General features: G+C 69.9%; 174 protein-coding genes and 17 pseudogenes. 114 read left to right on the top strand and 77 right to left on the bottom strand.

Annotated elements, in window-relative coordinates; translation table 11 throughout:
- The 4 genes from ACQF4J_RS48345 to ACQF4J_RS48330 form a co-directional block, all read left to right on the top strand.
- Nucleotides 1-212, top strand: a 212-nt coding sequence (locus tag ACQF4J_RS48345) for a hypothetical protein (RefSeq protein WP_427169004.1), incomplete at its 5' end; no start/stop codon positions are given.
- Between the two features lie 150 nt (nt 213-362).
- On the top strand, nt 363-1,955 hold the full coding sequence (locus ACQF4J_RS48340) for an acyl-CoA carboxylase subunit beta (protein WP_427169003.1): 1,593 nt from the start codon (nt 363-365) through the stop codon (nt 1,953-1,955).
- 338 nt (nt 1,956-2,293) lie between these two features.
- Nucleotides 2,294-3,121, top strand: coding sequence for an AfsR/SARP family transcriptional regulator (locus tag ACQF4J_RS48335; protein ID WP_351581724.1), 828 nt, complete (start codon nt 2,294-2,296; stop codon nt 3,119-3,121).
- Nucleotides 3,122-4,695: 1,574 nt separating this feature from the next.
- Nucleotides 4,696-5,517 (top strand): AfsR/SARP family transcriptional regulator, encoded by an 822-nt coding sequence (locus tag ACQF4J_RS48330; protein ID WP_351581726.1) that lies wholly within the window; start codon nt 4,696-4,698, stop codon nt 5,515-5,517.
- 69 nt (nt 5,518-5,586) lie between these two features.
- On the opposite strand, the gene ACQF4J_RS48325 is transcribed toward ACQF4J_RS48330, so the two are convergent.
- Entirely contained in the window at nt 5,587-5,820 is a 234-nt protein-coding gene (locus ACQF4J_RS48325) for a DUF6059 family protein (protein ID WP_351581728.1), read from the bottom strand.
- Nucleotides 5,821-5,997: 177 nt separating this feature from the next.
- Between ACQF4J_RS48325 and ACQF4J_RS48320 the strand changes: the two genes are divergently transcribed.
- Nucleotides 5,998-6,483, top strand: coding sequence for a hypothetical protein (locus ACQF4J_RS48320; RefSeq protein ID WP_427169017.1), 486 nt, complete (start codon nt 5,998-6,000; stop codon nt 6,481-6,483).
- 368 nt (nt 6,484-6,851) lie between these two features.
- Here ACQF4J_RS48320 and ACQF4J_RS48315 read toward each other — a convergent pair.
- A pseudogene (locus ACQF4J_RS48315) lies at nt 6,852-6,926 on the bottom strand (methyltransferase); the annotation flags it as partial.
- Between the two features lie 358 nt (nt 6,927-7,284).
- Here ACQF4J_RS48315 and ACQF4J_RS48310 point away from each other — a divergent pair.
- The 3 genes from ACQF4J_RS48310 (at nt 7,285) to ACQF4J_RS48300 (ending at nt 11,346) form a co-directional block, all read left to right on the top strand.
- Nucleotides 7,285-8,280 carry an aromatase/cyclase gene (locus ACQF4J_RS48310; protein WP_427169002.1) on the top strand — a complete coding sequence of 332 codons (996 nt, stop codon included), beginning with the start codon at nt 7,285-7,287 and terminating at the stop codon, nt 8,278-8,280.
- Between the two features lie 124 nt (nt 8,281-8,404).
- Nucleotides 8,405-10,231, top strand: a complete 1,827-nt coding sequence (locus tag ACQF4J_RS48305) for an acyl-CoA dehydrogenase (protein ID WP_427169001.1) — start codon at nt 8,405-8,407, stop codon at nt 10,229-10,231.
- Nucleotides 10,232-10,329: 98 nt separating this feature from the next.
- Complete coding sequence (locus tag ACQF4J_RS48300) at nt 10,330-11,346, top strand: 4'-phosphopantetheinyl transferase family protein (RefSeq protein WP_427169000.1); 1,017 nt, start codon at nt 10,330-10,332, stop codon at nt 11,344-11,346.
- Between the two features lie 401 nt (nt 11,347-11,747).
- On the opposite strand, the gene ACQF4J_RS48295 is transcribed toward ACQF4J_RS48300, so the two are convergent.
- Nucleotides 11,748-12,215, bottom strand: a complete 468-nt coding sequence (locus ACQF4J_RS48295; protein ID WP_351581738.1) for a nuclear transport factor 2 family protein — start codon at nt 12,213-12,215, stop codon at nt 11,748-11,750.
- A 165-nt stretch (nt 12,216-12,380) separates the two neighbouring features.
- Between ACQF4J_RS48295 and ACQF4J_RS48290 the strand changes: the two genes are divergently transcribed.
- The 6 genes from ACQF4J_RS48290 to ACQF4J_RS48265 all read left to right on the top strand — a co-directional run bounded on the left by ACQF4J_RS48290 (nt 12,381) and on the right by ACQF4J_RS48265 (nt 17,270).
- Nucleotides 12,381-13,859, top strand: coding sequence for an FAD-dependent monooxygenase (locus tag ACQF4J_RS48290; protein WP_351581740.1), 1,479 nt, complete (start codon nt 12,381-12,383; stop codon nt 13,857-13,859).
- Nucleotides 13,860-13,914: 55 nt separating this feature from the next.
- Nucleotides 13,915-14,610 carry an antibiotic biosynthesis monooxygenase gene (locus tag ACQF4J_RS48285; RefSeq protein ID WP_427168999.1) on the top strand — a complete coding sequence of 232 codons (696 nt, stop codon included), beginning with the start codon at nt 13,915-13,917 and terminating at the stop codon, nt 14,608-14,610.
- A 114-nt stretch (nt 14,611-14,724) separates the two neighbouring features.
- Nucleotides 14,725-15,054 (top strand): TcmI family type II polyketide cyclase, encoded by a 330-nt coding sequence (locus ACQF4J_RS48280; protein ID WP_427168998.1) that lies wholly within the window; start codon nt 14,725-14,727, stop codon nt 15,052-15,054.
- A gap of 94 nt (nt 15,055-15,148) precedes the next feature.
- On the top strand, nt 15,149-15,424 hold the full coding sequence (locus tag ACQF4J_RS48275) for an acyl carrier protein (protein ID WP_351805278.1): 276 nt from the start codon (nt 15,149-15,151) through the stop codon (nt 15,422-15,424).
- A gap of 24 nt (nt 15,425-15,448) precedes the next feature.
- Complete coding sequence (gene fabG / locus ACQF4J_RS48270) at nt 15,449-16,234, top strand: 3-oxoacyl-ACP reductase FabG (RefSeq protein ID WP_427168997.1); 786 nt, start codon at nt 15,449-15,451, stop codon at nt 16,232-16,234.
- 94 nt (nt 16,235-16,328) lie between these two features.
- Complete coding sequence (locus ACQF4J_RS48265) at nt 16,329-17,270, top strand: aromatase/cyclase (protein WP_351581748.1); 942 nt, start codon at nt 16,329-16,331, stop codon at nt 17,268-17,270.
- A 35-nt stretch (nt 17,271-17,305) separates the two neighbouring features.
- On the opposite strand, the gene ACQF4J_RS48260 is transcribed toward ACQF4J_RS48265, so the two are convergent.
- On the bottom strand, nt 17,306-18,499 hold the full coding sequence (locus ACQF4J_RS48260) for an RNA-guided endonuclease InsQ/TnpB family protein (RefSeq protein ID WP_427168996.1): 1,194 nt from the start codon (nt 18,497-18,499) through the stop codon (nt 17,306-17,308).
- A 158-nt stretch (nt 18,500-18,657) separates the two neighbouring features.
- On the opposite strand from ACQF4J_RS48260, the gene ACQF4J_RS48255 reads away from it, so the two are divergent.
- The 4 genes from ACQF4J_RS48255 to ACQF4J_RS48240 all read left to right on the top strand — a co-directional run bounded on the left by ACQF4J_RS48255 (nt 18,658) and on the right by ACQF4J_RS48240 (nt 22,521).
- Nucleotides 18,658-20,160: an FAD-dependent oxidoreductase gene (locus tag ACQF4J_RS48255; protein ID WP_427168995.1), complete on the top strand. Its 1,503-nt coding sequence runs from the start codon at nt 18,658-18,660 to the stop codon at nt 20,158-20,160.
- A gap of 95 nt (nt 20,161-20,255) precedes the next feature.
- A complete protein-coding gene (locus ACQF4J_RS48250) occupies nt 20,256-21,794 on the top strand; it encodes an FAD-dependent monooxygenase (protein WP_427168994.1) in 1,539 nt (512 codons plus the stop codon).
- Nucleotides 21,795-21,883: 89 nt separating this feature from the next.
- Nucleotides 21,884-22,135 (top strand): type II toxin-antitoxin system Phd/YefM family antitoxin, encoded by a 252-nt coding sequence (locus ACQF4J_RS48245; RefSeq protein WP_351805286.1) that lies wholly within the window; start codon nt 21,884-21,886, stop codon nt 22,133-22,135.
- Nucleotides 22,123-22,521, top strand: a complete 399-nt coding sequence (locus ACQF4J_RS48240) for a PIN domain-containing protein (protein ID WP_351805288.1) — start codon at nt 22,123-22,125, stop codon at nt 22,519-22,521. The genes ACQF4J_RS48245 and ACQF4J_RS48240 overlap by 13 nt, the downstream gene beginning before the upstream one ends.
- A gap of 72 nt (nt 22,522-22,593) precedes the next feature.
- Here ACQF4J_RS48240 and ACQF4J_RS48235 read toward each other — a convergent pair.
- From ACQF4J_RS48235 to ACQF4J_RS48225, 3 genes and pseudogenes are all read right to left on the bottom strand, one after another.
- Nucleotides 22,594-22,689 (bottom strand): annotated as a pseudogene (locus ACQF4J_RS48235) (DNA-binding protein); the annotation flags it as partial.
- The gene (locus ACQF4J_RS48230) at nt 22,686-22,949 is read right to left on the bottom strand and encodes a CopG family transcriptional regulator (RefSeq protein ID WP_351805290.1); all 264 of its coding nucleotides are present in this window, start codon (nt 22,947-22,949) and stop codon (nt 22,686-22,688) included. The pseudogene ACQF4J_RS48235 and the gene ACQF4J_RS48230, both read right to left, overlap by 4 nt.
- A gap of 314 nt (nt 22,950-23,263) precedes the next feature.
- Nucleotides 23,264-24,346 carry a methyltransferase gene (locus tag ACQF4J_RS48225; RefSeq protein WP_427168993.1) on the bottom strand — a complete coding sequence of 361 codons (1,083 nt, stop codon included), beginning with the start codon at nt 24,344-24,346 and terminating at the stop codon, nt 23,264-23,266.
- A gap of 294 nt (nt 24,347-24,640) precedes the next feature.
- Between ACQF4J_RS48225 and ACQF4J_RS48220 the strand changes: the two genes are divergently transcribed.
- The 10 genes and pseudogenes from ACQF4J_RS48220 to ACQF4J_RS48175 all read left to right on the top strand — a co-directional run.
- Nucleotides 24,641-24,970 carry a 4Fe-4S ferredoxin gene (locus tag ACQF4J_RS48220; RefSeq protein ID WP_427168991.1) on the top strand — a complete coding sequence of 110 codons (330 nt, stop codon included), beginning with the start codon at nt 24,641-24,643 and terminating at the stop codon, nt 24,968-24,970.
- Nucleotides 24,967-26,946, top strand: coding sequence for a hypothetical protein (locus tag ACQF4J_RS48215; RefSeq protein WP_427168990.1), 1,980 nt, complete (start codon nt 24,967-24,969; stop codon nt 26,944-26,946). The genes ACQF4J_RS48220 and ACQF4J_RS48215 overlap by 4 nt, the downstream gene beginning before the upstream one ends.
- A gap of 11 nt (nt 26,947-26,957) precedes the next feature.
- Complete coding sequence (locus ACQF4J_RS48210) at nt 26,958-28,346, top strand: amidase (RefSeq protein ID WP_427168989.1); 1,389 nt, start codon at nt 26,958-26,960, stop codon at nt 28,344-28,346.
- Nucleotides 28,347-28,373: 27 nt separating this feature from the next.
- A complete protein-coding gene (locus ACQF4J_RS48205; protein ID WP_427168988.1) occupies nt 28,374-29,900 on the top strand; it encodes a glutamine synthetase family protein in 1,527 nt (508 codons plus the stop codon).
- Nucleotides 29,901-29,948: 48 nt separating this feature from the next.
- A complete protein-coding gene (purB, locus tag ACQF4J_RS48200) occupies nt 29,949-31,235 on the top strand; it encodes an adenylosuccinate lyase (protein ID WP_351579484.1) in 1,287 nt (428 codons plus the stop codon).
- Nucleotides 31,219-31,623 carry a GNAT family N-acetyltransferase gene (locus ACQF4J_RS48195; protein ID WP_427168987.1) on the top strand — a complete coding sequence of 135 codons (405 nt, stop codon included), beginning with the start codon at nt 31,219-31,221 and terminating at the stop codon, nt 31,621-31,623. The genes purB and ACQF4J_RS48195 overlap by 17 nt, the downstream gene beginning before the upstream one ends.
- 256 nt (nt 31,624-31,879) lie before the next feature.
- On the top strand, nt 31,880-32,545 hold the full coding sequence (locus tag ACQF4J_RS48190) for a response regulator transcription factor (RefSeq protein WP_427169016.1): 666 nt from the start codon (nt 31,880-31,882) through the stop codon (nt 32,543-32,545).
- Between the two features lie 278 nt (nt 32,546-32,823).
- A complete protein-coding gene (locus ACQF4J_RS48185) occupies nt 32,824-32,991 on the top strand; it encodes a hypothetical protein (protein ID WP_427168985.1) in 168 nt (55 codons plus the stop codon).
- A 38-nt stretch (nt 32,992-33,029) separates the two neighbouring features.
- A pseudogene (locus ACQF4J_RS48180) lies at nt 33,030-33,847 on the top strand (IS5 family transposase).
- 21 nt (nt 33,848-33,868) lie between these two features.
- Nucleotides 33,869-34,186: pseudogene (locus ACQF4J_RS48175) on the top strand (enediyne antibiotic chromoprotein); the annotation flags it as partial.
- Between the two features lie 109 nt (nt 34,187-34,295).
- Here ACQF4J_RS48175 and ACQF4J_RS48170 read toward each other — a convergent pair.
- Nucleotides 34,296-34,928 carry a glyoxalase gene (locus tag ACQF4J_RS48170; RefSeq protein WP_427168984.1) on the bottom strand — a complete coding sequence of 211 codons (633 nt, stop codon included), beginning with the start codon at nt 34,926-34,928 and terminating at the stop codon, nt 34,296-34,298.
- A 327-nt stretch (nt 34,929-35,255) separates the two neighbouring features.
- Between ACQF4J_RS48170 and ACQF4J_RS48165 the strand changes: the two genes are divergently transcribed.
- Nucleotides 35,256-36,113, top strand: a complete 858-nt coding sequence (locus ACQF4J_RS48165) for a helix-turn-helix domain-containing protein (RefSeq protein WP_427168983.1) — start codon at nt 35,256-35,258, stop codon at nt 36,111-36,113.
- Here ACQF4J_RS48165 and ACQF4J_RS48160 read toward each other — a convergent pair.
- The 3 genes from ACQF4J_RS48160 to ACQF4J_RS48150 all read right to left on the bottom strand — a co-directional run bounded on the left by ACQF4J_RS48160 (nt 36,102) and on the right by ACQF4J_RS48150 (nt 39,203).
- The gene (locus ACQF4J_RS48160; protein WP_351579500.1) at nt 36,102-37,295 is read right to left on the bottom strand and encodes a ParB N-terminal domain-containing protein; all 1,194 of its coding nucleotides are present in this window, start codon (nt 37,293-37,295) and stop codon (nt 36,102-36,104) included. The two genes, ACQF4J_RS48165 and ACQF4J_RS48160, sit on opposite strands and share 12 nt — an antisense overlap.
- A gap of 145 nt (nt 37,296-37,440) precedes the next feature.
- Entirely contained in the window at nt 37,441-38,280 is an 840-nt protein-coding gene (locus ACQF4J_RS48155) for an ABC transporter permease (protein ID WP_351805306.1), read from the bottom strand.
- Complete coding sequence (locus ACQF4J_RS48150; protein WP_427168981.1) at nt 38,277-39,203, bottom strand: ABC transporter ATP-binding protein; 927 nt, start codon at nt 39,201-39,203, stop codon at nt 38,277-38,279. The genes ACQF4J_RS48155 and ACQF4J_RS48150 overlap by 4 nt, the downstream gene beginning before the upstream one ends.
- A 226-nt stretch (nt 39,204-39,429) precedes the next feature.
- Between ACQF4J_RS48150 and ACQF4J_RS48145 the strand changes: the two genes are divergently transcribed.
- Together ACQF4J_RS48145 and ACQF4J_RS48140 are read left to right on the top strand one after the other, a co-directional pair.
- Nucleotides 39,430-40,197, top strand: coding sequence for a gamma-glutamyl-gamma-aminobutyrate hydrolase family protein (locus ACQF4J_RS48145; RefSeq protein WP_427168980.1), 768 nt, complete (start codon nt 39,430-39,432; stop codon nt 40,195-40,197).
- Nucleotides 40,198-40,258: 61 nt separating this feature from the next.
- Nucleotides 40,259-40,765: a carboxymuconolactone decarboxylase family protein gene (locus ACQF4J_RS48140; RefSeq protein ID WP_427168979.1), complete on the top strand. Its 507-nt coding sequence runs from the start codon at nt 40,259-40,261 to the stop codon at nt 40,763-40,765.
- Nucleotides 40,766-40,851: 86 nt separating this feature from the next.
- Here the strand turns inward: ACQF4J_RS48140 and ACQF4J_RS48135 are convergent, their stop codons facing one another.
- Both ACQF4J_RS48135 and rfbB read right to left on the bottom strand, forming a co-directional pair.
- Nucleotides 40,852-42,234, bottom strand: coding sequence for an NDP-hexose 2,3-dehydratase family protein (locus ACQF4J_RS48135; protein WP_427168978.1), 1,383 nt, complete (start codon nt 42,232-42,234; stop codon nt 40,852-40,854).
- Nucleotides 42,231-43,211 (bottom strand): dTDP-glucose 4,6-dehydratase, encoded by a 981-nt coding sequence (rfbB, locus tag ACQF4J_RS48130; protein ID WP_427168977.1) that lies wholly within the window; start codon nt 43,209-43,211, stop codon nt 42,231-42,233. The genes ACQF4J_RS48135 and rfbB overlap by 4 nt, the downstream gene beginning before the upstream one ends.
- A gap of 844 nt (nt 43,212-44,055) precedes the next feature.
- Here rfbB and ACQF4J_RS48125 point away from each other — a divergent pair.
- Nucleotides 44,056-45,573 carry an alpha/beta fold hydrolase gene (locus tag ACQF4J_RS48125; protein ID WP_427169015.1) on the top strand — a complete coding sequence of 506 codons (1,518 nt, stop codon included), beginning with the start codon at nt 44,056-44,058 and terminating at the stop codon, nt 45,571-45,573.
- 100 nt (nt 45,574-45,673) lie between these two features.
- On the opposite strand, the gene ACQF4J_RS48120 is transcribed toward ACQF4J_RS48125, so the two are convergent.
- Nucleotides 45,674-46,993, bottom strand: coding sequence for a nucleotide disphospho-sugar-binding domain-containing protein (locus ACQF4J_RS48120; protein WP_427168976.1), 1,320 nt, complete (start codon nt 46,991-46,993; stop codon nt 45,674-45,676).
- Between the two features lie 489 nt (nt 46,994-47,482).
- Between ACQF4J_RS48120 and ACQF4J_RS48115 the strand changes: the two genes are divergently transcribed.
- The 6 genes from ACQF4J_RS48115 (at nt 47,483) to ACQF4J_RS48090 (ending at nt 54,684) form a co-directional block, all read left to right on the top strand.
- On the top strand, nt 47,483-48,787 hold the full coding sequence (locus ACQF4J_RS48115) for a formylglycine-generating enzyme family protein (RefSeq protein WP_351805320.1): 1,305 nt from the start codon (nt 47,483-47,485) through the stop codon (nt 48,785-48,787).
- On the top strand, nt 48,784-49,563 hold the full coding sequence (locus ACQF4J_RS48110) for a phytanoyl-CoA dioxygenase family protein (protein WP_427168975.1): 780 nt from the start codon (nt 48,784-48,786) through the stop codon (nt 49,561-49,563). Before ACQF4J_RS48115 ends, ACQF4J_RS48110 begins: the two co-directional genes overlap by 4 nt.
- The gene (locus tag ACQF4J_RS48105) at nt 49,560-50,930 is read left to right on the top strand and encodes a formylglycine-generating enzyme family protein (protein WP_351805325.1); all 1,371 of its coding nucleotides are present in this window, start codon (nt 49,560-49,562) and stop codon (nt 50,928-50,930) included. Before ACQF4J_RS48110 ends, ACQF4J_RS48105 begins: the two co-directional genes overlap by 4 nt.
- Nucleotides 50,927-52,207 carry an MFS transporter gene (locus ACQF4J_RS48100; protein WP_427168974.1) on the top strand — a complete coding sequence of 427 codons (1,281 nt, stop codon included), beginning with the start codon at nt 50,927-50,929 and terminating at the stop codon, nt 52,205-52,207. Before ACQF4J_RS48105 ends, ACQF4J_RS48100 begins: the two co-directional genes overlap by 4 nt.
- 145 nt (nt 52,208-52,352) lie before the next feature.
- Entirely contained in the window at nt 52,353-52,865 is a 513-nt protein-coding gene (locus ACQF4J_RS48095) for a pyridoxamine 5'-phosphate oxidase family protein (protein WP_351805330.1), read from the top strand.
- Nucleotides 52,866-52,932: 67 nt separating this feature from the next.
- Complete coding sequence (locus tag ACQF4J_RS48090; protein WP_427168973.1) at nt 52,933-54,684, top strand: FAD-dependent monooxygenase; 1,752 nt, start codon at nt 52,933-52,935, stop codon at nt 54,682-54,684.
- 74 nt (nt 54,685-54,758) lie between these two features.
- Here ACQF4J_RS48090 and hemG read toward each other — a convergent pair whose 3' ends face one another.
- The 3 genes from hemG to ACQF4J_RS48075 all read right to left on the bottom strand — a co-directional run bounded on the left by hemG (nt 54,759) and on the right by ACQF4J_RS48075 (nt 59,332).
- The gene (gene hemG / locus ACQF4J_RS48085) at nt 54,759-56,237 is read right to left on the bottom strand and encodes a protoporphyrinogen oxidase (RefSeq protein WP_351579550.1); all 1,479 of its coding nucleotides are present in this window, start codon (nt 56,235-56,237) and stop codon (nt 54,759-54,761) included.
- 115 nt (nt 56,238-56,352) lie between these two features.
- The gene (locus ACQF4J_RS48080) at nt 56,353-57,816 is read right to left on the bottom strand and encodes an FAD-dependent oxidoreductase (RefSeq protein WP_351579553.1); all 1,464 of its coding nucleotides are present in this window, start codon (nt 57,814-57,816) and stop codon (nt 56,353-56,355) included.
- A 34-nt stretch (nt 57,817-57,850) separates the two neighbouring features.
- Nucleotides 57,851-59,332 (bottom strand): FAD-dependent monooxygenase, encoded by a 1,482-nt coding sequence (locus tag ACQF4J_RS48075; protein ID WP_427168972.1) that lies wholly within the window; start codon nt 59,330-59,332, stop codon nt 57,851-57,853.
- Between the two features lie 247 nt (nt 59,333-59,579).
- Between ACQF4J_RS48075 and ACQF4J_RS48070 the strand changes: the two genes are divergently transcribed.
- Both ACQF4J_RS48070 and ACQF4J_RS48065 read left to right on the top strand, forming a co-directional pair.
- The gene (locus tag ACQF4J_RS48070) at nt 59,580-60,308 is read left to right on the top strand and encodes an SDR family oxidoreductase (protein ID WP_351805338.1); all 729 of its coding nucleotides are present in this window, start codon (nt 59,580-59,582) and stop codon (nt 60,306-60,308) included.
- Nucleotides 60,309-60,400: 92 nt separating this feature from the next.
- Entirely contained in the window at nt 60,401-61,279 is an 879-nt protein-coding gene (locus ACQF4J_RS48065; RefSeq protein WP_427168971.1) for an NmrA/HSCARG family protein, read from the top strand.
- Between the two features lie 3 nt (nt 61,280-61,282).
- On the opposite strand, the gene ACQF4J_RS48060 is transcribed toward ACQF4J_RS48065, so the two are convergent.
- On the bottom strand, nt 61,283-61,900 hold the full coding sequence (locus ACQF4J_RS48060) for a disulfide bond formation protein DsbA (RefSeq protein WP_351579565.1): 618 nt from the start codon (nt 61,898-61,900) through the stop codon (nt 61,283-61,285).
- A 206-nt stretch (nt 61,901-62,106) separates the two neighbouring features.
- Here ACQF4J_RS48060 and ACQF4J_RS48055 point away from each other — a divergent pair, with 206 nt between their 5' ends.
- Nucleotides 62,107-63,135: a methyltransferase gene (locus ACQF4J_RS48055; protein ID WP_351579568.1), complete on the top strand. Its 1,029-nt coding sequence runs from the start codon at nt 62,107-62,109 to the stop codon at nt 63,133-63,135.
- A 72-nt stretch (nt 63,136-63,207) separates the two neighbouring features.
- Here the strand turns inward: ACQF4J_RS48055 and ACQF4J_RS48050 are convergent, their stop codons facing one another.
- Nucleotides 63,208-64,416, bottom strand: a complete 1,209-nt coding sequence (locus ACQF4J_RS48050) for an RNA-guided endonuclease InsQ/TnpB family protein (RefSeq protein WP_427168970.1) — start codon at nt 64,414-64,416, stop codon at nt 63,208-63,210.
- A gap of 158 nt (nt 64,417-64,574) precedes the next feature.
- Between ACQF4J_RS48050 and ACQF4J_RS48045 the strand changes: the two genes are divergently transcribed.
- From ACQF4J_RS48045 to ACQF4J_RS48035, 3 genes are read left to right on the top strand one after another with little or no spacing between them, the layout of a single operon-like run.
- Nucleotides 64,575-65,015 (top strand): carboxymuconolactone decarboxylase family protein, encoded by a 441-nt coding sequence (locus ACQF4J_RS48045; RefSeq protein WP_351579571.1) that lies wholly within the window; start codon nt 64,575-64,577, stop codon nt 65,013-65,015.
- Nucleotides 65,016-65,030: 15 nt separating this feature from the next.
- Nucleotides 65,031-65,690 (top strand): sulfotransferase family protein, encoded by a 660-nt coding sequence (locus tag ACQF4J_RS48040; RefSeq protein WP_427168969.1) that lies wholly within the window; start codon nt 65,031-65,033, stop codon nt 65,688-65,690.
- Nucleotides 65,691-65,710: 20 nt separating this feature from the next.
- Nucleotides 65,711-66,310: a dTDP-4-dehydrorhamnose 3,5-epimerase family protein gene (locus ACQF4J_RS48035; protein ID WP_351805344.1), complete on the top strand. Its 600-nt coding sequence runs from the start codon at nt 65,711-65,713 to the stop codon at nt 66,308-66,310.
- A gap of 87 nt (nt 66,311-66,397) precedes the next feature.
- On the opposite strand, the gene ACQF4J_RS48030 is transcribed toward ACQF4J_RS48035, so the two are convergent.
- Complete coding sequence (locus ACQF4J_RS48030; RefSeq protein WP_351579579.1) at nt 66,398-67,426, bottom strand: Gfo/Idh/MocA family protein; 1,029 nt, start codon at nt 67,424-67,426, stop codon at nt 66,398-66,400.
- Nucleotides 67,427-67,623: 197 nt separating this feature from the next.
- Here ACQF4J_RS48030 and rfbA point away from each other — a divergent pair, with 197 nt between their 5' ends.
- Both rfbA and ACQF4J_RS48020 read left to right on the top strand, forming a co-directional pair.
- The gene (rfbA, locus tag ACQF4J_RS48025; RefSeq protein WP_351579582.1) at nt 67,624-68,493 is read left to right on the top strand and encodes a glucose-1-phosphate thymidylyltransferase RfbA; all 870 of its coding nucleotides are present in this window, start codon (nt 67,624-67,626) and stop codon (nt 68,491-68,493) included.
- A 57-nt stretch (nt 68,494-68,550) separates the two neighbouring features.
- Nucleotides 68,551-69,624 carry a glycosyltransferase gene (locus tag ACQF4J_RS48020; RefSeq protein ID WP_427168968.1) on the top strand — a complete coding sequence of 358 codons (1,074 nt, stop codon included), beginning with the start codon at nt 68,551-68,553 and terminating at the stop codon, nt 69,622-69,624.
- A 106-nt stretch (nt 69,625-69,730) separates the two neighbouring features.
- Here the strand turns inward: ACQF4J_RS48020 and ACQF4J_RS48015 are convergent, their stop codons facing one another.
- Nucleotides 69,731-70,906 carry a glycosyltransferase gene (locus ACQF4J_RS48015; protein ID WP_351579588.1) on the bottom strand — a complete coding sequence of 392 codons (1,176 nt, stop codon included), beginning with the start codon at nt 70,904-70,906 and terminating at the stop codon, nt 69,731-69,733.
- 271 nt (nt 70,907-71,177) lie between these two features.
- Here ACQF4J_RS48015 and ACQF4J_RS48010 point away from each other — a divergent pair, with 271 nt between their 5' ends.
- On the top strand, nt 71,178-71,414 hold the full coding sequence (locus ACQF4J_RS48010; RefSeq protein ID WP_249839596.1) for a hypothetical protein: 237 nt from the start codon (nt 71,178-71,180) through the stop codon (nt 71,412-71,414).
- 84 nt (nt 71,415-71,498) lie between these two features.
- Here the strand turns inward: ACQF4J_RS48010 and ACQF4J_RS48005 are convergent, their stop codons facing one another.
- From ACQF4J_RS48005 to ACQF4J_RS47960, 10 genes are all read right to left on the bottom strand, one after another.
- Nucleotides 71,499-73,433, bottom strand: a complete 1,935-nt coding sequence (locus ACQF4J_RS48005) for a multicopper oxidase family protein (protein ID WP_427168967.1) — start codon at nt 73,431-73,433, stop codon at nt 71,499-71,501.
- Between the two features lie 97 nt (nt 73,434-73,530).
- A complete protein-coding gene (locus ACQF4J_RS48000; RefSeq protein ID WP_351579595.1) occupies nt 73,531-75,309 on the bottom strand; it encodes an ABC transporter ATP-binding protein in 1,779 nt (592 codons plus the stop codon).
- A gap of 53 nt (nt 75,310-75,362) precedes the next feature.
- Nucleotides 75,363-75,566 carry a hypothetical protein gene (locus ACQF4J_RS47995; protein ID WP_351579598.1) on the bottom strand — a complete coding sequence of 68 codons (204 nt, stop codon included), beginning with the start codon at nt 75,564-75,566 and terminating at the stop codon, nt 75,363-75,365.
- 101 nt (nt 75,567-75,667) lie between these two features.
- Entirely contained in the window at nt 75,668-76,558 is an 891-nt protein-coding gene (locus tag ACQF4J_RS47990; RefSeq protein WP_427168965.1) for an ABC transporter permease, read from the bottom strand.
- A complete protein-coding gene (locus tag ACQF4J_RS47985) occupies nt 76,545-77,369 on the bottom strand; it encodes an ABC transporter ATP-binding protein (RefSeq protein WP_351805354.1) in 825 nt (274 codons plus the stop codon). The genes ACQF4J_RS47990 and ACQF4J_RS47985 overlap by 14 nt, the downstream gene beginning before the upstream one ends.
- A gap of 37 nt (nt 77,370-77,406) precedes the next feature.
- Complete coding sequence (locus ACQF4J_RS47980; protein ID WP_351805356.1) at nt 77,407-78,510, bottom strand: aliphatic sulfonate ABC transporter substrate-binding protein; 1,104 nt, start codon at nt 78,508-78,510, stop codon at nt 77,407-77,409.
- Between the two features lie 29 nt (nt 78,511-78,539).
- The gene (locus ACQF4J_RS47975; protein WP_351805358.1) at nt 78,540-79,871 is read right to left on the bottom strand and encodes a sulfate adenylyltransferase subunit 1; all 1,332 of its coding nucleotides are present in this window, start codon (nt 79,869-79,871) and stop codon (nt 78,540-78,542) included.
- Nucleotides 79,872-79,873: 2 nt separating this feature from the next.
- Nucleotides 79,874-80,812: a sulfate adenylyltransferase subunit CysD gene (gene cysD, locus ACQF4J_RS47970; protein WP_427168962.1), complete on the bottom strand. Its 939-nt coding sequence runs from the start codon at nt 80,810-80,812 to the stop codon at nt 79,874-79,876.
- Nucleotides 80,809-81,390: an adenylyl-sulfate kinase gene (cysC, locus tag ACQF4J_RS47965; protein ID WP_351584721.1), complete on the bottom strand. Its 582-nt coding sequence runs from the start codon at nt 81,388-81,390 to the stop codon at nt 80,809-80,811. The genes cysD and cysC overlap by 4 nt, the downstream gene beginning before the upstream one ends.
- Before the next feature lie 65 nt (nt 81,391-81,455).
- Complete coding sequence (locus ACQF4J_RS47960; protein ID WP_427168960.1) at nt 81,456-82,232, bottom strand: alpha/beta hydrolase; 777 nt, start codon at nt 82,230-82,232, stop codon at nt 81,456-81,458.
- Between the two features lie 351 nt (nt 82,233-82,583).
- On the opposite strand from ACQF4J_RS47960, the gene ACQF4J_RS47955 reads away from it, so the two are divergent.
- From ACQF4J_RS47955 to ACQF4J_RS47930, 6 genes are all read left to right on the top strand, one after another.
- Nucleotides 82,584-84,290, top strand: coding sequence for a condensation domain-containing protein (locus tag ACQF4J_RS47955; RefSeq protein WP_351805362.1), 1,707 nt, complete (start codon nt 82,584-82,586; stop codon nt 84,288-84,290).
- 155 nt (nt 84,291-84,445) lie between these two features.
- A complete protein-coding gene (locus ACQF4J_RS47950) occupies nt 84,446-86,416 on the top strand; it encodes an FAD/NAD(P)-binding protein (protein WP_427168958.1) in 1,971 nt (656 codons plus the stop codon).
- Nucleotides 86,413-87,858 (top strand): lyase family protein, encoded by a 1,446-nt coding sequence (locus ACQF4J_RS47945; protein WP_427168956.1) that lies wholly within the window; start codon nt 86,413-86,415, stop codon nt 87,856-87,858. Before ACQF4J_RS47950 ends, ACQF4J_RS47945 begins: the two co-directional genes overlap by 4 nt.
- A gap of 218 nt (nt 87,859-88,076) precedes the next feature.
- On the top strand, nt 88,077-88,871 hold the full coding sequence (locus ACQF4J_RS47940; protein WP_351584715.1) for a thioesterase II family protein: 795 nt from the start codon (nt 88,077-88,079) through the stop codon (nt 88,869-88,871).
- Nucleotides 88,872-88,881: 10 nt separating this feature from the next.
- A complete protein-coding gene (locus tag ACQF4J_RS47935) occupies nt 88,882-90,147 on the top strand; it encodes a beta-ketoacyl-[acyl-carrier-protein] synthase family protein (RefSeq protein ID WP_351805370.1) in 1,266 nt (421 codons plus the stop codon).
- Nucleotides 90,144-91,391, top strand: a complete 1,248-nt coding sequence (locus ACQF4J_RS47930) for a ketosynthase chain-length factor (RefSeq protein ID WP_427168955.1) — start codon at nt 90,144-90,146, stop codon at nt 91,389-91,391. Before ACQF4J_RS47935 ends, ACQF4J_RS47930 begins: the two co-directional genes overlap by 4 nt.
- A gap of 222 nt (nt 91,392-91,613) precedes the next feature.
- On the opposite strand, the gene ACQF4J_RS47925 is transcribed toward ACQF4J_RS47930, so the two are convergent.
- Nucleotides 91,614-92,807 carry an RNA-guided endonuclease InsQ/TnpB family protein gene (locus tag ACQF4J_RS47925; RefSeq protein WP_351805373.1) on the bottom strand — a complete coding sequence of 398 codons (1,194 nt, stop codon included), beginning with the start codon at nt 92,805-92,807 and terminating at the stop codon, nt 91,614-91,616.
- Nucleotides 92,808-92,965: 158 nt separating this feature from the next.
- On the opposite strand from ACQF4J_RS47925, the gene ACQF4J_RS47920 reads away from it, so the two are divergent.
- The 3 genes from ACQF4J_RS47920 to ACQF4J_RS47910 all read left to right on the top strand — a co-directional run bounded on the left by ACQF4J_RS47920 (nt 92,966) and on the right by ACQF4J_RS47910 (nt 98,476).
- The gene (locus tag ACQF4J_RS47920; RefSeq protein ID WP_351583882.1) at nt 92,966-93,442 is read left to right on the top strand and encodes a carboxymuconolactone decarboxylase family protein; all 477 of its coding nucleotides are present in this window, start codon (nt 92,966-92,968) and stop codon (nt 93,440-93,442) included.
- A 622-nt stretch (nt 93,443-94,064) separates the two neighbouring features.
- Nucleotides 94,065-96,848 (top strand): response regulator, encoded by a 2,784-nt coding sequence (locus ACQF4J_RS47915; protein WP_427168953.1) that lies wholly within the window; start codon nt 94,065-94,067, stop codon nt 96,846-96,848.
- A 47-nt stretch (nt 96,849-96,895) separates the two neighbouring features.
- Nucleotides 96,896-98,476, top strand: a complete 1,581-nt coding sequence (locus ACQF4J_RS47910; protein ID WP_351583892.1) for a GGDEF domain-containing protein — start codon at nt 96,896-96,898, stop codon at nt 98,474-98,476.
- 67 nt (nt 98,477-98,543) lie between these two features.
- Here ACQF4J_RS47910 and ACQF4J_RS47905 read toward each other — a convergent pair whose 3' ends face one another.
- Together ACQF4J_RS47905 and ACQF4J_RS47900 are read right to left on the bottom strand one after the other, a co-directional pair.
- Nucleotides 98,544-101,258 carry an FAD/NAD(P)-binding protein gene (locus ACQF4J_RS47905; RefSeq protein WP_427168952.1) on the bottom strand — a complete coding sequence of 905 codons (2,715 nt, stop codon included), beginning with the start codon at nt 101,256-101,258 and terminating at the stop codon, nt 98,544-98,546.
- Nucleotides 101,259-102,284: 1,026 nt separating this feature from the next.
- Nucleotides 102,285-102,485 (bottom strand): annotated as a pseudogene (locus ACQF4J_RS47900) (IS200/IS605 family transposase); the annotation flags it as partial.
- 367 nt (nt 102,486-102,852) lie between these two features.
- Here ACQF4J_RS47900 and ACQF4J_RS47895 point away from each other — a divergent pair.
- The gene (locus tag ACQF4J_RS47895) at nt 102,853-103,686 is read left to right on the top strand and encodes a serine hydrolase domain-containing protein (protein WP_351579831.1); all 834 of its coding nucleotides are present in this window, start codon (nt 102,853-102,855) and stop codon (nt 103,684-103,686) included.
- 48 nt (nt 103,687-103,734) lie between these two features.
- Nucleotides 103,735-103,884: a hypothetical protein gene (locus ACQF4J_RS47890; protein WP_427168951.1), complete on the top strand. Its 150-nt coding sequence runs from the start codon at nt 103,735-103,737 to the stop codon at nt 103,882-103,884.
- 118 nt (nt 103,885-104,002) lie between these two features.
- On the opposite strand, the gene ACQF4J_RS47885 is transcribed toward ACQF4J_RS47890, so the two are convergent.
- Nucleotides 104,003-104,788, bottom strand: coding sequence for a DeoR/GlpR family DNA-binding transcription regulator (locus ACQF4J_RS47885; protein ID WP_427168950.1), 786 nt, complete (start codon nt 104,786-104,788; stop codon nt 104,003-104,005).
- Nucleotides 104,789-105,050: 262 nt separating this feature from the next.
- Here ACQF4J_RS47885 and ACQF4J_RS47880 point away from each other — a divergent pair, with 262 nt between their 5' ends.
- Nucleotides 105,051-105,866 carry an endo alpha-1,4 polygalactosaminidase gene (locus tag ACQF4J_RS47880; RefSeq protein ID WP_427168949.1) on the top strand — a complete coding sequence of 272 codons (816 nt, stop codon included), beginning with the start codon at nt 105,051-105,053 and terminating at the stop codon, nt 105,864-105,866.
- A gap of 367 nt (nt 105,867-106,233) precedes the next feature.
- On the opposite strand, the gene ACQF4J_RS47875 is transcribed toward ACQF4J_RS47880, so the two are convergent.
- Nucleotides 106,234-107,019: a DeoR/GlpR family DNA-binding transcription regulator gene (locus tag ACQF4J_RS47875; RefSeq protein WP_427169014.1), complete on the bottom strand. Its 786-nt coding sequence runs from the start codon at nt 107,017-107,019 to the stop codon at nt 106,234-106,236.
- Between the two features lie 1,123 nt (nt 107,020-108,142).
- Between ACQF4J_RS47875 and ACQF4J_RS47870 the strand changes: the two genes are divergently transcribed.
- The 3 genes from ACQF4J_RS47870 to ACQF4J_RS47860 are packed head-to-tail and all read left to right on the top strand — an operon-like array spanning nt 108,143 to nt 111,124.
- A complete protein-coding gene (locus ACQF4J_RS47870) occupies nt 108,143-109,372 on the top strand; it encodes an extracellular solute-binding protein (protein ID WP_427168948.1) in 1,230 nt (409 codons plus the stop codon).
- Complete coding sequence (locus tag ACQF4J_RS47865) at nt 109,359-110,309, top strand: carbohydrate ABC transporter permease (RefSeq protein WP_427168947.1); 951 nt, start codon at nt 109,359-109,361, stop codon at nt 110,307-110,309. Before ACQF4J_RS47870 ends, ACQF4J_RS47865 begins: the two co-directional genes overlap by 14 nt.
- On the top strand, nt 110,309-111,124 hold the full coding sequence (locus ACQF4J_RS47860) for a carbohydrate ABC transporter permease (RefSeq protein ID WP_427168946.1): 816 nt from the start codon (nt 110,309-110,311) through the stop codon (nt 111,122-111,124). Before ACQF4J_RS47865 ends, ACQF4J_RS47860 begins: the two co-directional genes overlap by 1 nt.
- An 18-nt stretch (nt 111,125-111,142) precedes the next feature.
- On the opposite strand, the gene ACQF4J_RS47855 is transcribed toward ACQF4J_RS47860, so the two are convergent.
- The 3 genes from ACQF4J_RS47855 to ACQF4J_RS47845 all read right to left on the bottom strand — a co-directional run bounded on the left by ACQF4J_RS47855 (nt 111,143) and on the right by ACQF4J_RS47845 (nt 116,031).
- Nucleotides 111,143-114,040, bottom strand: a complete 2,898-nt coding sequence (locus tag ACQF4J_RS47855; RefSeq protein WP_427168945.1) for an ATP-binding protein — start codon at nt 114,038-114,040, stop codon at nt 111,143-111,145.
- Nucleotides 114,041-114,130: 90 nt separating this feature from the next.
- A complete protein-coding gene (locus tag ACQF4J_RS47850; RefSeq protein WP_427168943.1) occupies nt 114,131-115,552 on the bottom strand; it encodes a GH1 family beta-glucosidase in 1,422 nt (473 codons plus the stop codon).
- The gene (locus tag ACQF4J_RS47845) at nt 115,549-116,031 is read right to left on the bottom strand and encodes an ATP-binding protein (RefSeq protein ID WP_427168941.1); all 483 of its coding nucleotides are present in this window, start codon (nt 116,029-116,031) and stop codon (nt 115,549-115,551) included. The genes ACQF4J_RS47850 and ACQF4J_RS47845 overlap by 4 nt, the downstream gene beginning before the upstream one ends.
- A 925-nt stretch (nt 116,032-116,956) precedes the next feature.
- Here ACQF4J_RS47845 and ACQF4J_RS47840 point away from each other — a divergent pair.
- The 8 genes from ACQF4J_RS47840 (at nt 116,957) to ACQF4J_RS47805 (ending at nt 126,626) form a co-directional block, all read left to right on the top strand.
- Nucleotides 116,957-117,841 (top strand): SIS domain-containing protein, encoded by an 885-nt coding sequence (locus tag ACQF4J_RS47840; protein ID WP_427168940.1) that lies wholly within the window; start codon nt 116,957-116,959, stop codon nt 117,839-117,841.
- A 23-nt stretch (nt 117,842-117,864) separates the two neighbouring features.
- Nucleotides 117,865-118,722 carry a class II fructose-bisphosphate aldolase gene (locus ACQF4J_RS47835; protein ID WP_427168938.1) on the top strand — a complete coding sequence of 286 codons (858 nt, stop codon included), beginning with the start codon at nt 117,865-117,867 and terminating at the stop codon, nt 118,720-118,722.
- A 1,008-nt stretch (nt 118,723-119,730) separates the two neighbouring features.
- Nucleotides 119,731-121,059, top strand: a complete 1,329-nt coding sequence (locus tag ACQF4J_RS47830) for an ABC transporter substrate-binding protein (protein WP_427168936.1) — start codon at nt 119,731-119,733, stop codon at nt 121,057-121,059.
- A 12-nt stretch (nt 121,060-121,071) separates the two neighbouring features.
- On the top strand, nt 121,072-122,010 hold the full coding sequence (locus tag ACQF4J_RS47825) for a carbohydrate ABC transporter permease (RefSeq protein ID WP_427168935.1): 939 nt from the start codon (nt 121,072-121,074) through the stop codon (nt 122,008-122,010).
- A complete protein-coding gene (locus ACQF4J_RS47820) occupies nt 122,007-122,897 on the top strand; it encodes a carbohydrate ABC transporter permease (protein WP_427168933.1) in 891 nt (296 codons plus the stop codon). Before ACQF4J_RS47825 ends, ACQF4J_RS47820 begins: the two co-directional genes overlap by 4 nt.
- A gap of 63 nt (nt 122,898-122,960) precedes the next feature.
- Nucleotides 122,961-123,917, top strand: coding sequence for a carbohydrate kinase family protein (locus ACQF4J_RS47815; RefSeq protein WP_427168932.1), 957 nt, complete (start codon nt 122,961-122,963; stop codon nt 123,915-123,917).
- Entirely contained in the window at nt 123,914-125,224 is a 1,311-nt protein-coding gene (locus ACQF4J_RS47810; RefSeq protein ID WP_427168931.1) for an alpha-glucosidase/alpha-galactosidase, read from the top strand. Before ACQF4J_RS47815 ends, ACQF4J_RS47810 begins: the two co-directional genes overlap by 4 nt.
- A gap of 151 nt (nt 125,225-125,375) precedes the next feature.
- The gene (locus tag ACQF4J_RS47805) at nt 125,376-126,626 is read left to right on the top strand and encodes a Gfo/Idh/MocA family protein (protein ID WP_427168930.1); all 1,251 of its coding nucleotides are present in this window, start codon (nt 125,376-125,378) and stop codon (nt 126,624-126,626) included.
- 199 nt (nt 126,627-126,825) lie between these two features.
- Here the strand turns inward: ACQF4J_RS47805 and ACQF4J_RS47800 are convergent, their stop codons facing one another.
- From ACQF4J_RS47800 to ACQF4J_RS47790, 3 genes are all read right to left on the bottom strand, one after another.
- Nucleotides 126,826-128,049 (bottom strand): RNA-guided endonuclease InsQ/TnpB family protein, encoded by a 1,224-nt coding sequence (locus tag ACQF4J_RS47800; RefSeq protein ID WP_427168928.1) that lies wholly within the window; start codon nt 128,047-128,049, stop codon nt 126,826-126,828.
- 411 nt (nt 128,050-128,460) lie between these two features.
- The gene (locus tag ACQF4J_RS47795) at nt 128,461-129,183 is read right to left on the bottom strand and encodes an endo alpha-1,4 polygalactosaminidase (RefSeq protein ID WP_427168927.1); all 723 of its coding nucleotides are present in this window, start codon (nt 129,181-129,183) and stop codon (nt 128,461-128,463) included.
- 691 nt (nt 129,184-129,874) lie between these two features.
- Nucleotides 129,875-130,681, bottom strand: a complete 807-nt coding sequence (locus ACQF4J_RS47790) for a DeoR/GlpR family DNA-binding transcription regulator (protein WP_427168925.1) — start codon at nt 130,679-130,681, stop codon at nt 129,875-129,877.
- 1,077 nt (nt 130,682-131,758) lie between these two features.
- Here ACQF4J_RS47790 and ACQF4J_RS47785 point away from each other — a divergent pair.
- Nucleotides 131,759-132,571, top strand: a complete 813-nt coding sequence (locus ACQF4J_RS47785) for an endo alpha-1,4 polygalactosaminidase (RefSeq protein ID WP_427168924.1) — start codon at nt 131,759-131,761, stop codon at nt 132,569-132,571.
- A gap of 1,160 nt (nt 132,572-133,731) precedes the next feature.
- On the opposite strand, the gene ACQF4J_RS47780 is transcribed toward ACQF4J_RS47785, so the two are convergent.
- The 3 genes from ACQF4J_RS47780 to ACQF4J_RS47770 all read right to left on the bottom strand — a co-directional run bounded on the left by ACQF4J_RS47780 (nt 133,732) and on the right by ACQF4J_RS47770 (nt 137,546).
- A complete protein-coding gene (locus ACQF4J_RS47780; protein ID WP_427168923.1) occupies nt 133,732-135,345 on the bottom strand; it encodes a solute symporter family protein in 1,614 nt (537 codons plus the stop codon).
- A complete protein-coding gene (locus tag ACQF4J_RS47775) occupies nt 135,342-135,866 on the bottom strand; it encodes a DUF485 domain-containing protein (protein ID WP_427168922.1) in 525 nt (174 codons plus the stop codon). The genes ACQF4J_RS47780 and ACQF4J_RS47775 overlap by 4 nt, the downstream gene beginning before the upstream one ends.
- Before the next feature lie 738 nt (nt 135,867-136,604).
- Entirely contained in the window at nt 136,605-137,546 is a 942-nt protein-coding gene (locus ACQF4J_RS47770; protein ID WP_427168921.1) for a 1-phosphofructokinase family hexose kinase, read from the bottom strand.
- Between the two features lie 1,346 nt (nt 137,547-138,892).
- Between ACQF4J_RS47770 and ACQF4J_RS47765 the strand changes: the two genes are divergently transcribed.
- On the top strand, nt 138,893-140,221 hold the full coding sequence (locus ACQF4J_RS47765) for an ABC transporter substrate-binding protein (protein WP_427168920.1): 1,329 nt from the start codon (nt 138,893-138,895) through the stop codon (nt 140,219-140,221).
- A gap of 452 nt (nt 140,222-140,673) precedes the next feature.
- On the opposite strand, the gene ACQF4J_RS47760 is transcribed toward ACQF4J_RS47765, so the two are convergent.
- The 3 genes from ACQF4J_RS47760 to ACQF4J_RS47750 form a co-directional block, all read right to left on the bottom strand.
- Complete coding sequence (locus ACQF4J_RS47760) at nt 140,674-141,033, bottom strand: hypothetical protein (RefSeq protein ID WP_427168919.1); 360 nt, start codon at nt 141,031-141,033, stop codon at nt 140,674-140,676.
- Between the two features lie 308 nt (nt 141,034-141,341).
- Entirely contained in the window at nt 141,342-142,166 is an 825-nt protein-coding gene (locus tag ACQF4J_RS47755) for a hypothetical protein (protein ID WP_427168918.1), read from the bottom strand.
- A 547-nt stretch (nt 142,167-142,713) separates the two neighbouring features.
- Nucleotides 142,714-143,160 carry a transposase gene (locus ACQF4J_RS47750; protein ID WP_427168917.1) on the bottom strand — a complete coding sequence of 149 codons (447 nt, stop codon included), beginning with the start codon at nt 143,158-143,160 and terminating at the stop codon, nt 142,714-142,716.
- Between the two features lie 311 nt (nt 143,161-143,471).
- Here ACQF4J_RS47750 and ACQF4J_RS47745 point away from each other — a divergent pair, with 311 nt between their 5' ends.
- Both ACQF4J_RS47745 and ACQF4J_RS47740 read left to right on the top strand, forming a co-directional pair.
- Nucleotides 143,472-143,789, top strand: a complete 318-nt coding sequence (locus tag ACQF4J_RS47745) for a NucA/NucB deoxyribonuclease domain-containing protein (RefSeq protein WP_427168916.1) — start codon at nt 143,472-143,474, stop codon at nt 143,787-143,789.
- 74 nt (nt 143,790-143,863) lie between these two features.
- The gene (locus tag ACQF4J_RS47740; protein WP_427168915.1) at nt 143,864-144,364 is read left to right on the top strand and encodes a hypothetical protein; all 501 of its coding nucleotides are present in this window, start codon (nt 143,864-143,866) and stop codon (nt 144,362-144,364) included.
- Nucleotides 144,365-144,596: 232 nt separating this feature from the next.
- Here the strand turns inward: ACQF4J_RS47740 and ACQF4J_RS47735 are convergent.
- Nucleotides 144,597-145,028 (bottom strand): annotated as a pseudogene (locus ACQF4J_RS47735) (NF041680 family putative transposase); the annotation flags it as partial.
- 304 nt (nt 145,029-145,332) lie between these two features.
- Here ACQF4J_RS47735 and ACQF4J_RS47730 point away from each other — a divergent pair.
- From ACQF4J_RS47730 to ACQF4J_RS47710, 5 genes and pseudogenes are all read left to right on the top strand, one after another.
- Nucleotides 145,333-146,397, top strand: a complete 1,065-nt coding sequence (locus ACQF4J_RS47730) for a YihY/virulence factor BrkB family protein (protein ID WP_427168914.1) — start codon at nt 145,333-145,335, stop codon at nt 146,395-146,397.
- 120 nt (nt 146,398-146,517) lie between these two features.
- Nucleotides 146,518-146,787, top strand: a complete 270-nt coding sequence (locus ACQF4J_RS47725; protein ID WP_427168913.1) for a phosphatase PAP2 family protein — start codon at nt 146,518-146,520, stop codon at nt 146,785-146,787.
- A 353-nt stretch (nt 146,788-147,140) separates the two neighbouring features.
- A complete protein-coding gene (locus tag ACQF4J_RS47720; protein ID WP_427168912.1) occupies nt 147,141-147,572 on the top strand; it encodes a phage holin family protein in 432 nt (143 codons plus the stop codon).
- Nucleotides 147,569-148,015 (top strand): DUF3618 domain-containing protein, encoded by a 447-nt coding sequence (locus ACQF4J_RS47715; protein ID WP_427168911.1) that lies wholly within the window; start codon nt 147,569-147,571, stop codon nt 148,013-148,015. Before ACQF4J_RS47720 ends, ACQF4J_RS47715 begins: the two co-directional genes overlap by 4 nt.
- A gap of 66 nt (nt 148,016-148,081) precedes the next feature.
- Nucleotides 148,082-148,267, top strand: a pseudogene (locus ACQF4J_RS47710) (DUF4235 domain-containing protein); the annotation flags it as partial.
- Between the two features lie 235 nt (nt 148,268-148,502).
- On the opposite strand, the pseudogene ACQF4J_RS47705 reads toward ACQF4J_RS47710, so the two are convergent.
- A pseudogene (locus ACQF4J_RS47705) lies at nt 148,503-148,910 on the bottom strand (IS110 family transposase); the annotation flags it as partial.
- A gap of 831 nt (nt 148,911-149,741) precedes the next feature.
- On the opposite strand from ACQF4J_RS47705, the pseudogene ACQF4J_RS47700 reads away from it, so the two are divergent.
- Nucleotides 149,742-150,236, top strand: a pseudogene (locus tag ACQF4J_RS47700) (FAD-dependent monooxygenase); the annotation flags it as partial.
- A gap of 1 nt (nt 150,237) precedes the next feature.
- Nucleotides 150,238-150,381, top strand: a pseudogene (locus tag ACQF4J_RS47695) (IS5/IS1182 family transposase); the annotation flags it as partial.
- Nucleotides 150,382-150,449: 68 nt separating this feature from the next.
- On the opposite strand, the gene nhaA reads toward ACQF4J_RS47695, so the two are convergent.
- Nucleotides 150,450-152,369 carry a Na+/H+ antiporter NhaA gene (nhaA, locus tag ACQF4J_RS47690; protein ID WP_427168910.1) on the bottom strand — a complete coding sequence of 640 codons (1,920 nt, stop codon included), beginning with the start codon at nt 152,367-152,369 and terminating at the stop codon, nt 150,450-150,452.
- Nucleotides 152,370-152,496: 127 nt separating this feature from the next.
- Complete coding sequence (locus ACQF4J_RS47685; RefSeq protein WP_427168909.1) at nt 152,497-153,174, bottom strand: DNA-3-methyladenine glycosylase family protein; 678 nt, start codon at nt 153,172-153,174, stop codon at nt 152,497-152,499.
- A 601-nt stretch (nt 153,175-153,775) separates the two neighbouring features.
- On the opposite strand from ACQF4J_RS47685, the gene ctaD reads away from it, so the two are divergent.
- The 5 genes and pseudogenes from ctaD to ACQF4J_RS47660 all read left to right on the top strand — a co-directional run bounded on the left by ctaD (nt 153,776) and on the right by ACQF4J_RS47660 (nt 157,381).
- Nucleotides 153,776-155,407, top strand: coding sequence for a cytochrome c oxidase subunit I (gene ctaD, locus ACQF4J_RS47680; protein WP_427169013.1), 1,632 nt, complete (start codon nt 153,776-153,778; stop codon nt 155,405-155,407).
- A gap of 238 nt (nt 155,408-155,645) precedes the next feature.
- Entirely contained in the window at nt 155,646-156,098 is a 453-nt protein-coding gene (locus ACQF4J_RS47675; protein WP_427168908.1) for a DUF5709 domain-containing protein, read from the top strand.
- A gap of 137 nt (nt 156,099-156,235) precedes the next feature.
- Nucleotides 156,236-156,358, top strand: a pseudogene (locus ACQF4J_RS47670) (sulfite oxidase-like oxidoreductase); the annotation flags it as partial.
- A complete protein-coding gene (locus ACQF4J_RS47665; protein WP_427168907.1) occupies nt 156,328-157,074 on the top strand; it encodes a ferredoxin reductase in 747 nt (248 codons plus the stop codon). The pseudogene ACQF4J_RS47670 and the gene ACQF4J_RS47665, both read left to right, overlap by 31 nt.
- A gap of 10 nt (nt 157,075-157,084) precedes the next feature.
- Complete coding sequence (locus tag ACQF4J_RS47660) at nt 157,085-157,381, top strand: DUF6510 family protein (RefSeq protein ID WP_427168906.1); 297 nt, start codon at nt 157,085-157,087, stop codon at nt 157,379-157,381.
- 101 nt (nt 157,382-157,482) lie between these two features.
- Here the strand turns inward: ACQF4J_RS47660 and ACQF4J_RS47655 are convergent, their stop codons facing one another.
- A complete protein-coding gene (locus ACQF4J_RS47655; RefSeq protein ID WP_427168905.1) occupies nt 157,483-158,046 on the bottom strand; it encodes a YceI family protein in 564 nt (187 codons plus the stop codon).
- A gap of 174 nt (nt 158,047-158,220) precedes the next feature.
- The gene (locus ACQF4J_RS47650) at nt 158,221-158,478 is read right to left on the bottom strand and encodes a hypothetical protein (protein ID WP_427168904.1); all 258 of its coding nucleotides are present in this window, start codon (nt 158,476-158,478) and stop codon (nt 158,221-158,223) included.
- A gap of 366 nt (nt 158,479-158,844) precedes the next feature.
- Here ACQF4J_RS47650 and ACQF4J_RS47645 point away from each other — a divergent pair, with 366 nt between their 5' ends.
- The 3 genes from ACQF4J_RS47645 to ACQF4J_RS47635 all read left to right on the top strand — a co-directional run bounded on the left by ACQF4J_RS47645 (nt 158,845) and on the right by ACQF4J_RS47635 (nt 160,974).
- The gene (locus ACQF4J_RS47645; protein WP_427168902.1) at nt 158,845-159,297 is read left to right on the top strand and encodes a hypothetical protein; all 453 of its coding nucleotides are present in this window, start codon (nt 158,845-158,847) and stop codon (nt 159,295-159,297) included.
- 16 nt (nt 159,298-159,313) lie between these two features.
- On the top strand, nt 159,314-159,940 hold the full coding sequence (locus ACQF4J_RS47640) for a TetR/AcrR family transcriptional regulator (RefSeq protein ID WP_427169012.1): 627 nt from the start codon (nt 159,314-159,316) through the stop codon (nt 159,938-159,940).
- Between the two features lie 716 nt (nt 159,941-160,656).
- Complete coding sequence (locus tag ACQF4J_RS47635) at nt 160,657-160,974, top strand: Imm51 family immunity protein (RefSeq protein ID WP_427168901.1); 318 nt, start codon at nt 160,657-160,659, stop codon at nt 160,972-160,974.
- Between the two features lie 25 nt (nt 160,975-160,999).
- On the opposite strand, the gene ACQF4J_RS47630 is transcribed toward ACQF4J_RS47635, so the two are convergent.
- Both ACQF4J_RS47630 and ACQF4J_RS47625 read right to left on the bottom strand, forming a co-directional pair.
- Nucleotides 161,000-162,121, bottom strand: coding sequence for an IS630 family transposase (locus tag ACQF4J_RS47630; protein WP_427168900.1), 1,122 nt, complete (start codon nt 162,119-162,121; stop codon nt 161,000-161,002).
- Nucleotides 162,122-162,218: 97 nt separating this feature from the next.
- On the bottom strand, nt 162,219-162,590 hold the full coding sequence (locus tag ACQF4J_RS47625; protein WP_427168899.1) for a GNAT family N-acetyltransferase: 372 nt from the start codon (nt 162,588-162,590) through the stop codon (nt 162,219-162,221).
- A gap of 174 nt (nt 162,591-162,764) precedes the next feature.
- Here ACQF4J_RS47625 and ACQF4J_RS47620 point away from each other — a divergent pair, with 174 nt between their 5' ends.
- The 5 genes and pseudogenes from ACQF4J_RS47620 to ACQF4J_RS47600 all read left to right on the top strand — a co-directional run.
- On the top strand, nt 162,765-163,133 hold the full coding sequence (locus tag ACQF4J_RS47620; protein ID WP_427168898.1) for a GNAT family N-acetyltransferase: 369 nt from the start codon (nt 162,765-162,767) through the stop codon (nt 163,131-163,133).
- A 368-nt stretch (nt 163,134-163,501) separates the two neighbouring features.
- Nucleotides 163,502-163,807, top strand: a complete 306-nt coding sequence (locus ACQF4J_RS47615; protein WP_427168897.1) for a DUF427 domain-containing protein — start codon at nt 163,502-163,504, stop codon at nt 163,805-163,807.
- Nucleotides 163,808-164,042: 235 nt separating this feature from the next.
- Nucleotides 164,043-164,522: a peroxiredoxin family protein gene (locus ACQF4J_RS47610; RefSeq protein WP_427168896.1), complete on the top strand. Its 480-nt coding sequence runs from the start codon at nt 164,043-164,045 to the stop codon at nt 164,520-164,522.
- A 167-nt stretch (nt 164,523-164,689) separates the two neighbouring features.
- Nucleotides 164,690-164,874: pseudogene (locus ACQF4J_RS47605) on the top strand (FAD/NAD(P)-binding protein); the annotation flags it as partial.
- Nucleotides 164,848-165,431 (top strand): annotated as a pseudogene (locus ACQF4J_RS47600) (zinc-binding dehydrogenase); the annotation flags it as partial. The pseudogenes ACQF4J_RS47605 and ACQF4J_RS47600, both read left to right, overlap by 27 nt.
- A gap of 227 nt (nt 165,432-165,658) precedes the next feature.
- Here ACQF4J_RS47600 and ACQF4J_RS47595 read toward each other — a convergent pair.
- Nucleotides 165,659-166,018 carry a GNAT family N-acetyltransferase gene (locus ACQF4J_RS47595; RefSeq protein ID WP_427168895.1) on the bottom strand — a complete coding sequence of 120 codons (360 nt, stop codon included), beginning with the start codon at nt 166,016-166,018 and terminating at the stop codon, nt 165,659-165,661.
- 55 nt (nt 166,019-166,073) lie between these two features.
- Nucleotides 166,074-166,685, bottom strand: coding sequence for a sigma-70 family RNA polymerase sigma factor (locus tag ACQF4J_RS47590; RefSeq protein ID WP_427168894.1), 612 nt, complete (start codon nt 166,683-166,685; stop codon nt 166,074-166,076).
- Nucleotides 166,686-167,263: 578 nt separating this feature from the next.
- Here ACQF4J_RS47590 and lpdA point away from each other — a divergent pair.
- A complete protein-coding gene (gene lpdA, locus ACQF4J_RS47585; RefSeq protein WP_427168893.1) occupies nt 167,264-168,637 on the top strand; it encodes a dihydrolipoyl dehydrogenase in 1,374 nt (457 codons plus the stop codon).
- 452 nt (nt 168,638-169,089) lie between these two features.
- On the opposite strand, the gene ACQF4J_RS47580 is transcribed toward lpdA, so the two are convergent.
- Both ACQF4J_RS47580 and ACQF4J_RS47575 read right to left on the bottom strand, forming a co-directional pair.
- A complete protein-coding gene (locus ACQF4J_RS47580; RefSeq protein ID WP_427168892.1) occupies nt 169,090-169,383 on the bottom strand; it encodes a hypothetical protein in 294 nt (97 codons plus the stop codon).
- Nucleotides 169,384-169,623: 240 nt separating this feature from the next.
- A complete protein-coding gene (locus tag ACQF4J_RS47575) occupies nt 169,624-170,274 on the bottom strand; it encodes an alpha/beta hydrolase family protein (protein ID WP_427168891.1) in 651 nt (216 codons plus the stop codon).
- A gap of 350 nt (nt 170,275-170,624) precedes the next feature.
- Between ACQF4J_RS47575 and msrA (ACQF4J_RS47570) the strand changes: the two genes are divergently transcribed.
- The 4 genes and pseudogenes from msrA (ACQF4J_RS47570) to ACQF4J_RS47555 all read left to right on the top strand — a co-directional run.
- The gene (gene msrA / locus ACQF4J_RS47570; protein WP_427168890.1) at nt 170,625-171,125 is read left to right on the top strand and encodes a peptide-methionine (S)-S-oxide reductase MsrA; all 501 of its coding nucleotides are present in this window, start codon (nt 170,625-170,627) and stop codon (nt 171,123-171,125) included.
- Nucleotides 171,126-171,446: 321 nt separating this feature from the next.
- Nucleotides 171,447-171,917, top strand: coding sequence for a peptide-methionine (R)-S-oxide reductase MsrB (gene msrB / locus ACQF4J_RS47565; RefSeq protein ID WP_427168889.1), 471 nt, complete (start codon nt 171,447-171,449; stop codon nt 171,915-171,917).
- A gap of 185 nt (nt 171,918-172,102) precedes the next feature.
- Entirely contained in the window at nt 172,103-172,432 is a 330-nt protein-coding gene (locus ACQF4J_RS47560; RefSeq protein ID WP_427168888.1) for a hypothetical protein, read from the top strand.
- Nucleotides 172,433-172,646: 214 nt separating this feature from the next.
- Nucleotides 172,647-172,967 (top strand): annotated as a pseudogene (locus ACQF4J_RS47555) (Dyp-type peroxidase domain-containing protein); the annotation flags it as partial.
- A 159-nt stretch (nt 172,968-173,126) separates the two neighbouring features.
- On the opposite strand, the gene ACQF4J_RS47550 reads toward ACQF4J_RS47555, so the two are convergent.
- Together ACQF4J_RS47550 and ACQF4J_RS47545 are read right to left on the bottom strand one after the other, a co-directional pair.
- Nucleotides 173,127-173,432: a hypothetical protein gene (locus ACQF4J_RS47550; protein ID WP_427168887.1), complete on the bottom strand. Its 306-nt coding sequence runs from the start codon at nt 173,430-173,432 to the stop codon at nt 173,127-173,129.
- A gap of 214 nt (nt 173,433-173,646) precedes the next feature.
- The gene (locus tag ACQF4J_RS47545; protein ID WP_427168886.1) at nt 173,647-174,288 is read right to left on the bottom strand and encodes an RraA family protein; all 642 of its coding nucleotides are present in this window, start codon (nt 174,286-174,288) and stop codon (nt 173,647-173,649) included.
- Between the two features lie 677 nt (nt 174,289-174,965).
- Here ACQF4J_RS47545 and ACQF4J_RS47540 point away from each other — a divergent pair.
- Together ACQF4J_RS47540 and ACQF4J_RS47535 are read left to right on the top strand one after the other, a co-directional pair.
- Nucleotides 174,966-175,928 (top strand): TetR/AcrR family transcriptional regulator, encoded by a 963-nt coding sequence (locus ACQF4J_RS47540; protein WP_427168885.1) that lies wholly within the window; start codon nt 174,966-174,968, stop codon nt 175,926-175,928.
- 345 nt (nt 175,929-176,273) lie between these two features.
- Nucleotides 176,274-178,124: a BTAD domain-containing putative transcriptional regulator gene (locus tag ACQF4J_RS47535; RefSeq protein ID WP_427168884.1), complete on the top strand. Its 1,851-nt coding sequence runs from the start codon at nt 176,274-176,276 to the stop codon at nt 178,122-178,124.
- A gap of 206 nt (nt 178,125-178,330) precedes the next feature.
- On the opposite strand, the pseudogene ACQF4J_RS47530 reads toward ACQF4J_RS47535, so the two are convergent.
- A pseudogene (locus tag ACQF4J_RS47530) lies at nt 178,331-178,600 on the bottom strand (helix-turn-helix domain-containing protein); the annotation flags it as partial.
- A 349-nt stretch (nt 178,601-178,949) separates the two neighbouring features.
- Here ACQF4J_RS47530 and ACQF4J_RS47525 point away from each other — a divergent pair.
- Nucleotides 178,950-179,723, top strand: coding sequence for an SDR family NAD(P)-dependent oxidoreductase (locus ACQF4J_RS47525; RefSeq protein ID WP_427168883.1), 774 nt, complete (start codon nt 178,950-178,952; stop codon nt 179,721-179,723).
- Nucleotides 179,724-179,824: 101 nt separating this feature from the next.
- Complete coding sequence (gene trxA / locus ACQF4J_RS47520) at nt 179,825-180,154, top strand: thioredoxin (protein ID WP_427168882.1); 330 nt, start codon at nt 179,825-179,827, stop codon at nt 180,152-180,154.
- A gap of 55 nt (nt 180,155-180,209) precedes the next feature.
- Here trxA and msrA (ACQF4J_RS47515) read toward each other — a convergent pair whose 3' ends face one another.
- A complete protein-coding gene (msrA, locus tag ACQF4J_RS47515; protein WP_427169011.1) occupies nt 180,210-180,719 on the bottom strand; it encodes a peptide-methionine (S)-S-oxide reductase MsrA in 510 nt (169 codons plus the stop codon).
- Between the two features lie 578 nt (nt 180,720-181,297).
- On the opposite strand from msrA (ACQF4J_RS47515), the gene ACQF4J_RS47510 reads away from it, so the two are divergent.
- The 3 genes and pseudogenes from ACQF4J_RS47510 (at nt 181,298) to ACQF4J_RS47500 (ending at nt 183,098) form a co-directional block, all read left to right on the top strand.
- Nucleotides 181,298-181,882 (top strand): sigma-70 family RNA polymerase sigma factor, encoded by a 585-nt coding sequence (locus ACQF4J_RS47510; RefSeq protein ID WP_427168881.1) that lies wholly within the window; start codon nt 181,298-181,300, stop codon nt 181,880-181,882.
- A 155-nt stretch (nt 181,883-182,037) separates the two neighbouring features.
- A complete protein-coding gene (locus ACQF4J_RS47505) occupies nt 182,038-182,637 on the top strand; it encodes a molybdopterin-dependent oxidoreductase (protein ID WP_427168880.1) in 600 nt (199 codons plus the stop codon).
- Nucleotides 182,638-182,705: 68 nt separating this feature from the next.
- Nucleotides 182,706-183,098, top strand: a pseudogene (locus tag ACQF4J_RS47500) (hypothetical protein).
- A 221-nt stretch (nt 183,099-183,319) separates the two neighbouring features.
- Here the strand turns inward: ACQF4J_RS47500 and ACQF4J_RS47495 are convergent.
- The 3 genes from ACQF4J_RS47495 to tal are packed head-to-tail and all read right to left on the bottom strand — an operon-like array spanning nt 183,320 to nt 185,315.
- A complete protein-coding gene (locus tag ACQF4J_RS47495; protein WP_427169010.1) occupies nt 183,320-183,820 on the bottom strand; it encodes a molybdenum cofactor biosysynthesis protein in 501 nt (166 codons plus the stop codon).
- A 26-nt stretch (nt 183,821-183,846) separates the two neighbouring features.
- Nucleotides 183,847-184,194 carry a WhiB family transcriptional regulator gene (locus tag ACQF4J_RS47490; protein WP_427168879.1) on the bottom strand — a complete coding sequence of 116 codons (348 nt, stop codon included), beginning with the start codon at nt 184,192-184,194 and terminating at the stop codon, nt 183,847-183,849.
- Complete coding sequence (gene tal / locus ACQF4J_RS47485) at nt 184,185-185,315, bottom strand: transaldolase (RefSeq protein WP_427169009.1); 1,131 nt, start codon at nt 185,313-185,315, stop codon at nt 184,185-184,187. The genes ACQF4J_RS47490 and tal overlap by 10 nt, the downstream gene beginning before the upstream one ends.
- Before the next feature lie 1,067 nt (nt 185,316-186,382).
- Here tal and wrbA point away from each other — a divergent pair.
- Nucleotides 186,383-186,985, top strand: a complete 603-nt coding sequence (wrbA, locus tag ACQF4J_RS47480; protein ID WP_427168878.1) for an NAD(P)H:quinone oxidoreductase — start codon at nt 186,383-186,385, stop codon at nt 186,983-186,985.
- Between the two features lie 1,748 nt (nt 186,986-188,733).
- Complete coding sequence (locus tag ACQF4J_RS47475; RefSeq protein ID WP_427168876.1) at nt 188,734-191,559, top strand: helix-turn-helix transcriptional regulator; 2,826 nt, start codon at nt 188,734-188,736, stop codon at nt 191,557-191,559.
- Nucleotides 191,560-191,573: 14 nt separating this feature from the next.
- Here ACQF4J_RS47475 and ACQF4J_RS47470 read toward each other — a convergent pair whose 3' ends face one another.
- Both ACQF4J_RS47470 and ACQF4J_RS47465 read right to left on the bottom strand, forming a co-directional pair.
- On the bottom strand, nt 191,574-193,481 hold the full coding sequence (locus ACQF4J_RS47470) for a BTAD domain-containing putative transcriptional regulator (RefSeq protein WP_427168875.1): 1,908 nt from the start codon (nt 193,479-193,481) through the stop codon (nt 191,574-191,576).
- 324 nt (nt 193,482-193,805) lie between these two features.
- Nucleotides 193,806-194,306 (bottom strand): ATP-binding protein, encoded by a 501-nt coding sequence (locus ACQF4J_RS47465; protein WP_427168874.1) that lies wholly within the window; start codon nt 194,304-194,306, stop codon nt 193,806-193,808.
- Nucleotides 194,307-194,967: 661 nt separating this feature from the next.
- Here ACQF4J_RS47465 and ACQF4J_RS47460 point away from each other — a divergent pair.
- From ACQF4J_RS47460 to ACQF4J_RS47445, 4 genes and pseudogenes are all read left to right on the top strand, one after another.
- Nucleotides 194,968-196,188, top strand: a complete 1,221-nt coding sequence (locus tag ACQF4J_RS47460; protein WP_427168873.1) for an MFS transporter — start codon at nt 194,968-194,970, stop codon at nt 196,186-196,188.
- A gap of 35 nt (nt 196,189-196,223) precedes the next feature.
- Nucleotides 196,224-196,694 (top strand): universal stress protein, encoded by a 471-nt coding sequence (locus ACQF4J_RS47455; RefSeq protein ID WP_427168871.1) that lies wholly within the window; start codon nt 196,224-196,226, stop codon nt 196,692-196,694.
- A gap of 85 nt (nt 196,695-196,779) precedes the next feature.
- Nucleotides 196,780-197,300, top strand: a pseudogene (locus tag ACQF4J_RS47450) (hypothetical protein).
- 58 nt (nt 197,301-197,358) lie between these two features.
- Nucleotides 197,359-197,832: a GNAT family N-acetyltransferase gene (locus tag ACQF4J_RS47445; RefSeq protein ID WP_427168870.1), complete on the top strand. Its 474-nt coding sequence runs from the start codon at nt 197,359-197,361 to the stop codon at nt 197,830-197,832.
- 197 nt (nt 197,833-198,029) lie between these two features.
- Here the strand turns inward: ACQF4J_RS47445 and ACQF4J_RS47440 are convergent, their stop codons facing one another.
- The 6 genes from ACQF4J_RS47440 to ACQF4J_RS47415 all read right to left on the bottom strand — a co-directional run bounded on the left by ACQF4J_RS47440 (nt 198,030) and on the right by ACQF4J_RS47415 (nt 202,300).
- A complete protein-coding gene (locus ACQF4J_RS47440; protein WP_427169008.1) occupies nt 198,030-198,389 on the bottom strand; it encodes an IclR family transcriptional regulator domain-containing protein in 360 nt (119 codons plus the stop codon).
- Between the two features lie 283 nt (nt 198,390-198,672).
- Nucleotides 198,673-199,056: an MmcQ/YjbR family DNA-binding protein gene (locus ACQF4J_RS47435; RefSeq protein WP_427168869.1), complete on the bottom strand. Its 384-nt coding sequence runs from the start codon at nt 199,054-199,056 to the stop codon at nt 198,673-198,675.
- A gap of 117 nt (nt 199,057-199,173) precedes the next feature.
- Complete coding sequence (locus tag ACQF4J_RS47430) at nt 199,174-200,091, bottom strand: NADP-dependent oxidoreductase (protein ID WP_427168868.1); 918 nt, start codon at nt 200,089-200,091, stop codon at nt 199,174-199,176.
- Nucleotides 200,092-200,143: 52 nt separating this feature from the next.
- The gene (locus tag ACQF4J_RS47425) at nt 200,144-200,791 is read right to left on the bottom strand and encodes a nitroreductase family protein (protein WP_427168867.1); all 648 of its coding nucleotides are present in this window, start codon (nt 200,789-200,791) and stop codon (nt 200,144-200,146) included.
- A 55-nt stretch (nt 200,792-200,846) separates the two neighbouring features.
- Nucleotides 200,847-201,671, bottom strand: a complete 825-nt coding sequence (locus ACQF4J_RS47420; RefSeq protein WP_427168866.1) for an isocitrate lyase/PEP mutase family protein — start codon at nt 201,669-201,671, stop codon at nt 200,847-200,849.
- Between the two features lie 80 nt (nt 201,672-201,751).
- Nucleotides 201,752-202,300: a carboxymuconolactone decarboxylase family protein gene (locus tag ACQF4J_RS47415; RefSeq protein WP_427168865.1), complete on the bottom strand. Its 549-nt coding sequence runs from the start codon at nt 202,298-202,300 to the stop codon at nt 201,752-201,754.
- A 186-nt stretch (nt 202,301-202,486) separates the two neighbouring features.
- On the opposite strand from ACQF4J_RS47415, the gene ACQF4J_RS47410 reads away from it, so the two are divergent.
- Entirely contained in the window at nt 202,487-203,140 is a 654-nt protein-coding gene (locus ACQF4J_RS47410; RefSeq protein ID WP_427168864.1) for a TetR/AcrR family transcriptional regulator, read from the top strand.
- 356 nt (nt 203,141-203,496) lie between these two features.
- On the opposite strand, the gene ACQF4J_RS47405 is transcribed toward ACQF4J_RS47410, so the two are convergent.
- Complete coding sequence (locus ACQF4J_RS47405) at nt 203,497-203,664, bottom strand: DUF3103 family protein (protein ID WP_427168863.1); 168 nt, start codon at nt 203,662-203,664, stop codon at nt 203,497-203,499.
- A gap of 137 nt (nt 203,665-203,801) precedes the next feature.
- Between ACQF4J_RS47405 and ACQF4J_RS47400 the strand changes: the two genes are divergently transcribed.
- Entirely contained in the window at nt 203,802-203,954 is a 153-nt protein-coding gene (locus ACQF4J_RS47400) for a hypothetical protein (RefSeq protein ID WP_427168862.1), read from the top strand.
- Between the two features lie 127 nt (nt 203,955-204,081).
- Here ACQF4J_RS47400 and ACQF4J_RS47395 read toward each other — a convergent pair whose 3' ends face one another.
- On the bottom strand, nt 204,082-204,507 hold the full coding sequence (locus ACQF4J_RS47395; protein WP_427168860.1) for a hypothetical protein: 426 nt from the start codon (nt 204,505-204,507) through the stop codon (nt 204,082-204,084).
- Between the last annotated feature and the right edge of the window lie 142 nt (nt 204,508-204,649).

The following is a 204,649-nucleotide window of genomic DNA, read 5'->3' as shown; positions in this document are numbered from 1 at the left end:
CGCTGCGGGTGGAGCGCGGGCGGGCCGATGATGACGAACTGGCCGCGGTGGCCGTGGTGTTGTGCTCGGTGCTGGCCGGGCGGACGGCGGCGGCCCGCGGGCAGCAGGAGCGGGAGCAGGAGCAGGAGCGGGAGGAGCCTGCCGCCGCCCCGTCGTGGCGCCGCCCCGCGATCCCCGGCAGCACGTGGCGTTCCCCGTATGGCCGGCGGTAGCGGCACGGGCGCCCGGCCGCCCGCCGGCAGGCGCGTCTTTTTCCAGGGCTGATCCATGCGTGCGCCACCACCCCACCCCCTTACAAACCGCATGAGCGGTTTCTTGTTCGGGGGTTCGGTGCGGCCGCGCTCACGAGGGAGGCAGGCACAGTGACAGTCCTCAACGACATTCCCCAGGTGGCCGGCGAGCCTTCGGGCGCGCGCGGGCGGGTGGCGGAGCTGCACGAGATCCGTGCGCAGGCGCTGGCCGGACCGGGCGGGAAGGCGACCGTGGCGCAGCACGCCAAGGGCAAGCTGACCGCCCGGGAGCGCATCGAGCTGCTGCTGGACGCCGGTTCCTTCAGGGAGGTCGAGCAGCTGCGCCGGCACCGCGCCACCGGCTTCGGCCTGGAGGCCAAGAGGCCGCACACCGACGGTGTCATCACCGGCTGGGGCACGGTCGAGGGCCGTACCGTCTTCGTCTACGCCCACGACTTTAGGATCTTCGGCGGCGCGCTGGGCGAGGCCCACGCCACGAAGATCCACAAGATCATGGACATGGCCATCGCGGCCGGTGCCCCGCTCATCTCCCTCAACGACGGCGCCGGCGCCCGCATCCAGGAGGGCGTCTCGGCGCTGGCCGGCTACGGCGGCATCTTCCAGCGCAACACCCGGGCCTCCGGCGTCATCCCGCAGATCTCCGTGATGCTGGGCCCGTGCGCGGGCGGCGCGGCCTACAGCCCCGCCCTGACCGACTTCGTCTTCATGGTCCGCGAGACCTCGCAGATGTTCATCACCGGCCCGGACGTCGTCAAGGCGGTCACCGGTGAGGAGATCACCCAGAACGGGCTGGGCGGCGCCGACGTCCACGCGGAGACCTCCGGCGTGTGCCACTTCGCCTACGACGACGAGGAGACCTGCATCGCCGAGGTCCGCTACCTGCTGTCCCTGCTGCCGCAGAACAACCGCGAGTTCCCGCCCCGCGCCCCGTGCGCCGATCCGCCCACCCGCCGCTGTCAGGTGCTCCTCGACCTGGTCCCGGCGGACGGCAGCCGCCCCTACGACATGGCCAAGGTCATCGAGGAGATCGTCGACGACGGCGAGTACCTGGAGGTCCACGAGCGCTGGGCGCGCAACATCGTCTGCGCGCTGGCCCGTCTGGACGGCCACGTCGTCGCCGTCGTCGCCAACCAGCCGCAGTCCCTGGCGGGCGTGCTGGACATCGAGGCATCCGAGAAGGCCGCACGGTTTGTGCAGATGTGCGACGCCTTCAGCATCCCCCTCGTCACCCTTGTCGACGTCCCCGGGTTCCTGCCCGGCGTCGGCCAGGAACACGACGGCATCATCCGCCACGGCGCAAAGTTGCTGTATGCCTACTGCAACGCCACCGTGCCCCGGATCTCGCTGATCCTGCGCAAGGCCTACGGCGGCGCCTACATCGTCATGGACAGCCAGTCCACCGGCGCCGACCTCACCTACGCCTGGCCCACCAACGAGATCGCCGTGATGGGCGCCGAAGGCGCAGCAGGCGTCATCTTCCGCCGTCAGATCGCCGAGGCCGACGACCCCGAGGCGATGCGGGCCCGCATGGTCAAGGAGTACACGTCCGAGCTGATGCACCCCTACTACGCCGCCGAGCGCGGCCTGGTCGACGACGTCATCGACCCCGCCGCCACCCGCGAGATCCTCATCCGCTCCCTGGCGATGCTGCGCACCAAACAGGCCGACCTGCCCTCCCGCAAGCACGGCAACCCCCCGCAGTGACCCGGCGGCCGGCGGCCGGCAGCGAGCAGCGCAAAGCGCCCCTGCGCCGGGCCCGGAAGCCGCTTGCCGCCCCCGCCGCGCCCCCCTCCAGGGAGCGGCGCGTCCCCGTCCCCGGGCGGCGGACGAGGCCTCGCCGGAGTGTGTGCGAAGGCGAAGCGAGCCGGCCGGCGCCGGTGTGCGAGCCCGGCGCGCGTATCACCCCCCGCATTGACAAACCGACCGTGCTGTTTTTTACTCGTGCTCAAGCGGGAGCCGTGGCGCACCGTCCAGGCTTCCAAGCGGCGGTCCCCGCGACGTGGACCCGTCCGCAACCGGCACCGGACCCAAGGGGGAAGACAGTGGACATCGAAGTTCTGGGCGCGCTGTCGCTGCACGAGCACGGCATCTCTGTCACACCGACCGCCCCCAAGCCGCGGCAGGTGCTGGCCCTGCTCGCCCTGCACGCCGACCGCGTGGTCCAGGTCTCCTCCCTGATCGAGGAGCTGTGGGACGACGAGCCGCCGCGCAGCGCCCGCACCACGCTGCAGACCTATGTGCTGCAGCTGCGCGAACTCATCGGCGAGGCGCTGGCCAGGGCGGGGGAGCAGGGCGTCACCGCCAAGGACATCCTGGTCACCCTGCCCGGCGGCTACCGGCTGAACACCCGCGGCGGCCGGGTCGACTTCCGCGAGTTCGAAAAACAGGCCGGGGCGGGCTACCGGGCCATGGACGCCGACGACTTCTCCGGCGCGGCCCGCCGGCTGCGGGAGGCGCTGGCCCTGTGGACCGGCCCCGCGCTCGCCGACGTCACCGCCGGCAGCCGGATCGGCCTGGAGATCAAGCGCCTGGACGAGGCCCGGCTGTGCGCCCTGGACCAGCGCATCGAGGCCGACCTGCGCCGCGGCCGCCACCGCGAGCTGCTGTCCGAGCTGACCGTCCTGGTCAACCGCCACCGCATGCACGAGAGCCTGCACGGCCAGTTCATGGTGGCCCTGCACCGCTCCGGGCGGCGCGGCGACGCCCTCAACGTCTACCAACGGCTGCGCACCACGCTCGTGCGTGAGCTGGGCCTGGAGCCGTCGGCGACGCTCAGCCGGCTGCAGCGCTCCATCCTGATGGCCGTCCCCGAGACCGTCCCGGCCCGCGACGCGGAGATCAGCGGGCCGCCCATGGCCCGGATGGGCTGAACTCGCCTTCCGCACGCCCCCCGCACGGCCGGCCGGCCGCCTCGCACCGAGCGGTCCCCCCACCGGCCCCCGCACGCCGACCACTGCACGCACCCCCACGGACACCCGAAACACCGCGCCACGACCCCCTGCTGCACGCGGAGAGCCGCCCCCTCACGGCACCGCAGCCGGGCGATCTTGCCGGCGAGCGCCCCGGCCGCCCCGCCCGGAAGGCTTCGATGCCTGCGCCGGGCCCCGAAGACGACCCGGGGGACGAGCGGCAGCCGACGGCCGCCGCCACCGAACCGGCCAGAGCGGGCAAGTGCGAGCGCCCGTATCGCCGGGTGAACACCACCCCATCCGGCCCGCCGCACCCGACGGCCGCCGCCTCAACGCCGAGGCCCAGGACACGGAGAACCAGGTGCCGGCGCACCCGCCTCGCGCACACCGCAGCGCCCTGGCCTGCCGGCCGCCTCGGTACCGGACCGCCGTCGGCCAGGGCACAGCGACGGATCCCGCACCAGAGGGCACCGGCCGTGCCTCCCCGCGCCCGGTATCCACCGCCCCGCCGTCCGCCGCCTGCTCCGGCCGGCCCGCGGGCTACGCCGTCCCTCGCCTCCAGCACCGCACCTCCCGTGCTCCGCCCGGACGGCCGTCCCGGCCGTGGCGGCCGTGCCGGGAGCGCGACGCAGCAGCGCCTGACCGCCGCCGCCCGCACGGCCTTCCGCCTCCGCCTGCGGCCCGCAGCGCCTTCCCGCCCCGCCCCGCCCCTCGCCCCGCCCTCTCGCCCCGCCCGCCTCCCCGGCGGCCCGCGCCTGAGCGCCGGTGGCTCCCGTGGCGCCGCCGCTGCCGCGGCCCGGCCCTCGGCCGCCGCACGGGGAAGCGCCCGGCACCGGTGGCGGCCACCCCGGCGAAGAGGACACAGCCGTGACCGAACCCCACCGGCGCCGAGGAGGCCCACCCGCCCCCTGCTCAGGCCCCCCAGACCCCCTGCCGGCCCTCTCCGGCCCCCTGTGCCCTGGCGCCCAGCCCCCTGTGCCCTGGCGCCCGGCCCCCCGCGGCCCGGTGTCGCGCACCCCGGGCCGCGCCCGCGCCGTCGCTCTGCCTCCGGTGAGGGCGGCGGTGTGCACACCGCATGTCATGAACGGCTTCGTCAGGTGATCCGATTACGGCCGGGAAAAGCAGAAGAGGAATCTGTCATTTCTCCGGCCGCCGGAGGGCAGGCGCCGCACAAGAACGGCGGAAAAGGAACCCCGGCTCCAGCGGAATTCTGGGCTCATTCGAGTTCCCGTGGTGCGTTCTGTCCGTTCTCCCGCCGGGTGTTCTCGGCGGTTTCGTTTTTCCGCCGGCAGCCTGGGCGCCCTATCAGGAATAGGTGACTCCGCCCCGGCCGGGGGCGTACTGCAAGAAGGTCACTCAATGACTCCTCGACAATTCCCGAGGGCCGGGTTGCGGCGGGATACGGTGCGCCTCGTCCATGTGTCGCGGGAAAGCACGTTCGGTCCCCGCGTGGCGCAATATCGACGAACCTCGGGCACTGATTCGCACACCGGATCAAAAACCGACTACAGCCGTCGAGGTACGGGGAGGAAGCCATGAAGATTCGTGTTCTTGGTCCACTGAGTGCCGACGTCAACGGGATGTCGATCGTCCCGACGGCCGGGAAGCCGCGCCAGATCCTGGCCCTGCTCGCCCTCTACCCGAGCCGGGTCATGCCCGTGCCCACGCTCATGGAGGAGATCTGGGGCACCGAGCTGCCCCAGAGCGCCCTGACCACCCTGCAGACCTACATCCTGCAGCTGCGGCGCCGGCTCGGTACCGCCATGGGGCCCGGCGCCCCCGGCACCGCCAAGGACGTGCTCGCCACCCGGCACGGCGGCTACCTGCTGCAGATACCCGCCGACGCGGTCGACGTCCACGCCTACGAACGCCTCGTCACCGAGGGCCAGCAGGCCTTCGAGAACGGCGACGACGCCCTGGCGGCCCGCACCTACCGCCAGGCGCTGGATCTGTGGCAGGGGCCCGCCCTGGTCGACGTACGCGTCGGCCCGGTGCTGGAGATCGAGGCGATGCGGCTGGAGGAGAGCCGGCTGGTCACCCGGGAACGCCGCATCGACGCCGACCTGCGCCTGGGCCGGCACGCCGAGGTCACCGCCGAGCTGATGGACCTGACCGCCCGCCACCCCGAGCACGAGGGACTGCACTCGCAGGCCATGGTCGCGCTGTACCGCTCCGGCCGGCAGGCCGCCGCGCTCGACGTCTACCACCGGCTGCGCCGCCGCCTGGTCGACGAGCTGGGCGTGGAGCCCTCGCCGCAGCTGCAGCGGCTGCACCAGGCGATGCTGGCCGTCGACCCCCAGCTGGACGTGACCTCCTGCCCCCGGCGCACCTCCACCTTCGACCTCTACGCAGCCTGACACCGCCGCCCCGCCGCCCCGCCGCCCCGCCGCCCCGCCGCCCCGCCGCACCGCCGGGTGGGCCGGGGTTCAGTCCACGAGGCCCAGATCCCTCAGCAGGGAGCGTTCCAGCGCGGTCAGGGGCACATCCGGGCGCAGCCGCTCGGGATGGCCGGGCGGGGGTGCGTGCAGCAGCCGGGCGGCATCGGCCCGGGCCGCCTCGCCCGCCATCTGGACGGCGCCGGCGGCCACCAGGCACTGCCAGACGCAGCCCGCCAGGGCGCGGGCGGCCCGCCGTACGCGCCGGGCACCACGAAACGCCATCACCACTCCTTCGGGCGGCGCACGCCGCCCCCCGCCCGTCACCGTCGGCCCCTGCGCTCGCGAACCGCCTGACACGGTCTCGAACCCCAATCCGGCGGACTCCGGGGGAGTGTCCTTGTGCGGTTCGCCAAGGAAAATCGGGCGGCGGCAGGGTGGGAGGGCGGCCACCATGGCGAGATGTGTGAGCTGCTGTGGGCCGACGTGGCGTACTTCTTCGACCCGGACTTGATGGGGTCGCTGCCGGATGTGCGTGTGCCAGGTGCCGCGGCTCAGGACTGGCAGGCGGTCCTCGACCTCGTCGGTGAGAGCGGCTGGAAGTGGCAGTACGCAGAAGGCGAGGCGGTGCTGCCGATGCCCAGGGCCGAGGCGGTGCTTTCCCTTCCGGTTGACGCTGACTGCCCTGAGCTGCGGGTGTGGCCGGCAGACGATGTGCTGGCGATCTTCCGTTTCCATGAGGCCGAGCAGATCGATTTCGATGTGGATCTCCGTGAGCTTCAGGGGCAGGAGCGGCTGGATGTGTTCTGTGGCTTTCTCCGGGCGATCGGGCGACGGCTGGGCAAGCCGGTGCTGATGGATCCGGAGGGCGACTACGGCCATCCGGTACTCGGGTTCGACGTTGAAGCCGACCGGGTCGTGCTCCTGGCCGAGCCGCCGGTCAGGTGATCGCTGCCGCCGGCCGGGGTGCGTAGAGGCTGCGTCGCGGATCATCGTGAAACGGACGCCGGCTCCAGGTCCGGCCGGATTGAGCAGGGCCTCGCCGGGGACAGAGGCCGGCGATCCGCCGCATCGCCGGCCCGGGCAGACGGGCGACCGGGCAAACCCATGTCCCTGGCCACCGCGAGCGGCAGGGGGCACACGTCCAACGGGGGAGCAGCCACACGCGACGACGGCCACACGCGCGGCCGGCCACGCGCGACGCCGGCCGCGGACGACCGCGGCAGCGGCGGAGGGGCTGTTGCATCCCCAGCACCCCGCAGCCACCCCGGCGGACCGTAGGCCGGTCCGTTGAGGGACACGGGGCGCACCCCCGGGTCGCAGAAGACGAGGTCGTAGCCGGCGTCCGCGAGGCGGGGCAGGACGTCCAGGGCGCGGCCCGGGATGAAGCGTCGCCCGGCCCGCACTTCCGTACTCCCGCCCCGCGCCCTCCCGCCCCGCACCCTCGTGCCCCCGCACCCTCCCGCCCCGCACCCTCCCGCCCCGCACCTTCGTGCCCCCGGCCGGGCCCGCAGGGTCGCCCGCGGTGGTCGGGCCCGGGTGGAGCCGGCGTCGCACGGGGACGCCCCGCGGGCGGCCTGGCCGGTGCCGTGCTGCGGATTCGAGCCGTACTCCGGTGGCGGCCGAGGTGTTCTCCACCCGATCAGGACACAGTCCATGGCGAGCCTGTATACGAGCCGGGCCGGCCGCGGTGTTCTGTGTCCCGGCCCGGTCTTTCGGACATCCGAGACGAGAAAAGGGGTGTGGTGGATGTACCTCGCGCCGGTGCACCGTATGGCCCAGCACGCGGAGGTGGACGCCCCGGCCGGCGTGCTCTACGGCCTGATCGCGGACGCCCTGCGCTGGCCGGTCTTCCTGCCGCCCACGGTCCATGTCGAACAGCTGGAGTTCGACGGTGCCTCGGAGCGGCTGCGGATGTGGGTGACCGCCAACGGCGAGATCAAGTCCTGGACCACGCGGCGGGTCCTGGACCCCGTCGCGCACCGGGTGGAGTTCCGGCAGGAGGTGCTGCCCCGCCCGGTGACCTCGATGGGCGGCAGCTGGAGCGTGGAGCCCCGGGGCCCGGAGAAGTCCCTGGTGACCCTGCGCAACGACTTCGCCGTCGCCGACAACGCGCGCGCGGACGTCGACTGGGTCAAGCGGGCCACCACCGCCAACACGCGGGCCGCGCTGGCCAACCTCAAACGGCTCGCCGAGCGCTGGCGCCGCCTGGACCACCTGGTGCTGTCCTTCGAGGAATCGGTGCACATCGACGCGCCCGTGGAGCCGGTCTACGACTTCCTGCACCGCTTCGGCGACCGGGCCGGCGCCGCGTCCGGCGCTGTGCCGGGCGCCGGACGGATCGAGGTGTCCGAGCGCACTCCCGGGGTGCAGCTGATGACCGTGGAACTGCCCGCGGCCGGCGGCGACGGCGGGACGCGCACCACCGAATCGGTGCGGATCGGCTTCCCGCACGCCGGACGCATCGTCTACAAGGACATCCGCGACAGCGAGCAGCCCGCGCTGCTGGCCGCGCACACGGGGGAGTGGTCGGTCGACCCCGACCCCTGGGGCGAGGGCGTCACCGTCGTCGCCCGCCACCACGCGGTGCTCGACGAGGACGGCGTGCGCGAGCGCTACGGCGAGGGGGCCGAAGCGGTGCGCGGGGCGCGTGAGGCGCTGCGCGCACGGCTCGCCCGGGAGAGCGCCGCCGCGCTGCAGCTGGCCCGCCGGCACGCCCAGGACGCGCTCGCCCGCCGGGTGTGAGCCGCCCGCCGGGTGCGAGCCGCGCGGCCGGCCCGGCCGCCGCAGATCGCGCTCATCGCGCCGAACGGTTTTCCGTCCGCACCGGCCGCCCGGGCCGCCCGGGCCGGAGTTGTGGAGGTCCCACGTGAACGACAACCTGACCGCGGGCGCCCTCGTGCCCGGGGCCGCGGCACGTCCCCGCATACCTACCGCCCGCCTGCGGGTGTGCGGGGACGGCGCCGCACGCGCCCAGTACGTCGAGGATCTGCTCGGTGACCCCTTCGCCGACGACAACCCGCACGGCCAGCGGGCGCTGCTGGCCGCCGACGAACGCCGCCAGGCGCCCGCGGCCACCGAGGAACTCCTGGAGAGCTTCGGCCTGGGCGCGGAGTTCGTGCCCGGGCCGCTGGGCGGCCGCCTCGCCGGTGTCGAGGACCTGGCGCAGGTGCTGCGGCCGCTCTTCCGCCGGGACGTCGCCCTCGGTTTCGGCGCCGGGATGACCGCCCTGTTCGCCGCGTCGGTGGTGTGGACGGCCGGCGACGAACGCCAGCGCCAGGACACCGCCCGGCGCCTGCTGGGCGGCGGCCGCATCACCATCCTGCACCGCGAGTTCGCGCACGCCAACGCCATCCTGCGCGGCGAGTACAGCGCGCACCCCGCCCCGGGCGGCGGGTATGTGGTGGACGGCCGCAAGGACGTCGTCATCAACGCCGACCGCGCCGACGCCTTCGTCGCCTACGCGCGCACCGCCGACGGCGACGGCCCCGACAGCCACTCGGTGTTCCTGCTGGAAACCGACCGGCTCCCCTCCCATGCCGTGCACCGGCTGCCGCGCGCCCGCACCCACGGCATGCGCGGCGCCCACTACGCCGGACTGGACCTTGAGCAGTGCCCGGTGCCCGCCGACGCCCTCATCGGCCGCCTCGGCGAGGGCATCCACCTGTCCCTGCGCACCTTCCAGGTCAGCCGGGCCCTGGTCTCCGGCGGCGCCCTGGTCGCCGGGATGGACAGCGCGCTGCGCTACGCCGTAAGGGCCCTGGGCGACTCGAGCCGCGGCCTGGTGCTGGGCGGGCGCCGCGGCCGGGTCCTGGCCGGCGTCTTCGCCGACCTGCTGGCCTGCGACAGTCTCGCCGTCGCCGGGCTGCGCCTGCTCGACCTGGCCCCCGAGTACGCCCTCATCCCCTCGGCCGCCGTCAAGTACGCCGTGTCCGCGCTGCTGCACGAGGACCTCGACGAACTCGCCGCGGTGCTCGGCGCCCGCGGCTACGACCGCGGCCCCGCCTACGGCGGCTTCCAAAAACTCGTGCGCGACCTGCCGGTGGCCGGCCTCGGCCACGCCGGGACCGCCGACACCCAGGCCGTGCTCGTGCCCCACCTTCGCACCCTGGGCCACGCCGCCCGGCGGGGCGAGCCCTGGCGCGAGGCCCCCGCCGCCCTGTTCACCCCCGGCGCACGCCGCGCCCCAGGGGCCGCGTTCGACTTCCGGCGGCTTCACGCCGAGCCCCACGACCCCCACCACGCCTGCGACGGCATGCTCGCCGCGCTGCTCGGTGCCGCCGCCCGGCTCGACGGCAAACGCGCCCAAGGCCCGCGGTGGGCGGCCCTGGCCGACCTGGGCCGCGCTCTGGCCGCCGAGGTGCACAGCCTCGCCGAGCGCTGCGCCACGCTGTTCGGGCGCCCGCAGACCAGGGCGCCCTCCCCGGCCGCCTACGTCCTGGTCGACCGGTACTGCCTGCTGCTGGCCGCCGCCTCCTGCCTGGCCGTCTGCGAGAACGCCGCCCTGGCCGGCCCGGACGGCGCCCTGCTGGCCGAACCCGACTGGGCGCTGCTGGCCCTGACCCGCTTCGCCCGCCGCCTGGGCCTGGAGGTGCCCGACGTGCCGGACGGCGTCACGCCGGACCTCGCCGCCGCCCTGGTGGACCGCTACCGGCACGGACACAGCTTCGACCTGTACGGGATGCGGCTCGCGTGAGACCCCACCCGGACAGAAACGATTCTTCCCGGCCGGGCGGAGCCCGCGACCCCCAGCACAGCGGCGGGCCGGAACGAGCAGCCAAGGAGGCGAACCCCGTGCACCCCGGTGAGCCCGCGCACCTGCGCGGCGACCACGTCAGCGGCGACCACGTCACCGGCGACCACGTCACCGATGACCACGTCGCCGACGACGGCGTCACCGACGACATCGACGCGCGCGACAGCGCCGGCGTCCTGGCCGCCCTGCACCGCCTGAGCGCCCTGGGCACCGTCGCCACCGCGCGCGGCTCCGCCGTCGCCCCGCCCGTGCACATCCCGCGCCCCGACAGCTCCTGGCTCAAGGTCAGGGAGAACCTCCTGGACCGCGGGGCCACGGTGGCGTACGCGACGTGGACCGAGTGGCTGCCGGCGGTGCTCACCACGCCGCGGCTCAGGCCGCTGCTGGGCCGCGACTTCAGCCGCTACGAGCGCACAGACGACCCCGCGGTCCGCTGCCGCTTCGCCGCCTCCCGGCTGCTGATCAAGTACACCGCGGCGGCCGCGCTGGGCATCGAAGCCGAGGACATCGACATCGCCTACCGGCTCGGCGGCCGCCCCTACCTGCGCGGACTGGACCAGGTGGAGGTGGGTCTGACGCACACCGGTGAGCTGATGGCCGTGGGCATCAGCCGGATGGGCCGGATGGGCCTGGACGCCGAGCGCGCGGACCGCCGCTTCGACGCGGGCCTGATGCGGCGCGCGATGTGCACCCCGGCCGAGGCGGCGGAACTCGACGCCCTGCCCGCCCACCAGCGCGCGGCGGGCCTGCTGCGCCTGTGGACGCTGAAGGAGGCCTACACCAAGGCGCTCGGGCAGGGCATGCGGCTGCCCTTCACCGAGTTCGGCTTCGGCCTCGCCCTCGGAGGCCTGCGCACCCCCGACGGCACCGCGGCCCTGGGCGAGGAATGGGCGTTCGCCACCTACCCGGTGCTCGGCCGCTACCTCGTCAGCGCCGCCTGCCACGACGCCGGACTCGACCCGGCCGGCGACACCTCGGTCGGCACCATGCTGGACCGCCGGCTGCTCACCGCCATGACACCGCCCGGACAGGACACCCCGACCGTGGACATCTGAACCCCCGCCGGGGGACCGGCGGCCGGGCGGACCCGTGCGGTACGGCGGGCGGTACGCACCCGTGGATCCCGCGGGCGGTGCGGCCCCCTGCACCCACCGGTTGACCTCGTGCAGGTCACCGACGGAGGGCGCCGGGCCGGCCCGGCAGGCGATACGGGCCCGTGGCCCCGGCAGGCGATACGAGTCCGTGGTCCCGGCGGGCGGGGCAGGTGCCGTGCAGCCCAGGGGTGGCACGGCGCCGTGGCCCCGGCAGGCGGGACGGAGCCGTGGTCCCGGCGCGCGGGGCAGGTGCCGTGCGGCCCGGCCGCAAGCAGAACCCGGCAACCGTGCGGTCCGTCCGCCCCCAGCCGGATCCGGCACCGTGCGGCCGGGATGCCGCCGCGGATCCGGCATCCGCCGGCTCAGGCCCGGCGCGGCGGCTCTCCCTCGGTGAACAGCACCCGGAACGACAGCTCGCTCATCCGCCACCCCTCCCGGGTCCTGCGGGCCCGGCCGCGGGCGAGGGTGCCCGCGCGGAACAGCGCCGGCCCGCTCCCGCCGGGGCGGTGGACGTGCGTGGTCAGCACGTGGGCGCGGAAGACGGCACGCTCGCCCTCGACGTCCACCACCGGCGGCGAGCCCAGGTGCTGGGTGCGGGCGAATGCCGCCAGGGAGGCCCGGTGCCACGCGGCGAGCCCGGCGCACCCCGCGTGCTCGCTCATCGGGAAGGTGACGACCGCGTCCTCGGTGAACAGGCTCCGGGCCCAGGCGTCGTCGAGTTCCCCGTCGTCGAGCGCGATCAGATAACGGCCCAGCAGGTCCCCGACCACAGTGGCCTCGGCGGCATCGGCGGCCGGGGCGGCCGGGGCGGCGAGATGGTTGGAAGTCACCGCCCGAGCATGGTGCCGCCCGCGCCCGCCTCACCAGGTTCCTGCCAAAGATCTGACATTGCCGACAGAGTTCTGTAACGGATTGCATAAAGCCTGTACCGCATTGTCTTTACCGTTCTTCCGTGGCCCGGCAATACTCGTCGAATACCAGTCGGGAGAGGGCGGATGAATACCTTTGACGCGGACGTGATCGTCGTCGGAGCAGGTCCCACCGGACTCATGCTCGCAGGCGAGTTGAGTCTCAATGGAGTTGCGGTCCTGGTCGTCGACCGGCTTGCCGAGCCCATCGGGGAATCCCGTGCCCTCGGCTTTTCCGCGCGCACGATCGAGGAATTCGCCCAGCGCGGACTGATTTCCCGGCTCGGTGACGTCGACGTCATTCCCTTCGGTCATTTCGGCGGTGTGCCGCTCGACTACCGCGTCCTTGAGGGCGGTTCCTACGGCGCCCGCGGCATCCCCCAGGCGCGGACCGAGGCCATGCTCGCCGGCTGGATCGCCGAGCGCGGCGTCAAGGTCCGCCGCGGCACCGAGGTCACCGGCGTCGCACAGGACGACGACGCAGTCACCGTCGAGCTCGGCGGCGGCACCGGCGCGCTGCGCGCCCGCTACGTCGTGGGCTGCGACGGCGCCCGCAGCGTGGTGCGCACGTCCGCGGGCATCGACTTCCCCGGCACCGCGCCCACCGTCGAGCTGCGCTTCGCCGACGTCACCGGCGTCCGGCTGCGCCCGCGCTTCAGCGGGGAGCCGGTGCCCGGCGGCATGGTCATGGTGCTGCCGCTGGGCCCGGACCGCGCCCGCGTCATCTACTACGACCGCGCCCAGCCGCTGCGCACCGACCCCGGCCCGATCACCTTCGCCGAGGTCGCCGAGGCCTTTGGGCGCCTGTCCGGCGAGGACATCAGCGGCGCCACAGCGCTGTGGGTGTCCTCCACCACCGACGTCAGCCGCCAGGCCGCGGCATACCGCAGCGGCCGGGTCTTCGTCGCCGGTGACGCCGCCCACATCCACCTGCCCATCGGCGCCCAGGGCATGAGCGCCGGCATCCAGGACGCCGTCAACCTCGGCTGGAAACTCGCCCTGGCCGTCAAGGGCCGCGCCGGCGAGCACCTGCTCGACACCTACCACGCCGAGCGCCACCCGGTCGGCGCCCGCATCCTGGCCAACACCCTCGCCCAGCGCACCCTCTACCTCGGCGGCGATGAAGTCGACCCGCTGCGCCAGGTGTTCGGCGAGCTGGTGCGGCACGAGGAGGTGCAGCGCCACCTGGTGGGCATGGTCACCGGCCTCGACATCCGCCACGACGTCGGCGGCGAGGGCCATCCGCTGCTCGGCCGCCGCCTTCCCGACCGGCAGGTCACCCGCGACGGCGTCAAGCAGAGCGTGCTGAGCCTGCTTGCGTCCGGGCGCGGTCTGCTGCTCGACCTGGCCGGCAGCGCCGAACTGCGCGCCGCGGCGAAGGGGTGGTCCGACCGGGTCGACACCGTCACCGTCCAGCGGCCCGAGGACGAGGACCTGGGCGCCGTCCTGGTCCGTCCCGACGGCTACGTCGCCTGGGTCGGCGGCCCCGGCGAGGGCCCCGGCGCCGCCGCGAGCGGCATGCCGCTGACCCGCGCGCTGACCCGCTGGTTCGGCCCCGCCGACTGACACCGGGGCCCGCCCCTCACCGCACGTCCCCTCCCTTAAGGAAGCGAAGAAAACCATGCCGATCATCTCCACCGAGGACAACTACCTGACCGTCCTGAACCTGTTCACCACCGACACCCCCGCCCACCAGGACCAGCTGCTCACCGAAATGGGCAAGATCGTCGACGCGGCGGCCTACGAGGGGTGGATCTCCTCCACCGTGCACGCCGGGCAGGACAGCCCCGGCACCGCCAACCTGATCCAGTGGCGCAGCGGCGAGGACCTGCAAAAGCGCTACTCCGGCGAGGAGTTCAAGCACCGCACGCTGCCCGTCTTCAGGGAGATCACCACGGCGATCCGGCTGCTGCAGAACGAGATCGTCTTCACCCAGACCCACCCCGCCCTCGGCGGCCGGATCGAGGTCTCCCCGGACCGCGACGACTACACCGCCATCGAGGTCCACCGGGTCGGCGAGGCCGACCAGGCCGATCTGATCAAACTCCTGGGCGAGGGCCAGAGCTGGCTGGTGGACGTTCCCGGCTACCGCTCGCACTGCGTCTTCAAGGGCCTGCGCGCCATGTTCGTCGAGGGCGCCTTCGCCGTCGTGTACTCCCAGTGGGACAGCAAGGACAGCTACGACGCCTTCCGCAGCCTGCCGCACGCGCGCAAGCCGGAGCCCCGCCGCGCCAACGACGAGCGCATCGCCGAGCTGACGGTCGCCAGCGACGCCAACACCTACCGCGTGGTGCACACCCGCGCCGCGGGCCGGTAACCCCCGCCCCCCCTTTCTCGGCCGGCCCCGAAGGAGCGGGCCGGCCGGCGTGGATCGGCCCGTGAGCGGGCTGCCGGTGACCCTGCCGCATCCCCTGTCTAGGAGCGAGAACTGATGCACAGCACGCTGATCGTGGCCCGTATGGCGCCCGGTGCGAGCGCGGACGTCGCCCGGCTGTTCGCCGAGTTCGACGCCACCGACATGCCGCACCGCATGGGCACCCGGCGGCGCCAGCTGTTCGCCTTCAACGGCCTGTACTTCCACCTGCAGGACTTCGACGCCGACAACGGCGGCGCACTGATCCAGGGCGCCAAGGACGACCCGCGCTTCGTGCAGATCAGCGACGACCTCAAGCCGTTCATCGACCCCTACGACCCCGCGACCTGGCGGTCCCCGGCCGACGCCATGGCACAGCGTTTCTACCGGTGGCAGGCGCCCGCCTGAACCGGCACCCAGCCCGCCGGGCCGTGGCTTGCGCGGCGTATGAAGACCGTTCAGCTGGGGCCCCATGCGCCCCGAGACTCAAAGGAAGCACCCCATGGCCAGCATCCAGTTCACCCTCGACGACCTGCGGCGGATCCTGCTCGAGGCCGCGGGCGCCGACGAGAACGTCGACCTCGCCGCGGACATCCAGGACACCTCCTTCGAGGTGCTGGGCTATGAGTCCATCGCCCTGCTGGAGACCGGCGGCCGCATCGAACGCGAGTACGGCATCGTCCTGGACGACGACGACCTCAGCGAGGAGCTCACACCGCGGGACCTGATCGACGCCGTCAACGCCCAGCTGGCCCCGGCCGGCGCCCGGGCCGCCTGAAAAGGAAGATGAGGGAGCTCACTCATGTCCGACACCACCGGACGGGTCGCCCTGGTCACCGGGGCGACCAGCGGCATCGGCCTGGAGGTCGCCCGCCTGCTGGCCCGCCAGGGCCACCGGGTCTTCATCGGCGCCCGCGACGCCGACACCGTCGAAGCCACCGCCAAGGCGCTGCGCGAGGACGGCCTGGACGTCGACGGCCGCCGGCTCGACGTCCGCGACGCCGCCTCCGTCAAGGAGTTCGTGCGCGCCGCCGTCGCCGCGTTCGGCACCGTCGACGTGCTCGTCAACAACGCCGGGCGCTCCGGCGGCGGCCCCACCGCCGATATCACCGACGAGCTGTGGGACGACGTCATCGACACCAACCTCACCAGCGTCTTCCGCATGACCCGCGAGGTGCTGACCTCGGGCGGCATGCGCACCAAGGACCGCGGCCGGATCATCAACATCGCCTCCACCGCCGGCAAGCAGGGCGTCGTCCTGGGCGCCCCCTACTCGGCCTCCAAGCACGGCGTCGTCGGCTTCACCAAGGCGCTCGGCAACGAGCTGGCCCCCACCGGCATCACCGTCAACGCCGTCTGCCCCGGCTACGTCGAGACGCCGATGGCCCAGCGGGTGCGCCAGGGCTACGCCGCCGCCTACGACACCACCGAGGAGGAGATCCTCACCAAGTTCCAGGCCAAGATCCCCCTCGGCCGCTACTCCACCCCCCAGGAGGTCGCCGGCCTGGTCGGCTACCTGGCCTCCGACACCGCCGCCTCCATCACCTCCCAGGCCCTCAACGTCTGCGGCGGCCTCGGCAACTTCTGACACACCCGCCCCGCCCCCCCCGCCACCCCCCGCCCAAGCCCTGTTCCGCCGTGTTGTTCTTCCGCACCGCCGGTCCCACCGAGGAGAAGCCGTCATGACGACTCGTGAGGTCGAGCACGAGATCACCATCAGCGCGCCCGCCGCCGCCGTCTACCGCCTCCTGGCCGAGGTGACCAACTGGCCGCGGATCTTCCCGCCCACCATCCACGTCGACCGGGAGGAGACCGGCAGCGGCCAGGAGCGCATCCGTATCTGGGCCACCGCCAACGACGAGCCCAAGACCTGGACCTCGCGCCGCACCCTCGACGCCGGATCCCTGCGCATCACCTTCCGCCAGGAGGTGCCCGCCCCGCCGGTCGCCGCCATGGGCGGCACCTGGATCATCGAGCCCCTGGACGAGGACACCTGCCGGGTGCGGCTCCTGCACGACTACCGGGCCGTCGGCGACGACCCCCACGACCTGCTGTGGATCGAGCGGGCCGTGGACAGAAACAGCCGCAGCGAACTCGCCGCGCTGAAGGACAACGTCGAGCAGGCCCACGCCGCCGACACCCAGCAGCTGACCTTCTCCTTCACCGACACCGTCGTTATCGACGGCGCCGCCAAGGACGCCTTCGACTTCGTCAACGACGCCGGCCGCTGGAGTGAGCGGCTGCCGCACGTCGCCCGCGTCCGCTTCACCGAAAACACCCCCGGCCTGCAGGAACTGGAGATGGACACCCGGGCCAAGGACGGCTCCACCCACACCACCAAGTCCTACCGGGTCGTCCTGGGCCAGCACCGCATCGCCTACAAGCAGGTCACCCTGCCGGCGCTGATGACCCTGCACACCGGGGTGTGGACGTTTCAGGAGACCGAGGAGGGCGCCACCGCCAGCTCCCAGCACACCGTCACCCTCAACACCGACAACATCGCCCGCATCCTGGGACCTCAGGCCACCGTCGCCGACGCCCGCGCCTACGTGCACAGCGCGCTGAGCACCAACAGCCTCGCCACCCTGAACCACGCCAAGACCTACGCGGAGCGGAACCGCTGACTTGACTTCCTCTCCCTCCTGATGGAGGGGGATTCCTACGGCTCGCGCCGTGGGGTTTTCTGCTTCATCGCCGACTGCCCGCCCGGAGTGCTCCGTTGAGGTCTCACATCAGCTCCACAGACAGACGCCGTCAGCCCGACGGCCAGGATGTTCTTCGCCGCGTTCACGTCCCGGTCGTGGGTCGTGCCGCAGCCGCACGTCCATGTCCGGACGTTGAGCGGCATCTTGTCCTGCAAGGTGCCGCAGGCGGAGCACAGCTTGGAGGAGGGGAACCATCGGTCGATCGCGATCACTGCGCGGCCGTACCACTGGGCCTTGTATTCCAGCATGCTCCGGAAATCGGACCAGGCCGCATCGCTGATGGCGCGGGCCAGGCTGCCGTTCTTCATCATGTTCCGGACGGCGAGGTCCTCGATCACGATCGTTTGGTTTTCACGAACGAGACGCGTGGTGAGTTTGTGCAGGTGGTCGCGCCTGCGGTCGGTGATGCGGGCGTAGACCTTGGCCACCTTCCGGCGCGCCTTGGCCCGGTTCGCTCCATCCCCGCTGGCCTTGCGGGCAAGCTGCCGCTGCGCCGTGGCCAGGCGGGCTCGGTCGCGCCGCTCGTGCCGGGGATTGGAGACCTTCTCCCCACTCGAGAGGGTCAGCAGGTGGTCGAGGCCGACGTCGACGCCGACGGCCGCGTCGGTGGGGGGAAGTGGCTGCAGGCACGGGTCCTCACACAGCAGGGACACATACCAGCGTCCGGCCGCGTCCTTGGACACCGTCACGGTGGACGGCGACGCACCTGCCGGAAGCGGACGGGACCACACGATGTCCAGCGGCTCAGCCATCTTCGCCAGGGTCAGCCTGCCGTTGCGGAACCGGAAGGCGCTGGTGGTGTACTCCGCCGACTTCAGCGACTTCTTCCGCGATTTGAACCGCGGGTACTTCGCCCGCTTGCCGAAGAAGTTCGCGAACGCCGTCTGAAGGTGCCGCAGAGCCTGCTGGAGCGGCACGCAGGAGACCTCGTTGAGGTAGGCGAGTTCCTCGGTCTTCTTCCAGGCCGTCAGCATCGCCGACGTCTGGTGGTAGTTCACCCGCTGCTGCCTCGTCCACGCTTCCGTGCGCGCCGCAAGGGCCAGGTTGTAGACCTTCCGCACGCATCCGAACGTGCGCGACAGCTCGGCTGCCTGCGCACCGGTCGGATAGAAGCGGTACTTGAACGCCCGCTTCACGCCAGCGGTCACGGCTCACAAACTATCCCGTCTGCTTGTGACCATCTGCCGGTTCGTGGAAATCGACGCCGGTCCGCCCCGGCGGCGAACCGGCTTTCCCTGCCCTGCTCCGCAGAAGCTTCGTTTCCTCCCCGGCCTGAAGGCCGGGATATCCACGAAGGAAGACTCCGATGAACGCCCCGCACCCGGAGCACCGGGCGCCGCGCACCGGGCCCGCGCCGACGCTCGACACCCAGGTGATCGTCGTCGGCGCGGGCCCCGTCGGCCTGCTGCTCGCCGGGGAACTGGCCCTGCGCGGCATCCGGGTGACGCTCATCGAGCGCCGCCACGGCCCCGCCACCGCCTCCCGCGCCTCCACCCTGCACGCCCGCACCATGGAGATCCTCGACAGCCGCGGCCTGCTCGCCGACCTCGGCCGTCCGCCGTGCGAGGTGCGCGGCCACTTCGGCGGCATCCCCCTGGACCTCACCCTGCCCGGCCCCTACCCCGGCCAGTGGAAGGTTGCGCAGACCAAGACCGAGGCCGTCCTGGAGGAATGGGCCCTGGGCCTGGGCGCCGACCTCACGTGCGGGCACACCCTGCACGCCGTCCACGACCACGGCACCCACGTCGAAGCGGCCGCCACATCCCGCCACGGCACCCCCCTCACCCTGCGCGCCGACTACCTGGTGGCCTGCGACGGCCAGGACTCCACCGTGCGCGCCCTGACGAAGGCCGACTTCCCCGGCACGCCGGCCGAGAGGGAACTGCTGCGCGCCGACGTCGAAGGCCTGAACATCCCCAACCGGCGCTTCCAACGCCTGCCCGGCGGGTTCGCCGTCGCCGCCCGCAACCCGGCCGGCATCACCCGGGTGATGGTCCACGCCTTCGGCACCACGGTCCGCGCAGGCGCCGGCGAGCCGCACTACGACGAGGTCACCGCCGCCTGGAAACAGGTGACCGGCGAGGACATCACCGCCGGCACCCCGCTGTGGGTCAACCGCTTCGACGACGAAAACCGGCGCCTGACCCACTACCGGCACGGCCGGATCCTGTTCGCCGGGGACGCCGCCCACCGCCAGATGCCCATCGGCGGCCAGGCCCTCAACCTGGGCCTGCAGGACGCCTACAACCTCGGCTGGAAACTCGCCGCCGCCGTCGACCACACCGCCCCCGCCGGCCTGCTCGACAGCTACCACAGCGAACGCACCGCGGTCGGCGCCGCCGTCCTGGGCAACATCCGCGCCCAGGCCCTGCTGCTGCTGGGCGGCCCCGACATCGAGCCGCTGCGCACGGTCCTGGCCGAACTCCTCACCCACGAGGCCGTGCGCACCCAACTGGCCGCCATGATCAGCGGCCTGGACATCCGCTACGACGTCGGCGGACCCGCACACCCGCTGCACGGGATGCGCCTGCCGCCCACCGATCTGCGCACCGGCGCGGCCCGCTGCACCACGGCCGACCTGCTGCGCTCGGGGCGCGGACTGCTGCTGGCCCTGCACGGGCCGCCACCGCCCATGAACACAGCCCTGGCCGACCGCATCGACACCGTCACCGCCCAGACAGAGCCCGGCTCACCCCTGGATACCGCGTCCGCCGTCCTGGTCCGGCCCGACGGCTACGTCGCCTGGGCGGGCGCAGCAGACGGCGCCGGGCTCGCCGAGGCCGCCCAGCGCTGGTTCGGATCCCCGTAAAACGCCGCCCCCCGGCGGCCTGCGCGGGCCGCCTCGACTGCGCCACCCCCCGCTCCACCGAGCCCGGTTTTGCTGACTGAGAGGGATCCCCCGCCATGCAGGACATCACGATGGACGCCGACGTCATCGTCGTCGGCGCAGGCCCGACCGGACTGATGCTCGCGGGTGAACTCCGCCTGGGCGGGGCCGAGGTGATCGTGCTCGACAAGCTGGCCGAGCCCACCGGCCAGTCCCGCGGGCTGGGCTTCACCGCCCGCGCCATGGAGGTCTTCGACCAGCGCGGCATCCTGCCCCGCTTCGGACAGGGCGAGAGCCTGGCGGTCAGCGACGTCGGCCACTTCGGCGGCGTCCAGTTCGACTTCACCGCCCTCGAAGGCGCCCACTTCGGCGCCCGCGGCATCCCGCAGAGCCAGACCGAGGCGGTCCTGGCCGGATGGGCGGCCGACCTCGGCGCCGACATCCGCCACGGCCACGAGGTCCTCGCCCTCGACGAGACCTTCCTCGACGGCGACCACGCCGAGATCACCGTCGTCACCCCCGACGGCGTACGGCGGATGCGCGCCCGCTACCTGGTGGGCTGCGACGGCGGCAAGAGCACCGTGCGCAAACTCGCCTCCATCGACTTCCCCGGCACCGAGGCGACCCGCGCGATGTTCCTCGCCGACATCACCGGCGTCGACCTCACCCCCCGCTACCTCGGCGAGACCCTGCCCAACGGCATGGTGATGGCCGCCCCCCTCAAAGAGGGCGTGCACCGCATCATCGTCTGCCCGCACGGCGCCGCCGCCCGCAGCGCCGAGGACACCGTCACCTTCGCAGAGGTCGCCAAGGCGTGGGAGCACATCACGGGTGAGGACATCAGCGGCGGCGGCGCCGAGTGGGTCAGCTTCTTCAGCGACGCCACCCGCCAGGCCGCCGACTACCGGCGCGGCCGGGTGCTGCTCGCCGGGGACGCCGCCCACATCCACCTGCCCGCCGGCGGGCAGGGATTGAGCACCGGCGTGCAGGACGCCGTCAACCTCGGCTTCAAACTCGCCGCCGTCGCCACCGGCCGCGCGGATGAGGCGCTGCTGGACACCTACCACGACGAGCGCCACCCGGTGGGCCGCCGCCTGCTGATGAACACCCGCGCCCAGGGCCTGGTCTTCCTCGGCGGCGCCAAGGCCGAACCGCTGCGCAGCATCCTGACCGAACTCACCGGCCACGACGTGGTCCGCCGCCACCTGGCGGGCATCGTCTCCCACCTCGACATCCGCTACGACCTCGGCGCGGACACCGGCGACGGCGAGGGGGCGGGGGAGGGGCAGGACGTGCACCCGCTGCTGGGGCGCCGCCTGCCCAAGACTGAGCTGACCGGCCCCGACGGCGTCACCGACACCTTCCGGCTGCTGCACGCCGGCCATGGCCTCCTCCTCGACCTCACCGGGGACGTCCGGGTGCGCGAGGCCGCGGCCGCCTGGTCCGGCCGTGTCGACACCGTCACCGCCTCTCCGGCCGGCCGCGACACGGTCCTCGCGGGCGCGGCGGCCGTCCTGGTCCGCCCCGACGGCCACGTCGCCTGGACCGGCTCCGGCACCACCGACGGCCTGCAGGCCGCCCTCACCCGCTGGTTCGGCACCCCCGCCCAGCACTGACCCCCCACCCGCACGGCACAGGGGCAGAAGGAAAGGGGCCGCGAGGTCGGCGCCTTGCTGGGTATCAGATTATCTGAGAACATCAGTTCATGAAGACGATGACCGCTACCGAAGCATCACGGAACTTCGCCTCCGTGCTGGACCGGGCGGAACGTGGGGAAACCATCGTGATCACCCGAGGAGGCAAGCGTCTGGCCGTGCTCGCGCCAGCGCCCGAGGCCACGGGACGGGCGGTGAAGGACGCTCTCCTGCGTCATGTCGGTACGCTCGACGATGCCTTCGAGGACGACGTGACGGCCACCCGTGACCTGCTGACGCTGGACGATCCGTGGAGCGACTGATCCTGGACACCGGCGTGCTGATTGCGATCGAGCGCCGCAAGGTCTCCCTCGACCAGGCGTTGGCCGACGACGACGATCCGGCGATCGCCGCCATCACGGCGGCGGAACTGCTCCAGGGCGTGGAAATGGCGGATGGCGTCAACCGGGTCGCCCGCCAGTCCTTCGTCGATACTGTCCTCGCCACCATCCCGGTCGAGGAATACACCGTGGACGTGGCCCGAGCACACGCCCGGCTGCTCGCGCATGTTCGCAGAGTCGGACAGCCCCGGGGTGCCCACGACCTGATCATCGCGGCCACCGCGCTGACCACCGCTCGCACCGTGGTCACCCACGACAAGCGGGCCCGTTTCGACGACCTTCCCGGCGTTCGGGTACGTCAGTTGTGACGGGTCCTGGACGACAGCTGGTGATGCGCATGCATGGGGCGGTCATCCCACGATGCAGAAGGGCGTGCGCGGCCAGCCGGTGACCGTGCGGTCACGCAGGATGGCCTTGGCCAGCCCTTCGCTGTCCAGGACCAGGGTGCCGCCGGGGACGGCGGGAGAGCGGGTCACGCGGGGTGTGCCCCGTCCTGTGACTGCTCCTGCCGGGCATGGTGGAGCTGGTCGCGAAGAGCCTGGATCTCCTCGTCCGTGACGGGCCCGTGCTCGGCCTCGGCTACCTGGATGAGTTCGTTGAGATTGTCGCGTTCGATCTGGCGGGCTACGGCGGCGGCCACGTAGGCGGACAGCCCGGAGGCGCCGCTGCGGGCTTTGGCGGCCTCGGCGATGTCGCGCGGCATGGTGATCGAATACTTGCCGGTAGGCTCGCTCATGCCACCTATCTTCGCTTGGATCCCCTGGCGGGCCGGTGAAGGGTTTGGTCCCACGTTGCGTGCCGGCGCCCGGGCTCCTTGGTGCTGATCATGTTCGCCGTGTCTCGGCGACCGGCGGCACTGTCAGCTCAACTCACAGCCGGCAGCCCGAACATCCGACAAGCGCTAGCGCATCCGGTACCTGCGGTGGGTCGGCGCGCTGCTCTGCGGAGCCTGCGGCTTCCTGCTCTCTGACCGGCACGCCCGCGGGGACCTGAGCAAGAAGGGGTGCCGCCCGGATCCCCGGGCGGCACCCCCCTCGTATGCGCGGGCCGTCAGCGGACGCTGGCCTCCACCACCGAGATCGCCCCCGCGGTCTGCACCACCCGCTCCAGGCGGAAGCCCGCCTCGGCCAGCAGCTGCGCGTACTGCCCGGTGGTGCGCTCCTGGCCGCCCACCAGCAGCATCAGCCACAGATCGACCAGCTTCGAGGCGTGCGCGGCGTTCGGCTTGTCCGGCACGACCATCTCCATCAGCAGCAGCCGCCCGCCCGGCCGCATCGCCGCCCGGACGTTGCGCAGAATCTGAAGGGCCCGCTCCTGGGGCCAGTCGTGCACGATGTGCTTGAGGACGTAGGCGTCCCCGCCCTCGGGCACCGGCCCGAACAGGTCGGCGGCCACCACCTCGCACCGGTCGGCGACCCCCTGCCCGGCGAGGTAGTCGGCCGCACCGCTGTCGGCCACCCGCGGGTCGGCGAGGATGCCCCGCACCCCCGGCGCCTGGTTGAGGATGCCCGCGAGGAGCTCGCCGCGCCCGGCGCAGAAGTCCACGACCGTGCCGAACTTGGAGAAGTCGTAGGCGGCCAGGACCGGTTCGGTCTCGGTGGCGGACATCGCGCCCATGCCCTTCATGAACACCTCGCCGTACTCCGGCTTGGCCTCGAGGAACTCAAAGGCCGTCATGCCGCGCAGCGTGGGCAGGCTCGGCTCCCCCGAGCGCACCGCGTCGACGAAGTGCGACCAGTCCTCCCAGTGGATGGGATGCCCCATGAGCACCGCGATGCCCCGCATCGACATCGGCGCGTCCTCCAGCAACGCCTTTGCCATCGGGGTCAGTTCGAAACGGCCGTCCTTGCGCTCGGCGAAGATGCCGTTGGAGGCGAGCAGCCGCAGCAGCCGGTGCAGCGTCTCGGGGTGGGCGCCGACCCGCTCGGCGAGATCCGCGACGGGCAGCGGCCCCTCGCACAGCGCCTCGGCCACGCGCAGCTGCGCGGCGGCGTAGATCGCCTGGCTGAGCATGGCGCCCTGCACCATCTCCAGCAGCGAGAACGGTGCGGGGGCCAGCTTGCGCACCAGCCTCTGCAGAGCGGTGCGCACGCCTTCGACGACTCGGACGACACGGGCGGGCGGCAGCGGCATGGGTTCCTCCGGGAGGGCGGCGGACGGCCGGCGGGCGCCCGCGGCGGGCAAGGTCGGGCGCGAGCGCGGCCCGGCCGCGCGGACGCCCCTTTGGGACACCGAGGGTCCGGCGGCGCGGACGGGCCGCGCTCGCGCACCGCTGGAGCCACCCCCACCCACCCTTTGCTCAATGAGGGGGAGGGGGGCTCCAGTTGGCCCCCACCCGCGCTCCGGGGGCAGTTGAGAGAGCCCGATAACGATGGGCACCGTCCGTCTCGGCCAGGGCCGAGAAGAGTCCCGGAGGGGGCCGATCCCGTGAAGAAGCTTGCCTCGTCTGCCGCGCTGTCGGAGCGCGCCGAGCGCATCGCCCGGCGTTCGCGCGCCGACAACTGGAAGAAGCCGCCGCGGCGCATCGAGACGTCCGAGTGCATCACCTGCGACAGCTGTCTGCGCGGCTGCCCCGCGGAGTTCGGCGCGGTCTTCGACCTCGGCCTGGACGTGGTGATCGTTCCCGAGCTGTGCTCGGGCTGTCCGGCCTGCGTCCTGGAGTGCCCGGTCGACTGCATCTACGTCGACGAGGACTGGACCCCCACCGGCGACGCGATGTGGAACCACATCGAGCTCACCGCCGAGAGTGCCGCATGACGGACTCCGCAGGGCGCCCCGAGTCCCGCCGCGCCGCACACGCCAGGAAGCGGATCAGCCGCCGTCCCAGCCGGCTCGGCCTGCCCGCCGGCAGCACCGCCGCACCCGACCGCGTCCGGGATGCGGACGCCGGCTTCCCCGCCCTGCTGCAGCGTGTCTGGCAGCGCGCGGCCAAGGCACCGGACCTGCGAGCGGGTTTGGAGGTGCTGCTCACCCTCGACGGGCACGTCCCCGCCGACGTCCAGCTGCGCGCCCTGAACTCGGCCGAGCAGGCCGCCCTGAACGCCCTGTGCGGACTCACCTGGCGTGACGCCGCCCCTCCCACCCCGACCCCCGCCGCCGCGGTGGCCTCGACGGGGGCGGAGTCCGGCGTCCCCTTTGGGGGTTCCGATCAGCGGCCCGTCTTCCGCGGCGAGATCGGCCTGACCACCAGCGGCCGCATCGCCGTGCGCACCCCCGGCGCCCGCCCCCTGGAGGCCCGCGACCTGGTCGGCGGCGTGCGCCGCGTGCCGTGGACCCGCACGGTCCTGGCCCGCTACCGGCACGAACTGCACGCCGGCAGCCGGCGGCGCGCCGCCCGCGCCGCCGACTGCCGCGCCTGGCTGGCCGAGCAGGGCCAAAAGGGCCGCGACGCGCTGGTCGCCCAGGCCCGGGAGGCGGCCCTGCGCACCGCCCCGTTCGTCCTCTACCAGGAGGACACGCAGTACACCAACTTCCGCGGCCGCAACACCCTGACCGGCAAGACCCTGTGGCCCGGCCACCCCGACTGCGCCCTGAGCGCCCTGCACGGCCTGCCGCTGGACCTGTGGTCGGACCAGGACACCCAGCTGGTCGTCTGCCTCACCCTGCTCATCCGCTCGGCCGGCTTCGGCCGCATCGAGGAGGCCAACGGCACCCAGCTGAGCGTCGACCACGTCGCCCACACCCTGGAACGGGTGCGCCGCACCTACAACGCCGTACCCGTGCCCGGCGCCGAGCCGGTGCCCGCCCCCGCCTCCCACCGCGTCGCCGACCTCGACCACCTCGCCGCCGCGCTGGGCGAACGCCGCCGGCAGGTGGGCCGCAGCGCCCAGCTCTACCGCGAGATCCACGGGGCGCTGATGCACAAGGTGGAGCGTGTGGCCGCCGCTCCCGGCCCCGCCGCCCGCTCCCGCCAGACGGCCGTCGCCGAGCACCTGCGCACCCGGCTGCCGCTGAGCGGCGACACGCTCGCCGACCTCGGCCGGGACCTGGCCGCCGCGCCCGGCTGGCTCGCCCGCCCGCACGGCGCCTTCCCCACCGGCCTGGAGTGCCTGGTCCATGAGGCGGTGTCCGCGACCGTCACCGCCTTCGGCGCCGACTTCGCCATGAGCCGCGGCATGCGCTCGCTGCCCGCCCTGATCCGCGCGCTGCGCGGCGAGAGCTGGGCGGAGATCTGCGACTGGGACATCACCCACTTCTTCTGCTGTGTGGTGCCGCACCCCGAGGCCGCCGCCCACTTCGGCCACTCGACGGCCGCGCTCGCCGACGCCGCCTGGGCGATGTCCTCGCGGATGCAGTACAACTCCTGGCACTTCGTCGCCGGCAACCTGCCGCCGGTGCCCGAGGTCGCCGCCCGCGACCACTTCGTGCCGCCCGTCATCCCCGATCTGGCGTTCTTCTCCGACCAGCACCACCACGGGCACGTCAACAACAACGTGCGCTTCTCCATCCGCTCCCCGCAGCCCGTCGACGTCGACGGCCGCCGCTTCGAGGGCTTCATGGACCTGAGGCTGCTGCGCTGCGCCGGGGAGCCGTTCGGCGAGCAGGACCTGCTCGCCGCGCACCAGGTGTCCGCCTTCATCGCCCGCGCCACCTCGCTCGCCGCCCAACTGGCCGCGGCCGGGACCGGGCTGGAGGTCACCGCGTTCGACTCCGGCTGGCACTGGGAGTCCATCACGGGCCGTGCACCGGCCGGTGCGGACTCCCTGACCGGTCAGGTCCGCCGAGCGTCATGAGCGGGCCAGCGATGAGCGCGCACGGTGTCCGCCACACCACAGACCTCCTTCGGCGGGGCGAGCTGAGCGCCCTGGAGCACACCACCGCTGTCCTGGCCGCCGCCCGCGAACACGACACCCTCGACGCCTACGTCGCCGTCGCGGGCGAGGAGGCACTGCGCGCCGCGACCCGCGCCGATGCCCTCATCCGCGAACGCGGCGCCGACGCCTGGCGCACCTGGCCGCTGCTCGGCGTCACCGTCTCCGTCAAGGACCTGCTGCAGACCCGCGACCTGCCCACCGTCCGCGGCTCGCTGCTGCCCAACGACCGGCCCCGCCAGGACGCCCCGGCCGTGGCCCGGCTGCGCGCCGCCGGCGCCGTCGTCGTCGGCAAGACCGCCACCTCCGAATACGGCTGGAGCGCCTGCACCCTCTCCCGCGTCGCCCCGCCCGTCCGCAACCCCCACGACCCGCGCCTGACCGCAGGCGGCTCCAGCGGCGGCGCCGCCGCCGCGGTGGCCGCCGGCCTGTGCGACGCCGCCCTGGGCACCGACGGCGCCGGATCCATCCGCATCCCCGCCGCGTTCTGCGGCGTCGTCGGCTACAAACCCACCCTGGGCCGCATCCCCTACGTCCCCAACAGCGCCGACCGGCTCGCCCACCAGGGCCCCCTGGCCCGCACCGTCGCCGACGCCGCCCTGCTCGCCCACGTCATGGCCGGCCCCCACCCGGCCGACCCCGACTCCGCCCTCGGCTCCCTCGACGCCCCCCGCGCCGACCGGGGGCTCCGCATCGGCTGGATCGACTACGACACCACCACCGACGAGGTCCGCCACGTCGCCGCCCACGCCCGCCTGGCCCTTGCGGGCCAGGGCCACCTGGTCGAGGACGTCGAGGTGCGCTGCGAACGCCTCTACCCCGCGCTCGTCGACCTCCTGGCCGCCTCCGAGGCCGCCGGCGCCCGCCCTGAGGACGACCAGTGGGCCGATCCCGGCCGCCTGGAAGTCATCCGCCACGGGCGCACCCTGGGCGCCGCCGACGTCATCCGCGCCGAAGAGGTCCGCCAGAACCTGCGCGCCACCCTGCGCACCGTCATGGACCACTACGACGTCCTGGCCATGGCCACCGTGCCCGTCGAGCCGTTCGCATACGACGCCATCGCCCCGCCCTGGGCGGCCGACCCCCGCGATCTGCGGTGGCTGGCCTGGGCGCCCGCCGCCTACCCCTTCAACATGACCGGCCAGCCCGCCCTGTCCCTGCCCGCCGGACTCACCCGCGCCGGCCTGCCGGTGGGCGTGCAACTGGTCGGCCCCGTCGGCGGCGACGACCTCATCCTCTCGCTCGCCGGACGCCTGGAGTCGGACCTGGGCACCCCGGCGCCGCCCCCCGCGCGGACCCTGCAGCCCGCGAGCGCCCGGTAACCCAACGCCCCGCGAAAGGACGTTCCCATGTACGCCAGGTCATGGTCCTCGCCCGCCGCCCAGGGCAGCGTCGGCCGGCCCTCCTTCGTGGCCGATCACGGGCTGTGGGACGACGCCCGCACCGCCGCCGCCGAACGGATCGAGGCAGCCCTCGCCGACGTCGACCTCGTCCGCCTCGTCTTCGGCGACCCGCACGGACTGGCCCGCTCCAAGACCCTCACCGCCGAGGCGTTCCGCTCCGTGCTGCGCAACGGCATGAACTTCAGCCCCGGCCCGTTCGTCTTCGACACCGGCCACGCCGTCGCCGTCGACTTCCTCGGCGACCACGGCATCGGCGTCGACGAGATCGCCGGCGCCGGCAACTTCATCCTCGTGCCCGACCCGCTCACCTTCCAGGTGCTGCCCGGCGGCGACGCCCGCACCGCCTGGGTGATCGGCGACGAGTACCTGCGCGACGGCACCCCCCACCCGCTGTCCTCCCGGGCCGTGCTGCGCCGCGTCGCCGCCTCCTACAGCGCCCACCGCCTCGCCCCCGTCCTCGGCCTGGAAGTGGAGTGGTACCTCACCCGCCGCCTGGACGACGAGCCCGGCAACACCGGCAACGGCTTCGGCCTGCAGGGCCAGGCCCCGCACGTGAGGGCGTTGAACGCCGGCTACCAGTTCAACCTCGACGCCCACTACGACACCCTCGCCCCCCTGACCGACCCGCTCGCCCTGCACCTGCTCGCCCTCGGCCTGCCCCTGCGCTCGATGGAACACGAATCCGGGCCCGGACAGGTCGAGACGACGTTCAGCCCAATGTCCGCCCTGGACACCGCCGACGCCATGCTGCTCTTCCGCACCACCGTCAAGAACTGGTGCGCCCGCCGCGGCCACCACGCCTCCTTCATGTCCAAGCCGCTCCTGGACGCCGCCGACCCCAGCGGCTGGCACCTCAACCAGTCGGTCACCGACCTCACCACGAACACCAACCTGTTCGGCACCGAGGAACCCTCCGGCGGACCGTCCCCGCAGGGCAAGGCCTACGCCGAGGGACTGCTGTCCTTCGCCCGCGAGCTGTGCCTGCTGTCGGTGCCCACCGTCAACGGCTACCGGCGCCTGGCCGCCGAGCACACCCTGGCCCCCACCCGGCTCGGCGTCAGCCAGGAGGACCGCAGCGCCATGCTCCGCCTCGTCGGCCACGGCGCCGGCGCACACATCGAAAACCGCATCGGCGAACCGTGCGCCAACCCCTACCTCACCATCGCCGCCCAGCTCTTCGCCGGCCTCGAGGGCCTGACCGCCCAGCCCGCACCCCCCACCAGCGGCGACCTTGCCACCGGCGGCGACCCGGCGGACAGCGGCGCCGCGGTGGTGCCGCAGGACCTGCGCGAGGCCCTCGACGCCTTCCGTACCGGCCGCGCCGCCCGGCTCCTCGGCGAGCCGCTCGCCGCCTGCCTGACCAAACTCAAAGACAGCGAACTGCGCCGCTACCAGGCCTGGTGCCTGCAGGCCGCCCCCGCCCCCGGACAGGTCACCGAGTGGGAACAGCGTGAGTACTTCGGCGCCTACTGACCCCCCGGCCCCCGCCCCCTGCCGCTGCCGCCCCGACGGAGGCCGCACATGATCGCCCGCTACACGCTCCCCGACATGGCCGCCCTGTTCAGCGACCACTCCCGCTACGCCACCTGGGTACGGGTGGAGATCCTCGCCTCCGAGGCACAGGCCGCCCTCGGCCGCGTCCCGCACGAGGCGGTGAAGGACATGCGCCGCGCCCGCGTCCCCGCCCCCGAGCGGGTCGCCGCCATCGAACGCGAACGCGACCACGAGGTGCTCTCCTTCCTCGCCGCCTACTGCGAGGACATCCCCGACACCTCCGCCCGCTGGGTCCACTGGGGCATGACCAGCTACGACCTCGTCGACACCGCGCTCGGCCACACCCTGGCCCGCGCCACCGACCTGCTCACCGCAGCCGCCCGCCGGCTGCGCCGGGTACTGACCCAACGCGCCCTGGAACACTGGGACACCGTGATGGTGGGCCGCACCCACGGCATGCACGCCGAACCCACCACCTTCGGCCACAAACTCGCCCAGCACGCCTTCGCCGTCGACCGCTCCCTGCGCCGCCTGGCCGCCGCCCGCGACGCCGTCGCCGTCGGCACCATCTCCGGCTCGGTCGGCACCTACGCACTGATCGACCCCCACGTCGAAGAACACGTCTGCGCCGCCCTCGGCCTCAGCGCCGAACCCGCCCCCAGCCAGGTCGTCGCCCGCGACCGCCACGCCCAGCTCCTGCAGGCCGTGGCCACCCTGGGCGCCTGCGTGGAACACCTCGCCCTCGAACTCAGGCTGCTGCAACGCACCGAGGTCCGCGAGGTAGAAGAAGCCCGCACCAGCGCCTACCAGGGCTCCAGCGCCATGCCCCACAAACGCAACCCCACCACCAGCGAACGCCTGTGCGGCCTGGCCCGCCTGCTGCGCGGCTACGCCGACACCGCCCTGGAGAACGTCGCCCTGTGGCACGAACGCGACCTCGCCCACCAGAGCGTGGAACGGGTGATCCTGCCCGACAGCCTGTGCGTCGGCCACTTCCAGGCCACCAAGGCCGCCGACCTGGTGGCCACCCTCACCGTCGACGCCGACCGCATGCGCGCACACATCGACCACACCGACGGCCTCCTCTACAGCTCCTCCGTCCTGGCCGAACTCCTCGGCAACGGCACGGAACGCGAACACGCCTACCGCAGCGTGCAGGCCGCCGCCAACCACACCCTGGCCACCGGCGAACACTTCGGCGCCTCCCTGGCCAAGCAGGGCATCGACCTGGCCGGCCTGGGCCCCGAGCGCTTCCTCACCCACCACGACGTGATCCGCACCCGATTGGAGAAGCTGCATGAGCTGGAAGACTGACCGCGTCGACGGCGCCGCCCTCGACCTCGACGAGGTCCTCGCCCTCTACCGGGCCTCCGGCCTGGGCGAGCGCCGCCCGATCGCCGACCGGGAGCGGTTCGCGGCCATGCTCGCCCACGCCAACCTCGTGCTCACCGCCCGCGACGACGACGGCACCCTCCTGGGCATCGTGCGCGCCGTCTCCGACTTCTCCTACGTCACCTACCTCTCGGACATCGCCGTCATCCGCGACCGCCAGCGCTCCGGCATCGGCCGCGCCCTCATCGACGCCACCGCCGCCGAGGCCCCCCAGGCCAAGATCGTGCTGCTGTCCGCGCCCGCGGCCGTCGACTACTACCCGCACATCGGTTTCACCCGCCACGACTCCGCCTGGGTCCGCAATCCCTAAAGCCCCCCTCACGGCCCGGGCCGCGGGCTCCCGACAGGGGGCTGCCGGGGCTGTACCGGGGCTCGACCGCGCGTGCCTAGATTCAAGGTGTCAGGGCGGGACCCTGACCCGCGCACAGCACCGCACTCCCGGGGGAGGCAACACCGTGACATCGGCACAGGCGCTGCTCGAGACCCGCCCGCCCACCGCCCCCGCCCCGGCTGCCCCCCGCCCCGCCAGGGAGCCGGTGACGGCCGGGCGCTCGGCGGCCGTCGCGATGCCCTCCGGCCGCCGCATCCTGGTCGTCGACGCCGACACCGCCGGCGCCGAATCACTGCTCACCCAGTTGCGCCGGCACGGTCACGAGGCCTTCGCCGTCCGGCGCGGCGAGGCCGCGCTGCGCGCCCACGAGGACGCCGATCTGCTCCTGCTGGACCTCGAACTGCCCGACCTGGACGGGCTGGAGGTCTGCCGCGCGGTGCGCGCCGTCAGCCGGGTGCCCGTCATCATCGTCACCGCCCGCGCCTCCGAACTGGACTGCGTCCTGGGCCTGCAGGCGGGCGCCGACGACTATGTCGCCAAGCCCTACGGGCTGCGCGAGCTGATGGCCCGCATCGAGGCCGTGATGCGGCGGGCGGCGTGGCAGCCGGCCCCCGCCCGGGAGATCCGGCGCGGCCGCCTGCACATCGACGTCGGCTCCCGCGAGGTCCTGGTCGGCGGCGAGGAAGTCGCCCTGACCCGCAAGGAGTTCGACCTGCTGTGCCTTTTGGCCTCGCACCCGGACACCGTCATCCCGCGCAAGCAGCTCCTGCAGCAGGTCTGGGGCGACTCCTGGTCCCGCCGCACCGTCGACACCCACGTCAGCAGCCTGCGCGGCAAGCTGGGCGACAGCGGCTGGATCGTGACGGTACGCGGCGTCGGCTTCATGCTCGGCACACCCTGAGCGGCCCCCCGGCCGCCCCCGCCCCGCCCCGCGCCACTCGTGCGGCGCGGGGCGCACTGCTGCCCGCACCGCCGCCTGCACTGCTGCCGTGTCGGCCTGCGCCGGGAGCCCGTGCTGAGGCAGGCAGCCCGGCGGTCACATCGGCCGCCCGTCACGCCGCCGTGGCCTGATCCGCCACCCTGCCGCGCCCAGCGCTGCCCGCGCTCCGCGGGGAGTCGAGTCCGTCTCGAGCCCGCTTCCGGCCGGTCTCATGCGTTCCGGTCAACTCTGGTTGAGGCGTGATCACCAGAACGCGCTTTCCGCTTCCGCTTTTTCGCACCCCATGGGAGACGAACATGCAGATCAGCTCGCGTCTGACCAAGGCCGGCATGCTGGGCTTCGCCGTCGTGTCCGCCCTCGCGATCTCCACCGCTCCGGCCTTACTGGCTCTAACAAAAGCGGTTTGATCATGTGACTGTCGGCTTGATCGGTCGTTGATGTGGTCATGGGGAAGCGTCAGTCGCGGCCGTGGATCGTGTCGGACGAACTGTGGTCGCTCATCGAGCCGTTGCTGCCCGAGCCGCCGCCGAAGCAGGTGGAAGGCCGACCGCGGGTGCCCGACCGGCAGGCCCTGTGCGGCATCCTGTTCGTCCTGCACACCGGCATCCAGTGGGAGTACCTCCCCCAGGAGCTCGGCTTCGGCTCGGGCATGACCTGCTAGCGCCGGCTTGCGGCCTGGAACGAGGCCGGCGTCTGGGACCAGCTGCACCATCTCCTGCTGAACAAGCTGCGCTCGAAGAACCAGCTGGACTGGTCCCGGGCGGTGATCGACTCCTCCCACGTCCGGGCCGCACGCAGGGGCCCAAAAGCGGACCCAGCCCGGTCGACCGCGCACGCCCGGGCAGCAAACACCACATCATCACCGACGGCCAGGGCATCCCGCTCGCGGTGTCGCTGACCGGCGGCAACCGTAACGATGTCACCCAACTCCTGCCGCTGTTGGACAAGATCCCGGCCGTGGCCGGAGTCGTCGGCCGGCCGCGTCGGCGGCCCGACATGCTCTTCGCCGACCGCGGCTACGACCACGACAAGTACCGCCGGCTCCTGCGGCAACGCGGCATCCGGCCCGCGATCGCCGAACGTGGCCAGCCGCACGGCACCGGCCTGGGCACCTTCCGGTGGGTGGTCGAGCGCACCATCGCCTGGCTGCATGGCTTCCGCCGCCTGCGGATCCGCTGGGAACGACGCGACGACATCCACGAGGCCTTCCTCGGACTCGCTGTCTGCCTGATCACCCACCGGCACGTCCAAAGGCTTTGTTAGGGCCAGTTAGCCGCGGCCGCCGTCACCGCCTCGCCCAGCAGCGGTCTGGCCGACGGGCAGAGCGTCACCGTCACCGGCACCGGTTTCCCGGCGGGCGCCTCGGTCGCGGTGTCGCAGTGCCGGGAGAACACCACCTGCACCGACACGCTGGCCACCGTCACCGTCGGCGCAGGCGGCTCCTTCACCGTGCCCTACACCGTGCACAAGCAGTTCACGGCCACCGACTGGAGCACCGGCACCGCCACGACCGTGAGCGTCAACTGCGCCGTGGACCAGTGCCAGCTGGTCGCCTACCTGGACGCCACCGGCCCGGTCGGCACGAAGATCTCCTTCGGCTGAGGCGCCCGGCTTTCCTCGACACGGCAGCCCACCGTGCGGTGCCCGCGACCGGCACCGCCCGGTGGGCGCGTTCGTATGGGCCCCCGTCCCCGGGGGCGCGGGTGGCCTTTCAGGTCTGAGCCGACGTCACCGGCGCGGGCTCCCACGCGAAGCCGTCCGGGTCGGTGAAGGCCCCGGCGGTGCCGCCGAGCACGATGCGGTGCGAGCCGCTGCCCTCCTCGGCCACGCCGACGTCCTTGGCCAGGCCCCGGCGCTTGTACAGAGCCAGCTTGACGGGGGCGTCGTCGCCGGAGGCGAACTCGACGTACTTGCCGCCGAAGCTCTTGGCGACCGACAGGCCCTGCTCGACGTAGAACTGCTTGCTCGCCTTGACGTCCTCGGCGCCCAGCAGCAGCACGAGGTCGTCGACCTTGCGGGTGGCGGGCCCGGTGTTCTTCTTCGAGGAGGTCGCCATCTTCCAGATGGTGCCGTCCGGGGCCTTGACGACACCGCCGTAGCCCCACAGGGATTTCTCGGCCGGCTTCAGCGTGGTGGCGCCGGCGCCGAGGGCGGAGGTGATGAAGCTGTCGACGTCGGCGGGCTGGGCGACGGTGATCGACATCGAGAACCCGCGGAATCCGGTGGTCTCTGCCTGGGAGGCGCGCAGCCGTAATTGCGGGCCCAGCCCGAAGGCGTCGGCGTAGAAGCGTTCGGCGGCCGCGAGGTCGGCCACCTCCAGGGTGACGGATGTGAGGGAGATCATGGCGGTCACTGTAGCCCCGGGCATGCGGGGGAGTCGGGTGATGCGACGCCGTCCGGGAGGGGGACGGCGGCGGCCGGCGGGCGCGCACATCCCGGGCGGCGGGTGCGGCCGGCCGCCGCGCTCGTGCCGCGGGCTGTGGGCCTGCCGGAAACCGGCAGCTGAGGCCGCATCACGCCGGCCGCCGGCCCGCCGCGCGTGCCTCGCCGTGCCCGGTTTCTCACCGGCGGGGGCCTGTAGTCGTCTTCGAGTGGTCCTTGAGCGGATCACGACGGGCGCGCGCCACCCTGTTGAGTGGATCGGTACGCGGTCGGGCGAGTGAGGTGAGGCATGGACGCAGCGATTGAGGCGGCAATCGCCCGCATGTACGAGCGATTCGGTGATCCGCTGACCGTCACGGACATTGCCCAAAACGCCGCGCTCGGCCTTTTTGATTTCTCCCGTTTGTTCAAGGAGGAGACCGGGGTGAGTCCCGGGAAATTCCTTGACGCGGTCCGTATCGGCGAGGCGAGGAAACTCCTCGACGCCACCTCGATGAGCATCACGGAAATCTCCCGCGCGGTCGGATACGCCGGCCCGGATTCGTTCGCCGATGCCTTCACGGCCCGGGTCGGGCTGTCGCCCGGCCGGTTCCGCCGGCTGTGCCGCCAGGAGGGGCAGACACCGCCCCTGCCGGACCCGGGTCCGGAACCGGGCCCGGGTTACGGCTCGGTGGCGGGCACGGTCTCGCTGCCCGGGGGGCACGGCAACGCGCGTGTGTTCGTGGGGGCCTTCGCCACGGCCGTCGTTGCGTACCCGGCGCTCGCCTCGGCACTCGTCGACGTTCCCGGCGACCGCCCGATCTGCTACGTGCTGTCCGACGTTCCCGAAGGGTGCTGGCACCTGCTCGCGGTGGCGGTGGCCGCCGGCACCGGTCACGATCCGCAGACGGTGCGCACCGCGCTCGTCGGGGGTGCCGCCCGGGCGGTGACCGTGAGCGCCGGCGAGGTCAGCAGCGCGGCGGTGCGGCTGCGTGCGGCCCGCCCGGCGGATCCGCCGGTCCTGCTGGCGCTGCCCCGCCTGGAGCCGCCGGCGAGCGTGGTGCCGCATCCCGGGTGCGCCGCCGCCGCGGATACGGCCGGCCCGGGCCCAGGCGGTGCGGGCCGGCTGCGGGTGGTGCCCGCCGGGCCGGCGGGGTCAGGGCCCTGAGGGCGAGAGCTTGCGGCACATCTCCTGGCGGGCCTTGAGCCGTTCGGCGAGCAGGCACCACTCCTTGCCGATGTGCTCGGCGAGCGGGGCGACGACGCCGAGCCAGTGCGGCGGGACGGTGTCGACGAACCGCCGCCCGTCCTCGCCCGGTTCGGTGCCGTGGGACTGCATCCAGCGCAGCAGCTCCCGGCCGCCGGCGGTGTAGCGCAGGGCGGGGTCGGTGGCCATCTTGGCCGCCACCGCCGCCCAGGTGGGCGGGGTCTCGGTGTGGTTGCGGCGCTGCGGCGCGGCGCTCTCGGCGGCTGCGGCCACCTGCAGCGGCATCCGGCCGCAGCCGCCGCCGTCGGCGGCCGTCTCGGCCGGCGCGGTTGCGTCCTCGGGCTCGGGCACCGAGGGCACCGGCCGCATGTGCTGCGGGCGTTCGGGGTGCGCGCGGCGCCCGTTGCGTTCGGGTTCCTCGCCGCGCCGCAGCCGTGCGCTGACGTCGTGCACCGTGCCCAGGGACACGTCGGTGGCGCGGGCGACCTGGCGCAGCGGGGCGCCCGGGTGGGCGGCGATGTACTCGGCGGCGCGCCGCCGGCCCTCGCCCGCGTCCACCGGGCGGCGCCGGCCGTCCTGGCCGATGCGCTTGCCGCCCAGCGGCGTGGCGATGGCGGAGCGTTCGCGCAGCGAGGCGATGGTCTTCGCGCTCAGTCCGGCGATGCCCGCGATGGCGCGGTCGGACCAGTCGGGGTGGGAGCCCAGCAGGCGCTGGGCCCCGGCGACGCGGTCGGCCCGCGACAGCGGCAGGCCGTGCAGGCCGTTGGCCTTCATGGCGATGACGAGGGCCTCGGCGTTGGAACAGTCCAGGAAGCGGGCCCGGATGCTGCCGGCGCCCATGAGCCGGGCGGCCTCCAGCCGGTGCAGCCCGTCGATGACACGGCAGCCGTCGACCTGGACGAGAATGGGAGGAAGGTCCGCCGAATCGGCGGCGTCGACGAGCAGCCGGACATGAGCGGCGTCCGTTCCGCCCTGGCGCAGAGAAACTCCGGGAGAAAGCGCGGCGACGGAAATGTCACGTGCCGGGAGTTTCTCGAAGTTCTTCAGGTCGAATTCGCCGTGTGCCGACGATCCGGCGTCCTCCGTCCGGACGAGACTGAATGCACTCGTGAGCGAGACGGCTTGCGCGTTCCTCTGGGACATTTTCGGTGACTCCCTCTCTGCTGCCGCTGCCGACGAGGCTCGCAGGAGGGTCTCCAGCCGCACTGGAGAGCAGGTCGACGTTCCCTGGAAAACAGGAGAGCCGCCGCGGGCGCCCGCCGGGGGAGGACGGACGCCCGCGGCGGGGTCAGGCGTCCCGGCGCCGCAGCTGCACCGCCGCGACGGCCAGCAGCACGGCCGTCCACAGCGCGAACACGCCCAGGCCCTGCCAGGGCCCGAGCAGATCGCCGGCGCGGGCGTGCTGCTGGGTGACCATGAAACCGGCCTGGGTGGGCATCCAGGCGTGGAGGTGCTCGCCGACGCTGCCGGGCAGCAGGTCCGTCATCGGGGTGATCACCAGGACGAAGCCGACGACGACGGTGATGCTCGCCGCGGTGTGCCGGATGACCGCGCCGGCGGCGAGGGCGAACAGACCGAGCAGGGCGAGGTAGAGGCCGCAGCCCACCACGGCCCGCAGGACGCCCGGGTCGCCGAGGGCGACCGGCGCCTTGTCGTGCAGGATCGGCGCGCCCAGGAAGAAGGAGCCGAACGCGGTCACCTCGCCCACCACCAGCACCAGCAGCGCGAACACCGTGGCCTTGGCCGCCAGGACGGGCACCCGCCGGGGCACGGCGAGCAGGCTGGCACGGATCATGCCGGTGGAGTACTCGGAGGCGATCGCCATCACGCCCAGCACGCACACCGCCAGCTGGCTGAGCAGGATGCCGCTGCCCAGGATGGTGCCGGTCGGGTCCAGCCGCATCTCCGCCTGCTGGGCGGGAGATGTCTTGTCCCAGTTCGCGATGCCCATCTTCATGAACAGCGCGGTGAAGATCAGGGTGAGCACGATGAGGATGGCCAGCGACCACACGGTGGAGCGCACCGAGCGGATCTTCGTCCACTCCGAGAGCATCAGATGGCCAAAACCCTGCCTGCGGCCGCCGGTTGCCGGGCCGTGCGCGGCGAGGGGAGCGGTCGCGGCACTCACTTCACACCTCCGGCGGCGGGCAGGCCGGCGTCGTACTCGACGGCGTCCTTGGTCAGTTCCATGAAGGCCTCCTCCAACGAGCCACGCCTAGTCGACAGCTCGTGCAGCACCAGCTTCTCGGCGGCGGCGAGTTCGGCGATCCGCGGAGCCTCGATCCCGGTGACGTCCAGATCGCCGTCGTCGGTGCGGGTGACGGTGGCGCCCTGCCGTGTCAGCAGCTCGGCCAGCTGTGCCCCGTCGGGCGTGCGGACCAGGACGGAGCGCTCGGTGCTGCGCTCGATGAACTCCTCGGTGGAGCAGTCGGCGACCAGCCGGCCCCGGCCGATGACGATGAGATGGTCGGCGGTGACGGCCATCTCGTTCATCAGATGGCTGGAGACGAAGACCGCGCGGCCCTCGGCCGCCAGCGACTTCATCAGGTTGCGGATCCACAGGATGCCCTCGGGATCCAGGCCGTTGACGGGCTCGTCCAAAACCAGCGCGGCCGGGTCGCCCAGCAACGCGGCGGCGATGCCCAGGCGCTGGCCCATGCCGAGCGAGAAACCGCCCGCCCGCTTGCGGGCCACCGAAGCCAGCCCCACCTGCTCGATGACCTCGCCCACCCGGCGCCTGCCGATGCCCTGGGTCTGCGCCAGGCACAGCAGATGGTCATAGGCGCTGCGGCCGGTGTGCACGGCGCGCGCCTCCAAAAGTGCCCCCACCACCCGCAGCGGCCGGGCCAGGTCGCGGTAGGGCACGCCGTTGACGGTGGCGGTGCCGGCGTCGGGCCGGTCCAGTCCCAGCAGCAGTCGCATCGTGGTGGACTTGCCTGCGCCGTTGGGGCCCAGGAAGCCGGTGACCCGGCCGGGCTCGACCGTGAACGACAAGTCGTTCACGGCGGTCTTGTCGCCGTAGCGTTTGGTGAGGTTCTTGGCCTCGATCATGGTCACCTCGGTTGAATGGCCTGCGAGTACTTCGCTGGGGCAAAATCCCCGGCCACCTGTGATATCAGGATCGCTATCCGTTCAGTAGTCGCCGCCTGGAGCGGCCCGTGAACGATGGCCCGCGCATCCCGCCCCGGATATTTTGGCGGCTCCGCCTGTCCGGCAAAGCGCGTGTTCCATCTGCCTACTTTCCTCGGTTGAACCCGGAATCCCACGAGGGTGCCTCATGAATTCAGACACGAACGCTCCGGTGCCCGCCCGGCGGCCGGTGATCGGGATCTGCGCGCGGACGGCGCCGGTCACCCTCCAAGGCAGCGACCTCCTGGTCGCCCTGGCCCTCAACGCGCACGTGGCCTTTCTGTCCGAGGCGGGCTGCACCCCGGTGCTGCTGCCGCTGGTGGACGGCGCCGAGGACCTCATCGGCCGGCTCGACGCACTGCTCGTGCCCGGCGGACCCGACCTGGACCCGGCGCTGTACGGCGCGGCCGCCCACCCCGCGACCCGGGCCATGAGCCCGGACACCGACCGCATCGAACTGTCCCTGCTGCGCGCGGCGTTGGACGCGAAGCTGCCCGTGCTGGCGATCTGCCGGGGCATGCAGGCGCTCAACGTGCTGCACGGCGGCACCCTCCACCAGCACCTGTCGGACGTCACCGGCCACGACGGCCACCGTCCGCGCACGGCGTCCTTCACCCTGGGCCGCCAGCCGCTGACGCTGCTGCCCGGCAGCCGGATCGCCGCCGTCCTCGACGGCGACGAGGAGCACACGGCCTGCCACCACCACCAGGCGGTGGACCGCATCGGCAGCGGACTTGCCGTCACCGCACGGGCCGCAGACGGCACCGTCGAGGCCGTCGAGGTCATGGGCCATCCCTTTGCGGTCGGCGTGCAATGGGAATTGGGGCAGACGCCCGACAAACGACTCCACCACGCCCTCGCCCACGCCGCCGCACACTCGTGGAAAGAACCGGCCGCCGCCCTATCGATTCATTGAGAAAAGGCGGCCGATGAGGCCAGACTGATTTTTCGAAAAACCCCTCTTGTGAAGGAGAATTATGTCGCCGCGGATGCCGAATCCCTCGTTGGTGGTTCCCGACGTTCTTCCGCCCATGCGGGCGCTGGTCAAGGCCGTCAACAGCGTCGGCGTGCCCCTGGCCACGCTGGTGCTGGTCCACCTGCGGGTGAGCCAGATCAACGGCCGCACGGTCCACCTGCCCACCAAGCCCCAGGAGTTCGAGGACGCGGGGGAGGAGGACCGCCGGCTGCCGGTGGTGGAGACCTGGCGGGAGCAGACCTGCTTCACCGACGCCGAACGCTCGCTGCTGGCGCTGGCCGAGGCCGCCACCCGCATCGACGGCGTGAAGGACCCGGTCTCCGACGAGGTCTGGGAGGAGGCCGCCCGGCACTGGAACCAGGTGCAACTGGCCGCCGTGGTCCTGCACATCGGGCTGGTCAACCTCTGGAACCGCGTCAACGTCGTCACCAAGCAGGAGGCGGTGGACTGGCGCATCAACCCCAAGACGTGGAAGCCGATGACCAGCCGGCTCAGCCCCGCGCCGTAAAGGGCCGCTGCGCGAGACGACATCGGGCCCGGTCCGGAAGGCATCTTCCGGACCGGGCCCGATGTCGTGCGCCCGATGAGCCCGTTTCAGGGGGTGGGGTGGTCTCGCAGGGCGGCGTCGAGGACGGCGAGCAGGGTCCGTGCCTGCACGTTGACGTAACGGCTGTGCGCGGCGAGCCAGTTGAGCTGGCCGGGGGTGACCCAGTGGTAGCCGGGGGGCGGCTGGGTGGGGGTGGTGGCCTCGTCGGTCTCCACGATCAGGTAGCGGCTCTCGGCGTTGAGGAAGCGGCCGCCCTCCTCGGAGTGCACCGTGGAGTAGCACACCCGCTCGGGCGGGGCGTCCAGCATCACGTCCAAGAAGCGCGGACGGTCCCCGGCCGGCAGGGGGGCGTAGTTGGAGGGCACGCACTGCACGGTCGGGGCGAGTTCGACGGTGTCGAGGAAGCCGCCCTCCACCAGTGCGTGCGCCAGGACGTGCGGGACGCCGTCGAAGAGGCGGTAGGCGAAGCCGACCACGCCGCGTTCCACCGGTTCGATGATCGGCTGGGTCCAGCCGGCCACCTCGCGGCCGGCGCCCTCGACGGAGACCGCCACCACGCGGAAGAACCTCTCGTCGGTGCGGCTGACGGCGTGCTCGCCGGTCTGCCATCCGGCGATCTCGCGCAGCGGCATCAGCCGGGCGCGGACGTCGTGCCGGGTGCGTTCCCCGGTGAACCAGGCCAGCAGGTCCGCGTCGGACGACAGGGCCCGGGTCTCGGACGGCACCGCCGGGGCGCTGGCCAGCACGGTGCGCGCGTCCATGTTCACGATGTTGTCCAGGCGCAGCAGCTCAAGGATCTGGCCGAGGGTGAGCCAGCAGAAGGCGTCGTGGACGGGGACGTCCTCCTCGACCTCGACGATCATGTTGCGGTTGCGTTTTTGGAAGAACCAGGCGCCGTGCTCGGACTGCAGGACGTCGGTGAGGACCTGCTCGCGGCGGGGGGCGAGGAAGTGCTCCAGGTACTGCACCTCCATGCCGCCGTGGGCCTTGGTGTAGTTGCTGCGGGTGGCCTGCACGGTGGGGGAGAGCTGCACCAGGTTGGGGTTGCCGGGCTCCATCTTGGCCTGCATCAAAAAGTGCAGGACCCCGTCGAACTCCTTGGCCAGGATGCCCAGGATGCCGATCTCCGGCTGCACGATGATGGGCTGCTGCCACTCGGCCTCCGGCCGTATCACGTGCAGTCCCTCGATGGTGAAGAACCGTCCGCTGTCGTGCCCGAGGTTTCCGGTGTCGGGGGTGAAGGACCAGTGGTCGAGCTCGGCGAACGGGATCCGCCGCACCACCGCCCCGACGGAGCGGCGCTGCTGCTGCAACCAGCCCGGCACCAGCGAGGTCTGGGTGTGCACGCCCTGGGGCGTTGCGGCCGACAGGGCCAGGCGTTCGGCGATTCCCGCCCGGGTGCGCGGGACGAGCAGGGCGGGGGCGCTCACGGCCGACCACCGCCTTCCTTCAGCGGCTTCCACCACTGGGGGTTGTCCCGGTACCAGGCGACGGTGTCGGCCAGCCCGGCGTCGAATCCGGTCGCCGGCCGGTGGCCCAGCTCCTCTTCGATGCGGCTCTGGTCCAGGGCGTAGCGCCGGTCGTGGCCCTTGCGGTCACCGACGTGCTCGATCATGTCCGGGCCCGCTCCCAGCAGTTCGGCGATCCGGTGGGCCAGTTCCAGGTTGGTCACCGCCGTGCCGGCGCCGATGTTGTAGGCCTCGCCCGCCCGGCCGCCGGTCAGCACCCGCTGCACCGCGCGGCAGTGGTCGTCCACGTGCAGCCACTCGCGGACCTGCCCGCCGTCGCCGTAGACGGGGATCGGGCGCCCCTCGAGCAGATGGGTCACCGCCAGCGGGATGAACTTCTCCGGGTGCTGGTAGGGGCCGTAGTTGTTGGAGCACCGGGTGACGGAGACGTTCAGCCGGTGGGTGCGCACATAGGCCAGGGCGATCAGGTCGGAGGCCGCCTTGGACGCGGCGTAGGGGGAGTTGGGCAGCAGCGGCGACCGCTCCGTCCACGCGCCGTGCTCGATGGAGCCGTACACCTCGTCGGTGGAGATGTGCACCACCCGCGCGACGCCCACCGCCAGGCAGGCCTCCATCAGCGCCTGGGTGCCCTCGACGTTGGTGCGCACGAACGCCGCGCCGCTGGCGATGGAGCGATCCACATGGCTCTCGGCCGCGAAGTGCACCACCGCGTCCTGGCCGTCAAGGACCTCGCCCAGCAGCTCCCGGTCGAGGATGTTCCCGTGGGTGAAGGTCAGCCGGGGGTGGGCGGCGGGGAGGTTGTCACGGTTGCCCGCGTAGGTCAGCGCGTCCAGGACGGTGACGTGCGCCTCCTCGAAACCCGGATAGCCCCCCTCGAGCATGGTCCTGACGTAATGCGAGCCGATGAATCCGGCACCGCCGGTGACGAGGATTTTCACGTGACCACATCGCAATCCACATTCCACGCTCGAAGCATGTCCTTTTCCCTTTTCTCGAGGGGACGGAAGGGGCGCCGCGGGCCCTGCCGGCCGGCGGGGGCCGCGCGGCGGGCGGCTGCAGGGACCTGCTTCCGGCCGGGCATCGCCGGCACGCCGCCGGCCGTTGCCGTCGTCGCGTCGCCGCGTCGGGTGGGACAAGGGGCGTGGTGCGGGCCGCCCGGGCCGGACCGGGCCGGCGTGCCGGCCGGTGTCGTGTGTGCCGGCCGGGCCGGTGTCCGTGTCGGTGTGCCCACTCATCGCCTCTCCCTCTTCCGGGGCGGCCTTGAGTTCACGCCCGTCCTGCTCGTGAGCGTGGACGGCCGCCCTCGAAACCCTCTTGAGACGGGCTCAACGGCCTCAAGGGGCGGGGTGGGTGCGGTGGCCGGACGGCTCGCCGGCTGGCCTGGAGCCGTTGGAGGACGGTGCCGTCGAGGCCGGTGACGGCCGCCGCGCGGCGTCGAAGCCGGCGCGGTCCCGCGCGTCGGTCTGCGGCGCGAGGACGAGCGGGGCCGTGGACGGCGCCCTGGCCGCCGCCCGTCCGCCATGGGTGCGGCCTGAGGGCCGCTTCCGGCCTTCCCTCCCAGGACCGGCGGGACCGGCATTCGGTCACCTCATGCTCCCGGGATCGGCATTCGATCACCTCATGCCCGGCAGACCCGCCGAAGCCCTGACATGTCCCGCCGCCTGTTCTCAAGCCGGTTTCCAGACGGTTTCGAGCGTGAGCCGACAGGCCGGTGCCACGCTGCGAGCGCGCTGAACTAGGAGGGGAAATCACGTGAGAAGGATTGCGTTGGCCATACCGGTCATGGCGGCCGCGCTGCTGGGCTCGGCCGTCGTCCCGGTCGCGGCGGCGAACGACGGGGCCGCCGTGGCGGCGGGCAGTATCGACTGGGTGCCGTGTCCGAGCAGCGATCCGGTCCTCGGCGGCCTGCTCAAGGGCCTGGAGTGCGGCACCGTGCAGGTGCCGCTCGACTACGGCAACCCCGAGGGCCGGCAGATCAGCCTGGCGCTGACCCGGGCCAAGCACACCGTCCCCGACAGCGACTACAAGGGCGTCGTCATCCTCAACCGCGGCCAGTGGCCCGGCGGCATCGGCCGTGACCTGCCCACCCGGTACGCCACCGGCACCACCGGGCTGGCCCAGGACGTCGGCACCGCCTACGACTGGATCGGCTTCGACCCGCGCGGCGTCGGCGCCAGCGGGCCCGCCCTGGTCTGCGACACCGACTACGTCGACCCCGGGCACGCCCTGCCGAACCCGGTGCCCGCCACCGCCGCCGACGAGCAGCAGTGGGTCGCCCGGGCCCGCTCCTACGCCGGAAGCTGCGAGGAGAAGTACGGCGACGTCCTGGCGCACCTGAGCACCGAGGACGCCGCCCGCGACCTGGACCGGATGCGGATCGCACTGGGCCAGGAGAAGATCACCTACTTCGGCACCGACTGGGGCACCTACCTCGGCTCCGTCTACGCCACGCTCTTCCCCGACCACCTGCAGCGGATGGTGCTGGACAGCGTGGTGCGCCCCAGCGGCGTGGGATACCGCAACAGCCTGCGCAAGAACGTGCTGACCGAGCGCAACGCCCAGATCTTCTTCGCCTGGGTCGCCAAGTACGACAGCGTCTACCACCTGGGCACCACCGAGGCCGAGGTCGAGGCGGAGTACTACGCCGCGCAGGACGCGCTCGCCGCCGCCCCCCTGGACGGCAGGATCGGCGCGGCGGAATGGGCGGACGTCTTCGAGCCGGTCGTCTACCGCAGCTGGACCTGGCTCTCGCGCGCCAAGGTGCTCTCCGACTACGTGGTGCGAAAAGACCCGACCTCGCTGCGGGCCACCTGGACCCTGCCCGGCTTCCCGCACCAGAACCGGCAGGCCATGAACGACGCCGCCAACTGCACCGACGGCCCCTGGCCGCTGAACTGGAAGCGCTGGCACCAGGACTACACCCGCCAGTACAACGCCGGCAGCCGCTTTTTGACGTGGACCAACGCCTGGTACAGCGCGCCGTGCGCGTTCTGGCCGCAGCCCGCGCCGAAGACGCCGATGAAGGTCGGCAACGACCAGGTCGACGTCCTGCTGGTGCAGCCGCAGTACGACACCGCGCACGGTGTGGCCGGCGCCGTCGAGACGCACAAGCTGTTCCCCAACTCCCGTCTGGTGCTGGAGAAGGGCGGCCACAACGTCGGCGCGGCGCTGTCGGCCAACAACAACCCCTGCCTGAACACCTTTGTCGGTGACTTCTTCCGGGACGGCACCCGCCCCGCCGCCAAGAAGGGCATCGACGCCGTCTGCCAGGCATCGAACGATCCGGTGCCCGCGTCCTGACCCATCCCGCACCGAAGAAGGGGCCCCGCGCGAACCCTCACGCGGGGCCCCTTCTCGTTCCCTTCCCCTTCCCTGCGCCGTGCCCGCCGCCCCGGTCCGGTCAGCGTCCGGCGGGCACCGGGCCGGCCCGGCGGGCGGCGGCCAAATCCTGCAGGGTTTGCGCCAGGTCGTTGGGCGAGGGCAGCGCCAGCATCTCCGCGCGCAGCGCCACGGCACTCGCCCGTACGGCCGGATCGCCCAGCAGCCGCAGCAGCGCGGCCCGCACCGCCGGCCCGTCCGCCTCGGCGGGCGTCATCGCCAGCCCCGCGCCCGAGGCCTTGAGGCAGGCGAACTTCAGCGGTGCGTCGAACGCCCGGCTGATCAGCAGCTGCGGCACCCCGTGGCGCAGCGCGCAGCCGAAGGACCAGGTGCCGCCGTGGTGCACCACGGCCGTACACGTCGGCAGCACCTCGGCCAGCGGAACGGAGCCGACCAGCCGGGTGTTGGCCGGCACCGCTCTCACCTCCCGCCGGGCGTGGGCCGGCAGGGCCAGCACCAGCTCCATCTCCAGGTCGGCCACCGCCTGCAGGATCTGCTTGAGGCGTTCGACGGGCAGCGGCAGCCGGGCAGAGGCGTCGTCGACGGAGTCGCCGAACGTCATCAGCACCCGCGGCGCCGCCGGCGCCGCCGTGAGCCATCCGGGCACGACGGCCGGGCCGTTGTAGGGGACGAACTGCACCGGCAGGGTGCTCGCCGAGGCGTCGGGCCTAAACGCCCCGGGCAGCGGGGCGATGGTGAACTGGCCGCCCACCAGGTCCTCGTTGAAGGCGACGCCGAAGTGGCCCGCCCAGCCCTCCAGCCAGTCCCGCAGCGCGTCGGTGCGCTGCCCGGGCGGCCGGTGGGCCTGGGCGTGCAGGAAGTCCTCCCGCATCCGGGTGTAGACGTCGACGGAGTACAGCACCCGGGCGTGGGCTGCGCCCACGGCCTCGGCAGCCACCGCGCCCGCGAACGCCTTGGCGCCCCACAGCACCAGATCCGGCCGCCAGGCGCGGGCGGCGGCGACCAGATCCTCCATCATCGAGTCGTTGGAGCGCCGCGCCTGCGGCAGCACCAGGTCCTCGAAGACCCGTGTCGCCTGCTCCCAGCCCAGCCGCTCACGGCCCGCCCGGGGGTCGAACAGCGCCTCCAGGCCCTGCTGCGGGGCCCGTTGGGCGGCGGCGGCACGGTCGGAGGTCTGGCGCCGGTCGCGCTGGGTGCGCACCTGTGCCGTCTCGCCGGGGCCGACGGCCACGGCCGTCAGCCCGGCCGAGGTGACGGCGTCCAGCAGATCCGGCCAGCAGGCCACCCGCACCTCGTGCCCGGCCGTGCGCAGCGACCACGCCAGCGGCACCATATTGAACACGTGCGCCTTCCACGGAAACGGCACGACGAGAACTCGCACAACGCACTCCTTTCCCAATCGGGGACAGACGAATTCTGTTCTGTGCCCGCCGTGTTCAACCGGGGCGCATCGGCGGTTGAACAAGCCAGAACCGCTCGAACAACACCCTTGAAAAACCAGGAACTTGACACAGCGGAGCACCCGACGCGATCGTCAATGCACTCGATTGCCGATACAGCTTCGGGAGGTGAATCAGATGAAGACGCTTCGTCAGTGGAACGCTCTGCGCTCGCAGCGTAAGGGCGGTGTGCGCCCGGCCGGTAAGTACTTCAAGTGGGCTGCCTGATCAAGGCGCTCTCGTGGCCTGTGGAGGGTGATATCACCCTCCACAGGCCAGGGTTTTCGGCCCAGGGATATCTGACCGTGGCAATCGAGGTGGGATCAGTGCACAGGTGGAGTTACGAACGTTTTGCCGTCGAGCAGAAGAATGTGAACGGGCTGGTCGAGCGTTTTCTGGCCCCGGAGGTCTGGCAGACATCACGTGAACCATTGACCGGGGAAGAACGCGCCGAACTGCGGGAGACGATCGCGGCGCTTCGCCACCCCGTGGTCATCGAAGAACTCTGTGCGATGGCGGCGACCCACCCGCGTGCGGATGTCCGCCTGACGGTTCTGGAAGGCGTCGAGCCGTTCATGGCCACGCTGCCCGCGGCGCGGGAATTTCTGGTCTGGCTGCTCGGCGACGACGAGGACTTCGTGGTGTTCGGTGCCGCGAAGATCGCCGGCCGTCACCGCATCGGCGAGGCGTACGAGGAACTGCTGCACATCACCGGGCCGGCCGAGGCCGGCCTGCTGCGCAGCACCAAGCCGGTGGGCATCGGCGCCGCGGTGGTGGCCAAGGCGATGGACGCCATCCTCGGCGCCGAGGACCGCGCGGCCCGCCTGCAGCTGGAGCGGGAGCACACCCGCACCGGCCAACTGCCCGAGGGATGCGCGCTGGGCGAGCACTGGGACTACGACCCCGAGAACCTGCCCCGGCCGGTCCCCGAGGGCATGGTCCTCATCCCGGGCGGCGACTTCGTCGTCGGCATCGGCATCGACGACGTCGACCACCCGCTGTACGACGTGGACGACGCGGTGCCCCGCCGCACGCGCCACCTGCCCGGCTTCCTCATCGACCGCCACCCGGTGACCAACGCCGACTACGACGCGTGGGCCAACGGCCCGCTGGCCGCCGAGCACGCGCTGTGCCACCCCGACGAGCCCGAGGACAAGGACCACCGCCGCGGCATCGTCGGCGACGCCCGCTTCGGCCCCGACCACCCCGCCACCGGCGTCGACTGGTACGACGCCTACGCCTACCTCGCGCACATCGGCAAACGGCTGCCCACCGAGGACGAGTGGGAGAAGGCCGCCCGCGGCGAGAACGGCTCGCTGTATCCGTGGGGCGACGACTTCGACCCCGACGCGCTGCGCTGGTTCGGTGCCTCCTTCGGCCAGGCGGAGAGCTTGGAGCACTGGCGCGACACCCTGAGCACCTTCGACGAGAGGACCCCGGCCGTCACCACCGTCCCGGTCGGCTCCCACCCCAAGAACGTCAGCAGCTACGGCGTCGCGGACCTGGTGGGCAACTGCTGGGAGTGGACCGACACCAACTTCTTCACCCGGGACCGGATGAAGCCGATGATCTCCGGTAGGCCCCGCACCGAATGGGCCACGGCCGAGGAGACCTCCGTGGTCATCCGCGGCGGCGCGTGGACCTCCATGCGCGAGCAGGTCACCGCCTACTTCCGCGGCAAGGACCTGTTCACCGACCGGCACAACGAGATCGGCTTCCGGGGGGTGATCCGGTGACCTCGCCGCAGCGCATCCCCCGCTTCGACTATGACGGCACGGTGACGGCCGAACAGCGCGCCTTCTACGAGCAGTACGGCTTCGTCGTCTACCGCGGCGTCTTCGACGCCGACGACGTCGACCTCATCAAGCGCGACGCCCGCCGCCTGGAGCGCGACACCCTGGCGGGCAGGGTGCCGGCCGAGCACCGCGACCGGGTGATCAAACCGTCCTACGACGAGGACGGCCAGGCCACGTTGCACCGGCTGCCTTACTTCACCCTGCACTGCCCCGACACCCGCGACCTGATCGAGCGACGCCACCTCGACGCCCTCGGCCCCGGCCTGCTGGGCGGGCCGACCTGGCGGTTCGAGGACGCCGTCGACGGCGCCGTATGGCAGATGAAACGGGGCAAGCGCAGCTCCTACAGCGCGCTGGACTGGCACCTGGACTTCCCCCACGACCTGCCGCTGACCCCGCTGGTGAACGTGGGCATCTACCTCGACGACGCCACCGTGCGCAACGGCTGCCTGGTCCTGGTGCCCGGCTCCCACCGCTATCCGCCGCGCCGCCTGGAACCGGTGGGACTGGCCCTGGAGGCCGAAGCGGGCGACGTCATCTGCCACACCTTCAACATCCTCCACCACTCCGGCCCCGTGCTGGACGACACCAGCCGGGCCACGCTGTACGTGTACTACTCCGCCGGGGACAAGCCCTCGGCGGGCACGGAGTACAGCCACCGGGCGGGCGAGGATTTCGCCAAGATGATCACCGGAGCGGAGGCCGGCACGCGATGACCACCACCACCTCGAACGTTCCCTCCGAAGTCCTACAGATCGCCGCCTGGGCCGAGGGCCCGGCCGCCGAGCGCGACGTCCTGCTCGGCGGCTACCTGGGCGTCCTGGAGCAGCTGGCCGACCCGCAGCTGCTGGCCGAGTCCCTGGCCGTCGGCCTGCTGCACGAGGTGCCCGAGATCAGGCGGCAGGCCCTGGCGGCCGCCGTGCGCCTGGCCCCGGACCTGGCGGCGGAGGCCGTCGGCTGGGCGCTGGCCGACGCGGACGAGACCGTGCGCGGGCCCGCCCTGGACCTGGTGGCCGCAACGCCCGCCCTGCGCACGGCCGGCGGCCCGGCGGCCCTGCACGCCCTGCTGGCCGTCCTGGGCCGCTCCCCGCAGCAGATCGCCGCGGGCGCCGGCAACTATGTGACGGTGGCCGACGCCCAGGCCCTGGCCCGCGCGCGCACGCTGCTGGCCGACCCGGACCTGGCGGGGGCGGTCCTGGAGGACCTTCCCGTGCCGCTGTCGGCCGACCGGCTGCCCAGCCGGCTCTCCCTGGCCGGGATGCGGCACATCCCGGCCGGACGGCTGCGCCGCGGCACCCCGCCCGGCCAGGAACCCTCCTGGGGCGATCCGGGCGAGCCCGCGGTCGGCGAGGTCGACCTGGAGGGCTTCTACCTGGACACCTGCCCGGTCACCAACGACGACTACGACGCCTTCGTCGCCGACATCGCCCTCGAGGGCCACCTGTGGTGCCATCCGGACGAGCCGCGCGACACCGACCACACCCGCTCCACCGCCGATGACCCCCGCAGCGCCGGCGACCACCCGGTGACCGGCGTCGACTGGTACGACGCGGTCGCCTACGCCGCCTGGTGCGGCAAGCGGCTGCCCACCGAGGACGAGTGGGAGCGCGCCGCCCGCGGCGACGACCATCGCCGCCACCCCTGGGGCAACGAGTTCCGGCCCGAGCTGGTGCGGGGCCTGCACTCGGTGCTGGGCTGGGACGGCGACACCGGCCTGGAGCGCGCGGCGTGGCTGCGCCGGCTTGAGGACCTCTCCCTCGCCCATCTGCCGGCGCTGACCGGCCCGGTGAACCTGCCGGGCGGCGAATCCCCCTTCGGGGTGCGCGACATGTGCGGCAACGTGTGGGAATGGACCTCCACCCGGTTCCTGGACGGCCTGCCGCTCACGCCGCGCTTCGCCGGCATGGACCCCGGCGACCTGTGGGGGGAGTGGTCGGCCGAGGTCAGCATCCGCGGCGGGGCGTGGAGTTCACCCCCCGCACTGCTGACCGCGCTGAGCCGGGCCGGCAAGACACTGGTCAGCCGCAGCCCGGAGATCGGCTTCCGCTGCGCGGTGAGCGAATCCGAGGTGCCCGGTCGATGACCGCCGTACGGCGCATTCAGCGGGTGCTGCCCGAGGGCTACACCCGCTGTCTGGCCAACCCCGACTTCCGCCGGCTGCAGCCCGGCTTCCTCATCTCCTTCCTCGGCGACGGCATGAGCTTCATCGGGGTGGCCTGGCTGGCCGTCGAACTGGCCGCCCCCAGCCACCGCTCCCTGGTGGTGGGCCTCGCCGTCGCCGCCTACAGTCTGCCCGCCGCGCTCGGCTCCCTGACCCTGGGACGCTGGCTGAGCGGCCGCAACGCACGCAGCCTGATCCTGGTCAACGCCCTTCTGCGGGGCGCCCTGTTCGCCCTGATCCCGGCCCTGTACTGGACGGGCCTGCTGAATGCCGCGACCTACATCGCGCTGCTCGCGCTGTCCTCGATCCTGCACGCCTGGGGCATCGCCGGCCGGCAGACGTTCGTCGCCGAGACCCTGCCGCCCGAGGACCGGCTGGCCGGGCACGCGCTGGTGGGCAGCCAGGAGCAGCTGTCGTTCATCACCGGCCCGCCGCTGGCCGGTCTGATCTCGGCCGCCTTCGGGCCGGCCGCGGTCCTGGCCGCCGACGCGGTCAGCTACGCCTACCTCGCCTTGGTCACGGCCCGGGTGCGCGGCGAGGGCACCCTCGAGCGCCGGCCGGCGGTGCCGTTGCGGCGCAGCGGCCAGACCCTCGTCCGCCACCCGGAGCTGCTGGGCCTTTTGGCGCTGTCGTTCGTCTTCTACCTGCTGTACGGGCCGATCGAGGTGGCGGTCCCGCTGGTCGTGGCCGAGCGGATGGGCGGCCATCCCACCGTGCTGGGCTGGATCTGGGGCGCGTTCGGCGTCGGCGCGGTGATCGGGACCTGGGTCACCGGAACGCTGCGGCGGCTGCCGCTGTGGCCGACCGTGCTGGGCATCGTGGCCGGCTGGGGGCTGGCGATCCTGCCCTTCGCCCACTTCGGCACCCTCGCCGCGGGCATCGCCGGCTTCGGCCTGGGCGGCCTGATCTACGCGCCCTACGGGCCGGTGAGCATCACCCTGCTGCAACAAAAGGCCCCGCTGGAGGAGTTGGTCGCCCTCAGCGCCTTCCGCAGCGCGATCCTGGTGGTCGCCACCCCGCTGGGCGCGGTCCTCGCCGGCCCCCTGATCGGCGCGTTCGGTGCGACGGGCACCATCCGCCTGTCCGGGCAGACCACCATCGGCCTCGCCGTCCTCGGCGCGGTGCTGATCCTGCTGCTGCGCCGGCGCCGGCGCAGCACAAAGCGTCAGGAACCGCTGGTGAGCACCGTACAGCGGTAAACCCCCGCACCACCCGCACACGGCGCAACCACCCCGCGCGACCGCACATCTCGCACGACCCGCACACCGCGTGCGGCCGGCCGGCGCCGCGGGCGCCGACTTCGGCATGTCCGGCGCCAGGAACCGAACACGACAAGGAGCCACGATGAAACTCGGGCAGGAAGAGATGCGCAGCCGGTTCGAGCGGGAACGGGCCGTCCGGCTGGCCACCGTCGACGACCGCGGACGCGCCCATGTCGTGCCGGTCATCTTCGTCGTCGACGGCGACGTCTTCTACTCACCCACCGACAAGCCCAAGAGCGGCAATCCGCGGCCCAAGCGGCTGCGCAACCTCGACCGCGACCCGCGGGTCACGGTCCTGGCCGACTGCTACGACGAGAACTGGCTGGGCGCGTGGTGGGTGCGGCTGCGCGGCACCGCCCGGGTCATCGACGCCGGCCCGGAACGCACCCGCGCGCTGGGCCTGCTGGACGGCAAGTACGAGCAGTTCGACGGCCCCCGCTACCTGAAAGACGGCGGACCGGTGGTGGCCGTCGACATCAAGGACTGGCTCGGCTGGGCCTACAGCGAGCAGTCCGCGCAGCCGGTCGCGCAGCCTGGCCGGCGCCGCCCGTGGCGCGAGCGGTCACGGCTGCGGCTGCGGTCCAGCCGTGCTTGACCGGTGCTGAAGACGGCTTTGCCAGGCTGCGACTGGCAAGGCATCGGCCGATTCTTAAGGGGCGAATATGGGAGCCATCGAGGTTCCGGTTCTGATCGTGGGCGGTGGCGGATGCGGTCTGTCGGCTTCCGTCTTCCTGTCCGACCAGGGCGTCGATCATCTGCTGGTGGAACGGCACCCGGACACATCGAGGGTTCCGAAGGCGCACTACCTCAACCAGCGCACGATGGAGATCTACCGGCAGCACGGCGTCGCCGACGACGTGCTCGCCGAGGCGGCGCCGCTGGAGAAGTTCGGCAAGGTGCGCTGGCAGACCACCCTCGCCGGCGACGGCCCGCTGGAGCGGCGCCTGATCCACGAGATGGACGCCTTCGGCGGCGGTGAACTGCGCGAGACCTACGCGGCGGCCGGGCCCCTGCTGCCCGCCAAGCTGCCGCAGATGTGGCTGGAGCCGATCCTGCGCCGGCACGCCGAGGAGCGCAATCCCGGGCGGATCCTCTTCCACCACGAGCTGACCTCCTTCCGCGACGAGGGCGACCACGTCGTCGCCGAGATCCGCAACGTGGACAGCGGGGAAACCACCACCGTCACGGCGCAGTACCTCATCGGCGCCGACGGCGGCCGCATGGTCGGAGCCGAGGTCGGCATCCAGATGCAGGGCCCGCCCGGACTGGTCAACACCACCACCGTGTACTTCTCCGCCGACCTCTCCCCGTGGTGGGAGGAGGGCACGCTCATCACGCACTACCTCAGCCCCGAGGACCCCGACCTGTCCTGCAACCTCATCGAGATGGGGCCGCGCTGGGGCAAGGAGTGCGAGCAGTGGGGCCTGCACTTCGCCCCCGGCCCGCCCGGACGCTGGGACAACGACAGCGTCGTGCCCCGCATCCGCGAGCTGCTGCGCATCCCCGACCTCGAGGTGACGGTGCACAAGGTGACCGACTGGATCGTGCACGCGCACCTCGCCGACCGCTACCGGGTCGGCCGCGTGCTGATCGCCGGCGACGCCGCGCACCGCCAGCCCCCGGCCGTCGGCCTGGGCCTGAACACCGGCATCCAGGACGCCCACAACCTCGCCTGGAAGCTGGCCGCGGTGCTCGGCGGCCGCGCGAGCGACGCCCTGATCGACACCTACGAGTCCGAACGCCGGCCCGTGGGCCGGGAGAACGTGGACTGGGCGGTCTCCGCGGCCGTCCACCACCAGGCCGTCATCGACGCCGTCGGTGCCGGCCACAACATCCCCGCCGGCCGCCGCAGGCAGCGCCTGGAGTCCTACTTCGACCCCTCACCGCTCGGCGACACCGTGCGGGCACGCGCCCTGGAGATCTTCCACACCCACCGCGGGGGATGCCAGTCGCTCGACATGGAGGTCGGCTTCCACTACGAGGACGGCGCGCTCGTCGCGGACGGCAGCACGCCGCCGGCCCGCGTCCCCATGCGCAACGAGCACCAGCCCACCTCCCGCCCCGGACACCGGCTGCCGCACGCCTGGATCACCGCCGACGGCCGGCGCCTGTCCACCCTGGACCTCACCGGCCGGACCGACTTCACGCTGATCACCAGCCCCGAGGGGACGGCGTGGCGCGAGGCGGCCGCGCGCGTGGCGGAGAAGTTCTCCGTCCGCCTGCGGACGGTGAGCATCGGCGCCGGCGGCACTCACGCCGACGTCGACGGCGGCTGGGCGGCCGTGCGGGAGATCACCGACACCGGCGCCCTCCTGGTCCGTCCCGACCAGCACGTCGCCTGGCGCAGCACCGGCGGCGCCGACGACCCCGAGCAGGTCCTGGCGCAGGTCTTCGCCGCGGTGCTGGAGCGCTGACCCGAGCGACAGAGAACACCGAAGAGGCCGTGCCCGACCGGGCACGGCCTCTTCGGTGTGGCGGGGGAGTCGGTTCAGGCCCCCACGGCCGTCGCACGGGCGGCGGCGTCCTGCTTCACCCACGTCAGCACCTGCTCGGTGGCCTGCCGCGCGGAGGCCATGCACACCCCGACGCCCACACCGTCGTACAGGGCGCCGCACACGGCGAGGCCGGGCTGGGCGGCGACCGTCTCACGGATTAGCCGCACCCGCTCGAAGTGGCCGACGGTGTACTGCGGCAGCGCGTCCTGCCAGCGGTTGACCCGGCTGGCCACCGGCACACCCTGCACGCCCGTGGCCTCGGCCAGCTCCGCGGTCGCCAGCGCCACCAGGTCGGCGTCGTCGCGGCCCAGCAGGTCCTCCTCGCCGAACCGGCCCATCGAGCAGCGCACGATCTCCACCTCGCCGGCCAGGTGCGGCCACTTCACGGTGGTGAAGGTGACCTCCTTGACCGCCTTGCCCTCCGGCGCGGGCACCCGGTAGGCGGCGTACCCGCGGCCCGAAAGGCCGCCGGGGAAGGCCGCGCGGGGGTAGGCGAGGGTGACCATCGCGACGCTGGCGTAGGGGACTTCGGCGAACGCCGAGACGGCCCGTGCGGTGCCGGGCACCTGCGCGAGCAGCCGGCCCGCGGGGCCGGCCGGAACGGCGATGATCACAGCGTCGGCCTGGAGGTGCTCCGTCTGGGAGGCCGTGCCCACGCTGATCCGCCAGCCGTCCGCGCCGCGGGCCAGCTCGCGGACCGGGGCGCCGGTGCGCACCGCCGCGTCGGGCGCCGCCGCCAGCACCTCGCGCACGAGCACGGCGGGCAGTGAGCCGAACCCGCCGTCGAGGGTGGCCACACGCACGGGCGGCGGCTTGTGTCCCTCGGCGAGCACGGGTGTCAGCGAGCCCGCCGCGTCCGCCAGCGAGACGTGCGAGCGGGCCGCCTTCGCCAGCGGCGTCAGCGTGGCCTCGAACGACAGGTCCGCGGCCCGGCCGGCGAACACCCCGGCCAGGAACGGCTCGACCAGACGGTCCACCACCTCCTGGCCGAAGCGGCCGCCCACGTAGTCGGCGACCGAGACGTCGCCGTCCCGGTCGAAGGAGGGCAGCACCAGGTCCTGCCGGGCCCGCTCCACGCCCTCGGCGGAGACCACGCCGGAGCGGGCGAGGTCGTCCATGTCGCAGGGCACGCCCATGAACTGACGGTCCGGCTGCTGCCGGATCTCGCCCCGGCTGAAGATCGCCGACGCGGTCACACCGGCCGACATGATCTTCTCGCCGAGCCCGGCGTCCGCGATCAGCCCGGTCGTGCGGCGCCGGTTGGCGTACAGCGACTCGGCTCCCTCGTCGACGGCGACGCCCGCCACCTCGGAGACCGACAGTTTCCCGCCGAGCCGGGAGGACGCCTCCAAAACCGTCACCCGGACCGGCTCGTTGCGGAGCTGGAACGCCGCCGCCAGTCCCGCGATGCCACCCCCGATGACAACCACATGGGGCTTTCCACTCACCTGATCCTGTTCGGTGCCAGCCATTCCACCAGATCCTTCGTGGTTAGGGTCGAAAGAGGGCCGTCCCGGCGCCGGCGTACGGCGTCAAGACAGGTCCTGGCAGTCTCGCCGGGGGGCCCAGCCCCCCGGTCGAGAGCGCCTAGAGGGCCCCGCGCGCGGTGCCGAACCAGCGCTCGAGTGCCTGGGTGAGGTCGTCGACGGTGCCGGGGGAGGTCCAGGCGACGTAGCCGTCGGGGCGGACGAGGACGGCGTCCAGGGCAGTGCCGGGGACACTCCAGGTGCCGGTGACGATGTCGACGCGGTCGCTGTGGCCGCGGGCGGCTTGAGCGGTGGTGTCGTCGGACGTCAGGAGCAGGCCGCGTCCGGTGCGCAGGAGTTCACCCACGCGGGTGCGGGTGGTGTCGGGGAGGGTGAGGGCGGTGTCGGGGGGCATACGGCGGCCGAGCAGGGGGTGCTCGCCCTTGGCCAGGTCGTAGCGGACGCCGAGGTTGCTCAGCATGCCCGCCGCGTACTCGGCGGCGTCCTTGTGGGCCAGCAGCTCGCCCACGACCTCGCGCACCGGGTCCATGTCCGCACCCGTCAGGCGCAGTTCGATCGCCGCGCGGGCGTTGCGCGCCAACTGCTCGCCGACCGGGTGGCGTTCGCCGTGGTAGGTGTCCAACAGGCCCTCAGGGGCGTGGCCCTCAAGGGTGGCGGCCAGCTTCCAGCCGAGGTTGACCGCGTCCTGCACGCCCACGCTCAACCCCTGCGCCATCGCCGGGGGCTGTACGTGCGCGGCGTCGCCGGCCAGGAACACCCTCCCGCGCCGGTAGGCGTCGGCGGCGCGGGAGGCGTCGGTGAAGCAGCTGATCCAGCGGCACTGCCCGTGGTGGATGGACTCGCCCGTCAGCCGCTGCCAGGCGTCGGCGAGGTCGGCGAAGGCGATGGCGTTGCGGTCGCGGGGCGGCTGTGTGCCCGCCTCGTGGACGACGACCCGGGTGACGCCGTTCTCCAGGTCCATCGCCATCACCATGCTGCCGCCCGGCAGGTTCTCCCCGATGCGCCGCTTGCGGGTGTCGATGCCGGTGACGTCGGCGGTCAGGAAGCCGCGCCGGCCGTCGGTGCCGGGGAAGCCGATCTGGGCCAGCCGGCGCACCGTGCTGCGCCCGCCGTCGCAGCCGACGAGGTAGGCGGCGCCGTGTTCGGCGCTCGAGTCGGGGCCGTCGACGCTCACCACGACCTCGTCGTCGTTCTGGCGCAGACCGCTGACCTCCCAGCCGCGCAGGACCGGCACGCCGAGTTCGCCCACCCACTCCTCCAGCATCCGCTCGGTGCGGAACTGGGAGACCCCCCGGTGCCCGTAGTGGTCCTCCGCCAGCATGCCGAGGTCGATCGGCACCCCGCCGAAGTGGCTGTCGGCGGGCTCGGTGGCCCCCAGCCGCTGAAGCAGGCCGCGCTGGTCGAAGCATTCGGCGGTGCGCTTGGTGAAGCTCGCGCCGCGCGACTGGCGGGTGGGGGCGGGCAGCCGCTCCAGGACGACGACGTCCACGCCGCGCAGGGCGAGTTCACCGGCCGTCATCAGCCCGACCGGGCCGGCCCCGACGACGATTACATCCCTGGCCATGTCTTCACTCCCATTCGAAGGGTGCCGTCGGCGCTCACCGGCCGGCCGGCTGGCGGACGCGTGCGGTGCCGAACCAGTGCTCGAGTGCGTGGGTGAGGTCGTCGGTGGTGCCGGGGCTGGTCCAGGCGACGTAGCCGTCGGGGCGGATCAGGACGGCGTCCAGGGGCGTGCCGGGCATGCTCCAGGCGGCGGTGACCGTGTGGACGCGGTCGCTGTAACCCTGGGCGGCCGCGGCAAGGGTGTCGTCGGTGGTGAGGAGCAGGCCGCGTCCGGTGCGCAGGAGCTCGGCGACGCGGGTGCGGGTGGTGTCGGGGAGGGTGAGGGCGGTGTCGGGGGGCATGCGGCGGCCGAGCAGGGGGTGGTCGCCCTCGGCCAGGTCGTAGCGGATGCCCAGGCCGCTGACGATGCCGGCGGTCTGCTCGGCGGCGTCCTTGTGGGCGAGCAGTTCGCCCACGACCTCGCGCACCGGGTCCATGGCCTCGTCCCCGAGGTAGAGCTTGGCGGCGGCCCGGGCGTTGCGGATCAACTGCTCCCCGACGGGGTGGCGTTCGCCGTGGTAGGTGTCCAGCAGGCCCTCGGGCGCGCGGCCCTGGACGGTGGCGGCCAGCTTCCAGCCGAGGTTGACGGCGTCCTGCAGCCCGGCGCTCAGCCCCCAGGCGGCCAGCGGGGGGATCTCGTGCGCGGCGTCGCCCGCCAGCAGCACCCGGCCGCGCCGGTAGGTCTCGGCCAGCGCGGAGGAGTTGCCCGAGGCCCACAGCCACAGACACTGCGCGTCGTCGATTGCCTCACCCGTCAGCCGCCGCCACGCGTCGGCGACCTCGGTGAACGTCAGCGCACCCGGCTGCGGGCGGGCGGGCAGGGCCGGGTCGTGGACGACCACCCGGCAGCGGCCCCCGCCCAGCGGGGTGCACACCACCATGCGGCCGCCGGGCAGCCGTTCGCCGATCGGCCGCGGGCGCGGGGTGACACCGGTGATCTCCGCGGTGTACATGCCCCGGGTGGGCTCCCAGACGGTGGTGGGGATACCGGCCAGTTCGCGCACCGTGCTGCCCGCGCCGTCGCAGCCGGCCACCCAGCGGGCGCTTTCCTCGCCGGCCCCGTCGGGGCCGGCGTAGGACACCACGACATGGTCGCCGCTCTCGCGCAGGCCGGTGACCTCCCGGCCGCGGCGCACCGGCACGCCGAGCTCGGCCAGCCACTCTCCCAGCGCCTGTTCGGTGCGGGTCTGGGACAGGCCCAGCACCCCGCTGTGGTCCTCGTCCAGCATGCCGAGGTCGAAGCGGACCCCGCCGAAGTGGCCCATCGGGCCCCACCGCACCGCGCCCAGGCGGGGCAGCAGTCCGCGCTGGTCCAGGGATTCGGCGGCGCGCCGGTTGAAGCCCAGTGCCCGGGACTCCTGGGTCGGTGCGGGCAGTCGGTCGTAGACGGCCACGTCCACTCCGGCCAGCCGCAGTTCACCGGCCAGCATCAGGCCGACCGGGCCCGCACCGACCACGATGACGTCAGTTGTTTTCATCTTTGAGGCCCTTTGCGCTGTGGCAATGGTTGGCCATGGTGAAGCTACTCAGGGCAATCTCCGGCCGCAACGATTCTGAAATTCGTGGGAGGCGTGGGGCGTTCGACCGTGGAGTCGGCGCAATTGAACGCAGAAGCTGAACACTTGAGCATGCGGTCCGCGCCGCAGCAATATCGTCGGGTGCCTTCGGGAATTTTTTCTCCCCCGGTGAATGTGCGCATTACCGGCCCCGCGAAAGGAAGCTGACGTGACGGACGAGAAGATCGCCCTTGTCACCGGTGCCAACAAGGGCATCGGATTCGCCGTGGCGCGCCGGCTCGGCGAGCGGGGGATCACCGTCATCGTCGGCGCGCGCGACGAGACGCTGGGCAAGCAGGCCGCCGACGCGCTGGCCGCCGACGGCATCGCCGCGACGGCACTGCGCCTGGACGTGAGGGACCCGGACTGCGTCGCCGAGGCCGCGGCGGCCATCGAACGGCGCCATGGCCGCCTGGACATCCTGGTCAACAACGCCGGCACCGCGGGCACCTTCACCGGCCCCCCGAGCGCCGCGAGCGCGGCGGATATGCGGGAGGTGTACGAGACCAACGTCTTCGGCGTGGTCACCGTCACCGGCGCGATGCTGCCGCTGCTGCTCCGCTCCCGGGCCGGCCGGATCGTCAACCTGTCCAGCCACACCGCCTCGCTGGCCCTGACCTCGGACCCCGGCTCCCCGCTGGCGGGCGTGAACATGATCGCCTACCAGTCGTCGAAGACCGCGCTGAACGCGCTCACGCTCGCCTACGCCAAGGAGCTGCGCGGGACTGCCGTCAAGGTCAACGCCGCCCTGCCCGGCGTGGTGGCCACGGACATCAACCACCACCGCGGCCGGCGCACCCCCGCCGAGGGGGCCGCCGTCGTGGTCCGCCTGGCCCTGCTGGAGGAGTCCGGCCCGTCGGGCGTGTGCCTGGCGGACGAGGGGCCCGTCCCCTGGTAGCCCGCCCGACGCACGGCGGCCGCCCCGCAGCCGCCGCATCCGACCGCACCGCCGGGCACGTTTCCGGCGGGCACGAGACTTGGAGAGACACAGTGGCGCTTGAGGGAACGATCCTGGTGCTGGGCGGGACCGGCCGGCAGGGCGGGGCGGTCGCCCGCGAACTGCTGCGGCGCGGCCACACCGTGCACGCCCTGGTCCGCGACCCGGCCAAGGACCAGGCGCGGGCGCTCGCGGAGGCGGGCGCGGTCCTCGTCCGCGGCGACATGGACGACGCGGCCTCCCTGGCGGCGGCGATGGACGGCGTCCACGGGGTCTTCAGCGTCCAGACCTTCCGGGGGCCCGGCGGCGTCGAGGCCGAGGAGCGCCACGCCCGGGCGGTGGCGGACGCCGCGGTACGGGCCGGGGTGCGGCACTTCGTCTACAGCTCGGTCGGCGGCGCGGACCGCGACACCCGGGTCCCGCACTTCGAGAGCAAGCACCGCGTCGAGCAGTACCTGGCGACCCTCGACCTGCCCACGACCGTCCTGCGGCCGGTGATGTTCCACGACATCCTGCTCGACATCGCCCCGCGCCCGGCCGGGGAGGGCCTGGTGCTGGCCATGTGGCTGGACCCGCAGATCCCGGTGCAGCTCATCGCGACCAGCGACATCGGCGTGTTCGCCGCGGACGCCTTCGAGGATGCGGACGCCTGGCTGGGCCGGACGGTGGAGATCGCCGGCGACGCCCTGACCGGGCCGCAGATGGCCGCGGCCTTCGAAGCGGTCTCGGGCATCCCGACCCGCTACCAGCAACTGCCGATCGAGCCGCTGCGAGGCGCCCGCCCCGACCTGGCCAACATGTTCGACTGGTTCGAGCGCGACGGCTACCGCGCCGACCTCGAGGAACTGCGCCGCACCCGGCCCGGGCTGGTCACCCTGGAGAGCTGGCTGGCGGAGAACTGGACGGCCCCCGTGGCCGCGACGGCCCGCTGAGACTCAGGTGAAGACCGGTCCCCGGGTGCGGGTGCGCTTGAGCTCGAAGAACCCCTCGGTCGCCGCCACGGCGAGCACCCCGTCCCACAGCCGCAGCGCGGCCTCACCCCGCGGGGCCGGGGTCACCACGGGTCCGAAGAACGCCACGTCCCCGACCGCGACGACGGGCGTGCCCACCTCCTCGCCGACCCGGCCGATGCCCTCGTGGTGCGAGGCGCGCACCGCGGCGTCGTACGTCTCGACCCCCGCCGCGTCGGCGAGGCGGGGGTCGAGGCCCGCCGCCGTCAGGGCGGCCGCGTAGGTGGCGGGCTCCTTGGGCGCCCGCTCCAGGTGGAAGCGGGTGCCGAGCTCGGTGTACAGAGAGCCCAACACCTGCGGGCCATAGCTCTGTTCGGCGGCGGCGCACACCCGCACCGGCTCCAGCCGCACGGCGAGGTCCCGGTGCCAGCGCTCGGGCAGATCGGGACGCCCCTCGTTGAGGACGGTCAGGCTCATCAGATGCCAGCGCACCTGAAGCGGCCGCTGCCGGGCGACCTCGAGGATCCAACGGGAGGTCATCCACGCCCAGGGGCAGGTCGGGTCGAACCAGAAATCCACCGGGGTTGGGGTGTCGTACCGCAACGGGGCCTCCTCGACGTAGCCGGGCCGGAACAATTTGACAAGCCGCCCCGGAATTTCACTGGAGCAGTGCTGGACGGGCCCTGTTCAACCGCTCAATTCCCCGGTTGAACGTGCGGGAACGCATTGTGGGAATACGGAAGTTGCGGGTTTCCAAATCGCCGACCTATGGTCTGGAATCCACGAAAAGGCGCTCCGAAAGGAAAGGCATGTCCGTGCTGCCCGAGGTTCGTGACCAGTCCGACTCCTATGCGCTGCTCCATCTCATCCAGGGCGCGGTGATCACCCAGGCTATTTCGGTCGCGGCCCGGCTCGGCGTCGCGGACGTGCTGGCCGGCGGCCCGCTGTCCGCCGCGGACATCGCGGCCCGCGTCGGCTCCGACCCCCAGGCGACCCACCGCCTGCTGCGCGCGCTCGCCGGCCACCAGGTGTTCGCCCGCCGTGCGGACGGCCGCTACGAGAACACCCCGATGTCCGAGCACCTGCGGGAGGACGCCCCGGACTCGATGCGCGGCTTCGCCCTGCTGATGAACCACCCCACGCTGTGGGAGGAGTGGGGCCACCTGGCCGCCACCGTCCAGAGCGGCGAGGCCAACCTGCCCAAGCTGCGCGGCATGGGCGCGCTGGACTTCTTCCACGCCAACCTCGACTACGCCCGGGTGTTCTTCGAGGCGTTCGGCGGGCTCTCGGCCTCCGAGACCGACCCGATCCTGGCCGCCTACGACTTCTCCGTCTTCGGCACGGTCGTGGACGTCATCGCCGGCCGCGGCAACCTGCTGGCGGGCATCCTGAAGCAGGCACCGGACACCAAGGGCGTGCTGTACGACTCGAAGATCGCCACCGTCGACTCGCCGGCGCTGTTCGAGGCGGCTGGTGTCGCCGACCGGCTGACCATCGAGCACGGCGGCTACCTCGACAAGCTGCCCACGGGCGGCGACGCCTACGTCTTCAAGCACATCATCCACGACTTCTCCCGGGCCGACGCGGTCACCGCGTTGCGCAACGCGCGCGAGGCGATCGCCCCCGGCGGCAAGCTCCTCGTCATCGAGTACGTGATCCCCGAGAGCAACGAAAAGCACCTGGGCAACACCATCGACCTCTGGCTGATGCTGATGCTCGGCGCCCAGGAGCGCACCCTCGCCGAGTACACCGAGCTGTTCGCCGAGGCCGGCTTCCAGCTCACCCGCGCCGTGCCCACCAGCGCGCCGATCTCGGTCATCGAGGGCATCCCGGTCTGAGCGCCGGCAGCCAGCATCCGACCTGTTCCCCCGAACACCCCACAGGAGAAGACCCGTTGACTTCCTCCCCGCCTAATGGCGGGGGATTCCCACCCTCGCGGGTGAGGGTTCCTGCTTCATCGACGACTGCCCCGTCCGGGAGGACTCCCGTTGAGGTCTTACACCGTCTCCACAGGCAGAGACCGCCAGCCCGGCGGCCAGGATGTTGCGTGCCGCGTTCACGTCGCGGTCATGCACGGCGCCGCAGTCGCACCTCCACGCGCGGACGTTGAGCGGCATCTTCGCCGTGACCGTGCCGCAGGTCCCGCACAGCTTCGAGCTGGGGAACCAGCGGTCGATCACGACGAGTTCACGCCCGTACCAGGCGCACTTGTACTCCAGCATCATCCGCAACTCACGCCACGACGCATCCGAAATGGCGCGCGCCAGCGTGTGGTTCTTGACCATGGTGCGGACGGTGAGGTCCTCGATCACGACCGTTTGGTTCTCACGGACGAGCCGAGTCGACAGCTTGTGCAGGAAGTCGCGGCGCCGGTCGGCGATCCGCGCGTGGACGCGGGCCACCTTCCGGCGCGCCTTCTCTCCGTTCGCGGAGCCTTTCGTCTTCCGCGACAACTCACGCTGCGCGCGGGCGAGACGAGCACGGTCACGGCGTTCGTGCTTCGGGTTGGTGATCTTTTCCCCGGTGGACAGGGTGACGAGGCAGGTGATCCCGGCGTCCAGGCCGACCGCGTTCGCCGTGGGGGCGGCCGGGGTGACGGTGTCCTCGCACAGCAGGGACACGAACCAGCGTCCCGCCGCATCGCGGGACACCGTGGCCGTGGTCGGCTCCGTGCCCTGGGGCAGGGGGCGAGACCAGCTGATGTCCAGCGGCTCAGCCATCTTCGCCAACGTCAGACGTCCGGCACGCCACGTGAAGCCGGAGCGGGTGTACTCGGCCGAAGCCCGGGATTTCTTCCGGGACTTGAAGCGCGGGTATCGCGCCCGCTTGGCGAAGAAGTTCCCGAACGCGGTGTGAAGATGCCGCAGCGCCTGCTGAAGCGGAACCGACGATACCTGCGTCAGAAAGGCGAGTTCCTCGGTCTTCTTCCACTGTGTGAGCGCGGCGGACGACTGGACGTAGGAGATGCGGCGCTGCTCGCCGTACCAGGCGGCGGTGCGTTCTTCGAGTGCCTTGTTGTAGACGAGACGGACGCAGCCGAACGTGCGCGACAGCTGCTCTGCCTGCTCATCGGTTGGGTTGAAGCGGTACTTGAAAGCCCGCTTGACCTGCTGCGTCATGCCCCACGTTCTATCAGGTCCCGTGTGGGCCGCGGGTGTCGGCCGGTGGCCGCAGACGCCGAATCGCCCTGGAGGCGATTCACCTTTCCCTGCCCTGCTCCGCAGGAGCTTCGCTTCCTCCCCGGCCTGAAGGCCGGCGTATCCACGAAGGAATCCCGATGACTGCACGGATGGACAACCCCTCCCTGGTCGTTCCCGGCGCCCTGCAGCCCCTGCTCGACCTGACCGAGGTCATCGGCAAGACGGGCGTGCCCAAGACCACCCTCGATCTCGTCCGGCTGCGCGTCAGCGAGATCAACGGCCGCGTCTACACCTTCCCCGAGGAGCAGACGGGCGCCTGGGACGCACGGCTGCCGCGGGTGGCCGGCTGGCGCACCGAGTCCTGCTTCGACGAGGCCGAGCGGCACGCCCTGGAGATGGCGGAGGCTGTCACGCTGATGAGCGACCCGCAGGACATGGCCTCGGACGAGGTCTGGGAGAAGTCCGCCCGGTACTACACCGACGAGCAACTCGGCGCCCTGGTCATGCACATCGGCCTGGTCAACCTGTGGAACCGGGTCAACGTCGCCACCCGCCAGGAAGACGCGGCCTGGCGCTGAGAAGGGACAGCCATCGTGCTCACGCTCATCAACGCCGGTCTGGGCAGGACCGGCACGACCTCGCTGAAGGCGGCCCTGGACCGGCTCGGTCACGGCCCGTCCTTCCACATGTTCGACATCGTCGGCGACGGCGAACGGCTGCGGCAGTGGGAGAAGGTCGTCTGCGACGGCGAACACCCCGACTGGACGGCCCTGCTCGCCGGCTACCGGGCCGCGGTGGACGGCCCCTGCGCCCTGTACTACCGCCAGCTCAGCCAGGCCTTCCCCGACGCCAAGGTGATCCTCACGGTGCGCGACGCCGAGGGCTGGTACCGCAGCACCCACGACACCCTCTACCAGTTCGCGCTGCGCAGCATGGCCAGTTTGCCGGAGCCCGGCAGTGCGCAGGCCCGGCTGCTGCGCATCACCCGCGCCATGGTCTGGGACGGGCTGTTCGGCGGCCGGTTCGCCGACAAGGACCACGCCATCGACGTCTACCACCGGCACAACGAGGACGTGGTGCGGGCCCTGGGCGCGGACAACGTCCTCGTCTACGACGTGCAGCAGGGCTGGGAGCCGCTGTGCGCCTTCCTCGGTGTCGACGTGCCGCGCGAGGCCTTCCCGCGCACCAACGACACCGCGTCCATGCGGCAGCGGATCGCCCGGGCGGCCGGCGCCGCGGCCGCCACCGGTTGAGTTCGGCGAGGAGAGTTACGGTGCTGATAACGGAAATGACGGTCCCCGGCGCGTACCGCCTGCAGCCCGAGGCGCTGGAAGACCGCCGGGGCCACTTCTTCGAGTCCGTGCGGGCCAGCGAGCTGCTGGCCGCCAGCGGCTGGCAGTTCACGGTCCGTCAGGTCAACTACTCGGTGTCGCGGCGCAACACCCTGCGGGGCATCCACGGCACCACGGTGCCGCCCGGCCAGGACAAGTTCGTCACCTGCGTGCGCGGCAGCGCCCTCGACATCGCCGTCGACCTGCGCGTCGGCTCGCCGACCTTCGGCCACTACGACGTCACCCTGCAAAGCCCGGAGACCAGGACGGCCGTGTACCTGCCCGACGGGGTCGGGCACGCCTTCCTCGCCCTGAGCGACGACACCTGCATGAGTTACCTGTGCTCGCAGGAGTACGTGCCGGGCACGATGATCGACGTCGACGCGCTCGACCCGGACCTCGCCCTGCCGTGGGATCTGAAGGAGCCGCCGATCCGCTCGGACAAGGACGCCGCGGCGCCCACTCTGGCCCAGGCGGCAGCGGCCGGCCTGCTGCCCACCTACGCCCAGTGCCCGCCGCGCCCGCTCACCCCCGCACGTTAGGGCCGGCGGGGGAGTGGCAGACGGCGGGCGGCATCCCCGGGATGCCGCCCGCCGTCTTCCTGCTTTTGCGGTGCGCCCCGTCGGGGCTCACCGGGCGGCGCCCACCAGGCCCTGTCCGTCGAGGGCGTGCGCGCGGATGCCGGCCATCAGCCCCGCCTGGCGCACCAGGTCGCGGTGGTGCTCCGCCCGCGCCGCCGGGTTGCGTACGGCCTTGTGGAACGTGGTGAACACCCCGAGGAACTGATCCGAGGCCGAGGCCCGGATCCGTGTCTCGCGGTCCTTCTGCTCCAGGCGCAGCACCGGGCGGGCGCCCGCCGAGGGCGTGAACGCCCACTCCAGCACCAGCCGCCCTTCGCTGCCCCACAGCTCATAGGCCGACCGGTAGCCGTGGGACAGCCCGAAGGAGCAGTGCGCGGTGACCCCGTCGTCGTCGCCCAGCAGCGCCGCCCCGGACACATCCACCCCCAGCTGCGCATCCCACCTCAAGGCCGCGCCCAGCACCCGCGCCGACGCCCCCAGGTAGGCCTGGGCTGCGCGCACCGGGTAGCAGCCCACCTCCCACAGCGCCCCGCCGCCCAGGTCCGCCTGGTACTTGATGCCGCGCGGATCGGTCGGCGGAATACCGAACGTGCCGTGGTAGGAGCGCAGTTGCCCGATCGCCCCGCCGGCCAGCAGCGCCTGCGCCTGCTCGTGCTGGGGGTGGCGCAGGAACGCGAAGTTCTCCATCAGGGCCAGGCCGCGCTCCTCGGCGAGCGCGACGAGGTCCCGGGCCGTCTCCTGGGCGGGCACGGCGGGCTTCTCGATCAGGACGTGCTTTCCCGCCTCCAGCGCCCGCCGCGCCCACGTGGCGTGCTCGCTGTTGGGCAGCGGGACGTAGACCGCGTCGATGCCGGGCACCTCCAGCAGCCGCTCGTAACCCTCCACGGCCGCGCAGCCGGCGCCGGCCGCCACCTCGTGAGCCTTCTGCCCGGAGCGGCTGGCGACCGCGACCAGATGGAACGGCGAGCGGCGGATCGCGGGCAGGGCCCGGCGGGTGGCGATGTCGGCGCATCCGATGATGCCGATACCGGCGCTCTGCTCGGATTCGAGATCGGGCGTCAGATCTTCGTTTTCCACAGGTCCACCTAAACGATGACAGTAAAAGCGCATGCCTGAACCGGTATGCCGTCAGCCTGAGTAAGCACACCCGGGCCTGTCAACAGGCAAGCAATTCGATTGCGGTGGACGCCGGGGAACCTTTCGGCCGGGTGGCCGACGCCGATAAAGTGCGGTCACCGCCTGAATAGGCACGAAGTTACTGAGGAGGCGCCACGGTGAAGGGCATCATCCTGGCCGGCGGCAATGGCACGAGGCTCCATCCGATCACTCTCGGGGTCTCCAAGCAAATGCTCCCGGTCTACGACAAGCCGATGATTTACTACCCGCTTTCGGCGCTCATGCTGGCGGGGATCACCGAAATAGAGATCATCACCACGCCCGGGGATGCGGAGATGTTCCGGCGGCTGCTGGGCGACGGCTCCTGGCTGGGCATCACCCTGACCTACGCCGAGCAAGACAAGCCCCGCGGGCTGGCGGATGCGTTCCTGGTCTCCGCCGACCACATCGGCGACGACTCCGTCGCCCTGGTGCTGGGCGACAACATCTTCCACGGCTACGAGTTCGGGCCCATGCTCCAGCGGGCCGCGCAGGACATCGAGGGCTGCGTCCTGTTCGGCTACCAGGTCCGCGACCCCGAGCGCTACGGCGTGGGCACCCTGGACGAGCAGGGCCGGCTCGTCGCCCTGGAGGAGAAGCCCGCGAACCCCGCCACCAACCTGGCCATCACCGGGCTGTACCTGTACGACAACCAGGTCGTCGACATCGCCCGCCGGCTGCGGCCCTCCGAACGCGGCGAGCTGGAGATCACCGACCTCAACCGCGTCTACCTCGAGCGCGGCCAGGCCCGCCTGATCCCCCTGGGGCGCGGCTTCGTCTGGCTGGACACCGGCACCCACGACGCGCTCATGGAGGCCGGCGACTACGTCCAGGTCCTCGAGCACCGCCAGGGTGTGCGCATCGCCTGCCTGGAGGAGATCGCCTGGCGCATGGGCTACATCGACCGGGAGTCCTGCTACCGGCTCGGCAGCCGCCTGGCCCACTCCTCCTACGGCCAGTACGTCATGGAGATGGCCCAGGCCGGCTGAACCCCCCTACCGCGCACCGCACGCTCCCGCCCCGCAACGGAAAGAAGTGCGTCAGCCATGAAAATACTGTTCACCGTCGGTGGCAGCCAGGCGGCCGTCTTCGGCGTCGCCCCGCTTGCCGCCGCCGCCCGCAACGCCGGCCACGAGATCCTGCTGGCCGCCGACGAACCGCTGATGGCGGCCGCCCAGTCCGTCGGCCTGCCCGCCGTCTGCATCACCCCCGAGCGCATGCGCTACGGCCAGGACGCGCTGACCGCCGCCGGCCGCATCGACGCGCTGCTGGAACTGACCGGGCAGTGGAGCCCCGACCTCGTCGTCGGCGGCCTGTCCCACGTGCCCCGGGTGCTCGCCGCGAAGCTGAAGGTGCCCTACGTCCGCCACATCTGGCACATCGCCCCCATGGCCCGCCGCGACGCCACCGCGGTGGCCGAACTGGCCCCCCAGCTTCAGCGCCTGGGCCTGACCGAGCTGCCGGAACCCGACCTCTTCATCGACCTGTGCCCGCCCCCGCTGCGCCCGCCCGGCGCCCCGGCCGCGCGGGCGATGCGCTGGGTGCCCCGGGTCAGCCAGCGCCGCGTCGAGCCGTGGATGTACACCCGCCCCGAAGGCCGCCGCCGCGCCCTGATCACCGCCGGCACCCGCAACCTGCTGCTGGACACCTCCGCCGGCTCGCTGCGCCCGCTGGTGCAGGAGCTGACCGGCGCGGGCGTGGAGGTGCTGATCGCGGCGCTCCCCGAGGCCGCCGAACGCTACGCCGCCGAGCTGGGTGAGGTGCGCATCGGCTGGATCCCGCTGGACGTGGTCGCCCCCACCTGCGACCTCGCCGTCCACCACGGCGGTGCCACCACGGCCATGACGCTCCTGAACGCCGGGGTGCCCCAGCTGATCGTTCCCGACAACGGCTACGGCAAGGCCGTCGCCGAGGCCATCAGCGGCTACGGCGCCGCCGTCATGGTGGACCGCCACCGCCCCCAGAGACAGGACCCGCAGGCGGCGGTCGTGGCGGGCTGCCTGGAGATCCTCGGCGATCCCCGGTACGCCCAGCAGGCCCGCGCCGTGGCCGCCCAGGCGGCCACGCTGCCCACCCCGGACGAGGTGCTGCGCGAGATCGAGGCCCTCACCGCCCGCTGACTCAAGGGGCCTTTGGCGCGCGTCACGCAGCTCGCCCCGGGACCGACGGAGAGGTTCTCCGCGGTTCCGGGGCGATTTTGCGCTGCCGAGGCCGACGTGCCGGCCGTCAGACCAGCGCCTCCAGCCGGGGCACGATCTCGGCGGGCGTGGGCAGCGTCGAGATCTCCTTGGCGACGAACTGCGTCCGCTCGGTGTAACTGGGGTTCTCCAGCAGCTCCTTGCACGCCGCGGCGATCACCTCACCGGGCGCCTTGTCGGGCTCCTGGGCCTGCGGCCACAGCGTCTTGCCGGCACCGAAGTCGGTGATGGCCTTGGCGATGGCCTCCCGGTGGTAGTTCGGCGGGAACTCCGGCGGGTTCTCCGGGATCACCAGCTGCGGCACGCCGTTGGCCATCAGCGTGGTGGCGGTGGTCGCCCCGCCGTGGTGGACCGCCAGGTCACAGGTGGCGGCGGTGACGTCCATCGGGATCCAGCCCACGCGCGCGGTGCCCAGCTCGGCGCCGAACCGCTCCACGGCCCCGGGGTTCGCCGCGATCAGCGCCTCCGCGCCCAGCTTCTCCAGCTCCTTGACCAGCAGCGGCATGGACCAGCCCGGGTCGCGGAACATCAGGCTGCGGAAACCCGAGGTGATCACCACGCGCTTGCGGCCCTCGGGCCGCGTGTACATCCACCGCTCCAGCCGGCGCTGGGGGTTGCTGGGGATCCAGCGCATCGGCTGCGCGGCCGGGTCGTGGGAGGGGCGCAGCGACGGCGGGGTGGAGTCCAGCAGCAGATCGGGCGTGAGCAGCCCGTCCACGCCCAGGCGCTCCATCTCCGGCCGCAGCTCCGCCTCGGCGCCGGGGTCGATCCCGGTGAGCGGAATGCCCAGGTACTCGACGTGGCGCACGTAGGGGACCTTCAGGTGGGCGGCGAGCAGCATCGCGGCGTAGCTCTGCGAGCTGCCCACGACCACGTCCGGGGTCCAGTCCTTGGCCAGCTCCAGCAGGGACTTCACCCCGGCCAGGCCCATCTGCGCGAAGCCGCGGCCCTGCCCGAACATCTCCTCGTCGCCCAGCTCGCGGGGGAAGCGCAGCCCCTTGCCCGGGTTGCTGATCCGCATGAAGTGCCGGATCGGGTCGACGGTGTAGCAGAAGGTGGGAAGGCCGATGGCCTCCGCGGTCTCCACCCACGGCTCGTGGGCGGCCAGCATGACGTGGTGGCCCGCGTTGCGCGCGGCCGTCGCCAGCGGGGCAGCGGCATAGTAGGTGGCCTGACTGCCCGTGGTTATGAACAGGATTTTCATGGCACTCCGGATGCTTTTCGTGGGATGCGGCCTGCGGCATTCGCGAACTGTACCGATGGTCCGCAGCGCGGCCGTTTTCTGTCAAACACCGGCAATTGACAACCCCGTTCAGGCGCGGATTTCCCGCAGTTGAACGGGTTATTCTCCGGACCTCGTTGCGCACTCTTCGGCCGCTGACCATCATGAGGTCGGTACGTGTGGCCAGGAAGCCTCAAAAAAACCGGATACCGAAAGTCGGTGGCACATGAACAACCTGATCTACGAAGCCCGGATGGCTCTCCGTGACGTCATGGAAGTGAACATCTACAGCCAGGGAAACGACAAGGTCTATCTGACCGTTTTCCCGGAGCTGGTCTGGGAGGGCACCGAGAAGACGCAGCCGGAGAAGGTGGTGCGGAACGTCATCGGTCTGCTGCACGACATGGACCTGGACGTCGCCGACGGCGAGGCGTCCGTGCGCACCCTGCTGGACTCCGGCCCGGTGGAGATCGTCCGCAAGGCCGCCTGACCGCCCCGCCGCCCCTCGTCTTTTTTGTTCTTGTGTTGCGAGTGCCCGCGCCGACCACCGCCGCGGGCACTCGTCGTTGCCGGGTCAGTGGTGGTGGTCGGCGTGGAGGTGGTCGGCGGGGCGGACCACCAGCGGGCGCACCATGTGCTGCTCGTGCTCCAGCATGTGGCAGTGGTGCACGCCGCGGCCGGTGACGGGGAAGCGGACGGCGACGGTGACCAGTTCGCCCGGGGTGCCGTTGGGGCCCAGCCGGATCTCGCCCGCCGTGCCCACCCGGATGACGTCCTTCTCGCCCTGCTCGTGCGGTTCGAGTGCGGCCGCCTTCAGATACGCCACCGGTCTCGCCGTCCCGCGCACGGTGCGGTCGAAGCCGGTCACGTCGTAGTTGTCGCGGGCCAGGACCTGGAAGTGGGCCAGGTGGATGTGCATGGGGTGCGGGGAGGCGGCGAGGTTGAGGTACTTCCAGATCTCCACGCTGTCGTGGGCCACGGTGAACGCGCCGCCGTCGTCGTAGGCCATCGCGGTGCGCCGCAGCGTGGTGAGGGTGCCGTCGGCGTCCTTGACCTGGACGATCCCGGCGGCGGGGAAGGTGAGGCCCGCCGCGTCGGCCTCCGTCACCTCCTCCATCTCCCACAGCTCGGGCACGTTCTCCGTGCCCGGGCCGACCAGCACCACCCACCGGGGCGCGGCGTCGTGCGGCATGTCGTGGTGACTCATCCGCTCGAAGGTCGAGGACAGCACCGCCGGCGGCGTGAACCGGGCGGCTCGCTTGCGGCCGGTGACGCGGAACTGCATCACGTCGGGCTCCAGCAGGTCGTTGCGGACACTCGACGCGCCGGGCGGCACGCCCTCCATGGTGTTGACCAGCTTCACCGACTGCCCGCGCAGGGCCCCGAAGTCGACCAGGACGTCGGCGCGTTCACCGGGGGAGAGGTTGAGCGCCCCCTCCACCGGCAGCGGCGCATCGAGCAGGCCCTGGTCGGTGCCGATGACCTGGAAGGCGCCGGGCACGGGTTGGCCGTCGGCCAGCAGCATCAGCCGGTAGATGCGGGAGTTGGCGGTGTTGGCGATCCGCAGCCGGTACCAGCGCGGATCGACCTCGAGGTAGGGCCAGATCACACCGTTGACCAGGGTGTAGGGGGCCGCGTGGGTCCGCATGAGCTTGGTGCCGACCATCTCCACCTTGTGCACCAGGCGTCCGGTGAGCGCGCCCGAGGCATCCAGGTCGAAGTTGCGGTCGCTCAGCACCAGCGGCACCTCGTAGCGGCCCCGGGGCAGGTCCAGGGCCTGCTCCTCCTCGTCACGGCACACGAACAGCCCCGCCAGGCCGGCGTACACGCTGAAGCGGCTCACGTGGTGGGTGTGGTCGTGGTACCACAGCGCCGTCGCGCTCTGGTCGTTCGGGTACGCCGACAACTGCACGTCGCCGGGGGCGATCAGGTTCTCCATCCAGCCGTCGTTGCCGCCCCCGGTCAGCATGCCGTGCAGGTGCACCACGGCCCACGGCTGCAGGCCGGCCACCCCGGCCACCTCCTGGCAGCCCGCGGTGCCGGGGTAGTTGGACAGCGGGTCCGGCGAGGGGCCGCCGGGCGCCCCGAAGTCGACGGCGGTGACCGGCAGGGGGCCCGTCAGCTGGTTCTCCCAGGCGATGCGCAGCCGGCGGCCGCGGACCGTCTCGATCGTCGGCCCGGGGTAGCTTCCCTCGTACGTCCACATCCGCACCGCGGGCATCTGCGAGTGCACCCGCACATCGGCGGTGCGCAGGCGCACGGTCAGCTCGTCATGACCGCCGCGCTCGACCGGCCGCAGCACCCGCGGGATGCGCAGCGGGTCCTGGAACTTCGTCAGGATCAGCCTCGGCGCCGACGGCTCGGGCCCGCCGGGGCCCGCATCGTGTGGCGCGGCGAAGACGGAGTAGGCGGGCACCAGCGAGGCCAGACCGGCCACGGCGCCGCCACGCAGCAGCGTGCGCCGCTTGAACAGGAGCGAGTCGGGTATGTCGGCAGAGGGATTCTCCATCTGCCGGATAGTAGGCAATACCCCCTGCAAAGCCGCTCGAAGTGGCGTCCAGATCAGGGGAGTTCACCACTCCGCCGGCCCGCGGGCCGGGCGGGTTCTAGACGGCTGCCATCTCGGTGTCCCGGCGCACCAGCGCGGCATAGCGGCCGCCCAGCGCGAGGAGCTCCTCGTGCGTGCCGCGCTCGGCGATGCGCCCCCGCTCCAGCACGATGATCTCGTCGGCGCCGCGGACCGTCGACAGCCGGTGCGCGACCGTGATGGTGGTACGGCCCGCGCTGGCGGCGTCGATGGCCTGCTGCACGGCCCGCTCGGTCTGGGTGTCCAGGGCGCTGGTGGCCTCGTCCAGGACCAGCACGGGCGGATCCCGCAAGACCGCGCGGGCGATCGCCAGCCGCTGCTTCTCCCCGCCGGAGAAGCGGTAGCCCCGCTCGCCGACCACCGTGTCGTAGCCCTCGGGCAGCGACATCAGATAGTCGTGGATGTGCGCCACCCGGGCCGCCGCGACGAGTTCCTCATCCGTCGCGTCGGGCTTGGCGAAGCGCAGGTTGTCGGCGACCGAGGCATGAAAGAGGTACGACTCCTGGGAGACCACGCCGACCGCCGCCGACAGCGTCTCGAAGGACATCTCGCGCACGTCGACGCCGTCGATCGTGACACTGCCCGACGTCGCGTCGTACAGCCGCGGGATGAGATAGCTCAGCGTCGTCTTGCCCGACCCCGTTCCCCCCACCACCGCCAGGCTGCGCCCGACGGGCACCGTCACCTCGATGCCGTCCAGGGTGGGCCGCTCGGCGCCGGCGTAGCGGAAGCAGACGTCGTGCAGCCGCACCTCGCCGCGCAGCTGCGCCGGCACCACCGGCCGCTCCGGCTCGGCGACGTCGACGGGCAGGTCGAGGTACTCGAAGATCCGCCCGAACAGCTCCAGCGAGCTCTGGATGTCCAGACCGATCGTCAGCAGCCGCTGCGCGGGCCGGAACAGGATCTGCTGCAGGGTCACGAAGGCGACCAGTTCGCCGATGGAGACGGCCATGCGGCCGCCGCTCGCCGTCAGCCCGGCCACCCAGTAGATCACCGCGGGCATGGCCGCCATGACCACCCAGATGGTCGACTGGTACCACAGGCCCGCCGTGCTCGCGCGCACCTCGGTGTCGGTGAGCTTGCGGGACTGCGCGGCGAAGGCGTCGCTGAGCGAACGCGAACGGCCCATGGTGTGGCCCAGGATGATGCCGCTGACCGACAGCGACTCCTGCACGTTGGAGGACAGGTCGGCGAACTGCCGCTGCCGCGAGCGGGTCAGCACGCGCAGCTCGTCGCCGACGCGGCGGCTGACCCACACGAAGCCCGGCAGCACGACCAGCGACGCCAGGGTGAGCCGCCAGTCGAGCAGGACCATGGCGGTGACGGTGGCCAGCACGGTCGTCACGTCCGACACCAGCGCCGTCGCGGTAGTCGTCACGGTCACCTGCATACCGCCGACATCGTTGGCGATGCGGGACTGGACCTCACCGGTGCGGGTGCGGGTGAAGAACGCCAGCGACATCCGCTGCAGATGGGAGTAGACGGCGGTGCGCAGATCGTGCATGACCAACTGGCCGACCCTGGCCGACAGATAGGTCTGCCACACGTTGAACGAGCTGTTGGCGACCGCGACGGCGACCATGCCCAGGGCCAGCAGGGACAGCAGCCCGGTCCGGCCCTGCGGCAGCGCCACGTCGACGATCTCACGGATCAAAAACGGGTTGATCAGGGAGACCAGCGACGACGCCGCGACCAGGAACGCCACGGACACAAGGCTCTTGCGGTAGGGGCGGAACAGCTTCAGGATGCGCCGCTTGTGGACGGGATGGCGGGCAGTGGCCGACCCGGTGGTCCTCACCCTGGTCTCCTTCTCTTCGCTCGACTCCGGACGACGGCTGCCGCGGCCGGTTCTCACCACTTGCTGACCAGCTCGTTGAACCGGGCCAGCTCCTCCTGCGACAGCGGCGGCAGGCACGGCGCCTCGCCGGCCGGGCCGACGTACTGCGTCCAGGGAGTGGGCAGGTAGGTTCCGTACCAGCCGATCGCCATCCACATGAGCCCCTCGCCGAGGTTCCGGCCGAGGGCCTTGAAGGCGGATGAGTGCCATGCCCGCATGTCGGTCTCCGTTTCGCCGGCCAACCCTTCATCCGCCACCTTGGGCGAGCGCTCTCAAGAAGCGGCGGGCCATCGCTCAAGCCCCGCTGGAGGCGCCGTCGTCAGCCCCTCGACAGCAGGCCGCGGCTGCGCAGCACCCAGCGTTCCAGCGGGCTGAACAGCAGCAGGTCGATGGCGATACCGACGGCCAGGATCAGCACGATGGCCTCGAACACCATCGCCGTGTCACTGGCGTTGCGGCCGTTCTCCAGCAACTGCCCCAGCCCCACCCCCAGATCGGGGAACGAGGCGATGATCTCGGCGGCCATCAGGGAACGCCAGGAGAACGCCCAGCCCTGCTTGAGGCCGGCGACATAACCGGGCAGCGCGGCCGGCAGCGTGACGTGCCAGATGCCCCTCAGGCCGCTCGCGCCCAGGGTGCGGCCGGCCCGCAGGAACAGCGGGGGCACCTGGTCGACGCCGGAGACCAGGCCGTTGGCGATGGAGGGCACCGCGCCGAGCAGGACGACGGCGTACATCATCTTGTTGTTCAGACCCAGCCACAGCACCGCGGGCGGCACCCACGCCACCGACGGCAGCGACTGCAGGCCGGACAGGATCGGGCTGATCGCCGCCCGTATCCACCGCGCCCTCGCCACCACCAGTCCCAGCGGGGTGCCGATGGCCAGGGCCAGCAGGAAGCCGAGCAGGCCGCGCGAGAGCGACGTCCAGATGTAGCCGAGCAGGTCGCCCCTAAGCCAGGCGTCCCGCATGACCCGCCACACGGCGGCCGGGGCGGGCAGCTTGGTGGGATCGTCGACGAAGCCGAAGGACACCAGGCCCTGCCAGCCGCCCAGCACCAGGGCGACGGCGAGGAGGGGCGGCAGCATCTTCTCCTTGAGGATCTGCCGCCACGGCGTGCGCGGCGCGGGCACCGTCTCCAGCGCGTCCAGGCCCGCCTCCAGCCCGGACAGGTCACCGGCGCTGTCCACGGCGGTCTCAGCGCCGGCCATGGCGGCGGATCTCCCCACGCAGCTCTTCGGTGATCTCCACGGCCAGTTCCGCCACCGCCATGTCCTCGATCCGGCGCGGCTGCGGCATGCCCACCCGCCACTGGCGGGTGATCCGGCCCGGGCGGGAGGACAGCAGCACCACCCGCTCGGCCAGCCGGACGGCCTCACGCACGTTGTGCGTCACGAACAGCACCGACAGCTGCCTCTCGGCCCAGATACGGGTCAGTTCGTCGTGCAGCACGTCCCGGGTGATGGCGTCCAGCGCCGCGAACGGCTCGTCCATCAGCAGCAGCCGGCTGTCCTGCGCGAGCGCCCGGGCCAGCGCCACACGCTGGCGCATCCCGCCGGACAGCTCGTGCACCCGCTTGCCGTACGCGCCCTTGAGCCGTACCAGTTCCAGCAGTTCCTCCGCCCGTGTCCGGCGCTCGGCGCGGTCGACGCCGCTCAGGCGCAGGGCGAGTTCGATGTTCTTGCCCGCGCTCAGCCACGGGAACAGGGCGTGCTCCTGGAACATCAGCGCCGGCCGGCCGTCGGTGGTGATGGTGCCGGCGCTCGGTGTGTCCAGGCCGGCCACCAGGTTCAGCAGGGTGGACTTGCCGCAGCCCGAGGCACCCAGCAGGGTGACGAACTCGCCGGGGGCGATGTCGAGGCTGATGTCGTCCAGCACGAGCTGCCCCGCGGCGGGGCCCGGGAACGACTTCGAGACGTGCGCGATACGGGCGGCGCACGCGGCCGTCCCGGCGGCCTCGGTGGCCGCGCGAGCCTCGGCGGCCGAGGCCGCCGAGGCGGCTGTGGCGAGGGTCGTGGTCATGGTCGTCACCTCCTGGGAATCTGATCGAAAACCGGTGTCAGCGGGTGCCGAGACCGGCATCGCCGACCGTGCGCCCGCCCATGGCCGAAAGGACCTTGTTCAGGAGCGTGAGGTCGTAGATGCCCCTCAGGTCGGGCCTGTTCAGCAGCCCGGCCGTGACCGCGTGCTCCGCCTCGGTGTGCAAGGTGGCGGCCAGCGGGTCGTCGGTGAAGCGGATCGAGGACCACGCCGGGTCCAGGACGTCCGCGGGCAGGGCCTTGCCGGAGTCGGCGGCCAGCTGCTTGTTCGCCGCGGCCTTCGCCGCGTCCGGGTCGGCGTTGATCCACGTGTTGGACTCGACCGACGCCTTCAGCACGGCCTCGACAGCCCTCGGGTGCTTTTTGAGGAAGCTCTGCCGCACGACGATGTTGGTGATCACGAACTTCTTGCCGGGCCACAGCGCCGCCTCGTCCAGCAGGACCTTGCCGCCCTCGGCGACCAGCTTCGAAGCGGTCGGCTCGGGCACCCAGGCGCCGTCGATGGAACCGGACTTGTAGGCATCCGGGGTGATCTTGTTGTCGGTGCGGACGACGCTCACATCCCCCCTGCCGCTCTGCGGGTCGACCCTCCAGCCCTGTCCGGCGGCCCAGTTGAGGAAGGCCACGTCCTGGGTGTTGCCCAGCTGCGGGGTGGCGATCTTCTTGCCCTTGACGTCCTTCAGCGACGCGATCTTCTTCGGGTTGACGACCAGCTTCACCCCGCCGGACGCCGAACCGCCGACGATCTTCAGGCTCTTGCCGCCCGACGTGGTGTAGCCGTTGATGGCCGGCGAGGGGCCGATCCAGCCGATGTCGATCGATCCGGCGTTCAGCGCCTCGATCTCGGAGGGGCCGGCGCTGAAGACGGCGTACTCGGCCTTCGTGGCGCCCAGTTCCTTCTGGAACAGGCCCCGCTGGCGGCCCACCAGCGCGGTGGCGTGGGTCAGGTTGCCGAAGTAGCCGATCCTGACCGAGCCGAGATGGTCGATCTTCTTCGCGCCGGCGGCGACCTTGGCGATGTCGTCGTCCTTGGCCTGGGAGCCGTAGCCGCAGGCGGCGAGGGCGAGCAGGGGGAGCGTGGCCAGGGCCGCGAGGGTGCGGCGCCGGGCGGTGGTGGCAGACACGGTAGGCGTCCTCTCGAAGGGGAGCGTGCTCAGACGTCCCGCTGCCCGGGGCCGGGCGCGCCGTCGGCGGATGCCGCGGTGGCGAAGGACTCCCCGGCCATGCCCGCGGTGAGGGTGGTGCCGTCGTCGGCGTCGATCAGGATGAACGAGCCGGTGCGCCGGGAGTCGGCGTAGGAGTCCAGGGGAAGCGGCTCGGCGGTGCGGATCCGCACGCGGCCGATGTCGTTGGCCAGGAGCTGCCCGGGGTCGGGGTGCAGGGACAGGTCGTCCAGGGTGAGCCGGGAGGGGATGTCCTTGACGATCGCCTGCACGGTGCGGGTGCCGTGCTTGAGCAGCACCCGCCGGCCCACGGTCAGCGGGGCGTCGGCGACATGGCAGACGGTCGCCTCGAAGTCCCGGCTGCCCTGCGGGGCATGCCCGCTGGGCACGATCAGATCGCCGCGCGAGACGTCGATGTCGTCCTCCAGCAGCAGCGTCACCGACAGCGGCGCCGAGGCCGCCTCGACCCGCTCACCCAGCAGGTCGATGCCCGCGATACGGGTCGCCCGCCCGGAGGGCAGTACCGTCACCGCCTCCCCGACGCGGAAGGCTCCGACGGCGATCTGCCCGGCGTAGCCGCGGTAGTCGGGGTGCTCGGCGCTCTGCGGCCGGATCACGTACTGCACCGGAAGGCGCGCGGGGCAGCGGCCGGGCTCGTGCGCGGCCGGCACGGTCTCCAGGTGCTCCAGCACGGTCGGGCCCGCGTACCAGTCCATCGTTGCCGACGGCTCCACCACGTTGTCACCGGCCAGCGCGGAGATCGGGATCGCGGTGACCTCCGGCACGCCCAGGGCGAGGGCGTAGGCGGTGAACTCCTCGGCGATCGCCGCGAAGACGGACTCCCGGTAGCCGACCAGGTCCATCTTGTTGACGGCGAGGACGACGTGCGGGACGCGCAGCAGGGCGGCGATCGCGGCGTGGCGGCGGGTCTGCTCGACGACGCCGTTGCGGGCGTCGACCAGGATCACCGTCAGCTCGGCGGTGGAGGCACCGGTGACCATGTTGCGGGTGTACTGCACGTGGCCGGGGGTGTCGGCGAGGATGAACCGCCGTCTCGGCGTGGCGAAGTAGCGGTAGGCGACGTCGATGGTGATGCCCTGCTCGCGCTCGGCCCGCAGCCCGTCGGTGAGCAGCGCGAGGTCGGGACCTTCCTGGCCGCGGCTCGCGGAGGCACGCTCGACGGCCTCCAGCTGGTCGGCCAGCACCGACTTGGAGTCGTGCAGCAGCCGTCCCACGAGGGTGGACTTGCCGTCGTCGACGGACCCGGCGGTGGCGAACCGCAGCAGTTGTGCGCTCGGGGCGGCTTTCACGGCGGTCGTCATGGCTAGAAGTACCCCTCGCGCTTGCGGTCTTCCATCGCGGCCTCGGAGAGCTTGTCGTCGGCACGCGTCGCGCCGCGCTCGGTCAGCCGGGAGGCGGCGATCTCGGTGATCACCTTGGCGATGGTGTCGGCGTCGGAGTCGACCGCGCCGGTGCAGGACATGTCACCGACCGTGCGGTAGCGCACCCGCCGCTTCTCCACGCGCTCGCCGTCCCTGGGCCCGCCCCACTCACCGGCCGTCAGCCACATCCCGGCGCGCTGGAAGACCTCGCGTTCGTGGGCGTAGTAGATCCGCGGCAGGTCGATGGCTTCGCGGGCGATGTACTGCCACACGTCCAGCTCGGTCCAGTTGGACAGGGGGAAGACGCGGACGTGCTCGCCGGGGGAGTGGCGGCCGTTGTAGAGGTTCCACAGCTCGGGCCGCTGCCGGCGCGGGTCCCACTGCGAGAACTCGTCGCGCAAGCTGAACACCCGTTCCTTGGCGCGGGCCTTCTCCTCGTCCCGCCGTCCGCCGCCGAACACGGCGTCGAACCTTTCGGCCTGGATCTTCTCGGTCAGCGGCAGGGTCTGCAGCGGGTTGCGGGTGCCGTCGGGACGTTCGCGCAGCACCCCGCGGTCGATGTAGTCCTGCACGGAGGCCACATGGAGGCGCAGCCCGTGTGCGGCGACCGCCCGGTCGCGGTAGTCGAGGACCTCGGGGAAGTTGTGCCCGGTGTCCACGTGCAGCAGCGGGAACGGCACGGCCGCGGGGGCGAAGGCCTTCAGCGCCAGGTGCAGCATGACGATGGAGTCCTTGCCGCCGGAGAACAGGATCACCGGCCGCTCGAACTCGCCCGCCACCTCACGGAAGATGTGCACCGCCTCCGACTCCAGGCCGTCCAGGTGCGACACCGTCGTGGCGTCCCGGACCAGCCCCGCCCGCCCGTGCGTCAAGACCGTCATGCCAGCCCCCTCTCGACCAGGAAGGCGTGCAACTCGGCGGCCGTCTCCGCCACCGACCTGCCCTCCGTGCGGATCCGCAACTCCGGGGCGTCCGGCTCCTCGTAGGGGGCGTCGATCCCGGTGAGCCCGGTCAGCTCGCCCGCCGCCTGCCGGGCGTACAGGCCCTTGACGTCCCGCTCGCAGCACACCTGCACCGCGGTCGCCACGTGCACCTCCAGGTAGGGCGTGCCGGCCGCGGCATGCCGGTCGCGGACGGCGGCGCGGGAGGCGGCGTAGGGGGCGATGACCGGGGCCAGTACCAGCACGCCGTGACGGGCGAGCAGCTGCGCCAGAAAGCCGATCCGGGTCACGTTGGTGTGCCGGTCCGCCCGGGTGAAGCCCAGCTCCTGGGACAGGAACCGGCGGATCTCGTCCCCGTCGAGGACCTCGGTGCGCCGGCCGGTGGCGGCCAGCTGCTCGGCCACCGCGCGAGCCAGGGTGGTCTTTCCCGCGCTCGGCAGCCCGGTCAGCCACACGGTGGCGCCGCGCTCGCGGGTGGCGGCAGGCGCGGCGGGTGCCGCCGGGGGTGCGGCGGCCAGGGTGTGAGCCGTGGTCACGGTGATGCCCTCCTGAACGTGAGGTGACGTGCCGGACGAGAGAGGTGTCAGGCGGTGGCGAACTCGGCCAGGGTCCGGCCCAGTACGTCCATGTCGATCCGGTGCCAGGAACCGGGCAGTTCCAGCGACCGGCCCTCGGGCAGGGCCGCCGCGGTCGCCCGGGCCGCCGCCCGCAGCCATTCGCTGGTGCCGCTGCTGTTGAGGACCAGCGTCGGGGTCCGGTAGCCGGCGAGCCGGTCGGCCGGGACGCTGCAGTCGCCGCAGATCGCCACGTCGTAGGCGAGGGTGTGGGCGTTGGCCTCGTTCACCGCCCAGATCGGCCCCTGGCGCCACTGCGCGACCGTGTCCGGGGTCAGTCCCAGGAAGCTGCCCAGGTAGTACTCGACCGCCTCCTGACGCCGGTCCTCGGACATCAGCACCCGCAGCGTCTTGGCGACGTTCCACGGGGGCTTGGGAAAGCCCTCGGTGCGGTAGAACGGCTCGTGCAGCGCCAGCTTGGTGATGGGGGCGCCCGCCAGGGCCGCCTCGATGGCGAGGTTGGCGCCCGAGGATCCGGCGAACACCACCGCCGACCCGCCGGCCTCCTCGATCACCGCCTGAAGATCCTCGATCTCGCGGGCGACCGCGTACTGCGGCGCGTCCCCGCTCTCGCCGCGTCCGCGGCGGTCGTAGACGTAGGTGGTGCAGTGCGGCGTCAGTTCGGGCACGAGCGCGTCGAAGATGGTGTGGTCGCGAAACGAGCCGTTCAGGAGCACGATCGGCGGACCGTCCCCCGCCTTCTCGTAGGCGATCGTGGTGCCGTCACGGGAAACGACCTTGCGCATACGCACTCCTCACGCCGAGCGGGAGGTGCCCTCACCTCCCCACCTGGCGGCATCTTCGAGTGCCCCGCTGGACCACGGGTCGAAGAACGGTCGTGAGCCCCCTGGGCCCCGCTCGCCCGCACACCGTGCACCCGCGGCCTGACACCGGCCTTTTCCGCCCCCCACAACCGGGCGGCCCCAGCGGCCCACCAGCGCGGCCACAGCCGCATTCGACTCCCGCCCCGTGTGATGGACCGTGGCGAGACCGAACCCGGCGGTGGCCGTCAGCGGTGCGTCAGGCTCCAGGCGGCGCATGGGCGACAGCAGGCCGGGCCCGTCCCGTCTGCCGCCGACCACAGGGGAGTTGTTCTCATGAGCGACCGGGCCGAACTCGGTGAGGTGCGTGCCGCCCTCGTGTCGCTGCCCGGTGTGCGGGACGCCGCCGTCCACGCCGCCCGGCACGCCCTGGGCGGCCTGCGGATCGTCGCGCACGTGGTGACGCGCACCCCGCCCGCCGAACTGCGGGCCGCCCTGCGGGCCCGGCTGCCCTCCCACCTGGTCCCGGCCCGCCTGCACCGGGTGCCGCACATCCCCCTGCTGCCCGACGGCCGGACCGACCACCCCGCACTGGCGGCCCTCACCCCGCCCGACCCCGACACCGCCCCCACGCTGCCGGAGGAGAGCCGGTGGGCCGCGGCGAGCGTGCCGGTCACCCCCCAGCAGCGCGCCCTGCTCCCGCACGCGCTCGCCCACCGCGCCACCGGCCGCTGGGTGCAGCAGCTGCACTGGCGCTGGCGCGGCCCGCTGGACACCGGCCGGTTCACCGCGGCCTGGCAGTCGGTGTTCGCCCACGAGAGCATCCTGCGCGCCGCCTTCGACACCGGCAGCGGGCCCCGCCTGGTCCTGCACGAGCACGTCCGCGCCGAGGTCGTGCGCCACCCGGCCGGCTCCGTCGACTTCGACCACCTCATGGAACGTGACCGGCTGCGCGGCTTCGACCTGCGCTGCCCGGGCCTGCTGCGGCTGCACCTCGTCGACGAAGCCGCCCCCCACGGCGGCAGCCCGCCGTCGGTGCGGATCCTGCTCACCTTCCACACCCTCGCCCTGGACGACTTCAGCGTGGCCGTCCTGCTGGAGGAGTTCTACCGCGCCTACCTCGCCGGGGGCCGCCTGCCCGGCGGCGAACGGCGCCCCGACTGCCGCGACTACGCCCGCTGGCTCGCCGGCCAGGACACCGCGCCCGCCCGCGACTTCTGGTCCGCCGCCGCCCCCGACACTGCTGCCCTGACACGGCCCGGCATCCCCGGCCCGGCCACCCGCACGACCGGATACGGCCGCGCCCAGACCCGGCTCGACGCCGCGGCGGCCGCCCGGCTGCGCACCTGGGCGGCCTCCCACGCCGCCACCGAGGCCGGCGCGCTGCAGGCGGTGTGGGCACTGCTGCTGTACCGGGCGGGCGCCACCATCGGCCCCGCCCTGGTCGGCTTCGGCGTCAGCGTCCTGGGCCGCGGCGTCGCCCTGGACTTCGTCCAGCGGCTGCCCGGCCTGCTGGCCAACTCCCTGCCCCTGACCGTCCGCGTCGACCCCGGCGCGCCCCTGGCCCGGCTGCTGGCCGACCTGCGCGACCAGGCACTGGAGATGGCCGCCTACGAATGGGTGTCCCTGGAGCAGATCGGCGCCTGGAGCGGACGCCCGCCGGGCGACGAACTCATCGACAGCCTCGTCGTCTTCGAACACCGACGGCGCGGCTCCGCCACCTTGCGCTCCGCGCTCGCCGCCCAGGGCATCAGCGTCGATGCACCCCGCCCGGCCGGCACCCCCACCGTCTTCCCCGTCACCCTGCAGGCCCGCCGGGACGCCGACGACGGCCTGCACCTGAGTGCCGTCCACGACCGCGCCCGCCTCGCCGACGCCGACGCGGCCCGCCTGCTCGGCCAGTGCGCCCGCCTGCTGCGCGAACTGCCCCACCTGGCGGGCGGTGCCGCGACCGTGTCCGACGCGCTGGGCGTGCTCGCCGACGAGCCGCCGGCCGCGATGGCCTGCGCGCCCGCAGCGACCGCCGCCGGCGCACCGACGTGAGGAGAAGCCCCGACCATGACCCCCCGCCACCGGCGCCCCGTCCCGCCCGGCACCTGCCACGGCCCCAGCGGCCGCCGGCCGCACCCGTGCCGGCCGCCTGTCCGGCCGTCGTACCCGTGCCGCCCGGCCGCCCCCGCCCGCCCCGGGACGACGAGGTGAGCGCCGACCTCAGCGTCTGCATCGTGGGGGCCGGACCCCGCGGCCTGTCCGTGCTGGAACGGATCTGCGCCAACGAACGATCCGCCCCCGCCCCGCGCCGGGTGACGATCCACCTCGTCGACCCCTGCCGGCCCGGCGCCGGACGCGTCTGGCGCACCGACCAGTCACGGCTGCTGCTGATGAACACCGTCGCCTGCCAGGTGACGGTGTTCACCGACGACACGGTGGCGATGAAGGGACCGGTGGAACCAGGCCCCGACCTGTACGCGTGGGCCCGCACGGTCGTCCTGGCCGCACCGCCCGGCCGGTTCGGCGACGCCGTGCGCGCCGAGGCGGCGGCCCTGCACCCCGACACCTACCCCACCCGCGCCTTCTACGGCAGCTACCTGCAGGACTGCTACCGGCGCATCGTGCGCCGCGCTCCCGCCCACTGCCGTGTCGTCGAACACCGCACCCACGCCGTGGCGTTGCGCGAGCAGAGCGGCACCCCGGGCGGGACGCAGGTCCTCACCCTCGCCGACGGCACCCGCCTGCGCGACCTGGACGCCGTCATCCTCGCCCAGGGCCACCTGCCCCGCCGCCCCACCCCCGAGGAATCCGCCTGGGCCACGATGGCCGCCCGGCACCGGCTGACCTACATCGCACCCGCCAACCCCGCCGACCTCGACCTGTCCACCCTCCCCGCCCGGCAGCCCGTCCTGATGCGCGGACTGGGACTGAACTTCTTCGACGGCATGGCCCTGCTCACCCAAGGACGCGGCGGAACGTTCGTCCGCCGCTCCGGACGGCTCACCTACCTGCCCTCCGGCCGCGAACCGCGGATCTACGCCGGCTCCCGCCGCGGCGTCCCCCATCACGCGCGCGGCGAGAACGAGAAGGGCCCGGCCGGCCGGCACCGACCGCGGGTCCTGACCCCCGAGGCCATCGACGCGCTGCGGCGCCGCCGCCTGGCCGGGGAGGCGGTCCGCTTCCGCACCGACCTGTGGCCGCTGATCCGCCTGGAGGTGGAGAGCGTCTACTACGAGACGCTGCTGCGCGCCCAGGGCCGTACGCGGGAGGCGGCCGCGTTCGTGCCCGCCTTCCTCACCGCCGGCACGGCCCCGGCCCGCGCACACCTCCTCGACGCCTACCGCATCGACCCCGCCGCACGATGGGACTGGGACCGCATCCAGCACCCCACCGCCGGACGCCGCTTCCCCGACCGCGCGAGTTTCCGCCACTGGCTGCTCGGCCACCTGGCCGAGGACATCCGCCACGCGAGGGCCGGAAACGTCAGCGGACCCCTCAAGGCCGCCCTCGACGTCCTGCGCGACCTGCGCAACGAGATACGCCTCGCGGTCGACCACGGCGGCCTGGACGGCGACTCCTACCGCGACGAACTGACCGCCTGGTACACCCCGCTCAACGCCTTCCTCTCCATCGGTCCCCCCGTCTCGCGCATCGAGGAACTGCACGCCCTGATCGAGGCCGACATCATCCGCCCGCTGGGCCCCGGCACCCGGATCAGCCTGCGCACGGACGGCGAGGCCGCGTTCGTCGCCACCGCCGACGGCGTCGACGCAGCCCCCGTCCACGCGACGGCACTGATCGAGGCACGCCTGCCGGAACCCGACCTGCACCGCACCGCGGACCCCTTGCTGCGCCACCTGCTCACCACCGGCCAGGCCGCCCCCTACCGGATCGCAACCACCCACGAAAGCGTCTACGAGTCGGCCGGCCTCGCCGTCTCCGCCCGCCCCTACCACCTCGTCAACGCCCACGGCCTGCCCCACCCGCGCCGCTTCGCCTACGGCGTCCCGACCGAGTCCGTGCACTGGGTGACGGCGGCCGGCATCCGGCCGGGGGTCGACTCCGTGATCCTCGGCGATGCCGACGCCATCGCCCGCACGGTCCTCGGCCTCGGCCCCGCCCGCCGCACCGTCCCCGTCCCCGGCCTGCCGTCAAATCTCCTGGAGGCGACGCCATGACCCGCCCGACGACCGGCTTCGACGGCGGCCCCGACGCCGGACTGTTCTCCCCCGTACGCGCGGGCACGCCCGTGGAGGAAGCCGTCAGCGAGACGGCCTGGCTGCAGTGCCTGCTGGACGCCGAGGCCGCGCTCGCCCGGGCCCAGGCCGCCCTGGGCACCGTCCCGGCCGCAGCCGCCCGCGCCATCACCCGCGCCGCCCGCGCCGAACGCTTCGACCCGCGCGCGCTGGCCCTGCAGGCCCGGGAGACCGCCAACCCGGTCGTGGGGCTGGTGCGCGCCCTGACCGAGGCGGTGGCCGCCGACGACCCTGAGGCCGCCGAGTACGTCCACCGCGGCTCCACCAGCCAGGACGTGCTCGACACCGGCACGATGATGATGTGCCGGCGGGCCCTGGAACTGATCCTCGGCGACCTGCACCGCACGGCCGCCGCGCTGGCCGCACTGGCCGACCGGCACCGCGCAACCGTCATGGCCGGCCGCACCCTCGCCCTGCACGCCGTCCCCACCACCTTCGGCCTCAAGGCGGCGGGCTGGCACCGGCTGGTCTCGGACGCCGCCGCCCGGATCACGGCCGCCCGCGACGCCCTGCCGGTCTCCCTCGGCGGAGCCGCCGGCACCCTCGCCGGATACCTTCAGTTCGCCGTACCCGACGCCGACGCCACGACCGCGGGGGAGTACCCGGAACGGCTCGTGGACGCCTTCGCCGCCGAAACCCGCCTGGCCCGCCCCGTCCTGCCCTGGCACGCGCTGCGCACACCCGTCGCGGACACCGCCGCAGCGCTCGCCTTCACCACCGGCGCGCTGGGCAAACTCGCCGCCGACGTCCAGGTACTGGCCCGCACCGAGATCGCCGAGGTCGCCGAGCCCGCCGTCACGGGCCGGGGCGCTTCCTCCGCCATGCCCCACAAACGCAACCCCGTACTGTCCACGCTGATCCGCAGCGCCGCCCTGCAAGTACCGCTGCTGACCGCGGGCCTGACCCAGTGCCTGGTGGCCGAAGACGAACGCTCGGCCGGGGTGTGGCACGCCGAGTGGCTGCTGCTGCGCGAGGCGCTGCGCCTGGCGGGCGGAGCCGCCCTCACCGCCGCCGAACTCGCCGAGGGCCTCACACCCGACCCGGCCCGCATGCGCCACAACCTGGGCCTGACCGGCAGCCAGGTCGTCAGCGAACGCCTGGCCGCCACGCTCGCCCCGAAAATCGGCAAGGCGCGCGCCAAGGACCTGCTGGCAAAGGCCTCGCACACCGCCGACCAGCAGCGCATCCCCCTGCTGGAGGTGCTGCGCACCCTGCCCGACGTCACCGCGCACCACAGCGCCGCAGAACTCGAGCAGCTGCTCGACCCCACCGCCTACCTCGGCGCCGCCCCGGAGCTGGCCGCCCGCGCCCTCACTGCGGCACAACCGGTCACACCGCCGCCCACCACGACGCGCGCGCTCTGAGACCGACCGCCGCCCCCGCCCAACCACCCCAGCCCAACCACCCCCGCCCAACCGCCCCCGCCCAACTACCCCCGGCCGGCCGCCCCTTGGGGCGCATCCGCCGCCACCGCTTTCGTTCGCGCACGTGGCCGATTCGAGTCTTCCTCCAGGTACGTCGGCGAGGCTCGACAGCAGCCGATGCGCGCCCATCGAAGGCGGCCGAGGAGGTGCGATACATCATGCGGGATGGCCCGCCGGACACCATGCGGGATGGCCCGCCGGTCACGCTCTACTGCTTCGCGCACGCCGGCGCGGGCGCGTCCGGCTTCGCGCACTGGCACACCCAGACCGGCCCCGGAGTGCACACGGTGCCCGTACTGCTGCCCGGACGCGGCGCCCGGCGCCGCGAACCCCGCGCGACCTCACGCGAGGCCCTGCTGGAGGCGCTCCTGAAGCCGCTGGCCGGGCAGGTCGCCGACGGCCGCCCCTACGTGCTCTACGGGCACAGCCTGGGCGGCGTCGTCGCCCACACCCTCGCCCGCGCCCTGATCCACCGGGGGCTGCCCGCCCCCGCCTGCCTCGCCGTCGGCGCCAGCCCCCCACCGCAGACCGCGCCCGCCGGCCACGACACCGATCTGAGCGACGAACGGCTGCTGCGGTTCGCCGCCGACCTCGGCGCGGCACCCGGCGGCGCGCTCGCCGCCCCCGGCAGCCTCTGGTACCGCCGCGTACTGCCCCTGCTGCGCGACGACCTCACACTCGCCGACGCACTGCGCGCCGACGCACTCGCCGACACCAGCGGCCCGCTCCCCGTTCCCGTCCTGGCGGTCGGCGGCCAGGACGACCCCGTCGTCGGGGCGACGGTGCTGGACGGCTGGGCCCGCTGGACCACCGGCCGGTTCATCCGGCGCACCGTCCCCGGCGACCACTTCTTCGTCCGCGGCCCGCACGCACCCCGACTGATCGGGCGCGCCTGCCGCGTGGTGCGGCGCACCCGGCTCGCACCTGCGCCCCTATCTGGAGGAAAACTGTGAGGGACACACGATGAGGCGGGTCGTCATCACCGGCATCGGGGTCGTGGCCCCGGGCGGCGTGGGCACCCGCGCGTTCTGGGACACGCTGACCGCGGGCCGCACCGCCACACGCGGCATCTCCCTGTTCGACGCGAGCACGTTCCGCTCGCGCATCGCCGCCGAGGTGGACTTCGACCCGCACGCCCACGGCATCGCGGCCGCCGACGCCGCCCGCCTCGACCGCGCCGCCCAGTTCGCCCTCACAAGCGCCCGCGAGGCGGTCGAGGACAGCGGACTGACCGGCGCCCTGGACCCGGTACGCACCGGCCTCACCCTCGGCAGCGCCGTCGGCTGCACCACCGGCCTGGACAACGAGTACGGCGTGGTCAGCGAGAACGGCAGCACCTGGGAGGTCGACCACAGCCGGGCGGTCGCCCACCTCTTCGACTACTTCGTGCCCAGCTCCATGGCCGCCGAAGTGGCCCTCGCCATCGGCGCCCAGGGCCCGGTCTCCCTGGTCTCCACCGGCTGCACCTCCGGCATCGACTCCGTCTGCCACGCCGTCGACCTGCTCCGCGAGGGCAGCGCCGACGTGATGGTCACCGGCGCGACCGAGGCACCGATCTCCCCGATCACCGTGGCCTGCTTCGACGCCATCAAGGCCACCAGCCCCCGCAACGACGAACCGGCCACCGCCTCACGCCCCTTCGACCGCTCCCGCAACGGCTTCGTCCTCGGCGAGGGCTCGGCCGTCCTGGTCCTGGAGGAGCTCGAACACGCCCGGCGGCGCGGCGCCCACATCTACGCCGAGATCGCCGGGTTCGCCGGACGCAGCAACGCCTACCACATGACCGGACTGAAGAGCGACGGCGTGGAGATGGCCGAGGCGATCCGCGCGGCCCTCGACGAGGCCCGCCTGGATGCCACCGCCGTCGACTACATCAACGCCCACGGCTCCGGCACCAAGCAGAACGACCGGCACGAGACCGCCGCGTTCAAACGCAGCCTGGGCGAGCACGCCTACCGGGTGCCCGTCAGCTCCATCAAGTCCATGATCGGCCACTCGCTCGGCGCGATCGGCTCACTGGAAATCGCCGCCAGCGCCCTGGCCATCGCGCACAACACCGTGCCGCCGACGGCCAACCTGCACGAGCCCGACCCGGCCTGCGACCTCGACTACACCCCCCTCACCGCGCGCGAACAGCGCACCGACACCGTGCTCAGCGTCGGCAGCGGCTTCGGCGGCTTCCAAAGCGCCATCGTCCTGACCCGGCCGCGACTCCAGGAGGCGGCATGACCACAGCCACCCTCGACCGACCCACCGCCCGGCCCGGCGCCAGCGCCCTCACCGGCTCCGTCGTCACCGGCATCGGCGTCGCCGCCCCCAACGGACTGGGCACCGAGGCCTGGTGGGCGGCAACCCTGCGCGGCGAGAGCGGCATCCGCCCCCTCACCCGCTTCGACGCCTCCCGCTACCCCGTCCGCCTCGCCGGCGAGGTCCCCGGCTTCGTCGACGACGAACACCTGCCCAGCCGGCTGCTGCCGCAGACCGACCGCGTCACCCGCCTGTCCCTGGCCGCCGCCGCCGAAGCCCTCAGCGACTCGGGCACCGACCCCGCCGCGCTGCCCGAGTACGGTGCCGGAGTGGTCACCGCCTCCTCCGCGGGCGGCTTCGAGTTCGGCCAGCGCGAACTGCAGGCCCTGTGGTCCAAGGGCGGCCAGCACGTCAGCGCCTATCAGTCCTTCGCCTGGTTCTACGCCGTCAACACCGGCCAGATCTCCATCCGGCACGGCCTGCGCGGCTCCAGCGGCGTCGTCGTCGCCGAACAGGCCGGCGGCCTGGACGCCGTCGCCCACGCCCGCCGCCAGATCCGCAAGGGCGCGGGGCTGATGGTCACCGGCGGCGTCGACTCGGCCCTGTGTCCCTGGGGCTGGGCCGCCCACCTCGCCGCCGGCGACCTGAGCCCCGTGGCCGACCCCGCCCGCGCCTACCTGCCCTTCGACGCCGCCGCCAGCGGTCACGTCGTCGGCGAGGGCGGCGCCCTGTTCGTCCTGGAGAGCGACGCCGCCGCCCGCGCACGCGACGCCCACGCCTATGGGGCGTTCACCGGCTACGCGGCCACCTTCGACGGCCCCGGCACCCCGCGCCTGAACGACGCCGCCCGCCTCGCCCTGGACGACGCCGGCCTGCGCCCCGAGCAGATCGACGTCGTCTTCGCCGACGCGGCCGGCGCACGCGCCGCGGACCGCGCCGAAGCCGAGGCGCTGGCCGCCCTGTTCGGCCCCCGCCGGGTGCCGGTCACCGCACCGAAGTCGATGACCGGACGGCTGCTGGCCGGCGGCGCCTCCCTCGATGTCGCGGCCGCCCTGCTGTCCCTGCGCGACCAGGTGATCCCCCCGACCACCGGAACCACCGAACCCGCCGCCGACTGCCCCGTCGACCTCGTCACCGCACCCCGCGAGAGGCCCGTGCGCCACACCCTGGTCCTGGCCCGCGGCCGCGGCGGCTTCAACTCCGCGGCCGTCTTCAGCGCCGTCTGACCACACCGAGGCCGCCCACGCACGGCCCCCCGTGCACCGGGGCCGCCGGACGACATCCCCCGCGTCCGGCGGCCCCGGCCCCACGCACCGGCCGACCAGAAAAAGAAGCCATCGCCCCGTCTGTCACACCCCGCCCCGGACCCACCGGCCCCGTGACAGACCTTCACCAACCAACCGGAAGGCAGCACTTGACTTCCTCCCCTTCCTGAAGGAGGGGGATTCCTACGGCTCGCGCCGTGGGGTTTTCTGCTTCATCGCCGACTGCCCGCCCGGAGTGCTCCGTTGAGGTCTCACATCAGCTCCACAGACAGACGCCGTCAGCCCGACGGCCAGAATGTTCTTCGCCGCGTTCACGTCCCGGTCGTGGGTCGTCCCGCAGTCGCACGTCCATGTCCGGACGTTGAGCGGCATCGTGTCCTGCAAGGTGCCGCAGGCGGAGCACAGCTTGGAGGAGGGCAACCAGCGGTCGATCGCGATCACTGCGCGGCCGTACCACCGGGCCTTGTATTCCAGCATGCTCCGGAAATCGGACCAGGCCGCATCACTGATGGCGCGGGCCAGGCTGCCGTTCTTCATCATGTTCCGGACGGCGAGGTCCTCGATCACGATCGTTTGGTTTTCACGAACGAGACGAGTGGTGAGTTTGTGCAGGTGGTCGCGCCTGCGGTCGGTGATGCGGGCGTAGACCCTGGCCACCTTCCGGCGCGCCTTGGCTCGGTTCGCTCCATCCCCCCTGGCCGTGCGGGCAAGCCGCCGCTGCGTCGTGGCCAGGCGGGCGCGGTCACGCCGCTCGTGCCGGGGGTTGGAAACCTTCTCCCCGGTGGAGAGGGCCAGCAAGTGGTCGAGCCCGACGTCGATGCCGACGGCCGCGTTGGCCGCGGGGAGCGGCTGGACGGACGGGTCCTCACACAGCAGGGACACGTACCAGCGTCCGGCCGCGTCCTTGGACACCGTCACGGTGGACGGCGACGCGCCCTCGGGCAGTGGACGGGACCACACGATGTCCAGCGGCTCCGCCATCTTCGCCAGGGTCAGCCTGCCGTCCTTAAACCGGAACGCGCTGGTGGTGTACTCCGCCGACTTCCGCGACTTCTTGCGCGACTTGAACCGCGGGTACTTCGCCCGCTTGCCGAAGAAGTTGGTGAACGCCGTCTGAAGGTGCCGCAGGGCCTGCTGGAGCGGCACGCAGGAGACCTCGTTGAGGTAGGCGAGTTCCTCGGTCTTCTTCCAGGCCGTCAGCATCGCCGACGTCTGGTGGTAGTTCACCCGCTGCTGCCGCGTCCACGCCTGCGTGCGCGCCGCAAGGGCCAGGTTGTAGACCTTCCGCACGCATCCGAACGTGCGCGACAGCTCGGCTGCCTGCGCACCGGTCGGATAGAAGCGGTACCTGAACGCCCGCTTCACGCCAGTGGTCACGGCTCACAAACTATTACGTCTGCTTGTGACCATCTGCCGGTTCGTGGGAATCGACGCCGGTCCGCCCCGGCGGCGAACCGGCTTTCCCCGCCCTGCCCTGCAGGAGCTTCGTTTCCTCCCCGGCCTGAAGGCCGGGATATCCACGAAGGAAGGCCCCGATGAACGCCGCGAGCACCCCCACCGCCCGGATGAAGAACCCCGCCATGGTTCTGCCGGACGCCATGAAGGGCATCCAGACCATCTACCAAGCCATGTACCAGGGCGGTGTCGCCCCGCAGATCCTCGAACTGGTCCACCTGCGCGCCAGCCAGATCAACGGCTGCAGCGCCTGTGTGTTCGCCGGCGTGGCGGGCGCCAAGAAGCACGGCGAGAGCGACGAACGCCTGCACTCCGTGGCCGCCTGGCGCGAGGCACCGTTCTTCACCGACGCCGAGCGCGCGGCCCTGGCCCTGACCGAGTCCGCCACCCGGATCGCCGACCGCACCGGCAGGGCCGTTTCCGACGAGGTGTGGAACGAGGCTGCGGACCACTTCACCGAGGAACAGCTCTCCGCGATCATCCTGATGGTCGCCCTCACCAACTTCTTCAACCGCCTCAACACCACCATCGAGGAGCCCGCCGGCACCACCTGGTGACCCGGGCGTCACGACCCCGACGACGGGGCCGTGACACATACCCCGTGACAAGCGGTGGCGCTGACGGCAGGGAACCCCCTTTCCGTCAGCGCCACCGCCGTGCCCGGACCACGCCACAGGCCGCTGTCAGAGCCCGTGTCCGCACTGCCCTGGAGCGCTACGGCGAGCTCGTGGCGCAGTCGAAACTCCTGGTCGAGACCGCAGCCGCGCAGACCGCTCCCACCCGCCGGCCGTCCTGTTCAGGAGGGAACGCCGATTTGCGATCTTCAGTGGTTCATTCTTCGCTGGAAGGGTTCCGTTGACCTTTCGGAGAGGATCGTTTGCCCTCTGTCAGCACCCCATGGTCTGTGGATGTGAAGGCGTCGGATGCTCCGGGTGGATGCCGGTCATCCCCTACCGGCCGCGACGATCGCCCCCTGGGCGGACGTCCTGTCTCATGTCCCACCCGGTGGGCCGGTGCCGGTCCCAGTAACTGCTGCGGGGTATGCGACCTCGTGGCTCGACGTGACGCATCCACGACCGGACACTGCTGATCACCGCTGCCCGGCGACGCCGCGCGGAAGCCGTCCGACGTACGTCCCGGCCCGCCTCGTGGCCGGGCATCACACGTGGAGGCGGACCTATGGGCCCCACCAACCCGCCCGGACAGTACGCGGCCGACGACGAGGAACGGTTTCGGCTGCTGGTGAAGAACTCCCCGGACATGGTCTTCAGGCGGACCGTCGAGGGCGTTTTCCAGGAGGTCTCGGCAGCGGGAGCGGCGCTGCTGGGCAGGCCGGTCGAGGAGATCGCCGGGACGCTGGCCGAGTCCTGGGTGCATCCGGGCGACGTGGAGGAGTTCGAGTGGGCCGAGCGGGATCTGCGCCGCGACGGCCGGGTGGTGGTGTGCCTGCGTCTGCGGCACGCCGACCGGCAGTGGATCTGGGCGGAGGTGACGTCCTGGGTGGTGCGCGACACTGCGGGCGAGCCGCAGGAGGTGCGCGGATTCATCCGGGAGGCGGAGGGGCAGCGGCGCCGGGAGGAAGCCCTGCGGCTGCTGCAGGACCAGGCACGCTCGGTCATCGACACCGCCCGTGACGCGTTCGTCTCCATCGACGAGGACGGCCTGGTCATCGGCTGGAACCAGAGCGCCGAGAAACTCTTCGGGTTCACCCACCGCGAGGCGATGGGCCGCCCGCTGACCGAGACGGTCATTCCCGAGCGGTATCACGCCGCGCACCGCGCCGGCCTGCAGCGGGTGCTGTCCGGCGGGGAGTCTCACGTGCTGGGCCATCAGATCGAACTCAGCGCCGTGCACCGCGACGGCCACGAGATCCCGGTCGAACTGGCGGTGTGGCGGCTGAAGTCGGCGAAGGCGCGCTGCTTCAACGCCTTCGTCCGCGACATCACCGAACGCAAGCAGGCCGAGGCCGCCCTGGCGCAGGCCCGCGACCAGGCGATCGCCGCGTCCCAGGCCAAATCCCAGTTCGTCGCCTCCATGAGCCACGAGATCCGCACCCCCATGAACGGCGTGATCGGACTGAGCAACCTGCTGCTGGGCACCGAGTTGGACGCCGAGCAGCGCCGCTACGTGCAGGGCATCGAGGCCGCCGGCACGGCACTGCTGTCGCTGATCAACGACATCCTGGACTTCTCCAAACTGGAAGCCGGCAAGATCGAACTGGACGAGGTCGCCTTCAGCCCGCAGGTGCTGGTGGAGGAGGTCGTCTCACTGATCGCGCAGACCCCCCAAGCCCAAGGGCTGGAACTGCTCAGTGACTGCGATCCCCACCTGCCCATGATGGTGCTCGGGGACGCCGGCCGGCTGCGGCAGATCCTGCTCAACCTGGCCTCCAACGCGGTGAAGTTCACCGAGTCCGGCGAGGTCGTCGTGCGTGCCCTCGCTGCTGCTGACCAGCCCTCCACGGCGAGCGGGCCGTGGCTGCGCTTCGAGGTGGCCGACACCGGCATCGGCATCGCCGAGGCCGATCAGGAGCGGATGTTCGACGCCTTCTCCCAGGCGGACGCCTCCACCACCCGCCGCTACGGGGGCACCGGCCTGGGGCTGGCCATCTGCCGCCGGCTGACCGAGGCCATGGGCGGCTCCATCGGGGTCACCAGCCGGCTCGGTGAGGGCAGCACCTTCTGGTTCACGGTCCCGGCACGAACCCCCGACACGCCGAAGCCACCCGCGGCACCCATCCGGCCGATCGTCCTGCGCGGGCTGCGGGTGCTGGTCGTCGACGACAACGACACCAACCGGCTGATCCTCGACACGCAGCTGCGCAGATGGCACATGCAGCCGACCCTGGTCGCCGGCGGCCCGCAGGCCCTGGTGGCCCTGCACGAGGCGGCCGCCGCGGGCCGCGCCTTCGACCTGGCCCTGCTGGACATGTGTATGCCCGGCATGGACGGCCTCGAACTCGCCCGGCGGATCACCGCCGACCAGAGCCTGGGCCGGGTACGGCTGCTGATGCTCAGCTCCGGCCCGCCGCAGCCGCTCGCCGAACTGACCGCGGCCGGTATCGCCCGCAGCCTGCCCAAGCCCGTCCAGCAGTCCCAGCTCATGGACGCCCTGGTCGAACTCCTCGCCCAGAGGCCATCGCTCGCCACGTCAGCACCGGCCCCGGCCGCTGCCGCACCCCCGCCGGCGCATCGCGGTCACCTGCTGCTGGTGGAGGACAACGACATCAACCAGATGGTGGCGCAAGGCATCCTCACCCGCCTCGGCTACAGCGCCGACATCGCCGCCGACGGCCTCCAGGCGCTGTCCATGACCCAGGAACACGAGTACCAGGCCGTGCTGATGGACTGCCAGATGCCCCGGATGGACGGCTATACCGCCACCCGGGAACTGCGCCGCCGGGAACAGGACACCGGCCACCACCTGCCGGTGATCGCCATGACCGCCAGCGCCCTGGCCGAGGACCGGGACCGCTGCCTGGCCGCGGGCATGGACGACTACATCTCCAAACCCGTCAGCGCCGAGGGGCTGGAACAGGCTCTCGCCCGCTGGGCACACGACACACGCCCGCCCGCGGATGACGAAGACGGCCTGCCCGCTTCCATCGAGGAGCGGCTGAACGAACTGCGTGGCGCCGGCACACCGGCCGAGCACGAACTGGTGGACCGGCTGGTGGACCACTTCCTCGCCCGTGCTCCCGAGCTGACCAGCGCCCTCTTCCACGCGATGGACCGCCAAGACGCCCAGGAGGTCGCACAGCTGGCCCACAGCCTCAAAGGCGCGGCCGGCAATGTGGGAGCCCACCGCCTCGCCGCCTGCTGCCAGGAACTCGAACAGCACGCCAGGGCCGGGACACCGGCCCCGCTGGCCGAGGCAGCGCCCCGCCTCCAGCACGAACTGGACCGCACCTGCCGCACCCTTGCCACGCTCCGCTCCCAACCTCCCGGCCACCGACCCGAATGAGGCCCGACCGCGTGCCGCCTGCGGACGGGAGCGGGGAAGGAGGGACTGTGGGCAAGGACCATCTCCGGTCGTCCTCCCGCCGCGAGACAGCGGTCTGGGCCTATGCGGCAGCAGGGACCGCGGTGATGGTCACCTTTCTGCTCACCTCCTCCCCGGCGCGCTACATGCTGGCCGCTGTGATCTCCGCCTCTGCCGTCTTCGCGATCGCAGCGGGAGTCAGGAGGAACAGGCCGCCGTCGGTCCTTGCCTGGTGCCTGTTCGCCGCGGGTATGGCCCCCTATGCGGCGGCGGACGCGATCTGGGGGCTGTACCAGGTCCGCCGGGTGGAGGTTCCCTTCCCGGGCGTGGCCGACTGGCTCTACCTGGGCAGCTACCTGCTGTTCGCCGCCGGTCTGGTCATCCTGGCCCGGCAGCAGTCGGGCCGCTTGCACTGGGCGGGCCTGTTGGACGCGGGCATCGTCACGCTCGGCTTCGCCACCCTGTCCTGGGCCTTCATCATCGCCCCCTACCTGCACAGCAAGATGTCCGCGTGGCCGCTCGCGCTGTCCATCGCCTATCCCGCCATCGACCTGGTGCTGCTGTCCATGGCCGCCCGGCTGATGCTGACCACCAACACCCACACCCCCTCGTTCCTGCTGTGCCTCGGATGGCTGCTCGCCCTGCTCGCCGCCGACGGCCTCTACTACGCAACCCAGGCGACCACCGGCACCGCGATCGCCGAGAACATGTCCGAAGTGGCGTGGATGCTCTCCTCCGTCCTGCTGGGTACGGCGGCGCTGCACTCCTCCGTCGCCCGGCCGTCCCGGCTGGCCCAGGACCAGGAGCGGCTGCCCCCGCGACGGCTGTCCGTCCTGATCGCGCTGATCCTGATGGGGCCCCTGATCGTGCTGGCCGACATCGGCGGCATCCGGGACCAGCCCGTGGACGTCACGGTGATCGTCGCCGTGATGGCGGGCCTGTCACTGCTGCTGATGCTGCGCATCGCGTTCCTGGCCCAGTACGCCCAGGACAGGGCAACCGCCCTCGCCACCTCACTGCGAGAACAGGCAGAACTCCAACAACAGCTGAGCCACCAGGCGACCCACGACCCGCTGACGGGCCTGGCCAACCGGGCCCTGCTGAACGAACGCCTGGAGTCGGCTCTCGGCCGGTGCTCCGCCGATTCCTGCGCCGGTCTGCTGATACTTGACCTGGACGGGTTCAAGGACGTCAACGACACCCTGGGACACCCGGCCGGCGACGAACTGCTCATCGACGTCGCGGGACGGCTGACGAACCGGGTCAGGGCGCAGGACCTGGTGGCCAGGCTCGGCGGGGACGAATTCGCCCTCCTCGTCGAAGACATGGACGCCACTGCCCTGCACGACTACACCACGCGGATCCTCGCTGCCTTCCAAGACCCCTTCTTCCTCGCCCACGGCCATTCCATCGACGTGACCACCAGCATCGGAGCACGCAGCATCACCCGGCCGACCTCGCCCGCGGAAGCGATGCGCGACGCCGACACCGCCCTGTACAGAGCCAAAACCGCGGGCAAGAACCAGGCCGCGTTCTTCGAATCCCCGAATCAGCCCTCTCCCCAAGCGCAGGAGGGCGTCAGAGGGATCCGACGACCGCACAACCCCTGACCTTCGCCCGCCGGCCCCCTCAACCGGCCGGCCGCATACGCCGAACTCCAGGTGCAGATTCAGGCTCTCAGGCGGACCGGGCGTGCCCCCAGGCCCCGCCGACGACCGCAGACCCACGCCAGCGCGCACCCCGGCCCCGCACCGCCTCCAGCCGCCGCCAGTCGAGCGGCGACGCACGACGCTCCAGCCGGTCCGCCAGCAGCCGCTCCGCCCGGTCGTACTCGCCCCCCGCGATCAGAGCGTGCAACAGCGTCTCCTCCACCACCTCCTGCTGCGCCTTGCTGGCACCCGTGCGCGCCAGCAGGGGCAGCAGCGGCCGAAGCCGCCGTACCGCCTGCCGCCACTCCTCCCGCACGACCGCCGACAGCGCCTCGCACAACGGAGCGACCAGCAGCGCGAACACCGCCTGGTGATGGGCCAGCGCATGGGCCCGCAACCTGCCCAGGGCGTCCAGGTCCCCGGCCGCGGCGAGCGCCAGCGCGCCATGCAGGGCGGCGAAACCCGTCGCCGGCGCGTCCAGCCAATGCGGGGGAGCGGCGTCCAGCAGCTCGGCCACGGGCAGATCACCATTCCAGCTGTCCGTCATACGCGCCCGCCACAACAGCGAGGCGGAGTCGACCAGCAGCCGCCCCCCGCCCACCCGGCAGGCGACGAGCTCTTGCCGGTAGCGGCGCAGCAGCGCGGGCCGGTCATCGAGCGACAGCTCGTGCAGGGCGGCATGCCAGGCCACATGGGAACGCTGTCCCGCCCCCTCCCCGTGCCGGCGCAGCCACTCGTCCAGCCAGGCCAGACCGGCACGGTGCTCACCGGTCTCGTAATACACATGAGCCCGCGCGTGCACGGCGTGCCCGGCACTCGGCTCAGCGGCGAGCGCCCGGCAGGCCAGCGCCTCGGCCTCCTCCCAGCGCTCCTGCTCCTGCCGGACGAAGGCCAGCTGCCCCAGATACCACCAGTCGTCGCCGTAGGTTGTCGACAGTCCCTCGACCAGCGCCCAGGCCTCCTCGGCGGCGGTCACCCCGTTGAAGGAGACGGTGGGGACGGCCGCGCTCACCGCCAGCGCGTCCCGCGGATGGGCGGCGATGTGGCCCAGCAGGGCCGCCTTGCCCCGCTCCTCGGTGCCGGTCAGGCAGGCGTCCACCGCGGCGACCAGGCTGCGTTCACGGTCGTCGGCCCGCACGGCCGCGGCCCGGCGGGCGGACGCGAGCGCCGCAGGCGTCTGCCCGGCGCCGTCGCGCTCGTGGCCGAGCAGTGCCAAAGCCGCGTGGCCGACGGCGAAGTCCGGGTCGGTGGTGACGGCTTCACCCAGCAGTTCCTCGCCGCCGACGCGGCCCGCCAGAATGCGCCCCAGGGCCCGGTCGTACAGCTCGGCGGCCTCGGGGGAGGTGCTCAGGCGCTGCCCGTAGCGGTCGGTCGGTGCGGGGGGACGGCGGTCGGTGAGCGTCTCCAGCACGGTGCCGGCGACCTCGGCGGCCTGCGCGCGGATCTCCGGAACGGCGGTGGTCTCCAGCAGATTCCCGCGCCGCGCGGCCCCGACCGTCCACAGCCGCAGAACCGGGCCACCGGCCGCGGGCACCAGCCGCCCATCCTCGGCGGTGTCCAGCCCCAGCCCGGCCGGACCGGTACGGCCGTACCCGCCCTCCAGCACGCACCGCACCAGAGGATCCATCGTCCCGCGCGAACCCGTCCGCGCCCCAGTGCAGTTGACCACCGCACCGACCCGCAGCCGCGTCCCGTCGCTGAGGGCGACCGCCACCGCGTCATCATCCGGCACGGCACCGGCCACCTGCCCGGCACAGGTACGCAGCCGGCCCGACGCCAACAGTCCGCGCAGCGTGGCCGCACTCGCGGGCGCCATGCGATGGCGGTGCACCTCCCAGACCCGCAGGTCCTCCTCCAGGAAACGAGCCCGGTCGGCCACGGGCAGCTGCTGCCACAACGCCGCCGTCACCGGACGCAACCCGTCCAGCGCGGGCCGCCAGTCCCCGCAGGCACGCCGGGTGGCGGACAGGTGCCGCCCCACGCTCCGGCGCAGCACGTCCAGACCGCGCGAACCGTCCAGGTCCGCCGGCGCCTGGACCGGCGGGGCCGCGACGGGCAGGTGCTCCTGGGGAAGCAGCCCATGCCGGGACACCGCATGCACCACGCGGTCCGGACGGGCCAGCGAGGCGGCCACATCGACCATGGTCAGCCCGGTGCCGACGAGCAGAACATCCCCCTGCTCGGCGGCGAGGCCGTCCAGAGCACCCGGCGCCCAGGGATCGGCGACGAACCGCCCGGACCCCCTCAGCCCGGCACCCGCCCAGTCCTGCGCCGGAGCGAGACTGCCCAACGCCAGCACAGCCGCATCCACCCGCACCTCACCACCGCCGGCCAGCCGCAGAACCGGCCCAGACCCCTGCCCGCGTACGGCGACGACCTCGTCCCGCACCCGGTGCAGCCGGGCGTGCGCGCAGCCGCCGACGGTGCGCTCGACGAGGTCGGCCAGGTACTGCCCGTACACCTGGCGGGAAACGAAGTCACCGGCCGCGGCGTGCGGGTCCCGATCCGTCAGCCAACGCAGAAAGTGCCCGGGATCGTCGGGAAAGGCACTCATACGGCCGGCAGGCACATTCAGCAGATGACGCGGATCGCACGTGCCGTAGGCGACACCCGGCCCGGTCCGCCCGGCCGGATCGATCAGCCATACCCCGACCGCCCGGCCGAGCCGGTCGGCCTGCCGCATCAGCTGAACCGCCGTCAACGCCCCCGCCGCACCGGCCCCGACGACCGCGACGCGGCGCATCAGAGCCGACTTCCCGCATTCGTGGCGTCATCCCTACAGACGGCCGTGCGGACGACGGTGAACGCCCCGCCCACCGGGGCGGTCGCGGGGCCGTGTCCTGTCTTCTCGCAGGCGGTCGTGATGCCGTCACGGAAAACGACCTTGCGCATACGCACTCCTCACACCGAACGGAGGTCTCCCACTCCTGCCCCCGGCGGCATCCTCGAGCGCCCCGCTCGACCACGGGTCGAGGAACGGTCGCGAGGCAGGTGAGGCGCCGTCGTCGGCAACTCGGACCAACTGCGTTCGCTGGTCGAGTCGTTGCTGTCGAAACCACCGGCATCCAGGGGGAGTACTGGCCCCAGGAGCCGGGCCTCGGCTCGGGCATGACGTGCTGCTGCTGAACAAGGTGTCCTCGAAGAACCAGCCGGGCCGTGCCGCCGGATCAGCCCGGAAGCGGCGACATAGACGCGGCCGAGGATCTCCCGTGGACGCGCACACGACGACCGACCGCCGTCCTCCTCCGGCAGGCACACGATCACGGGCATTGCGGGCCGCCATACCGCCGGCCTCGCCCCGGCAGCCGTATTCCGCATCCGGACCAATCCGCGCAGCCGACAGCCCCGAATCCTCAGCAAGGCCGTCAGGAAGCGGCGGCCCCGCTCGTGGCCCGGCCGGGGCCGGGACACCCCGGCCGGGCCACGAGAGGCTCATCTCACCTCTCTCCAGGGGGGATTGACCGTTCACGAGCCTCACGCGGCCGCCGTCTGGCGGCGGGTGCCGAACGCTTCGGCGAGGGCCACACGGACGGGCAGGCAACGCACGGCCGGCGTAACGGCCCTCGTGACACCGATGACAGGACCGCGACAAAAAGCCCCACAACTGTCAGCGGGCCTGCCCGGTCTCATTTGGCGTGGACGGCGACGACCGGCCGTCCCGCCAAGACACCAACCTGGGGGAACACCATCTCTGATCTTGCGTGGGTATCCCCGGCTTCAGCCGGGGAGGGAAACGCATCCTGAGACTGCTCTGACGTGCATTCTGGAGCGGACGTTTTTGCTGCTCGGCGTACTGACGGATCACGGTGCGCGGTACACCGCCGCACGAGGCTGCGAAGTAGGAACGGGGCCAGAACACTGACCCCGTGCCGATGCGGTTGATGCGGCCGGTGTACTCAGCCCGCAGGCAGCGGGAGCTGACGCCCTTGAGAGTGTTGATCAGCTTGGACAGGGCGATCTTCGGCGGGTAGCGGGCCTGTGCCCCTGACCCAACGGGCTCGAGTCGACGCGCAGGGAGGGGCTCCTTCCCGTGTGCCGGGGGCCCGTGAGCATCGCTTGTGGTGGTCCGGAGCCAACAGATTTGTGTGGGGTGACTTCCAGGAGTGCCGGGGCTGGAGGGCGATTGAGTGGCCCTTCGTGCGGCCGCACGCGGCGGGAAACGGCATACATGATCGTCTTCTGGTTGCGGGATGACATCATGACGACGACACTCACCGACGCCTGGGCGGTGTACCGCTGCGTATCGCGCAACCGTCACCGCATGCCAGGAAGCACGGCTGCATGTGCCCTGCCACCCCGCAACAGTTGAAAGCCAGCCCGTTTGAGAAAGGCCCGCGGTGCGCCGTATCCCCACCTGTGTCCTGAGCAACGCCGCTCCACCGGCAGTCAGTGATGGTCATGCCGTGGACCGTTTTGTCGAGATCGGCTCGTTCACCAAGGTCATCACGGGCACTGCGCTGACCTGCATGGCCGAGGCCGGAATGCTCGCGCTCGACGACCCCCTTGAGCGATGGCTTCCGGCGACTCCCGGAACCGGGATCACGCTCCTCGACCTGGCCCGGCACACGTCCGGCCTTCCGCGTCTGCCACCTCGGATCGCGCGTCGTGACCCATACGCCAAGTTCGACCGTCGTACCGTGCACCAGTTGCTGAGCCGGCTCGACACCATCGCCACCTGCCCTCCCGGCCAACGAGAGGAGTACTCCAATCTCGGGTACGCCGTCCTGGGTGAAGCCCTGACCGCTGCGGCCGGCACCACCTATGAGGAGTTGGTGACCAAGTACGTCCTGCGTCCGCTGGACATCACCGAAGTGACCGCGACCCCGGACCCGGGCACGTACCTACTGGCCCGGAGCCGCTTGGGAAGGGCCCGTCAGCCGTGGACCATGCACGGCGCGATCCTGCCCGCAGGGGGCCTGTGGGCCACCCCCCGCGCGGCTGCCGACCTGGTCGTACGACTCCTCATAGAACGCAGGTTGGGCGATCCCGCGCCGTCCTGGCAGACGGCAGGCTCCCTGCGCTGGCACAATGGCGCCACGCGCGACGCCTCGCTGTTCGCCGGCGCAATGGACGACGGCCGCTGGGTCATGATCCACCGCCTTGGCGGGGCACCCGAGGAAACGGACCAAGCCGGCATTGAAGTGTTAAGGCGAGGCCGCAAGACTCTCTGACCACACCGGAACGAATGCGCACGCGTCGTCGATGCGGGGAGCTGAACCATGCAGACGCCCTGCCTGGCGGGGTGGACGAAGGGCGACGCGGCCTCCCTGCGGGAGGGGACCGATCCGCGGTGCTGGGGCGGACAAGGGTGGATCCACCTCACCGCGGCGCTCCGCGCCACCGCTGCTCGCACCTCGGCGGCACGTTAGCCGGCCAGCTGTACATGTCCCAGGTTCCGCGCGGGCCCGCGGAGCCAAAACCTGTGAGTGGCCCTTCGCACGGCCGCACACGCCGGGAAACGGCGTACCGGACCCAGGCGCGCTCCGATCAGGCGAGCGATACCGTGACCCCCCGAGCCCGGACGGCCTCCACCAGCTCGGCGTCAGCCTGCCTGTCCGTGATGAGGACATCGACGCTGCTGAGCGGGCAGATCCCGGCGAAGGTGACTTTCCCCAACTTCGAGCTGTCGGAGACAACGACGCTGCGGGTGCTGCTGCGCAGGAACGCCCGGTCGGTGTGCGCCTCTTCCTCGTCGTGGGTGGTGCACCCCTCTGCGGGGGTGAGCCCGTCGACGCCCATGAAGGTGATGTCGAAGTGGTACTCGCCGAGCGTTCGCTCGGTGACGGGGCCGACGAGTTCATAACTCGCGGAGCGAGCGTTGCCACCGATGACGACAAGGCGGACACCGGGGTTCCCCACCAGCTCGGCGGCGATGTTCACCGCGTTGGTGACGATGGTGAGCCCTTGGCGTGAGGCAAGAATACGGGCCACTTCGGTGACGGTCGTCCCCCCCGTCATCCCTACGACCGCGCCATCGGGTACGAGTGCAGCCGCCAAGATGGCCATGCGCCGCTTCTCCGCCCGTCGCTGTCCCGACCGGTGGAGCATCGGCAGCTCAAGCCCTTTCGCCCTGGTGCCGATGCCGGCGTACTGGGCAGTCGTGACCGCGCCGCCATGGGTGCGCTCAAGCAGCCCTCGTTCATGCAGAAATTGCAGGTCGCGACGGATGGTTGCGCCGGAGACCGTGAGCAGCTCGGTCAGGTCCTGCACATTTGTGCTGCCCGTTTCCGCAAGATGATCAAGAATCCGAGCATGGCGATCAACTTTGAGCATGCCGGACACCCTACAGCCATGCATAAATGCGCACAGCGGCTGAGCATTTTTGCTCAGTCATGTTGACCCGGTGGACTCCGCGTGACTTACTTCGGCCAGCCGTCCGGAAAGGTGCCGGACGAGGCGGTGTTTGCAGCCGGTAGTGATCTTTGGGCCCAGCGGCCAGGTCCAAGACCGGCATCGGCCTTTAGGCCGTAGCAACCGACGTGGGGTCCCCGGCCCCCTGAATCCATGGAGCTACACCGTGTCCATCCCTCAATGCTTGCGCTCATCCAAGCTGCGCAGCGCGCTCACCGCGCTTGTCGCGGGCCTCGTGGCGACGACCACATTCGGTGTTTCCCCCGCCCATGCCGATCCCTCAGCGGTCACACTGCCTCCCGCGGGCGCCCAATGGGACTACCAAATCGGCCGCCCCAATGGGGCCTACACCCCGCCTTCGGGGGTCCAGATCGTCAGCAGGGACCGCCAGTCCGCCATCGCGCCGGGTCTGTACAACATCTGCTATGTCAACGCCTACCAGGCCCAGCCCAACGAGACCTGGGACTCCAACCTTCTCCTGCACGACGCCAACAACAACGTCGTGGTGGACACGCAGTGGAACGAGCCGCTGCTCGACATCAGGACCGCGGAAAAGCGCACCGCGATCATGAACGTGGTAGGTCCCTGGATCGACGGCTGCGGCACCTCCGGTTTCGACGCGGTTGAGCCGGACAACTACGACAGCTTCGAACGCTCGCAGGGCCTGATCACCACGAGTGACGCCAAGGCGTTCATGTCTCTGCTGGTGGCGCGCGCGCACTCGCACAACCTGGCCATCGCCCAGAAGAACACCGCCGAACTCGCCCCGGACAGGGAGGCACTTGGCCTGGACTTCGCCGTGGTCGAGGAGTGCGGTGCTACCACCGAGTGCGCCACCTACGCCAGTTACTTCGGCAACCACATCGTCGACGTCGAGTACACCGACGCGGGCATGACCGCCGCATGCACCGATTACGCGGGCACGCTGAGCATCGTCCGCCGCGACGTCCTTGTCACTGCCCCGGGCAGCTCCACCTACGTCTACGGCACCTGCCCATAGCGGAACCGGCGTTGTCAAGCGCCCTGCCCATCGCATGACCCGGTGCGTGGTCGGCCACCGGCCGACCACGCACCGGGGCGCGCCGCGTCGGTCAAGGCGCGGGCCTTGGTCCCGGTCACGTCTTCCTCCGCGAGGACGGCCCCGTACGGGGCGACCGGCCGCCAGAAGATCTCCTGATGATGTCGGCCTCGGCAGTCCTGCCCAGTGACCGGGTCAAACACGGTGAAGCGGGCGAACAGGGGGCGGTCTCCAGGGCCTGCACCTGCCAGCCCCCTGCTGCGAGCCCGCTTCGGATCGCCGCCGCGATATCGGCCATGGGCGCCGGGTTCTCGGTGGCGGCATCGAGGTCCTCATCCCTTGCCACGCGTCAAACGCAGAGCACCTCGACGCCCTGATTGGTGAACCGCTCGACCAGCTCGCCCGGGGCCGCCTTGTCCGTGATCAGAACCGAGATCTCGGTGACCCTGCAGACCAGAGCGAATGCGCGCTTGCCGAGCTTGGTGGAGTCGGCGACCACGATCACTTTGCCCGCCCGCTCCGCCATGGCACGGTTGGCGCTGGCCTCGCCCTCGTCCTGAGTGGCGGCACCGAGCTTCGGGTCGACGGCGTTCACTCCGACGATCGCGTAGTCCAGTGAGATCCCCTGAAGCACCATGGTGGCTAGGGGGCCGGTCAGCTCATACGAGTTGGGCCGGGCCACCCCTCCAGTGACCACCGTCTTCACATATGACCGGACGGCCAGTTCGTTGGCGATGTTGATGGCATTGGTGACGATGGTCAGTGCCGGTCCACGGGCGTGGTCCGCCAGGTCGGCCCTGGTCGCCAGCTCGCGGGCGACCTCTGAGGTCGTCGTGCCGCCGTTCAGACCCACCACTGCCCCGGGCGGCACCAGTTCGGCTGCAGCTTTGGCGATCCGGTGCTTCTCGTCCGCCTGACGGGCGGCCTTGTACCGCAGGGGCAGGTCGTATGCGACTCCGCTCAGCACCGCACCACCCCTGGTGCGGGTCAGCAACTGCTGCTGGGCCAGTTCCTCCATGTCGCGGCGGACCGTCGCCTGGGAGACACCGAGCAGCTCGGCGGCCGCACCGACGTCAACCCGACCGCGCTCGCTCAGGATTTCGAGGAGCTGTGTCCACCGCTCGTGCATCACCAGTACCACTCCTCAGACGTTGCATCGACACCGAGAGTATCGCGCAGGGCGCCGCATCCCTGGATGTCAGCGCTCACTCATGCGCGAAGTAGAGCGCATGAATCGTCTAGGTGCGCGCCAGGCGTGAGATTCTTGCGCGGGAACCGACCGTGCCCCATCGTCCACGAGACGGGCTGGACGGTGGGGTCGGCTGCTGCTGAGGCGCTGAACCTTCTGGGAGCTGTCCGGTGCATTGACCGCACGCAGACGCCATCATGTGCCGACACGGACCGAGCGGCGTAACGAGCCTGGCCGCGTCGTGTGGTGCATCGGCGAGCCGTCGACCGACTTGCTGCAGGAGGTGCCGCGGACGGGCGCGCTTGGCGTTGGGGTCGGGCCTGGTACCCCCGCGACGCGCTTGCGACAGACACCGTTCTGTTCGCCGCAGTAACCATGGAGTGCGTCCTGCGGAGAACGCTGCATTTTCCCGAGCCCTGCTTTGTCAGCCCATCCGTGCTCGCGGCGCCGGCTCCGAGGTTCTACCTGCGCACGCTTGGCACCCGGGGCCTGCTTCTCTGCGATCTGGAGATGCCCGGCGACAGGCGGTGAGTTCCAGCGCTTCGGCGAGCGGCTCGCCATGGCTGTGGGGGAGCGGGGCCGATTCTCTCCCGAAGAGGCGTCCGGGCCGAGTCCCATGGCAAGCGTCAGGGCCTCGACTATCCGTGTACAGAAGGCGAACATGCTCACGATCAGGCCTATGACCAGGGGCGACGCAGAGGCCGCACGCAAAGGACAAAGTGCATCGACGAGATCACGGGGGAGCACATGTGGTTCTCCTCGGCGGCTGCCGTGATGCAGTATCCCCGCAGATGAAATCGTGATTCTTGTCAACATGCCGCAATGGGCCGAGAGCGCGTATTCATCTGCCCCTGTACGCCGCCAAATGCCGCATGGACACAACACGATTGCATAGCGGATTCTGCCGTCATCGGGGTAACACGCGCAGCACGATCTGGCGCAGCGCCTCCGCACATAATGCAGGTGTAGCATCAGGCGGATACCGCTGTCGTGGAGGTGACTCATGAAATCATCCGGGGGAGGGAGCCACCGGAGAGTCGAGCGTAATTTTCGGGGAGCTGCGGCCGCGTTGTTCACCGGTGTCTTGATCGCCTCGTGCTCTTCCGGGCCCACCGAGGGCAAGGAAATAAAACTCACCGTCGGCCTCTTCGGTGACTTCGGGTATCGCAAGCTTTACGCGCAGTACGAGAAGGAGCATCCCGGAATCCACGTGGTGGAGCGGGTCACCGCCTTTGAGGACCACCACACCAGTCTGGCCGAGCATCTGGCCACCGGGCGTGGAGCCAGCGATGTCGAGGCCATCGAGACCGGGTACATCGGCCGGTTCAAGGCCAACCCCGGGAAGTTCGTCAATTTTCTCGACTACGGGGTGGGCGCGCAGCGCAAGTGGTGGCTGCCCTGGAAGTGGGATCAGTCGCTGTCCACGGACGGCAAGAGCCAGATCGGGCTTGGGACGGACGTCGGCGGGCTGGCCATGTGTTATCGCACCGACCTGTTCGAGAAAGCCGGACTGCCAACCGACCGCGACGAAGTGTCCGCGCTGTGGCCCGACTGGAACGCCTACTTCAAAACCGGTGAACGGTATACCGCCGGTGCCCCCGCCGGAACTCGGTGGTTCGACGGTGGGGCTACTGTCTTCAATGCGATTATCGGACAGGCGCGCACTGCCTATTACGATGCCAACGGCACCTTGGTGGTAAAGACCAATCCGGCGGTCCGGCAGGACTGGAACACCGTCACGAACGCCATCGAGAAGGGGCAGTCCGCGCGCCTCACGCCACTGACCATCGACTGGAACAATGGTTTTGCGACGAGTCGCTTCGCCACCATCCCCTGCCCCGCCTGGATGACCGCCTTCATCCAGAGCCAGGCGAAGTCCTCGGCTGGAAAGTGGGACGTGGCCACGGTGCCGGGCAGCAGCGGCAACTGGGGCGGTTCGTTCCTGACTGTTCCCAAACAGGGGCACCATACCGAGGAAGCCGTGAAACTCGCCCGCTGGCTCACCGCCCCCGAGCAGCAGAAGGCCGTGTTCAAGGAGAACGGCAATTTCCCGTCACAGCCGGCCCTCTACAAGGACCCCTCCGTCACCGGGCTGGTGAAGCCGTTCTTCCACAACGCCCCCGTCGGCCGGATCTTCGCTGACTCCGCCCGGAAGCTGAAGCCGCAGCCGCAGGGACCGAAGAGCGGGCAGATCATGGTGGCGTTCACCAACGGCTTCAGCCGTGTGGAGGAAGGCCACGAGAGCCCGGCAGCCGCCTGGAACAGCGTTCTGGCGGACATCGAGCATGGCCAGCGTTGAGAAGACCCGGTCGCCCCGCCGAAGCGACGGCCGCCGGCTGCACCACCCGCGCGTCAGCTCAATCGTCCCGTACCTGTACATCCTGCCGTTCTTCGTGTTGTTCGTCGGGTTCGGCCTGTTTCCGATGATCGCCACGGCGTATGTCTCACTGACCGACTGGAACCTCCTGGACGTCGGACCCGGCCGTTGGACCGGCGCGGCCAACTATGAGCGCCTGCTGCACGACCCGTACATGTGGAACGCCGCACGCAACACCATCAGCCTGTTCGTCCTGTCCACCGCCCCCCAGCTCTGCCTCGCGCTCGTCATCGCCCAGCTTCTCGACTGGACGATCCGCGCACGCACCCTGCTGAGCATGGGCATCCTGCTTCCCTACTTCACCTCGGTAGCCGCGGTGACGATCGTCTTCAGCGTGCTTTTCAGCCGGGACTTCGGTCTGGTGAACCATGTCCTGCACCTGGTAGGGATCGGCCCCGTCGACTGGCCCGCCGGCCGCTTGACCTCGCACCTCACGGTCGCCAGCATGGTCAATTGGCGGTGGACCGGCTTCAACGCGATCATCTACTTCGCCACCATCCAGACGATCCCGCGGGACCTGTACGAGGCGGCGGCGATCGACGGAGCCGGACGCTGGCGGCAGTTCCAGCACGTCACCGTTCCCATGCTGCGCCTCGCCATCGTGTTCACAGCCGTCCTCTCGACGATCGGCAACCTCCAACTCTTCACCGAGCCGCTGCTCTTCAGCGCCACGCAGGGCACCACGACCGGCGGATCAGGCCGGCAGTTTCAGACGATCGCTCTGTACCTGTACGAGGAGGGGTTCCGCTCCTTCGAATTCGGCTACGCCTCGGCCATCGCGTGGACGCTCGTTGTCCTTACCGCCGTCGCCGTGCTCCTCAGCTATCTGATCGTGCGGCGGATCCGAGCGGACGAGTGATGCGCCGCGCGAGTCCATGGGTCTATGCCGCGCTGCTCGCCGTCGTTCTCGGCTCCGTTCTCCCGCTGGCCTGGTCGTTCCTCGCCTCGTCACAGGACAACGCGTCGATCGGGCAAACTCCCCCCGTGCTCGTGCCCGGCGGGAACCTGCCGGGCAACCTGCGCAGAGTCTTCGACGAGGCGGCGTTCGGGAAGGCGATCGTCAACTCCTTCGCCGTCTCCGGCTCCGTCACCATCTGTGTGGTGGTTTCCTCCACCTTCGCGGGTTTCGCGTTCGCCAAGCTTCGCTTTCGGGGGCGGCGGACCCTGATGGTCATGGTTGTCTCCACCATGCTCATCCCGCCCCAGCTCGGCATCGTTCCCCTGTACCTCCTGATGAGCAGACTGGGTTGGACAGGGCACCTCCAGGCTGTGATCGTGCCCTCCATGGTGAGCGCGTTCGGGGTGTTCTTCATGTGGCAGTACCTGGGCCGGGCGGTGACCGACGAATTGCTGGACGCCGCGCGTGTCGACGGCTGCTCGGCGGGCGCGATCATGCGCCATGTCGTCATCCCCGCGGCACGGCCTGGTGCTGCGGTGCTGGCCCTGTTCACGTTCGTCCAGGCGTGGAACGACTTCATGTGGCCGCTGGTGGTACTTGACCCGGAGAACCCGACGGTGCCCGTGGCGTTGTCCACCCTGGCCAGCGGCTACTACGAGGACTATTCGCTGGTGCTCACCGGGACAGCGGTCGGGACGATCCCCACCTTGGTGGTCTTCGCTCTGTTCGGCAGGCGCATCGTCGGGGAGATCATGCCCCGAGCCGTCGGCAACTGAGCCTGGCCGCCAGGTCGCTCATGGCCGGACGCCGTTGTGGCTCAGTGCCACCGTGGCGATCTCGACGCGCGAGTGGACGCCGAGCTTGCCGAGGATGTGTGAGACATGCGTCTGCACGGTCCGCCGGGACAAGAACAAGTCGGTTGCGATCTCGGGATTGGACATCCCTTCGGCGACCATACGGGCGACCTTCAACTCGGTCGGCGACAGAGCCTCCCAGCCGAACGAAGGCCGCTTGCGGGAACCGCGCACCCCGCGGCGGACGCCGTACCGCCGTGCCCGGGTGTCGGCCCGCCGGATGTCCCAGCTCGCGCCGAGCGCGGCGTACATCTCGACCGCTTCGTTCAGCCTGGTCCGGGCCTGTGTCGTCTGGCGTTTGCGGGCCAGGAGCACGGCGGCGTCCTCTAGGCTCTGCGCACGCTCGAAGGGTCTGGAGACCGCCTCGTAGTGGTCGGCGACCGCGAGCAGCGGCTCGGGATCGCCCGCCATCAGCCCTCGGCAGCGCTCGGCCGCCGCCACCGCCCGCGCCGGGTCGGAGTAGGCGGCCTCCGCCTCCGCCTCGGTCGCACAGGCGGCGCAGGCCTTCTGCGCGAGCTTGAAGTCGTCGAGATCCACGGCGATGCGGACCAGATCTGGCAGCCACTGATGTATCAGGGTCATCTGGCCGGGCCTGATGTCGAGGAGAGTGGCGAGAAGATCCCTGGCGTACGTCGGGTCGCCGTCCCGTTCGGCGCTGAGGGCATGGGCGGCGAGCAGGAAGTCGGCGTTCTCCCAGTCGGAGACGGTGACGAGGGGCTGGGCAAGGCCGGCCTCCAGATGCCGGCGCGCCGTGTCGCGGTCGTCCCGGTGCCCGGCTATCAGGGCGGCGGTGCCGTGATAGAGCAGGATGGGGCCGTGCTCGCGCAGCCCGTAGTGGGTCACTTCGGGTCCCTCGACGACCACCGAGGCGAGTGCGGTCAGGGCGTCGTCCCAGCGTCCGGTCCAAAAGTAGTGCACGGCGGTGCCGATGAGCAGTGACGCTTGGGTGGGGTCGGCACCCCGTTCCGCTTCGGTGACCGCCGCGTGGAGGCTGGCCTCGGCCTCGGAGAGCCGATCGAGGTTTTGGAGGGTGAAGATCTGGTTGTCCAGCGCCCAGGACCGCAGATCGCGGTACTCCGGATCGTCGCCGACGACCTCCAGCGCCCGATTCACGGTTGCCAGGGCACTGCGGAAGTCCCGGCGTACCGCCTCGACCAGCCACACCACGCACAGTGCGTAGCCGATTCCGAACTTGTCCTCGACGTCCTCCGCCAGGGTGAGCGCCGCACGGGCCGTCGACTCTGCGGCGGCCACGTCTCCGGCCTCGGCCCGCAGGAACATGGCGAGCAGCGCCTGCAGCCGCGCCCGCCACATCGATGCCGGGTGTGCCCGCAGTGCCTGCTCGGTCACTGCTACCGCCTGCTGGTTGCGGCCGACGCTGAACAGCACCCGCGCCAGGATCCAGCGCATCTCCGCGCTGCGCTCCGGGTCGTGCGCCAGCTCCAACAGCTGCCACGCACACCGTTCTGCCTCGGCGTTGCGCCCCAGCCGGAACAGCGTCTTGGCCAGCGCGGCGGTCAAGACTTCCCACCGCTCCGGCTCAGTTCCCGCGCAGTGGTCGGCGACTTGCTGCAGCAGACGCGCTGCGATCTCCGGTGCCCGGTGGGCGAGTGTTGCGGCGTGCCCGACGGTCCAGTCCAACGTCCAGCCGTCGACGGCGTCGGAGCCCGACAGGAGCTGCTCGGCCACCCGCTCGACGGGGGCGCCGGCCTTGTCCAGCACCTCGGCGGCCTGGCGATGCAGCGCCACGCGCAGTGCCGGAGGGATGGCGTCACGCAGGGCCTGGTGGATGAGCGGATGCCGGAAGCGCAGGAGACGGTTGTGTTCCACGACGACACCTGCAGCGATTGCATACCGGAGCGGGGAGAGCATGGTGGACGGGGAGGCTCCGAGCAGACCTGCCAGGTCGGTCACCATGAACTCCTGCCCGAGCAGTGTCGCCGCGCTCAGCGTCTCCAGCACCTCGGCCGGGAGGAAATTCAGACGACGGGTGATCACGGATGACAGTGACGGTGCGGGGACAGTCCACGGCGCTGCACCGGACTCGGTTGCCGACGAATCGGCGAGCCGCGCGGGTGTCCCGTCGTCGCTCGCCGCCTCCCGCTGGCGCAGGAGCACCTCGAGCATCTCGCGCAGATACAGCGGGTTGCCCGCGGCATTGTCCGCCAGGTGCCGCAGCCCGGTGTCGGGCGGTCCGCCGACCAGAGCCGTGACCAGCTCGGACACCTCGTCGGTCGCCAGCGGGCCCAGCGAGACGAGCACGGCGTCATGCGAGAGGACGCTGCGCCTGAGCCGGTTGACGGGCTCACGCTGCGGCACCGGTCGGCTGACGGCGACAAGCAGGAGCGACTGCTGCTCCACCACCTGGGCCAGCCGGTGCCAAGCGAGCAGACTGGCCTCGTCCGCCCACTGGATGTCGTCCATCACCATGATCAGTGGCTTGGCCGTGGACAGCTCGTCGACCAGGGCCAGCAGCGCTTCCATGGCCGGCCACAGGGGCTCGGTGAGGCCCAAGGCGCCGGGGGCACCGCGCAGAAGCCGGGAGATTTGCGTCCCGCGGCCGCCCGCGTCGTGCGGATCCACCTGGAGGCAGTCGAGCAGGACGTGCAGTGGTGCGTGCCGGCTCATCTCGTCGGCCGTCGCCCACATGGTCCGGCAACCGAGCGCGTGGCCCTCCGCGAGGCCCACGGTCACCAGGGACGTCTTGCCGATGCCCGGTTCGCCCTCGACCCAGAGCGAGCCTCCGTGCCCCGTGGCCACTTTGCGGACCAGCTCGCGCAGCAGAGCGGTCTCCGCCTCGCGTCCGATGAACGCCTCCGGCGGCGCCAACGGTCCCATGGCGGAAAGCCTAGCCCAAGCTTCTCGCTCCCAACCGGCCGCTCTTGACCCCGGCCCTCGCTCCTGCCGCGTGAGGTACATGTGCCGTGGTCAGCTGGTGGGGACGGCGTTCGCCGCGATCACGTCGCGGTACCAGCGGGCGCTGCTCTTGAGCAGGCGTCGCTGGGTGGTGTAGTCGACGTAGGTGATGCCGAAGCGCCTGGAGTAGCCGAAGGTCCACTCGAAGTTGTCCAGCAATGACCAGACAAAGTAACCGCGTACGTCCACACCGGCACTGATCGCCGCATGCACCGCGGCCAGGTGATCGTGCAGGTAGCAGACTCTTTCGGTGTCCTGCACCTGCCCCGCCTGGTCCACGCAATCCTCGAAGGCTGCGCCGTTCTCGCTCACCAGCAGGGGGGTGTGCGGATACCGGGTGTGCAGCCACCGCAGCAGCTCAGTGAGCCCTGACGGCTCAATCGGCCAGCCCATGGCGGTCACCGGCCGCTCCTCAGGAACCCGGAAGCGGACGGTCTCCGCCCCTGGCCAGGGGCTCGGCCCGAGCGCCTGGCCCCCCGCGGCCACCGTCTTCGTGCTGTAGTAATTGACGCCGAGCAGATCGATCGGGGACGCGATGGTGTGCTCGTCCCCGGGGCGCACAAACGACCAGTCCGTCAGATGGCGGGTGTCGGCCCGTACGTCGTCCGGATATGCGCCGTGCAGAAGGGGGTCCGCGAACATCCGGTTGAGCAGGCCGTCGATCCGGCGGGCGGCGTCGTGGTCGACGGCGGTATCGGCGGCGGGGCTGACCGGGGAGAGGTTGAGCGCGACCGAGACACGGGCTTGGCGGTTCACCGCGGCGCGCAGGGCCTGGGTGGCGAGGCCGTGGGCGAGCAGGAGGTGGTGGGCCGTGCGCAGGGACAGCGCGGGATCGACGAGTCCGGGCGCGTGCACGCCCGCCGCATGGCCCAGGAAGGCCGCACACCACGGCTCATTCACCGTCGCCCACAACGGGACCCTGTCTCCCAGTCTGCGGGCGACGGCGCTCGCGTAGTCCGCGAACCGGGCGGCCGTCTCCCTGGCCCCCCAGCCGCCCTGCTCCTGCAGTGCCTGGGGCAGGTCCCAGTGGTACAGCGTGAGTGCCGGGGTGATGCCGTGGTCGAGAAGGGCGTCGACGAGGCGCTCATAGAAGTCGAGGCCGGCGGGATTGAGAGGGCCGCGGCCGTCTGGCTGGACACGTGGCCAGGAGACCGAGAAGCGGTAGGCCCGAAGGCCTAGCTGGGCCATCAGGGCTACGTCTTCGGCGAAGCGGTGATAGTGGTCAGTCGCGGTTTCGCCGCTGTGGCCGTTCAGGACAGCCCCGGGCCGGGCACAGAACGAATCCCAGATCGACGGTCCGCGTCCGTCCTCGGCGGTGGCACCCTCCACCTGGTAGGCGGCGGTTCCCGCCCCCCACATGAAGCCTTCGGGGAAGTGGAGCATCGCGGAGCGCTCACGCGGTGTGCTATCGGTGTGCACGGTCGGTTCACTCATGTCGCCCTTCGGGTCTGGCGCGGTGTGCTCAAGAAAATGGCCACGGGAGCGGAGCCTGCCGGCGCAAGGATCCCGGGGAGATGGGCCCAGACGGTCTTGCTTCCGTCAGGGTGGCGTTCCGTGGCGATGTCACCGCCCAGCTCGGCGGCCAGCAACTTGGCGATGGTCAGGCCGCGGCCGTTCTCGGCGTCCGGGCTGACGCGGCGGGCGGCGGGAATCCCCGGGTTGTTGTCCCTGATGCCGAGCCGGAGCAGGCCGTCCGCCCGGGCCTCCAGTGTGACGGTGACCCGTTGGGTGGTCACCCGGGAATGCCGTATTGCGTTGGTGGTCAGCTCGCTGAGGACCAGTTCGACGGTTGCTGCAGCGTCACTGGTGCCGGGGAGCCCCCAGCGGCCCAAGATCCCCATGACGGTGTGGCGAGCGACCGGGACGCTGATCTCCGTCGCGGGAAAAGTGAGGTGGTGGCTGCGTGAAGGCATCGTGGTGGTACGCATTCTTCTGGGCAGAACCGGCTGCTTCGCGGGGGCTCTGGGGATGGCCATGGGGTGTTCCGTTCCTTGAACTTCGTGCCTGGTGCCGGTGTCGCACACCGGGCATGGCGGATATCCGATGACATCTCCCACGATGGCTGCAGGCCAGGGGTGAAACATCCGCTACCCGCCGCTCCTTTGCGTGGATCTGAGGTGTCTCGGGAAGGTTCGAGTGGACCCGGAGCCTGAAACATCCGCCAGGGCATGCGTCAAAGGAGCGACTCTGTCCCGTGATCGGTGGTAGCCCATGTGGTGATCGCTGCAAGAGAGACCGCCGGCGTCGCGGTTCAAGACCACCGCGTCACCGTCCTCCGCCCCCCATGACGAGCAGCGAAGTGCGCGGGAGACCACGCGTCGGCGAACCATCGAGCGTCCCTCTTCATGTGCACGCGACCGAGGGCGTGTGCGTGTACGCCGACAGGTGGTGACCGAACGGTTCGGGTGAAGGTCAGCGGACCAGCCCGCCAACCCGCACACCACCCGAGGTTCGTGAGCCTGAGCATGGTTCGAACGCGCCGACAATGAACCCGCGGGAGCACCTCGTCATCGGCGGACGGGGCGAGCCGGCCGGCCGCCTCGTTCACGGCGAAGTCGAGTGAGGCGCCCGCTCCCACGGGGGCGGGAGCGCCACGGCCTTGCCGCGTGGATCAGCCTGAAGAGGCCGGGGATGCACGCTCCTTGGGCACGCCATCAAGGGCCAGGCTCCGCTCCCGCGCGATGTCCTCGCTTCCCGCACCCTCCGCAGTCCGCCATGTCGATGCCTCAGGCATGTTTCGGTGATGACGCGAGCCCTCCCAGTCGTGTGCTTGAATATGATTGAAGAAGCGCTTTATCGTGCATGAACAATCATCACGCTTACAAGATGGGACGCGGCATGAGCCATGTCGAGACGGAACTGAGCAGTCAGCCCGAGTGCTGGGAGCGGTCTGTCGAGCTGTCGACCGAGCACCGACACCTGCTCGGCGCGCCAGGTGAGCGGCTGGCCGTGGTGGGCTGCGGCACCTCCTACTTCATGGCTCAGGCCGTGGCCTGTCTGCGCGAGGCCGCGGGGCTGGGCGAGACGGACGCGTTCGCCGCCTCGGAGTTCCCCGCAGGCCGCCGTTACGACCGGGTCATCGCCCTGACGCGGTCCGGTACGACCACAGAGGTCCTCGAGCTGCTGGCCCATCTGCGGGGCAGCACGCGGACCACGGCGATCACCGCCGACCCGGACACTCCCGTCAAGAACGCCGCTGACGATCTTGTCGTGCTCGCCTTCGCCGACGAGAAGTCGGTGGTGCAGACCCGCTTCGCCACCACCGCCTTCACCCTGCTGCGCGCCCACCTCGGCCTGCCCACCCGCAAGGCAATCGAAGATGCGCGCACAGCGCTCGCCGAGCCGCTGCCCGAAGGCCTCGCGGAGTGCACCCAGTTCACCTTCCTGGGCCGCGGCTGGAGCAACGGCCTGGCCCAGGAAGCGGCGTTGAAGATGCGTGAGGCGTCCCTGTCCTGGACGGAGGCGTATCCGGCGATGGAGTACCGGCACGGTCCGATCTCCATCTCCACCGTCAACACAGCGACCTGGATGTTCGGCAGTGCACCGATCGGTCTCGCCGAGCAGGTCGAGGCGACCGGCGCACGGTGGATCGAGGGACGCCTGGACCCGCTCGCCGAACTGGTGCGGGCCCAGCGCCTGGCCGTGAGGGTGGCCGCCGCCCGGGGCCTGGACCCGGACCGGCCACGTCATCTGACCCGCTCTGTCGTCCTGACGACCTCCTGACCAAGGGAAAGAGGAGAAAGGCAATGCCGCTTGCCGCAACAGGCACCCTTGTCAGCGAGGCCGCTGCCAAGCACTGCGCTGTCGCCGCCTTCAACGTCATCACCTTGGAGCACGTTGAAGCCGTCATCGCCGGCGCCGAAGCCGCCATGTCCCCGGTCGTGCTTCAGATCAGCGAGAACGCCGTCAAGTTCCATCACGGACAGTCCCTGCCGATCGCTCGCGCTGCCGTCACCGCCGCCGAGGCGGCTGCTGTGCCGGTGGCCCTGCATCTGGACCACGTCAAAGAGCACACCCTCCTTCATCAGGCAGTGGATGCCGGATTCAGTTCGGCGATGTTCGACGCGGCCCATCTGCCCTACGAACAGAATCTGTCCGCCACACGGGCCGCCACCGCCTGGGCACACACCCATGGCATGTGGATCGAGGCCGAACTCGGAGAAGTCGGAGGCAAGGACGGCCGACCGCCTCTGGACGCCCACGCACCCGGCGCCCGCACCGACCCCGGCGAGGCACGCCGATTCGTCGCCGACTCCGGTGTCGACGCATTGGCCGTCGCTATCGGCAGTTCGCACGCCATGACCTCCCGCACGGCTGCCCTCGATCACGTACTGCTGACCCGCCTCGACGAGGCGCTCACGGTGCCCCTCGTTCTGCACGGCTCCTCGGGCGTCCCCGACGAGGAACTAACGGCAGCGGTCGCGGGCGGCATCGCCAAGGTCAACATCGGCACGGCGCTGAACATCGTCATGACCGACGCGATCCGTCGGCATGTCACCGACCACCCCGGTGCGGTCGACCCCCGCGGCTATCTGGGCGTCGGCCGCCAGGCCATGACGGACACCGTTACCCGCCTGCTCGGAGTGGTGCGCGCCAGAGGCTGACGAATTCCTGCCGCCCTGTCCCGCATGGTCGTCGGTCTGATTTGGCGGGTGTTTTAGGCCAGCTAGCGGATGTCTCTGCGGAGCCCGGCATTCACCATGTGCGCGTCCCGCCTATCCGCCACCTTGATGTCCCATTCCCGGCCACCGAGGACCGGGTTACAGGGCCATGCCGCCTGGCGGAGGAGGCAAATGACGGACTGTCGGACCACCGCGCGACGAGCCGGTGTCTCGCCATGCCTAATTGGTCATGCGCGGCATATCAGGGGCTGCGCGAATATCCAAAATCGTGTTGTTTCGAGCTCTTGACATAGGTATCCATGGCCGATTTACTCCCGTGCAACGCCGAAGTTCGCATTCGGCGCAGAGGTACGCCCAGCCGGTAGCTGGTTTTCCGCCAGGAGCCCGGACTGAGTCGCCAGGACCACCGTTGAGTGTCCGAGGCGGGGACGTGCCCACCATCCGCTGGAGCTCGAACCATGAGCCGAATTCTTGAGTTCTCCCGCAAAGAGCTCGGCCTCGGCGTGGCAGCCGCGTGCACTGTGAACCTTGCCAACTCGTCGCTTCTTCCGGCTACTTCATCAGCCGGGACAGCGGCCTCGACCATCTGGCCGACGGGGTCGAAAAAGGCGGTGTCGCCACCCCCGGCCCCGGCCAGGTCTGGCTAGGGCGTTTCTGAACACTCACCGCCTGCTGTCCTGACCGGTCGGTTTCCGTTAGCCACCTCATAAGACACCGGCTGCGCCGACAGGCAAAACCGTTCTGGCCGCAGGACCGTTTCAAGAGCATCGAGGGGCCCCGGGTCATTTCCCCGGTACCTGGGCCGCAGCATCGTCCAGCGACATGGCCGTCCCTACCCCCAGCAATGGATTCATCCGCATGACCACTCCAAGCCCTGGTGCCGTGCTGCTCAAATGCAGCGGAGCCAGGGCGGCGTAAACCCGACCGGGCATCCCCGAGACCCGTCCAAAAAGCTCCCCTCGTTCAACCCGAATTCCCCTGGAGGTACTGATGGATGCGGCCCCCTATGTCGCGCACCCCTCACGCCGCGGTGTGTTGCGCACCGGCGGCGGCCTGGCAGTTGCAGCAGCCGCGGGCCTGACGGCATCCGGCTGCGCGGCCGGCACCGATGACGGTGGCGCAGCCGATGGCACCGCCACCATCGAGATGTGGCACGGTCAGACCGACACCGGGAAGAAGGCCCTCGAGAATTTGGTGGCCTCCTTCGAGCGCAGTCATCCCAAGATCAAGGTCAGGCTGGGCGGTGGTGTGCTGGCCGACGCGATGCTGCAGAAGGTGACCGCCGGCCTGGCCGCGGGCTCCTACCCGGACATCGCCTACATCTTCGGCTCCGACCTGGCCAGCATCGCCGTGAGCCCGCAGGTCGTCGATCTCACCGACACCGTCCGCACCGGCCCCACCCCATGGTCGAACTACTGGGCCCCGGCCCGCGATGCGGTCACCGTCCGGGGGAAGGTGCGGGCCGCGCCCGCCCTGTTGGACTCCCTGGCAGTGGTGTGCAACAAGAAGCTGTTCCGCGAGGCGGGTCTGCCCCTGCCCCGGGCGGGCTGGACCTGGCAGGACTTCCAGGACACGGCGAGGAAGCTGACCGACAAGGGCCGCGGCCGGTTCGGCACGGGCTGGCCCGGTGCCGGCGACGAGGACACCGTGTGGCGGCTGTGGCCGATGATCTGGGACCTCGCAGGGGACGTCATCGACTCCGGCGGCAAGAAGATCGGCTTTGCCGACAGCGGCGTGCGCGCCCTGGAGGTGGTGGACGCCCTGGCCCGCGACCAGAGCGTCTACATCGATCCCAAGCCCGGCAGCGAGCAGATGTACCAGGTCTTCATGTCCGGCCGGATGGGCATGACCCTCACCGGTCCGTGGCAGCTGCCCGACATTGAGCAGGCGAAGGTCGACTACCACGTCGTCCCGCTGCCCAGCTTCTCCGGCCGGCCGGTGACCATATCGGGGCCGGACACCTGGACGGTGTTCAACAACGGATCGGCCCGCCAGCGGGCGGCCCGCACGTTCGTCAGCTGGCTGATGCAGCCCGCGCAGGATGTGGTGTGGGATGTCCAGGCGGGCAGTCTCCCGCTCAGCCGCCGCTGCCAGGACCTGCCCGCCTGGCGGCACAAGGCAGCCGACACCGAAGGCCTGACGGTGTTCACCCAGGCGCTGGAAACAGCCCGGGTCCGCCCCGTCCACCCCGCCTATCCGCAAATCTCCAAGGCGGTCGGGGAAGCGGTCGTGGCGGTCCTGCTCGGCCGCAGCACCCCCGCCCAGGCCCTGCGCGCATGCGCCGACACCGCCAACGCCGCCCTCGCCGTTCCGCGTTGAGGAGATCGACCCTTGTCACATCTGCCTGCCCCGATCACCATCCCGCGCCCGGACCACCGCCGCCGCAAGCGCCGCAGCGAAGCCGCCACGGCCTGGACATTCGTCTCACCCTCCGTGGTGATCATTCTCGGACTGAGCGTCGTGCCTGTCGTCTGGTCGCTGCTGCTGTCTTTCCAGACCAACGACCTGGTCACTCCCAGCCGCTGGAGCGGCCTGGACAATTACCGCGCCCTGGCCCAGGATCCGCACTTCAGCGAGGCCGTGCGCAACACCCTGCTCTATGTCGTGCTGTATGTGCCCCTGAGCATGGCGGCGGGCCTGGTTCTCGCACTCGCCCTGAACCGGCGCATCCGCCTCGTGGGCCTGTACCGCACGCTCATCTTCGTGCCGTTCGTAGTCTCCGCGACCGCGCAGGGTGTGTTGTTCTCCTTCATCCTCGACCCCGACTTCGGCGCCGCCAACGCAGTGCTGCACCATCTGGGCATCTCCCCGCAGGGCTTCCTGTCCGACCCCTCCCAGGCGTTGCTCGTCCTGGTGGCGATCACCCTGTGGAGCGGCACCGGCTTCTGCCTCGTGGTGTACCTCGCGGCCCTGCAGGATGTTCAGCAGTCCCTCATCGAGGCAGCGCTCATCGACGGGGCCAACCGTCGGCAACTTCTGCGCTACGTCACCCTGCCCACCCTGACCCCGGTCAGCGTCTTCCTGCTGCTGTGGCAGACCATCAACGCCCTCCAGGTCTTCGACCTCGTCTACGTCACCACCAAGGGCGGCCCGCTCGGCTCCACGACCGTGATCGTCTACTTCATCTGGGAGCAGGCGTTCAAGAACGGCGCCGCCGGATACGGAGCCGCCGCGGCCTATGTGCTGGCCGTGGTCCTGGGCCTGACGGCCGGAATCCTGCGCATCGTCCGCCGGCGCGAGCGCCGCCACCTCCAAGGAGTTACCCCATGACGGCGACCTCCGCCCCACCGTACGCCGCCCCCACCGTCGCGGCGCGCACGACCGGGCCCCAACGACCCGGCAGGCGACTGCCGTTCAGCCCCTGGCACCTGCTGCTCGCCCCGCTCGCGCTCATCTTCGCCGTCCCCCTGATCTGGCTGGCGCTCAGTTCGGTGATGAGCAACGCGGAGATCAACCGCTTCCCGCCGGCGCTGTGGCCCTCCCACATCGACCTCGACGGCTACCGCTACGTGCTGGGCAACGCGATGTTCCCGCGCTGGTTCGCCAACTCCCTGATCGTCTCGGTGGCGACGGTCGTCGGAAACCTCGTCCTCGGCACGCTCGGTGGCTACGCCTTCGCCCGGATGCAGTTCACCGGCTCGAAGCTGCTGCTTGCACTGATGATGGCCACCATGGCGATCCCGTTCCAGCTGACGATGATCCCGACGTTCCTGGTGATGAAGGACCTGGGCCTCATCGACACCCTCGGCGCGCTGATCGTGCCCTCGCTGGTCACCCCGTTCGCCGTGTTCCTCCTGAGGCAGTTCTTCCTCTCCCTGCCCCGCGAGCTGGAGGAGGCCGCCTGGATCGACGGCTGCTCGCGGCTGCGGGTCCTCTGGCAGATCGTGCTGCCGCTGTCCCGCCCCGCCCTCAGTACCGTGGCCGTGCTCACCTTCCTGAGCACCTGGAACGACCTCACCTGGCCGCTGATCGCCATCAACCAGGAGCCCCAGTACACACTGCAGTTGGGCCTCACCACCTTCCAGGGGCAGCACCACACCCAGTGGGCGGCCGTGATGGCCGGCAACGTGATCACCGTGCTGCCCGTGCTGCTTGCCTTCCTGGTCGCACAGAAGGCCTTCATCCGGTCCATCACATCGAGCGGCCTCAAGGGCTGAGACCGATGGTGAGTTCCCTGCGGCTCACCGCCCGGCTCCTACGCTCGTTCTCAGGAGAGCAAGATGCTGCACACCTTCGACCTCCTCGTCATCGGGGACGCCAACCCTGATGTCATCCTCGGCCCGCTCGATGCCCCGCTTGCCTTCAGCCAGCGCGAACAGCTCGTTTCCGGCGGCACCCTCACGCTCGGCGGCTCGGCCGCGATTGTGGCGTGCGGCGCCGCACGCCTCGGGCTGCGGGTGGCGTTCGCCGGCCGCGTCGGCGACGACGACGCGGGGCGCTACATACGCGACACCCTGGCGGCCCACGGCGTCGACACCCAAGGCCTGCACCTGGACCCGGAACGGTCCACCCCGCTGACCGTGATCCTCACCCGGGACCAGGACCGCGCCATCGTCACCGCCCCGGGCACCCTGGCCGCTACCACCGCGCAGGACATCCCCCCAAGGCTGCTGGCCGCCACCCGGCACGTCCACGCCGCTTCCTACTTCCTGCTGCCACAGCTGGCCAAGGCCCTGCCGGAGGTGCTGCGCACAGCACACGAACACGGCGCCACCACGTCCCTGGACACCAACGACGACCCCTCCGGATCCTGGGATGCGCCCGGCCTGGATGCCGTCCTGCCCCATGTCGACTACCTGCTCCCCAACGCCGCGGAGGCCCAGCGCCTGGCGGGCCTCGAGGTCCCCGACGCTCCCAAGGCGGCTGAAATGCTCGCCACCCGCGGTCCGGTGACGGCGGTCAAGATGGGCGCCGAGGGGGCCCTGTGCCACGACGGCACCCGCTTGCTCACCGCGGACGGCATCCGCGTCCAGCCCGTCGACGCGGTGGGCGCCGGCGACAGTTTCGACGCGGGCTTCATCGCCGGCATGCTGGCCCACTTCCCCCTGACCGAGGCCCTGCAACTCGCCGCCGTCTGCGGCGCCTTGTCCACCCGTGCCCCCGGGGGTACGAGCGCTCAGCCCACCTGGGACGACGTACGCCCCCACCTCACCCGTAACGGATACAGCCTCGCATGAGCCTTCCCAAGATCACCTTCATCGGCGCCGGCAGCGTCGTCTTCACCCAGGGCCTGCTCGCGGACTTGTTCGCCTTTGACGAACTGAAGTCCGCGCACATCGCCCTGCACGACATCGACCCCGAACGCCTGGCCACCGCCCAGGCCGCGGCCCGACTGATCGCCGCCGAGCGCCACGCCCGTCCCGAGATCAGCGCGCACCTGGACCGCCGCGAGGCGCTCGCCGACGCACACTTCGTCATCAACATGGTGCAGATCGGCATGGGTGATGCCACCCGCACCGACTTCGAGATCCCCGCCCGCTACGGGGTGCGTCAGACCATCGGCGACACCCTCGGGATCGGCGGCATCTTCCGCGCCCTGCGCACCTTCCCTCTTTTGAAGGAACTCGGCCGGGACATCACCGAGGTCTGCCCGGACGCCTGGCTGCTCAACTACACCAACCCGATGGCCATGAACGTCCAGTACCTCAACCAGGCCACCGGCCTGACCAAGGTGGTGGGCCTGTGCCACTCGGTGTACTGGACGATGCGCGGCCTCGCCGACCTCGTCAAGGTCCCCTATGAGGAGGTCACCTACCAGGCCGCCGGCGTCAACCACCAGGCCTGGGTGCTGCGCTTCGAGCATCAGGGCAGCGACCTGTATCCACGCCTCGACGCCTTGATCGCCGACGACGAGCAGCTGCGGCGCAGGGTGCGCGTCGACATGTACCGGCGCCTTGGCCACTACCCGACCGAGACCAGCGAGCACTCCGCCGAGTACGTGCCCTGGTATCTGCACCACGACGGCGAGATCGACCGGCTGAGGCTGCCGATCGGCGAGTACCTGCGCACCGTCCAGGACAACGTCGCCGCCTATGAGGAGACCCGGGACGCGCTGGCCTGCGGGGCTCCGATCCCGGTCGAAGGCACCATGGAGTACGCGCCGCAGATCATCCACAGCATCCTCACCGGAACACCGCGCACGGTCTACGGCAATGTCCCCAACGGGGGCCTGATCCACAACCTGCCAGCACACGGGGTCGTGGAAGTGCCGTGCCTGGTCGACTCCTCGGGCGTCCAGCCCACCCGCATCGGTGCGCTGCCGCCCCAGCTGGCCGCCCTCAACCGCACCTACCTGAGCACCAACGACCTGGTGGTGCGGGCCGCGACAGAGGATGAACCCCGCCACATCCGGCATGCCGCGATGACCGACCCCGCCACCGCCGCGACGCTGACCATCGAGCAGATCTGGCAGCTGTGCGACGACATGGTCAAGGCCCACGCCGACGCCCTGCAGCCCGGTCTGCGCGCCCTCCTGGGCAGTTGACCGGCGCACCGACGGGCCGCCCTGGCTGGCCGCGTCCGCGCCGCCGGACACCTCACCGCAACAGCCCTGCCTGTGCAGGGCCTTCGCGGTGAGGCCCGGCGGTGCGGGCCACCCCTTCAGAACGCAGACCCCCTCAAGGAAAGAGGCTGCCATGCCTGCCGTCACGCTCGCTCTCGTCGGTGCCGGGCTGCGCGGACAGACCTATGCCCGCCTCGCGCACGCCACGGGCGCGGGACAGGTGGTGGCGGTGGCCGAGCCGGACCCCGTCCGGCGTAGCGCGGCGGCCGAGGAGTTCGGCATCCCGCCCCACCAGGTCTACGACGACTGGAGCGACCTGGCCGGCCGGGCGCGCCTCGCCGACGCGGCGATCATCGCCACCCAGGACCGACAGCACACCGAACCAGCGATCCGCCTCGCCGGCGCGGGGTACCACCTGCTGCTGGAAAAACCCATGGCGACCGAGGAACACGAGGCGGCCGCCATCGCCGCGGCCGCCGAGCGCAACAAGATCATGCTGGTGGCCTGCCACGTGCTGCGCTACACGCCCTACACCAGGATGCTCAAGTCCCTGGTGGACAGCGGCCGGATCGGCCGGCTGATCAGCGTGGAGCACCTGGAACCCGTGGGCTGGTGGCACCAGGCCCACTCGTTCGTGCGTGGTCACTGGCGCAGCACCGCCACCTCCTCGCCGATGCTGCTGGCCAAGGCCTGTCACGACATCGACTGGCTCGTCCACCTCTTCGGCCGCCCGCCCCGCCGCGTCTCCTCCTTCGGCAGCCTCACCCACTTCCGCGCCGACGCCGCTCCGCCCGGGGCTGCTCCCCGCTGCCTGGACTGCACCATCGAGCACACCTGCCCCTACTCCGCCAAGCGCCTCTACCTGAACTGCCTGGGCGATGCCGAAAGCGAGTTCTGGCCACTGTCGGCGGTCACCGACACTCCGACCGAGGAGGCCGTCCTCGAGGCCCTGCGCACTGGCCCGTACGGGCGCTGCGTGTACGCCTGCGACAACGACGCTGTGGACCACCAGGTGGTCTCCATGGAGTTCGACGACGGCGCGACCTGCTCATTCACCATGAGCGCCTTCACCCCCATGGAACACCGCCGCACCCGCCTGCACGGCACCCACGGTTTCCTCGACGGTGACGGCACCACCATCCGGCTGGTCGACTTCCTCACCGGGAGCCAGGAACTGGTGCACGTGTCCACTGCCGGTGCGGCCGCCGGTGGCCATGCCGGCGGAGACGAGGGGTTGATCGCCGCCTTTCTCGAGGCGGTGGCAACGGGCGATGCGACCGCCCTCACCTCGGACGCGGCCGCGAGCCTGGCCACCCACCGTGTCGTCTGGGCCGCCGAACAGGCCCGCCTCACCGGCAGCGTCATCACCCTCGGCCCCCTTTGATGAGGCGTCCGTGTAGAGGGCCGGGGCGCGGGCCGTCGGGCGCAGCCATGTTGTCGTTGTCGTAGAACTCGGTGATCGGCAGGTGCTGGCCGGTGTAGATGACCGATCGGGCGGAGCTGCACTGCGCCGAGGCGGTGTATTGACTTGCTCCTCGGGCTGAAGCCCGAGGATTCTGGCCTTCTCGATCGTTGCTGTGCCGCTACGTGGCACGGTTTCCGGTCGGGAATCCGTGGCTTCCTGTTTCTTCGCGCTGTGCCGGGATGGCTCCTGGTCTTACCGGCACTCCGCAGGCCGTCACCGCCAGTCCGGCGGCCGTCTTCACGTTGATCGCGGCGTTGTGGTCCCGGTCGTGGACCGCGCCGCAGGCGGTACACGTCCACTCCCGGACGTTCAGGGGTTTGGGTCCGTCCTTGACGCCGCAGGTGGAGCAGGTCTGGGAGGTCGGCTCGAACCGGCCGATCCTGGCCAGGGTGCGGCCGTGCCGTTGTGCTTTGTACTCCAGCATGCTGAGGAACGATGACCATCCGGCGTCGTGCACGGACTTGGCCAGCCTCGTGCGGGCCAGTCCCGCCACCGCCAGGTCCTCCACGGCGATCCCTTGGTTCTCGCAGATCAGCCTGGTGGAGAGCTGGTGGTGGAACTCGCGGCGCGCGTCGGTGGCCTTGGCATGGGCGCGGGCGACCTTCAGGCGGGCCTTGGCCCGGTTCTTGGATCCCTTCTGCTTGCGGGACAGCTCCCGCTGGGCCTTCTTCAGCTTCTTCTCCGCGCGGCGCAGGAACCTGGGTGAGTCGATCTTCGTGCCGTCGGAGAGGACCGCGAAGTGGGTCAGGCCGAGATCGATGCCGATGGTGCGGTCGGTGTCCGGCATCCGGGCCTGGTCGGCGGCGGGGTCGGTGTCGATGACGAAGGAGGCGAAGTACCGTCCGGCCGCGTCCTTGATGACGGTGACCGAGGTGGGGGCGGTGGGCAGGGTGCGGGACCATTTCACCTTCACCGGACCGATCTTCGGCAGGTTCAGACGGCCGCTGTCGGTGATGCTCCAGCGGGCGTTGGCGGTGAACCGGATCGACTGCCGGGCGTCCTTGCGTGACTTGAAGCGGGGCGGGCCGGTCCTGGGGCCCTTGCGGGTGCCCTTGAGGGAGGCGAAGAAGTTGCGGTACGCACTCTCGGCGTCCCGCAGGGACTGCTGCAGGACCACCGCGGAGACCTCGCCCAGCCAGGACCGCTCCACCGTCTGCTTCGCCTCGGTGATCAGTCTCTTCGACAGCTCTGCGGCCTTGGGGAACGGCTGCTTGGCCGCTCTGGCCTCCTCACGGGCACGGACCGCGTCGTTGAACACGACACGTGCGCACCCGAACGCCCTGGCCAGCGCGGACTGCTGAGCGGCGTCGGGGTACAACCTGAAGGCGTACCGAAGCTGCACGACGATCACACTAGATCAGTCGAACTCACGTCGTCACCGGGACCATGCGGACGATCCGTCACCATCACGAAGCCGGGTCCGGCTCCGCCGGAACGAGACCGCGACGCTTCGCGTCGCCACCATCAGAGTCGCTTCACCTCCGGCCTGAAGGCCAGAGCACCGCGAATGATCTCCGGTAGCGCTCGAACGTGGCCCCCCGTTCCGCGATGGGCGGCGCGTTCTTCGTCGGTGACGATCAGCAGGATGTTGGGGCGCTTGGTCGAATCTAGGTGTATTGATCACGAGCGCGGAAGCCGACCGGGACGCGGCCGGCCGCCGCCGGATGCTGAGCCACCGCGATTCGGAGGCGATCGAGGGGTCCGTGGGCCGGACTTGGGCGTCCGGCCCACGGACGGCGTCACCGAGACCGGCTCACCGGCACGGTTCGAATATCGTGTCGTCGAGGTTGAGGGCGAACCTCACGCCGTTGAAATTGTTCGCATTGTCGTCGGAACAGAACGGTGAGGTCGAGAGCTTGTACTCGGCCTGGAAGACGGGCTTTCCCGCGGAGACATACTGGTCGAGTCCGTAGGACCCGTTCTGCGCGGTGGTGCATTCCTTGTACTGGTTGCACTGCTCGTTCAGCGCGCCGTCGAAATACGGCAGCAGGTTCGGGATCTGCTCGTTGTCGTTCTTGTGCAGCACAGTGAGCCCGCGCGCATGCGCGTCGTTGGCCAGCGTCGCGTTGAAGTACACCTGGTCGGCCGCCGTCAGCGAGAAGCCGGTCTTGTTGGTGTAGCCGTCGACGTTGTCCAGCTCCACCATGTCGAAGCCCTTGGTGCGGCACATGTCCAGCCGGGCATCCATGATCGAGCGGAGCACACTGTTCTGGCTCTGGATCTCACGGATGTCCAGCCACTTCTCCCCGGGCCAGCCGTTGCTCTTGCCCAGAACGGAGGAGGGGAACTGCGAGGCGTCTGGGCGCCAGTCCTCGTACGTGCCGGCGGACAGGTAGCAGACGGCCTTGATGCCTGCGTTGTGCAGGGCCGACACGTCCGCGGACGAGGCGTTGAAGCCGTCCACGTCGTACATCTGGACGTTGCGGTACGGCGCGGTGGGCACCACGGACAGGACCCAGTTCCAGGACGTCTGCAACGCCGGATGCCAGCACGGCCCCCCGGCGCACGCGACGGGGGACGGCGGCGCTGGTGTCGCGGACGCGGACGGAGCCGAGACGACGGTGCCCGCAAGCGCGAGCGCGCAAGAAGCGAGAATGGCCGACCACCTGAGTTTTCGGATAAACCGCATGTGTTTCCTCTCTGGAGAGTGCGAGAATTTCCGTGCGTTGCGGATTCGTAGCAGCACGCTCTCGGCGGAGTCGAGACCGGGAGGAGAAGCGCTCAGCCGCAGTGAGCGTTTCCGTGGGATCGCTCATCGCGACTGTGTGCTTCCTTTATGCCGTGACGCGCACTCTCCATGCTTTGTGCGGTATGAAGACACGACTTCTTCGTATCGCGTGCTCGCAGCCATGGCGTTGCTGCCCACCCTGCCCCCGTCGAGCCCGTTGGCGGCCGACACGACCGCCTTCTACGTCTCCCCGACGGGGCGGACGCGGCCGTCGGCAGCAGGTCCGCGCCGTTCGCCACCATCCCGCACGCGATCGGCGCGCTCGACAGCAGCGGTGGGGCCGTTGTCGTCCGAGGCGGAAGCTGCGCGCAGCGTGTCAGCCTGCGCGACATGAGTGATCTCACGATCACCGCCGCGCGCGGCGAGTTCGGTCTGACGGCCTGTCGTGCTGCGACGCATTTGGACGGGCACAGTACGTTCCGCGAAGCCTGCGGCCCCGTCAGCGCGCAGCGGGTTGGGCGACCGTCACCTTGACGCCCCGCGCGGCGATGGCGGCCACCTCGTCGACGTCCGCGGTCGTGTCCGTGACCAACTCGGTCACGGCGAGGAGGCCGGCCACGGGTGCGAGCAGACTTCGACCGATCTTGGAGCCGTCGGCCACCACCACGACCCGCCGAGCCCGGCTGATCATCAGGGCGTTGATCTGCGCCTCGACCGCGTCGTGCGTCGACAGCCCGGTCGTGGCATTGATCCCGTCGATGCCGATGAACGCGGTGTCGATGTTCATCCTTCCCAAGGTCCTCTCTGCGACTGGACCGACCAGTTCGTAGGAGTTGGGCCGGGCCACGCCACCGGTGACGATCAGCTTCACACGCGGCTGGTTCACCATCAGACTGGCGATGTTCAACGCGTTGGTGACCACCGTCAGACCGGTCCGGGTCGCCAGCAGCCGGGCGACCTCTCCCGCCGTGGTGCCGCCGTTGATCGCCACGACCTGCCGGCAGGACGTCATGCAGCACATGGCCATCCGCGCGATCGCCTGCTTGGCCGCACGGCCCCTGCCGTCGCGGTAGCGGACCGGCAATTCGTAGGCCTCGGCGCGGCCCACCGCGCCGCCACGGGTGCGGATGACCAGATTCTGATCGTCCAGCAGCGTAAGGTCCCTGCGGATTGTCGCGACGGAGACCCCCAAGTCATGGGCCACACCGGCGACGTTCACCGCGCCGCCGCCGGCCAGTCGTTCCAGGATCGCGGTGACGCGATCGGAGCGGCGCATTGCGGGAACGGAAGTGCGCTCTGCGGTCATCTGGTTCTCCAAGCTCGCGCATACAAGGCCTGCGCGCCGTACGCGGCCCGCCCCGACGAGGTGATCTCCTGGCGATGCAGGGTGATCCGCCGGAACGGGTGTGCAACAGCCGTCAGACGGAAGGAGTCGCGTGGAGACACGTGCGTAGGGAGAGAACGATCGATCGGCCGTCAACGAGGCTCACAGCGCGCTCCACTGTGCTGGAGGGCACGACCCCGCCTCGGAAACCGGAAACGATCCTGGCGACTTGGTCCGGGCTCGCGGGCGATGCCCGCACACCGGATGGGCGTGCCTCTGACGTCGCGTTCCTGATGCGACGTGGGCTGGATGCTACCCAGCCGTCGTTCGCCTTGCCAAGCACACTCCGGCCCAACCAACCGCACAGACACGTCGGGAACATGACTGCGTGTCCGGTCCACAGAGCCACGCACTGACCGGTCCCGGCCATCGCGATGTTCGTCGGTTGCCGGCACTGGCTGTTCGCCGCCTGCCGAGAAGGCGGCGCGCGCAATCATTGCGAGGGTCGGCATCCCGCGGCCGGCCGGAGCGCTCCACCTGCCCCGAGACGCTGGGAAGAGACACCGGCCCGCACGGGAGAACCAGGCCTTCGGCTCGACGCAGATCATCGAAGCGAGCCAGCGGAGCGGAATCCGTCAGCCCCGGGCCCCGGCAGGCCCAAACGGTGCCCGTTCAGGCGGATTTCGGGTCGCCACGCCGTTTTGTACAGCGAAGGCGCGGCAGGCCGTCGGTGCCGCATGGTCGCTGCACGGCCGGCCGTCGGCCAATGCCGCCGACAAGCCCGGGCGGACCCCACGGTTGCTGTATGACCGCCTGTCCGGTGCTTAATTCTGCGCGAGTTGACCATCCATCACGCAGAAACGTGCAAAAATGAGGAGCGAAGGATTGACGCTCGTCACGTCCTGCCTATTTACTCCCGGGCAGCGCCGACGTCGTGCACTCGGCGCGAGAGGTACGCCCAGCCGGTAGCTGGTTGAGAGCCAGAAGTCCGGCCCGAGTCGCCAGGATCGCCTTCGGGGTCCGAGGCGGGGTCGTGCCCACCATCTCTTGGAGCTCGACATGAGCCGAAAGCGTGTTCTCTCCAGCAAGGAATTCGGCGTAGCCGCCGCATGTGCCGCGGCTCTGGCAGGCGCGCTGCTCGCCCCAGCCCCTGCGTCGGCCGACCCGATTGTGCCCCCCACCCACGCCGGCTTCGACTACCAGATCGGCGGGGCCTATACCCCGCCGCAGGGCGTCCAGGTCGTCACCCGGGACCAGTCGGCGTCTCCAGCGGCCGGCCTGTACAACATCTGCTACGTCAACACCTTCCAGGCGCAGCCCGGGGCCGAGTCCCAGTGGGACTCGGATCTGCTGCTGCGCGACGCCTCCGGCAACATCGTCTACGACACCGAGTGGAAGGAGGCCCTCCTCGACATCCGCACCGCCGAGAAACGGGAGCGCATCATGGCCAAGGTGGGCGCCTGGATCGATGGCTGCCGCGACCATGGCTTCCAGGCCATCGAGCCGGACAACTACGACAGCTACCTGCGCTCCGGCGGGCTGCTGAGCACCACCGATGCACAGGAGTTCATCAAGCTCCAGTCGGCGCGCGCCCACAGTGACGGGCTCGCGATCGGCCAGAAGAACACCGCAGATCTGGCCGCCAACCGCGTCGCCAACGGCCTCGACTTCGCGATCACCGAGGAGTGCGGGCAGTACGAGGAGTGCGGCACGTACACCGCGGCCTTCGGCGACAACGTGATCGTGATCGAGTACACCGACACGGGCCTGGCCAACGCCTGCGCGGGTTGGGGCGACAGGCTCAGCATCGTTCAGCGCGACGTCCTCGTCTCCCCGGCGGGCAGCGCCGATTACGTCCGCCAGACGTGCTGAATCCCGTGCAGCCGACGAGGCAGTCCACCTGCTGAGAAGGCCGAACCTCCGACTCTGCAATCCGCGCGGCCGTCTCCTCGGGGACGGCCGCTTCAGGTCGCGCGTGCGTCCACCTGCTCCGTCTCGCAGAAGCGGGCCGCCCACGAGCCGAGACATCCGAGACCGACGGCACCATGCGCCCCGCATAGGGGCTGCTCCACCCATCCACACCGGCAGCGGACGCAGACGATGGAGTCGACCGCGAACGCGGATCCGCCGACCAGGCTGGCGGCCCGCTCACGCCAGCCTGGCCGCTCTGCCGAGGATGTGTCCTGCCAGGGTGTGTCCAGGATGATCACAGTCAAGGACTGCGCTGCCCGGGCCGTCAGGTGAGCCTGCGAAGCATCCGCTGCCATGGCGTGCCGTCGGGTGCATGTCCTACTTCGAGACCAGTCCTGCCAGGGCCGCCGCGGCCTTCTTGTCCTCGTCGCTTCCCATGTCGCCGACCCCGCCCACCTGGGGAGGGAGGATCGCAGAAGTTGAGAGCAGGAGGCGGTGCAACTGCTCGAAGACCCCGGCCTCTTGCCATCCGTCCAGGCGTCGCCGGCACGTCCTGAGGCGCCGCCCATGAACACTCCTGGACCGGACTCGCCGCGGACTGAACGGGCGCCGCGGTCCCACACGAAGCGCAGGTACGGGCGGGCCTTGGCCTGCAGCGGTGACACAGCGGACCCTTGGGAGGCGGGCGGCGCCGCGTACTCTCGGCCGGCACGTCGCGCAGCGGGCCATCGCCGGCGGTCGCCGTTCGTGGCAGCCGGGGCACAGCGGTTGCCGCGCGGCCGCCCCCTTCACCCTCGAGCAGCAGCGCGAGCTCTTCCGCCGATGGACGACCGACGATCATGTTCTCCCGTACGAGGCCCTGCTCGGCATGCTCGCTCTGCGGCACGGAGGCTCCAGCGCAGAGGTCCCGAGCTGCCCACAACCGAGGACGCCGTGCACCTTGCCGAGCGTGACCTTGCCGCAGGCCTCCAATGCTGGGTCAACCAGGGCATCGTCTGTGACGATTACCAGGACTTCCGCAGGATGAACCCGTGATAGGTGATGGCGACGCTGTCCTCTCCTCGCGCTCGGTCAGCACCTGGAGGAGCAATTCGGCGCCGTGCCGGCCTGGTCCAAGAAGGTCATGGACCGGGGCTTGGCTCCGGAGGGCTGGCCGCCACGTCAGCGAGGACGCTGGCCTCTGTTTCGGCGTACTCCATCTCGTCGGGTCTGCGTGAGTCGAGGACCGATCCCAGCCAGCCAAGCAGGAAACCGAGCGGGATCGAGGCCACTGCGGGGTTGCTGAGGGGGAAGACAGCGAAGTCCTGATCGGGCAGCAGGGAGGTCGGCCTGCCTGAGAGGACGGGAGAGAACACGACGAGGAGGACGGAGGAGAGCAGGCCCCCGTAGATGCTCCACAGCGCACCCTTGGTGGTGAAGCGCCTCCAGTACATGTTGTACAGCACCGCCGGCAGGATGGCGGATCCCGCGATGGCCAAGGCCAAGCCGACCAGAAACGAGATGCTTTGGGTCTGGGCGTACAAGGACAGCGCGATGGCCGTGACACCCACCAGCACCAACGTGACCCTGGCGACCAGGAGCTCACTCTTCTCCGACGCCTTTCCGTTCATCAGGCCGACCTGGTAGATGTCGTGGGCCAGCGCGGCAGATGCGGTCAGGACAAGCCCTGACACCACAGCCAGGACGGTGGCGAAGGCAATGCAAGAGATCAGCGTGATGAGGAACGCCCCGCCGATGAACTTTGCCAGCATCAGTACGGCGGTGTTTCCCGTGGCGTTGTCGGTGAGAATGGAGCCCCGGCCCAGCACCGTCGCCGCGCCGAATCCGATCAAGCCGGCCATGAAGCAGAACGCAAGCGTCAGCCAGCTTGCGATTTCGACGGAACGACGGGCCGCGCGTGCCGTGGGCACCGCCCTGAGCCTCATCAGTACGTGGGGCATCCCAACGGCACCGATGAACACCGCCAACTGCACACTCAAGGAGTCGAGTTTGCCTACGGCGGCGTCGACGTGACTCGTGCCGGGCTGAAGGAATGCCTCCCCGAGTCCGCTGTGGTCCGCGGCCTGGCTCAGCAAGATCGCAGGATCCCAGCCGACCCGCGACATGAGCAGCACTGCCGTCAGGCCCCCTCCGGCTAGCAGCAGGACCCCCTTGACCACCTGTATCGCCGTCGTCGCCCACATACCTCCGATCGCCGCGTAGACGATGACGAGGAGGCCGAGCGAGCCGACCATGATCTCCCGCGCGCCGGTTCCCTCGAGCCCCAGGATCGGTGCTGCGAGTGCGCCGGCACCGACCATCTGGGCGATCAGGTACACCAGGCTCATGCCGAGTGTGGCGATTCCCGCGGCCACGGGGACGGACCTGGCGCGCAGGCGCCGCCCGAGGCTGTCGCCGATCGTGTAACGACTGGTGCTGTGATACGGCTCCGCGATCAGAAGCAGGACCACGACAATGGCGACGATCGGACCCATCAGGTAGCCGATGCCGTCGTATCCCGTCAACGCGATTCTGCCGGGCGCACCAAGCAAGGTCTCGACCGACAGGTAGACACCGAAGATGGCGATGCCGTTGCGTACCGGGGTGAGGCGGCTGTCGCCGACGTAGAAGTCACGGGGTGTGGTCCGGTCGGTCGTGACCAGTACGGTGACGAACAGCGCGCAGGATACGAATGTCGCAAAGACCACGAACACGGGGAAGCCGGGATTCGTCAATGTCAGGGCAGTGGTTGTCACGCCTGTCCCCAATCTCTCAGTGCCCTGACCCGTGCGGCCTCCGGGTCCAGGACGCGTCTTGCGTGGCGGGCGTACCACCGGACCGCACAGGCGGAGGTGACGCACTGTAGAAGGCTCAGTGCCAAGCCGACGTTGAGGGGTCCCGCGAGAGGTACGGCCATGAAGCCCCCCGCCTCATTCGCCAGCAGGATTTCCAGGACGTAGAGCGAGGAGATGGCACCGACCATGGTGAAAATGGGGCGCCTGCGGGCCGTGCGCAATCGCAACAGCGCATGATCGGCTTGGAGTTGCTGAAGAGCGGCCGTGCGGGCGTCGATGTCCCGCGGCGTGTGCTCATTCTGGGCGGCCCAAACGGAACCGTAGCCCCAGCCATGCTGAGGTGTGCTCCGCGGGTCCAGCCGTGGGAAGGGCCGCGGCGCGCCCTTCGTCCGGCCTCGCGGGTGGGAAACGCCCTGCTGCTCAGAAGCCTGCGGTGATTCGTGGGAACCGGGCCACGCACCCGGGTCGCGCGAGGTGCCCACTGCCCATTCCCCCTGACTCTGTCCCCTGCCCGCATCCCCTGCGTCCCACTCCGGTGGCGGGGCCGCCGGGGTCACGCCGCACCTCGCAGTGCAGTGGGGCAGTCTGCGTCGGGCTTTCCACCGGGCCGGTTGCTGCGCCCGGCGAGGTCGAAGGACAGTTCCCGTGCCATGCGACGAACCCAGCTACGTGGTGCGTGGCGCACATCGCCGGCCGCTGACAATTCCTCGTGCACAACTCGGGCATGGTCCGGGCCGGGCGTGACAGTCTCACCGGCTTGGTCGACAGTGCCGGGGACGGCCCGGCTCATTTCGCTGCCCGAGTACGGCCTTTCCGGGACGAGCGGTCTCGTACAGGGGGCAGAAGCCGGAGAGGGACTCCCTCCGGCGGGCAGGATGGTGCGTCGCATGGCATGTCCTAGATGAGCGGTTGTTCGGAACAGGGACGGGAAACGGGGCAGTCAGCCGAGGCCCCCTTGACGATCGGCTCTCCATCGGGGCACCAATGGAGCAGGAAACCTCTTGCGCCGATGCCCGTCTTGGGCGTCTGCTTGCACGTCCAGCGCCCGGCAGTGGTCTTCCGGCCGACGCCGAGCTCGCCTCAGCGGCAGAACGCACCATGGAGCAGCCGCACAGAGGCACCCGGGGCCATAGTCCGCAGGCGAGCGGAGGAGATCCCGGCACATGCGACCTCGGCGTGCGGCCGTGCCCCGGTGCGGTATCGGTGAAGCACGAAAAGGATCAGGATGCGGTTTGTCTTTTGAGCGCGGGGAGCGGTTCCACGGTGATCGCTTCGAGCAGCCTGCGGTGGATGGTGACGTCGAAGTCGCCGGCGAGCGGGGCCGCAACGGCTGCGGCTGACAGGGCTACCGCCTCGGTGAGCCTGACCGGCCAGGGCGCCCCCTGAATCAGCCCGAGGGTGAGGGCCGCAACCGCCGCGTCTCCCGCGCCGGTCGGATTTCCGGCAAGGTGCTGCGGGGGACGGGCCCGCCAGCTGCCCTGAAGTGCGCAGGCGATCATGCCGTCCGGTCCGGCCGACGCGACCACCGCCTGCGCGCCCGCAGCGCGCAGTGCCGCTGCCCCGGCGTGGAGATCGCTGCTGCCGCTGGCGGCCGCGAGTTCGCTGGCATTGGGTTTGATGAGGGCAGGAGCTTCGGACAGGCCGGCCCGTAGCGCCTGACCATCGGCGTCCAGGACAGCGGGTACATGATGGACGCGGGCACGGCGGATCAACTCGGCGTAGGCATTGGCAGGCACGCCGACAGGCAGGCTGCCTGCGAGCACGACCGCGGCGGCCTGAGCAACCAACTTGTCGTACCGGTAAAGGAATTGCATCCATTCGTCGGCGGTGACGACCGGCCCGGGCTCCAGGAGGATCGTTGTATCGCCGAGTTGCTCGTCGACGACGGCAACGGTGCGACGGGTCTCGCCTCCGATCGAAACGAGGTTGTTGGTCAGCCCGGCGGCGGTCAGCTCGCGGTGCACAGCCGTGCCGGTCAGCCCCCCGGCCAGGCCGGTCACGACGGTTTCGTGCCCTAGCGCGTGCAGGACACGGGAGACATTGATCCCCTTGCCTCCGGCCCGGGCGGCAACGGCGCCGACGCGGTTGCTCGCGTGTGGGCGAAGCCGGTCGAGGTGATAAGTGAGGTCGAGCGCGGCATTGAGTGTGACGGTGAGGATCACCAGGCGGCCCTTCGGAGTGTCTGCTGCGGAGTCAGCGGACGGGGTGGTGGCGGATGGGAGGAACGGCCCCCCGCCCGATCGGCGCGCCAAGGCCGTCAAGAATGACATGTGGGATGGGGCCCCAGCAGTCCGGCTGGCTGGCCATCTCCTCGGTGACGTGGTCCACGCGTCCTCCAGAACCCGATGATGCTTAAAGATGCGCTATTCATAGCCTAAATAATCAGAAACAAGCAAGGGGCGGAGATGGGTGCGCACGGCAGGTGGACGCATCTGCGTTCCAAATCCTGACCAGCCAGTGCCGTAGTCCACTCCTGGAGGCTGTGACACCAGGCTCTCCGCAGCCGTCGTCTTCCGTGGCCTGGAAGGGCCGACTCGGCAACGGGCGCCGACGCTTACTTGCGTCGGACGTGGCCGGGAAGATCACCTCGATGTGATCCTTGCGCTGGGGGTGTATCGACTTGGGTCACATGCCCGAGAGCCGACTCGCGCTCCTGGGCCCAGCGCCGCAGTACACATGGGCCGTGTGAGCAGGCATGGTCGCATGCCATGCCATGGCGCGCCGGTCGGTCGTCGGTGTATACGGCAGGGTCCGCCCACTGGGCCCAGTGGCGCCCGGTGGGTGCTGCCGCCCTGGACTCCGTTTGTGCGCACGGCATCTTGATGGTTGAAAGTTTTGACACAGCCGCAACCGAGTCAGTGCCGGCGGGCTTCGGCATGCTGGTCGGCGTCGCTCCCAGGGGCCGGGCCGTTCACGCTGCCGCCCTGCCCTGTCGCCCGCTGTCCCGTACTTGCGAAGCATGCTTGTTCCTGCACATTATAGGGTGCTACCGAGCAGAAATGTGCACAAGAGGTGTCTTGAGGTCTTGACATCGCCCTCTTTGGCCGTTTGACTCCCGTCAACGCCGCAGTCGATCACTCGGTGAAGAGGTACGCCATCCGGTAGCTGGCGGCCCAGGCCAAGTCGCCAGGATCGCCGCAAGCGTCCGAGGCGGGGACATGCCCGCCATCGTCTGGAAGCCGATCATCAGTCACGGTCTTGTGTCATCCCGGAATGCACGGGGCGTGGCTGCCATGGCCGACCCTGCCGCATCGCTGATCACGCTCAGCGCGTCGGCAGAAGCAAGTCGTTTCCGCTCACACATGCGGCGTGTTCCGGCTGGGGTCGGACGCTGGGCGCCATCCAGGGTGCCCTCGACGTCTCCCTGGTCGGCCGCAGTGGATACGTCCGCAGGACCTGCTGAAGTTTCGGGTGGCGAACGTGCCGCACCCGGGCCGGACCCACCGCATCGGTCGCGCGATCCACGCGGCAGACCCCTCGTTCGACCCGAATTCCCCTGGAGGTACTGATGGATGCGGCCCCCTATGTCGCGCACCCCTCACGCCGCGGTGTGTTGCGCACCGGCGGCGGCCTGGCAGTTGCAGCAGCCGCGGGCCTGACGGCATCCGGCTGCGCGGCCGGCACCGATGTCGGCGGTGTCGTCAATGGCATCGCCACCATCGAGATGTGGCACGGTCAGACCGATCAACGGAGGAAAGCCCTGGAAGAACTTGTCGTCTCGTTTGAGCGCAGTCATCCCAAGATCAAGGTCAGGCTGGGCGGTGGTGTGCTGGCCGACGCGATGCTGCAGAAGGTGACCGCCGGCCTGGCCGCGGGCTCCTACCCGGACATCGCCTACATCTTCGGTTCCGACCTGGCCAGCATCGCCGTGAGCCCGCAGGTCGTCGATCTCACCGACACCGTCCGCACCGGCCCCACCCCGTGGTGGGACTACTGGGCTCCGGCCTGCGATGCGGTCACCGTCCGGGGGAAGGTGCGGGCCGCGCCCGCCCTGTTGGACTCCCTGGCAGTGGTGTGCAACAAGAAGCTGTTCCGCGAGGCGGGTCTGCCCCTGCCCCGGGCGGGCTGGACCTGGCAGGACTTCCAGGACACGGCGAGGAGGCTGACCGACAAGGGCCGCGGCCGGTTCGGCACGGGCTGGCCCGGTGCCGGCGACGAGGACACCGTGTGGCGGCTGTGGCCGATGATCTGGGACCTCGCAGGGGACGTCATCGACTCCGGCGGCAAGAAGATCGGCTTTGCCGACAGCGGCGTGCGCGCCCTGGAGGTGGTGGATGCCCTGGCCCGCGACCAGAGCGTCTACATCGATCCCAAGCCCGGCAGCGAGCAGATGTACCAGGTCTTCATGTCCGGCCGGATGGGCATGACCCTCACCGGTCCGTGGCAGTTGCCCGACATTGAGCAGGCGAAGGTCGACTACCACGTCGTCCCGCTGCCCAGCTTCTCCGGCCGGCCGGTGACCATATCGGGGCCGGACACCTGGACGGTGTTCAACAACGGATCGGCCCGCCAGCGGGCGGCCCGCACGTTCGTCAGCTGGCTGATGCAGCCCGCGCAGGATGTGGTGTGGGATGTCCAGGCGGGCAGTCTCCCGCTCAGCCGCCGCTGCCAGGACCTGCCCGCCTGGCGGCACAAGGCAGCCGACACCGAAGGCCTGACGGTGTTCACCCAGGCGCTGGAAACAGCCCGGGTCCGCCCCGTCCACCCCGCCTATCCGCAAATCTCCAAGGCGGTCGGGGAAGCGGTCGTGGCGGTCCTGCTCGGCCGCAGCACCCCCGCCCAGGCCCTGCGCGCATGCGCCGACACCGCCAACGCCGCCCTCGCCCTTCCGTACTGAGGAGATCGACCCAGGTCGTGGCGGCTTTGCTGCGGAGCTTGCGGTGGCGATGGCGGGCCGGATGCGACGGTGATCGTGGTGGCCAGGTGTGACACGCCAGACCAATCATCTGGTCACCACTGGGCTTGATCCGCTTTGCCGGACATCGAAGATCAAGGACTTCGGCCCCAGGAGGAGGATGTCCCTCATGGAGAGCATGGGGAAGAAGCCGCGTCCTCGCCGCTCGTTCCCGCCGGAGTTCAAGGCCGAGACCGTCGAGCTGTGCCGACGCGGTGACCGCTTGGTTCGCTAAAGCGTGTTGCACAAGCCAGGATGTGGGCAGGTCAGAGCGCGTGAGCGGGGCGGCCTGCTGATGACGCGAGGGCGCGGTGCGGTGAGCCGGCGGGTGGGGAACAGCGTCTCCAGGGCGGCGCGTCGCCGGTGGAAGGGCCAGCTGGTAGTGGGGGTGCCGGTCAGGCGTAGCAGGTCGAAGGCGACGAAGTGGGCGGGCCGTTTGTCGGCGGCCCGGGCGGCACTGTGCCGCGGCGGCGCAGCCGGTCTTGCAGGCGTTCGAAGGCCAGCCGTTTCTCCGACCACACGACCAACTCACCGTCCAGGGCCGTCTTGTCGGGGAGGCGGGCGGTGCCGGCCACGATCTCCGGGAACGCCGGCGCCAGGTCCGTGCCGCGGCGCGGGCGCAGCACGACACGGCCGGCATCGACCGACAGCAGGGCCCGGAAGCCGTCCCATTTCGGTTGTCCGGCCCATCCCGGCAGCAGGGCGGGGAGGGGTGTGGGGGTGGTCAGCGTCGGTTCCGGCAGCGTCCAGGTCACGCCGCATGCCTTCCACCAGGTACCGCCAGGCTGTCGGGGGAGTGGGACCGTATGGGGGGTGCTGGAGGGTGGAGCGGACCATGCTCGAAGTGATCAGGGATCAGCCACCTTTACCGGCGATGCGCCACCCGGACCATGAGACGGCCGCGATGTCAAAGATCGGCACCGGGGCCGTGAGTGACGCACGCATGCGTGCGGGGCAGAGGTGGCGCTCGTAGGCTGGTTCTGCTCGGGGCTATCACGGAGGTTTCTCATGCCCCGAATGATTGGTCAGGTGCGATCAGCTTCGGTCTCGTGACTTCACTGAACTACCCGAGTGGGATGGTGACTTGGCAGGGGTTCCCTCGTGACCGAGCTGTGGCGTGGCCGCCTGTCAGCCGATGAAAAATACACCCGTCCTGACGGGAGCAGTTGTAGCTGGCCGAGGCCGAAGGCTTGACGACGGAGTCGACGCTACCGTCAGGCAACGGGTCGGTGCCGGCCCCTGGCCCTTTGCTTCCCTCGTCCTCGTCCGGCTTGCCGGCCCCGTCGTCGGTGCTGGCATCGACGTCCATATCGGAAACCTGCGTCGTCGGGGTCGGACCGCCCTCGGTATCGGCTTTATCGGACGACAGCAGCCAGGCGCCGTCAGCGCCCTGGGCGAACGTCACCGTGTGCGGAAGCGACAGTTCCTCGTACTCCGGCGCGCCGTCTTCGACCTCCTGGGGCGTGAACGGGAGGTGGAGGCGCGTGTGTTCGGTGAGCTGCAGCGTCGCCGACCGGTCCGTGACGGAGGTGTCGGTGACCTTCACCTCGACCTCGGCCTTCGTGTAGCCGCCGTCGACTTCCTTGTACCGCCTGCCCTTCTCCGCGAGCGCAGCGAGATCATCCTGCACCCGCGCAGTCATGGCCCGTGTGGCCTGGACGCGGGCGACAGCGGCCCTGGCCGTCGGGCGGGTCGTCGTCAGCATGTCGGCCCGCTGCTGCAGATAGCCTTCGGCGAGCTGGGCGAGCTCCGTGGTGTCGCTGTTCGACAGCGACGGCGCAGCCGGGGAAGACGGCTGCGCGTGCGCCGGTGTGCCGATAAGCGTGAGCATCCCCACCGCCGTTGTCACGGCCACGGCGAAGACGCGTCTGTGATGCGCGATGCGCATGAATCCCCCTGATCATAAACACGGGCTGACTGGTCAGGGTCAGCCCGCATGCCAAGAGATCCAATTCGAGCATCGCGTTGCCATCCGGCGAGTTCTTGATGCCGGAATGTCTGATTCCTGATCAAGAGAGAGGGGACGCGCCCACCGCGGCCCGCGCCCACGGCAGCGTAAAAACCTGTCTGACCCGGCAGATCCTCGATTCAGGCCGACCGGGCTGCTCGCCGCCCGCCCTACCGGGGGCGCGTCCCCGATCGGTCGCCCATCGACGGGGAGGGCCCCAACCGCTTCTCGCGGTTCCTGATTGCGCGGTGCGCAGCCTCTCGGCTGCTTCTCCGCGTCTGTGTGCGGGGCCCGTCCCCGTCTCCTTCAGTGCATCACTTCAGTACCGGTGTCACCAGGGCCATACGGCCCTGGTGCAGCGCGGTTTCCTTGGTCGAGGGAGAAGGTGCAGTCGGCGCTCCAGGGCGCCTGAGAGGACTGCTCGGGTCGACGGGAAGGAAGAGCCTTCCACATTGGGCTGGAAGGGACCGGGCGCCGTCCCGGTCGGTCACGGACGCCGGTGTGACCAGCACGGCCAGGAAAGTCCGAGCGTGTCGGTGAGCAGGTGCCGCTTGCGACCGTTGATTTTCTTGCCCGCGTCGAAGCCCCGTGAGCCGAAGGTGACGGTGGCGTCTGCCTTCACCGACTGCGAGTCCACGACCCCCGCGCTCGGCTCGGGGCTGCGGCCTTCGCCGGCGCGGACGGCTTCCCGCAGCCGGTCGTGCAGCTCGGTGACCAGTCCCGTGTCCCGCCAGCGGGCGAAAAAGGCGTAGACGCGCGGCCAGGGCGGGAAGTCTGCGGGCATTGCCCGCCACTTGATGCCGTTGTCGACCAGGTAGCGCACTGCGTCGATCATCTGCCGGTGGCAGTAGCCCTCCGGGCGCCCGCCGCGGCCCGAAAGCCAGCCCGGCACCGGCAGCAGGTTCCTGACCACGGCCCACTCGGCATCGCTCATGTCCGAGCCGTATCGGCGGCGGCGCTGCGGCCGGTCGACGGCGTTTCCGAACCTGTGGGCGAGGCAGTCACACCCACGAGTGGACGAACTGGACTCGGCGACCACGACCACGCGACACTTCGACAACAGGGCCTCTAGCTTCTCGCTGGACTCGACATCCGCGAGCTACCAAGAGGCCCTTCCTTCATGCATCCGCCCCGGACAACTCACCCGAACCAGGCCCCCGTTCGAACCTGCCCGACGAAGCGAGCGGATAGAGAACAGGCAGTTACAGTCCCAAGCCGGGCTGTGTGATGCCCTACATCCCGGAGATGGTCTACGCCAAGAACGGGGAATTCCCCGAGCTCGCCAAGCACGTCGAGTACGCGCAGAACACCAAGAACCTGCCCGGCAAGCACGGCACCCGGCGGTACCTGACCCGTCTGACCAACAAGGAAAAGATCACAGGCAACCGGCGCAAAGCATGCCCCTCGAGCCTGGAGCGGCCGCCGGGCAAGCAGTGCGACGAGTACCCCATGGCATCGACCTGGCAAGGCGCCGACACCGGCGGGGGAAACTTCAGCCGCCGGATGATCGACGACACAGAACGAGGACGGCGGCCGAGCCCTGAGCCGCTTCTACCTGTATAACCGCATCCTCGAGAAGGACAAGTTCCTCGTGTGGATCAAGTAGGTGTTCCGCCGCTCGGCAGAGGGAGGGCGAGATGAGCGACGAAGTCGGACAGGGCACAAGCAACGTCCCGGTCCAGTACCACCAGTTCGACATCTGTGACGAGGACGGGCCGACTGGCCCCGACCTGGAGCGCGGGCACAACGGGCTCGTCCGGGTCGACGACGGCGTCATCATCGTCATGACCGGCATCCACACCGGCGACGTCACCGTCACTGTCACCCTCCACGACACCGAGCCCCCCACCGACAGTGACTGGCAGGAGACGGTGGAGATCTCAGCACACTCCGCCTCCGGCGAGCTCACGGTGCGCGGCATGATGGACGACCTCGACGAAGAACTCCCCGTCCTGTCGTTCAACGGCCCTGGCGACTACCGGCTGCGCGTGCATGCCCGAGGCCGAGACACCGCAGTCGACCTGGCTCCCGACGAGGTCACCGAGTGGTACCTCATCCAGGTCTGGCCAGCGCCCTTCCAGCAAACCAAGGTGCTGCGTCAGACCGATCGCTACGGAGCCTCGCTCCGGGCCCGCTAAACACGCCACACCATCCTTTGCCCGCCCGCCGTCCGACGGCGGGCGGGCAAAGGTCTGAGTTCAGCCCGCGTCCAGCTGTCCCGCACGGCCGCATCACGCTCGTGCCGTCAGCACGTGAGGACACCACGACCAGCGCAGCTGCCGATGACCTGGCGCACTCACCCCGTGTTGTGCGCAGAAGTACTACAGCTTCGGAGGTATCTAGCGTGGTGGCAGAGGCATCAGGCCCCGCTGTCTGGACGGGCACCGACCGCCACGAACACGCTCTGGCAGCCTCCGAGCTGCGAAGCCGGGGCTCGGTCCACCCGAGCGTCTGCTTGAACAGGCGAAAGGTGTGCTCGATGTCGAAGCGGCGGAGGAAGGACTGCCAGCAGCGGTCGACGTCAGCTTCGGTGGCGGCGGTGCCCGACCACCACAGCCACACCGGCTTGTTCACCCCGCCACTGGGCAGCTTCTCTACGACCAGGCGGATGACGGTGCCCTCGATGATGGGCAGCGGCCCGTCGTGGTCGATCCAGGCTGCCCGCCGGGTCAGCCGTGGGTGCAGCCGGTCCCAGGCCTGCGCGGTGGCCTTGCCGTAAAGGCGGGTGCCGGTGACGGTGACGGCCTGCTCGGTGCCCCAGGTGGCAGGGTCGCCGAAGACGAACTCGCCGCCGTGCTTGGGGCCGCAGGCCGCGCGCCACGCCCGGGGCCGTCACCTGCGCCTGGTCCACGCCGCGAACCGGTCATCCGCCGACCACGCCGCGGCTGAAGCCGCCACGCGGCACCGGGGCGCCGCTTGACCCGAGCGATCGGACAGGCCTCAGCTCCGGCCCCATCCCGCCAAGGCTCGGGGTGGCCGCCCTCCTCGCCGCCCCACATGGCACCGGCTGCCTGGACACGGCGACCTCGAGCCTTCCACTCACGCTGCGGCCGCACGCGCGGCTGGTGCGTGCTTAGGCGCGGTGACGAGGGTTACCCGGGGGCTTATGGCGAAGCTGCATCTGCCCGGGCGCAACACGCACCACGGCCACGACGAGGCGCGCGGGCGCGAAGCGCTCGCGCCCGAGGAGGTCGGGCCCGGGCCTGAGGTGGAGCGGCGCGCCCCGGATACGCCGACGAAGCTGCCCAAGGGCGCGTGGCGTGCCGTGCTCAAGGGCAGCTTGCGGGAGTTCAAGGACGATGAGCTGACCGACCGTGCGGCGGCCCTGACCTACTACGGGGTACTGGCGCTGTTCCCGGCGCTGCTGGTGCTGGTCTCGCTGCTGGGCATCAGCGGCAAGTCGGCGACCGACTCGGTGCTGGCCAACATCAAGAAGTTCGCTCCCGGCTCGGCCCGCGACATCATCACCCGGGCCGTGGAGCAGTTGCAGAGCAACGCCGGTGTCGGCTCGGTGATGGCGATCGTCGGCATCGTGCTGGCGGTGTGGTCGGCCTCCGGCTATGTGGCCGCGTTCATCCGCGCCGCGAACGCCGTCTACGACATGCCCGAGGGCCGCCCCGTGTGGAAGATCCTTCCGGTGCGGCTGGGGGTGACGGTCGTGCTTTTGGTGCTGGCGGTGATCAGTGCGCTGATCGTGGTGTTCACCGGCTCACTGGCCCGCCAGGCCGGCAAGGCCCTGGGAATCGGGGACACGGCGATCACAGTGTGGTCGATCGCCAAGTGGCCCGTCCTGGTGGTCCTGGTCACCGTCATGATCGCGATCTTGTACTGGGCGACCCCGAACGCGCGGGTAAAGGGCTTCAAGTGGATCACCCCCGGCAGTCTCCTCGCCCTGCTGATCTGGCTGCTGGCCTCCGCCGGCTTCGCGTTCTACGTTGCCAACTTCGCCTCCTACAACAAGACCTACGGCACCATGGCCGGCGTCATCGTCTTCCTGCTGTGGCTGTGGATCACCAATCTGGCCATCCTGCTGGGCCTGGAGTTCGACGCGGAGACCGTACGCCAGCGGGCCATCGCCGGCGGGCTGCCGCCCGACAGCGAGCCCTACACCCAACCCCGCGACACCCGGGCATGGGACGAAGAGGACCGGCGCCGCATGGGCCACGGCTGAGGCCTCGCCCGTCGTTCGCCTTGCTGTGCGCTAGCTGACCGGTGCTCTTGGGCGTAGGGCGGTGAGCGGGGGATACCTGCCTGTTGTGAGGCCTGTGACGGGGTTGCGGAATGTTGACCGGTGAGGAGTGCGCGGAGAACACGAAGCTGTGGTGTGCGGCCGCGCGGCAGTGATGGCCTTGCCGCGGTCGCGTTCACCGTGGCCGCGGCAGGCGCCTGGCCTGTTGCCGGCGTCGCATGTGCTGTGCCGGCCGCCCTGCTAGCGGTGGGGCGGGTGCAAGCGGGCGCCCACTACCCCAGCGACGTCGCCGCCGGCGCGGCGATCGGCGTAGCCAGCGCCTGGCTTGCCGTGCGCACCCCGCGTCTGGTCGTGCGTTCTTGGCTGCTCTAGCCGTGGTTCATCGAGTCGGCGCCGGAGGGGTGGGGCGAGGACGGGGCGGCGGCACAGGTCACCCGTGCTGCGACATGCACCGGCCCGCTCCGAAGGTGCAGGAGCGGGCCGGCTTGTGTGTCGTACAGCCCCAACTTGCCAGACACACGCGGACAAGCCGCCCGGGCCGCCGCCGCGACGCACCAGGGCCGCGCCCGCGCGGGTGCCCCGCCCGTCGCGGATGACTCCCTCTCGCTCCAGATCGCGTCGGGGTGTCCTGATCTGGTCTGTTCGGGGTACTCGCGCGCTCAGGCGACGGTCCACCGCACGGCCCGTCGTGATGGACCGGGCAGGGAAGACGGGAGGTGATCGTCGTGTCGACCATTCAGCCCCCGACGGGCGGCCGCGGCAGTACGCATGGCAGTGCCGAGCCGGTGAGCGAGCTGGTGCAGCGCGCCTCGCAGCAGCTGACGGAGCTGGTGCGAGGCGAGATGCAGCTGGCCCAGGCGGAAATGAAGGAGAAAGGCAAACGCTACGGCAAGGGCGGGGGCCTGTTCGGCGGCGCCGGGGTGGTCGGCTTCCTGATGGCGCAGGCCCTGGTGGCCACCGCGATCGCAGCCCTCGCCGTACCACTGCCGGTGTGGGCCGCGGCGCTGATCGTCACCGCTGTGCTGGGCGTGATCGCTGCGGTGATGGCCATGAGCGGCAGGAAACAGATCAAGGAAGGCGCACCTCCGACGCCCGAGCGGACGGTGCAGAGCATGAAGGCCGATGTGGCCCAGATCAAGGAGAGTGCACAGCGATGACCCAGCCGCCCCACGACGAACCCACCGCCTCCAGCCCCGATGAACTGCGCGAGCAGGTCGAGCACACGCGCGAGGAACTCGGGCAGACGGTCGAGGCAATGGCGGCCAAGACGGACGTCAAGGCCCGCGCCCAGGAGAAGGCGGCCGAGGTCAAGCAGCAGGCCACCGCCAAGGCCGGGGAACTGAGGACGAAGGCCGCCGACCTGACGCACCGGGCGCAGGACAGCCTGCCCGACCCGGTCAAGGAGTGGGCCGCCCAGGCCGCCGGGCAGATCCGCGAGAGGGCGGCCCAGGCCGGCCATGTGTGGGAGGAGAAAGCACCCGAGCCGGTACGGAACAAAACGGTCCAGGGCGCGCAGCTGGCACGCGACAACCGCAGCCTGCTGCTGACGGCGGCCGGTGTAGCCGTCGTGCTGTGGCTGGCCTTCCGTCGGAAGAGGTGAGCCGGGTGAAGGCCCTCGAAGATCGCCTACAAGCCGGTCGGTCTCGCCCTGAGGGCCGTCAGCGGCATGCTTGCCGGCGCAGCGTTCAAGCAGGCGTGGAAGATCCTCGGTCACGACGAGGACGCCCCCGACGCCACCGACGAACAGCGCAACTGGGCAGAAGTGCTGCTCGCCGCCACCGTGCAGGGCGCGATCTTCGCCGGCGTCAAGGCGGCCGTCGACCGCGCCGGCGCCACCGCCACCCGTCGCCTGGCCCGGCTGACGCGCATATACGCAGGCGACACGGCTGGTTGGACGCATACCGGCCCTGCCGCCGCCCACCCCGAACCCCGCGAAGGACTCTTCACCGTGATGTCCGATCAGCACGCGGCCACCGTGCTGACCGCCGCCGCCGTCATCGCCACGATCCTCATCGCCCGGGCGGCGCTCCTCCATCAAGGCAGCCCACGACACCCCACCGAGCCCTCCGAACGCCACGCCCTCGCACCAGCTCGGCGACGATCTCGTCGTCCAGATCGAGGGAGCGAAGGGTGTGGGGCATCGAGCGGGCCGCGTCGGCGATGATGAACGCGTCGCGGGCATCGGTCTTGGCCTCGCCGGGGTAGAGGTCGGCGATCCGCCGCATCGTCAGGCCTGGCAGGTAGGCGACTTTGCAGCCGGCGTCCCGGGCCACGGTGAGCGGGAGGGCGCCGATGGATGCGGGCTGGTCGACGATGACGAGCACGGTGCCGAACTTCGCGGCCAGTTTGCCGAAGACGGCACGCAGCTTCGGCTCGCTGTTGGGCAGCTGCTTGTCGAAGACCTTCTTGCCGGCCGGGGTGAGGCCGTGCCCGTGATGGGCGCTCTTGCCGACGTCCAGGCCGAGGAAGACGCCCACATCACCGATGTCGAACATCGTGCTCCCAACTGCTTCGGTGCGATGCTGGCCAGGGAGTTGGCGCCGTACGTGCGCATCCACGTTATGCAGACCTGCCGCCCGCAAGGGGCCGGGCATTGCGCCAGGCTGGGCGGTAGTCGGACCTCTCATCAGCGTCTCCAACGGCACCTCCCGGGCCCGGTGACACCACCCCCCAGGTCATCCGTTCGACAGGGGGACACAGTCATGCCGGGCCCGGAGGCCAGCGGCCCTCTTGCAGGACCGCGAAGAAGATAACGGGGATGGCGACCCCGTTTGAGGCGGTCGTCGGAGGGCGGGGAAAGGCCACCACTCGGATGGCGGAGTATGACGATGGCCGGGCGGGGCAGTCGGCAGTTTCGCCCGAACGGCTTTTGAGGGCGGGTTGAGGACGGGTGCCGCAGTCATCCCCGAGTCGGCTGCGGCACATCGTCCACCCTGCACGTCTTCAGGGGCGAGGCGGTGATCCAAGCGGCGCGGGTGATGCTGGCCGCCGGGGGCTGCGCACGCGTAGGGCGTCTCCCTGCCCGGATCGTCACAGAGCGCCATGATCATGTGCGTTCGCTTCTCATCGATGGCTGCCGAGGTCGAGGCGACCTGACCATGTCGGACGCAGGTATGCCGAGTTCAGGGTGTTCGCGGGAGCGTGGACACGATGTCGGCCACCGATGAGTTTGGTGCCCACCCGCAGTCGAGACCCCGGGATCCACCGACAGCGGTGGGCTTGTGCTGGGAATGTTCCGGCGCGGGAGGAAGCACATGGAGGCAGTGATGGGCGTCGACGACTCTGAGCGGGAGCGCACGATCCGGACGGGCGAGCAGGGGATGCAGATGAGCGGCCCCAGGGTGCTGGTGGCGGGGGCGAGCATCGCGGGACCCGCCCTGGCTCACTGGCTGAGCCGGTGGGGGGCAAAGGTGACCGTGGTGGAGCGGGCTTCCGAACTGCGTCCCGGCGGGCAGGCGGTGGACGCGCGCGGGGTCGCCAAGGAGGTCATCACCCGCATGGGGCTGGACGCGGCGGTCCGCGCGGCGTGCACCGACACCGCCGGTGCGCACACCGTGGACGCGGACGGGCAGGTGCTGGAGACCTTCCGCGCGGACGACGACGGTGGTGACGGGTTCATCGCGGACATCGAGATCCTGCGCGGGGACCTGCCCCAGGTGCTCTACGACGACACCCGCGACGGCGTCGAGTACATCTTCGGCGACCGAATCGCCGAACTCGCACAGGACGCGGGCGGGGTCGACGTGGTCTTCGCGGGCGGCGACCGGCGGCGCTTCGACCTGGTGGTCGGGGCCGACGGGCTGCACTCGGAGCTGCGGGCCAGGCCGTCCTCGCACCCGCCCCGAGCAGGTCGCCGCAGACAAGGGCTACTCATCCACGAAGATCCGCTCCTACCTGCGCAGGCGAGGAATCAAGGCGGCCATCCCGGAACGGATCGACCAGATCAACGGCCGCATCAGGCGAGGTGAAAGCCGGTGCCGACTGAACCGGGCTTCGGCGCCCGTGTGAAGGGAGCGCCGTCTGACACCTCGGCCCTACCGCGCGCTCCGCAGACGCCCCTGTCGGCGCTCTCGTGCCACCGCTGCCCGCTCCCGCGCCGTGCGCACAGCCGCCGTCAGACTCGCGATGTCGTAGGCGCCGTGGTGGCGGCGGCCGTTGATGAAGAACGTGGGTGTCCCCGCGACCTCGCTGAGGTCGGCGCTCTCCACGTCCTCGGCGACGCGGTCGGCGCCGACCCTGCTCCTCACGTCGGTGCGGAAGCGATCCACGTCCAGCCCGATGGCTGCGGCGTGGGCGGACAGGTCGGCGAGGGTGAGGCTGCTCTGGTGGGTGAGGAGGAAGTCGTGCATCTCCCAGTAGGCCCCTTGGTGCGCGGCGGCCTCGGCCGCCTCGGCGGCGATCTGTGCGTGCGGGTGGATGTCGGCGAGGGGGAGGTGCCGCCACACGTAGCGCACGTCGTCACGGCCGCGGAGGAGGTCTCGGACCACCGGTTCGGCCAGGCCGCAGTAGCGGCACTCGTAGTCGCCGTACTCCACGATGGTCACCGCCGCCGACTGAGGCCCCCGCACGTGGTCGCGTGCGGGGTCGACCGGCACGGCCAGGTCCACGATGGTCTCCGCCCTGCCGATACGCGCGCGAAGGCGGGCCGGGTGCGGCAGCAGGTTGACCACCCCGGTGATGGCCCAGCTGAGGGCGAACGAGACGATGACGGCGCCCAGCACCCCCGCCTTGGCCTCGTCGAGTTCGGCGCCGACAAGGGCGCGTGAGGCGATGAGCAGCGATACCGTGAAGCCGACACCGGCCAGCGCGCCGCCGGAGGTGACCGCGCCCCAGCCCGCCGGTGGCCGGACGCGCCCGCGGCTCAGGCCGGTCGCCGCGGCTGACGCGCCGAGGATCCCGATGGGCTTGCCCACCACATAGGCGACGAAGATGCCGAGAGTGATGGGGGACGTGGCTGCCCGGGAGAGCAGACCGGAGTCGATGACGATCCCTGCGTTCGCCAGCGCGAACAAGGGGACGATCACGTAGCTCGACCAGGGGTGGAAGAGCCGCTGCATGCGCTCGTTGGGGGAGAGGGCCGAGGCGAGGCCCTCCCGCACCACGCGCGCGGCCTCGGGCGTGGGCTGCTCGCGGAAGCGGCGGAAGAGCCCGCTCGTGCGCTCCAGTTCCCCGCGCGAGGCCGGGCCCGCGTAGGTGAGCAGGCCCATCGCGAGACCGATGATGACCGGGTCCACTCCGGAACGGGCCAGCGCGGCCCACGCGGCGACTGCGAGGATCCCGTACACCAGCCCCCGACGCACCTTCAGGCCGCGCGCAAGCAGCACCACGCCGAACAGGCCCACGGCCGTAAGCAGCGACACGACCCTGACGTCGCTGCTGTAGGCGGTCGCGATGACGACCAGGGCCAGGAGGTCGTCGACGACAGCGATGGTCAGGATGAAGACCCGCAGTCCGGCCGGCAGGCGGGCGCCGAACGTGGCGAGCATGCCGAGGGCGAAGGCGGTGTCCGTCGACATCGCTGCTCCCCAGCCGTGCCCCGACGGCTGCCCCGCGTTGAAGGCGAGGTAGATCACGATCGGGACGAGCATCCCGCTCACCCCGGCGGCGAGCGGAAGCGCGAGGCGTTTGCGCTCCCGTAGTTCGCCCATGTCGAACTCGCGGCGAGCCTCCAGGCCGACGACGAAGAAGAACACCGTCATGAGGCCGTTGTTGACGAGTTCGTGCAACGACAGCGAGGCACGGTAGCGGCCGGCCTGAACGGCAACGTCTGCGTTCCAGAACGACTCGTAGTGCGCCGGCGTGGTGTTCGCCCACACCAGGGCGGCGACAGCGGCTGCCAGGAGCACGACTGCACTGGCTACCTCAGTGTGCAGGAAGGCGCGCAGCGGGGAGCGGGCGGCGTCTGCGCACAGTGACTGGCCGGAGAACGCGGGAGGATCGGACGGGAGGTTCATGGCACCGACTGGGGGAGTGAGGGACACGGAGAAAGCGGGCCCCGGGAGGGGGGCGGTCCGGTGCTTCGTGCCGGGCGTTCAGCCTGCCGTGGCCCGGGGGCGCCGGCCCCGGTACGGGCGGCCCGGTTCACTGCGCCGTCCCGAGGGTTCGGCGTGCACGGCCGCCTGGCCTCTCCGCGAGGGGGAGGGGGGTCGAGAGCGAGGCCCACAACAGGGCCGCGGCGTACGTGCGGTAGGGGGACCACGGAAAGGCACGGCGGCGGGTCTCCTCGACCCCGGGTACGGCGTCGAACTGCCAGGCGCGCTCGATCGCCCGGCGGATGCCGATGTCACCTGCGGGCAGGATGTCCGGGCGCTTGAGTTGGTGGACGAGGAACATCTGGGCGGACCAGAGGCTGACGCCCCGCACGGCGGTCAGGTCGGCGAGCGCGGTGGCGTCGTCGACGCCGGCCATGTCCTCCAGATCGATGGTGCCCTGCGCCTGCCGCCGGGCAAGATCGTGGAGGTAGGACGCCTTGGCCCGGGACAGCCCGCAGGCCCGCAGCCGGTCCTCGGGCAGGGCGAGGAGCCCGGCCGGGGTGACCTCGCCGCCCATCGACGCTGAAATCCGCCCGAAGATCGTCAGGGCCGCCGCGGTGGAGATCTGCTGGCCGATGATGTGGAGGGCCATCGCGGCGAAGTTGGACGTCACGGGGTAGCCGCGCTCCTGCCAGGTGAACGGGTCGGGACGGCCGACGCCCCCCACCAGCCGCCGCAGGACGGGATCCGCCGCGGCCAGGTGTCCGTAGGCGGTTGGGAGGGACATGGCTGCTCCATGCGCTGTCGTGGTCGAAGGGCGGTGGGCCCGTCCTCGGCGCCGTCGGCGCTCCTCCTGCGTACCGGACGGGCGTCGCCCCGGCACCTCGCGCCCATCTACGTCACATCTACGCGGCAAACGTCCCGCCGTGCGACACCGCCTGCCCCGACCCGCTGGCAGCGCAGTCCGCCGAGCGGGAAGAGCCGCCCATCCGGTCAAGCCTCGCCACCCTAGTCGAGGACGTGTGGGTCGACAGTGCCTCGGCTTGGGCCATCGGATCGGTCCGCACCCAGGTGTCCATCATCAGGCAGGCACCCGGTCGGCCACATCTGCCGAGCGATACGCCTCGTCGAAGGCGGCCGTGTGCCTCGGCTGATGCCGCAACCTACAGCCATCCGCAAGATCGGCTCATCCGGCCCCATGGGGCGAAGAGCAGCAACTGCATCCGCCACCCTCGCCAGCTGCCCCCACCAGGCCCTTCACCCGCCGTAGACGGCACATGTATGACGCGCTGCTTGATTTGCGCTCACGGCGCGACGAGCACGTCGTCGCGCCATAGAACAGACGCACGGAGGCGACGGTGGCGGAAGTACAGGTGACCGACACGGCCATGGAGCGCCCACAGAGCGTAGGTGCGGGCAGGGTCGTGGTGGAGTGGCTGACCACCACCGACCACAAGAGGATCGGGACGCTCTATCTGACGACCTCGTTCGTGTTCTTCCTCGTCGGAGGTGCCTTCGCCCTCGTCATGCGCGCCGAACTCGCGCGCCCGGGCCTGCAGTTCCTGTCCAACGAACAGTTCAACCAGGCCTTCACCGCGCACGGCACCATCATGCTCCTGATCTTCGCCACCCCCCTGTTCGCAGGGTTCGCGAACTGGATCATGCCGTTGCAGATCGGCGCCCCGGACGTGGCGTTCCCCCGGCTGAACATGTTCGCGTACTGGCTCTACCTCCTCGGGTCCCTGATCGTCCTGTCGGGATTCCTCACCCCCGACGGCTCCGCCCACTGGGGGTGGACCGGCTATGCGCCGTTGTCGAGCGCCCTGCGGTCGCCCGGCGTGGGCGGCGATCTGTGGATCATGGGCCTGGCCCTGTCGGGCTTCGGGACCATCCTCGGCTCGGTCAACTTCATCACGACCATCATCTGTATGCGCGCGCCCGGCATGACCATGTTCCGCATGCCGATCTTCACGTGGAACATCCTGCTCACCGCGGTCCTGGTCCTGATCGCCTTCCCGACGCTGGCGGCAGCCCTCCTCGCCCTGGAGGCGGACCGGAAGCTCGGCGCGCACGTGTACGACGCCGCCAACGGCGGGCCACTGCTGTGGCAGCACCTCTTCTGGTTCTTCGGCCACCCCGAGGTGTACATCATCGCCCTGCCGTTCTTCGGTATCGTCACGGAGATCCTGCCCGTGTTCAGCAGGAAGCCGGTCTTCGGCTACATGGGCCTGGTCGGCGCCACGATCGCCATCGCCGGCCTGTCTGTGACCGTCTGGGCACACCACATGTTCGTCACTGGAGGGGTCCTGCTGCCCTTCTTCTCGTTCATGTCGTTCCTGATCGCCGTCCCCACAGGCGTGAAGTTCTTCAACTGGATCGGAACGATGCGGAAGGGATCCCTGTCCTTCGAGACGCCCATGCTGTGGGCCATGGGCTTCCTCGTCACGTTCCTCTTTGGCGGCCTGACGGGGGTGCTGCTCGCCTCCCCGCCCCTGGACTTCCACGTCTCCGACTCGTACTTCGTCGTGGCGCACTTCCACTACACCGTCTTCGGCACCGTGGTGTTCGCCATGTTCGCGGGCTTCTACTTCTGGTGGCCCAAGTTCACGGGCAAGATGCTCGACGAGCGAATCGGGAAGATCCACTTCTGGACCCTCTTCGTCGGGTTCCACTGCACGTTCCTCGTCCAGCACTGGCTGGGCGCCGAGGGAATGCCGCGGCGCTACGCCGACTACCTGGCGGCCGACGGGTTCACCGCCCTGAACACCGTTTCGACGATCGGGTCCTTTCTGCTCGGCGCCTCCATGCTGCCGTTCCTCTACAACGTTTGGAAGACCTCGCACTACGCGCCGCGTGTGACGGACAACGACCCCTGGGGATACGGCCGTTCGCTGGAATGGACCACCTCCTGCCCGCCCCCGCGGCACAACTTCCTGTCCCTGCCCACGATCCGCTCGGAGTCCCCGGCATTCGATCTACGCCATCCCGAGGTCCGGGCCCTGGAGCGCAGCGGGCGGTGACGGACGCTGGACCGGCGCCCCATCGGTCTCCGGACAAACGCGGGGGAGGGGCAGCACCTGGATCGGCCGGGGAGCTGGGGCCGGCACGCGCGGGTGACCTCCGCCCGGACGAGGAACCCGCGCCGGCTCGGCGACGCCGCGTAGATGCCGCGTCCACAACGTGCCGCTTGGATGAGGGGACCCGGGCCACTGCGGCAGGACGGCGCGGGGAGAAGACGACACGGCCTGGGAGACCCTGATGACGGCAGCAGATGACGCTTCGGCGTCGAGCGATCCAGCAGACTTCAACCCCTTGCGCCCCGAGGAGGAGTACGACGAGGACGAGTTCGGCGAGGACATCCTCGACGAGGGGTACTCGCCTCCCGAGAGGTCCCTCGGTGTGTCCGAGTGGGGCCTGACCGCCAGAGAGGCGGCCTCCCACGAGGACTTGACCCACCGACTGAGGCGCGAGGTTCCCGAATTGAGCGCGCAGGACGAAGGCGACGGACTGGGCGACACCGTCGACACCGACGGGGAACTCCTCGACGACCAGGTCGGCGACGAGCGTGCAGGCCGCCTGGTCGGCTGGGACAGGGACGGCGACGTAGGCTTCGACGACGATTACACGGCGCGGGACGTCGGCATCGACGGCGGCGCAGCCTCGGCGGAAGAGGCAGCCATCCACGTCGTCCCCGATCGCGACATCGAATGACACCAGTCCCGAGACGGACGGCTGGAGGCGATGTCGGGCCATGTGGCGCGCGACCGGGTCTCCGGCCGACAGCACGCACGAGCCCCGTTCACCCGCACCGCGCTCACAGCGCCCACGCACCGGATCCCCGACGCCCGTTGTATCTGTGGAAGTGCGCCAAGTGGGTCCGCGGCGACGACGACACCCAGGGGTTCTGGGAGAGCGCCGGCTATCACAACTACGGAGACCCATGGCGAGAGCAACGGTACTGGGGAGACTAGGCGACCGACTGCGTTGGAGAGCGGCCGAGGTGACAGGACGGCGTGTCGAGTCGCCGACGGCCGTCACCCTGACCTTGGACGTGCCGGGATGGCCCGGCCATCTCGCCGGCCAGCACGTGGACGTCCGCCTGACTGCGGAGGACGGGTACAGCACGCAGCGCAGCTACTCCATCGCATCAGCCCAGGACGGCACACGTGTGGAGCTGACGATCCAGCGAATCGCCAACGGCGAGGTCTCGCCCTACCTGGTCGACGAGTTGGTTCCCGGCGACCGGCTGGAGCTGAGGGGTCCGGTCGGCGGCTGGTTTGTATGGCGGCCGGAGCAGCACGAGCCGGTGCTTCTGGTGGCCGGAGGGTCCGGGCTGGTGCCCCTGATGTGCATGATCCGAGCCCGGCATGCGGTCGGCAGCCGGGTCCCGTTCCGGCTGATCTATTCGCTCCGCTCACCACAGGAGCAGCTCTACGGCCCCGAGATGCAGCAGGGCGGCCCCGGACTGGACGTGACACGCATCTACACACGCGAGGCCCCACAGGGGGCCGCGCGCCCCGCGGGCCGCATCACTCCGGAGGACCTGGCGCGCCACGGCTGGCCACCGGACTTCGAGCCGCTCGTCTACGTGTGCGGCCCCACGGGCTTCGTCGAGAAGGCGGCCGCCTACCTGGTACTGCTCGGGCATGCTCCCGAGCGCGTGCGAACCGAGCGCTTCGGCGGCTGAGGAGGCCGAGATGACATCGCAGAACGAGGCGCCCGTCGGCGTCGCCGAGACCCACGTGGACGGCAACGCTCTGGCCGGGCCACTCGCTGAGATCTTCGCCGTGGACCTCACCGTGGCGATCAGCCGGTGTGCCCACTGCGGCCGGACCGGGCCCGTCGCCGGACTACGTGTGTATGCCCGGGCCCCGGGACTGGTCGCCCGGTGCCAGAGCTGCGGACAGGTGATGATCCGCCTGGTGAGCACAGCGAGAACGAGCTGGCTCGACATGCGCGGCGTCACCGTGCTGTCGATCCCCACGGGAGGTTGACCCACAGGCGCGGCGCTCTCCGGGCATGTACCGCCCGGAGAGCGCCCGCAGCCTGTACGTGTGCGACCCTGACCGCTCGGCGCGGGCTCGGAACACAGCGCTCAGGGCCGCCATCCGATGGGTTCCTGCTTCACTGCGCAGACGTCGAAGAACAACTCGACGTCATCGCCCGCGAACCAGCCGCCCGCCTCGACGCCCGCGGTCCGCAGCGGGCTCCATTGCGAACGCTTCAGTACGGAGCGCCCCGCTACCGTCACGAGCTCCGGACCCTGTGGTCCATGGGCGCGTTCGTGGCGCACTGCGTCGACAACGAGCGACTGCGTGATTCCCCTGAGTGACAGGTTGCCGACGAGGCGGAACAGGCCCGCATCGTGGACTTCGGCCGAGGAGGACCAGAACGACACGAGCGGGTGCCGCCCGGCGTCGAGGAAGGCGGCTCCGCACATGCGTGCGTCCCGTTCCTTCGAACCGGTGTCGAGACTTGACGCCGTCGCGTACACCGCGAACGCCGTCCGCTCAGGTTGCTCGCGGTCCAGGGTGAGCGTGCCCGCGACGTGCCGGAACACGCCGCGAAAGCCGGCGGATGCAAGGTTACGGGCGTAGAGACTGACGTTGCTGTCGTCCGGGTCGATGAGGTAGGTCGCGACGTCTGCTGCGCGCTCCACGGCGCGCGACCGGGTTCCTGGTCCGCTGGTCATATCGGCCTCTCTCATCCGTCCCACGTCGTTGATGATTAGCGGCGCACGCCTCCGGAGCCCTTACCGGCGTCGGCCTGGAGGTCTGGAGGCTTGGAAGCCGCATGCGGGTGTGGTGAGGCCTAGGAGCCCTGTGTGCTCTGGTCAGGGGGTGCTGTCGGGAGGGGGAAGCCGCAGGATTGGCGGTGCACGAAGGGGGGTTGATGGTGGCCTTGCGCGGCGGCAGCGAAGGGGAGGCGATCCGGGACAGGGCCATAGGCGCCCTGTTCGCCGAGGACAGGCCGCCTGAGCCATGGCAGTCAGCCGAGGGGGGAAGAGGTTGGCCCATTCGAAGTCGTCGAACGACACGAGGGCCATGTCGCCCGGGACCTTCAGGCCGTCGGGGTTGCGCAGTGCGCTCATGGCGCCGATGGTCATGCGCTTGTTGCCCGTGACCGGAGCAGTGGGTGGTTCGGGAGGGACAGGAGCTGCCGGAGGGCGGTCTCCGCCCCGTCCTCGCTGGAGTCGCCGTAGGGCGGGACCTGTGTGGGGCTCGCGCCCCCACAGTGGGACGCCCCCCCCGCGGGACGGCTCCCGTCTGTTCGCCAACCCGCCAGCAGCGACAGGACGGCGGTCACATAGCGGTGTCAGCGCCAAGCTTCTTACCTTGCCTAACCGACGTACGCGCTGCGGACGATTTGCGGGCCACCTGCCGCCATCAAGAAATGGACGAAATAGTCCAGTCACTGGCAGGGTGGGCCAGTGGTGTCGACTGGTTGGGAGGGAACGATGAGGACGCACATCGCGGAAGTCCTGGCGCGTGAGAGTGCTTGTCTGGCCGTGGTCACTGACAGGGCGAAGTTGGCGGACTGGCGCCGCCGGGTGGTCGAGGAACTCATGACCCCGTCGTCGCCGTACGTGTTGGCGCTGCGCCAGACAGGTGACCTACGCGCGCGAGCCGACTTCCTCGATCAGTGGCGCGAGCTCATCGCGGAGGCGGTTGACCGGTTGCTGAAGTCCGGTGCCCCGGGGGGCGGGCTGTGCACGTCGCACCGGACTCGACAGGCCGGTGCCGACGCTCAGAAGATCGCGGTGCTGATCCTTGCAGCGCTTCAGGGGGGCAGCACTTTGAGCCGGATCGCACGAGATCCTCGGCCTCTCAACGCGGCGCTCGACCTCGCGCTCGTGCCTTTGGCGGCAACCAAGGACGACTTCCTGGACGGGGATCGGGAGGACCGATAAGTACCATGAACTCGTGATGACGACCGCTGATTCTCACAACGGCAGACGCCTGACGGCGCGCGGCGCAAAGACACGGGCAAGGATCGTCGCCGCAGCGGCCGACCTGATGTACGTCAAGGGAGTCGGCACCACCACGCTTGACGATGTGCTGGCGGCGAGCGGGGTGAGCAAGTCGCAGTTGTATCACCACTTCGAGGGCAAGGATGCGCTCGTGCGAGCGGTCGTTGACCACGTGGGGGAGCGCGTCATCGAACGCGAGCGCAGGTCTCTCGGCCACGTCTCGACGATCCGGGGTCTACGACGATGGCGTGACGCGTTGGTGCAGAACAGTGCCCTTCAGCATGGCGCCTACGGCTGTGCGCTCGGTTCGCTGGCCACCGAGGTCTCCGATCACGACGCGCTCGCACGCCGAGCCCTGTCGCAGTTGTTCACGGCGTGGCAGGGGCTCCTGGCTGGCGTGCTGCGACGGATGCAGGACCGTGGCGTACTCCCGCCCACGGTGTCGACCGACCAGCTCGCGACCGGGCTCATGGCAGCCCTCCAGGGCGGTTACTTGCTGGCCCAGACGGCGCGCGACGTCACACCGATGGCAACTTCGATCGACATGGCACTTGAACACATCGAGAACATGTCTGTTGGGTGAGAGCCCTCAACCAACAGGGGAGACGACTTCGGCCCGAGACTCAGCTCACCGCTCGTCGTAATTCTTTGTGAACCGTGAGTCGGCTCGGCCGCGTGGCAATCCTGATTGGTTGCCAAGGCCGATGCGCCCTGGTCAAGTGCGGAGGCAAAGATCAGGACGCCGGTCACGGTGATGCCGGCTGCTGTCACTGTCCAGGCTTCGTGGCGCTTCAGTGGGAACTGCCGGTGAGTGATCAGACCGAAGTCTCCTTGTGGCAGCACGGTACCGTCGAGAAACCTCAGCCACTTGCCCGCTCACCAGATCCGAGCTTTGCCTAAGGGCCCGCATGATGAGCCACGCGCTGTCATCGGCAACGACCGGTAAGGGCTGAGGATGAGGAGGGTTCCGGCGAAGTCGTATGCGACCGCAGCCGACATCGCCGATCGATCAGTCTGTCGGAGACGCTTCATCGGCATTGAAGGTGTACGGCAGGAACGACTTCTGGTCGTCTAGGGCCAGGTCGGGCTCAGGGGCGTGGAGTTGTTCAGCACCCGGACGTCGTGTACTCGTGGACAGCCGCGGCACTCTGCTTGTGGCTGATTTCCTCGCGCCGAGGCTGCATGGCCTCGGTACGCTCGGCCGGTCGCGGCTAGTGCTGTGACCGGAAAGGTTTGCCGGGTTCGGCGCGGGCGAGCAGGGCTGGGCATTCTGTGTGCCGGGGGTGGGAAGATCGCGGCGTGACAATCACCCTGCATGACTTCGATGGTGAGCACTCGCTGACGCTCGATGTCGGCGACCTGGCCGCTGATGCGGCAGTGGTTGCCGCCGGACACGAGCCCAACGGGTACTTCTGGGAAGGTCTTGTGCAGTTCGCCTGGCCGGATCTTGCGGAGCGCCTCGACTTCGACAGCGAGGGCGGCATGTTCTGTGCGCTCGGGAGCTCGAGTGACCTCACGCAGCTCAAGACTGTCCTTGAGCCCGTGATCTCGAGCCCCAGCGCGGTTCGCGAGCTTGTTGCCCGTGCGGAGACGGCAGGCTTCGAGTTCGACGACTGATGCTGTGCCCAGTAGGTCTGCCGGTTCAGGCCGCAAGCTGGAGGGTTCTTCCGCCCCAGCGGATGTGTTTCTCGCTGCGGATGCGTGCGCGCTCGCGTCGTTGGGCGGCGAGGACGTCTGGGTGGCGGGCGTTCTCGTTGCGCCAGCGCAGGTAGGCATGCAGGGCGCGGGTCTGGACGGTGTGGTTGGGATGGTTCGAGTTGGCGAGGGTGAACTGCCGCAGGGGCCCAAAGTGGGCCTCGATCGGATTGGCCCAGGACGCATGGGTCGGGGTGAAACAGAGCTCGACCTTGTTCCGGTCGGTCCAACGGCGGATCCGCCGGTTCAGGTGCGCGGACAGGTTGTCGAGGATCACGTAGATCGGGGCGCCGTCCGGGCGGGCCGCACGGATCGACCGCAGTGCCGCCCAGGTGTGGTCGATGCCCTTGCGGCGGCGGACAACTCCCCAGAGCCGGTCGTCACCGACCGAGTAGCAGCCGTGGAAGTAGGTGATGCCGTGGGTGCGTCGGTAGGTCGCCGGCAGCCGGTCCGGATTCGACCGGGGAGCCCAGCACGATCCTGCGATCGGACGGACGCCGAGCGGGCCGAACTCGTCCAGGGCGAAGGTCCGGTCCGGCCGCTCGGTGAGCGCGCACTCGATCCGGTCGAGCTTGGCGTCGAAGTCCGGGTCCGGGGACTCCTTCCAGGTCTTGGTGCGCTGGAAGGAGATCCCGCGGCGGAGTAGGAGGCAGCGCAGGGCCTCCCGGCCGATCCTCACCGGGCGGGCGATGTTGCGGCGCAGATGCTCGGCGAGCTTGCGGATTGACCAGCGGGTGAAGGGCTTGCCCAGCACGGTCGGCCGAGTGGTGGCCGCCTCGACGACGAAGTCCTCGTCTTCAATGCTCAGCAGGCGGGGATGGCCTCCCGCCCATTGAGGGTCCAGACAGGCCAGCCCCACCTCGTTGAACCGGTGGATCACGTCCCGGACGGTGTCCTCGTCGGCCTGGACCAGCTGCGCGATCACCGGGACCGGGCTGCCGCCCGACGAGGCCAGGAGCATCAGCGCCCACCGAAACCGCACCGAACTGGTGCTTCCCCGCCGGACGATCCGCTGCAGCTTCTGCCCCTCCTGCTCGGTCAGCCGGCGAACCCTAACCGGTGGTGCCATACCCGCCCCCTTGCCGAATGCCGTCACCGGCACCCAGCACAACGAGCAACCCGGCAAAGGTTCCCGGTCACAGCCTAGGCGCGGCGCAGCCCGCAGCTCAGTGCCCGCTGGTGGTGTCGCGTGCGGTGTAAGTGGCGATGAAAGCCGAACGGTTGATGTCGACGGATTCCTTCCAGGCGGGGTGAGCTTGGACGTAGTCGGCGACGAAACCGCAGTAGATGCCGATCCTGGCCTGGCCTCGGTTCCGGCTCAGGTCTTCCAGGGCGTGGCGCGCCAAGGCTGACGCAATGCCCTGGTGTCGTTGGTCCAGGTCCACGTACGAGTGCGTGAGCGAAAAACGTCCACCCGTGGTCTCGTAAGCCAGGGTGCCGACGACCTGGCCATTCCTCAGCGCCTCGTAGAGACGGGCGGTCTCGTTCTTGCGTACCTCAACGGCGGCCGGTGATGGCTCCATGTCCACTTCTGGCATTGCTCGTCTCCAGTCGGTGGCCCTGTGTAGCTCTGACACAGGGGCGTTCGAACGGACTATATAGTCCAACGTATGATACGTGTTGCTTTGTTTTTTCGGTTGGCAGGCTTCTAGTTTGGACCATTGAGTCCAATGTGAGTCTGGGCGAGTGAGTGCAGGGAGAGGAGCGGCTCGATGAGCAGCGAGGAGCAGGTGCCGGTGACCGAGAGACTGATCGACAACATCGATCGAGGCCGCTTTGAGCTCTACCGTCATCATGACCTGGTCGGCTGGCTCTACTACACCCGCCTGAAGCCCAACCGGTACGCCCTTCGTCACACTGAAGTGGAGTCGAGTCATCACCACCAGGGGATCGGGGCCACCCTGGTGGGGCGAGTGTTCGACGAGATCCGCTCCCGCGGGGGCACCATCACCGCGATCTGCCCGTTTGTGGTCGACTACCTCTCGCGAACCACCACCTATGTCGATCTGGTCGACCCCCGGCACCCGGGCTACTCCGATCGCGCAGCTGCCGAGTCGGCGCTGGCGGAGGCCGGTGGCTGACAGCACCGAGTCGCGATCTCTCCAACTCCAGCTCCTTGAGTTGCTTCTGCGGCACCGGATCGTGCTGGGCCGCGCTGTCGGACCGTCTGCCATGCCGCCGACGAGCCCGCACCTAACCCATTGCCCGGTGGTGCCAAAACACAGGTAAGAAGCGGAGCCCCACTCGACACCAACCCTCTACTCGAACGCACAAAGGATCCTAGGCTGCCAACTGGTCGCGCGAATTAGGCCCGATGCCCGAACCAGCGACGGGCGACTCGGAGCGTCCTCGCACCTAGGCATTGATGGCTCCGGGCCAACGCAGTTGGCTGCGAGAGCGGTTGGGACCCGTGTAAGGGCAATCACGAGAGGAACGAGGGGAAAGAGTCATGAAGGCACTGGTCGGCGAAACTGTCGTGGCGGAGGCTGCGAGCGAAGCGGTGGTTCGCATTGAGGGAAATACCTACTTCCCACCGGGCTCCGTCACGGCTGACACGCTCCGCGACAGCCCGACCCCCTACATCTGTCCCTGGAAGGGGAAGGCCCAGTATCACGACGTCGTAGCCGGCGAGACGGTGCTCAGGGACGGGGCCTGGTCCTACCCGAACATCAAGGAGTCGGCGGTGACCCGTGTCGGTCGCGACTTCAGCGGCTACGTCGCCTTCGACGCGCGCGAGGTCAGAATCGAGAACTGATGCATCTCGTCGGCCGTCGGCAAGTGCTTCGTCGGCACTCTGATGGTCGGTCGACTCCCGGGTGCCGTCGGTACAGGGGTGGCCAACAGCAGTCTCACCCCGTAAATCGCCGACGCCGCCCCAGCAGGTCGGTTTGACTGACCTGGGCGGCTTCCAGTCAGGGGCCCATGCTCTGCCTCACCCTGGGCGCCATCACCTCCGGCACATTGACATGCCTGGCCACCAAGGAAGATTCATGAATCTGTTGAACTCCGGCGCGGAATTTCCCGCCCTGAAGGTCAGCATCGTCGGACGCGGCACCCTCGACATCCGCGAGGAGCTCGCCGGCAACTTCGGCGTCGTCCTCTTCTACCGCGGTTCGTGGTGCCCTTACTGCACCGCGCAACTAAGGGCCTTCCAACGGGCGAGTGACCGATTCACGCAGGTGGGGATCAAGGTCGTCGCCCTCTCCGTCGACGACGAAGCCACGACGAAGGAACTCGTGGACAAGAACAAACTCACCTTTCCCGTGGCGCACAGCGTGGACGCCCACGCGATCGCCGAGGCAACCGGTGCCTTCCTCAACGACGACCCGGTACACCTGCAGTCCACGGGCTTCGTCCTGGCTCCCAACGGCACCGTCATCACTGCTGTCTACTCCACCGGGGCGATCGGCCGACTCCTGCCGGAGGATGTCCTCGGTCTCGTCTCCTACCTCAAGGAGCACATGGGCTGATCGCGCGGGCTCGGAGCCGGTTCACTCGCGGCGGCGGGATGCGGTCAGGAGTCTGACCGCCTCGCACTTGACTCCGAACACCTGCGCGGGGGAGGGGCTGACCAACTGCGCGGCGATGGGGGCCGATACGTCTGGCCCCAGCCGGTGTGGACCTACGAGCGGAGAGCATCACGCGGGAGATCGTGATCGTCGGTGGAGGCTGTGCGGGCTTCTACACTGCGTGGCGCCTCGAGAAATCGCTCCGAAGGAGCGAAGCACGGGTCAAGGTGTCGACCCACGCCCGTACATGACCTACGAAGTCTTCCTGCCCGAGGCGACGGCCGGATCAGTCGAGGCACGTAACGCCGCCGTCGACTTCACGACCGGCGCGGCCATGGTGATGCCGGGCCTGACCGCGTGGCAGGGTCTGTTCGAGCACGGCCGCCTGCGAGCCGGGCAGAGTGTCGTCGTGCAGGGTGTGGCCGGCGCAGTCGGATCGATGGCGAGCCGGCTCGCGCGAGAGGCCGGCACCTACGTCATCCGGCACCGGGCGGCCGGCAGGCGGCGCTCGACTTCGGCGCGCAGGAGTTCGTTGACCTCGTAAGGACACCCTCGAGGACGTCGGCGGGGTCGATCTGGTCTTCGATGTCTTCGGCGGAGACCTCGGGCAGCGGTCCGTGAGTGTGATGCGAGCCGGAGGAACACTGGTGACTATCGCCGGTCCGCAGGAGGCCCGGCTCGCGCAACGGCCTCGCGATCGACTTCGTGGTAGAGCCGAGTCGCACCCAACTGGGCGAGGTTGTGCAGCGGGGACGGGACGGTCGGCTTGGGACCAACATCGGCAGCGTGGCGACCCCTGACGACGCCGTCGCCGCGTTCAACCCGACCGAACGGGTCAAAGGAGAGACGATCATCCGCGTTCGTCCGTGAGGGCGCGGGGACTGCCGAGTGGGGGACTACTCAGCGGCGGGCTCGCGGCACCAGGCACTCTGGCCGGCTGAGGTGCTGCGCCGCCGCCCATCAGTGCGGCAGTCGGAGAGGCAGCAGTTGGGGATCGGTCGCCTGCAGCTGGAGCGTCGGCGCAGGCCGGCGGGAGACGGCCAACTCTGCAGGGTGCAGGTGCGACGTTCGGTCGGTCACCTTCCAACCGTCGGAGGTCAGGCCGCGTGGTCCCCGCCGGAGCCGAGGACCCAGATGCCCGGGTGGCTGGGATCGATGACGTCGGCGTACTTGACGCTCCGCGTCATGAACCGAGCGACGGCAGGACAGTGGACCGTGGCCTTCTGCTGTCTCTCATTCAGGTCGTCAAGGACCACCTGAATGAGGATCTGGGACAACCCCCGCCCACGACAGGTCTCGTCGACCTCGGTGTGGCCAAGGACCCGCCGCTGCTCGACGACACGATACGACAGCGTTCCCACCTGCGCTCCGTCCACGTAGAGCGCATATTTATGGTTCTCTGGTTCGTCGACGGCCCGGACGCGCTTCGCGCTGTCGTCGAACAACACCTCGGTCATGACATCTCCCTTCGCGCGAACCCACCTGATCCCCCGTCCCCAAGACACGCGAGCGTCAAGATGCCTGGGCCCCTCCACTCCGGTTTTGAGACAGCAACAGGCTGCGCAGTTGCTTCCGTCCCCGGTGGATGCGGGACATGACCGTGCCCACGGGGGTCCCCATGAAGTCCGCGATCTCCCGATAACTGAATCCCTCGACGTCCGCCAAGTACACGGCCGTCCGGCGAACCGGTGGGACCATGCTGAGGGCCGCCTTGAGGTCTGGGCTGGGCATGTGAGCCAAGGCGGCGGATTCTGCGGAGCCGAACGCCATGTGGTCGTATGCGTCATGGTGTGGCAGTTGCTGTTCCTCGGCATCCGCTACGAGGTACTGGCGCGGCCGGCGCTGTTCCCTTCGGTACGTGTTGATGTACTGGTTCACGAGTATTCTCCGCATCCACGCGCCGAAATTCGTTCCAGGGCGGTATTGATCGAACGACGCATACGCCCTCGTGTAGGCGTCCTGGACGAGGTCCTCTGCATCGGCCGGGTTTCGCGCCATCCTCCGGGCCGCAGCAAGCAGTGATCGCCGATGTGCCAGGGCGTCCTGCTCAAACCGAGCGCGGCGTTCCGTACAGCTTTCGTTCTGACCCCCAGGTGAGGGGCGTTGAGGGGGAGGCTTCGCCACTGGCCCCTCCTCTCTGCGTCTGGCGGATACGTCAGCCGTTGATGCGTATGGGCGTAATGGACGCCTATCGCCGTCTGTTGCGGCATTACCGGGTTGGCGGCTCCATTCGGTTCGGTTCTTACTGGCCGGGAGCTCGGGGTCACCGAGGGTGGTGCGCAAGGAGCGGCACCAGCAGGATGAGGGTCGGTCCTTGCAGGGGTGACGTCCCTGCGATGCGGCAAGTGGGCCCTCATGCGCCACGGCCTCTCGTGGCGATCCGCGACGGCGAGTAGACGCAGAACCGATCCTGATGGGTCTTTCTTGAAGCCAGGCGGTGCGAGGGTGTGCGCATGGCTCGGCCCGAGATGGGACGACTCTGCGGGTTTCTCACAAGCGGTCCGGCAGGACGGCGCCTGCTTGCCGTGCGCCGCGGACTGCGTCTTTCCGGTGGGCACCACGGTTGCGCGTCGTCGGGAAGGCTGCGCGGAAGGCGTCGCTTGCGATTCCGCCGGACGCGGTGAGTCGTCGCACCAGGCCGTGAAACCTCGTAGGCGGGGCTTTCACATGTAAACGGACAACGTGAAAGGCAGGGGCCCCACATGACGGAAGCCTCCGACAGCTTCGATCTTGTAGTGCTCGGTGGTGGCAGCGCGGGGTACGCAGCCGCATTGCGCGGTGCCCAACTCGGCCTGCGCACAGCAATGGTCGAGAAGTACAAGCTGGGGGGCACCTGCCTGCACAACGGGTGCATCCCCACCAAGGCCCTGCTGCACGCGGGCGAGATCGCCGACCGGACCCGCGACGCGGAGTTGTTCGGGGTCAGGGCCTCCTTCGAAAGCATCGACATGGCGTCCGTACAGCGCTACAAGGACGACACGGTCGACGGACTCTGCCGAGGCCTGACCGGCCTGGTGAAGGCACGCGACATCACGTACATCGAGGGCGAGGGCCGTCTGTCCTCCCCGACCTCCGTCGACGTGAACGGCCGGCGCGTGCAGGGCCGTCACGTCCTGCTGGCGACCGGCTCCGTGCCGAAGTCGCTGCCGGGCCTGGAGATCGACGGCAACCGGATCATCTCCTCCGACCACGCCCTCGTCCTGGACCGCGTACCGAAGTCCGCGATCGTCCTCGGCGGCGGTGTCATCGGCGTCGAGTTCGCCTCCGCCTGGAAGTCCTTCGGGGACGTCACGGTCATCGAGGGCCTCAAGCACCTCGTCCCGGTCGAGGACGAGAACTCCTCGAAGCTTCTTGAGCGCGCGTTCCGCAAGCGCGGCATCAAGTTCAACCTCGGCACCTTCTTCCAGAAGGCCGAGTACACCCAGGACGGCGTCAAGGTCACCCTCGCCGACGGCAAGGAGTTCGAGGCCGAGCTCCTGCTCGTCGCCGTCGGCCGCGGCCCGGTCTCGCAGGGCCTGGGCTACGAGGAGCAGGGCGTCGCGATGGACCGCGGCTACGTCCTGGTCGACGAGTACATGCGCACCAACGTCCCGACGATCTCCGCCGTCGGTGACCTCGTCCCGACGCTCCAGCTCGCGCACGTCGGCTTCGCCGAGGGCATCCTGGTGGCGGAGCGTCTGGCCGGTCTGAAGACCGTCCCGATCGACTACGACGGTGTCCCCCGCGTGACCTACTGCCACCCGGAGGTCGCCTCCGTGGGCATCACCGAGGCCAAGGCCAAGGAGATCTACGGTGCGGACAAGGTCGTCGCTCTGAAGTACAACCTGGCGGGCAACGGCAAGAGCAAGATCCTGAACACCGCGGGCGAGATCAAGCTCGTCCAGGTGAAGGACGGTGCCGTGGTCGGCGTCCACATGGTGGGCGACCGCATGGGCGAGCAGGTCGGCGAGGCCCAGCTGATCTACAACTGGGAGGCGCTGCCGGCCGAGGTCGCCCAGCTCATCCACGCCTACCCGACGCAGAACGAGGCGATGGGCGAGGCCCACCTGGCCCTGGCCGGCAAGCCGCTGCATTAGCAGGACCGACAGCTCCACGGGGGCATCGATCCTGCATAGATGAGCTGTAGATCAACGCTGCAATACCATTTGCGGAGGAACAACTTACTGACCGGCCCGGCGCGTCAACGCCTTTGCCAGATGCATTGGTTGCAAGGAGAACCGGCGTGAGTCGGTTGGGTCTGGTTTCTTGCCGGACGGGAATTCGGAGGACATCGTGAGCAGTGCAGACTCTACGGTGCAACAGGATGCTCGAGCAGCGCTTTTCGAGGCCATCGCATCTCAAGCGCGACAGCAGGCGGAGCACAAGGACCATGGAGCGGTCGCAGCGGCCTTGAAGGACCTGGCAGAGGCGTATGCCTGGGCTGCGAACCAGCACGAGAGCCCCGGCAATCAGTGAAGATTGCCACCCATTTCAAGGGTCGATCTCTCACGCCGAACATGGCGCGTAGCGACGCCCGCGTCTCACTTATTCAAACGCAGGAGAGATGATGTCTGAAGGCACTGGCGACGATGAATGGGGTCCGCATACACCGGATGCGGTTCTCCACACGGGAACGGAAGAGTTGCCCGACCCCGAAGAGGTAGTACTGGCATCCGGCCACGACATCACACCGGAGAGGCTTGAACAGGCACGCCGCCTTCTCGATGAAGAGGGCGCTGCCGGTGTGGAGAAGTTGCTCCCTTGAAAGAGCACCGCTGTGGCGAGTATTGAAGGCAATCGGAGTCACCGCACCCGGGTGACGGACGTCATCCTCCTCGACCATCCCGATCCTCCGTCGCTCTGTACGGGCAGGGTGGTCACCGAGGTCGAGGTCGCCGGCGTAGACCCTGGGATCGGCTCACCGCCGCCCACACGCCCCCGTCCTTGGTGCACTGGAACCCGCCGCGGCGGCCGCGCTTCCCGTCACCCCCCCCCCGCATTTCAGGCTCTGGAAGCGCTGCGGCTCACTACGGGGGCGCTCCGCGGCGTCCGGACCAGCGTCCGAACGGCGCGTCACGTCATCTCAAGACGGGTTGGCAAACTCCAGGGTCGCTTGCGCGAGGTCGGTGAGGAATCGAGCACGGTCAAAGCCCTCGCTTTCGACCATGCCCGGCGGAGGCGTATTCATGAAGCTGAAGTGACCGGCCCCTGGCACGACGCGAAGGTCGACCTGGGCTGACGCGCTCTTCAAGCGGACGGCCTGCTCGACGGGCGTGACGGTGTCCATCTCCCCCGCATAGACGAGCATCGGCGCTTTCACCGCGTCCAAGGCACCCGGAGCGGCGAACCAGCCGGCTGCGGGCGCGTACAAGACGAGACGGCCGACACGTGGCTCGCGTGGGACATCCAGCGGCCTGCCGTCCCGCCCCCAGGGCGTCGCACCGGCGAGACAGAGGCCGGCCCATCCACCGATCGAGTGGCCGACCACCACAACAGACGCGTCCTCAGACGCCCAGCGGCGGAGCGCCTCGACCAGCCCAACCGGGCGTGCAAGCAACTCGGCCGTGGTCGCCTCCCGAGCAGCGAAACGCTCGAAGTAAGGCGCAATGACCTGGCAGTCGTGGGCTGCCAGATGCTCCAGGAGGGGCCGGTAACGCTCCGGGTCGCCGCCTGCTCCAGCAGCGAAGAGCACGACACGCTCACGGTTCGTGGGACCAAGGGTCAGTGCCTGCATCTCGCTCCTTCACCACAGCGCCGTTACCCGAAGCCGGCCCGCGGGTCACACCATGCCCTGCTATGGCCTGAGATTAGCGCGCAGCAGATCGCGGCACCCGAACGGCGCGTCACATCAGCAGGGGCAAAGGTTCTCTGACGCGGCACTAGCCATACCCAATCTTCCGCAAGAGACGTAAGGAATCCACGGGTCGTGCAGCTAACCACCGTGGGCGCTGCACGGCCGCTGTCACGGTGCCCAGGCCTGAGGTCACCGTGTCGAACGGACCACGGCCGGGGTCGAAGAGCACGATCCAAGCGCTCTGGCCCGTCGGGTCGAGACGGCGGAATTCACAGAAGGGCGGCACGGCAATGGCACACCAGAAGGCGATTCTGGCAGGCGGATGCTTCTGGGGCATGCAGGAGCTCTTTCGGGCCCTGGACGGCGTGGTCTCGACGCGTGTCGGCTATACGGGGGGCGAAACGGCGAACCCGACCTACCGCAACCACGGCAGCCACGCGGAGGCCATCGAAATCACCTACGACCCCGCCCGGACCGACTACCGGGCACTCCTCGAGTTCTTCTTCCAGGTGCACGACCCCACCACGCTGAACCGGCAGGGCAACGACGTCGGTCTCAGCTACCGGTCCGCCATCTTCTATCTCGGTGAGGCACAGCGGCGCGTTGCCCAGGCCACGATTGCCGAGGTGGACGCTTCGGGCCTGTGGCCGGGGAAGGTCGTCACAGAGGTGATGGCGGCCGGCGCCTTCTGGGAGGCCGAACCTGAGCACCAGGACTATTTGCAGCGCTATCCGAACGGGTACACCTGCCACCGCATCCGCCCGGAGTGGCGGCTACCCGAGGCGTCGTAGCCGGCCCCGTAGCTGATCCCCGGCAGCCTTGTCGTTCCACTCCCGAAGGCCGACCACAGCGACCGGTGCCGCCCGCGCTAGCACCGGCACCGCCGTGCTGTACCGCCGCTGGGCCAACACGGACAAGCGCGTCTGGCCGCACTCGAGCACTACCACAACCCCATGACCGGGGTGAGATCGACCTGGAACGAATTCCTCCCGCGGTGCTCAGCATGCCGTACGACCTCGTGTGCCGCTGTCTTCCCGCGAGGTAAGGGAGCGCTGGCACGTGACGCGAAATCTCAGAAGGGCTGATGCAGCCACGCCGCCAGGGAGGCAACTATGCCGGAATACACCAAGAGTCCTGAACGCCTCGCACAGCTTACAGAAGTGCAGTACCGCGTAACTCAGCAGGACGAGACGGAACCCTCTTTCGCCAACGCTCTCTGGGACAACAAGGCCCCCGGCATCTATGTGGACGTCGTGTCGGGAGAGCCCCTGTTCTCCTCCGTGGACAAGTACGACAGCCGCACAGGGTGGCCCAGCTTCACCAAAACCCTGGAGCCCGGTCACATCGTTGAACGTCCCGACACCAGCCACGGGATGGTCCGTGTCGAAGTCCGGTCGGTGAACGGAGACAGCCACCTCGGGCATCTGTTCCCTGACGGCCCCAGTGACAGGGGCGGCCTTCGGTACTGCATCAACTCGGCCTCCCTGCGCTTCATCCCCGTCGGGGAACTGGAGAAGGAGGGCTACGGCCAGTACCTGAGCATGTTCCAGATGCCGGACGGGAGCGTCGCCGAAGCAGAGTGAATGGCCGCACAGGCGGTCCGAGAGTGGCGCCGGGACATCACCGCCTCGCCCATCAACGGAAGCGGGCTTCGATGCGCGGGGTCAGAACGCCAGCTCCGTTCCGCTGTTACCCGTCCGCGCAGACACCTGCGCCCCGAACCGCCACAGCTCGCAAACCCGGATTGGGCCCACGGGAGGTCCCCGAAGTGAACAGGAAGCTCAACGGAGTATCAGCCGAAGACGGCGCACCTGTACCGGCCGAGGAGATTCCCGGCGCTCTCACTACCAGACGTCTCGTCTACACCGACGGAGCGACACAGACCTTCGACTCCGACGGCACCACTCGCTACATCGAAGGCGGACGGGAGACCGAAGGAACGTGGTCCCTCGACGACACCGGCCACTTCTGCTCGTTCTGGCCGCCGTCCTATCGGGCCTCCTACGACCTGTGCTGGATGGTGGAGGGGGGAGAGGCTGTCGGCCTCCGGTTCTCGGATCTGCGAAGCGGGAGCCACTTCGAGGGCCGATACCAGTGAATGCTGGAGACGTTGCTGGAGGAAGTGCGGTCTCCCTGGCACCCCATCGCTGTGGCCGCACTTCGAACACCGATCACCAACCAGCCTCTACGAGGCTCGGCATCGCCGCGGGACCTCCACCAGAGTCCGTGGCGGCCGCGCATGCGGGCCGTGGGCAGGGCCGGCAGTGAGTGGCTGGCAACTGTTGGAAGAGGGAGGGCACATGGCTGATGAGATGTCGGCACCGCCGCCCCAGACGGTTCTGTGCCCTCTCACCAGTGCGGCGATCTTCCTCGTCGTCACGATCGACCCCGGCGGGGAAGCCGTGACCCGCAACCTACTGTCCGACCTGAGCTTCCTGCAACGGTCTGTGGGCTTCCGAGCCGAACCCGAGAGCAGGCTCAGCTGCGTCACCGCTATCGGCTCACAGGCGTGGGACCGGTTGTTCGCCGAGCTCCGCCCGGCGCAACTGCATTCGTCGCGTGAGCTGAACGGCCCGGTGCACCGAGCGGTGTCGACACCGGGGGACCTGCTCTTCCACATCCGCGCGCTTCGGAGATCATGAGTCGGCTGGGGAAAGCGGTGACCGTACGCACTTGCGGGACAGTTCCTTTTGGGCTTTCTTCAGCTTCTTCTCTCCGCGCGCCGCAAAAAGCGCGGGGAGTCGATCTTCGTGCCGTCGGACGGGACTGCGAGCGGTACGGCTGCACCCTGGTCAAGATCGGCCGGCTCGAACCGGCCTCCCAGGCTTCAAGACATGCCAGAGCCCGGCAGCGCCCCGGTCATCCTGCGGGTGTTCGGAAAGTCCCGGCCATTGGTCCGGCCCACCTCCCTGCCACTCGATGTGTTCACTCTCCTCGACTTCGATTTGATCGAGGTCGGCAAGTCGGAGAATCTCGATGACGTCGTCCAGATGGGAGGCGACTCCCAGGAGCACGTCACCGTCGGTAACCCGGCGGGAGCCGTCCAGCGCCGGGGTGTGCACCACGATGTGCGGAAACCGGTGTGATGTCTGCGTCATGACCAACCTCGTGTTTTCTGAAGCGCTCGGAGCCTCTGCGGGCAGGTGCCGGTGGGGCCGAGCAAGGGACACGGCAAAGGGATGGTGGGCGACGAGAAGTCGGCCTAACGCCCGCCATCGCGACCGACCCCCGAGAGCCATGCCCGCCTGTACGGCGTCCGTCCGACAGAGCAGCGGCGTGCGGCCCCGGCGAGCATGCGGCCCTGCGTGCACCTCATCCGGCTGGCTCGTTCTCGAACCTGATGGTTCTGGCTGCCTCGGCCTCCTCGGCTGAGATGTCCTTCGCGATGGCGAGGACATGATGCAGGCTCGCTGGAGGGATCACGACACCGCCGGCGCTGTCCATGTGGATGTAGTCGCCGGGGTTCACGCACACGCCGCAGACCTCAACGGCCACTCCGTACGCGTGGGGCATGATCGTGTCGCCGCCCCAGCGGACCGCTTCTCCGGTGCACCAGGTGGCGAAGCTGTATTCGCGCAGCTGGTCGAAGTCCCGCAGTCGGCCGTCGGCCAGGACGCCGGCGAGGCCGGCGCTGTCCGCCCTGGCCAACTTGGTTCCCCCGCCGTGCGATACCTCGGGATAGCCGCCGCTGGAGAGCACGAGTACTTGGCCCGCGGCAGGCCTCTGCCCGAGCGCCCCGTAGAAGTAATGCTTGAAGTCGCGGACCGTTCCCGCCAGGTCCTCGCGGAAGGGCAGAAAGGAGATGGTGGCCACGGGCCCGAAGAGGGGGCGAAGCGGGTCGGGGCTCGACATGGCGGGAATGTGGGCCCGGTGGCCGTGGACCCGGCCCACGGCGTCGACAAGCGTGGCACATCCCAGGCGGGCAGCCCTTGCGGCCAAGGCGTCGTCCTCCATCGGCTTCCTTTCGAAGGGCCACCGGCCTCGACCGGTGGGAGAGTCGGGCACGGACCTGCCCGTGCCCGCGCGCACTTTTGTCAGCGCCCTTCCACAGCTTGTTCTTACCGTCCGGTCTCTGTACCGGTCGACGTCGGCCGCAGTGTCGCTGGGAGGTGAATACCAGCGCGTCCCTTGAGTGCCAGTACGTCTACGGCTTGTCCACTTCGTGTCGGTCGGCCGAGCTTCGCCAGGGGTGAGATGCCGACGACGGCCAACAGACAGAGCAGTAGACGCCGGTTCGTGGATCCGGTCTACAGGTGTTCCGCGGCGGTGGCGCGGCCGGCAACACTGGCTGCTCTAACGGAGCTTCGGAGCTTGAGAGAAAGACGACTCTGTGACGCTTGGCCTGCCTGCCGTGATACGGGCCTGTCGCTTCGATTTCGACAGCGTGATCACCGACGCAACCTTCCTGCACGCCGCCGCGTGGAAGGAGGCGTTCGACACGTTGCTGGAACAGCACCGAGGGCGAGGGGGTCCGCGCGTTTGCCGCGGACGCCGGATACGACGAATTCTTCGACGGCCGGCCGAGCGCCGAAGGTGCGGCAAGCCCCACCCCGACACATTCCTGACGGCTGCTCGCGACCTGGGCCAGCACCCTGCACAGCGCGCGGCCTTCGAGAAACACGCAGGCAGGCATGCGCGCAGGACGATCGGGTCACTTCGGATGGGTGGTCGGTGTCGCCAGGACTGGCCGGGCGGACGTGTTGTACGCGCATGGCGCCGATGCGGTCATCAAGGACCTGCGAGACCTGACCGGCACCCCTGATCCGCGCCCCGGCCGTGATCAGCCACCCCTTCCTTGCGGTGTCGAACGAGTGCAGCGGCCGACGCGGGCGGCCGAGTCGAGGGCTGGAAATCAAAAAGGGACCTTGAGGTCCTTTCTGGAACGTGCTACGGTCCGCAGCGGTAATCTGGCCAATGTGGCGGAACAGGCACGCGACAAGAACAGCTCCCGGCTGACCGAGCGCGGGCGGGCAACTCGAGAGCGCATCTTGAGGGCCGCCAGCGACATGATGTACGTCAAGGGCGTCTCCCTCACGACCCTCGACGACGTCAGGGCTGCCAGCGGAACGAGCAAATCCCAGCTCTACCGCCACTATCCCGACAAGGATGCGCTGGTGCGGGACGTTGTCGCGTTGCAGGCTGCGGAAGTGCTCGATCGCCATCAGCAGCTACTGCGACGGCTCAATTCCTTCCGCGGGCTGGAGCGCTGGCGGGATGCGGTGGTGGAGCGCAACGCGCTCCGAAACGGGGCGTACGGCTGCCCCCTCGGCTCCCTTGCCAGCGAGCTGGCCGATCAGGACGAAGAGGCCCGCAAGGTCATCGCCCGGCACTTCGCCACCTGGGAGGGGCTCCTCGAGGCCGGACTGGTGCGGATGAAGGACTCGGGAGTCCTCCGCGCCGATGCGGACGCCAAAGAGCTCGCCACCGGTCTCATGGCCGCCCTTCAAGGTGGGTACCTACTCGCGCAGACCGCTCAGGACGTCAAACCCATGAAGATCGCCCTCGACATGGCGATCGCCCATGTCAGGACTTATGTCCTGCCCGCTGAGGACGACGATGCGGATGTGTCGGAAGGGGAAGCGGTAGGGCGCTGAGCGTCCGGAGGCAGGTACGGCCGGAGCGGGATTTTCCGATGCGGCGCCCGGAATGCTCGCACCGCAGTTCAGTCCCTTCATCTGCTGGACTTCACCGTCCTCCTGGCGGGTGCCGGAGGGGTGACGGCGTCGGCGAACACGTTCGTCCGCGCGTCTCAGTGTTCACACGCGGCTCAGCTATCACCGAAGCACGTCAGCCTTCTGCGCGAAAGACGCATCGCTTCGATAAATAGAGGACTATTTAGTCCTGAAAATTTGACGAACCTGGGGTACGTTGGGGGACGGCGGTCCCATGTGGACGGCCGAGCAGCGAAGCCTCACAAGGATCCCAGGGCGGTAGGCACGATGTATGTGGGAGTCCAGTTCTCAGTTCTCGGCCCGGTCCGGCTACACAGGCAGGGGGTCGAGGCCGGAGCTGGTCAGCCGAGGCAGTGCGCAGTGCTTGCTTCGCTGTTGCTCAGGGCCGGCCGACCTGTCAGCCTCTCGAAATTGGTAGATGACGTGTGGGGGGACGAAGCCCCACCGTCGGCCATAGGCTCCGTGCGCACCTACATCTACAGGCTCAGACAGGCACTGGGAGAGCAGAGCGACAGCTCCGTACACCTGGTCGACGGCGGCTACCGGCTGCACATCCAACCGGACGCTCTGGACCTGAACAGGTTCAAGGAGACCGCGGCAATGGCGCGAGAGGCGCGTAGCACCGGCGACCTGGCGTCCGCAACAAGCCTGCTGACCAAGGGCCTCGAGATGTGGAAAGGAGTGGCCCTCGCCGGTGTCCCGGGGCCGTTCGCGGACCAGCAGCGCAGCGTCCTCGGCGAGCTGCGTCTCGCCTGTGCCGAGGAGCAGCTCGCCTGCGAGGTGGAGCGAGGGCGTTACGCCGAAGCCGCAGCAGAACTGTCCGCCCTGCTGGTTGAGCACCCGCTTCGAGAGCGCGTATGCGGCCTTCTCATGACGGCGCTCTACGGTGCCGGGCGGCAGTCCGAGGCCCTGACGATCTACCACACGACCAGCCACCTGCTGCGTCAACGCCTCGGTGTCAGCCCGTCGCCGGAACTGCAGCAGGTCCACGAGCGCATCCTGTCCGGACGACTCGAGCTCACGCAAACCACCAACGTCCCGAAGAGCGCGCCGCGCGCACCCTCGCCCCACGCTCCCGCCCAGCTCCCGGCCGCCCTGCCGAGCCTCGTCGGCCGCGAGAGGGAGCAAGAGCAGGTCGAGCGGTTGGTCGCCGATGCAGAAGCGTCGTCCTCCGTGGCCCTCTGCACGATCGGCGGACTGGCCGGCGTCGGCAAGACAGCCTTCGCCACCACCGTCGCGCACCGTCTGGCCGACCGCTTCCCGGACGGACAGCTCTTCGCCGACCTGCAGGGAGCCGGACCGGAGGTCGAGCCGCGGGCCCCCGCGCACGTGCTCGAGCAATTTCTGCAGTCCTTGGGAGTGCGCCTCGAGGACATGCCCGAGACGACACAGGCACGAGGGCTCATGTTCCGCGGTCTGCTGGCCAACCGTCGCGTGCTCGTCGTGCTCGACAACGCACGGAACACAGACCAGGTCAAGCATCTCCTGCCGGGCGGGCCGGGCTCCATGGCCCTCGTCACCAGTCGCATGCAACTGCACGCGCTCGTCGCCGCCTACCAGGCGCTTCCCCTGACGCTCATGCCCCTGAGTCAGGCGGACGCACGCAGTCTGCTGGCCCGCCGGCTGGGCGCGGCGAGGACGGCGGCCGAACCAGAGGCCGTCGACCGCATCGTCCGGCTGGCTGGGCAGCTCCCGCTGGCCCTGGCCAACGTCGCCGCCCGCGCCGCCTACCGACCGCAGCTGCGCCTGGCGAGCCTGGCCAACGAGTACGAGGCGCCGGAACACAGAACACTTGACGCGTTCGCGAGCGAGGAGGACCAAGCGCTCGACGTCCGCGCGTCCCTCACTCGCTCGTACCGCCTGCTCGATACGGAGACGGCCGCGCTCTTCCGCGACCTGAGCGCCTGCCCGGACCCTCTGTTCGCGGCATCGCAGGTCGCGGACCTGGCTGGGCGACCCGAGTGTCGGGTCCGCAAGGTCCTGTCGCGCCTCATACGGGCCCACCTCGTCTCGGAGGTCGGCCCGGGCCGGTACAGCTGGAACCGTCTCGTGGCGGCCTACGCAGCGGAGCAGGCGCGGGAGGGGCTCCTCGACCAGGGCGAACTGGCCGGTTGGTAGGGCGAGCAGGCGCCGTCACCATGCCCCCGGGCTTGCGGAGACGATGCCGCCGCCGGCGGCTGCGGGCACCTAGCTCCCGATCATCGAGGCCTCCGGTGCGATATCCACCTCGATGGCCCTGTCGGAACCGGCAAGCACAGACGTGACCGACCGGAATTCGGTGCCGGCGTTCACCGGCGCACGCTTCCATGCGCTTGAAGCCGTCACCGCAGCGCCTGCTGAAGCGGAACCGACGATACCTCCCTCAGAAAGGCGAGTTCCTCCGCCTTCCTCCACTGTGTGAGTGCGGCGGACGACTGGGCGTAGGAGATGCGGCGCTGCTCGCCGTACCAGGCGGCGGTGCGTTCTTCGAGTGCCTTGTTGTAGACGAGGCGGACGCAGCCGAACGTGCGCGACAGCTGTGCTGCCTGCTCGCCGGTGGGGTTGAAGCGGTACTTGAAAGCCCGCTTGACCTGCTGCGATGACTCACGTTCTATCAGGTCCCGTGTGGGCCGCGGGTGTCGGCCGGTGGCCGCAGACGCCGAATCGCCCCGGAGGCGATTCGCCTTTCCCTGCCCTGCTCCGCAGGAGCTTCGTTTCCTCTCCGGCCTGAAGGTCGGCGTATCCACGAAGGCTTCCCGATGAACGCGTTCAACCGCGCCGCCATCACCAGCAGGTATCCCGTCGGCGCCTGACCTTCATCTGAACCCGGAGGGAAGGAAACCCTCGCACGACCTGGTGTGGGTGGCGTTGTAGAGGCCTTGTAGAGCTGTTGTAGACCCTGCCGTGGAAGCGTCGCATCACAGCAAGGAGTGTTCGTTCACCATTCAATGGAGAGTGATTCCCGTGGCCACGGACTTCGAAGGCAGGAAACTCGTCGTGATCGGCGGCGCCAGCGGCATGGGCCTTGAGACCGCCCAGAACGTGATCGCCGGAGGCGGCAGCGCGGTGATCATCGGCCGCGCTGGCCAGAAGCTCGACGACGCGGTGGCGGCGCTGTCCCGCTCCGGCAGCGCCTGGTCGGTCGAGGCTGACCTGGCCGACCAGGACCAGGTCGTCGAGGCACAGAAGCAGCTGGCGGAGGACCATCCCGACGCTACGCTCCTCGTCAATGCCGCGGGATTCTTCCAGCCCAAGCCCTTCCTCGACTACGAGGTCGCGGACTACGACGCCTACCACGACCTCAACCGGGCGTCCTTCTTCCTGATTCAGACCATCGTCCGGGGCATGATCGCCTACGGCCAGGGCGGCGCCATCGTGAACGTGGGCAGCATGTGGGCGCACCAGGCCCTCGCTGTGACGCCGTCGTCGGCTTACTCGATGGCCAAGGCGGGCCTGCACGCCCTCACCCACAACCTGGCTATCGAGCTCGCCGGCGAGGGCATCCGGGTGAATGCCGTGGCTCCGGCCGTGACCAGGACGCCGCTGTTTGAGAAGGTCTTCCCCGCAGAGCAACTGGACGCTGCGATGGACCAGTTGAGCGGCCTGCACCCGCTCGGCCGGGTCGGCACTCCCCAGGACCTGGCCTCGGCGATCGTCTTCCTCCTCTCGGACGCCTCGAGCTGGATCACGGGAGCCATTCTCAACGTCGACGGCGGGGTCATGGCCGGCCGCAACTAGAAGCATTCTCACGCTCTGCCCGGGACAGCCATCTGACAACTGGGCCGGGCGGGTCCGCCCCAAGGCATCGATCCATGCCGACAGCGCACGAAGGAGCCCGCATGGCAGGCAGTCTGAAAAGCGTGACCGACGAGACCTTCGCAGGCGAGGTGCTCACGAGCGGCAAGCCTGTGCTCGTCGACTTCTGGGCCGAGTGGTGCGGTCCGTGCCGCCTTGTGGCGCCGGTCCTCGAGGCGCTCGCCGCCGAGCACGGCGACAAGATCACGATTGTCCAGCTGAACGTCGATGAAAACCCGCTCACCGCCGAGCAGTACGGCGTCAGCTCCATCCCCACGCTCAACGTCTACCGGGACGGCAAGGTCGTCAAGACGGTCATCGGGGCCAGGCCCAAGCCGGTTCTGGAGCGGGAGCTGCAGGATTTCCTGAGGTGAGCGTGCCTCCGCCCGCCGGCGCCTGCCGCACCATGGTGCGGCAGGCGCCGGCGGGTCAGGCCGGTGGTCGGGGCACCTTCCAGTCCAGCCGGACGTAGTGGCTCATGTGCGCGTCAGGATGGCGCTGAAGGTAGTACTGATGCTCAGGTTCCGCCTCCCAGAACGTGCCGGACGGGACAACCTCGGTGACCAGTTTCCCCGGCCACGATCCAGACGCGTCGCAGTCCGTGATCACCGCCCGTGCGGTGCGTCGCTGCTCCTCGTCGAGGTAGAAGATGGCGGACCTGAAGCTGATGCCGACATCGTCGCCCTGCCGGTTCATCGTGGTGGGATCGTGGATCTGGAAGAAGAACTCCAGGATGCTGCGGTAGTCCGTTCCGGTCGGATCGTAGGTGACTTCAGCTGCTTCCGCGTGGTTCCCGTGGTTCCGGTACGTCGGTTGCACCACCTCGCCACCGGTGTAGCCGACACGGGTGTCCACGACACCGGGAAACCGGCGGAACAGCTCCTGCACGCCCCAGAAGCATCCGCCCGCCAACACGGCATACTCCCTTGCCGCTAACACGCTGCAATTCCCTTCTGTGGCCCGGAAACCACCGACCTCCGGTGCTGGACCGGCCCGGACAGCCAAGGTCCGCGCCTTCGCGTGGTCGTGGCAGCCGTGCAGGGGCCCGGACGCAGCGCGGCCGGACCGCTGGCTCGTCCACCATTAGCTGCATCGAGCGGGGATTCCTTACCTCAGCGACCGGTACGGCGCCGTGAACTGCTCGAAGAGCCCGTCCGGGACCAGCCGAGTTCCAGCCGGGTCGCCCGTCGGGACGGCCCTTCGGGTGCCTGCCCACCAGTGCACTCAACGCCGCACGTGCCTCGCGCGCTGAGATAAGCGGGAACTCCTGTCGGTAAAATCCAGGAACGCGCACAGGGCGAGAGTGAGAACAGCGACTTCGCGTAGACGGTCTGTAGATTGTCCCGTGATTGTCTCGTTCGTACGAGATGATTTGGGGATTGAAGGCCATGAATTCTACGGATGTCAGAAAAACGTGCCGTACGGCTTCAAGCGGACTCGCAGGAACCAACGGCGGCGCTCCGGCAGCCAGGCCCACCACGGAGCGACGCCAACTCGACCCGGAGTCCGCTGCCTGGGTGGACGCGCTGGAGGACGGCTGTGGGCCTCAGTACCAGCAGGCCTGCAAGCGACTGCACGAATTGCTGGTGCGGATTGCCATGGACGAGGTGTTCCGCCGAGGTTCACGTTATCGAATTTCCGGGCCCGAACTGGATGATCTCGCCCATCAGGCGGCTGCGGACGCACTGATGAGGATCACGCGGAAAATCCATGAATTTCGAGGCGAAGCCAGATTCACCACATGGGCGTACCGGTTTGTCGTCCTTGAAGTGTCCAGCAAGCTGGGTCGTCATTTTTGGCGCGTGTCAAATGCCCGTTTTGACTCGGAGGAATGGGCGCAGGTGCCCGACCGCGCGGGCGTGGACCCCGTCAGCTACTGGCAGGCACGCGAGCTGGTCGAGGCCGTGCGCGACGCAGTCGCGACAGCACTGAGCGCCCACCAACGGAAGGTCTTCGTCGCCGTCGTCAACGGTGTTCCCCTGGATACACTCGCCAGCGAGTTGGAGACGAACCGGAACGCGCTCTACAAGACGATGTTCGACGCCCGTAAGAAGCTGCGGGCTCGGCTCATTGCCGGTGGACACCTCGGCACGGCGGGCTGACGCAACGGCCACCGCTGCGGTCCGCGCAGCGATCACCGCCGCCCTGCGACCGCGATCGTACACGTGGCGAGGCCGCAGGTAAGAAGTCACTCCCTACGGGCGCTGACCTCCGAGGGGGCCGCAAGGGCCGCCCCGGACTGACAAGGACGGCGCGCATGACGTTCATCTCGCGCGGGTTCCACGGCCGAAGGCCGTCGGCGGGTACGAAGCTGCCTCCCGGGCAGTACGAGACGACCGGCTTCCCGGTGCTGTCCGCTGGGCCCACTCCCCGCATCCGGAAAGACGACTGGCAGCTGACAGTGAGCACCGAAGCCGGGAAGCGGCATGTGTGGGACTGGGCGGGCCTGATGGCGCTGCCGGCCGAGTCCCCGACCGTCGACCTGCACTGTGTGACGAAGTGGTCGAAGTTCGGCACCAACTGGCAGGGCGTGTCCCTGGACGTGCTGCTCGCGGACGTGGAGACGGCCGCAGAGCACGTCCTGATCACCTCCTACGGGGGCTACACCACGAACATTCCCCTCGCTGACCTGGTCGACGGGAAGGCGTGGATCGCCTACGGCTACGGGGGCGGCGACTTGGCACCCGAACACGGTGGCCCCGCTCGGCTGCTGGTCCCGCACCTGTACTTGTGGAAGTCCGCGAAGTGGGTGCGCGACATCGAACTGCGACACAGTGACGTGCCCGGCTTCTGGGAGAGTGCCGGCTACCACAACTACGGAGACCCGTGGCGAGAGCAGCGGTACCAGGGAGACTAGGCGAGAGACGCCGGTGGCGGACCGTCGAAGTGACGGGCCGACGCGTGGAGTAGGCGACGGCCGTCACGCTGACACTGGACCTGCCGGACTGGCCGGGGCACCTGGCCGGCCAGCATGGGGATGTCAGGCTCACCGCGGAAGACGGCTCCAGCACCGCTCGTGCCCGGGGAGCAATTGGAGCTGTCTGTCGGCGGCTGGTTCGTGTGGACGCAGCAGCAGACGGAGCCGGTTCTCCTGATAGCAGGGGGATCGGGACTCGTACCCCTGATGTGCCGGGGCTGGACACGAGGTACCTCTACAGCAGACAAGCCCCCGCGGACTCACTGCGCCCGCCGGGGCGCATCACCCCGAAGATCTGATCAACGGTGGCTGGCCCGCCGACTTCGAGCCGACACTTGGTGCTTCTGGGACATGCACCTGAGCGAGTACGTACTGAACGCTTCGGCAGGATGTTGAGGTGATGTCCGTAGAGGCCGTCGGCCCCGAGGCGGACGTTGTCCCCGCGAGTTCTTCGCCGTTGATGTGACCGCCGCGACGAGCCGATCTGGCTCGACATGAGGGGCGCGGTCTCACTGGCAATTGAACTGGCAGAAGCCTGAGTTCGCCGCCCGCGCCGTTCGTTGACGCCCAGCACGGGGAACGGTCTGGCGCCCTGCGGCGATCAGTGGCTACGAGGCAGCCTTCAGCGCCGGTCGCGCGGTCCGACCACGCGGAAGTCGGCTTCGCCGACACGGAGGACGCCGTCCGACAGCGGTGTGCACCGTACGCCGCCCTTGCCGCGCAGCGCGCGCTGCGCCCCGGGCCCGATGACAGCGTCCATCCACGCGCACGGCCGTGCGGCGCGGTTGACTGCGAACGCGATCGGGCCGTCGCCGGTGTCGAGCTCCACGATCCGATCGATGCAGGCGTCGATGTCGACACCTCGGAGCAGGATGTTCCGTCGTGTCTGCTGGAGGCCGACTGCGGGGGCGATGTGTGTGGGAAGATTCTCTGACGCCATGATGGTCACGGAGGCGTCCCGGTGAGCCGGCTGAGCGAAGTACCGGTCGCCGACGATTCCGAGGTGACGGCGTACTCGGATGTGTTGCACCAGCCCGCCGACAGGGTCTGCTGACGGGCCCTCAGCAGGCCTTCCGGAGTACCGGTGCACGGGCGACACGAGGAGTTGCACCACGTGCACCAGCTCGTCGTGAGTGACGTGTGGGGAGCTCAAACCGAGTCAATTCCCTTCTTCCCCAAGGGACCGCTTTCCTGGGCGTCGGGAAGTATTCTCCTGCGGGCCCGGACCCGTTCTTCCTCGTCCATTCCACCCCAGATCCCGTACTCCTGTGCTGTGGCGAGCGCCCAACTGGCGCACTGCTGGCGGACCGGACATGTCTGGCACACGGCCTTCGCTTCGTCGGCCTCGCGCCGGCCGGGGCCCTTCGGCCCTGCGGGGAAGAACAGTTCGGTGTCGAGGCCCCGGCAGCCCGCGCTGTCGAGCCATGTCAGCAGGCCGCTCGCCCGGGGCTGGAGCCAGGGTCGGTGCGTTCCAAAGGTGCCATCGCTCATGGCCATGTGTGCAATCTGCGCGTGCAGGCCTCGAGCCGGGACTCGGTTGCGGTGAGAAGGCTGTCCCAGGACGCCTGGAACTTCGCCACGCCCTCGTTCTCCAGTTGCTGGACGACTTCGGAGTAGGAGATGCCCAGGTGCTCGATCGCTTCGAGGTCGGCCCGTGCCTCGTCGTACGTGCTGCGGAGGTCGCGACCTGCGGCGTGTTCCCGTGCTTCGACGGCGAGCAGAGTCGCCTCGGGCATGGTGTTCACGGTATCCGGGGCGATGAGTCCGGAGACGTATTTGGTGGCCTCGTACGCCTTGTCCTTGACACCCGTGGAAGCCCACAGCGGGCGCTGCTTGTTCGCCCCGGCACGGTGCAGGCGGTTCCAACGCTCACCGGAGAAGGCCTCCTCGAAGATCTCGTACGCCAGGCGGGCGTTGGCCACGGCGGCTCTGCCTCGGAGAGCTCTGGCCTCGGGGGTGCCCAGGGCGTCGAGGCGCCGGTCGACCTCGGTGTCCATACGCGAAACGAAGAACGATGCCACCGAGGAGATCTGCGACACGTCCAAGCCGCCGGCACGGGCCTTCTCCAGGCCTGCCACATAGGCCTCGGCAACCTGTCGGTAGCGGGCCAGGGAGAAGATCAGGGTCACGTTGACACTGATTCCCTGGGCGATGGTCTCGGTGATGGCGGGCAAGCCCGCATCGGTTGCGGGAATTTTGATGTAGGTGTTCGGGCGGTCCACCAGCCAGGTCAGATGACGTGCCTCGGCGATCGTCGCCGTGGTGTGATGAGCCATGTGCGGATCGACCTCGATGGAGACGCGGCCGTCCTGGCCGGCGGGGGACACGAGGAAGGCCGGGCGAAGTAGGTCGGCGGCGTCGCGCACATCCGTCGCTGTGACGGTCCGGACAGCTTCCTCGGCTGACACGCCGCGCACTGCGAGTTCGGACATCTGGGCCTCGTACTCCACTCCGTGCGATATCGCGTCCCTGAAGATCGTCGGATTCGTCGTGACGCCCACCACGCTTCGGCTGCTGATCAGCTCCGACAGGCTGCCCGACTTGATCCGCCCACGTGACAGGGTGTCCAGCCACACGGACACACCGGCGCCCGACAGATCCTTCAACATGCTCGTCATGTGTCCCACACCTTCCAGAGGTGGCGAGGAGGGCAGCAGCACGGGCCGCCTAGGTGTGCTCCCGTCTGCGCAGCGGCGGCCCGGCAGTGCGATCCATGTGCACCGGACCGTGCCTGCGCCGGCCGCACCGTCGGGCTGACGTCTTGCATCGGCGCGCACCGGTCGGCGCAGGCGCCGTTGAACGGGGATGCAGCCTCAGGCGCCCTGTGGTCCGCAGAGAAGGCGCCTCGGTAGGGCTCGAGCATAATGCGCCTTCTTGGTCAGGGGCAGAGGGAAGAACCGCACGTCGACGTGGAGTAGACGCGCTGTGGATGGCACGCCTGCCATGTCGGGTGCTGGGGTGCTGGGGTGCTGGGGTGCACGTGCTGGTGCGCGGGGCGCGAAGCGTGCCGGAGTGCGTCGCGAGTTGTTCCGCCGCAAGGCGGTAACTCATCCTCACGTCTCACTATGACCATTCTTCGCAACTGCCGTCACCATGAGGGGACATCACGGCGTCGGGCTTCGAAGCCTTGCTTTCGCCGTCCTGCTCCTGGCTTCCGGGGGAGTGTGTCCCGCATGACTTCCACCTAGACCGCCGATGCCCGGTGTGCCTCGGCGCGCCTCCCTGCGACGCGACCATCCTTCCCACTCTTCGTCCCGCGGGTCGTCAAGATGACGACCGGCAGCCCGACGTCGAGCGAGATGTTTTCCTTCGACCCGCCGGAACCCACCTTCCAGAGGCGCGAGCCCCTCCACATGTCTTTCTGTTATTGGCTCTGGAGACCACTTCGGAGATGAGCGTCCGGGAGAAGCACCCTCTACTGCGCGTGTTCGTTCGGTCACAGCGGATGGATCTGCCTGGGGGCCACGAGGTAAGAAGTGGTTCCTCCTGGGGCGCGTACTTGCGAGAGATCCACAAACGACGAACGAACAGAGACACGAGCACGTTCTGACGGTGCTTGCCCTCCGGTCGGTTGCTGGATACCGAATTCAGGTGGGAGTTAGAAGTGACGGCCATGCTGCAGTCCTCCTGCACAGCTGACCCCCACCGTCAAAGAACCGTAACTGAGTAGAACAGGAGTTCGCCCATGGCTGTACGACTCGCGGTCATCTACTACAGCGCCACCGGGAATGTCCATCAGCTGGCGGAAGCCCTCGCCAAAGGCGCGGAAGGCCGAGATGCCGAAGTACGTCTGCTACGTGTTCCCGAGCTGGCACCCGACACAGCTATAGACGCCAACCCGGTCTGGCGAGCTCACGTTGACGCCATGAAGGATTCGGTCCCGGAGGCGACCTTGGAGGACCTGGAGTGGGCGTCGGCGTATGCGTTCGGCACGCCGACGCGGTACGGGAACGTGTCGGCCCAGCTCAAGCAGTTCATCGACTCGACCGGGGCACTGTGGCAGGCTGGTGTGTTCCACAACAAGCCCGTGACGAGCTTTACCTCGGCAACGAACCGTCATGGCGGGCAGGAGTCGACGCTGCTGGCCCTCAACAACGTCTTCTACCACTGGGGTTGCGTCATCGTTCCCCCCGGCTACACCAGTCCTGTGCTGTTCGGTGCCGGCGGCAATCCCTACGGGACGAGTTGGCCGAGCGGTGGTGGTGAGGGGCCCGACCAGGCGACCCTGGACGCTGCCAACTACCAAGGTCGGCACCTCGTCGAGATCGCGGAGCGGTTGCGCGGATGAGACGTCACTTCATTTGGTGATGCGACTCAACTCCCGTGCGGGGGAGCCGATGTGTGATGCGAGCCATCGCCGCGGGCCATGTTGGCCCAGCCCTTGTCGCCCTGGATCGTGGTGGGACTTGCGGTGGGACCACTGGAGTCACGGCCGGGCAGTTGTGTGGGCCAGCTGGGAAGAGCGGAGCTAACCAATCGACAGTGGTGGCCGCGCGGGTGACACCACTGAGAGCTGTCTCGCCGCCCGCCCCCGGTGGCCGACTTCTGTGGACGGATCTCCAGGCAGGCCGGTATGCCTGGAAGGCGTCGACGCCGCCGGCCGCGCCGGTGCGGGCGTAGAGGAATCTGCCGTGGCCGGAGACAGGCACGTCCACCGTGCCGGCCCCGATCGGGGTGGTGGTGAGCGAGGTCATGTGCCGCCACGCCCCGTCCGCAAACCGGTCAACGTGCTGCTTCCGGCGTTCGCCGCGTAGACGTGGCTGCCCACGGTAGCCATCCAGCAGGTCGCTGCCTACCCGATCGCCTCCTCGCCGACTTTGGTGAGGCGGTTGTCCCCGTCGACCCGACAGGTGGCAACCGCGTTCGGTCCCGCTTCGGTGACGACGAGCCGCCCGGGCCGGTCGAAGGAGCGGCACCGAGCCGGGCGTGTCCGGGATCACGGGCTTGGAGGCGATACCCAGCAGACCGATCCGGAAGACCTCGAGGCTGTTGCCTCCGGCATTGGTGGTGACACTCGGTCTACTGCCGTCCGCGGGGCAGCCGATCTGCCCCGGAGTCTGTGAACTGCGGTGTTGCTGCCGGGTCCAGTCCCAGACCTCGACGCCATGACGGCACCTTCACCAGATGCCCGGCGACGTGGACGTAGCCCCTGCACCGAGCCACCGTCGAGGGCTGCCGGCATTGACCACGTGCAGCACACGGTGTGCCGGGTCGTACGTCAGGGATCCGTGGGAAGCCAACCTGTCCGCGACGGCCCCGTCGACCTTGCCGCCCAGACCCTCCGGTCGCGTACACACCCTGCTGTAGCAACGTGCCGTCGTCCGTACGGTTCGTAGGTCACGACAACATTGCCGTCTTGCGCGTCGCTCTGCACGAGCACCGGCGCATCGGAGGCTTCTCGCCTCAGGTGACGTGGGCTCGCCGACGCGGGGTCGGAGCGTCCGATCAGTTCGACTGTCTTACAGCGCCGGGCTTGTACGTCAACGCGGTGTGCAGCCGGGCGTTCCCTCCCCGGCGGCTGCGGCGACTTCGTCACGGACGTTCCACGTGGGTCCAAACGCCGTCTACGGACACCTCCCGTAGCGGAGAGCCCTTCCGACCTCAAGCGACGCGCTTCCAGTGACCCGGCGGAGGCAGAGCTCTTGCCGGAGGCGGCCTCGACCGTGTGAATTCCCGGCTGCGAGCAGCCCGACGATGCTGGTGTCGACGACGCTGGCAAGAGCTCTCGAAGGCCGGACGTTGCGGTTGTGTGCGGCGACACCGTCGATGTCGTCGCCGCGCTCAAGGAACCGACGGCATCTTCGGGGAGTGCGGGCGACTTCGACCTTGAGCTGATCGAGCATCGGACCTTCGACGGCTACTCCCGAGAGCTCATTCATCGGCGCATCCAGCACCGCCGAGTGTTCTGTCACGCACCCCGACCGGTCACACCCTGACCAGGCGAAGAACCCGGAACGTGCAAGCTTCTTGATCTACAGCTGCCGCACATGCCCCCTGAGCCTTGATGCACAGCACATACGGGGGAACACTGGAGCAATGAAACGCAGGGAGCTTGAACTGCTCGAAAGAGCGAGAGAGTCTGCCCTCATAACAAACACCATCAAAGGGATTGAGAAGGGCGGCGGCTTGCTCCTGGTGAAGGGGGTGGCCGGTACCGGAAAGAGCCGACTGCTGTCAGAGATCCGGACTGCGGCGGTCCAGGCCGGGCTCGGTGTGACCACTGCGCGCAGCACGGAATTCGAACAGGATTTTGCCTTTGGTGTAGTGCGGCAACTGTTTGAAGAGTTGGTATTCAAGGCTGATCGGACCACTCGGGAGTCCTTGTGGACGGGAGCAGCCAGGCAAGCGAGAGAAGTCATTGAGACTATCTCCAGTGCTGGTGAACCTGGCGATTTTGCGGTTCTGCACGGTCTTTATTGGCTCACCATCAACGCATGCCAAGATCGCCCACTCGTATTGGTAGTGGACGATCTTCAGTGGTGCGACAGGCCTTCACTGCGGTATCTGGCTTACCTCCTACCTCGCATCGAGACGCAACCGTTGCTGGTAGCTGTTGCGCTACGCACAGGGGAGCACGCTACTGATGAACGTCTGCTGCAGCACATAATTTCCGCTCCCGCGCTCGCAGAGCTGAATCCGAAGGAGCTCAGCGCCCAAGCGACCGCAAACTTGCTGCAGCAGGTAATGGATGGCGAGGTAGAGGAAGAGTTCGCAAGTACCTGTCACCGGGCTACCGGTGGAAACCCGCTGCTGTTGCGTGAACTCGGCCTTACCTTCTCCGCGCAGGGCCTGTCAGCCAGCGACAGGAACGCCGGACGGGTGGCTGATCTCGGGGGGCTTGCAGTGGCCGATCTGGTCGCCTCCCGCCTCATGGCTTTGCCGGCGGCTTGCGCACCGTTGGCTCGGGCGGTTGCAGTTCTGGGCGACCGCTCGCCGCTGATGCGCGCCGCGCGTCTGGCAGGGCAGGATTCCATCAGTAGGGCACTTGAGTGCGCCATCCTCTTGGAGCAGAGGGGAATTGTGCGTATCGACGAGGTGTACGGGTCTCCGACTCTCTCCTTTGTGCACCCTCTCGTGCGTAATGCCGTCTATGAATCCCTTGACCGTGCCGACCGCACCACATCACATCACCGTGCCGCAATACTTTTGCGGGAGAGCGGCTCCCCCGCAGAGCAGGTGGCGTACCATCTGATGCGAATACCGGCAACCATGGATCCGGTAGCAGTTACGGACCTACGTGCTGCTGCTGCAGCTGCAGCAGCACGCGGCGCTCCGGAGAGTGCTTATGTCTATTTGCGTCGAAGTCTTGACGAGTCGCTCAAAGGCGACGAGCGGCGCGCGATTTTGCTCGAAGCCGGAAAAACGGCACTACTGTTTGATGTCGTGACTGGGGCACGTCTTCTGCAAGAAGCGTGGGAAGGCATGGACCCTGCTGAACGCGCAGAAATTGCGCCCTATTTGGGTATGGCCTATATTTACCTCGCAAGGCCGGACGCCGGAGTTGATATACAAAAGTCAACAATTTCAGGCCTTCCGACCACTGATCCTGATCTCAGGAAGCGCCTTCAGGCCTGCCTCCTCAGTTCCAGTACTTGGTATGTCCCCGGCAGGGAAGACATAGTCGACTGCTTGCCAGAACTACGTCAGCTCCCGCAAGGAAAGGGCTACGGAGACCGCCTTCTGTATTGTGCGGTTGCTGGTCGCAATACCGCTCTGGGAGACCCGTCCGGGGTGCTTCGGGCGCGCGAGACCCTCGCAGATGATGCGTTCGTCGACCAAGCAGATCCCAACGGGCCGCTGGCTTGCGGATGGTGGTCCCTGGCGGCGGCTGACGACGACATGTCAATAGCTAGCCTGGACAGTGCGGTGAAGCGAGCTCATGTGGGCGGTTCCCTCTTCACATTGGCCTCCGTCTACATTCATCGCGGCTACACCTTGTTGTGGCACGGTGATCTTGCAGGGGCCGAACAAGATGGACGCGAGACAATTCGAGTGGGACAACTGAACGGTTCGGCGGTTACCCGCCTTTTGGGCTGCACAGTTCTGGCCGAGGCCTTGATCGAGCAAGGACATCTCGATGAGGCTGAGCGGACCCTTGCCGAGGTGGGAGTCACCGCGACAACGTGCCCTCCAGGTCCGGTGTACCTGTCCCTGACGGCGCTCAGCCGGCTGCAAAGAGCCCGAGGCAACCATGAAACGGCTCTTGAAATTGCCCGACAGGCAGAGGAAGCGTGCCGTCTCTATCAGATTCAAAATCCGGCAGTCGCGGACTGGAGAACACTGGCTGCACTGGCTCTTCACTACCTTGATCGCGACAGTGAGGCTCGCGTCATCGCGGGTGAAAATCTCAACCGTGCTCGACGATGGGGCGCGCCTCGCACTCTGGGGCGGGCGTTGCGTGTATCTGGCCTCATCTCGCCCGAACAGGACCGAATTGAACTATTCGAACGGGCGGTAAACGTACTCAAGGAGTCCCCTGCGCACCTTGAGTATGCAAAGGCCCTGGTCGACCTTGGTGCCGCACTACGTAAGGCTGGTCACCGCAATGACGCTCGTCCGCCCCTACGACAGGCCCTTGATCTCGCCACCCGATGCGGTGCAGTACCCCTGTCAGACCGAGCCGGTGCTGAACTCGCCACCGCAGGAGCCCGCCGTCGGCGCATAGCACTTACCGGTCCGGGCGCCCTCACCCCGTCCGAGAGAAGAGTCGCGGACTTGGCGGCACATGGCCAGACGAACCGGCAGATCGCCCAAACTCTCTTCGTCACCCCGAAGACTGTCGAGGTCCACCTTTCAAACTGTTATCGCAAGCTGTCCGTTACCAGCCGCGTACAGCTTTCCGCCGCACTGGGTGTGTCGTGAATGACGTGGAAACTTCACGAGGGGAAATCTACTGGCGCGGCAGGGGCCGAACCGGAAGCGGTTGGTGGATCGTGGCTGACGGTCTGGTCGGGTTTTTCCGACACGCCTGAGCCTGCTTGCTCTGTGGCGTAGGCGGCCACGAGTCGGTTCCAGGTGTACTTGCCCGGCACGATCTCTGAGACGAGGTGTGCGCGGATCAGCCGCGAAAGGGTCTGACGCACCCGCTGTTCGGGCTGCGCGGCTGTTCTGGCGGCGTCGGACGTGGCGAACACGTGGCCAGTCCAGGCGCCGAGGGCGCGGAAGAGGGAGGCGGCCTCTGGGTCGAGTAGACGGTACGACCGGGCGATGGAGGCGCGCACGTCGAGCACCGGGTCCGATTCGCTGGTGAAAGCGTCCAAGGGGCCGCGCTCGGACGGCGCGTATTCGTCGGCCAGGCTCGCCAAAGGCACCTGGGGGCGGTAGGCCGCGCGGGCGGCGACATTGGCCAGTGCGAGGGGGAGGCGTCCGGCGAGGTGGATGATGCGGTCGACGGCCTCGGGCTCAGCAGACGTCCTCGCTGCTCCGAGTCGGCGGGCGAGAAACCTGCGTGCGTCCGCCTGACTCAGTGGACGCAGGGTCAGGGGAAGCGCCTGGTGGGCAGCTACCAGCGCGTGGAGCTGCGTGCGGCTGGTGATGAGGGCCATGGAACCGGGGCTTCCTGGCAGGAGATGCTTCAACTGGTCCGCGTTCCAGGCGTTGTCGAGCACAATGAGCATGCGGCGCTTAGCCAGCAGGTCCCGGAACATGAGCCCTCGAGCCTGTGTGGTCTCGGGTACGGCCTCGGGCCGGACCTCTAGAGACTGCAGGAAGTCCGCGAGGATCCCTGCCGGGTCCCTCGGCTCGCCTCCTGGCTCTTCCCCGTGCAAGTCGGCGAAGAGCTGGCCGTCCGGGAAGCGGTCTGCCAGACGATGGGCAACGGTGGTGGCGAAGGCTGTCTTGCCGACGCCTGCCGCCCCGCCGACCACGCAGAGGGCCACCGAGGACGACGTCTCAGCATCAGCGATCAAATGCTCGACTTGCTCTTGTTCCTTCTCGCGCCCAACGAGGTGGGGCAGGGCTGCCGGCAGTTGGGCCAGCGGCCGGGGAGAGGCGGTATGTCGCCCGCCGGCCGTGCGGTCGGTGCTTTTCGGCAGCTGGAATCGCCCGGAGAGTATGCGCTCGTGGACTTGCTGCAGTTCCGGCGACGGGTTGACGCCGAGGCGTTGACGCAGCAGGTGACTGGTCGAGTGGTAGATCGTCAGAGCCTCGGACTGCCGCCCCGCGCCGTACAGCGCGGTCATCAGGAGGACGCATACGCGCTCACGCAGGGGGTGTTCGACAAGGAGAGCGGACAGTTCAGCAGCAGCCTCGGCGTAGCGCCCCCTCTCCACCTCGCAGGCCAGCTGATCCTCGGCGCATGCGAGACGCAACTCGCCCAGGACCCTGCGCTGCTGGCTTGCGAACGGCCCCGGGACCCCGGCGAGGGCCTCCCCCTTCCACATTTCCAGGCCCTTGGACAGCAGGTTCGCCGCGGCCTCCGGGTCGCCGGCGCCGCGGGCCTCTCGTGCTTCGGCCGTCGTTTCCTTGAACCTGTTCAGGTCCACGGCATCCGGTTGGATGTGCAGAACGTAACCCCCGTCGACCAGGTTCAGTGAGCTGTCACTCCGCTCACCCAGCGCTCGCCTGAGCCGGTAGACATAGGTGCGCACGGAGCCTGTGGCCGACAGCGGGGCCTCATCGCCCCACACGTCCTCCACGAGTCTCGAGAGACTCACCGGCCTGCCCGCCCTGAGCAACAACGAGGCAAGCACTGCGCATTGCCTAGGCTGGCCGGCCGCCTCCTCCAGCCCTTGCTTGTGCAATCGGACCGGGCCCAGGACCGAGAACTGGATGTCTGCGTGCATGACTTCTACCGCCCTGAATGCTCTTCAACGGGGGCGATCTTCACGTCGCCGAGTCCTGCGGCGGAGACCTGAACGGCATACGGGTCGGTATACGCGTACGAGGATCGGACGGGCCCAGGTACAAGCAGGTGGGAAGTGACCGCGACTGCAAAGTCGATGGTGAGTTCCAGGTCAGGAGAGCTCATGGTGATTCCCTTTTGTGGTCGGTGCGCAGGGTGGATCAGGTCGGGAAGCTGGAGACTTGCCTTGCAGCACGAGTGAGGGCGTCTCGTAACCTTTGGCGAGTGCACCGGGAGGTGCGGCGCAGTTCGTGAAGAAGGCGCTTCAGGCCGTTGCTTCGTGAACGGTCAGGAGGGCCCAGTGTGTGGCGGTGCCGCCGGGGTGGGGCCGAATGCCGTGGCTGGTGGCCAGTACCTCGACGAGGGCCAGGCCCCGGCCGTGCTCCTCGCGGGTGCAGGAGGAGGTCCAGGCGCCATCGTCCTGGGCCGGCCCTCCGTCGGTGACGCCGACCCACACGACTTCTCCGGCCCGATCCCGATACAGGTGCAGCGTCACGGGCGGCAAGGCATGCTCGACGGCATTGGTGACCAGTTCGGACACCACCAGGAGCACCGACTGCGCGGCGTCCTGGTCGACGCGCCAGTTCTCAAGGACGGCGCGGGTGATCGCTCGTGCCGCACCCGCGGCGACCGGCCGGTGCTCCAGCGCCTGGGTCACGGCGCAACCGACCGCTGCACCCGCGCCGGACACCGCGGTGTCCGGTCGGTCACGCGTCGGGCACGTGTCCTGGGCCGGGCGGACCAGGTCCTCGACGGTGGCGTACATGGCGATCACTTCCCGTGCTGCGGGAAACGGCCTCATGGATCTCGGGCCCTTTCGGTGAAATCCTTACGCCCTCTGTTCTACGAGCCTCGATCAAGCCGGGCATTAGGGGTGGCCCCTAATGTTTCGGGGCCTTGACCCCCGATCTTGGGCACGCGAGACAACGGCTGGAGCGATCCGGCCCCGTGGGAGACCGTGCGAAGGCACCCATCGAGCCGCGGTCTCCCGGACCGTCACCGCCTCGATCCGCGATCCGGATACGGAACAAGATCGCGACGCCGTCGGTAAGACGGCGCGACGAGCCGACACTAACTGCCTGCACGATGACGCCGGCCTGTGCATCACCGGACCGGGGCTCCGCGACCAAGTGCCGAACGCTCACAGAAGGAGCAAGAGAATGAGCGATACCGACCAGTCGGCCGAAGTCCTGGCGACCCTCGAGCAGTTGAGCCTTGACCACGTCAAGCCCGAACACGGACGCGTACCAACAGCGTGAGGGCACCTGGGTCTGTGCTTCGGCAGGTGCGATCGCTCCGGGCGCCTGACCCGTTCTCCACTGGCCCCCGCTCGCGAGACAACCGTGCACTCGGACTGGGGATTCGCAGAAGCCCAAGGGTGGGTCAGGACAAGAGAAAGACGTGATTCGATGCACAACACGGCGCCAGTGACCGACCCTGTCACCAGGGCGGCAACGCACCGGCTTGCCTTTTTCTCAGCGGTGATCTCCCTGGTGGCCGTATTTGCCGCCGTGGGCTCGACGATCCCGCTGTTCAACGTCTACCGGGCCGAGGACGGGTTCACCAACGCCGAAATCTCGATCACCGTCGTCGCCTACTCCGTCGCCACCCTCGCCACTCTGCTGTTCCTGGGGGGACTGTCCAGTCATCTGGGTCGACGGCCCCTAGCGATCACCAGCCTCAGCCTGCTCCTGCTCGGCTGTCTGCTGCTGTTGGACGTGCACGACATCGGCGTTCTGATTGCAGGTCGGGTCATGATGGGCCTCGGCGCCGGACTCGCCAGCAGCAGCCTCACCTCCTACATCGTCGACGCCGCACCCCCCAAGCCGGCCTGGTTGGCGTCGGTCGCCTCCAGCCAGACAGTCATGCTCGGCCTCGCCGTCGGCGCCGTCACTTCCGGCGCCCTGGTTCAGTACGGGCCATGGCCACGGGACCTGATCTACCTGGTTGTCATCGGCCTCCTTCTCCTGTCGGTCGCACTCATCGCCGTCAGCCCGGAAACCGCGACTCCCATGCCGGGCGCCTGGCGGTCACTGCGGCCCCGGGTCGGCCTACCCACCCGAGTCAGGCGTCTGCTCCCCGTCGCGGCAGCGGTGTTCCTGGCTACCTGGGCGGCCGGGGCGTTCTACCAAGCGTTCGTGCCCGCACTGGTCGAAGACCAACTGCATATGCGCAGCACACTGATCCTCGGAGTGACATTCGCTGCCTACATGGGTCCCAGTGTCCTCGGCGCTCCCCTCGGCGGCCGGTTCACCCCCGCGAGAGCCCAGCGCGTCGGCATGATTGGCTTCCTGGTCGGCATGATCGGCGTCATCACAGCCATCGGCACCGGCACACTGGTGCTGTTCATCGCCGCAACCGTCGTCGCCGGCGCCAGTCAAGGCATCGCGATCAGCGCCGCAACCCGAGGCCTGCTGCACGGCAGCACCCTGGCCGACCGGGCACCAACCTTCAGCGTGATCTACCTGCTCTCCTACAGCGGTGCGACGATCCCTGCCCTCATCGCCGGCCAACTGACCCACACCTTCTCGCTGCCACAGATCTCGCTCGGCTACGGCGCACTTGCCTTCGTCTCCACCCTGTTCACGGTCCTCGGCGCACGCAACCCGCAGCTCACTGCGATCGCGAACAGCCAGCACGTCGAATAGCCGAACGAACTTCATTCCTTAGGGAGAGCGCACACATGTTCCGTCGAATATTGGTCGCGGTTGATCCAAGCCCTTCGCGTCTCACCTCCGTACGTATGGCTGGTGAGATGGCCCGGTTGGCCGGTGCCTCCGTCCACGTCCTGCATGTCGTCGCAGCGACCGCCACCCTCGGCACCCTCGTACGCCTGGAGGATGACGCCGAAGCCAGGGCGATCCTCGACGAGGCCGTCCTCGCTCTGCGCGACGAAGGAATCAAGGCAGACGGCACGCTCGCCAGCGGGTTGCTCAACGATGTGCCGGCCCTGATCAACGAGACGGCCGGACAGTTCGGCGCCGATCTCATCGTCCTCAGCCCGCACCACCGCGGAGCCGTCGCCGCCCTCTTCAATCCCCGCGTGAGCGACATCGTCCCGCACGCCAGCCACACGGCCGTCCTCCTCGCTCCGGAAAGGCCAGCGCAGGGGGTCATGACGTCGCCTGCAGAAGACGGGGGCTGCACTCTCTGACGAAACTCATGGCAAGCAGCTCGACCGGTGCGGTCGTTGACGTTGGCCGCGGTGTCGTGGCCGGACGTGACCAAAGGGCGGACGCATGAAAGTCACCGTGATCGGCGGAACCGGGCTCATCGGGTCGCGGGTGGTGAACGTCCTGAACGCGAGCGGGCACGAGGCCGTGCCGCACTCGCCGTCCACCGGACTGGACCTGTTGAGCGGGAAGGGTCTGTCCGACGCGTTGTCGGGAGCCGATGTCGTCGCATGCCGTACTCGATCGTCCGCGCCACGCAGTTCTTCGAGTTCATGGACACGGTGATGTCGTGGACCTCCGACGGCAAGACCGTCCGCCTGCCCGCCACGCGCATGCAGCCCATAGCCGCGGCGGACGTCGCTCTGGCCGCGGCCGCGGTCTGCGTCGGTGCCCCACTGAGGGGCACGCGCAACGTCGCCGGCCTCGAGGTCTTCGCCTTCGACGAGGGCCGGATCACTCTGGCCGCGCGTGGTGACCAGCGCAGCGTCGTCACCGACAGCAAGGCTGGCATGTACGCCGCCGCCTCGGGAGGCGCTCTCATAGCCAAGAGTGACGCAGTTGTCGCCGGAACCACCTACCGGGACTGACTCACGTCGTGACCGAGACGGGGCCTGCACGAAGGGTCCCCCGACAGAAAGTGTGACCATGGCGATCAATCCCGAAGCCGAGGCTTCCGCCAGGGAAGAGAACAACGTTGCACTCATCGCCGCTTTGGACAGGTCAGGTGTCAGTGAGGTGGAGTCCAGCTGGGAGCTCGACGTCCTCAACGACGCGGAACACGGTCGCTGGGTCGCCGCCCTCGGTCCCGAAGCCATCGGCGAGCTTTCGTACCGGTTCGTGGGCGGCCGCGTTGTGCTGCTGACGACCTGGGTCGACCCTGCCTACCGCAATCATCGGGTGGCTACGGAACTCGTCTCTCGCGTGCTGGACGAGATCCGCGAAACGGGGAAGAAGATCACCATCTTCTGTCCCGTGGTGGGTGAGTTCATCGAGCGCAACCCGGCGTACGCCGACCTCATTGACAAGGTCCATCCCGGCGCCGGCGCCTATCCGAAGCACGAACGCGCGGGAGTCGGACCTGAGGAGGAGCTCACCGCGGTCGAGCGCGACCTGACGTAACCGTCCGGTGTTAGGGCCGAGCGTGAACGTCGCGACGCCATAGAGAGCATGTCCATCTCGTCAGGTGAGAGATGTCCCCTTGTGTGGCTCCAACACATTGGGAATGACGGCATGCCGACGGCCGACAGCAGAGCCGCGTTGGTTGTCCTCAAAGGTGACGATGAAGGCGTCCTGACCGAGATGGCGGCGACCAGCTGTCAGTCCGGATCGTGGACCGGTACGGAGATGGAGAGTCGGATTTCGAGTCCTTCGGAGTTGATCGCCATGCCTGCGGCTCGGACGGGGAATGGCGTGGCGGCGAGGTAGTCGGCCAGTTCGGTCGGGTCGAGTGAGGCGAGCAGAACGTGTCCGGTGGCGGAGGCGTAGAGGGGGATGCGTGCGCCGACACGTATGCCGGTGTTGATGATGCGGGTGCCTTCGCTGCGTGCGATGAACAGCGAGTCGTTGTCGTACCGCACTGCCAGTGAGGCGGACTCGTCGATCGATTCGCGGATGGCGGCGAGGTGCGGCTGGGCAATTTTGGGGAGCTCAGCCGATTCGGTGTAGGTCGCGCCGATGCGCAGGATGCGGGGCGTGGGTGCGGAGAACTTGCCGTCGCCTCACCAACCTTGACGGCCTCCGCGCCGCCGCGCAAGCCGATGGTGTCACCGGCGCAGCGGCGTCCGGGACGGCCGCAGCCGCCGTATCGGAGCGGACGAGGCTGAGGACTTCGTGACCGGCGGATGAGGCCGGGGACGACAACCGAACCGATGCTGCCGCTGGCGGCGGTGACGAACACGCGCACGGGGAGGCACCGGAAGACTGCTGCGACGCTGCGTCGCAGGATGGACATGGCGAGGGTCAGGCGTGGCGGTGGTAAGTGTGGGGATCCACGGGTTGCTTGGACTTGGGAAGCCCGCCGACCACGAGACGGTAGGAGTCGGTGACGAGGTCCTTCACCAGGTTGCCGTCGATGGCGTCTCCACCCTCGACCGTGATCCAGTGTCTCTTGTTCATGTGGTAGCCAGGGGTGATGTCGGCGTACTGCTCACGCAGGGCGGTGACGTCGTCCGGATCAGCCTTGAGGATCACGACGGGGCGTCCCGGCATGTCGGTGATCAGCATGAAGACCTTGCCGCCCACCTTGTGCAGCTCCCAGTCGGGGGCGAAACGTTGCTCCTGGTCGGCGCCGGGCAGGTCCGCCGTGTGGTCACGCGCGATCTTCTGCAATTCCTGTCCGTCCAAAGGTGATCAACTCCTCTGTCGGTTCGAGTGCCTGGCGAGTGTCGGTTCGGGTCCTACCGCCGGCCGTGGCGTGGTTCAGGACCAAGACCTGCAGGTAGGACCCTGGCCGTCCACTGGCTACGGGAGGACGCGGATGACGGTCTTCCCGAGGCGCCGCGTGGTGGGGTTGAGGGCGTCGATGGCATTGTCGAGGCTCGCGATGTCACCGATGTTGGTCCGCAGCCGTCCGTCCCGCACCCGTTGCACGATCTCACCGAGTTCGGCGCGATCGGCTTCGACGACGAAGTCCACGGCCAGGCCGTCAGTGGGCCGTGCTTCCACCGGGCCGACGATGGACACCAGGGTTCCTCCGGCCTTGATCAGGGCGGCGGACTGCTGTTGAACGGCGCCACCGATGACGTCGAAGACCAGGTCGACGTCGCCGACGTCTTTGAGCGCGTCGTTCTCGAGGTCGACGAACTCGTGGGCGCCGAAGTCGAGGGCCTTCTCGCGGTCGGCGGCGCGGCCGGTGCCGATGACGTAGGCGCCGGCTTCACGAGCGAGCTGGGTCACCATCGTCCCGACTGCCCCGGCTGCGCCATGGGCGAGGACGGTCTGGCCGGCCTGAAGCCGGCCGTGCTGGAACAGTCCCTGCCACGCGGTCAGACCTGAGATGGGCAGGGATGCGCCTACCGTGAAGTCGACGTCGCCCGGCAGCGGAGCGAGGTTGCGTGCTTCGATCGCCACGTACTCCGCGAGGGTGCCGTCGCGGTGCCAGTCGGCGAGGCCGAACACCCGCTGCCCGATCGAGAGGCCGGTCGTGCCGTAGCCGAGAGCGGTGACCACTCCGGCCAGCTCATGGCCGGGGATCGACGGTGTCTTGTCGTGGCCAGCGCGATCGGCCCAGGTCGAGGGCCACTCCATTTCGGTCGGGACGAATCCCGATGCATGGATCTGAACGATGACGTCGTTGATCGCCGGGATCGGCTCAGGCCGCTCCGTCAGCGTCATTCCGGCCGTTCCTGCGGCCTGGTCGGTGACCACAATGGCTTTCATCGAAATGCTTCCTTCTCGAATGTGTGGTGAGGGTTGGTTTCCGAGCGGGTTCCTAGATGAAGGTGAACAGCTGGTCGGCGTCGAAGCGCGAGATCGGAGTGGTGTACACCTTCTCCGGGTCGGGGTAGCCGAGGGCCAGCAGCACCGTGGTGGCGTGTCCGCTCTCGCGGATCTTGAAGGCCTTGTCGACGGTGGTCGGGTCGAACCCCTCCAGCGGCGTGGCCTCGACGCCGAGTTCGGCGGCCGCCATCATGGTCAGGCCCACCGCCATGTAGGTCTGCTTCTCCATCCAGTGGTTCAGGTCCTTGTAGCCGTAGTTGCGCAGGTTGAGGAAGTCCCGGGTCATAGATTCCCACCGCTCCTGCTTGGACAGGTCGGGGAACCGGCCGTCGACCTTCTCTTTCGCGAACACCGCTTCGAGGTGAGCGTCGGGCAGATCTGCCCGGGTGGTGAGGATGATGGTGTGCGACGCGTTAAGGATCTTCTCGGCGTTGTCCTGGAACCGTTCGCCCAGGTTGTTGGCGAGCCGCTCTTTGCCTTCGGGCGTGGCGAGGACGTAGAAGTGGTTGGGCTGTACGTTCACCGACGACGGCGTGGAGCGCAGGAACCTCAGCAGCTGCTGAAGGGTTTCCTCCGGAATGGTCTTACTGGGGTCGAAATACCTGGTGAGGTGCTTGTTCATGAGCTTATCCAGATTCATGTCTGCCTTCTTCGTGCAATGAGTGGGTAAGGGGCGGTGGCCCGCAGGGTCTGGGCTAGTGCGTGCCGCGGGCGAGTAGTTCGCCGATGCGCTCGAAGCTGATTCCTGTCGTTGCCGAGGCGAGGTCACCCGCGACGAGAGCCTTGATGGCCTGGTCGAGTGCCTCCATCGCGTGGGTGTAGAGCGCTGGACCCACGCTGATGCGCTTGACCCCGGCCTTCTGCAGTTCGGCAACGGTCAGCACCCTGTCCGCCGGCGAGATGAGGACATTCACCGGTGTCGGTGCGACTGCGGTGACGATCGTGATGACTGCGTCGAGGTCGGGCGGGAAGGGGGCGTAGAGCACGTCCGCGCCGGCCTCGGCGAAGGCCGTCAGACGCCGAATGGTGTCGTCGAGATCGGGCCGCCCCTGGAGGAAGTTGTCGGTGCGACCGGTGACGACGATGCGTCCCTTGGCCGCGTCAACGGCGCTGTGTACGCGGGTTACTGCCTCGTCGAAGTCGCGGATCGGTTGTCCAGGATTGCCCGAGGTGTCTTCGATCCCGATACCGGCCAGGCCGGACTCGACGGCGGCTTCCACGGTCGCGGTGACGTCTTCGAGCGTGTCGCCGTAGCCGTCCTCGAAGTCCCCGTTGACGGGCAGCTCGGTGAGCTGGCCAAGCAGCCTCGCATGCTCGAGGTGTTCACTTCGGGTCACTTCGTGTCGCCCGTCGGACCGGCCGAGCGTGGTGGCGAGTGCCGCCGATGATGTCGCGATCGCCTCGAAGCCGGCGTCGGCCAGCATCAGCGCCGAGAGGCCGTCCCATGCGTTCGGCATGACGAGGCCACCGTCGCGAGTGTGTAGCGCCATGAAGCGCTCATAGAGTTCGGAGCCCGGCATGTCGATCCTTTCCGCATGAACGTTGTGGGGCGGTGAAGGGGTTACCGGCTGTATGAGCGGACGCGACGGGGGCCCGGCGATCAGGAGCGCGTAGCGGCCGAGTTGACGGCGGGGATGTCGATGTCGGTCTGGTTGACGTTGTTGACGAAGTTGGTCAGCAGGACCTGCACCACCACCGTCACGATCGCCAGGATCTGTGCGTCGGTGTAGCCGGCGTCTCGCACGGCTGCGAGGTCGGCGTCGCTGACCTGACCGCGGTCCTCCACCACCTGCTGAGCAAAACGAGCGACCGCGGCACGCTGGGGGTCGATGGAACTTCCGGCCCGGGCCAGGTCGATGTCATCGCTCGACATGCCGCCGAGTTTGGACGATACGTAGGTGTGCATTGACAGGCAGTAATTGCAGCCGTTGGCCTGTGACACGGCCAGTGCGATGGTGTGCCGCGTCTTCGCGTCCAGAACCCGGCTCAAGGTGCTCTGCAGAGTCACGACGACGTCGAGGACGGTCGGGTTCGACGCGAGGGTCGCGAACATGTTCGGGATGAAGCCGAACTGCCCGCCGATGTTGTCGAGGATGCCCTTAGCGCCGTCCGGGACGTCGTCGGGGGAGGGAACGGTCAGGCGTGACATGGCGAATCAACCTCCGGTGAGTTGTGAAAGGTCAGCGTCGAGCCCGGGGCGGTTCTTACTGCTGCAGAGATCCAGTCGCCGTTGTGACGCGACCCCTGCGACATTTTTGGGCTGCTCGGCCCACTTTCTGGAGTGAACACCATTCGTTTCTGGGCTGTCAAGCCCAATCTGCGGTATCGTTGAAGCATGGTCACGACTACGGCAGCTCCAGCGCCTCACGAGCTCACATCGAAGGGGCGGGCGACGCGCGCCCGCATCGTGGAGCACGCTGCGGAACTCATCTACGCAAAGGGAGTCCACGCGACGAACAACGAGCAGCTCCGCCGCGCCGCCGGCGTCAGTGGATCGCAGCTCAACCACTACTTCCCGACCAAGGAGAGTCTCGTCCTGGCCGTGATCGCCTGGCAGGCCGAGCGCGTCCTCACGTTCCACCACGATGAGCGGTTCAGCGGCTTCGACAACCTCGACGCGCTCCGGGAGTGGGCTGATTTCTACGTCGGCTACGAGCGTGCCTACCAGGAAGGCTGCACCCTCGGTTCCCTGGCGAGCGAGATCATCAAGACTGACCTCGACGTTCACGAGGAGCTCGCGAGTGCGTTCGGCAAGTGGCGGGAGATCTTCCGCGATGGAATCCAGCGCATGCAGCAACTCGGCCGTATCAGCGCTGAGGCAAACCCCACGCAACTGGCCCATCTGTTCCTTGCTGCCTTCCAGGGCGGCATGCTCCTCGCCCAGGTCGCGCGGGACATCGCTCCACTGAAGGACGCGTTGCAGGCTGCCATCGATCACCTGCAGACCTTCACGACGTCCCCCGACGCTGACGTAGTCCAAGCTCGATAGCCGCTTCCACCCGTATGGGTCGGCGGAGCGTGTCGCGGTGTACGTCGTTCCGGGGCTGGGCAAGGCGACCACGGGGCTGCTCTGGTGCGGCTGACCCTCTCGCCTCGGGCGCGCACTCGACCCTTGCGGTCCTCGCGAGCACTCTGATTGGTGTACGAGGCTGTCGCCGGCACCGCGGCCGCATCGCCGTCCGCTCCCGCAGCAACATGCACCGACAAGGCTCGAGCTGGCGGCTGGCAACCGGAGTGCGCATGGTGCCTCTACGAGTAGGCGTGCCCTGATCGGTGATGGTGAGCAGTGCGGTGGCGATGGCCTTGGCCAGATCACGGTAGTTGTGCTGGCGTCCTCCTCCGCCATCACCGCGTCGGCCAGGGATTGGGTCGATAGACCGTTCGCTCATTGTCGAGATAGGGCATGTCGACGGGGTCGACCCGCAATTTGCCGTCCTGCCCGAAGCCGGTGACGAGAGTGTAGATCTCGGCATCGCCCTTGATCCAGGGCTCCTCGTCGTCGGACAGCTCCACCGCTGAGATGGGGTGGACGATGTGCAGCGACGTGCGTGCTGGGTCTGCTGCTCCGGGCGAGGCGGGACCAGCCGGCCCCCTCGCGGGTTCTGGTGTGCTGTCGTGTGCCGGGAGCAACGGCTGCTCCTTCCTGTGGCGTGATAGCGCTGGAACCGGCCGAACTCAAGCGCCTGGTGATGGAAGGCGTCGACGGCTACATGGACTGGGAGATCCTCGCCGAGGTCATGGACGAGGAAGAGCAGCAGCGCACTCAGCTCGCCACCTTGCTCGGTCGGCAGCAAGGCGGCTGACCGAGCGCACGGACTCAGCATGCTGGTGGGGCCCACCGCTCACTTAGCGGTGGGCCCCACCAGCGCCTGCGTGGTTTCCCCCAGTTCCGGGTTTCGGCAAACTCCGAAGTCGGGAGGCGGATTTGTCCTACGGTGTAGGTCTGTTTCCGGCGGGGCGACGGCGTCGCGGCGGGGAACTACGGCGCGAGGTGGATGGTGCCTGCACCTGGCTTCCGGCCGTCGCGGGCTCGACCTGCAGCACTGTGTCTACGGTCGTGGCGGCGACCGGATCCGGGGCGTGAAGGGCAACGGTGAGTTCGATGAGCTGTTCGGCCGTCAGCGGCGTTGCGAGCTTGCCTTTACGGACCAGCCAGCGTAGTTGGCGCATGTGCGGTGGGCTGAGCCAGCGGAACACGCCGTTCACCACCTCCTTGCCGTGCCGGGTGAGCAGCGCCGTGCCGAGGGTGACCATTGCCGTGACGATCACTCCGCCCCAGCCGTGTGCGGCCGCGACAGCGGCAGTCGGGCCCCCGGCCGCACCGCTCGCCAGCAGTGTTGTCACCGAGTTCCTCATGCCGTCCACCTCCCGCTGCGCCGCGTGCCGCTGCGGCGCCGCTGCCGGTGCTGACCTGCTCTGCGGACCATCGTCTTCTCCTCAGGCTCGGGGCCGTACGGAGGGGCAGGTCGGGGAGTTCACGTTTTTCCCGGGAGCCGGC

Source organism: Streptomyces sp. C1-1, from assembly GCF_050214755.1.
Classification (GTDB): domain Bacteria; phylum Actinomycetota; class Actinomycetes; order Streptomycetales; family Streptomycetaceae; genus Streptomyces.
This window is presented reverse-complemented; position numbering and strand designations above follow the sequence as displayed.

What these genes read in the sequence shown, in the direction of transcription:
- ACQF4J_RS48330 (WP_351581726.1), top strand. Translation starts at nt 4,696, where the DNA reads ATGAAGATTCGTGTTCTTGGTCCACTGAGTGCCGACGTCAACGGGATG.
- ACQF4J_RS48325 (WP_351581728.1), bottom strand. Translation starts at nt 5,820, where the DNA reads ATGGCGTTTCGTGGTGCCCGGCGCGTACGGCGGGCCGCCCGCGCCCTG.
- ACQF4J_RS48320 (WP_427169017.1), top strand. Translation starts at nt 5,998, where the DNA reads ATGTGTGAGCTGCTGTGGGCCGACGTGGCGTACTTCTTCGACCCGGAC.
- ACQF4J_RS48310 (WP_427169002.1), top strand. Translation starts at nt 7,285, where the DNA reads ATGTACCTCGCGCCGGTGCACCGTATGGCCCAGCACGCGGAGGTGGAC.
- ACQF4J_RS48290 (WP_351581740.1), top strand. Translation starts at nt 12,381, where the DNA reads ATGAATACCTTTGACGCGGACGTGATCGTCGTCGGAGCAGGTCCCACC.
- ACQF4J_RS48285 (WP_427168999.1), top strand. Translation starts at nt 13,915, where the DNA reads ATGCCGATCATCTCCACCGAGGACAACTACCTGACCGTCCTGAACCTG.
- ACQF4J_RS48280 (WP_427168998.1), top strand. Translation starts at nt 14,725, where the DNA reads ATGCACAGCACGCTGATCGTGGCCCGTATGGCGCCCGGTGCGAGCGCG.
- ACQF4J_RS48275 (WP_351805278.1), top strand. Translation starts at nt 15,149, where the DNA reads ATGGCCAGCATCCAGTTCACCCTCGACGACCTGCGGCGGATCCTGCTC.
- fabG (WP_427168997.1), top strand. Translation starts at nt 15,449, where the DNA reads ATGTCCGACACCACCGGACGGGTCGCCCTGGTCACCGGGGCGACCAGC.
- ACQF4J_RS48265 (WP_351581748.1), top strand. Translation starts at nt 16,329, where the DNA reads ATGACGACTCGTGAGGTCGAGCACGAGATCACCATCAGCGCGCCCGCC.
- ACQF4J_RS48255 (WP_427168995.1), top strand. Translation starts at nt 18,658, where the DNA reads ATGAACGCCCCGCACCCGGAGCACCGGGCGCCGCGCACCGGGCCCGCG.
- ACQF4J_RS48250 (WP_427168994.1), top strand. Translation starts at nt 20,256, where the DNA reads ATGCAGGACATCACGATGGACGCCGACGTCATCGTCGTCGGCGCAGGC.
- ACQF4J_RS48245 (WP_351805286.1), top strand. Translation starts at nt 21,884, where the DNA reads ATGAAGACGATGACCGCTACCGAAGCATCACGGAACTTCGCCTCCGTG.
- ACQF4J_RS48230 (WP_351805290.1), bottom strand. Translation starts at nt 22,949, where the DNA reads ATGAGCGAGCCTACCGGCAAGTATTCGATCACCATGCCGCGCGACATC.
- ACQF4J_RS48225 (WP_427168993.1), bottom strand. Translation starts at nt 24,346, where the DNA reads ATGCCGCTGCCGCCCGCCCGTGTCGTCCGAGTCGTCGAAGGCGTGCGC.
- ACQF4J_RS48215 (WP_427168990.1), top strand. Translation starts at nt 24,967, where the DNA reads ATGACGGACTCCGCAGGGCGCCCCGAGTCCCGCCGCGCCGCACACGCC.
- ACQF4J_RS48210 (WP_427168989.1), top strand. Translation starts at nt 26,958, where the DNA reads ATGAGCGCGCACGGTGTCCGCCACACCACAGACCTCCTTCGGCGGGGC.
- ACQF4J_RS48205 (WP_427168988.1), top strand. Translation starts at nt 28,374, where the DNA reads ATGTACGCCAGGTCATGGTCCTCGCCCGCCGCCCAGGGCAGCGTCGGC.
- purB (WP_351579484.1), top strand. Translation starts at nt 29,949, where the DNA reads ATGATCGCCCGCTACACGCTCCCCGACATGGCCGCCCTGTTCAGCGAC.
- ACQF4J_RS48195 (WP_427168987.1), top strand. Translation starts at nt 31,219, where the DNA reads ATGAGCTGGAAGACTGACCGCGTCGACGGCGCCGCCCTCGACCTCGAC.
- ACQF4J_RS48190 (WP_427169016.1), top strand. Translation starts at nt 31,880, where the DNA reads ATGCCCTCCGGCCGCCGCATCCTGGTCGTCGACGCCGACACCGCCGGC.
- ACQF4J_RS48170 (WP_427168984.1), bottom strand. Translation starts at nt 34,928, where the DNA reads ATGATCTCCCTCACATCCGTCACCCTGGAGGTGGCCGACCTCGCGGCC.
- ACQF4J_RS48165 (WP_427168983.1), top strand. Translation starts at nt 35,256, where the DNA reads ATGGACGCAGCGATTGAGGCGGCAATCGCCCGCATGTACGAGCGATTC.
- ACQF4J_RS48160 (WP_351579500.1), bottom strand. Translation starts at nt 37,295, where the DNA reads ATGTCCCAGAGGAACGCGCAAGCCGTCTCGCTCACGAGTGCATTCAGT.
- ACQF4J_RS48150 (WP_427168981.1), bottom strand. Translation starts at nt 39,203, where the DNA reads ATGATCGAGGCCAAGAACCTCACCAAACGCTACGGCGACAAGACCGCC.
- ACQF4J_RS48145 (WP_427168980.1), top strand. Translation starts at nt 39,430, where the DNA reads ATGAATTCAGACACGAACGCTCCGGTGCCCGCCCGGCGGCCGGTGATC.
- ACQF4J_RS48140 (WP_427168979.1), top strand. Translation starts at nt 40,259, where the DNA reads ATGTCGCCGCGGATGCCGAATCCCTCGTTGGTGGTTCCCGACGTTCTT.
- ACQF4J_RS48125 (WP_427169015.1), top strand. Translation starts at nt 44,056, where the DNA reads ATGGCGGCCGCGCTGCTGGGCTCGGCCGTCGTCCCGGTCGCGGCGGCG.
- ACQF4J_RS48105 (WP_351805325.1), top strand. Translation starts at nt 49,560, where the DNA reads ATGACCACCACCACCTCGAACGTTCCCTCCGAAGTCCTACAGATCGCC.
- ACQF4J_RS48100 (WP_427168974.1), top strand. Translation starts at nt 50,927, where the DNA reads ATGACCGCCGTACGGCGCATTCAGCGGGTGCTGCCCGAGGGCTACACC.
- ACQF4J_RS48095 (WP_351805330.1), top strand. Translation starts at nt 52,353, where the DNA reads ATGAAACTCGGGCAGGAAGAGATGCGCAGCCGGTTCGAGCGGGAACGG.
- ACQF4J_RS48090 (WP_427168973.1), top strand. Translation starts at nt 52,933, where the DNA reads ATGGGAGCCATCGAGGTTCCGGTTCTGATCGTGGGCGGTGGCGGATGC.
- hemG (WP_351579550.1), bottom strand. Translation starts at nt 56,237, where the DNA reads ATGGCTGGCACCGAACAGGATCAGGTGAGTGGAAAGCCCCATGTGGTT.
- ACQF4J_RS48080 (WP_351579553.1), bottom strand. Translation starts at nt 57,816, where the DNA reads ATGGCCAGGGATGTAATCGTCGTCGGGGCCGGCCCGGTCGGGCTGATG.
- ACQF4J_RS48075 (WP_427168972.1), bottom strand. Translation starts at nt 59,332, where the DNA reads ATGAAAACAACTGACGTCATCGTGGTCGGTGCGGGCCCGGTCGGCCTG.
- ACQF4J_RS48055 (WP_351579568.1), top strand. Translation starts at nt 62,107, where the DNA reads ATGTCCGTGCTGCCCGAGGTTCGTGACCAGTCCGACTCCTATGCGCTG.
- ACQF4J_RS48050 (WP_427168970.1), bottom strand. Translation starts at nt 64,416, where the DNA reads ATGACGCAGCAGGTCAAGCGGGCTTTCAAGTACCGCTTCAACCCAACC.
- ACQF4J_RS48045 (WP_351579571.1), top strand. Translation starts at nt 64,575, where the DNA reads ATGACTGCACGGATGGACAACCCCTCCCTGGTCGTTCCCGGCGCCCTG.
- ACQF4J_RS48020 (WP_427168968.1), top strand. Translation starts at nt 68,551, where the DNA reads ATGAAAATACTGTTCACCGTCGGTGGCAGCCAGGCGGCCGTCTTCGGC.
- ACQF4J_RS48015 (WP_351579588.1), bottom strand. Translation starts at nt 70,906, where the DNA reads ATGAAAATCCTGTTCATAACCACGGGCAGTCAGGCCACCTACTATGCC.
- ACQF4J_RS48010 (WP_249839596.1), top strand. Translation starts at nt 71,178, where the DNA reads ATGGCTCTCCGTGACGTCATGGAAGTGAACATCTACAGCCAGGGAAAC.
- ACQF4J_RS48005 (WP_427168967.1), bottom strand. Translation starts at nt 73,433, where the DNA reads ATGGAGAATCCCTCTGCCGACATACCCGACTCGCTCCTGTTCAAGCGG.
- ACQF4J_RS47995 (WP_351579598.1), bottom strand. Translation starts at nt 75,566, where the DNA reads ATGCGGGCATGGCACTCATCCGCCTTCAAGGCCCTCGGCCGGAACCTC.
- ACQF4J_RS47990 (WP_427168965.1), bottom strand. Translation starts at nt 76,558, where the DNA reads ATGGCCGGCGCTGAGACCGCCGTGGACAGCGCCGGTGACCTGTCCGGG.
- ACQF4J_RS47985 (WP_351805354.1), bottom strand. Translation starts at nt 77,369, where the DNA reads ATGACCACGACCCTCGCCACAGCCGCCTCGGCGGCCTCGGCCGCCGAG.
- ACQF4J_RS47975 (WP_351805358.1), bottom strand. Translation starts at nt 79,871, where the DNA reads ATGACGACCGCCGTGAAAGCCGCCCCGAGCGCACAACTGCTGCGGTTC.
- cysD (WP_427168962.1), bottom strand. Translation starts at nt 80,812, where the DNA reads ATGACGGTCTTGACGCACGGGCGGGCGGGGCTGGTCCGGGACGCCACG.
- ACQF4J_RS47960 (WP_427168960.1), bottom strand. Translation starts at nt 82,232, where the DNA reads ATGCGCAAGGTCGTTTCCCGTGACGGCACCACGATCGCCTACGAGAAG.
- ACQF4J_RS47955 (WP_351805362.1), top strand. Translation starts at nt 82,584, where the DNA reads ATGAGCGACCGGGCCGAACTCGGTGAGGTGCGTGCCGCCCTCGTGTCG.
- ACQF4J_RS47945 (WP_427168956.1), top strand. Translation starts at nt 86,413, where the DNA reads ATGACCCGCCCGACGACCGGCTTCGACGGCGGCCCCGACGCCGGACTG.
- ACQF4J_RS47940 (WP_351584715.1), top strand. Translation starts at nt 88,077, where the DNA reads ATGCGGGATGGCCCGCCGGACACCATGCGGGATGGCCCGCCGGTCACG.
- ACQF4J_RS47935 (WP_351805370.1), top strand. Translation starts at nt 88,882, where the DNA reads ATGAGGCGGGTCGTCATCACCGGCATCGGGGTCGTGGCCCCGGGCGGC.
- ACQF4J_RS47930 (WP_427168955.1), top strand. Translation starts at nt 90,144, where the DNA reads ATGACCACAGCCACCCTCGACCGACCCACCGCCCGGCCCGGCGCCAGC.
- ACQF4J_RS47920 (WP_351583882.1), top strand. Translation starts at nt 92,966, where the DNA reads ATGAACGCCGCGAGCACCCCCACCGCCCGGATGAAGAACCCCGCCATG.
- ACQF4J_RS47915 (WP_427168953.1), top strand. Translation starts at nt 94,065, where the DNA reads ATGGGCCCCACCAACCCGCCCGGACAGTACGCGGCCGACGACGAGGAA.
- ACQF4J_RS47905 (WP_427168952.1), bottom strand. Translation starts at nt 101,258, where the DNA reads ATGCGCCGCGTCGCGGTCGTCGGGGCCGGTGCGGCGGGGGCGTTGACG.
- ACQF4J_RS47890 (WP_427168951.1), top strand. Translation starts at nt 103,735, where the DNA reads ATGCAGACGCCCTGCCTGGCGGGGTGGACGAAGGGCGACGCGGCCTCC.
- ACQF4J_RS47885 (WP_427168950.1), bottom strand. Translation starts at nt 104,788, where the DNA reads ATGCTCAAAGTTGATCGCCATGCTCGGATTCTTGATCATCTTGCGGAA.
- ACQF4J_RS47865 (WP_427168947.1), top strand. Translation starts at nt 109,359, where the DNA reads ATGGCCAGCGTTGAGAAGACCCGGTCGCCCCGCCGAAGCGACGGCCGC.
- ACQF4J_RS47860 (WP_427168946.1), top strand. Translation starts at nt 110,309, where the DNA reads ATGCGCCGCGCGAGTCCATGGGTCTATGCCGCGCTGCTCGCCGTCGTT.
- ACQF4J_RS47855 (WP_427168945.1), bottom strand. Translation starts at nt 114,040, where the DNA reads ATGGGACCGTTGGCGCCGCCGGAGGCGTTCATCGGACGCGAGGCGGAG.
- ACQF4J_RS47850 (WP_427168943.1), bottom strand. Translation starts at nt 115,552, where the DNA reads ATGAGTGAACCGACCGTGCACACCGATAGCACACCGCGTGAGCGCTCC.
- ACQF4J_RS47845 (WP_427168941.1), bottom strand. Translation starts at nt 116,031, where the DNA reads ATGCCTTCACGCAGCCACCACCTCACTTTTCCCGCGACGGAGATCAGC.
- ACQF4J_RS47840 (WP_427168940.1), top strand. Translation starts at nt 116,957, where the DNA reads ATGAGCCATGTCGAGACGGAACTGAGCAGTCAGCCCGAGTGCTGGGAG.
- ACQF4J_RS47835 (WP_427168938.1), top strand. Translation starts at nt 117,865, where the DNA reads ATGCCGCTTGCCGCAACAGGCACCCTTGTCAGCGAGGCCGCTGCCAAG.
- ACQF4J_RS47830 (WP_427168936.1), top strand. Translation starts at nt 119,731, where the DNA reads ATGGATGCGGCCCCCTATGTCGCGCACCCCTCACGCCGCGGTGTGTTG.
- ACQF4J_RS47820 (WP_427168933.1), top strand. Translation starts at nt 122,007, where the DNA reads ATGACGGCGACCTCCGCCCCACCGTACGCCGCCCCCACCGTCGCGGCG.
- ACQF4J_RS47815 (WP_427168932.1), top strand. Translation starts at nt 122,961, where the DNA reads ATGCTGCACACCTTCGACCTCCTCGTCATCGGGGACGCCAACCCTGAT.
- ACQF4J_RS47810 (WP_427168931.1), top strand. Translation starts at nt 123,914, where the DNA reads ATGAGCCTTCCCAAGATCACCTTCATCGGCGCCGGCAGCGTCGTCTTC.
- ACQF4J_RS47805 (WP_427168930.1), top strand. Translation starts at nt 125,376, where the DNA reads ATGCCTGCCGTCACGCTCGCTCTCGTCGGTGCCGGGCTGCGCGGACAG.
- ACQF4J_RS47790 (WP_427168925.1), bottom strand. Translation starts at nt 130,681, where the DNA reads ATGACCGCAGAGCGCACTTCCGTTCCCGCAATGCGCCGCTCCGATCGC.
- ACQF4J_RS47785 (WP_427168924.1), top strand. Translation starts at nt 131,759, where the DNA reads ATGAGCCGAAAGCGTGTTCTCTCCAGCAAGGAATTCGGCGTAGCCGCC.
- ACQF4J_RS47765 (WP_427168920.1), top strand. Translation starts at nt 138,893, where the DNA reads ATGGATGCGGCCCCCTATGTCGCGCACCCCTCACGCCGCGGTGTGTTG.
- ACQF4J_RS47755 (WP_427168918.1), bottom strand. Translation starts at nt 142,166, where the DNA reads ATGCGCATCGCGCATCACAGACGCGTCTTCGCCGTGGCCGTGACAACG.
- ACQF4J_RS47750 (WP_427168917.1), bottom strand. Translation starts at nt 143,160, where the DNA reads ATGAGCGATGCCGAGTGGGCCGTGGTCAGGAACCTGCTGCCGGTGCCG.
- ACQF4J_RS47745 (WP_427168916.1), top strand. Translation starts at nt 143,472, where the DNA reads ATGGTCTACGCCAAGAACGGGGAATTCCCCGAGCTCGCCAAGCACGTC.
- ACQF4J_RS47740 (WP_427168915.1), top strand. Translation starts at nt 143,864, where the DNA reads ATGAGCGACGAAGTCGGACAGGGCACAAGCAACGTCCCGGTCCAGTAC.
- ACQF4J_RS47730 (WP_427168914.1), top strand. Translation starts at nt 145,333, where the DNA reads ATGGCGAAGCTGCATCTGCCCGGGCGCAACACGCACCACGGCCACGAC.
- ACQF4J_RS47715 (WP_427168911.1), top strand. Translation starts at nt 147,569, where the DNA reads ATGACCCAGCCGCCCCACGACGAACCCACCGCCTCCAGCCCCGATGAA.
- nhaA (WP_427168910.1), bottom strand. Translation starts at nt 152,369, where the DNA reads ATGAACCTCCCGTCCGATCCTCCCGCGTTCTCCGGCCAGTCACTGTGC.
- ACQF4J_RS47685 (WP_427168909.1), bottom strand. Translation starts at nt 153,174, where the DNA reads ATGTCCCTCCCAACCGCCTACGGACACCTGGCCGCGGCGGATCCCGTC.
- ctaD (WP_427169013.1), top strand. Translation starts at nt 153,776, where the DNA reads ATGGAGCGCCCACAGAGCGTAGGTGCGGGCAGGGTCGTGGTGGAGTGG.
- ACQF4J_RS47675 (WP_427168908.1), top strand. Translation starts at nt 155,646, where the DNA reads ATGACGGCAGCAGATGACGCTTCGGCGTCGAGCGATCCAGCAGACTTC.
- ACQF4J_RS47665 (WP_427168907.1), top strand. Translation starts at nt 156,328, where the DNA reads ATGGCGAGAGCAACGGTACTGGGGAGACTAGGCGACCGACTGCGTTGG.
- ACQF4J_RS47660 (WP_427168906.1), top strand. Translation starts at nt 157,085, where the DNA reads ATGACATCGCAGAACGAGGCGCCCGTCGGCGTCGCCGAGACCCACGTG.
- ACQF4J_RS47650 (WP_427168904.1), bottom strand. Translation starts at nt 158,478, where the DNA reads ATGAGCGCACTGCGCAACCCCGACGGCCTGAAGGTCCCGGGCGACATG.
- ACQF4J_RS47645 (WP_427168902.1), top strand. Translation starts at nt 158,845, where the DNA reads ATGAGGACGCACATCGCGGAAGTCCTGGCGCGTGAGAGTGCTTGTCTG.
- ACQF4J_RS47640 (WP_427169012.1), top strand. Translation starts at nt 159,314, where the DNA reads ATGACGACCGCTGATTCTCACAACGGCAGACGCCTGACGGCGCGCGGC.
- ACQF4J_RS47630 (WP_427168900.1), bottom strand. Translation starts at nt 162,121, where the DNA reads ATGGCACCACCGGTTAGGGTTCGCCGGCTGACCGAGCAGGAGGGGCAG.
- ACQF4J_RS47625 (WP_427168899.1), bottom strand. Translation starts at nt 162,590, where the DNA reads ATGCCAGAAGTGGACATGGAGCCATCACCGGCCGCCGTTGAGGTACGC.
- ACQF4J_RS47620 (WP_427168898.1), top strand. Translation starts at nt 162,765, where the DNA reads ATGAGCAGCGAGGAGCAGGTGCCGGTGACCGAGAGACTGATCGACAAC.
- ACQF4J_RS47615 (WP_427168897.1), top strand. Translation starts at nt 163,502, where the DNA reads ATGAAGGCACTGGTCGGCGAAACTGTCGTGGCGGAGGCTGCGAGCGAA.
- ACQF4J_RS47610 (WP_427168896.1), top strand. Translation starts at nt 164,043, where the DNA reads ATGAATCTGTTGAACTCCGGCGCGGAATTTCCCGCCCTGAAGGTCAGC.
- ACQF4J_RS47595 (WP_427168895.1), bottom strand. Translation starts at nt 166,018, where the DNA reads ATGACCGAGGTGTTGTTCGACGACAGCGCGAAGCGCGTCCGGGCCGTC.
- lpdA (WP_427168893.1), top strand. Translation starts at nt 167,264, where the DNA reads ATGACGGAAGCCTCCGACAGCTTCGATCTTGTAGTGCTCGGTGGTGGC.
- ACQF4J_RS47580 (WP_427168892.1), bottom strand. Translation starts at nt 169,383, where the DNA reads ATGGTCGAGGAGGATGACGTCCGTCACCCGGGTGCGGTGACTCCGATT.
- ACQF4J_RS47575 (WP_427168891.1), bottom strand. Translation starts at nt 170,274, where the DNA reads ATGCAGGCACTGACCCTTGGTCCCACGAACCGTGAGCGTGTCGTGCTC.
- msrA (WP_427168890.1), top strand. Translation starts at nt 170,625, where the DNA reads ATGGCACACCAGAAGGCGATTCTGGCAGGCGGATGCTTCTGGGGCATG.
- msrB (WP_427168889.1), top strand. Translation starts at nt 171,447, where the DNA reads ATGCCGGAATACACCAAGAGTCCTGAACGCCTCGCACAGCTTACAGAA.
- ACQF4J_RS47550 (WP_427168887.1), bottom strand. Translation starts at nt 173,432, where the DNA reads ATGACGCAGACATCACACCGGTTTCCGCACATCGTGGTGCACACCCCG.
- ACQF4J_RS47545 (WP_427168886.1), bottom strand. Translation starts at nt 174,288, where the DNA reads ATGGAGGACGACGCCTTGGCCGCAAGGGCTGCCCGCCTGGGATGTGCC.
- ACQF4J_RS47540 (WP_427168885.1), top strand. Translation starts at nt 174,966, where the DNA reads ATGCGCGCAGGACGATCGGGTCACTTCGGATGGGTGGTCGGTGTCGCC.
- ACQF4J_RS47535 (WP_427168884.1), top strand. Translation starts at nt 176,274, where the DNA reads ATGTATGTGGGAGTCCAGTTCTCAGTTCTCGGCCCGGTCCGGCTACAC.
- trxA (WP_427168882.1), top strand. Translation starts at nt 179,825, where the DNA reads ATGGCAGGCAGTCTGAAAAGCGTGACCGACGAGACCTTCGCAGGCGAG.
- ACQF4J_RS47505 (WP_427168880.1), top strand. Translation starts at nt 182,038, where the DNA reads ATGACGTTCATCTCGCGCGGGTTCCACGGCCGAAGGCCGTCGGCGGGT.
- ACQF4J_RS47490 (WP_427168879.1), bottom strand. Translation starts at nt 184,194, where the DNA reads ATGGCCATGAGCGATGGCACCTTTGGAACGCACCGACCCTGGCTCCAG.
- tal (WP_427169009.1), bottom strand. Translation starts at nt 185,315, where the DNA reads ATGACGAGCATGTTGAAGGATCTGTCGGGCGCCGGTGTGTCCGTGTGG.
- wrbA (WP_427168878.1), top strand. Translation starts at nt 186,383, where the DNA reads ATGGCTGTACGACTCGCGGTCATCTACTACAGCGCCACCGGGAATGTC.
- ACQF4J_RS47475 (WP_427168876.1), top strand. Translation starts at nt 188,734, where the DNA reads ATGAAACGCAGGGAGCTTGAACTGCTCGAAAGAGCGAGAGAGTCTGCC.
- ACQF4J_RS47470 (WP_427168875.1), bottom strand. Translation starts at nt 193,481, where the DNA reads ATGCACGCAGACATCCAGTTCTCGGTCCTGGGCCCGGTCCGATTGCAC.
- ACQF4J_RS47465 (WP_427168874.1), bottom strand. Translation starts at nt 194,306, where the DNA reads ATGTACGCCACCGTCGAGGACCTGGTCCGCCCGGCCCAGGACACGTGC.
- ACQF4J_RS47455 (WP_427168871.1), top strand. Translation starts at nt 196,224, where the DNA reads ATGTTCCGTCGAATATTGGTCGCGGTTGATCCAAGCCCTTCGCGTCTC.
- ACQF4J_RS47445 (WP_427168870.1), top strand. Translation starts at nt 197,359, where the DNA reads ATGGCGATCAATCCCGAAGCCGAGGCTTCCGCCAGGGAAGAGAACAAC.
- ACQF4J_RS47430 (WP_427168868.1), bottom strand. Translation starts at nt 200,091, where the DNA reads ATGAAAGCCATTGTGGTCACCGACCAGGCCGCAGGAACGGCCGGAATG.
- ACQF4J_RS47425 (WP_427168867.1), bottom strand. Translation starts at nt 200,791, where the DNA reads ATGAATCTGGATAAGCTCATGAACAAGCACCTCACCAGGTATTTCGAC.
- ACQF4J_RS47420 (WP_427168866.1), bottom strand. Translation starts at nt 201,671, where the DNA reads ATGCCGGGCTCCGAACTCTATGAGCGCTTCATGGCGCTACACACTCGC.
- ACQF4J_RS47415 (WP_427168865.1), bottom strand. Translation starts at nt 202,300, where the DNA reads ATGTCACGCCTGACCGTTCCCTCCCCCGACGACGTCCCGGACGGCGCT.
- ACQF4J_RS47410 (WP_427168864.1), top strand. Translation starts at nt 202,487, where the DNA reads ATGGTCACGACTACGGCAGCTCCAGCGCCTCACGAGCTCACATCGAAG.
- ACQF4J_RS47395 (WP_427168860.1), bottom strand. Translation starts at nt 204,507, where the DNA reads ATGAGGAACTCGGTGACAACACTGCTGGCGAGCGGTGCGGCCGGGGGC.